Consider the following 228,925-nt stretch of genomic DNA (forward strand, 5'->3'; position numbering starts at 1 on the left):
TACGGCGGTTATGGCGGGAAGGAAACACCCGGTTACATTCCGAACCCGGAAGTTAAGCTTCCCCGCGCCGATGGTACTGCACTCGGGAGGGTGTGGGAGAGTAGGTCACCGCCGGACAATCTTTGATGAGAAAGGCCCTCGACCAGCACGGTCGGGGCCCTTTCTCTTTTTTGGGATAAGAAATCGCACATGCTGGCCGGCGAATCATCTGAGGCCGCCGAAACAGATGATGCCAGATGTGCAGGCGAGGACATCCTGCAGTGACGGAAACGACTTGCGTGGTCGCGCTGCGTGGCGATGGTGTGAGCGGCGGTCGAACACCTGAGTGATAGCAAGCTGGGTGGGTCGCCGCTGCTCGCCGTCGGACTGGCGGAGCAGGCGCTTGCCCAGCCCGGAAGCGTACCGATCATGCGCAAAGTCGCATGGCTGCGGCGGCTGGAATCCTGCGGATTCAACCGTGGCGAGCGCTTCCATTCGTGAGTGCGTAACGTGATGGCCAGGCGGTCTTGGCTCGTGAGTGTTTTATGGGCCAGCCCATTCATGGACTTGAGTCGGGCTCGTGGACGTTCTCCGGCTTGCTAGGCTGGAAGAACCGGGCCACCCCACGGGTGGCCTTCGTCGCGTAAGGCCCGAGGACGGGCGGCGACCAGCCACGGTGGACCGTCGTTGTGAGTCCGCTGGTTGAGCCCAACGAAATGGACCAGAAGTGAACAGAGATAACGGACCGGACGGCGGACAGCGCGGGCGCGGCGATCAAGAGGACAGGCGCTCTGGCGGGGGCGACAGGAGCGGCGGGTACGGCTCTCGCGGGCGAGACTCCGGCGGCGACCGACCGTTCCGTTCCGATGACAGAGGACGCTCCTCCGGCCGCGGCGACGACAGAGGCTCGCGGCGGGACGAGGGCCGGGACGACCGGGGTGCGCGTCGTGAGGGCGGATACGGCGACCGCCGCGAGGGCGGCCGATTCGGCGACCGTGGCGAAAGCGGCGGCCGTGGCGAGAGCGGCGGCCGGTACGGGGATCGGGGCGCCAGGCGCGAGGGCGGGTTCCGCGACGACCGCGGGCCGCGTCGTGAGGGTTCGGAGCGCGGATCCCGCGGTGATGACCGCCCCACCTACCGTGACAGGGACGACCGTGGCGGGCAGCGTGAGGGTGGCGAGCGGCGTCCGTTCCGGGACCGGGATGATCGTGGGGCGCGTCGCGAGGGCGGTTACGGTGAGCGTCGCGAGGGCGGCGGTTCCGGCGACCGGCCCGGCGGCGGGTTCCGTGACGACCGTGGTCCGCGGCGAGAAGGCGGTTATGGCGACCGCGGTCCGCGGCGCGAGGGCGGATACGCAGACCGCGGCCCCAGGAGCGAAGGCGGCCCCAGGAGCGAAGGCGGCGGAGGCCGCGACGCGCGTGGCGGGCGGCGTGAGGGCGATGAGCGGCGTCCGTTCCGGGATCGGGATGATCGTGGGGCGCGTCGTGAGGGCGGTTCCGGCGACCGGCGCGAAGGCGGCTACGGCGATCGTGGTCCGCGCAGGAGCGGCGGTTTCCGTGACGACCGAGGGCCACGTAGTGAGGGCGGTTACGGTCCCCGTCGCGAGGGCGGCTACGGCGATCGTGCTGCCCCGCGCGAGGGCGGCTTCCGTGATGACCGCGGGGGCCGTCGTGAAGGTGGGTTCCGCGATGATCGTGGCCCTCGTCGCGAAGGCGGGTTCGGCGGTGATCGTGGCCCTCGTCGCGAGGGTGGGTTCGGCGGTGATCGGGGTCCCCGTCGCGAGGGCGGCTTCCGCGAGGACCGTGGCCCCCGTCGCGAGGGCGGCTTCCGTGACGATCGTGGCCCCCGTCGCGAGGGCGGGTTCCGTGACGATCGGGGTCCCCGTCGCGAGGGCGGGTTCGGCGGTGATCGGGGTCCCCGTGGCGAGGGTGGATTCCGCGATGATCGTGGTCCGCGTGGCGAGGGACGTGACGATCGAGGTCCTCGTGGCGAGGGTGGCTTCCGCGACCAGCGGGGTCCGCGCCGTGAGGGTGGATACGCGGACCGAGGCCCTCGGCGCGAAGGCGGCTTCCGCGAGGACCGCGGTCCGCGGCGAGAAGGCGGCTATGGCGACCGCGGTCCCCGGCGCGAGGGCGGTTATGGCGACCGCGGCCCCCGGCCCGAGGGCGGCCAGCGGCCGTCCCGGCCATTCTCGCGGGACGACCGCGACCGGCGGGAGGAGCGTTCCGGGGAGGGCACTCGCGCCAGGTACGGCAGGTCCGACCGGGAGAGCGAAGCGCCCCAGCGTGAGCGGCTGCCGGAGGTGGCACCCGACATCACCGCGGACGAGCTGGACAAGGAAGTGCTGGAGGAGCTCCGCTCCCTGCCCGGCGACCTCGCCGACCTCGTCGGCCGGCACCTGGTCGCCGCTGAGCGGGCACTGGAGGAGGACGACGCCGACCGGGCGCATGAGCACACGAAGGTGGCGCGCAGGTTCGCCGCCCGCATCGGTGTCGTGCGGGAGGCCGCAGGCATCGTCGCGTACCGCGCCGGGCATTTCTCCGAGGCGCTGAGCGATCTGCGGGCGGCGCGGAGGCTGACGGGGTCGGAGGCGTACCTGCCGGTCATGGCTGACTGCGAGCGCGGGCTCGGCCGTCCGGAGCGGGCCATCGACCTCGTACGGTCGCCGGAGGCCGAGCGCCTCGACCGGGCCGGGCGCATCGAGCTGACCATCGTCGAGTCCGGCGCCCGCCGCGACCTGGGCCAGCACGACGCCGCTGTGATCACCCTGCAGCGCCTGCCGGAGCTGCGTGACCCGCAGCCGAAGCCCTGGTCGGCGCGGTTGGCGTTCGCATACGCGGACGCGCTGGCCGAGGCCGGGCACACGGAGGCGGCGACCGACTGGTTCGGCCGGGCGATGGCGTTCGATGACGACGGCGAGACGGACGCCGCCGAGCGGTACGCCGAGCTGACCGGCGCCGTCATCGAGGACGTCGAGGAGGACTTCGACGACGAGGACGACTTCGACGACGCAGGCGTGGCCGAGAGCGGGACCGCGGCCGAGGCGGAGGAGGACGTGGACGACGCCGAGGCCCTCGCCGAAGCAGGCGACCTCCTGAAGGAGGAGCCTGAGCCCGCCGACGCCCAGGGTGGGGAAGCGGAGGACCGCGAGCCTGCCGAGGCCTTGGACGGCACCGAGCCTGCCGAGGAGGGCGTGGACGGCTCGGAGTCCGCCGAGGTTCTCGACGGCTCAGAGCCTGAGGAAGTTCTCAACGGCTCAGGGCCTGAGGAGGTTCTGGACGGCTCGGACGCGGACGAGCAGAGCTCCGACGATTCCGGAGCCGAGCAGAGAGCGCCTGGCGCGGCGGCGCAGGCGGAGACTCCGGGCATCACGCCGGCGTTCATCGAGCCCGACTTCGGCGCCAGGCCGGACGAGGATGACGAGCCCACGCAGAGTCGCTCCAAGTCCGACGACTAGGCCGGCGGCCTTGCTCCGCCGTACCGCGACCATGCGGTACGGCGGAGCACGGTCACGTGATCGCTGGACGGGGATCCCTCTGAGCAGAAGTCTTTGATCAGCGACTGGTCAGGTCGCGTGAGACCGCCATGCGTCGCGAGGCAGGCTCATGGTGGTCGACGCCCACCACGCGCCGGCGACGCACGTCGCCTTCGGGTCGACGCTCTCGGTGCGAAATCCCAACCGTTCGTACAGCCGCATGGCGCCGGCGTTGTGCGAGTAGACGCCCAGGTTGACCCGCTGAATGGCCGGGGAGGCGAAGGCCTCGCCGAGCGCGGCCTCCACCATGGCCTCGCCATATCCCCGCCCCCTGACCGCAGGTGAGACCAGGACCATGCCCAGCCGCACCGATCGGCCGGACGGCTCGGTTCGCAGCAGGACATGGCCCACCGGTGTCCCGTCGGGGCCGACGGCGACGTGGCAGCGACGGCTGGGGTCCGACGCGTGGAAGGCGGAAAGCTGGCGCGCGTCGAACGGCCAGGTGAATCCGGTGTTGCCGGACCAGGTGATGAGCGCCTCCAAGCTGTCGATCCACGAGGCCACACTCACGGCGTCGGCAGGCGCGAACGCGCGAAGCTCAATCACCTGATCATACGTACCGGAACCGTCTCATTCCGGTCAATCGATCTCGCACGCGTAGGGTGCCGCCGTCAGGTGGCCGAGGGGCGTGGTGCGGATCTCGCCAGTTTCGCGGCCTTGAGCTGGAGATATCGCTGCTCGGGCCCGCTGGTGGTGCGGCGGGCGGCGCTTTCGTAGCACTCCTGGGCCCGGCTCGGCTCGCCCGCCAGCTCCAGCAGGTGCCCGCGGACGGCCTCCAGCCGGTGCTGCCCGGCCAGACGCGGGTCATCGTCCAGATAGGACAGGAACGTGAGGCCGACGCGCGGACCGTGCACCATCGCCACCGCGACCGCCCGGTTGAGCGTCACGACGGGGTTGTCGGTCATCCGTTCCAGCAGGTCGTACAGGCCCAGGATCTGCCGCCAGTCGGTGTCGCCCGCGGTGGCCGCCTCGGCGTGCACCGCCGCGATCGCCGCTTGCACCTGATACGGGCCGAGGTCGGCGTGGGACATGGCGTGGGTCACCAGCGCGATGCCTTCGTCGATCTCGTCCCGGTCCCAGGCGCCGCGGTCCTGCTCGGCGAGCGGTACGAGGGCACCGCTCGCGTCGGTCCTGGCGGCGCGGCGGGCGTGGACGAGCAACATCAGGGCGAGCAGGCCTGCCACCTCACCGTCATCCGGGAGAACACGATGCAGCATTCGGGTCAGCCGGATCGCTTCCGCCGCCAGATCGGTACGCTGCAGGTCCGGGCCGGCCGTGGCGACGTACCCCTCGTTGAAGATGAGGTAGAGCACCTGGAGCACGGCGTCGAGCCGGGGTGCGTACTCACTCGGTGGCGGCGGTTGGAAGCCGATTCCCGAGGTCTTGATCTGTTTCTTGGCCCGGCTGATCCGCTGCGCCAAGGTCGGCTCCGGGACGAGGAAGGCGCGCGCGATCTCGGCGGTGGTGAGCCCGCCCACGGCCCGCAAGGTGAGCGCGACCTGGGACGGCCGGCTGAGCGCCGGATGGCAGCACACGAACAGCAGCACCAGCGAGTCGTCCGTGGACAGGCCGACATCCGCCGGTGGCGCCAGGTACTGCTCGGGAAGGATCCGGACCGCCTCGGCGGCCTCCCGGTCGCGGCGGGACTGCTCGCTGCGCAGCATGTCGATCAGACGTCGCGAGGCGACCCGGATCAGCCAGGTGCGCGGCTCCTGCGGGATCCCGTCGGCCGGCCACTGGGCCGAGGCCGCGACCAGGGCCTCCTGCACCGCGTCCTCGGCGGTGTCGAAGTGCCCGTAGCGGCGGACGAGCGCGCCGAGGACCTGCGGCGCGTGCTCGCGCAGCAGGTCCTCGATCCTGGGCGGCACCGTCACGACAGGGGCGTGTCCTCCGCCAGCGGCCCCTGGCCGATCGGCCGCACCTCTACTGTGTCGCCGACCGCCGCGACAATGCGGGCGGCGATCGCCATGGCCCGGTCGTGGCTGGCGCAGTCCACGATCCCGAAGCTCGCCAGCACCTCCTTGGCCTCCGCGTAAGGGCCGTCCACGGCGACCGGGCCGTCCTCGCGCATCCGTACGGTCCGGGTCAGGGACGGATGCGCCAGCCCTTCCGTGGAGACGAACTCGCCCGACTCGGTGAGCTCCTTGCCGAGGTTCTCGTAGAACGCGCACATGGCCTGGAACTCCGGGCTGTTCACGTCGACCGAGTCCCAGTCCGCCTTTTTCGTGTACGCCAGCAGCAGGTACTTCAAAGCGTGCCTCCTGGTCACCCGACGGTCCGGGTTCCGATGGTGTCATAGCCGCCACCGGGCCAGACCCACGATGCGGTGAACGAGTTGCCGTCCTCACTGACGGTGGTCCGGCAGTACGCGGGGGAGCCCTTCTCGCCGCCCCAGATGGTGAGACTGCCGTCGTCGTGGACCTCGTACACGTAGTCCAGGGTGTAGCCGGTGGAATCGTAGAAGCGGGACTTGATCTCCTCGCTGGGCTCGGCGCCGAACAGCCGCTCGTGGCCGATCACCTCCAGGCCCTTGATCTGGCGGCCCTCGTGGACCAGGTCGACGTGCTGGAGGAGGAAGAAACCACCTTCCATCCACTCGAACCGCACCGTTCCCTTGACGCCGCCCGACAACTGCCAGGTGCCGACCATCCCGGCCAGCTTGCGCATCTGCTCGCTCATCGCCGTCTCCTCGTTCTGGCTTCACTCGCCCCTCTGGGCGGGTTCTGCTGATACCTCGGAGCCGGCACACCGGCTTTCGACATCCTCCCCGCTGTTTCTCCAAGATTTTTTCGGAAGCGCTATTCGTGCGGGCGCGCGGCCTGGCCGGTGAATGTGCGGTGCCGGCCCCTCGCCGGCGGAGATCATGAGAACACTGAGGCTCAGGGAGAGACGCGGTCGAGCCAGTGGAGGATTCCCGCGACGTTCGACGGGGCGCCACTCAGCAGCTCGAACTGCTCCGCCGTCGGGTCATCCGACTTCAGCGCGGTATAGCGTTGCTTAGTCCGGTCCCTGACCATGGCGACGGCGTGGTCCAGATCCATGCCCTCGGAATGGGCCTGCCGAGTGAGATCGACCCAGACGCGAAGCTCTTCGGCGGAGCGTTCGAGCGTCTCCTGGACCGCCTCCACCGGGCCGTAATGGCTGAACAGCAGCCGTTGCGGGCCGAGCGCCCCGAACAGCGCGATCGAGTCCAGTGCCGTCTGCAGGTCGAAGTCCGGTGGGGGCGTGGCCGGACGCAGGTCGCCCGTCTGGGGGAGGTAGACGCCGGCCGCGTCGCCGACGTACAGGTCGCCCGTGGCGGAGTCGACGAGGCCCACGTGGTGCTTCGCGTGGCCGGGGGAGTAGTGGCTGTTCAGCGTGCGTCCGTTGCCCAGATCGATGGCGCCGGTGTCGCCCAGAGCGACGATGCGCCCGGCCTCGGTGGGTGACAGCTCGCCGAAGAGGGTGTCGAGCCGGTCACCCCACACCATGCGGGCGCTCGCCATCAACCGTGACGGTTCGGCCAGGTGGCGGGCGCCCTTCTCGTGGACCACGACCTGCGCCGACGGGAAGAATCCGGCGATGTCGCCCACCCCGCCGGCATGATCCAGATGGATGTGGGTCACGACGACGGTGGCCAGATCCGTCGGGCCGACGCCCAGCGAGGCGAGCGCGTCGCGCACCACGGGAGCGGAGGTCGAGGTGCCGGTCTCCACCAGGCATGGGCGGTCGCTCAGGATCAGATAGCCGGCCGTGATGCCGGAGTAGCCGGCCATCCTCGTGTCGATCTCATAGACGTCGCCGCCTAGAGCGGTGATGTTGTCCACAGGCACTCCCGAGCGCGCAACCATTGTCCCCAGAACGGCGTTCGAGCCGATCCGGCCTCCCTCTCATCGTAAAGAGTGATCTCCACCAGAGCATCGACAGGAGGATGGCAGTGGACCGAAACGAGGTCGTGCTGATGGGGAGGCTCTCGGCGGCCGTCGAAGAGTTTTCGTTGCCGAGCGGCGACACCGCGACGAAGTGGCGCATCATCGTGCGCCGCCGGCGGCGGGACAGGCGAGGGGGCATCGTGACGGACAGCATCCCGTGCGTCACCTACAACGGCGAAGCGGCCGCCGTGGTCCGCAGTCTCAAGCCTCGCGACTACATCGAAGTGACGGGCGCGTTCCGCTGCCGCGTCTTCGGCCCTGCGGCGGCCAAGATCTGGAAGTACGAGGTGGAGGTGGGCACAGCCAAGGCGGTCACCGCGGCCGCGCCTCTCCCCGCGCCGGAAGGCGACCGCCCTGCGGAGACGCCTGCCGCCCTGGTGCCCAGACAGGTGTCCCGCTTGGCGCAGGCAAGCTGACCTGCCCGCTCCGACCGGTTCGGGCCGACTCCCGACCGGTCGGGGCTGGGGCCGGGGGCCGGTCCTCTGCGCGAAGCGAGGGTTCGGGCGACGCTGCGGGACAGGGGCGACGCTCGCGGCGTCCCTTTGTGCGCTGGAGTGAGGCTGGAGGCAGAAGTTGCGTTGGTGCCGACGGCGTGGGGTGTTGACCTGTACCTCGCCCTGAAGGGGCGAGGATTCCCGTGCCGCCTTCGGCGGCAACCCACGGCGTTGGACGCCATGGGTTATGGAACGGGGTGCTTGACGCTTCGCAGACCGGGCAACCCCGAAGTCTCCACGTCCTGAGACGACCAGCCCGGCCGCCTTATTCCATAAAAGCGATCTCCCGTGTGGCTTGATTATCGCTCACTCGTTCGATAATCAGCGATGATGGACCCGGCCGCGTCACTACTGCAAGTGATTTCGTCAAGGTTCTGGGTCCGCGCTGTGCGCTCCGGTCTGCCCCGCCTTCGGCGGGCCATCCCCTGGCGAGGACGCATTCATCCACGGCCTGAAGGCCGATGGCTTTCTGCGGCTCTTGGTAAGGCCGGGGCCTGAGCCGTGGGTTGGTGAGGACGGGTTCCGCTGTGGCGGAGGACCGCGGGGTTGCGCTGCTCAGTCGATCGCGAACGTGCGCAGGACCAGGCCTGTTCTGGGCTTGGGGCCGAAGGAGGTGGACTTGCGGGGGACGCGTTCACCGCCTGCGGCGACGGCCAGCACGTCGTCGATCGCCAGTGGCTTGAGGATCACGGCGGTGCCCCCGGTTCGCGCGGCCAGCCGCACTGCGGCCTCCGCGTCGTGGTGGACGATCCGTACGGTCTCCTCGTCGTCACGCATGCCCCAGACCTTGGGCAGGACGAACTCGGTGAGGATGGAGGTGTTGAGGGCGTTCCAGCGGTCGGAGTGGTCGGGCGGCATGGCATGAGCCAGCTGGACGGGGTCGGGATCCGTGAGGAGGTGCACGCCGTTCGCGCCGGCGAGCAGGAATGCCGGTTCCTGGGCGTTCTCGAGCTCGGCCAGGCCCTCGGCCAGGTCGTCAAAGTCGCGGACCCGCCACGAGCCCCTGGCCTTGGCGGTCGCCTCGGCCAGCGGGAGGCCGGGGATCACGCGATGGATGGCCTTGAGATCGGGCGGATACGCGGTGGAATCGACGAGCAAGGCGAGGCCGAAGTCCCACGGGGCGAGCAGGCCTCCCACGGGGGACGGCCGGCCCTCCTCGGCGTGCTCGGCGGCTCGGTTGTCGCGTTTCGGGTGGTCGGGGCGCGGAGGTCGGCGGGTGGCTCGTTCTTGGCGCTGGAGTACGCGGTACGTCGCGTACCTGTGATGGCCGTCGGCGATCAACGCCTGCCGATCACGGAGGTCGGCGTTGATCGCGGCGATCTCCGTCTCGTCCGTGATCGCCCATAGGCGGTGCGTGAGGCCGTCCTCCGTGTGCGCGGTCACGAGGGGGTGGCGCTTCGTGGCCACCTCGTCCACCAAGCGGGAGGCGGCGCGGTCAGCGCCCTCGTAGAGGAGGAAGATCGGTTCGAGGTTGGCCTTCGTGGTGCTCATGAGCGCGAGCCGGTCGGCGACCGGGCCCGGCATCACGTCCTCGTGGGGCAGGATGATGTGCTGGCCGGGGTCGGCCAGGCCCACGTCGCCGATCAGGCCGCGCTGGACGACGCCCGGTCCGCTCTGCTCGTACACGTAGAGCGCCGGAGCCTCGTCCGGAACCAGGATGCCCGCCTCCAGCCAGGCGCGCAGCGTGTCCCGGGCGTCGGCGTACCGTGCTTCGAGCGGGACCGCGGCGGGTCGGGCGACGCCAGCGCCGGAGTCGGTCGTTGTGGTTGCGGGAGAGGAGTTGCCCGGATTGGGGCAGGGGAGGATGAGGCGGACGACGTTGTTCGGGTGAAGCTTCAGGAGGGCGTCCACGTCCGCGTCAGAGATCAGGTCGTAGGGTGGGGAGGTCACCTTGGCGGGATCTTCGACGGCGAACCGTACCCCTCGGAAGGGCCGCAGCACGAGTCCATTCGGCACCGGCAGTTCAGGAATCCCCATACCGGGCATGCTCCCATAAATGCTTGCGCCTTCCGGGAGCCGCCCCTTGGTTGCAGCCGTGCCCGCTCCACAGCGGGGCAGAGCGGGTCTGTCGTCCAGCGGCCAACTGCACACCCACCTGGAAGGAGGGGGCTTGCTCTCAAGACTTCCGGCCGGCTCCCGGACGACCGCGGCGTCCGAGCGGTTGACAACGCCCAGGCGGCACGTTGTAACCATGGTATCACTCATCGTCACTTCAGGCTTACTCCGTCCTGAAGGCGGAGTCTCCGGCAAAGGATCAAGAAAGGGAGTCTTCACCCATGGCTCCAGATGGAAACCCCAATGATGAGAACTCGGGCACTCCCCGGGGCACTGTTTACGATTGGTACCAGCGCGGGGTCAAGCTGCTCCAAGAAGGCAGTCCCGCCGCCGCGGCCGCCCTGCTCGAGCGTGCCGCCGCGGCCGAGCCGGAATCGCGCAGCATTCTTGAGGCGCTGGCCCGGGCCCAGTTCAATTCCCGGCAGTACGCCGAGGCCGCGGCCAGTTTCCGGCAGATCGTGGACGCCAATCCGGCGGAGGATTACGCCTACTTCGGGCTGGGGTTGTCGTTGTGGCGGACCGGTGATGTGGAAGGGGCGCAGGAACCGCTGGCCATCGCGGTCGCCATGCGACCCGATGAGCGGCATTACGTGTCGGCGTTGAAGAGCGTCCGCGCTACCTTGCGCGCTCGCCGGGAAATGTAGGCTCATTGCGTTTCGTTGTCGGGCGCTTTCCCCGGGCGTTGCGGTGGCGGGGGCATTGCCGTCAGGGGCCCGGATGGCCCGGTGGTGGGTGACAGGGCCCGTCGGGGCTGGTGGCGCGTGAGGAGGCCGGATTGTTCGGCGCTAGAGTCTCACGCGGCCTGAGAGGCAAACGGGAAGAGGCGCTGTGCTGATCGACGGGTACGACACCCTGCTGCTCGACCTCGACGGCGTGGTCTACTTGGGCAGCCACGCGGTGCCCGGGGCGCCGCAGGCCCTGGAGGAAGCGCGCGGGCAGGGCGTGCGGCTGGCCTACGTCACGAACAACGCCTCCCGTACACCGGCCGCCATCGCCGCCCATCTGCGCGAGCTCGGTGCGCCTGCGACGGCCGAGGATGTGGTGACCTCGGCACAGGCCGCCGCCCGGCTCATCGCGGAAAGAGTGCCGCCCGGGTCGAACGTGCTCGTGGTCGGCGGCTCCGGGCTGCGGATGGCCGTACGGGATCGAGGGCTTCGACCGGTTTCGACGGCCAACGAGTCGCCTGTCGCCGTGGTGCAGGGGATCGCGCCGGGGTTGTCGTACGGACTGCTGTCCGAAGGCGCGCTGGCGGTGCGGCAGGGTGCGTGGTTCGTGGCGTCCAACCGCGACAGCACGATGCCCACCGGCCGGGGCGAGTTGCCGGGCAACGGGGCGATGGTGCGGGTCATCGCCGCGGCCACCGGGGTGGAGCCGGTGTACGCGGGCAAACCGGATCCGCCGCTGCACCGGGAGTCGATGATCCGTACGGGGGCTCGGCGGCCGCTGGTCGTGGGAGATCGGCTGGACACCGACATCGAGGGTGCGGCCAATGCCGGGGTGGACAGCCTGCTGGTGCTGACGGGAGTGGCCGCGGCCGTCGACGTGCTGACGGCGGAGCCGCGGCACCGGCCCACATACGTCGCGGCGGATCTGCGAGCGCTGCGCCTGCCCTATCCCGAGGTGCGGGACGGGGCCTGCGGGGGCTGGCGGGCCCTGTGGAAGGACGGGGCGCTGCGGCTGGAAGGGGACGGGAGCAGGATCGACGGGCTGCGGGCGGCTTGCGATGCGGCGTGGGCGGCGGCTGGAGAGGGACGGGTCGAGGAGGACGCGGTCAAGCCCGTGCTGGATCGCATCGCCGGGTGAGCCGATGCGCGCGTCGGGCTGGCGCGTGATAGAGCCGCCTGCACCACGTTGCTGTTCGCCCGTCGCCAAATGATTAACGCTGTCATTAAATAACTTGGGCGGTCGATCGGCTCGTCTAGATCAGCTTTCGTAGCCGCAGCAGGTCTCCGAAGCTCGCGTCGATTTTCACCCGGCCGCCGAGCAGCGCACGCGCCAGGTCCAGCTCCCCGTCGACCAGCGCGATCAGGTCGTCGCTCGCGATCGTGATCTTCACGTCGGCGGGCTTGCCGTCCGCCGGCGGCTGCTCCGTGAACGGGTCGAGCCCCCCGTGGTGCAGCCGGCCATAGAAGATCACGTCAAGGTCGGGCACACGGCAGCTGACCGTGCGTTCCACCACGTGCTTGGCCCGGTCCTCCTCGTCGATCTCGTCGAACTGGGCGACGAGCTTCACCAGTGCCGCCCGGCACTCCTCGACGCTTGCCATGATGCGCATCCTTTCTCTTCCTTTACGGACCGTAGCGTTCCACATCACTAGCACCCCCGTATGACCTTCAACGTGTGACACGCCTGCCAAGGTCCCGCGCGCTCGCGGGAGGCGTTACGGTCGAATCATGAGTGAGCTGCCGGAGGAGACCGGCGACGAGCGGGTCGACGCCATCGTGGCCGGCCTCGGCCGTCTGGGCGAGCTGCCGGTCGGCGCCCACGTGGCCGTCTTCGACGAGGCGTTTTCCGAGCTCGAGGCCACGCTGGCGGCCGTCGAAGCCGCGGAGGCCACGCAGGTCCCAGCAGCCCCAATAGCCGCGGGCGAGCCGGCGCCGGGTGAGCGGTGACCCGGAGGATCCGCCTCGACAGCGAGCTGGTGCGCCGGGGCCTGGCGAGGTCACGCGAGCAGGCGGCCCAGCTCATCGACGACGGCCGGGTCACCGTCGGCGGCCAGCTGGCACGCAAGCCCGCCACCCAGGTCGACACCGCCTCCCCCATCGTCGTGGCCGCCTCGGATGACGGCCCCGACTACGTTTCGCGCGGAGCGCACAAGCTGCTCGGCGCGCTGGACACGTTCCGGAGCCTGACCGTCGAGGGCCGCAGGTGTCTCGACGCGGGGGCCTCCACGGGCGGGTTCACCGACGTGCTGCTGCGCCGCGGCGCGGCGCACGTGCTGGCCGTCGACGTCGGCTACGGCCAGTTGGCCTGGTCGTTGCGGACCGACGAGCGAGTGACGGTGATGGAACGGGTCAACGTCCGCGATCTGACCCCCGGCATGGTCGGCGAGCCGCCCACGCTGATCGTGGGCGATCTGTCGTTCATCTCGCTGCGGCTGGTGCTGCCCGCTCTGGCCGCGGTCGCCGCCCCCCAGGCGGATTTCGTGCTGCTGGTCAAGCCGCAGTTCGAGGTGGGCAAGGACCTCGTCGGGGCGGGCGGCGTCGTGCGTGATCCCGAGCTGCGGCGGCAGTCCGTGCGCGACGCCGCCGCCAAGGCACGGGAGCTGGGGCTGACCGTGCGCGGCGTGACCGCCAGCCCGTTGCCCGGACCGTCGGGAAATGTGGAATATCTGCTCTGGCTGGGCAAGGGAGAGGGCGAGCCGCCGGTCGCCGACCTCGAAGCCGAAATCCAGCGTGCCGTCGCGGAAGGGCCGCAATGAACCGGACCGTGCTGGTCGCCGTGCACACCGGGCGGGACGCCGCCGTCGAGAGCGCCCGCCTGGTCATCAACCGGCTGGTCGACGCCGGGATCACCGTCAGAGTGCTCGAGTCAGAGGCGGGCGAGATCGGTTGCTCCGGGGTCAAGGCGGTGCCCGGCGACCCGAGCGCCGTCAAGGACGCCGAGGTCATGATGGTGCTCGGCGGCGACGGCTCGCTGCTGCGCGCCGCCGAGCTGGCCAGGCCCGCCGGCACACCGCTGCTGGGGGTCAATCTCGGGCATGTCGGGTTCCTGGCCGAGGCGGAGGTCGACGACCTGGCCGCGGCGGTCGACAGCGTCGTGGCCGGCCGCTACGACGTCGAGGAGCGCATGACGATCGACGTGATCGCCCGGCTGAACGGCCGCGTGCTCGCCGACACGTGGGCGCTCAACGAGGCCACCGTCGAAAAGCAGGAACGCATGCTCGAGGTGGTCACCGAGATCGACGGCCGGCCCCTGTCGCGCTGGGGCTGCGACGGCGTGATCTGCGCCACGCCGACGGGCTCGACCGCCTATGCCTTCTCGGCGGGCGGGCCTGTGGTGTGGCCGGAGGTCGACGCGCTGCTCATGCTGCCCATCAGCGCCCACGCGTTGTTCGCCAAGCCGCTGGTGGTCTCACCACGCTCCACGCTGGCCGTGGAGATCCTGCCGGACACACCGGGCGGCGTCCTGTGGTGCGACGGGCGGCGCCGCTTCGAGCTGCCGTCCGGCTCGCGGGTGGAGGTGCGCAGAGGCGCCGAGCCCGTGCGCCTGGCGCGGCTGCACGGGGTGGAGAGCACCGGCGCGCCGTTCACCGACAGGCTGGTCGCCAAGTTCGAGCTTCCTGTTCAGGGCTGGCGCGGAAGGGTGCGACCCTGAGTGAATGGGAGGCGGAGCGCGTAGGATCACGTGGGCACACGTGTTCGGAGACGATCCGTGGACCATCAGTGAGACGATCCGTGTGACCGAAAGACACGGCAGTGACGGGAGTGGGCAGTGCGACCAAGGGTCGAGGAGGTCCGCATCCAGGGGCTCGGCGTCATCGACGAGGCCGTGCTCGAGCTTTCGCCGGGGTTCAACGTGGTCACCGGCGAGACGGGCGCGGGCAAGACGATGGTCGTCACCGGGCTCGGGCTGTTGTTCGGTGGCCGGGCCGACCCCTCGCGCATCCGCCCGGGCGCCGACCGTGCGAGCGTGGAGGGCACGCTGGTCATCGAGTCCGGCGGGCGGGTCGCCCAGCAGGTCGAGGACATCGGCGGCGAGGTCGAGGACGGCGTGCTGATCATCTCGCGTGCCGTGTCGGCGGAGGGCCGGTCCAGGGCCTGGCTCGGCGGCCGCACGGTGCCTGTCGGCACCCTGACCTACCTGGCCGACGACCTGGTGGCGGTGCACGGGCAGATGGACCAGCAGCGGCTGCTCCAGCCCGCCAGGCAGCGGGCCGCGCTGGACCGATACGCCGGCAACGAGCTCGTCAAGCCGCTGCGGGCCTACGCGCAGACGTACAAACGGCACAAGCAGGTCGCCGCGCTGCTGGAGGAGCTGACCACCAGGGCGAGGGAGCGGGCGCAGGAGGCCGACATGCTGCGCTTCGGCCTGGAGGAGATCGAGAAGGTCGACCCCAAGCCGGGCGAGGACGCCGACCTGCGCTCGGAGGAGGAGCGGCTCTCGCACGCGGACGCGTTGCGCAGCGCCGCGACCACCGCGCACACCGCGCTGCTCGGCGACCCCATGGAGGCGGCCGGCAGCCCTCATGATGTGATCTCGCTGCTCGGCGAGGCGCGTGCGGCCGTGGAGACGGTGCGCGACTTCGACACCCAGCTCGCCGGCGTGGCCGACCGGCTGGCCGAGGCCGGATACCTGATCTCCGACGTGGCCACGGACCTGGCGGCGTACGCCGAGTCGATCGAGTCCGATCCGGCGCGGCTGGCGGCCGTGCAGGAACGCCGCTCCGTGTTGTCCGGACTTATCAGGAAATATGCCGAGGACAGTGCCGGGGTCCTGGCGTGGGCGCAGCAGGCCGCGGCCCGGCTGGCCGAGCTGGAAGGTGACGACGAGCGCATCGACGAGCTGACCCGCGAGCACGATGAGCTGACCGACAAGCTCACCGACCTGGCCGGCGAGCTGACCAGGGTGCGCGAGGCCGCCGCCGAGCGGTTCGGTCAGGCCGTCACCGAGGAGCTGACGGCGCTGGCCATGCCGCATGCCAGGGTCGTCGTGCAGCTCAGCCGGAGCGCGGAGTTCGGCCCCGAAGGGGTCGACGAGGTGGAGCTGCGGATGGCCGCCCACCCCGCCGCGCCGCCGCTGCCGCTCAACAAGGGCGCCTCCGGCGGTGAGCTGAGCCGGGTGATGCTCGCGATCGAGGTGGTGTTCGCCGGTGCGGATCCGGTGCCGACGTTCGTGTTCGACGAGGTCGACGCGGGTGTCGGCGGCAAGGCCGCGGTGGAGATCGGGCGCCGGCTCGCCCGGCTGGCCCGCACCGCCCAAGTGATCGTCGTCACCCACCTGCCGCAGGTGGCCGCGTTCGCCGACCAGCACCTCGTGGTCGAGAAGGCGAGCGACGGCAGCGTCGTGCGCAGCGGCGTCACCGCGCTCGACCACGAGGGCCGGGTGCGTGAGCTGTCCCGCATGCTGGCCGGTCTGGAAGACTCCGAGCTCGGCCGGGCGCACGCCGAGGAACTCCTGGGGCTCGCCGCGACGGATCGGTGATCCTGGGTGACATAGCGGACACGCCGCGTCATGCGTGGCCTCTGCGCTGTTTCGCTCTGGCAGGATGGTCTTGATGAAGGTTCCGGGGAGCAGGATGCCGGGCCTCCGCGGCAGGAAGGTCGGTGACCTTCCCGGCATAACGGCAGTGGCGAGAATCGACCGGCGCACCAAGAGGCTCACCAAGCGCCTCCAGCCGGGGGAAATTGCGATTATCGACCATGTCGACGTGGACCGGGTCAGCGCGGAGGCGCTTGTCGCATGCGGAGCGGCGGCCGTCGTCAACGTCGCGTCCGGCATCAGCGGCCGCTATCCCAACCTGGGGCCGCAGATCCTGCTGGACGCGGGCGTGCCGTTCGTCGACAACGCCAACACGGAGCTGTTCGAGCGGGTCAAAGACGGCGACGTCGTCAGGCTCTGCGACGGGGTCGTCTACCTCGACGAGGACGCGGTCGGCAAGGGCGAGCAGCAGACCGCCGAGGCCGTCGAGGCCGCCATGGCCGAGGCGCGCGCCGGGCTGGCCGTGCAGATCGAGGCGTTCGCCGTCAACACGATGGAATACGTCCGCGGCGAGGGCAAGCTGCTCATCGACGGGGTCGGCGTCCCCGAGATCCGGACGAACCTGGAGGGCAGGCACGTCCTCATCGTGGTGCGCGGCTACCACTACAAAGAGGACATCGCCACCCTTCGCCCATACATTCGCGAATACCGGCCCATCCTCATCGGCGTCGACGGCGGGGCCGACGCGCTGATGGAGGCCGGCTACCTGCCCGATGTGATCGTGGGCGACTTCGACTCGGTCTCCACCAAAGCCCTGACGTGCGGCGCGGAGCTCGTTGTGCACGCCTACCGCGACGGCCGGGCCCCGGGGCTGGAGCGCGTGCACCAGCTCGGCCGTGAAGCCGTGATCTTCCCCGCCACCGGCACCAGCGAGGACATCGCGATGATCCTGGCCGACGACAAGGGCGCCGAGCTCATCGTCGCCGTCGGCACCCACGGCACGCTGGAGGAGTTCCTCGACAAGGGTCGCTCCGGCATGGCCAGCACCTTCCTCACCCGGCTGATCATCGGTAGCAAGCTCATCGACGCCAAGGGCGTGAGCAGGCTCTACCGCAGCCGCATCTCCACCCCGTCGCTGCTGCTCCTCGTGATCACCGCGTTGATCACGATCGTCGTCGCACTCGTCTCCGCGCCGATCGGCCGCACCTGGCTGAACGGCCTGCAAGACGCCTGGAACGCGTTCATCTTCTGGCTGGTCGGACTCTTCTCGTGATCGATTTCCGCTATCACCTCGTCTCCATCGTCGCGATCTTCCTGGCGCTGGCGGTGGGCATCGTGCTGGGCACCACCTTGCTCCAGGACCCCGCGATCGACCTGGCCAAGAGGACCAGCGACGAGCTGACCAACACCAACAACGGGCTGCGGGCCGACCTCGACATCCTGCGCGGCAGAGAGGCCGGCAACGACGCGTTCGTCACCGCCCAGACGCCGGAGCTGGTGTCCGGCGCCCTGGTCGGCCAGCGCGTGCTGCTCATCGAGTCGCCCGGCTCGAGCACCGCCGTGCGCGAGGCCACCCAGCAGGTGATCGTCCAGGCGGGAGCGGAGGTCTCCGGGCGCCTCACCCTGGCCGAGAAGTTCCTCGACCCCGCCGGCAAGGGCGTGCTCGACGGCCTGGTCAACCAGCTCAAGCCGGCCAACATGATCTTCCCGGCCACCGCCACCAGCTGGGACCGGGCCGCCTCGCTGCTCGCCGCGTCCATCATGACCAACGACCCCGCCCAGGCCAACACGCCCAACGCCGCCACCGGTGACGTCCTCAGTGCGTTCGAGACGGGCGGGCTGCTCAGCACCGATGGCGATCCCGCCAAGCGGGCCACGCTCGCCGTGATGTTCGCGCCGGAGAAGCCGTACGAGGGGGAGAGCGCCGAGGTGCAGGCCGAGGCACTGGCCTCGGTGGCCGACGGATTCGACGTGACGGGCAAGGGCACGGTGCTGGCCGGGGCCGCGGCCCCCACCACCGTGACAGGCGACGCGATCAGCTCCGTCCGCGACGAGAGCGAGATCTCCAGGCGCGTCTCGACCGTCGACACCGCCGATATGCCCGCCGGCCGCGTCGTGATCGTCTACGCTCTGCGGGAGCAGCTGACCGGGCGCGCCGGCCAATACGGCATCGGCAGGGGGGCCTCGGCCATGCTGCCCCCGGTGACGTCCGCCAGCCCCACCCCCACCAACCAGTCAGGGAGCTGACATGCCTGCCATCCGGGCCCGTGGCCTGCTCTCCGCCCTCGCCGGCGCCGCGATCGGCGCCGTGGCCGCCCGCGCCGCCTACGCGGCGTTCACCCGCAACCGGCCGGCCGACCTGGCCGGCCGCTGGACGCGGAAGAACCACCGCGGCGAACCCATCACCCTGCTCGAGGGCCCCGCGTTCGTCGCCGGCGCCGGCGCGGCGGCCGCACTCACGCCCGGCCTGCCCGGCAAGCTGCGGCTGGCCGCCCTGGTCGCGGGCGTCGGCAGCGGCACGCTCGGCGCCTACGACGACCTTTACGGCACGACGGCGTCCAAGGGCTTCAAGGGGCACCTGACCGCGCTCGCCCGTGGCGAGGTCACCAGCGGCGCCGTCAAGATCCTCGGCATCGGCGCCACGGGTCTCGGCGCGGCCGCCCTCGTGTCCAAGGGGCCCGCCGACACGCTGGTCAACGGCGCCGCCATCGCCGGCGCCGCCAACCTGGCCAACCTCTTCGACCTGCGCCCGGGCCGCGCCATCAAGGTCGGGCTGCTGACCGGCGGCCCGCTGCTGGCCGCCTCGCTCTTCCGCGCCACGCCCGCGGCGGCGGCACTGGCCGCCGTGCCGCTCGGGGCCGCGGCGGCGCTGCTGCCCGAGGACCTCGGCGAACGCGCCATGCTCGGCGACGCGGGCGCCAACGCCCTCGGCGCGCTCCTTGGGCTTGCCGCGGTCACCAAGCTGAGCAGGCCAGGCCGCTACGCGCTCCTGGGGACCGTCGTGGCGCTCACCGCGGCCGCCGAAAAGGTCAGCTTCACCAAGGTCATCGCCGGCAACCCCGTGCTCAACCGCCTCGACATGCTCGGCCGCCGGCCCGTCGACCCCGTGTGACGCGATTGTCGGTGCGACCTGCCAGGATGATGTCCGCGTGATCGGGTGTTCTACGCGGACCGGGGAGGCCGGGTGGGTGTGGTGACGGCGCGAGGCGTCGCCGGTGGGGCCATGCTCATCGGGGCGATCACTGTGCTCGCGCGCATCACCGGCTTCGCCAAGCAATATGCCTTCGCGCAGACGGTCGGGACCAACTGCCTGGCCACGGCCTATATGACGGCCAACCAGATCCCCAACATCGTGTTCGAAGTGGTCGTCGGCGGAGCGCTGGCGGGGATGGTGGTCCCGGTGCTGGCCGGAGCGGCGGCCAGGCGGGCGCCGGACGGGCCGTCAGGGGTCGGGCCGGCGCAGGCCGGGGGGCCGGACGGCTCGGCCGGGCTCGCCGGTGCGTCCGCGCAGGCGGACGGTCAGGACGCTGCGCGGGTGAGCTGGATCAGCTCGGCGCTGCTCACCTGGGTGATCGTGGTGCTCGTGCCGGTCGGCGTGCTCACGGCCCTGTTCGCCGGGCCCATCGTCGGACTGTTCTTCGGCTCCGCGATCGACGGGTGCGCCGACGTCGGTGCGGTGACCGCGGTCGCCGCCCGCATGCTGGTCGTCTTCGCGCCCCAGATCCCCCTCTACGGCGTCGCGGTGGTGCTCTACGGGGTGTTGCAGGCGCACAAGCGGTTCGCCGGACCCGCTGTCGCGCCCCTGGTGTCCAGCATCGTGGTGATCGTGGCCTATCTGCTGTTCGTGCCGCTCAGTGGTGGCGTGACCGATCCCGCCGCGGTGCCGGGGCCGGCCGAGCTGGCGCTGTCCGTGGGCACCAGCCTGGGGGTGCTGTCCCTGGTGCTGGCTGTGCTCGGGCCCCTGGCCCGGCTGGGGCTGCGGTGGCGGCCGGTCCTGCGGTTCCCCGACGGCGTGGCCGCACACGTGCGCAGGCTCGCCCTGGCGGGCATCGCCGCGTTGCTCGCCCAGCAGGCGGCCATGATCGTGGTGTTGGTGCTGTCCAACAACGCCATCGGCAACGGGGCCATCGCCGTTTACAACTACGCGTGGGCGATCTACCTGGTGCCGTACGCGGTGCTGGCCGTACCCATCGCCACCAGCGCGTTTCCCCGCCTCTCCGCGCAGGCCGGGGACCCGGCGGGGTTCGCCGCGCTGACGGCGCGCACTACGCGAGCCGTGGTGCTGGTGTCCGGGCTGGCCGCAGGGGTGCTGGCCGCCGCCTCGGGACCGGGGGCGGTGGTGTTCCTGGGGATGAAGAGCGACGTGCCCGCGCCCGAGCTGGCGCGGGCCATCGCGCTGTTCGCGCCCGGCCTCATCGGCTATGGGCTCATCGCGCATCTGAGCAGGGTGCTGTACGCGGCCGGGCGCGGCCGGGCGGCCGCCACCGGGACCGTGGCGGGCTGGGTGGTCGTGATGGTCGCGCAGGCCGCCTTCGTGGCGGTGCTGCCCGAGGGGTGGCAGATCGGCGGGATGGCGCTGGGGATGAGCGTGGGGATGAGCGTGGGCGGGGCGTTGCTGCTCGGCTCCGTGACGCGGGCCAGGGGACGGGCGGCAGCGGCCGGGCTGCTCAGGGCCTTGTGCGCGGCTGTTGCCGGTGGGCTGCTGGGATACGTGGCGGGAGGCGCCGTGGTGGGATGGCTCGCGGCGCAGGGTCTGTGGCCGAACGTGGGCGCCGCCGCCCTGGCCGCGGCCGTGGCACTGGCGGCGGGAAGCGTGGTGGTGGCCATGGTGGACCGGGCCGACGCGGGTGCGGTGGCCGGGCTGCTCAGGCGGAGCGGGAGGAGCTGAGCCGTGCGGGTGGCGTTCGTGCTGGGCACCACGTCCGGCGGCACGGGGCGGCACGTCCTGATGCTGACCGAAGGGCTGGTGCGGCGCGGGCACCGGGTGCTCGTCGTGGGACCGCGCAGCGTCGAGGAGCAGTTCTCCTTCGCCGCGGCGGGGGCCCGGTTCGTGGATGTGGCCGTGTCGGATCGGCCACATCCGGGCAACGACCTGCGTGCGGTGCTCGCGATCAGGCGGCTGACCCGGGAAGCCGAGGTCGTGCACGCCCATGGGCTGAGGGCGGGGGCGCTGGCCGCGCTCGGAGCGGGCGGACGGCGGGGGAGGCTGGCCGCGCTCGGGGCGGGCGGCCGCCGGGGGAGGCTGGTCGTCACCCTGCACAATGCGCTGACCGCGGGCGGTCTCGTCGGATTCGTTTACGGGATGCTCGAGCGGATCGTCGCGCGGAGAGTCGATCGGGTGCTGGTCGTGTCGCCGGATCTCGGAGAGCGCATGACCCGGCTCGGGGCTCGGGACGTGCGTGCCGCCGTGGTGCCGGCGCCTGCGCTGCGGCCGGCCAGGCGCACACCCGAGGAGGTCAGGGGCGAGCTGGGGGCCGGGCAGCGGCCCATCATGCTGACCATTGCCCGGCTCGCCCAGCAGAAGGGACTCGAAACGCTCCTCGATGTCGCCGCCGGGCCCTGGGGGGAGGGGACCGGCCTGCCGGCGGACCTGGCCGGGGGGCCGCTGTTTCTGGTCGCCGGAGAGGGGCCGTTGCGGGCGGAGCTGGAAGGCAGGATCCGGCGGGAGGCGCTGCCGGTGAGGCTGCTCGGAAATCGGGATGACATTCCCGACCTGCTGGGCGCGGCCACGGCCGTGCTCACCGCCGCCCGGTGGGAGGGCCAGCCGCTCAGCATCAGGGAGGCGCTCATGGCCGGGAAGCCAGTGATCGCTACTGCCGTGGGAGGAATTCCGGAGATTGTGGGGGACGCCGGGATCCTCGTTCCCTACGGGGATGTCCAAGGATTGCGTGGTGCCGTACGGACGCTGCTGGAGGAGCCGGGAGCTGCGGAAACGCTCGCGACGGCGGCCGCGCGGCGCGGGCGCGAGATGCCCGGCGGCGACGCCGCCGTGGCGAGCGTGCTGGAGGCGTACGGGCCTCAAGATTCAACGGGATGATTAGGTGGGGATAAGGCGTTCTCGTATACTGCCTGGGTTAGGGAGGGGAGTATCCCTTCGCGACAGCCTCGTCATCACGGTGCAGCCCCGCTCCACGGGGCCCCCGGGGCTGCCGGTCCGCGCTTTTCGCGGGCGGGAGAGACCTCCGGCACTGAGTCCTGCAATGCCGGAGGGTCTTGAGACGTGAGCGTACCCGTGTGGGCCTGGATCGCCGTGATCGGCGGTCTCATCGTTGTCCTTGCCATTGACTTGTGGATCGTCGACCGCGGAGAAGCACGTGAGTTCTCCATGCGGCAGGCCGGCTACTGGGTGACGTTCTACGTCGTCCTCGCCATAGCGTTCGGGGTGGTCATGTGGACCACGGTGGGGGCGGACAAAGCCGGGGAGTTCTTCGCCGGCTATATCACTGAATACAGCCTGAGCGTCGACAATCTCTTCGTCTTCTTCATCATCATGAGCAGGTTCGCCGTGCCCCGGGCCTACCAGCACAAGGTCCTGCTCGTCGGCATCCTGCTCGCGCTGGTCATGCGCGGCATCTTCATCGCGCTGGGCGCCGCGGCGCTCGAGCGGTTCAGCTGGCTGTTCTACGTGTTCGGCGCCTTCCTTGTCTACACCGCGATCAACATCGTCCGCCAGCACCTCAAGGGCGAGGAAGAAGAAGTCAACGAGAACATCCTGCTCAGGTGGGTGCGTAGGACGCTCCCGTCCACCGAGGGCTACGTCGGGTCCAAGGTCACCGTGAAGATCGACGGCAAGCGCCTGGTCACGCCGATGCTCATCGTGATGATCGCCATCGGCAGCACCGACCTGCTGTTCGCGCTCGACTCGATTCCCGCGATCTTCGGGCTCACCAAGGACCCCTTCATCGTCTTCACGGCCAACGCATTCGCCCTGATGGGGCTGCGTCAGCTCTACTTCCTCCTGGGTGGCCTGCTGCAGCGGCTCGTCTACATCAGCTACGGTTTGGCGTTCATTCTCGGGTTCATCGGGGTTAAGCTTGTCATGGAGGCGTTGCACGCCAGCCATGTCTCCTGGGCGCCCGAAATTCCCATCTGGGTCTCGCTCTCGATCATCGGCGCCACCATGGTCATTACCACTGTGGCCAGTCTGGTGAAATCCCGCATCGACGCGCGCAAGGGCGAGAAGACGACCCCGGAGCAGGTCTAGCGAAAAGGGCTTCGAGGCGCTTTGCTTGTGTAGTTGTGCCGTGCATAGTTGCTGGTTCTGTAACATCACGGCAAAGCGCCCAGTCCAGTCACCACCAAAGGTTGTACGTGTCCGACGATTCTGCTAAGCCCACCCGCCCGAGCTCTGTCAGGCTCGCCCGCGGCGTGTCTCCTTGGCTCCTTCCGACGGCGGCCGCGGCGGCCGCGACCGCGCTGCTGACGCGCAAGGACCGGCGATGGGCGCTCGCGGCGCTCCCGCTGAGCGCGCTCACCGGGGGCATGCTCTGGTTCTTCCGCGACCCCGACCGGACCCCGGGAGAGGGCCGCGTCCTGTCGCCCGCCGACGGCGTGGTGCAGAGCATCGACCCGTGGCCGGACGGCCGCACCAGGGTCGCGATCTTCATGAGCCCGCTGAACGTGCACGTCAACCGTGCCCCTCTTGCGGGAAATGTCACCTCCGTGCAGCATGTGGCAGGTGGGTTCCTGCCGGCGTTCAACAAGGACAGCGACCAGAACGAACGCGTGGTGTGGCATTTCGAGACCACGCTGGGCGACATCGAGATGGTGCAGATCGCGGGCGCGGTGGCGCGCAGGATCGTGCCCTATCTGAGCGCGGGCGCGAAAGTCCTGCAGGGCGAGCGGATCGGGCTCATCCGGTTCGGCTCGCGAGTCGACATCTACCTTCCCGAAGGGATCTCTCCCGCGGTGTCCGTGGGTGAGAAGACGGTTGCGGGGGTGACCAGAATTGACCGAGGCTGACGCCGGTAGTTGGCAGGCGGAAGAGGAAGAGCCTCGAGGTCCCGTCGGCAAGGCGTTCCGCCTCTCCGCTGCCGACTCCCTCTCGCTGGGCAACGCGGTCTGCGGGTTCCTCGCGGTGTGCGTCCTGGCGTACTCCGCGATCCAGCAGCTCCAAGTCGAGGGCGGCCGTTTCACGCCCAACCCCAGCTACTTCGCCACCGCCATCGTGCTGCTGCTCATCGGGGCGACGTGCGACCTGTTCGACGGTCTCGTCGCACGGCGCTTCCGCGCCTCGGCGATGGGGGCCGAGCTCGACAACCTCGCCGACGTGATCAGCTTCGGGTTCGCGCCCGCGTTCATGGTCGTGATCTGGGGCGGGTTCACCGATCAGGTGCCGTTCACCGCGGTGCTGGTGGCGGCGGCGTCCGTGCTGGTCGCCGGGGTCGTCCGGCTGGCCAGGTTCGCCTGCGTCAAGACCAAGAGCGGCGACTTCATGGGGCTGCCCATCCCGATGGGCGCCATGACCGTGATCTCCATCGTGCTGCTGTTCCAGCCGAGCATCTGGGCGCTGCTCGCCGTGCTCGGCGTGGCGTGGCTGATGGTCAGCCGGATCGAATACCCGAAGCCGAAGGGGCAGCTCCTGGCGGTGGTCCTCGGGTGGATCATGGTGAACGTGGCGTTCCTCACCGTCTGGGTGGCCTGGCCGGAAGGCGGCGACCTGCCGATCAAGATCGGCGCGTCCATGCAGATCGCGCTCGTGGCGGCCATCCCGTTGCGGATGTTGTTCTACAAGCGCGAGCAACGTAAAGAAGCTGAGCGCATCAGCAACTGACGGATTTTTCGTCTTACTTCGGCTTTGATGGAGCCATGTCGGCCACGCCGCGCGAGCACACGCGCACGTACTACCTCGGCAAGCTGGCCACGGAGCTGGAGCAGCGCGGGCTGACGGCGGCACTGCGGCCGTATCCGCCCGCGTTGCGGATCAGCGACCCCGACGCCGTCATGCTCGTGGAGACGGTCGACTGCGTGCCGATGTCGGAGGGCTGGTTCTATCGGTGGTCGTGGGGCGAGCTCGTCGGGCTCGCCGACGATCCCGCCCTCGCGGCCGAGCGCATCGTCCGGGTCCTGGCCGCCCGCCGGTGAGCATTGTGCCCCCGGCGGCCGGCCAGCGCCGGGTTACCAGCCCCGCCGGCCGGCAGGGCGCTGGCTACCAGCCGCGGGCCTTCCACTCCGGCAGGGACGGGCGTTCGGCGCCGAGCGTTGTGTCCTTGCCGTGGCCCGGGTAGATCCAGGTCTCGTCGGGCAGGCGGTTGAAGACGCGCTCCACGACGTCGGTGTAGAGCTGGTCGAAGCGCTCCGGGTCCTTCCAGGTGTTGCCGACGCCGCCGGGGAACAGAGAGTCGCCCGTGAACAGGTGCGTGCCCGCCTCCTCGCCCCCGTCGTACAGCAGCGCGATCGATCCTGGCGTGTGGCCACGCAGGTGGATGACCTCCAGGGTGACGTCGCCGACGGCGATCGTGTCGCCGTGCTCCACCGTGCGGTCCACCGGCAGCGGGAGTGCGGCCGCGTCCAGCGGATGGGCGATCACCTGGGCTCCCGTGACCTTGACGACCTGCCCCAGCGCCTGCCAGTGGTCGCCGTGCTGGTGCGTCGTGACGATCGCGCCGATCGGCTGGTCGGCGATCAGGGCGAGCAGGCGATCGGAGTCGGCCGCCGCGTCGATGAGCAGGCCGTCACCGGTCTGCGTGGAGCGCAGCAGATAGGCGTTGTTGTCGTACGGGCCGACGGCGAGCTTGCAGATCGTCAGCGCGGGCAGCTCACGCACGTCGGCGGGACCGCCGACCTGGACGTCACCTGTGTAGGTCATCAATAGTCCTTCGGGGGCGTCGCGGGCAGATCTGCGGGGGCCGGTCAGCCACGGCGGCGGCTCTGGAAAGCCTGTCCCCCCGGGGCCTGGCATGAACGACTGCCCCGCAGGCACCAGGGTAACGCCCCGGCCGTCCGACCTGCCGGTCAGTCAGGCCAGCATGTCGCGTGGCGTGCCCCGGACGACGGGTCTGCCGCCGAGATCGCGTCCGTGGGCGACTCCGCATGGAGCGCGGATAGGACCGGTCATGTCTGGATATTTCATTATCTGGGCTTCTCGTCTGAGGGCGGGCATAAAGCCGCAGGTCAGATCGTTAGATGTCGAAGGCCTCCTGCCGAGGTGGCTGATGGCCGTAACCTGTGAGGGACGGATTTTTCGGGGGCCGGGATGCGGGCCGCCGAATTTGTCGGAGCTCCCGTCTACCATCCCCCGTGGACCTATCCGCCTTTCGACTTCCGGGATCGCCGTGGCAGACCGCCTGATCGTGCGTGGTGCACGAGAACACAACCTCAAGGACGTCTCGCTCGACCTGCCGCGAGACTCGCTGATCGTCTTCACCGGCCTGTCCGGCTCGGGCAAGTCGAGCCTGGCCTTCGACACGATCTTCGCTGAGGGGCAGCGGCGCTACGTCGAATCGCTGTCGGCGTACGCTCGCCAGTTCCTCGGGCAGATGGACAAGCCCGACGTCGACTTCATCGAGGGCCTGTCCCCGGCGGTGTCGATCGACCAGAAGGCCACCAGCAAAAACCCCCGCTCGACCGTCGGCACGATCACCGAGGTCTACGACTACCTGAGGCTGCTGTGGGCCAGGATCGGCAAGCCGCACTGCCCGGTGTGCGCGCGCCCGATCGCCAGGCAGATGCCGCAGCAGATCGTCGACCGGGTGATGGACCTGGAGGAGGGCACCAGGTTCCAGGTGCTCGCCCCGGTCGTGCGCGGCCGCAAGGGTGAATACGCCGAGCTCTTCCGCGAGCTGCAGACCAAGGGCTTCGCCAGGGCCAGGGTGGACGGCACCGTCGTGCGGCTGGAGGACCCGCCGACGCTGAAGAAGTACGAAAAGCACGACATCGAGGTCATCGTCGACCGCCTGTCGGTCAAGGAGTCGGCGCGGCGCCGGCTGAACGACTCGGTCGAGACGGCGCTGCTGCTGTCCGGCGGCACGATCACGCTCGAGTTCGTCGACCTGCCCGAGGACGACCCCGGCCGCGAGCGGTTCTACTCCGAGCACCTCTACTGCCCCTACGACGACCTGTCGTTCGAGGAGCTGGAGCCGCGCTCGTTCTCGTTCAACTCGCCGTTCGGCGCCTGCCCCGAGTGCACGGGCCTGGGCACGAAGATGGAGGTGGACCCCGACCTGGTGGTGCCCGACCCGGAGCGCACGCTCCGGGAAGGCGCGCTGCATCCCTGGTCGGGCGGCCACACCAGTGAATACTTCGTCAGGCTGATCGAGGCGCTGGGCAACACCGTCGGGTTCACGCTCGACACCGCGTGGGAGCGGCTGCCGAAGAAGGCGCAGAAGTCGCTGCTGTTCGGCCACGACGAGCAGGTGCACGTCCGCTACAGCAACCGTTACGGCAGACAGCGCTCCTACTACACCACCTACGACGGCGTCATCCCGTGGGTGCAGCGCAGGCACGCCGAGGCGGAGAGCGACTCGAGCCGCGAGCGGTTCGAGGGCTACATGCGCGAGATCCCGTGCCCGGCCTGCAAGGGAGCCAGGCTCAAGCCGGTGACCCTGGCGGTGACGGTCGCCGACAAGTCGATCGCCGAGGTCGCGGCCATGTCGATCGGCGAGTGCGCGAAGTTCCTGGCCGCGCTCAAACTGTCCGACCGCGACATGCAGATCGCCGAGCGGGTCGTCAAGGAGATCAACGCCCGCCTGGGCTTCCTGCTCGACGTCGGCCTCGACTACCTGACCATGAACCGGGCCGCCGCCACCCTCGCGGGTGGCGAGGCGCAGCGCATCAGGCTCGCCACCCAGATCGGCTCCGGCCTGGTCGGCGTCCTCTACGTGCTGGACGAGCCGTCCATCGGCCTGCACCAGCGCGACAACATGCGCCTGCTCGACACGCTGGTCAGGCTGCGTGACATGGGCAACACGCTGATCGTGGTCGAGCACGACGAGGACACGATCGCGGCCGCCGACTGGGTGGTCGACATCGGTCCCGGCGCGGGCGAGCACGGCGGCCAGGTCGTGGTGTCCGGCACCGTGCAGCAGCTGCTGTCCAGCGAGGAGTCGCTGACGGGGCAATACCTGTCCGGGCGCAGGAGCATCCCCATCCCCGCCATCCGCCGCCCGCGCAACAAGAAACGGCAGATCACGGTCAAGGGGGCCCGCGAGCACAACCTTCAGGGCGTGGACATCGAGTTCCCGCTGGGGCTGTTCACGGCCGTGACGGGTGTGTCGGGGTCGGGCAAGTCGACGCTGGTCAACGACATCCTCTACAACGCGCTGGCCAAGGAGCTCAACGGAGCGCGCACGGTGCCGGGGCGGCACTCGCGGATCAACGGCATGGACCTCGTGGACAAGGTCGTCCACGTCGACCAGTCGCCGATCGGGCGCACCCCGCGCTCCAACCCGGCCACCTACACCGGCGTCTTCGACCACGTTCGCAAGCTCTTCGCGGCCACGACCGAGGCGAAGGTGCGGGGCTACCAGCCCGGGCGCTTCAGCTTCAACGTCAAGGGCGGGCGCTGCGAGGCGTGCGCCGGCGACGGCACCATCAAGATCGAGATGAACTTCCTGCCGGACGTCTACGTCCCCTGCGAGGTCTGCCACGGCGCCCGCTACAACCGGGAGACGCTGGAGGTCCACTACAAGGGCAAGACGATCTCCGAGGTGCTGGACATGCCGATCGAGGAGGCCCTGGGCTTCTTCGACGCGATCCCCGCGATCAAGCGCCACCTGCAGACGCTCCACGACGTGGGTCTCGGCTACGTCCGGCTCGGGCAGCCGGCCACCACGCTGTCCGGCGGCGAGGCCCAGCGCGTCAAGCTGGCCTCCGAGCTGCAGCGGCGGCAGACCGGGCGGACGATCTACGTGCTGGACGAGCCGACCACCGGGTTGCACTTCGAGGACATCCGCAGGCTGCTCGGCGTGCTGGGGCGCCTGGTCGACGGCGGTAACACGGTGATCGTCATCGAGCACAACCTCGACGTGATCAAGACGGCCGACTGGATCATCGACATGGGTCCCGAAGGCGGCTCACGTGGCGGGACCCTGGTCGCCAGCGGCACGCCCGAGGAGGTCGCGCTGGTGGAGGAGAGCCACACGGGGCGCTTCCTACGGAAGATCCTTTCCGTCTGAGGTCACCCGGCCTGGTGGCCGCGAGGGTCATGCGCCCTGGCGGGCATGGGTCATGCGGTTTGGCGGGCGCGGCGGCGGCGTTTGGCGGCGTCGCCGCGCTCCAGCCACCACTCGGCGAAGACCAGCGGCAACACCCAGCCGAGCCAGGCGCTCAGCGCCGACACCGCGCTCGCCAGAAGTGTCTCGTCGCCGTGGAAGGTGGTCTCCAACTGCGGCGACAACACGATGAAGAACACGGTCCCCCACAGGCGATTCGTGATGATCGTCATGGTGAGGGCGAAGCTGCGCACCATCCACCGGCGATGGTCGACGAATCTGCGCTGCCTGGCCATCCGCCAGCCCGCCAGCGTGCATCCCAGCCAGACAAGTGCCAGCACGACGCCGCTGGCGGCGGTCACCGGGCCGAAATACGGGGTGGTCACGGAGACGATCAGCCCGAGCAGGCCGGCGGGGAGGCAGCCGGCGAAGACGTACACGCGGCCGATCAGGCGATGGGCGCGCGGGTAGCGGCCGCGGAACCACGGCCAGACCTGCAGGCAGCACGTGATCATCGCGATCGAGCCGAAAACGACGTGCAGCGACAGGACGACGAAATGCGGCGGGAAGAAGTCCGGGGCGGGGACGCGCGACTGGCTCGGATCCATGGACAGGTACGGGGGCAGCGAGAAGGCGACGAACGTGACCGCCACCACCGCCAGCGGCGCCACCCATGGACGGCGCCACCATCGGGGACGGCGGGGTGGGGCGGGGGAGACCGGCGGCTGCTGCTCTGTCGAAAGCGTCATGGCCGCAAGGGTCGGGGCGGTCGCTGACCGCCGGCCTACCACCCGCTGACGTGCCGCCCTGGAGGGCGGTCAGAGGTGCCCGCCGGGCGCTGCGACCTGCCACCCGCGGAAGGGACCGGCGGGCGGCGACCCATAGAATTGACTCTGGATGACGACTTGACCACAGCGGGTCAACGGCGACCGTTAAGGGTCAGCGGCCGCGCCACCAAATGTCACGCACTGACCACGAAGAGATATGGATAGCTCTCGAACATGAACACCTGGGGTTCGACGGAAGAGGCCGCTGAAAGCGGCCTCGGACGGCGCGAGATGCTGGGGGCGGCCGGAGTCGCGGCGTGCGGGCTGGCGCTCGCCGCCTGCGGCACGGGCGACATCAAGGCTCAGCAGAGCATCAAAGGCAAGGTCATCGCCAAGACGGCCGACGTGCCGGTGGGCGGCGGCAAGCTGATCGAGGACCTGAAGATCGTGGTGATGCAGCCCGCGCAGGGCGTCTACAAGGCCTACAGCGCGATCTGCACGCACATGGGCTGCGCCGTGAGCATTCCCGAGGGCAAGATGATCAAGTGCGCCTGCCACGGCAGCGAGTTCGCCGCTGACAGCGGCAACGCCACCAAGGGGCCCGCCACCGCTCCGCTGACCGCGTTCCCCGTCAAGGTCGAAGGCGACGGCATCGTGATCGTCTGAACCGGTAATTGTGCGTAGTCGCCGGGATTGGTCTCGGGCACGCTGAACCGGCGCCAGGGCGCTGGCCGTACCTGAAGTGAAGACAATCCTGGGAGGAACGCACAATGACGGAAACGACGCGCCGGACAATGATGCTCGGCGCCGGTGGCGCGGGGCTGGCGGCGGTTCTGACAGCGTGTGCGAGCTACGGTTCGCCGACGACGGAAGCGAGCGCCGACCCTCCGGCCGAAGAGCCGGCCGAGGAGGCGTCGTCCGCGGCACCCAAGAAGAAGCAGGCATCGAAGGGCAAGGCGCTGGCCGCCACCAGCGACATCCCCGAAGGGGGCGGGAAGGTCTTCGAGGGTCAGAAGATCGTGGTCACGCAGCCGACCGCAGGCGATTTCAAGGCGTTTACGGCTGTCTGCACCCACGCGGGCTGCACGGTGGCCACCGTCTCCAACAACACGATCAATTGTCCTTGTCACGGCAGCAAGTTCAGCATCGAGGACGGCTCCGTCACCGATGGGCCCGCGGGCGAGCCGCTCGCGGAAAAGAAGATCACAGTGGACGGAGACAAGATCAGGCTGGCGTGAACACGCGTCTCATGAATTTCTCACCTGGGTGCGTTTGGGTGAGCGCATGGGAGAAGACCTTCGTAGCCGCCGGGCGGTGATCGCGGGCGTGGGCGGAAGCGGCCTGGCGCTGGCGATCACCGCATGTGGCGGCGGTACCGATACCGCGACGAGCGCCGGTGGCGCCACCGAGTCGAGCGCGCCTCAGTCCAGCGCCGCTCAGTCCAGCGCCGCGCCGCAGGGCGGGAGTGCGCTGGCCACGACCGCCGACATCCCCGTCGGCGGTGGCACGATCTTCAAGGACCAGAAGATCGTGGTCACGCAGCCCACGTCGGGTGAGTTCAAGGCGTTCAGCGCGGTCTGCACGCACAGCGGCTGCGCGGTCGGCAGCGTCGCGGACGGACAGATCGTCTGTCCTTGTCACGGCAGCAAGTTCAACATCGCGGACGGGGCCGTGACGAACGGGCCCGCCGACAAGCCGCTGCCCGAGCAGCAGATCAAGGTCGACGGCGACCAGATCACGCTCGCATAGCGCCGCCGCCGGGAACGGCCCGGCGCGAGCTGGGCCGTTCAGCGGCCGTTCGCGCCGACCGGGCCAGGCGAGTGCCCGTGTGCCGATCAATGTCGGTCGGCCAGTGCCAGTCGGCCAGTGCCAGTCGGCCAGTTGTGCCGGTGTCTCGGCCGGTGCCCGCCCGGTTCCGTGTCTCGGTCGGTGCCCGTGTGCCGACCGGTGTCGTGTCTCGGCCGGTGTCCATGTCTCCGCCGGTGCCCCTGTGGCGGCCGGTGTCCGTGTCTCGATCGGTGCCCTGTGCCGGCCGGTGCCAGTCGGGCAGTGCCAGTCGGGCAGTGCCAGTCGGCACCGGGGTGGTGTTGGTCTTGGGCGCGTTTGGGGGCGCGGCCGGGATGCCTGGTCTAGCCGGTCGTGCCGGCGATGGGGCGACCTTGTCGGTGTGGGCTACTAGGCTTTTGGTCGTGGCGAGATCAGCGGGCAGCCCTTTGAGTTTCCGGCCCAAGCCGGGTTCGATCCCCGATTCCCCGGGGGTCTACCGGTTCAGGGACGCGCACGGCCGGGTGATCTACGTAGGCAAGGCCAAGAGCCTGCGGCAGCGACTCAACTCGTACTTCGCGGACTTCTCCGCGCTGCACCCGCGCACGCAGACGATGCTGACCACCGCCGCCGACGTCGACTGGACGGTCGTCGGCACCGAGGTGGAGGCGCTGCAGCTCGAATACTCCTGGATCAAGGAGTTCGACCCGCGCTTCAACGTGAAATACCGCGACGACAAGTCCTACCCCTACCTCGCGGTCACCCTGGGAGAGGACTTCCCGCGCGTGCAGGTCATGCGTGGGGCCAAGCGCAAGGGCACGCGCTATTTCGGGCCCTACTCGCACGCCTGGGCCATCAGGGAGACGGTCGATCTGCTGCTGCGGGTCTTCCCGGTGCGCACCTGCAGTGCGGGGGTGTTCAAGCGGGCCGGGCAGATCGGCCGCCCCTGCTTGCTCGGCTACATCGACAAGTGCTCGGCGCCCTGCGTCGGCCGGGTCAGCCCAGAGGAGCACCGCGCGCTGGCCGAGGACTTCTGCGACTTCATGGCAGGCAACACCAGCCGCTTCATCAAGCGTCTGGAGAAGGAGATGCGCGAGGCCGCCTCCGAGCAGGAATACGAGCGCGCCGCCCGGCTCAGGGACGACATCCAGGCCCTGCAGCGGGCGCTGGAGAAGCAGGCGGTCGTGCTCGGCGAGGGCACGGACGCCGACGTGATCGCGCTGGCCGAGGACCCGCTCGAGGCCGCCGTGCAAGTCTTCTACGTGCGCGGCGGCCGCATCCGCGGCCAGCGCGGGTGGGTGGTCGACAAGGTCGAGGAGGCCACGCCCGGCGAGCTGGTCGAGCAGTTCCTGCTGCAGATGTACGCCGAGGCCGTCCCCGAGTCGATGCCTCGCGAGGTGCTCGTGCCCGCTCTGCCGCCCGACAACGAGGCGGTCGCGGAGCTGCTGGGCGAGCAGCGCCGGGCCCGCGTCGACGTACGCGTGCCGCAGCGCGGCGACAAACGGGCGCTGATGGAGACCGTCGAGCGCAACGCCAAGGAGTCGCTCGCGCAACACAAGGTCCGCCGTGCCAGCGACCTGACCACGCGCAGCAAGGCGCTGCAGGAGATCGCCGACGCGCTCGACCTCGACCAGGCGCCGCTGCGCATCGAGTGCTACGACGTCTCCCACCTGCAGGGCGAGAACGTCGTGGCGTCGATGGTCGTGTTCGAGGACGGGCTGGCGCGCAAGAGCGAATACCGGCGCTTCGCGGTCAAGACCAAGGAAGGCGACGTCGCCTCGATCTACGAGGTGATCATGCGGCGGTTCCGCCGCTACCTGGAGGAGCGTTCCGCCACCGGCGAGCTGGCCCCCGACGACCAGGACGCGCACGGCCCCATCGACCCCGAGACGGGCAAGCCGCGCAAGTTCGCCTACCCGCCCAACTTGGTCGTGGTCGACGGCGCGGGCCCCCAGGCGGCCGCCGCCCAGCGGGCGCTCGACGAGCTCGGCATTGACGATGTGTCCGTGTGCGGGCTCGCCAAGCGGCTGGAGGAGGTGTGGCTGCCCGGCGACGACCAGCCGGTGATCATGCCTCGCTCGAGCGAAGGCCTCTACCTGCTGCAACGCGTCCGAGACGAAGCGCACAGGTTCGCCATCACCTACCATCGTTCCAAGAGGGCGAAGACGGTGAAGGAGAGCGCGCTCGACAGCGTGCCCGGCCTCGGCCCCGCCCGGCGGCAGGCGCTGCTCAAGCACTTCGGCTCCGTGAAGAAGCTGCGTGAGGCCACCGCCGACGAGATCTGCGAGGTTCCGGGCATCGGCCCTTCGACCGCTGAGGTCATCGTCTCGACGCTGAAGGGAGACTCGCCTTGATGCCGCCACGGTCATTCAGAGCGGCGAGCTTGGGGCGGAGTGCGGTAGCTTGCGTGACCAGCGGAGCCCCGTGCGAGCGCGACCATGGACACAGAGCGGCGAGCCTGGGGCGGAGAGCGGTAGCTTGCGTGGCCGGCGGAGCCCCGTGCGAGCACGAACACGGACACGAAGTGGCATGGCCAAGGCGCGTTCCCGCATTCGCTAGTGTGAAAGGGCGTGCCGCGATGACTCAACCGGGCGTGCCGGGCGGCCGCCGTGCGGTGAGCGCCCGGGCCGCTGAGCCAGCGAATGACGCCGGCCGGGGAGGGCGTAGACATGGACACCGGTGAGGCAAAGCCGGACGGGCGAAGCACTGGTGAGACGGTGCCGGACGGGCGGAGTGAGGCGATGAGCACCGGGCCGGCGTTCGTCATCGTGACCGGCATGTCCGGAGCGGGGCGCAGCACCGCGGCCAAAGCGCTCGAGGATCTGGGCTGGTTCGTCATCGACAACCTGCCGCCGGGCCTGCTGTTCGCGATGGCCGAGGAGGCGGGCAAGGTCAAGCTGGCCGCCGACAAGGTGGCGGCCGTCGTGGACGTGCGCAGCCTGGCCTTCACCACCGACCTCAACGCCGCCATCGAGGAGCTCGAAGGGCGCGGGGTGCGGGTGCGCGTCGTGTTCCTGGAGGCCAGCGACGAGGAGCTGGTGCGGCGCTTCGAAAACGTCCGCAGGCCCCACCCGCTGCAGGGCGAGGGACGGCTGGTCGACGGCATCGCACGGGAGCGGGGGATCCTGCGGGAGGTGCGGGCCAACGCCGATCTGGTGATCGACACCTCCTCGCACAACGTGCATGATCTGAGAAACAAGATCGTGGCATACTTCGGCGGCGAGGACCGGCCGGGGCTGCGGGTCAACGTCGTGTCCTTCGGGTTCAAATACGGCCTGCCGGTCGACGCCGACCTCGTCGTGGACTGCCGGTTCCTGCCCAACCCGCACTGGGTGCCCGAGCTGCGGCCGATGAACGGGTTGGAGGCGCCGGTCCGCGACTACGTGCTGGGGCAGCCGGGGGCCAAGGAGTTCCTGGACGCCTACGAGGAGGTCCTGCGGGTGGTCGCCGCCGGCTACGCGCGTGAGGGTAAGAGTTACGCGACGCTGGCGGTGGGTTGCACGGGTGGCAAACACCGCAGCGTGGCCATGGCCGAGCAGGTCGCCGCCCGCCTGCGCGACCGCGGGATGGAGGTCCAGGTGAGCCACCGGGATGTGGGGCGGGAGTGACCGATGAAGGTTTCGAAGAAGCGGATGTGCCGGATCCGGCAGGCGGCGGCCCCATCCCGGTAGAGCGTTCGCGGCCGGCTGATGCTCCCCTGCGAGACGTGGGCGCCGCCTCGGCAGGGCGTGGTGTGGCCGGGGGCGTCCCGCCTGGTGAGGAGGGGCGGTTCGGCCCTCCCGGGCGGCACGCGGAGTTCGGGCCGGGCGTGGTCGCGCTCGGTGGCGGGCACGGGCTGTTCGCGTCCCTGTCCGCATTACGAATGGTCACCGACACGCTGACCGCAGTGGTGACCGTGGCCGACGACGGCGGCTCCAGCGGGCGGCTGCGCCGTGAGCTCGGCGTGCTGCCGCCCGGCGACCTGCGTATGGCGCTGGCCGCGCTCTGCGGCGACGACGAGTGGGGCAGCACCTGGAGCGAGGTCGTGCAGCACCGCTTCCGGAGCGAGGGCGAGCTGCACGGGCACGCCGTCGGCAACCTGCTGATCGTGGCGCTGTGGGAACTGCTGGGCGACCCCGTGGCCGGGCTCGACTGGGTCGGGCGGCTGCTGGGCGCGCACGGGCGGGTGCTGCCGATGGCGTCGGTGCCGCTGGACATCGTGGCCGAGGTGGAGCTCGACGGCGTCATCTCGACCGTACGCGGTCAGGTGGCGTGCGCCCTGACACCGGGCCGCGTCCAGGCCATCTCGCTGGTCCCCGAGGACCCGCCCGCACGGCCCGAGGCCGTCACGGCGGTGCTGGAGGCGGACTGGGTGGTGTTCGGGCCGGGGTCGTGGTTCACCAGCGTGCTGCCGCACCTCAAGGTGCCCGAGCTGGCCAGGGCCCTGCATGAGACCCGGGCCAAGCGGCTGGTCACGCTCAACCTGGCTCCCCAGGCGGGCGAGACCGACGACTTCTCCCCCCAGCAGCATCTGGAGGTGCTCACGCAGCACGCGCCCGACCTGTCGATCGACGTCGTGCTGGCCGACACCGGAGTGGTCGACGACCCCGACGCGCTGGAGAAGGCCGCCGCCGCGCTCGGCGCGCGGCTCGTCATGGCCGACGTGGCCGCCGCCGACGGCTCTGCGCGGCACGACCCACGACGTCTTGCCTCCGTCCTGGACGAGATTTTCCTCCAGAAGCGTTGATCCTGGTCGGCGTGGCGCGAAGGTGCGAGAGACTGACGAGAGCCGGTCTGAATGGGGGAGAGGACTAACGCTTATGGCGATGACAGGTGTGGTGAAAGACGAACTGAGCCGCCTGCCGGTGCTGAAGCCGTGCTGCCGCAAGGCGGAGGTTTCCACGTTGCTGCGGTTCGCCAGTGGCCTGCACCTCGTGGGCGGGCGGATCGTGATCGAGGCGGAGCTCGACACCAACGCCACCGCGCGGCGCCTGATCAAGGACATCGGCGAGGTGTTCGGCCACAAGGCGGAGGTGCTCGTTCTCGCGCCCGCCGGGCTGCGCAAGGGCTCTCGCTACGTTGTGCGCGTCTACCGCGACGGTGAGGCGCTGGCCCGCCAGACGGGCCTGATCGACAACCACGGCCGCCCGGTGCGCGGCCTGCCCCGCCAGGTGGTGGCGGGGGCGGCATGCGACGCCGAGGCCGCCTGGCGCGGCGCCTTCCTGGCGCACGGCTCGCTCACCGAGCCGGGGCGGTCGATGTCGCTCGAGGTCACCTGCCCGGGGCCGGAGGCGGCGCTCGCGCTGGTGGGTTCGGCACGGCGGTTGAAGATCCACGCCAAGGCGCGGGAGGTGCGCGGGGTGGACCGGGTCGTCGTACGCGACGGCGACGCGATCAGCGCCCTGCTCACCCGCCTGGGGGCGCACGACAGCGTGCTGGCCTGGGAGGAGCGGCGGATGCGCCGCGAGGTGCGGGCCACCGCCAACCGCCTGGCCAACTTCGACGACGCCAACCTGCGGCGCTCGGCCCGGGCCGCGGTGGCGGCCGGGGCGCGGGTGCAGCGGGCGCTGGAGATCCTCGGAGAGGAGGCTCCGGAGCACCTGGTGGTGGCGGGGCGGCTGCGGGTGGAGCACAAGCAGGCGTCGTTGGAGGAGCTGGGGCAGATCGCTGATCCGCCGCTGACCAAGGACGCGATCGCGGGGCGGATCCGTCGGCTGCTCGCCATGGCCGACAAGCGCGCCTCCGATCTCGGCATCCCCAACACCGAGGCCAACCTCACCGTCGACATGCTCGCCCCTTGACGGCGGCACCAGCTGAGGGCGTCGTCTGCTGCGGCCGGTGATGGGGCCGTGCGGCTGGGGGTCGTGGTGGTGGCGGTGCCGCCTGCAGGCCCGTGATGGTGGCCCTGCGACTATGCGGGGCCGTGATGGCGGGGCCTATGTCTGCTTCTGCAGGGCCGGGATGGCGCTCTGTGTGGTTCTGCAGGGCCGTGATGGCGCTCTGTGTGGTTCTGTGGGGCCGTGATGGCGCTTTGTGTGGTTCTGCGGGGCCGTGATCGTGCTTTGTCCGGATCTGCGGGGCCGTTGTGGGCGGGGCTTTAAGATCCATTCTTTACGGCGAGCCGAGTGGGCCGCACGCGCCGACGTGGGTTTCCGTCCGTCATGGCCGGTCGTGAAGGCTCACGGGTTGCTCGCCGTGACGGAGCGCATGCTTGACCAGCTTCCGTGGTCGGATGACCCGGGGCGGGGCCGTTCGTGCGTGTCCCGTTCCTGGGTGAGCCGGGCGGCGTCAGCCCGGACCGCGTCAGTCGCCGGCCGGTTTGCGGGGTGTGAACAGGTCACCCGCCGGTTGCTTGACCGGGGACTGGGCGGGCTCGAACGGGGCTCGGTACTCGGGCTCCTCCGGCTCCTCGGTCGCCGCCTCGGTGCGCTGGGCGCGGCGGACGCGTGACACCACGCGCAGGGTGAGCAGCAGGAGTGCGGCCAGGGCGGCCACGCCGATGGAGAGCCACATTGGCCACGTCTGCGCCAGCGGGGAGCTGTAGATGCTCAGGGCGGGGAAGAAGCCGCCGAAGAAGTTGTCGAGGGTGATGTCGGCCAGGTCGATGGGCGTGCCCCGTCCCCGCGTGAGGGCGCCCCAAATGATCGCCTTGCCGATGATCTGGCCACCGGCCACGGCGCCGCCCGCGTACAGCGCCGCCACGGCCGGCAGGACGACGCTGCGCGGACGTGTCATGCCCATGGCCAGGGCGACGATCAGCGCGACCACGAGGGACAGCGCGATCGAGAGGGGATACCCGTTGCCGAACGTCCGGACTTCGATGGGAAGGCTTCTTTGGAACGCGATGGCCATCCCCATACCGGCCGCGCAGACCAGCGCCGCAACGAGTCCTACGGCTAGTCCGGGAAGCAGCCCGGACCGCTTATGTGACATCTCAGCCCCCAGAGAATGCACGAATTTACTCCGATGAGTCGGGCACTTTACTCGAACGCCTCAAAACTAGTGTGCAGAACGGTCATTCAGAGTGCGGGGGTGGCAGTGGTCTAAACCAATTTGGGTCCGATAAGGTTCGTGGTTGAGGTTCAGCCCGCCATCTGTTCGAGGAGTTCGGTTCCCGTGAGCATCCGCGTAGGCGTCAACGGCTTCGGCCGTATCGGTCGCAACTTCTGGCGCGCTGTCGCCGCCAGTGGCAAGGACATCGAGATCGTCGCGGTCAATGACCTGACCGACAACGCGACGCTCGCTCACTTGCTGAAGTACGACAGCATCCTGGGCCGCCTGCCCTACGAGGTGAAGGCCACCAGCGATGAGATCATCGTGAACGGCAAGGCGATCAAGGTCTTCGAGGAGCGCGACCCGGGCAACCTGCCCTGGGGCGACCTCGGTGTGGACGTGGTCCTGGAGTCGACGGGTCTGTTCACCGACGCCACCAAGGCCAAGGTGCACGCCGACAACGGCGCGAAGAAGGTCATCATCTCCGCCCCGGCGAAGAACGAGGACTTCACCGTCGTCATGGGCGTCAACGACGGCGACTACGACCCGGCCAAGCACACGATCATCTCCAACGCCTCCTGCACCACCAACTGCCTGGCGCCGATGGCCAAGGTCCTGCACGACACCTTCACCATCGAGAAGGGTCTGATGACCACCATCCACGCCTACACGCAGGACCAGAACCTGCAGGACGGCCCGCACAAGGACCTGCGCCGCGCCCGCGCCGCCGCGCTCAACGTGGTGCCCACCTCCACCGGCGCCGCCAAGGCCATCGGCCTGGTCCTGCCCGAGCTCAAGGGCAAGCTCGACGGCTTCGCCATGCGGGTGCCGATCCCCACGGGCTCGGCGACCGACCTCACCGTCGACGTCAGCCGCGACGTCACGGTCGAGGAGGTCAACGCCGCGGTCAAGGCCGCCGCCGAGGGCCCGCTCAAGGGCATCATCAGCTACACCGAGGACGAGATCGTCTCCTCCGACATCGTCACCGACCCGGCTTCCTGCATCTTCGACGCCGGCCTCACCAAGGTCATCGGCAACCAGGTCAAGGTCGTCGGCTGGTACGACAACGAGTGGGGCTACTCCAACCGGCTCGCCGACCTGATCGAGCTGGTGGGCCGCGGTCTCTGACGCCGGATCCCGCGAGGGAGCGCCGCCGCCTGGACCCCCGCTTCGCATGATCGGTCTCGCCGCCTACTCGTCGCATCGTGCGATGCCCGGGCCGGTGAGAACGACCTCCTTGTGAGCGTCGCACCGATCACCCGCGCGAGGTGCCGGATCGCTGGAGAGCCGATCCGAGGACGACCGCCGGGAGCGGAGCGACCGGGGCGCCGGAAGGCGGCGGCATAGGCGACTGAGCCGGCTCACGGAGTGAGGCCATGTACACAGTGACGGGAGAATGAGCATGCGCACGCTCGATGATCTCGACGTGAAGGGGCGGCGCGTGCTCGTACGCGCAGACCTCAACGTCCCCCTCGACGGGGAGACGATCACCGACGACGGCCGCATCCGCGCGTCGGTGCCGACGATCAAGGCCCTGCTGGACGGGGGCGCCAAGGTCGTCGTCTGCGCCCATCTGGGCCGGCCCAAGGGCCAGGTCAATCCGAAATACTCGCTCAAGCCCGTGGCCAGGCGCCTGGGCGAGCTGCTCGGCCAGGACGTGGCCTTCGCCGCCGACGTGGTGGGCGACAGTGCACGCAGCACCGTTGAATCGCTCCAGGACGGCCAGGTGGCCCTGCTGGAAAACCTGCGGTACGAGCCGGGCGAGGAGTCCAAGGACGACGCCGCGCGCGGCGCCTTCGCCGAGCAGCTGGCCGGGCTGGCCGAGCTCTATGTCGGCGACGGGTTCGGCGCGGTGCACCGCAAGCACGCCAGCGTCTACGACGTGCCCAAGCTGCTGCCGCACGCGGCGGGCGGGCTGATCGTGGCCGAGGTGGAGGTGCTGAAGAAGCTCACGGAGGACCTCGAACGGCCCTACGTGGTGGTGCTGGGCGGCGCCAAGGTCTCCGACAAACTCGGCGTCATCGCCAATCTGCTGACCAAGGTCGACCGGCTGCTGATCGGCGGCGGCATGGCCTACACCTTCCTCAAGGCCCAGGGCCACGAGGTCGGCGGGTCGCTGCTCCAGGAGGACCAGCTCGACCAGGTGCGCGGCTTCCTCGAGGAGGCGGCCAAGCGGGGCGTCGAGCTCGTCCTGCCCGTGGACGTGCTGGCCGCGACCACGTTCGCGGCCGACGCCGAGCACGAGGCGGTCGAGGCCACCGCGATCCCGGCCGACCGGGAGGGGCTCGACATCGGGCCCAGGACGCGGGAGCTGTTCGCCGCCAAGCTGGCCGACGCCAGGACGGTCTTCTGGAACGGGCCCATGGGCGTGTTCGAGTTCGACGCGTTCTCCGGCGGCACGAGGGCGGTGGCCGAGGCGCTGATCGCCGCCGACGCCTTCACCGTGGTGGGCGGTGGCGACTCCGCCGCCGCCGTACGCAAGCTGGAGCTTCCCGAGGATGGCTTCTCGCACATCTCCACCGGCGGTGGGGCCAGCCTCGAATACCTTGAGGGCAAGACCCTCCCCGGACTCGCCGCCTTGGAGGAGTGACCATTGAGCACGCGCAAGCCGCTCATCGCCGGCAACTGGAAGATGAACCTCAACCATCTCGAGGCCATCGCGCTGGTCCAGAAGCTCGCCTTCGCACTCAACGACAAGGACTTCGACAAGGTCGAGGTCGCCGTCCTGCCCCCGTTCACCGACCTGCGCAGCGTCCAGACCCTCGTGGACGGCGACAAGCTCAGGATCGTCTACGGCGCCCAGGACCTCTCTCAGCACGACGGCGGCGCCTACACCGGTGAGATCTCCGGGGCCATGCTGGCCAAGCTGGGCTGCACGTACGTCGTGGTCGGCCACTCCGAGCGGCGGCAATACCACGGCGAGGACGACGACCTGGTCAACGCCAAGGTCCAGGCCGCCTACCGGCACTCGCTGACGCCCATCCTGTGTGTCGGGGAGGGGCTGGCGGTGCGCCAAGAAGGCGGCCACATCGCGCACAGTCTCGGCCAACTCGACGGAGCGCTGCGCAAGATCTCGGCCGAGCAGGCAAAATCGATAGTGGTGGCCTACGAGCCGGTGTGGGCGATCGGCACCGGCGAGGTGGCCACCCCCGAGGACGCCCAGGAGGTCTGCGGAGCATTGCGAATCAGACTCGCTGAGCTCTACGACGCCGAAGTGGCCTCGGCGGTCCGTATCCTTTACGGAGGTTCGGTCAAGTCAGGCAATATCGCAGGGATCATGGCACAGGCGGATGTCGACGGCGCGCTGGTGGGCGGCGCCAGCATCGACGCAGGTGACTACGCCAAGATCTGCCGATTCTCCGAAATGCCTGGCTAACTGAGTCGTTCTGGGGGTGCGACTTGACAACAGGTCGTACCCTCAAGAGGCAAGTTTGAATCGTCACGCGTAACAGAGCATTGAAGGAACAGGCATACCGTGGAAATCGGAATCTCCATCGCCCTCATCCTGGCGAGCCTTCTCATGATCCTGCTCGTCCTGCTCCACAAGGGCAAGGGTGGTGGCCTGTCTGACATGTTCGGCGGCGGCTTCTCGTCGAACTTCGGTGGTTCCTCGGTGGTGGAGCGCAACCTCGACCGGCTGACCGTCATCACGGGCACGGTCTGGTTCGTCTGCATCATCGCTCTCGGCCTGCTCCTGCGGCCCTGAGCAACAAGTTAAACGCGTGACAGTGATTCTCCCCCCGTGTCCGCACACGGGGCGATCGAGCGAGGAGTTCATCCGTGGGTAGTGGCAACGCGATCCGTGGCAGCCGAGTCGGCGCCGGCCCTATGGGGGAGGCCGAGCGTGGCGAGGCGGCTCCGCGAGTGCGGGTCTCGTTCTGGTGCGCCAACATGCACGAGACGCGCCCCAGTTTCGCCAGTGACGCGGCGGTCCCCGAGCTGTGGGACTGCCCGCGTTGCGGCCTCCCAGCCGGACAGGACGAGGAGGCCCCGCCTGCCCCGCCGAAGAACGAGCCGTACAAGACGCACCTGGCGTACGTGAAGGAGCGCAGGAGCGACAAGGACGGCAAGGCGATCCTCGAGGAGGCACTGGAGCGCCTGCGCGCCAACAAGTCCCCCTGGTAGTCGAGTCACCGCGAAGGGCCCCGGGCGATCGCCCGGGGCCCTTCGCGTTTCATCAGGAGCCTTCGTGGACCGCCTCGCCGTCCACGAACGTCATACGCACCCGCGTTGTCCAGATCTCCTGCGGCGGCAGCGCGAACGGGTCGCGGTCCAGGACCACCAGGTCGGCCGGGCGGCCGGGCTCCAGCACACCGGCGGGGGAGCGGTTGATCCAGGCGGAGCCGGAGGTGTACGCGGCCATGGCGGTGGCCAGATCGAGGCGCTGCCCGGGCAGGAACGGCGTCCCCGCGGTCGGGTAGCCGGCGTGGACCGAGCCGCCCGGCTCGGTGCGGTTCACCGCCACGTGCATGCCCTGCAGCGGGTCGGCGTCCGAGACCGGCCAGTCGCTGCCGGCGCAGAAGCGCGTGCCGTGGTCGAGCAGGTCCTTGAACGGGTACTGCCACGACGAGCGCGGCTCACCCAGGTACGGCAGCGTCAGCTCGTCCATCTGGGCGTGGTGAGTAGCCCACAGGGGCTGCAGGTTGGCCGTGACGCCCAGGGCGGCGAAGCGCGGCACGTCCGAAGGCTCGATGATCTGCAGGTGGGCGATGTGGTGCCGGTTGGCCGGGTTCGTGCCCTCGAAGCTGTCCAGGGCCTCGCGGACGGCCCGCTCGCCGATGGCGTGGAAGTGCACCTGGAAGCCGAGCCGGTCCAGCTCGGCGACGTACTCCTTGAGCTTGTGCGGGTCCACGTACGACAGGCCCGTGCCGCCGCACAGGCAGTACGGCTCCAGCGTCGCGGCCGTGAAGTTCTCCGTGATGCCGTCCTGCATGATCTTGACCGAGGTGGCCTTGAAACGATCGAGGCCGTCGGCGGCGGCCCGGCGCTCGACCAGGTCGCCGAGCTGGTCCAGGCCGCGCGTCCTGTCCCACCACAGGGCGCCGGTCACGCGGGCCCTCAGCCGCCCTGAGCGGGCCGCGGACACGTAGGTGGGCAACTGGTCGACGGAGCCCGCGTACGAGCCCACGATGGCGTCCTGCCAGCCTGTGATGCCCAGGGAGAACAGCTGCCGCTGCGCGTCCTCCAGCGCGTCGTCCAGGTCCTGGGCGGTCGGGCGGGGGGTGAGCAGGCCGACCAGGTCCATGGCGCCCTCGTGCAGCACGCCGGTGGGCGCCCCGTCGGGGCCGCGCTCGATGCGGCCGTCCACCGGGTCGGGAGTGTCCTTCGTGATCCCGGCCAGGTCGAGGGCGCGGCTGTTGACCCAGGCGGCGTGATGGTCACGCTGGATCAGATAGGCGGGCCGGTCAAGGAAGTCGAGGTGGTCGCGGTGGGGGAGGCCGTTCGGGAACGCCGACATGTCCCAGCCGCCGCCATCAATCCACTCCTTATCATGATTTTTCGCGGCATAGTCCGCGATCTTCGCTATGTAGGCGTCAAGACCGAAAAGCTCGGACAAATCGCACTTCGCCCGTTCCAGGCCCGCCTGGACCGGGTGGATGTGCGCGTCCGTGAAGCCCGGCACCAGCAGGCCGCCGGCCAGATCCACCGTGTCATGGGACGGCGCCTGGCGGGCCAGCTCGCCCTCGGGGCCCACGGCGGCGATCACGCCGTCGCTCACCAGCACGGCCGCCTGCCGGACGCCTCCCGGAGCGAAGACGCGGCCTCCCCGGAAGAGGATGTCCATCAAGATCTCCTTTTGCGATCAGTGACCGGTGATGAGGTCCGCGAAACGGGCCAGGGCCGAGGTGCGGGGCATGGCGCGCTCGCGGTGGTCCGCGACCCGGTACAGGCGGTACATCGTGTGCACGCCGAGCCAGCGCAGCGGCTCCGGCTCCCACGGGCGGACCCTCCTGCCCACCCACGGCAAGGACGTCAGCTCCGTCTCCTCGTCCAGGATCAGGTCGCGGAGGGTGCGGCCGGCCAGGTTCGTCGTGGTGACGCCGTGGCCGGTGTAGCCGCCCGCCCAGCCCAGGCCCGTGGCGCGGTCCACGTGGACCGTCGAGCACCAGTCGCGCGGCACGCCGAGCACGCCGGACCAGGCGTGCGCGATCGACGAGGAGCGGGCGGCCGGGAAGAACTCGGTGAGCAGCCGCCACAGCGCCTCCACGGTCCACTCGTGGGTGTGGCCCCGGGCGTCGACACGCGAGCCGTACAGGTAGGGGCGGCCGCGGCCGCCGAAGGCGATGCGGTCGTCGGCGGTGCGCTGGGCGTACATGTAGTAGTGCGCCATGTCGCCGAGCAGCTCGGCGCCGCGCCAGCCGACCTCGTCCCAGAACGACACGGGCAGGGGCTCGGTGACGATCATGGAGCTGTTCATGGGGAGCCACTGGCGGCGCAGGCCGCGCAGGCGGGCGGTGAAGCCCTCGGTGGCGCGGATCACGTGCCCGGCCGTCACGACGCCGTACGGGGTGACCGCCCGGTGCGGGACGATCTCCGTGACCGGTGTGCGCTCGTAAATGGGCACGCCCAGGTCGCGTACGACCCTGGCCAGGCCCTGGGCCAGCTTGGCGGGCTGGATGCGAGCGCAGTGCGGACTCCAGGAGGCGGCCTGCGCCCCGGCCACCCGTACGTGCTCCGCCGGGTCCACCAGCCGCAGGTCGGGCTCCTCGATGCCCCACGAGCGGGCCGCCGACACCGACGCACGGAGCCTGGCGACCTGGGCGGGAGTCCGGGCCACGTTCACGACGCCGCCCTTGACCAGGTCGCAGTCGATGCCCTCCTTCTCGCAGACCGCGATGACCTCGTCGATCGAGGCGTACATCTCGCGCTGCAGGCGCCGCGCGCCCGCGCCGTAGCGTTCGTGCGAGCCGGCCAGGTCGCCGGTCAGCCAGCCGCCGTTGCGGCCGGAGGCGCCGAATCCGGCGAACTCCTGCTCGAGCAGCACGACCCGCAGGGACGGGCGGGCTCGCTTGAGGTAGTACGCGGTCCACAGGCCCGTGTAGCCGGCGCCGACGATCGCCACGTCCGCCTCCAGGTCGCCGTCGAGCCTGGGGCCGGGGGTGGGCACGCCGGCCGATCGGTACCAGAAGGACACGTCGCCGTTCACGAACTCTGACGACAAGGGAACACGCACGCTCATGCCCCCGTATCCTGCTATATCCGGACACTGTGTCGCATCTCACGACGAAATTCGTGATCGGATATATAGGTTCATTCCCTGATGAAACACGTCGTTAGCGGAGGCGTAACAGCTGCCCGGCATGCTGATGGGCATGGGATTCTTGCGCATCCGCACCACGGTGGACGAGCGGCCCGGGCGGCTGGCCTCCCTCGCCTCGGCCCTGGCCGACAGGGGCGGCAACATTCTCGGCCTGAGCGTGCAGTCCGACACCGACGGAACCGTTGACGAGTTCGTCGCCGACATCCCCGCCAACCCGGAGACCGTGCGCGAGGCCCTGGAGGCGGCCGGCGGTCGCCGCGTCCAGGTGGTGCCGGCCACCGCCCACGAACTGACCGACGAGCCCACCAGGGCCCTGCTGCTGGCCTCCAGGCTGCGCTCGATGCCGTGGCGGCTGCCCGAGCTGCTGGCCGAGCTGCTGCGCGCGGACGACGCCCGGTGGATCTATGGTGAAGCGGTGAGCGATCTTCCCGACCCAACCCAGCTCGTCGTGCCCGTGGCCGCCCGTCGCGCGGTCCGCCTGCGCCGCGCCGAGCTGCCCTTCACCCTGACCGAGGCGGCCAGGGCCGCCGCCTTCGCCAGGCTCGCCCAGCCGGCGGTCGAGCAGAGCGGCGCCGACCGCACGGTCAAGCTGGGCGACGGCGCCGAGGTCACGGTCCGCCCGCTCACCTCGATCTACCGCGAGGCCGTACGCGACCTGCACGACAGGTGCTCGCCGGAGTCGCGCAGGTTCCGCTACTTCACCTCGATGCCCACGCTGCCGGTGCGCATGTTCGACCGGCTGTGCGACAGGAGCCGGGGATATTCGCTGGTCGCCGGGCACGACGGGCAGGTCGTGGCGATGGCCAACCTGTTGTTCACGCCCGACCCGGGCATCGCGGAGATGGCGTTCCTGGTCGAGGACCGCCGGCAGGGCCAGGGCCTGGGCACGGCCATGGCCAGGATGCTGGTGGCGGCGGCGCGCGACCTCGGGTACGCCGAGGTCAGGGCCACCATGTTGTCCGACAACGCCAGAATGCGCAGGCTGCTGGTCTCCCTGGGCGCCACGCTCGCCTACACCGAGGACCCGGGCGTGGTGGAGGCCCGGCTGCCGGTCGGCGCGCTGGCCCCTGCCTGACGGACGGGCCTAACCGACGCCTTCCTCGTCGTCGTCCCGCCGGTCCCCGGGCTTCTGCTCGGGCCGCTGGATGCCCAGATGGCGCTCGATGCGCTCCAGGCTCTCCTCGACCCGCGTGAGCCGCTCGCTCAGCATGGACCCGCCGGCGAAGAACATCTCGCTCGGGCGCTCCTTGGAGCCGCGGCCGACGCGGTCGAGCAGGCGCTGCCGTACGTCGGTCAGGTCCGCGCCGGCGTCCGTGAGCGCGTGCGCGGCCAGCCCCTCGCCCTCCCTGATCAGCCCGAGCAGGATGTGCTCGGTGCCGATGTAGTTGTGGCGCAGCTGGAGCGCCTCGCGCAGGGACAGCTCCAGGACCTTCTTGGCCCGGGGCGTGAAGGGGATGTGCCCGCTCGGCGGGTTGCCGTCGTGGCCGGTCTCGCGCTCGACGAAGGCGCGTACGTGCTCCAGCTCCACGCCGCAGCCGTCGAGCACCAAGGCCGCCAGCCCCTCACCCTCGTGGATGAGGCCGAGCAGGATGTGTTCCGTGCCGATGTATCCGTGGTTCATCATCCGCGCCTCCTCCTGAGCGAGGACGACGACCCTGCGCGCGCGGTCGGTGAAGCGTTCGAACACCGGGAGGCCTCCGTTCGACTGGGCCTGCCTCCACTATGCGCTACAAACCCCGGCATGTGGGGTATTTGTCCTGTGTGGATCTTGACGAGGTGGCCGACCGCCTTTACGTGCTCCCGCCGCCGGAGTTCACCGCCGCCCGTGAGGCCGAGGCCCGCGCGGCCAAGGACGCGGGCGACGTGCGGCTCTCGCGCGACATCGCGAAATTCCGCAAGCCCACGGTGTCCGCCTGGGCCGTGAACAAGGCCGCTCGCGAGCACCCGGAGGAGCTGGCCGAGCTGCTCGAGGTGGGGGAGCGGCTGCGCGCGGCCTGGCAGGAGCAGGACGCCGACGCTCTCGCCGAGCTGACCCAGCGCCGCAACGCGGCTACCGGCAGGCTCAGCAGGCTCATCAGGCAGTCCGGCGGCCTTTCGCCGGCCGCCGCCACGGAGGTCGACCAGACCCTGGACGCCGCGGTCGTCGACGCCGACGCGGCCGATCAGGTGCGTCGCGGCCACCTGGCCAAGCCGCTCAGCTACAGCGGCTTCGCGCCCGCCCCCATCACCCGGGGGCGGCCCGCCAGGAAGAAGAAGCCCACCCCGGAGGAGGAGGCGGACCAGGCCAAAGAGCGCGCCGAGGCCGAGGCCAGGGAGCGGCAGGAGGCCGAGGCCGCGCACCGGGAGTGGCAGAGCGCGCTGGAGGCCGTGACCAGGGAGTACGACGAGCGTGCCGAGAAGGTGGCCACGCTGGAGCGCATGCTGGCCGAGGCCCGCAAAGAGCTGGACGACAGCAGGAAACGGGTCGAGGTGACGCGGCGCGAGGAGCGGAACGCCCGGCAGCGGATCGATCGTTAGGCTATGGTGTACGAAACGGTTTCGTACACCTCTGGATCGGAGTGGCGATGACTACGTGGACCCCCGCCTCCATGCCGGACCTGACCGGCAAGAGCGCCATCGTGACCGGCGCCAACAGCGGCATCGGCCTGCCGACCGCGCTCGAGCTGGCCCGGCACGGCGCGCGGGTCGTCGTGGCCGCGCGCTCGCCCGAGAAGGGCGGCGCCGCGGTCGAGCGGATTCTGCGGGAGGTGCCCGGCGCCCAGGTCGAGTACGCCCGCATCGACCTGGCCGACCTGGCCTCGGTCAGAGAGTTCGCCGAGGGCGTCGGCGAGGTGGACCTGCTCATCAACAACGCGGCCATCGCGATGATCCCCAGGCGGGAGACCAAGGACGGCTTCGAGATGCAGTTCGGCACGAACCACCTGGGGCACTTCGCCCTCACGGGGCTGCTGCTGCCCAAGCTGCTCGCCCGCCCGGGCGCGCGGGTGGTGACCGTCTCCAGCGACGCGCACGCCGTGGGCAAGCTGGACTTCGGCAACCTCGATCTGGAGCGTGGCTACGGCCGCATGAGCGCGTACGCGCGGTCCAAGCTCGCCAACCTGCTCTTCACACTGGAGCTGCGGCGACGCGCCGAGAAGGCGGGAACGGGGCTGATCTCCGTCGCCTGCCACCCGGGCACCACCGCCACGAACATCGTCAAGCTGGGGCCCCTGCAGCCCCTCTTCCGCCTGGTCTTCAAGTCGCCCGAGAAGGGCGCCCAGCCCTCCCTGTACGCCGCCACCTCGCCCGCCATTCGCGGCGGCGAGTTCGTCGGCCCCAAGCTCACGATCCTCACGCCGTCGGAGACCGCCAGGTCAGAAGAGCTCGCCAGGCGCCTGTGGGACGTGTCCACCGAGCTGACGGGCGTACGATTCGAGGAGATCTCGTATAGCTAGAAGGACGTGTACGTGGCTCCACTCGACCCCGAGCGTGACAGGGCCATCCTCGACGCCACGATGGAGCTGCTGTCGGAGGTCGGCTACGACCGCATGACGGTCGACCAGATCGCCAAGCGGGCCAGGGCCAGCAAAGCCACCATCTACCGGCGCTGGGCGGGCAAACCGGAGCTCGTCGTGGACGTCATCTGCCGGCGCTTCGACATGGACGCGCCGCTCGGGCAGGACACCGGCTCCCTCCGCGGCGATCTGGCCGCCATCTTCAGCAGCCTGTGCCAGGCGGTGGAGCGCAAGCACACGCTGGTCATCGGGCTGTCCTCCACCCTGGTGTCCAACCAGGAGCTGGCGCGCACGCTGCGCACCCACATGCAGGCCAAGGACCTGGGTGACGTCAAGACGTTGCTCGACCAGGCGGTGGAGCGGGGAGAGCTGGCCGGGGCCGTCGATCCCGCGCGGCTGTTCGCGATCGCGGAGGCGCTCGTGTGGCACCGCATGATCTTCAACGGGTCGCCGTTCGACGAGGCTTTCGTCGCGGAGTCCGTTGACGGGGTGCTGCTGCCGGTGGTGACCGCCTGGGCGGCGGGCTAAGGGGGCGGTGGCGGGTCCCCGAGAGCCGGGTCTAGCCGGGGCTGCGCCTGGCGTGGGCCAGGTAGGCGCAGACCGGGAAGCCGTCGCGCGCGTACGGGGCCGCCAGGCGCGTGTAATGTGCCTGGATGCGCGAGACGACCTCCGGCGGCTGGCCGGCGATCACCGCGAACCGCGGCCCGCCCGCCTCCACGATGTCCGTCCACCAGGCCCCGAGATCCACCTGGTGCCGCCACCGGACGGTCTCCACGGCCGCCTCCTCGAACCCCGCGGTCGTGAGCAGGGCGGCGAAGCGGTCAGGGGTGTCGTTGGCGGTGAACGGGCGGGGCGGCGGCTCGTAGGACACCCCGGCCGCCTCGATGGCCTCGGCGAAGACGTTCGTGGCCGTCATCTCGTCGGCCTTCCACCACGTCAGGGCGATCCTCCCGCCCGGACGCAGCACCCGGTGCAGCTCCTTGAGCGCCTCGGCGGTGTCCGGCACGTGGTTGATGATGAAATTTCCGGCCACGGCGTCGAACTCCCCGTCCGCGAACGGGAGCTCGGGCAGTGCGGCCTGCCGGATCGTGGCGTAGGGATGGCGGCGGGCGGCCAGCTCCAGCATGTGCGGGTCGGCGTCCACCGCGGTGACCTCCGCCCCTAAGGCGAGCGCCGCGGCGGTCACCACGCCGGTGCCGCAGCCGACGTCGAGCAGGCGGGCGGCGTGTGCCCGCTCGAGCAGGGGGCCGACGGTGTGGGAGCTCAGCTGAGCGAAGCCGCGGTCGTACGCTTCGGCGTTGATCACAGAGCTAGCGTAACCTAGGCAAATAATTTTACATTTTAGTGTGAGATTTCGGCGTTCAGGCTATGAAAAGCGGAGACGTGCGACCTAAGGTCGTCGCCATGACCACCATCGACGCCTCCACCGACGCCTTCATTCACGCGCTGCCCAAGGTCGAGCTCCACGTCCACCTGGTCGGCTCGGCCTCCGTCGCCACCGTCCTGGAGCTGTCACGCCGCCACCCCGGGAGCGGCGTCCCCTCGACCGAGGAAGAACTGCGCCGCTTCTACACCTTCCGCGACTTCCCGCACTTCGCCCGGGTGTACCGGGCCGTCAATCAGTTGGTGCGCGAGCCGGAGGACGTGGCGACCCTGGTGCTGGGCCTGGCCCGCGACCTCGCGCCCCAGGGCGCCCGTTACGTGGAGCTGCAGGTCACGCCGTACGCCCATCACATCGTCGGCATGCCCATGCGCGAGGTCACCGAGGCCCTCGACCTCGCCGCGGCCCGCTCCCTGGCCGAGCACGGCGTGGAAATGGCGTACATCTTCGATATTCCCGGCGAGTTCGGCGAGGAGGCCGCAAAGATCACCCTGGACCACGCGCTCCAGGAACCTCCCACCACGCTGGTAGGTTTCGGCATCGGCGGTATTGAGCAAGAACGCCGGAAATATCGCGACGCCTTCCGTTCCGCGTTCTCCGCAGCCCGCGCCGCCGGCCTGCACAGCGTCCCGCACGGCGGCGAGATGACCGGCCCCGAGACGATCTGGGAAGTCATCGAGGGCTACGGCGCGGAGCGCATCGGCCACGGCATCAACTGCCTCGCCGACCCCCGCCTGGTCGCCTACCTCCGCGACACGCAGCTCCCCCTGGACGTCTGCCCCACCTCCAACGTCTGCACGGGCCAGATCGCCGCTATCGAAGATCACCCGCTGCCCCGGATGCTGGAGGAGGGCCTGTACGTCACGCTCAACAGCGATGACCCGCCCATGTTCGCCACCACGCTGGCCGAGGAGTATCGCGTGGCCGCGAAGGTCTTCGGGCTCGGCACGGCGGAGCTGGCCCAGCTGGCCAAGAACGGCGTCCAGGCCTCGTACCTGGCCGGAGCACGCAAGCATGCCTTGCTGAAGGAGATCGACGACCTCGCGACCGCGTCCAGCTGAGGAAACAGGCGGGCGGCGGTTCGCCGAGATGCTCACGTGCACGCTCGGCGGCCCGCCGCCCGGCTGAGGTCAGATGATCAGGGCGACGACAGGCGCCCCAGCTCCGGCGGGATCTTCCCCGCCGCCGCCCGGTCCAGCAGGAACAACGTCCGCCCGCGCCCGCGGGCGCCGGCGGCCGGCACCTGGACGGGGCCCGAGTGGGAAAGGGCCAGGCGGACGGCCCCGGACTTCTCCTCGCCGGCCGCCACCACCCACACTTCCCGCGCCGCCTGGATGGCGGGCAACGTCAGTGAGATACGGGTGGGCGGCGGCTTGGGGGAGCCATGGACGGCCACCACCGGGCGGGTGTCGTACAGCGCCGGCATGCCGGGGAACAGCGAGGCCACGTGCGCGTCCGGGCCCATCCCGAGCAGCATCACATCGAAGTTCGGCACCGGGCCGTGGTCCTCGGGACGGGCGGCGGCCCCCAGCTCGGCGGCGTAGGCGTTGGCGGATTCCTCGGCCGTCATGCCCGAGTCGGGGCCGCGCATGACGTGGACCCGCTCCGGATCCACGTCCACGTGGTCGAGCAGGGCCTCGCGGGCCCCGGTCTCGTTGCGTTCCTTGTCGCCGGAGGGCACGAAACGTTCGTCGCCCCACCAGATGTCCAGACGCCGCCAGTCGACGGCGTCACGGGCGGGCGTGGCGGCGATGGCCGCCAGCGTGGCGATGCCGACCGTGCCGCCGGTCAGCACGATCGAGGCCGAGCCCTTGGCCGACTGCGCGTCGACCAGACGGGTGATGATCCGTGCGGCCACCGCCTTGGCCAGGACGTCGGCGTTGCGGTGGACGACGATGGTGGGGACGCTCACAGACATTACTTTCTCAGCCACGGTCTCTCAGGTCACCCCTTGTAGGTCTGGGCGAACCGTTTGACCGCCGCCTCGTAGATCTCGTCGCTGTCGAGCCTGCGCATTTCCTCGGCCATCAGCTCCGAGGTGTGCCGCCTGGCCAGGGCCACGTTCCGGTCCGGCTGACCGGGCCGCGACAGCGTGGCCAGCCGGGCGTCGGTCCTGACCACGGCCAGCTCGCCCGCGTCCAGCTGCAGGCGTACGGCGGTGAGGCCGGGGCCGGGCGAGTCGGCGACCTCGATGGGCGCGCCGAGCCGCTCCGACAGCCAGGCGGCCAGCAGCGGCGCGCTCGGATTGCCCGCGGAGGCCTCCACCACGCCGTCGCGTACGTGGCCCACCGGCTGGTCGAACGCGGCGGCCAGCAGGCTGCGCCACGGCGTCAGACGCGCCCAGGCCAGGTCGGTGTCGCCGCGGGCATAGCCCTTGGCCCTGGTCACCAGCGACCTGACGCCGCCGTCGGACATGCCCCTGGCGTCGGTGATGCGCCGCTGGGCCAGGGCGCCGATCGCGTCCTTGGAAGGCACGTCCGGTGCCATGCCCGGCCACCACACCACGACCGGCGTGTCGGGCAGCAGCAGCGGGCTGACCACCGAGTCGGCGTGCTGGGTGAGCTCGCCGTACAGGCGCAGCACCACCACCTCGCCCGGCGTGGACTCCCCGATGCGCAGCTCGGCGTCGAGCCTGATGGGCTCCTCGACCTCACGGTTGATCACCACGATGATGCGCGACGGGTGCTCCCGGGCCGCCTCGGCGGCGGCGCGGAGCGCGTCGTACTGGTGGCGCTCCTCGCAGACCACCACGAGCGTCAGCACCATGCCGATCGCGGGCGCGCCCATCTGATGGCGCAGGTGCATGAACTGCGCCGAGATCTTCCCCGCCGTCGTGTCCGACAGCATGAAAGTTGTCACTAAAGTCTCCTCCACACGCGGCCGTCACGCGCCATCATCGCGTCCGCCGACGGCGGCCCCCACGAGCCCGATTCGTAGGGCTCGGGCTGGCCCTGAGTGGCCCAGAACTCCTCGATCGGGTCGAGGATCTTCCACGACAGCTCCACCTCCCGCTGGTGCGGGAACAGCGGCGGGTCGCCGATCATCACGTCGAGCAGCAGCCGCTCGTACGCCTCCGGCGACGACTCCAGGAACGACTCGCCGTAGGCGAAGTCCATGGAGACGTCGCGCACTTCCATGGCCGTCCCCGGCACCTTCGAGCCGAAACGCACCGTGATGCCCTCGTCCGGCTGGACGCGCACCACGAGCGCGTTCTGCCCGAGGATCTCGGTGTCGTCCTTGCTGAAGGGCAGGTGCGGCGCGCGCTGGAACACCACCGCGACCTCCGTCACCCGGCGGCCCAGGCGCTTGCCGGTGCGCAGGTAGAACGGCACGCCCGCCCACCGCCGGTTGGCGATCTCCAGCTTGATGGCGGCGTACGTCTCGGTGGTCGACGCGCGCGAGATGCCCTCCTCCTGCAGGTAGCCGACGACCTTCTCGCCGCCCTGCCAGCCTGCCGAGTATTGTCCGCGCGCCGTGTTGAGCCCCAGGTTGGAAGGCAGGCGCACGGCCTTGAGCACCTTCTCCTTCTCCCGCCGCAGCGCCTGCGCCTCGAACGAGGTCGGGTCCTCCATCGCCACCAGCGCGAGAAGCTGGAGCAGGTGGTTCTGGATCACATCGCGGGCCGCGCCGATGCCGTCGTAGTAGCCGGCCCGCCCGCCGATGCCGATGTCCTCGGCCATCGTGATCTGCACGTGGTCGACGAAACTCCGGTTCCAGATCGGCTCGTAGAGGTTGTTGGCGAACCTCAGCGCCATGATGTTCTGGACGGTCTCCTTGCCCAGGTAGTGGTCGATCCGGAAGATCGAGCTCTCCGGGAAGGCCGACGTGGTGATCTCGTTGAGCTCGTGCGCCGACTGCAGGTTGTGCCCGAACGGCTTCTCGATGACCACGCGCCGCCACGATCCCTCGGGCGCGTCGGCCAGCCCGGTCCGCTTGAGCTGCTCCACCACCAACGGGAAGAACTTCGGCGGCACCGACAGGTAAAAAGCGTAGTTTCCGCCCGTGCCGCGGGTCTGGTCGATCTCCGCCAACGCCATGGACAGCGCGTCGAACGCGCCGTCGTCGGAGAACTCGCCCGGCACGAAATGGATGCCCTCGAGCAGCTGCTTCCAGACCTCCTCACGGAACGGCGTCCTGGCGTGCGCCTTGACCGCGTCGTGCGTCAGCTGGGCGAAGTCCTGATCCTTCCAATCCCGCCGGGCGAACCCGACCAGCGAGAACCCCGGCGGCAGCAGCCCCCGGTTGCCGAGGTCATAGATCGCCGGCAGCAGCTTGCGCTTGGCCAGGTCACCGGTCACGCCGAACAACACCATCACGCAGGGGCCGGCCACTCTGGGCAGGCGCTTGTCACGCGGATCCCGTAGCGGGTTCGCGGCGACCACCTCCTCCGTGGTGGCGGTCCCCGCCACGGCCGCCGCTACGGTGGCGGCCTCCTCCGCGGGTGCTCCAGGGTCTGTCATCTCAAACCTCCTGTGCGGCTGCGAGCAGGTGCGCGACTCCTGCCGCGCGGTCGGTCAAATGCAGGCGTACGGCGGGCCGTCCGCGCGTTTCGAGGGCCTCCAGGTCGCCCAGCGCCTGGGCGAGCTGGAGACGGCCCAGCGTGTAAGGCTTGCCCGGGACCGCGACGTCCTCCGCCACCGCCCCGGTGATCTGCAGGAACACCCCGTTCTGGGGCCCGCCCTGGTGATATTGCCCGGTCGCGTGCAACGAGCGCGGCCCCCACCCGAACGTCACCGGCCTGTCGGTACGCAGCGCCAGCAACGCCCGCAGCGTGGCCGGGTCGGCCATCATCCAGGCGTCGGTCATCTGCTCGAAGTCGGCGCCGTCGGGCACCGGCGCGTCGAAGGCCGCCAGCCGGTCCAGGTAGGCCGTCACCGCCAGGTAACCGTCGGCCGGAATAGTGTGCAACAGCTCGATGAACACCCCGGGCAGGTCCTTGGCCGTCACCGGGCCGTAGACCTCGACCGGGCCGTCCACCAGCGCGGGCGCGCCCGCGGGCAGCTCGGGCAGCGCCAGCAGGGCTTCGGCGGTGCCGGCGGGCTCGGCCTGGTCGGGCCGGTCGGCCGGGTCGACCTCCAGCAGGAGCGCGGCGACGGCGGCGGCGTACTGCCAGACCAGGAACTGCGCGCCCAGCGGACCGTCCACGCGCACGTCGCCGATGTCGGACTCGATGGCGACGACCAGCTCGTCGTGGGCACGGTGGGGGTCGGCGCCCACGACGGGCAGGATCCCTTTGCCGCGCTTGCCGGTGGACGCGGCGACGAGCCATTCGATCCAGTCGGGCAGCCCGGCGATGGCGGACAGCTGGTCCTCCAGCAGGAGCTTGTCCCGGCCGCCCAAGGCCGCGCCGCCGAGCACCGCCCCCAGGGCGAGCCCGGGGTTGCCGCTGTCTCGCGACAGCAGCGGCAGCACCTCCTCGGCGTCGTCGAGCAACCGCGCCACGTCAGCCCCCGCCAGCGCCGCGGCCACCAGCGCGGCCGTCGGCACGGCCGCGCCCCAGCCGCCCGCCGGCGACGCCGGACCCGGCCCGCCGGCCGGTGACGGTGTGTCGGGGGTGCTCGACGGCACCAGGCGGTAGCCGCGCTCCACGGCCCGCCGCTGCAGCGGCGAGCCGGGTACGGCGACGGCCACGATGCGCTGCGCGGCGTCGATGCCCGCCGCCGCGAACAGCTCCTCGTAGATCCGCAGGCAGCAATCGGTCTCCACAGCCCGGCCCGCCACCACCATGACCGTGGACTCCAAGGGCTCGGCCAGCGCCCGCCGCACCTGTCCGGGGTCGGACGTGTCGAGCACGGTGAGCGGCACGTCGGCGGTGTCGCAGATGACCTCCGCCGCCAGCGCCGCGCCGTCCGTGGCGGCCAGCACCACGGTGGTCAGGCCGGCGGCCCGGGCCTGCTCGGCGAGCTCGCCCAGTTCGGGCAGCAGCTCGCGCGAGGCGCGGAACGGCAGCCCGTCCGCCCACGCCTCGGCGTCTCTGGGAGCTTCGCTCCCTTCGCGACCCCACAGCGTGGGGTCGCCGGCGGCGAGCCGCGCGGGCACGCCGTCGGCGACGAGACGCCCCGCGACGGAGGAGGCGGCCGAGGCCGCCCTCTCGTCGCGGTAGAGCACATCCATCACGGAACCAGGTTCTTGGTGACGCTCTCGAGCAGCTCGTTCCAGGACGCCTCGAACTTCTGCACGCCCTCCTCCTCGAGCACCTTCACCACGTCGTCGTAGTCGACGCCGGCCTCCTTGAGCGCGGCCATGGTGTTCCAGGCGTCCTCGTAGAACGGCCGGATGGTGTCACCGGTGACGTTGGCGTGGTCGGCGGTCGAGTCGAGCGTCTTCTCCGGCATCGTGTTGACGGTGCCGGGGGCGACGAGCTGGTCGACGTAGAGCGTGTCGGCGTATTCAGGGTTCTTCACGCCGGTCGAGGCCCACAGCGGGCGCTGCGGCCGGGCGCCGGCCGAGCGCAGCCGCTGCCACCGCTCGGTGTTCATGACGTCCTCGTACGCCGCGTACGCCAGCCGCGCGTTGGCTACGCCCGCCTTGCCCTTGAGCTCCGGCTTGCCGACCTTGTCCAGCCGCTTGTCGATCTCGGTGTCGACCCGGCTGACGAAGAACGAGGCCACCGACTCGATCGTGGCCAGGTTGAGCCCCTTGGCCTGCGCGGCCTCCAGGCCGGCGAGCCAGGCGTCCATGACCGCGCGGTAACGCTCCAGCGAGAAGATCAGCGTCACGTTGACGCTGATGCCCTCGGAGATCGCCTGCGTGATCGCCGGCAGGCCCTCCACGGTCGCCGGGATCTTGATGAACAGGTTGGGCCGGTCCACCATCCACCACAGCGCCCGCGCCTCGGCCACGGTCTTCTCGCTCTCGCGGGCCAGGCGCGGGTCCACCTCCAGCGACACACGGCCGTCCACGCCGCCGGTGGCGTCGTAGACAGGGCGCAGCACGTCGCAGGCCCAGCGGATGTCATAGGCCGTGATCGCCCGCACGGCCTCGTCCACGTTGACGCCACGGATGGCCAGGTCGTGCAGCTGCACGTCGTAGGCGTCGCCCTTGCTGAGCGCGCCGGCGAAGATCGTCGGGTTGGAGGTCACCCCGACGACGTTCTTCTCCCTGATCAACTGCTCCAGGTTGCCGCTGCGCAGCCGCTCACGGCTGATGTCGTCGAGCCAGATGGCCACGCCCTGGCCGGACAGCTTGTTGAGGATCTCGCTCATGTCTTCTTCAGTTTCCCGTCGTCTCGCCTTTTTCCTGACCAAGCTTGGCCAGGCTCGCATGTGCCGCCGCCGCCACGCGCTCGGCCGTCAGCCCGAACTGCTCGAACACAGTCTTGTACGGAGCCGACGCACCGAAGTGTTCGAGGCCGACCACTTCGCCGCATTCGCCGACGAACTGGTGCCAGCCGAGCGCGATGCCCGCCTCGACCGCCACCCGAGCCCTGATCGACGACGGCAGAACCGTCTGCCTGTATGCGGAATCCTGCCCGTTGAACCACTCCACACACGGCATGGAGACCACTCGCGTGGGGATGCCCTGCTGCTCGAGCAGCTCGCGGCCCTCCACGGCCAGCTGCACCTCGCTGCCGGTGGCGATGATGATGACCCTGGGCTGGCCGTCGGACGCCTCGCGCAGCACGTAGCCGCCGCGGGCCACGCCGTCGGTGCTGGTGCCCTCGTACACCGGCAGGTTCTGCCGGGTCAGCGCGAGCGCGGCGGGCCGGTCCTTGTGCTCGAGCACGGCCTTCCACGCGTACGCGGTCTCGTTGGCGTCGCCCGGGCGGACCACGTCGAGGCCGGGGATCGCGCGCAGCGCCCACAGGTGCTCGATCGGCTGGTGGGTGGGGCCGTCCTCGCCCAGGCCGATGGAGTCGTGCGTCCACACGTAGGTGACCGGCAGCTTCATCAGCGCGGCCAGGCGCACCGCCGGGCGCATGTAGTCGGAGAAGACCAGGAACGTGCCGCCGTAGGGGCGGGTGCCGCCGTGCAGGGCGATGCCGTTGAGAATGGCGCCCATGGCGTGCTCGCGGATGCCGAAGTGCAGCGTGCGGCCGTAGCGGTTACCGGGGAACTCCTTGGTCTGGTATTCCTCCGGGATGAAGGACGGCTCGCCCTTCATCGTGGTGTTGTTGGACTCGGCCAGGTCGGCCGAGCCGCCCCACAGCTCGGGCAGCACCGGCGCCAGCGCGCTCAGCACCTCGCCCGACGCCTTGCGGGTGGCCATCGACGCGTCCACCTCGAACGACGGCAGCGCCTTGTACCAGCCGTTCGGCAGCTGGCGGTGGGAGATGCGGTCGAGCTCCTCGGCGCGCTCGGCGTTGGCCAGCCGCCATTCGGCGTAGCCCTTCTCCCACTCGGCGTGCGTGGCGCGGCCGCGCTGGGCCACCTCGCGGGCGTGCGCGAGCACGTCGGCCGGCACGTCGAAGGTCTTGGCCGGGTCCATGCCGAGGACTTCCTTGGTGGCGGCGACCTCCGCCTCGCCCAGCGCCGAGCCGTGGATCTTGCCGGTGTTGCGCTTGTTGGGCGCCGGCCAGCCGATGATCGTGCGCAGCCGGATGAACGACGGCCGGTCGGTCTCGGCCTTGGCCGCCTCCAGCGCGTCGTACAGGGCCTGCACGTCCTCGTGGTAGTTGTCGCCGGCGGTCCAGTCGACGCTCTCCGTGTGCCAGCCGTAGGCCTCGTAGCGCTTGACCACGTCCTCGGACTTGGCGATCAGCGTGTCGTCCTCGATGGAGATGTGGTTGTCGTCCCACACGACGATGAGGTTGCCGAGCTTCTGGTGGCCGGCGAGGGAGCTGGCCTCGTGGCTGATGCCCTCCTCGATGTCGCCGTCGCTGACGAAGCACCAGATGTGGTGGTCGAACGGTGAGGCGCCGAGCTCGGCGTCGGGGTCGAACAGGCCGCGCTCGCGGCGGGCGGCCATCGCCATGCCGACCGCGTTGCCCAGGCCCTGGCCGAGCGGGCCGGTCGTGGTCTCGACGCCCGCGGTGTGGCCGTGCTCGGGGTGGCCGGGGGTGAGGCTGTCCCACTGGCGCAGCCGCCTGAGGTCGTCGAGCGTCAGGCCGTAGCCGGAAAGATAGAGCTGGATGTAGAGGGTCAGGCTGGTGTGGCCGCACGACAAGACGAAACGGTCGCGCCCGATCCAGTTGGGATCGGTGGGGTCGTGGCGCATCACACGCTGAAACAGCAAGTATGCGGCGGGGGCCAGGCTCATGGCGGTGCCGGGATGACCCGAGCCCGCCTTCTCCACTGCGTCCATCGCCAGGGCTCGAATGACGTCGACCGCCTGCTTGTCCAGGTCGGTCCAGTCAAGGGCTGGCACGAGTTCGGTGCTCAAGTGCTCGATCTCCGGAATCTAGTTGTCATTGGTCATGCCGGTTGGCTATCCCGCCCACACGGACCCTAACCGAGTGGACGTGGCGATCAATTCCATATCCACCCGCGCGTGTCCATGTATGGCGCAAGCCCCCCATTGGCCGGACCGGCCCACCCTGCGACTACAGTTTGTTGGGTTCGCAGAGGCGTCACCGGCGCCCACCCATGGATCCGCTCTTATCAGAGGTTACGCGTTGACTCCGCACAGGCTGGAAGCGCCTTGACGGTGCTGACCAACAGGCAGGCGACGGCGCCATCTCCGCAGGTGGAGGCGCCGCGCTCGATCGGCATGATCGTGAAGGCCTACATCGCGCTCACCAAGCCGCGGATCATCGAGCTGCTGCTGATCACCACGCTGCCGGTGATGTTCCTCGCGGCGGGCGGTCTGCCGCCGCTGTGGACGTCCATCTCGGTCATGGTGTTCGGCACCCTGTCGGCGGGCAGCGCCAACGCGCTCAACTGCTATGTGGACCGCGACATCGACCAGAAGATGCGCCGCACCCGCCGCCGGCCGCTGGCCAGGCACCAGGTGTCGCCGCGCGGCGCGCTGATCTTCGGGATCGTGCTCGGCGTGCTGTCCCTGGTCGGGCTGTGGGTCACCACCAACTGGCTGGCGGCGCTGCTGTCCACCGCGGCGATCCTGTTCTACGTGCTGGTCTACTCGATGATCCTCAAGCGGCGCACGGCCCAGAACATCGTGTGGGGCGGCATCGCGGGCTGCATGCCGGTGATGATCGGCTGGGCGGGCATCACCGAGCGGCTGGACTGGGCGCCGCTGGTGCTGTTCGGGGTGGTGTTCTTCTGGACGCCGCCGCACACCTGGACGCTGGCCATGCGCTACAAGGAGGACTACGCGGCGGCCAAGGTGCCGATGTTGCCGGTCGTGGCCACCGAGCGGCGGGTCATCCTGGAGTCCATCGGCTACACGTGGGCGACCGTGCTGTGCTCGCTGCTGCTCTGGCCGGTGGCGGGGACCACGTTGTTCTACCCGGTCGTGGCGGCAGCGCTGGGCGTGATGTGCCTGTGGGAGGTGCACCGCCTGCTGGCCCGGCTCAACGCCGGCAAGACCGGCGTCGAGCTGCGGCCCATGCGCTTCTTCCACTGGTCCAATGCCTACCTGGCGCTGCTCTTCCTCGCCGTCGCGATCGACCCGCTGCTGGCGTGATCGCCATCGCCGCCGCGGGTCCTTTCTGGACGGTGAGGAGTGGCTATGCTGGCACGGCCACCGGCACTCTGATCCGTTAAAGTCACCCTATGGCGTCCCGTGATCCACGCTGGGTGTTGAAGGACCGCCCCTCATTGGCGTTGATCATCGGGCTGGTCCTCACCGGCATCTGCGCTCTGGTCTCCTTCTCGTTCGACGTGCTCAACGGCGAGCCGGTGCAGTTTTTCATCGCGCTCACGCTGGCGCTGGCGCCGGTGCCGATGCTGCTGGCCGCGGTGCTGGCACTGGACAGGATGGAGCCGGAGCCGCGCAGCAACCTGACCTTCGCCTTCGCGTGGGGCGCGGGCATCGCGGTGCTGGTCGCGGGCGTGGTCAACTCGCTCAACCTGCACTACATCATGGACACCGTCAAGCTGTCGGAGGCCAGCGCCCGCAACATCGCGGCCACGTTCGGCGCTCCCGTCGTCGAGGAGACGATGAAGGGCCTGGTGCTGCTGGGGATGCTCAGGTTCCGCAGGGCCGAGCTCGACGGGCCCACCGACGGCGTCATCTACGCCAGCATGGTCGGCCTCGGCTTCGCCATGAGCGAGAACGTCAGCTACTACCTCGCCGCGCTCAACTCCGAGTCCGGTGTCAAGGGACTGGCGGTCACCGTGGTGCTGCGCGGCATCCTGTCGCCGCTGGCGCATCCGCTGTTCAGCTCGATGATCGGCGTCGGCGTAGCCTACGCCGCCCAGCGCAGCGGCTCCGAGCGGGTGTTCTATATCCTGGCCGGCTGGTCGGGCGCGATGGTCCTGCACGGCCTGTGGAACGGCCTGGCCTCCTACGGCGGCTTCCCCGGGCTCGTGGTGGCCTATCTGACGCTGCTGGTGGTGCTCGTCGTGCTCATCGGCGTGGTGTTCAGGGACCGGCGCCGGATCGTGGCGCTCATCCAGCGCTATCTGCCGCCGTACGAGCCGACCAAGCTCGTCAACGGGGCCGACGTCTACATGTTGTCGGCGTTCTCCCGGCGCCGTCAGGCCAGGCAGTGGGCCAAGGCCCACGGCGGCAAGCGCGGGCTGCGCGCGATGCGCGACTACCAGCTCGCCGCCACCGAGCTGGGGCTGCTGCACGAGCGGGCGGCCCGTCACATGGTCGACGAGCAGACCTTCCATGAGGAGCAGCGGGCGCTGCTGGAGTGCATGAGCACGGCCAGGGCGGACTTCCCTGTGCCGTCGGTGCACGCCGGGTCGGTCGCGAGGGGCACGCCGCCGCCCGGCTACGCCCCCGGCGCGCCGGGCTGATCCGCTCAGACGGTGGCGGGCGCTTCGACGGCGGAGTGGGGCGCGGGCACCGGGTCGCGGGTGCGCAGCGAGGTCACCACCCTGAGAGCGGCGATCCAGACCAGGGTCGAGCCGAGCACGTGCAGCAGGACCAGGGCGGCGGGCACGGCCAGGAAGTATTGGGTGTAGCCGATCACGCCCTGCAGCAGCTCCACCACGAACAACGCCAGCGCGGCCCGCCGGGCCGGCCGCGTGGAGTCGCCCACGTGCAGGGCGAACAGCAACGCGAACGTCAGCCCGACGACGACGTAGGCGAGGTCGGCGTGCAGCCGGGCCACGGCCTCGATGTCGAGGTCGAAGCGCGAGGCCATCACGTCGCCCGAGTGCGGTCCCGTGCCGCTCACCACCACGCCGGCCACCAGCAGCACGAAGACGGCGGCCACCAGCACGTGGCCCAGCCTGCGGACATCCCGGTGAGTCACCCGCCGTGCCGCGCCGTCGCCCTCGCCCGCGCGGGCGTACAACATCCAGCAGGCCGCGATCAGGCCGCTGGAGATGAGGAAGTGCATGCCGACCGTGAACGGGTTGAGCATCGTGTTGACCACCAGCCCGCCCCACAGTGCCTGGGCCAGGACGCCCACCGGCTGGAGCAGCGCCAGCCGGACCAGGGACCGCCGGCGGGGCACCATCCGCCAGGCCGCGATGACACACGCGGCCGCCACGGCCAGCACCAGGAAGGTCAGCAGCCGGTTGCCGAACTCGACCAGCATGTTGAGCATCGACACCTCAGGGTGCGCGACCGGGATGAAGCTGTCCGGGGTGCACCTCGGCCAGGTCGGGCAGCCGAGCCCCGAGCCGGTGACGCGCACGCCCGCGCCGGTCACCGTGATGCCCGCGTTGACGACCACGGATGCCGTCGCCCAGCCCCGCATCGACTGCGTGGTCGGCGCCCAGAAGGAGAACAGGTGGCGCACGAGGGGGTTGGAGTGATCCGTGGGTAGCTTCACGTCATCGATGGTACGGGCCGGTACGGTCGGTCCCGCCACGGGGAACGGGCTTCTCAACCCACTTAGGTATGTGACATATTACTGGGGGAGGTGGTCATGTCCGACGTCATCGTCGTCGGCGCCGGCGTCGTGGGGGCGGCGTGCGCCTACTACGCCGCGCGGGCGGGCCTCGACGTGACCGTGATCGACCGTGGGCCCGTCGCCGGCGGCACGACCGGCTCGGGCGAGGGCAACGTGCTGGTGTCGGACAAGGAGCCCGGGCCGGAGCTGGAGCTGGCGGTGCTGTCCAACCGGCTCTGGCGCACGCTGGCAGAGCATGGTGGGTTCGAGTTCGAGGCCAAAGGCGGACTGGTCGTCGCCGAGACCCCCGAGATCCGGCGGCAGCTCGAGGACCTCGCCGCCAAGCAGGACGTCGACCACGCCGTCGTGGCGAGTGACGCGCTGCGCGACTACGAGCCGCACCTCGCGCAGGGGCTGGCCGGCGGCGTCTACTACCCGCAGGACGCCCAGGTCCAGCCCATGCTGGCCGCCGCCACCCTGCTCAAGCAGGGCGCCGACACGTTTGGGCGCGCCAGACTCCGCCTGCGGCTCGGGGTCGGGGTGACCGGGTTCATCCGCTCGGGGGAGCGGGTGACCGGCGTGCGGACGACGCACGGCGACGTGCTCGGCGGCGCGGTGATCAACGCGGCCGGCACATGGGGCGGCGAGGTGGCCGCGTGGGCGGGGGTGCGGCTGCCGGTCCTGCCCAGGCGCGGGTTCATCCTGGTCACGGAGCCGTTGCCGGAGCCGCTGATCAGGCACAAGGTCTACACCGCCGCCTACGTCACCAACGTGGCCAGCGACTCGGCAGGGCTGGAGACATCGGCCGTGGTCGAGGGGACGGTGGCGGGGACGGTGCTGATCGGGGCGAGCAGGGAGCGGGTCGGGTTCGACCGGACCACGTCCGTGCCGGTGCTCGCCCGGCTGGCGGCGCAGGCGGTCGCGCTCTTCCCGGTGCTGCGGGGCGTGCGGGTCATCAGGTCCTACTGCGGTTTCCGGCCGTACTGCCCCGACCACCTGCCTGTCATCGGCGCCGATCCGCGCGTGCCCGGGCTCTACCACGCGTGCGGGCACGAGGGCGCCGGCATCGGGCTCGCCCCGGCCACCGGTCACCTGCTCGCCCAGGTTCTCACCGGCGCCCGGCCCGACCTGGACCTGAGCCCCTTCCGCCCGGACCGTTTCCCCGAGGAGGCTTCTTGACCGTCCGCCCGTTCTCCATCACGGTCGACGGCCGGTCCGTACCGGTCGTGCCCGGCCAGACGATCGGCGCGGCGCTGCACGCGGCCGGGATCCGCTCGTGGCGCGCCACCCGGTTCGGCGGGCGGCCCCGCGGGCTGTTCTGCGGGATCGGGGTGTGCTTCGACTGCCTGATCTCGGTCAACGGGCGGGCGCCTGAACGCGCCTGCCTGGCCGAGGCCGAGCCAGGGGACGAGGTGACGACCTCATGACGTACGGCTCAGCCGGCGAGCGGGCGACGTACGACCTGGTGGTCGTCGGCGGCGGGCCCGCCGGGGTGGCAGGCGCGCTCACGGCGGCGCTGGCCGGGCTGCGGGTGGCGCTCCTGGATTCCTCGGCGCGGCTCGGCGGCCAGTACTTCCGGCACACCGCCGTGCCCGGACGCACGCCGGGGCTGGACCGGTTCCTGCGACAGGTGCGCGCCCTGAGCGACCGGGCCGAGGTGCTGGCGCGGCACCAAGTGTGGAGCGTGGCCCGCGAGCCGGACGGCGACCTGCTCGTGCACGCCGGCTCCCCGGACGGGCGTTCGGTCGCCGTGCGGGGGCGGCGGCTGCTGATCGCCACCGGCGCGTACGACCGGCCGCTGCCGTTCCCCGGCTGGGACCTGCCCGGCGTGCTCACGGCCGGGGGTGCGCAGGCGCTGCTCAAGGGCGACGGCGTGGTGGCGGGCAGGCGGATCGTCGTCTCGGGCACCGGGCCGTTCCTGCTGCCCGTGGCGACCGGGCTGGCAGCGGCCGGGGCGAAGGTGCTCGGCGTGTTCGAGGCGGGCGGGGCGCTCGGGCTGGCCAGGCATCCGCTGCTCGCCCTCGGCAAGGCCGCGGAGGCCGCCGGGTACGCGCTGAGCCTCGCCCGGCACCGGGTTCCGTACCTGACGCGCCACGCGGTCGTCGCCGCCCACGGGGAGCGCGAGGTGGAGGCCGTCACCGTGGCCCGCCTCGACCAGCGGTGGAACGTTCTCGACACCCGGATCGTCGAGTGCGACACCGTGGCGACGGGATACGGCTTCGTGCCCCAGATCGACCTGGGCGTGCAACTCGGCTGCGGGACCCGGCACGACCTGGACGGCAGCCCCGTCCTGGAAGCCGACTCCGCCCAGCGCACCACCGTGCCCGGGGTGTGGGCGGCAGGCGAGCCCACCGGCGTGGGGGGATGGCGGCTGGCCGAGATCGAGGGCCGCATCGCGGGCCGGTCCATCGTCGCGCACACCCGCCGCCGCCCGTCCGGAGCGGCGGGGGTCGAGTTGATGGCCGGCGAGGTCGCCGGGGCGCTGTCGCGGCGGCGGGATCGATGGCGGGCCTTCGGCGCGGCGTTGCAGCAGGCGTACCCGGTCCGGCCCGGCTGGCAGGGGTGGCTGCGGGACGACACGCTGGTGTGCCGGTGCGAGGAGGTGCCGCTGGCGCGCGTCCGCGAGGCGCAGGAGCTCGGCGCCACCGACGCGCGCTCGATCAAGCTGCTGGCCCGGCCCGGGATGGGCTGGTGTCAGGGCCGCATCTGCGGGTACGCCGTCGCCTGCCTGGCCGGCGAGCCGCAGCAACCGCCCCGCCGCCCCATCGCCCAGCCCATCACCCTCGGCGCCCTCAGCGAGGCCGCCGGACCCGGCGACGACCTCGCCACGAGCCGCGCCGACAATCCCGACGATCCCCTCGCACCCTGAAACACCTGACATGGAGGACTCCTGATGGAACATCGCAGCAAGCCATGGCACGGCGTCATGGTCGCCACCGCGCTGCCCCTGCGTGACGACCTGTCCGTCGACTTCGACGGCTACGCCGCGCACTGCCGCTGGCTGGTCGAGAACGGCTGCGACGGCGTCGTGCCCAACGGGTCGCTCGGCGAATACCAGACGCTCACCCCGCAGGAGCGCGCCCGCGTGATCGAGACGGCGGTCGAGGCCGTCGGGGGCCCGAACGTGATGGCCGGGGCCGGCGCGTACGGCGCCGCCGAGTCGCGCCGCTGGGCCGAGCAGGCGGCCGAGGCGGGCTGCGGCTCGGTCCTGCTGCTGCCGCCCAACGCCTACCGGGCCGACGAGCGGGCGGTCCTCGCGCACTACCGCGAGGTGGCCAAGGCCGGGGTGCCGATCGTGGCCTACAACAACCCGTACGACACCAAGGTCGACCTGACCCCCGCGCTGCTGGCCAAGCTGCACGAGGAGGGCCTGATCGTGGCCATCAAGGAGTTCAGCGGGGACCCGCGGCGCGCGTACGAGATCGCCGAAGTGGCGCCCGAGCTGGACGTGCTGATCGGCTCCGACGACGTGCTGCTGGAGCTGGCCGTGGCCGGGGCGGTCGGCTGGATCGCCGGTTACCCCAACGCGCTGCCCGCCTCCAACGTGGCGCTCTACCGCGCCGCGGTCGCCGGTGACCTCGCCACCGCGCTGCCGCTTTACAGGAAGCTGCACCCTCTGCTGCGCTGGGACTCCAAGACGGAGTTCGTCCAGGCCATCAAGCTGTCCATGGACCTCGCCGGCCGGTACGGTGGCCCGTGCCGGCAGCCCAGGCAGCCGCTCACCGACGAGCAGGCCGCCGTCGTGCGTGCCGCGACCGAGAAGGCCTTGGCGGAAGGGCTGAGATGAGGACCAAGCGGGTTTTCCACGCCGTCGACTCCCACACCGAGGGCATGCCCACCCGCGTGATCACCGGTGGTGTGGGCGTGATCCCCGGCGCCACCATGGCCGAGCGGCGGGTCTACTTCCGCGACAACCTCGACCACATCCGCACCCTGCTGATGACCGAGCCGCGCGGCCACGCGGCCATGAGCGGCGCCATCCTGCAGCCGCCCACCCGGCCGGACGCCGACTTCGGTGTGCTGTTCATCGAGGTGTCCGGGCTGCTGCCGATGTGCGGGCACGGCACGATCGGCGTGGCCACCGTGCTCGTCGAGACCGGCATGGTCGAGGTCGTCGAGCCGGTCACCACCGTGCGCCTGGAGGTCCCGGCGGGGCTGGTCGTGGTGGACGTGGCCGTCGAGGACGGCATGGCCATGTCGGTGACGCTGCGTAACGTGCCCTCCTACAGCGACCGGCTGGACGCCGTCGTCACCGTGCCCGGGTTCGGGGAGATCCGCTACGACCTCGCCTACGGCGGCAACTTCTACGCCATCGTCGACCTCGACTCCTATGGCCTGCCTTTCGACCGCAAGGCCAAGAACGAGATCATCACGGCCGGCCTGGCCACCATGGAGGCGATCAACGCCACCGGCCAGCCCGTGCACCGCGAGGACGACCGCATCCGCGGCTGCCATCACGTCTACTTCGCCGCCCCCGGCTCCGACGCCCACCACTCGCGGCACGCCATGGCCATCCACCCCGGCTGGTTCGACCGCTCGCCGTGCGGCACCGGCACCAGCGCCCGCATGGCCCAGCTGCACGCCCGCGGCGACCTGCCGCTCGGCCGGGACTTCGTCAACGAGTCGTTCATCGGCACCCGCTTCATCGGCCGGCTCCTGGAGGAGACCACCGTGGGCGGCGCGCCGGCCGTCGTGCCGTCGATCACCGGTCGCGCCTGGATCACCGGCACCGCCCAATACTTCCTGGACCCGCGCGACCCGTTCCCGGCCGGGTTCGAACTATGACGATCACCACCGTCGACTACCACACCGGTGGCGAGCCGTTCAGGATCGTCACCGGGGGCGTGGCCGAGATCCCCGGCGCGGACGTGCTCGCCCGCCGCGCCGCCGCCATGGAGCACGCCGACGATGTGCGGCGGCTGCTGTGCCACGAGCCGCGCGGCCACGCCGACATGTACGGCTGCTTCCTCGTCCCGCCGAACGATCCCGGCGCCCGCTTCGGCGCGCTCTTCTGGCACAAGGACGGCTTCTCCACCGCGTGCGGGCACGGCACGATCGCGCTGGGCGCGTACGCGGTGCAGGAGGGCCTCGTCGAGGCCGACCCCGACGGCGACACGGACGTGGTGATCGACGTGCCGTCCGGACGGGTCACGGCCCGGGTGCGCAGCTCCGGCGGGCGGGTGAAGGGGGTCACGTTCGTCAGCGTGCCGTCGTACGTGGTGGCGCGTGACGTGGCCGCCGGCGGCGTCAAGGTGGACGTGGCGTGGGGCGGCGCCATCTACGCGTCCGTCCCGGCCGGGGCGCTGGGGTTGTCGGTGGAGCCCCGGCACCTGACGGCGCTGATCGAGCACGCCCGGCGCATCAAGGCCGACCTGGCCGGCCACCCGGCGTCCCGGCATCCTTCCGACGAGCGGCTGTCCGGCGTCTACGGGGTGATCTTCTACGACGAGCTGCAGGACGTGGACGGCGTGACGCATCAGCGGAACGTGACGGTGTTCGCCGACGGGGAGGTCGACCGGTCGCCCTGCGGGTCCGGCACGGCGGCCCGGCTGGCGCTGCTGCACGACTCCGGGCTGCGCGGGACGCTGGTCCACAGCAGTATCGTCGGCAGCGTCTTCCGGGCTCGCGTGGCCGGTGTGGCCGGGGAGGGCGTCGTGCCGGAGATCGAGGGGATGGCGTACCGGACCGGGCGGCATTCGTTCGAGCTGGATCCGGAGGATCCGATGGGAACGGGGTTCACGCTGCGATGACCGACGCTCTGCCGTACCTCGACGCCGCCACCCTGGAGCGGCTGCTGCCCGTGGGGCGGGCCGTGCGGATCCTCGAGGACGCGCTGCGGGCCGGGCTCGACCCGGAGGCCACGCCGCAGCGGCCCGTCGTGGACGTGCCCGCCGGGCAACTCCTCCTCATGCCCGCCGCCGCCGGGCGGTACGTGGGGGTGAAGGCCGTCACCATCGCGCCCGGCAACCCCGGGCGGGGGCTGCCCCGGATCCAGGGGACGTATCTGCTGCTGGACGGCGGCACGCTCGCGCCGCTGGCCGCCATGGACGGGATCGCCATCACCTCCCTGCGCACCCCGGCCGTCTCCGCCCTGGCCGTCGACCACCTGGCCGAGGCGCGTGGCGGGAAGCTGGTGGTGTTCGGGAGCGGGCCTCAGGCCTGGGGCCACGTGCTGGCCTTCCGCGAGGTCCGGCCCATCACCGAGGTGACGGTCATCGGTCGCGACCTTGCCCGCGCCGAGGCCCTGGCCACCCGCTGCCGCACCCTCGGCCTCCCATCCCGCGCCCTCGCCTCCGGCCCCGCCGGTCCGGCGTCTGCGCCTGTCGGCTCCGCCCCCGCCCCCACAGCCCGCAACCAGGCACCCGCCGACTCGGCCGATGCACCCTCCAGCGCCGGTGCGCCCAACGCACCCGTCGCCTCACCGAGCCTGCCGACCGCGCCGACCGGACAGGCGCCGGACAGGGCGACGGAGGAGGCGTCGGACGCACCGGTTGGGCGACGCCCCGCAGTCGCGGCCGGTGCGTCCGCTCATGGGCCGGTCGCCTCACGGGGGGCGCCGGATCCGGTGACCGGAGGGCGGGAGCGCGGCGCTGACCACGTGTCAGGTGCCGCCGGAGCGCACGACGACGTCGTGGCGGAGGCGGTGGCCGAAGCCGATCTCATCGCGTGCTGCACGACCGCCAGAGAGCCCCTGTTCCCCGGTAAGCTCGCCCGCGACGGCGTCACCGTCGTCGCCGTGGGCTCCCACGAGCCCGGCGCCCGCGAGCTCGACGGCGACCTCATCGCCCGCGCCACCGTGGTCGTCGAGGCCAGGGCGGCCGCCCTGGAGGAGGCCGGGGATGTGATCATCCCGATCCGCCACGGTACGATCACCTCTGGTCATCTCGCCGGGAACCTCGCCGAGCTGATCACCGGACAGGTGATCGCCGGTCCGGGGCCACGCGTGTTCAAGAGCACGGGCATGGCGTGGGAAGACCTGGTGATCGCGGCCGCCGCGTATGAGGCGTGGATTTAGGAGGATGGGCGGATGCCTGCCGAGGATCGGCTCGACCTGCCGATGGTGGGGGAGCGCCAGAGCCTGCGCGAGCAGGTCGCGCACGCGCTGCGCGCCGCGCTGATCACCGGTGAGATGCGGCCCGGGGTGGTCTACTCCGCGCCGGTGCTGGCCGCCCAGTTCGGCGTCTCGGCCACGCCGGTCCGCGAGGCCATGCTCGACCTGGCCAAGGAGGGCCTGGTCGAGGCCGTGCGCAACAAGGGCTTCCGGGTGACCGAGCTGTCCGACCGCGACCTCGACGAGCTCACCGAGATCCGCCAGCTCATCGAGGTGCCCACGGTGGCGCGGCTGGCCGACAGCTCGCGGGCGGAGGAGTTCGAGCGGCTCAGGCCCATCGCCGAGGAGATCGTCTCGGCCGGCGAGCGCGGCGACCTGCTCGCCTACGTCGATGCCGACCTGCGCTTCCACGTCGAGCTGCTGACCCTGTGCGGCAACGCCCACCTCGTCGAGGTCGTCCGCGACCTGCGGACCAGGGCCAGGCTCTACGGCCTGTCGCAGCTGTACGAGCGCGGCGCGCTGGGCGACTCGGCCAGGGAGCACCTGGCGCTGCTCGACGCGCTCAAGAGCGGCGACAGCGAGGCCGTCGCGCACGTCATGGGCGAGCACATCGGGCACGTGCGCGGCATCTGGGCCGAGCACTGACTTCCGACATTCGGGGATCGGGCCCGCCTGGATCGAGGTAACCTCGATGCAGGCCGGTTGAGCGCGCTGACGCCCAACCGCCGGCAGACCGCCCCCTCCACCCGCGCCGGACGGGCTATTCGCGCGTGCCGGGGACCCGGCGAGGGACGGCATCAACCCCGGTCCAGCGGAACCCCGCACTCCGCTGACCCTCCGCGGGCTCGGCACACCCCGCCCACCGAGAGCCGAGCCCTCCGCCGCGCGCCCGAGAGGCCCCATCCCTGGGCGCGCGGCGGTCCTCCTACTTCTTCGCCTTCTTGGTCGAGCCCAGGCTGGCGGCGACGATGCACAAGATCGCCGCCCACTGCTGCACGTGCAGGATCTCGCCGAGCAGCAGCAGCCCTATCATCGCCGCCACCGCCGGCTCCAGGCTCATCAGGATGCCGAACACGTGCTTGGGCATGCGGCGCAGCGCCTGCAGCTCCAGCGAGTAGGGGATCACCGACGACAACAACCCCACGCCGAGCCCGATCAGCAGCAGCTCCGGCTGCAGCAGGTCGGCCCCACCCGTCGTGACCCCGACCGGGGCGATCACCAGGGCGGACACGATCATCGCGAACGACAACCCGGTCGTCCCGGGAAACCGCTGCCCCGCCGCCGCCGACAGCAGGATGTAGCCCGCCCAGCAGGCCCCGGCCACCATCGCGAACGCGATGCCGACCCAGCTCACCGACGCCGACTCGCCCCACGGGGCCAGCAGCACCACGCCGGCTCCCGCCAGCCCGACCCACAGCAGGTCGATCCTGCGCCGCGAGGCCGCCACGGCCACGCCCAGCGGACCGAGGAACTCGATCGCCACCGCGATGCCCATGGGCAGCCGCGACAGCGCCTCGTAGAACGACAGGTTCATCACGGCCAGCGTCACGCCGAAGCCGATCCCCACCGCCCAGTCGCGCCAGGCCAGCCCCTTCAGCCGGGGCCTGATGAACGCTCCCATCACCAGGGCGCCGGCCGCGATGCGCAGGAACACCACCGCGCTCGGCGGCAACACCGCGAACAGCTCCTTGGCGAATCCGGCGCCGATCTGCACCGAGACGATCCCCAGTAGCACCAGCGAGGACGGCGGGATCGAATCGGAGGCCGCCCGCAGCAGGCGCCCCGGCCGGGGCAGGCCTGAGCCACGATCGAGGGGATCGTCCAGGGCGAAGGCGGTCATGGGGCTCCTCGGGTGAAACATCAGATGGTGGGTTGAGCCTACTGAGGGCCGGTGACATTCCTGGCTCTAGGGTGGTGCCACATGGAAGCCCCCGCCGCCCCCGTGAGCCTCGCCCGGCCTGCGCTGGGCCTGTCCGTCGCCTCGTTCGTCAGCAGCTTCGACCGCTTCGCCGTGAGCCCCATGCTCGTGGTGATCGCCGCCGACCTGCGTGTCCCGCTGTCGGCGTCGGTGGCCGCCGCCAGCGGCTACTACCTGGCGTACGGGCTGACGCAGCCGCTGTGGGGCATGCTGTCGGACCGGTTCGGCCGGGTGCGGGTGATGCGCCTGGCGTTGCTGGGCGCGGCCCTGGCGGGGCTGGTGTCGGCGCTGATGCCCGTGCTGGGAGCGCTGGTGGCGGCCAGGGTCGTGACGGGCGCCTGCTTCGGCGCGGTGATCCCGACGGGCCTGACGTATGTGGGCGACACAGTCCGGCCCTCGGTACGCCAGCGCGCCCTGACGGACCTGATGGGCGCCGCCGCGCTCGGCACGGCCCTGGCCACGGGGCTCGGCGGCGTGCTGGCGGGTCTGCTGGACTGGCGGGCGGGGTTCATCGTGCCGGCCGCCTGCGCCCTCATCTGCGCGCTGGCCCTGCGCTCGCTGCCCGAGCCGCCGCGCGGCAGCGGGCGCGGAGGGCTCGGGATGGGGCGGTACCTGGGCATGGTGCTCGGGCAGCGCTGGGCCCTGCTCGTCTTCGCGCTGGCGTTCACCGAGGGCGCGATCATGCTCGGCACCATGCCGTTCCTGGCCACCGCGCTGGAGTACTCGGGGGTCGCGGCGGCCGTGGCCGGCCTGGGCATCACCGCGTACGGCCTGGGGTTGTGGGCGCTGGCGAAGGTGGTCAAGCGGCTGTCGGGGCGCTGGCCCGTGCCCGTGCTGATGGCCGTGGGCGGTGCGCAGATGTGCGCGGGGCTCGCGCTCGTGGCCGCCCACGTGAGCATGGCGACGGTGGCCGTCACCGCGCTGCTGCTCGGCGGCGGCTGGTCGTTCCTGCACTCCTCGCTGCAGACCTGGGCCACGTCGGTGGTGCCGGAGGCCAGGGGGACGACGATCGCGTTCTTCGCCTCCGCGTTGTTCGTCGGCAGCGCGGTCGCGTCGTGGGCAGCCGGGCCGCTGGCCGAGGACGGCCGGTACGCGCTGCTGTTCGGGGTGGCTGCGGCCGCCGTCGTCCCGCTCACCGCGGTGGCCGCCCTCACCCGCCGCCGCTACGGCGCCCTCCAGACCGAGCGCCCCCGGCCGCAGCCCGAGTGAGGCCGCGTCACTCCCAGCGTCACTCCCAGCGGAACGTGCGGGAGACCAGCGCCAGCGACAACACCGCCCAGGCGGCGAGCACGGCCAGCGGGCCGAGCGGCAGTGCCACGCCCTGGGCGAGCACCGAGCGCAGGCCGCCGGTGAGCGCCGAGATGGGCAACAGCTCCAGGACCGGCCGCACCCCCGCGGGGAACTTCGACAGCGGGAAGATCACCCCGCCCGCGCCCAGCAGCACCAGGTAGACCAGGTTGGCCGCGGCCAGCGTCGCCTCCGCGCGCAGGATGCCGGCCATGAGCAGCCCGAGCCCGCTGAAGGCCGCCGTGCCCAGCACGATCAGCAGCGCCGCGCTCACGAAGGACCCCTGCGGCCGCCACCCCAGCGCCAGCCCCACCGCCACGATCATCACGACCTGGATGCCCTCCACGGCCACCACGGCCGCGGTCTTGGCCAGCATGAGCCCGGCCCTGGACAGCGGCGTCGCGCCCAGCCGCTTCAGCACGCCGTAGCGGCGCTCGAAACCCGTCGCGATCGCCTGCCCGGTGAAAGCCGTGGACATGATCGCCAGCGCCAGCACGCCGGGGGCCAGGAAGTCGATCCGCCGCCCGCCCCCGACGTCGATCAGCGGCGCCAGCGAGAAGCCCACCAGGAGGAGCACCGGGATGATCAGCGTGAGCAGCAGCTGCTCGCCGTTGCGCAACATCGCGCGGACCTCCGCGCCCGCCTGCGCCAGCACCATCCGATGGAACGGCGCCGCGCCGGGCGCGGGGGTGAAGTCCAGCGGGGCCGCCCCACCGGGGCCGTGCGCGCTCATCGCAGCTCCCTGCCGGTCAGCTCGAGGAAGACGTCCTCGAGGGTGCGCCGCTCGATGCGCAGGTCGTCGGCCGTGACACCTTCGGCCGCGCACCAGGCCGTCACCGTGGCCAGCAGCTCGGGACCCACTAGGCCCTCGATGATGTAGTGGCCGGCGGGCGACTCCTTGGCCGCGCTGCCCGCCGGGAGCGCGTTGAGCAGCTCCTCCAGCCCCAGCCCCGGCCGGGCGCGGAACCTGAGCTGACGCTCGGCGCCGGTGAGCGAGGCAGGCGTGCCCTCGGCCACCAGCCGCCCCTTGTCGATGATCACCACGTGGTCGGCCAGCCGCTCGGCCTCGTCCATGTGATGCGTGGTCAGCACCACCGACACGCCCGCACTGCGCAACTCGCCCACCAGCTCCCAGCAGGCGTGCCTGGCCTGCGGGTCCAGCCCGGCGGTCGGCTCGTCGAGGAAGACCAGCTCGGGCCGTCCGATCACGGCCGCGGCCAGCGACAGCCGCTGCTGCTGCCCGCCCGACAACCGCCGGTAGGGGGTGCGCGCGTGATCGGTCAGCCCCAGGCGGGCCAGGAGGGCCTGGGCATCGAGGGGCTGGGCGTAGAAGCGCGCCACCAGCCGCAGCCACTGGCCGCAGCGCATCGCCGGCGGCACCCCGCCCGCCTGCAGCATGACCCCCACCCGGGGCCGCAGCTCGGGCCGCTGAGGTGCCAGCCCCAGCACCTTGACCGTGCCGGAGTCGGCCCTGCGGAATCCCTCGCAGATCTCCACCGTGGACGTCTTGCCTGCACCATTGGGGCCGAGGACGGCCGTGACCGCGCCGCGCTCGGCACGGAGTGCGAGGCCGTCGAGCGCCGTGGTGCCGCCATAGCGCTTGACCAGGTCGACGATCTCGACGGCTGGGGATTCCATGGCCATGAGTTTAGGGACTACGCCACGCGGTCCGGCCCGCAGGTGAGGATGGCCGGATATGGACAGGTCTTGACCCGCACCTTCCCCGGAAATCGTCGTACCGGAGTGAGAGTCTGACGGTGAGCTCCACGTCACAGGAGGTTGCAATGTCGCAACGCAGTGGATATGAACCCGGCGTCCCGTGCTGGGTGGATCTGTCCAGCACCGACGTCGGCGCATCCGCCCGGTTCTACAGCGAGATCTTCGGGTGGCAGGCCGAGATGGTCGACGATCCGGCGGCCGGCGGCTACGGCCAGTTCACCTACGACGGCAAGAAGGTCGCCGGAGTGGGACCCGTCATGGATGAGGGGATGCCCTCGACCTGGAACATCTACATGGCCACCGACGACATCGCCGCGCTCGCCGACCGGATCAAGAACGCCGGCGGCACCGTCGTCATGGAGCCGATGCAGGTCTTCGAGGAAGGCAGCATGACCGTCTTCCGCGCCCCCGACGGCTCGCACGCGGCCGCCTGGCAGGCGGCCAATCATCACGGCGCCGAGCTGGTCAACGAGTCCGTCTCGTTCTGCTGGAACGAGCTGATCACCCGCGACCCGGCGGCGGCCGAGCGCTTCTACTCCGAGGTCTTCGGCTGGCGGCCCGAGCTGCTGGAGATGGGCGGCGTCAAATACACCGAGTGGCACGCGGGCGAGCCGGCCATCGCGGGCATGATGGAGATGCCCTCCGAATATCCGCAGGGCACGCCCTCGTTCTGGATGACCTACTTCGCGGTCGACGACCTCGGCGCCACCACCGCGGCGGCCGAGCGGCTGGGCGCGCAGGTGCTCGTCCGGGCGATGGACGCGCCGCCCGGGGCGTTCTCGATGCTCGTCGACCCGCAGGGCGCGACCTTCTCGGTCATCCAGCTCCACGAACCTCAATGAAATATCTGATAACCGGGAATTAGGAGGACCGAATCCTGGTTTGATTCTCTCGGCCCTCGTGGGCCGCCGGCCTACGAGGGAAGAGGGGATCACGCATGTCCGTGGCAGCCGAAGCCACGTCCACCGTCGTTGTGCCGAAGCAGAAGAGCGGCCGCGGATTACTGCTGGTCATCCTCGGCGCGCTGTCGGCGATCGGGCCGCTCTCCATCGACATGTACCTCCCGGCGCTGCCCGCCATCACCTCCGAGATGCTCAGCGCGCCCGCCCAGGTGCAGCTCACGCTCACCGCGTGCCTCATCGGCGTGTCGGTCGGCCAGATCATCGCCGGCCCGGTCAGCGACGTGCGGGGGCGCCGCCTGCCGCTCATCGTGGGCGTGGCCGGGTTCATGCTCGCCTCGCTGCTGTGCGCGTTCGCGCCGTCGGTTCCCATGCTCATCGCCTTCCGGCTGCTGCAGGGCATACTGGGCGGCGCGGCCCTGGTCATCGTGCGCGCGGTCGTGCGCGACCTGTACGACGGCGCCGCCATCGCCCGCATCTTCGCCACGCTCATGCTGGTCAGCGGCCTTGCCCCGATCCTGGCGCCGATCGCCGGGGCGCAGCTGCTGTCGTTCACGTCCTGGCGGGGCGTGTTCGTGGCGCTCAGCCTCGCCGGCCTGGTGCTGCTGCTGGCCGTGCTGGCGGGCGTGCGTGAGACGCTGCCCGCGCAGCAGCGCGAGAGCGGCGGGCTCAAGCACACCGCCCGCACGTTCTGGCGGCTGCTGCGCGAGCGCGCGTTCATGGGCTACGCGCTCACCGGCGGCCTGGCGTTCGCGGCGATGTTCGGCTACATCTCCGGCTCGCCGTTCGTGCTGCAGGAGGTATACGGCGCCACGCCGCAGCAATACTCGCTCATCTTCGCGCTCAACGCGTTCGGCCTGACCATCGCGGCACAGGTGGGCGGGCGGCTCTCGGGCCGGGTGCCGCCGGTCGCCCTGGTCGTGACCGGGCTGGTCACCGCCCTGACCGGGGCGGGGGTGCTCATGGCCGCCGCGCTCGCGGGGCTCGGTCTGCAGGGCATCGTGGGCGGCTTGTTCGTCATCATGCTCGGCCAGGGCCTGGTGCTGCCGGGCACGGGTGCGCTGGCGCTGGCCTCGCAGCCCGCCCAGGTGGCCGGCAGCGCCTCGGCCCTGCTCGGCGTGCTGCAGTTCGCGCTGGGCGCCCTGGCGGCCCCGCTGGTCGGCCTGGCTGGGGAAGGCACCGCCGTGCCCATGGCGGCCGTCATGCTGGGACTCATCGCCTGCTCGGTGGCGACCTTCGCCGTGCTCGGCCGCCGGCCGCGATCAAGCGAGGTTAGGTAAGCCTACCCTGCGTGACAAATTCCATCCCCGGGCTGGTCAGAACCGTTTGGAACCGGGAAGGAATTACGGCACACTGATGTTGTGAAAAACATGCCCATGATGGAGCCAGGTCACGAGCGCGGCACGCGTGCCCGCGTCGCCCGGCTGATTCTTGAGCATGGTCCCGTCGCGGCCGCCGCCCTGGGCGAGCGGCTCGGGCTCACGCCCGCCGCCGTGCGGCGTCACCTCGACGCGCTGGTGGCCGACGGGATGATCGAGCCTCGCATGGTGCGCCCGCGCGGTCAGCGCGGACGCGGGCGGCCGGCCAAGCTGTTCGCCATCACCGACGCGGGGCGCAGTGCTTTCGAGCACGCCTATGACGACCTGGCCGGGAGCGCGCTGCGCTTCCTGGCCGAGCGCATGGGACAGGACGCGGTGGCCGACTTCGCCCGCGCGCAGGTGTTGGGCCTGCTCAAGCGGCTGGAGCCGGTCATGCGGACGGTGCCGGCGGATCAGCGCGTTCAGGTGCTGGCGCAGGCGCTGTCGGCGGAGGGGTATGCCGCTTCGGCCAGCAAGGCCAAGTCGGGCGGCGACCAGCTCTGCCAGCATCACTGCCCGGTGGCACACGTGGCCGCGGAGTTCCCGCAACTCTGCGAGGCCGAGACGGAGGCGTTCGCGCAACTGCTCGGCACACCGGTGCAGCGCCTGGCCACGATCGCCCACGGCGACGGGGTCTGCACGACGCACGTGAGCCCACAGAAGCTGGGTGAATCCGCACATAGAGACAAGAGCAAGGAGACCGGAAGGTGACTGTCACCGACCGCCCGGAGCTGGAAGGCCTCGGGAATTACAAGTTCGGCTGGGCCGACCCGGATGCCGCGGGCGCGGCGGCCAAGCGAGGCCTGTCCGAGGAGGTCGTTCGCAACATCTCCGCTCTCAAGAACGAGCCGGAGTGGATGCTTGACCTTCGCCTGAAGGGCCTCCGCCTGTTCCACAGGAAGCCGCTGCCCACCTGGGGCTCCGACCTCACCGGCATCGACTTCGACAACATCAAATACTTCGTGCGTTCGACGGAGAAGCAGGCGGCGTCCTGGGACGAGCTGCCCGCCGACATCAAGAACACCTACGACAAGCTCGGCATCCCCGAGGCGGAGAAGCAGCGCCTCATCGCCGGTGTCGCGGCTCAATACGAGTCCGAGGTCGTCTACCACAAGATCCGTGAGGACCTTGAGGAGAAGGGCGTCATCTTCGTCGACACCGACACGGGCCTGAAGGAGCACGAGGAGCTCTTCAAGGAATACTTCGGCTCGGTGATCCCGGTGGGCGACAACAAGTTCGCCGCGCTCAACACCTCCGTGTGGTCCGGTGGCTCGTTCATCTACGTGCCGCCCAACGTCGAGGTCGAGATCCCGCTGCAGGCCTACTTCCGGATCAACACCGAGAACATGGGCCAGTTCGAGCGGACGCTGATCATCGTGGACGAGGGCTCCTACGTCCACTACGTCGAGGGCTGCACCGCGCCGATCTACTCCTCCGACTCGCTGCACAGCGCCGTCGTCGAGATCATCGTGAAGAAGAACGCCCGCTGCCGTTACACGACCATCCAAAACTGGTCGAACAACGTCTACAACCTGGTCACCAAGCGCGCCGTCGCCTACGAGGGCGCGACCATGGAGTGGATCGACGGCAACATCGGCTCCAAGGTCACGATGAAATACCCGGCCGTCTACCTCATGGGCGAGCACGCCAAGGGCGAGACGCTGAGCGTCGCGTTCGCGGGCGAGGGCCAGCACCAGGACGCCGGCTCGAAGATGGTGCACCTGGCGCCCCACACGAGCTCCAGCGTGATCTCCAAGTCGGTGGCGCGCGGCGGCGGCCGCACCTCCTACCGCGGTCTCGTGCAGATCGAGGAGGGCGCGCACGGCAGCGCCAGCACCGTCAAGTGCGACGCGCTGCTGGTCGACCAGATCAGCCGCTCCGACACCTACCCCTACGTCGACGTCCGCGAGGACGACGTCTCGATGGGCCACGAGGCCACGGTCTCCAAGGTCAGCGAGGACCAGCTGTTCTACCTCATGAGCCGCGGGCTCGACGAGGACGAGGCGATGGCGATGATCGTGCGCGGCTTCGTGGAGCCGATCGCGCGTGAGCTGCCCATGGAATACGCGCTCGAGCTCAACCGGCTGATCGAGCTGCAGATGGAAGGAGCCGTCGGCTGATGGGCCTGAACGAGAAGCCCTTGTCGACCCTGCACGAGAAGGCGTCGTTCGACCTCGGCGACTTCGAGGTCCCGACCGGGCGCGAGGAGTCGTGGCGCTTCACGCCGCTCTCGCGCCTGAAGGGCCTGCACAACGGTAAGGCCGAGCCCGTGGGCCACGTGCGCCTGGACGTCGACGCGGCGCCCGAGGTCACCGTGGAGACCGTGGGCCGCGACGACGCCCGGCTCGGCAAGGCGTTCGCGCCGACCGACCGAGTGAGCGCGCAGGCGTGGCACAGCTTCGAGAAAGCCACCGTGATCACGGTGCCGCGCGAGGCCGTCGCGTCCAAGCCGACCGTCCTGACGCTGACCGGCTCCGGCGACGGCGCGGCCTTCGGCCACATCGTGGTCAAGGTGGAGCCGATGGCCGAGGCCGTGGTCGTGCTCGATCACAAGGGCAGCGCGGTCTACGCCGACAACATCGAGTTCGCCGTCGGCGACGGCGCCTCGCTCAGGGTCGTCAGCCTGCAGGACTGGGACGACGACGCGGTCCACGTCTCGCACCACCACGCCCAGCTGGCCAAGGACGCGACGTTCCGCAGCTTCGCGGTGACGATGGGCGGCGACCTCGTACGCCTGTCGCCCAGCGTGTCCTACACCGCCCCCGGCGGCGACGCCGACATGGCGGGCGTCTACTTCGCGGACGCAGGTCAGCACCTGGAGCACCGCCTGCTGGTCGACCACTCGCAGCCCAGCTGCAAGAGCAACGTCGACTACCGCGGCGCCCTGCAGGGCGAGGACGCGCACGCCGTCTGGATCGGCGATGTGATCATCAGGGTCGAGGCCGAGGGCACCGACACCTACGAGCTCAACCGCAACCTCATCCTCACCGACGGCGCCCGCGCCGACTCGGTGCCCAACCTGGAGATCCTCACCGGTGAGGTCGCCGGCGCGGGGCACGCCTCCGCCTCCGGCCGCCTCGACGACGAGCACATCTTCTACCTCCAGGCCCGCGGCATCCCCTACGACGAGGCCCGCCGCCTGGTCGTCAGGGGCTTCCTCGGCCAGCTCATCGAGAAGATCGAGGTCGAGGAGATCCGCGAGCGCGTGCTCACCGCGGTGGAGGCGGAGCTCGCACGATGAGCTACGAGAAGGTCTGCAAGGTCGAGGACATCCCTGACCAGGGGGTCCTCGGCGTCGAGGTCGGGGAGACCCCGGTCGCGCTCGTCCGTAAGGGTGAGGAGATCTTCGCCCTGCACGACGTCTGCTCCCACGCCGAGGTGAAGCTCAGCGAGGGCGAGGTCTACGACGGCACGCTGGAGTGCTGGCTGCACGGCTCGTGCTTCGACATCCGCACCGGCAAGCCCACAGGTCCGCCCGCCACCAAACCCGTGAACGTCTACACAGTCAAGATCGACGGCGATGACGTCCTCGTCTCGCTCTCGAAGGAGTCATAACCACCATGTCCACCCTTGAGATTCGCGACCTCCATGTCGCCGTCGAGGACAAGGAAATCCTGCGCGGCGTCAACCTGACCGTGAAGGCCGGGCAGACCCACGCCATCATGGGCCCCAACGGCTCGGGCAAGTCGACGCTCGCCTACGCCATCGCCGGCCACCCCAAGTACACGATCACCGGCGGCCAGGTGCTGCTCGACGGCGTGGACCTGCTGGAGCTGTCGGTCGACGAGCGGGCCCGCGCGGGTCTGTTCCTCGCCATGCAGTATCCGGTCGAGGTCCCCGGCGTGTCGGTGTCCAACTTCCTGCGCTCGGCCGTCACCGCGGTCCGCGGCGAGGCGCCCAAGCTGCGCGAGTTCGCCAAGGACCTCAAGGGCGGCATGGACGCGCTGTCCATCGACCCCGCTTTCGCCCAGCGCAACCTCAACGAGGGTTTCTCCGGCGGTGAGAAGAAGCGCCACGAGATCCTCCAGATGGAGCTGCTCAAGCCGAAGATCGCCGTCCTCGACGAGACCGACTCCGGCCTCGACGTGGACGCGCTGCGCGTGGTGTCGGAGGGCATCAACCGCTTCCGCGCGAGCGGCGAGACCGGTGTGCTGCTGATCACGCACTACACCCGCATCCTGCGCTACGTGAAGCCGGACTTCGTGCACGTCTTCGCCGGCGGCCGCATCGTCGAGGAGGGCGGCCCCGAACTGGCCGAGAAGCTCGAAGCCGAGGGCTACGAGCAGTACACGAAGGCATCTGCATGACAACCGTCAGCTTCGATGTGGAGAAGATCAGGAAGGACTTCCCGATCTTCTCCCGCGAGCTGCCCGACGGGCGCCCGCTCGTCTACCTCGACTCGGGTAACTCCTCGCAGAAGCCCGAGCAGGTCATCGAGACCATGCGGGAGCACCTGGCGCTGCACTACAGCAACGTCGGGCGGGCCATGCACGTCCTCGGGGCCGAGTCGACCGAGGCGTACGAAGGCGCCCGCGACAAGATCGCGGGCTTCGTCGGGGCGCCGTCGCGCGACGAGGTGATCTTCACCAAGAACGCCTCCGAGGCACTCAACCTGGTCGCCTACGCCTTCGGCAACCCGATCAACACCGACCCGCGCTTCACCCTCGGGCCCGGCGACGAGATCGTCATCTCCGAGATGGAGCACCACTCCAACATCGTGCCGTGGCAACTGCTCTCGCAGCGCACCGGTGCGACGCTGAAGTGGTTCGGCGTCACCGACGACGGCAGGCTGGACCTGTCGGCCGACGTGATCACCGAGCGGACGAAGATCGTCTCGGTCGCCCACCAGTCCAACGTGCTCGGCACCGTCAACCCGGTCGCCGAGGTGGCCAGGCGGGCGCACGCGGTCGGGGCGCTCATCATGCTGGACGCCTCCCAGTCCGTGCCGCACCACCCGGTGAACGTGGCCGAGCTGGGCGCCGACTTCGTGGCCTTCACCGGGCACAAGATGGTCGGCCCGTCCGGCATCGGCGTGCTCTGGGGGCGGGCCGAGCTGCTGGAGGCCATGCCCCCGTTCCTGGGCGGCGGCGAGATGATCGAGGCGGTCTGGATGGACCACTCGACGTACGCGCCGGTGCCGCACAAGTTCGAGGCGGGCACGCCGCCGATCGTCGAGGCCATCGGGCTCGGCGCGGCCGTGGACTACCTCACCGGGATCGGCATGGACGCCATCGAGGCGCACGAGCGCGAGCTGACGGCCTACGCGCTGGACGCTCTGCGGGACGTGTCCACTCTGCGGATCATCGGCCCCGAGACGCTGGAGCAGCGCGGCGGCACGGTGTCGTTCACGCTGGAGGGCATACACCCGCACGATGTCGGGCAGATCTTGGACGACCAGTTCGGCGTCGCCGTACGCGTCGGGCACCACTGCGCGCGTCCGCTGCACCTGCGCTTCGGAATACCGGCGACCACGCGGGCGTCGTTCTACCTGTACAACACCAGGGGCGAGATCGACGCCCTGGTGCGCGGCCTGCATCACGTTCAGAAGGTGTTCGCATAGCCATGATCGGCGAGTCGATGTACCAGGAGCTGATCCTGGAGCACTACAAGCACCCGCAGGGGCGGGGGCTGCGCGAGCCGTACGACGCCGAGGTTCACCACGTGAACCCCACGTGCGGCGACGAGATCACGCTCAGGGTCAAGGTGGGCGACGCCGGCAAGATCCTCGACGTCTCCTATGACGGACAGGGCTGTTCGATCAGCCAGGCCGCCGCCTCCGTGCTGCACGAGCTGGCCACCGGCTCGACGGTTGAGGAATCGCTCTCGGTGGTCGACGAGTTCACCCGGCTCATGCAGGGCAGGGGACAGGTGGAGGCCGATGAGGACGTGCTCGGTGACGCGGTCGCGTTCTCGGGCGTGGCCAAGTTCCCGGCGCGTGTCAAATGCGCGTTGCTTTCTTGGATGGCCTACAAGGACGCTGTTGTGAGGAGTGCAGCCCAGTGAGCAAGCCAGTCGAGACTCCGACCGACTTCGATGGTGAGACCAGCCTCGAGGAGGTCATGGAGGCGCTCAAGGACGTCGTCGACCCCGAGCTCGGCATCAACGTCGTCGACCTGGGCCTGATCTATGGGCTCAACCTCGACCCCGCCGACGGCCAGCGGCCGGTGGCCACCATCGACATGACGCTGACCAGCGCGGCCTGCCCGCTGACCGACGTCATCGAGGACCAGGCCCACTCCGCGCTCGACGGCATGGTGTCCGACGTGAAGATCAACTGGGTCTGGCTGCCGCCGTGGGGCCCGGACAAGATCACCGATGAGGGCCGCGAGCAGCTCCGTATGCTAGGATTCAACGTCTGATCTTTTTCTGCTGTTACGGCTGGCGTCAAGTGTCAGCCGTTTCAGCGTGCCATAGAGGGTTTCGGAAGGTCCGGGCCCATCCGGGAAATATCCGATAACATCCCGGCGTTGGTACAGATGCACCCCCGACGTCTCATTGCGCGTCTCGCGCCGCCTGCGGCCGGTGCCCGGTGTATCCCCCTTGTGGATTTGATCCGCCCCGATGGCGGCTCGCCCTGAACCCCTGTGCGGCTTGAGCCGCACATCCTGGCTCGTCCTTTCGCAGAAGTGACGTGCCACTTCGACTGAAAGGCACGACTTTCGTGACCATGCTTGACGCTGTCATGCCCTCGTTCGACGAGACCGGCTCCGACCTCACGGTCGAGGCCGCCTCGCAGCCGGGCCCCTCCGAGTTCGAGCTGCTGGGCCTGCCCAAGCCGCTCATCACCGGACTGGCCAGGCAGGGCATCGACAGCCCGTTCCCCATCCAGAGCGCGACGATCCCCGACGTTCTCGCCGGCCATGACGTGCTCGGCCGCGGCCAGACCGGCTCCGGCAAGACCCTCGCCTTCGGGCTGCCCACCATGGCCCGCCTCGCTGGCGTGAAGCCCGCGCCCGGCCGGCCCCGCGCCATGATCCTCGTGCCGACCCGTGAGCTCGCGCTCCAGGTCCACGACGCCCTCGAGCCCCTCGGCCGCGGCCTCGGGCTGCGCATGAAGGTCGTCGTCGGCGGCATGTCCATGGGCAAGCAGATCGAGGCGCTGCGGCGCGGCGTCGACATCGTCATCGCCACCCCCGGCCGCCTCGGCGACCTGATCCGGCAGGGCGAGTGCTCGCTGTCCGACGTCCAGGTGAGCGTGCTCGACGAGGCCGACCACATGTGCGACCTCGGCTTCTTCCCCGTCGTGACCGACCTGCTCGCGCAGACGCCGACCGACGGCCAGCGGCTGCTGTTCTCCGCCACGCTCGACGGTGACGTCGACAAGCTGGTGAAGCGCTTCCTCACCAACCCGATCACCCACTCCGTGGCGCCCGCGACCTCGCCGGTCGACACCATGGAGCACCACGTGATGCAGGTCACGCGCGACGACAAGTTCGACGTCATCGCCGAGATCGCCAATCGCGAGGGCCGCACCATCATCTTCGTCAAGACCCAGCACGGCGTGGACCGGCTGTGCAAGCAGCTGGCCCGGGTCGGCGTCAAGTCGGGCGGCCTGCACGGCGGCAAGCGCCAGAACCAGCGCACCCGCATCCTCGCCGAGTTCCGCGAGGGCTCCGTCAACGTGCTGGTCTGCACCGACGTTGCGGCGCGCGGCATCCACGTGGACAACATCAGCCTGGTGCTGCACGTCGACCCGCCGCAGGACCACAAGAGCTACCTGCACCGGGGCGGCCGCACGGCGCGCGCCGGCGAGAAGGGCACCGTCGTCACGCTGGTGCTGCCCAACGAGCGCCGCTCCACCGACGCGCTCACCCGGCGCGCCGGGATCCACCCGTTCCGCCTGAAGGCCACCCCCGGTCACCCGCGGGTCGCCGAGGTGACGGGCGCCCGCACGCCCAGCGGCGAGTCCATCCCGGTCTGGGAGCCGGACGTCCGCAAGCCGCTGCGGCCCCGCCGCGAGGGCGGCCACGGGGGTTCGGAGCGTCGTGGCCGCCGCGGCGGCCGCCGTGACTTCGACGGCGATCGCCGCCCGCGCAGCCACGGGGATGGCGACCGCTCGTTCGGGCCCGGTGAGGACCGGCGTCCGCGCAGGCATGAAGACGGTGACCGGCCGTTCGGCGGCGGGCGGCGGCACACCGAGGGTGAGCGGCCGGCCGGGCGCGCGCAGGAGCCGCGGACGTTCGGCGACGACCGCCGCCGAGACGGCAGGCCGAGCGGCGGCTACCGCTCCGACGACCGCCCGTTCCGGCAGGACGACCGTGGCCAGCAGGGTGGCGGATTCCGCTCCGACGACCGCGGCGGCCGCTACAGCTCCGACCGTGGCCGCCCGTTCTCGGCGGACCACCGTCCGGACGACCGCACTCCGCGCGACGGCTACCGCTCCGGCGACGGCTACCGCTCCGCGCCGTCGGGCGATGGTTACCGCTCCGCGCCGTCGGGGGATGGTTACCGCTCCGGCGGTGGCCGTGGCGACGACCGGGGCAACGGCGGATTCCGCCGCAACCAGGGTGGCCGCCGCTTCGAGCGCTGACCCGGTCCGGCCCGCTCCGCTGCGGCGCCGTCACTGAGCATCACCTGCCCGCCGTACCTCGTTCATCGCGAGGTGCGGCGGGCAGTCGCGTTTATGGGTTGAGGCGATATGAATCGGTTCAGCAAAGCGGGTGCCGAGCGCTGTAAATAGGGGAATAGGTGCTGATATCTTGCCTATTGCCTCAATCGACGTCCGGAGAGTTTTTCATGGGCTTTCAGCGCGCCTTGCATGAGTCATGGACCGTCCAGGCGGTAGACGGCGAGGTGGACGCGCCCGCGCCTGTGCCTGCCACTGTGCCCGGATGTGTGCATACCGACCTGCTCGCCGCCGGTCTCATCCCGGACCCCTACCTGGACGACAACGAGGACGGACTCACCTGGATCGGCCGCACCGCCTGGCGGTACGAGACCGTCTTCGCCTGGTCGCCGACCGGGCACGAGCGGACTGACCTGGTCTGCGAGGGGCTCGACACGGTGGCGCTGATCGAGTTGAACGGCACCCGGGTAGGCGAGACAGCCAACATGCACCGGTCGTACCGTTTCGACGTCCGGGATCTGCTGCGTGAAGGACAGAACCGGTTAAGAATCACGTTCGGCTCGCCGTACGAATACACCGGCAGGCTGCGCGAGGAGCTGGGGGAGCGGCCCGGCTCGTACGCCGAGCCGTACCAGTTCATCAGGAAGATGGCCTGCAACTTCGGCTGGGACTGGGGGCCGACACTGGTCACGTCGGGCATCTGGCGGCCCATCGGGCTGCACGCCTGGAGCGGGGCCAGGATCGCCGAAGTGCGCCCGCTGGTCACCCTCGGGGACGGGGCGGCCAGAGTGGACGTCCACGTCCAGGTGGAGAAGTCCGGATCCGTCGAGGTGACGGCGACGATCAAGGGCGTGTCCGGACGTACCGTGATCCCCGAGGGCCGGAGCGAGGCCGTGATCACGCTGGAGGTTCCGGAGCCGGAGCTGTGGTGGCCGAGAGGGTACGGCGAGCAGGCGCTCTACGACCTCGAAGTGACGGCCGGCGAGGACGTCTGGCACCGGGAGATCGGGCTCCGCGAGGTGCGGCTGCGCACCGAGGGCGGCGCGTTCACGCTGGCCGTCAACGGCGTCGACGTGTTCGTCAGAGGAGTCAACTGGATCCCCGACGACTGCTTCCCCACCAGGGTGACCCACGACCGCTACGCCGCCAGGCTCGCCCAGGCGTGCGAGGCGGGCGTCAACCTGATCCGGGTGTGGGGCGGCGGCCTGTACGAGAGCGAGGACTTCTACGACCTGTGCGACCGGCTCGGGCTGCTGGTCTGGCAGGATTTCCCGTTCGCCTGCGCCGCCTACCCCGAGGAGGACCCGATCGGGGCCGAGGTGGAGGCGGAGGCCCGCGAGCAGGTCGCCAGGCTGAGCCGGCACCCGAGCCTGGCCCTGTGGTGCGGCAACAACGAGAACATCGAGGGCTACGCCGACTGGGGCTGGCAGGAGTCGCTCCAGGGACGCAGCTGGGGAGGCGGCTTCTACTTGGAGATGCTGCCGCGCGTCGTGGCCGAGCTGGACCCCACCCGCCCCTACTGGCCCGGCAGCCCGTACTCGGGCTCCATGGACCTGCCGCCCAACGACCCGGACCACGGCACCATGCACATCTGGGACGTGTGGAACCAGCGCGACTACACCGTCTACCGCGACTACCGGCCCCGCATGGCCGCCGAGTTCGGCTTCCAGGGCCCCGCCGCGTACGCCACCATCCGCAGGGCGATCAGCGACGAGCCGCTGCTGCCCGATTCGCGTGGCCTGCTGCACCACCAGAAAGCGATCGACGGCAACCTCAAACTGGCCGCCGGGCTCGAGCGGCACTTCCCCGTGCCCGGGACCTTCGACGACTGGCACTACCTCACCCAGGTGAACCAGGCGCGCGCCATCCAGCTTGGGGTGGAGCACTTCAGGGCCCTGTGGCCGCACTGCGCCGGCAGCGTCGTGTGGCAGCTCAACGACTGCTGGCCGGTCACGTCATGGTCGGCCGTGGACGGGGACGGCAGGAAGAAGCCGCTGTTCCACGCGCTGCGCAGGGCCTACGCCGACCGGCTGCTGACCGTGCAGCCGCGGGACGGCGGCCTGGCGCTGGTCGCCGTCAACGACACCGGCCGGCCGTGGCGGGCGTCGGCGCGGGCCGTACGGCACGGCTTCGACGGGGCCGAGCTCGCAGCCCAGGACCTCGCGTTGGACGTGCCGCCGCGTACGGCCGTCACCCTGCCCCTGACCCCGTCCGTCGCCGAGCCAGGCGACCCGGCGGCTGAACTGCTCGCCATCGCGATCATCGGGTCCGGAGCCGCCACTGCGATGGCCGAGCATGCCGCCGTGGAGAACGGCCTGGGCCGCCCGGCCGCGTCCGCCGAGTTGGCAGCGACGGCAGGTGGGCCAGGTGAGGCGGCGGTGTGGGCCGACGGGCCGCGAGACGCGGCGGCGACGGCCGACGGGCCGCGCGAGGCGGCGGCGACCGGCAGGCCCGGCGATGCGGCGGCGACGGTCAGTGGCCTGTCGGCCGAGCCCGGCGGTGCGGTGCCAGCGGCCGCGCCTGGTGATCCGGCGGTGTCGCTGGGCGGACACGACGACGCGGCGATGGCGGGCGGGCCGACGGCGGGGCGGGCGCTGTGGTTCTTTGTGCCCGACCGGGACCTGCGGCTGCCCGAGCCGCGCTACGACACGGCCGCCGAGCTCGCGCTGGACGGGCTCCGGCTGACGGTCACCGCCCGCACGCTCCTGCGCGACCTGGCCGTCTTCCCCGACCGGCTGGACCCGGACGCTCAGATCGATGACCAGCTCGTCACGCTGCTGCCGGGCGAGCGCGCCGAGTTCCTGATCCGTACGGCCGGCCTCGACGAGCGGGCCCTGGTCCGTACGCCGGTGCTGCGCTGCGTCAACGAGGTGGTGGCGAGATGAGACGTTACGGGTTCAACCTGCAGTGGATGTTCTGGAAGGAACCGGGCGCGCAGCCGGCGCCGGTGGACGAGCGGGTGCTGGACGCGATCCCCTCCTGGGGCTTCGACTTCGTCCGCATGCCGTGCGACTACCGGTTCTGGACCAACGGCCTGGACTACGCGCATCCGGACGAGCGGATGCTGGAGATGCTGGACGCCTATCTCGCCGCGTGCCGCGAACGCGGCCTGCACTTCTCGCTCAACCTGCACCGCGCCCCCGGCTACGTGATCACCGGGTGGGAGAGCGAGCACCACAACCTCTGGGCCGACCAGGAGGCGCAGGACGGCTTCAGCGCCATCTGGACCGGCTTCGCCCGCCGCTACCGGGGCGTCCCGGCCGAGGAGCTCTCCTTCGACCTCGTCAACGAGCCGCCCTCCGTGGGGGAGCGGGGGTTCACCCGGGCCGCCCACGAGACGGTGATCCGCCGCGTCGTGGCCGAGATCAGGCAGGTCGACCCGGACCGGCCGATCGTGATCGACGGGCTGGGCGGCGGCCACCTGGCCATGCCCGAGCTGGCCGACCTCGGCGTGATCCACAGCACCCGCGGCTACCAGCCGATGAGCGTCAGCCACCACCGGGCCGAGTGGTGGCCGGGCTCACAGGGACTTGCCGAGCCCGGCTACCCGTGCGACTACGAGGGACGACACTGGGACCGGGCCGGGCTGCGCGACTTCTACGCCCCGTGGCGGGCGGTGGCGGACCAGGGCGTGCCCGTCCACGTGGGCGAGTTCGGCTGCTACGAGTACACGCCGAACGACGTCGCGCTGCGCTGGCTGTCGGACGTGCTCGGCGTGTTCGCCTCGTTCGGCTGGGGTTATGCGTTGTGGCAGTTCGAGGGGCCGTTCGGGGTGGTCGGGCACCGGCGGCCCGGTGCGCGCTTCGAGAAGCTCGACGGGTACCTGGTGGACAGGGCCCTCCTGGAGCTCCTCCAGGCGCACCGGATCAGCCCTTGATTCCGCTGAGCGCGATGCCTTTGGTGAAGTACTTCTGGAAGATCAGGAAGAAGACGATCGTCGGAACCGACGCGAGCAGCCCGCCCGCCATGATCGCGCCTTGGTGGTCGGGCCCCCCGAAGTAGGAGTTGAGCCTGGCCAGCGCGACGGGGATGTTCGCCATCTCGTCGCTCTGCACGATGATGAGCGGCCAGAGGAAGTTGTTCCACTCCGCCAGCACGATGAAGATCGACATCGCGGCGAGGGCCGGCCGTAGCAGTGGCAGCACGATCCTCCACCAGATCCGCCACTCCCCGGCGCCGTCCACCCTGGCCGCCTGGATCAGCTCGTTCGGTATCGACTGCAGAAACTGCACCAGGAAGAACAGCACGAAGGCCTTGGCCAGCGCCGGGACGATGTAGGCCGCGTAGCTGTCCAGCCAGCCCAGGTTCCGCATGATCACGTAGTTCGGGATCAGCGTGGTCTGCCAGGGCACCATCATCGAGGCGATGATCAACAGGAAGATGGTCCGGCGGCCCTTGATGTCGTGCTTGGCGATCACGTACGCGGCCAGGGAGCAGATCAGCAGCGACCCGACGGTGATGGCGGTGGTGATGAAGATGCTGTTGAGCATGAACCGCCAGAACCCGAGGTCCACCTGGTAACGCTGGAAGATGCCCTGCAGGTGGCCGGGGTTGATGAACGCGGGGGACCATTCCGGGTCGTAGAAGTTGGCGAAGGTGGGGGACTCCGGCACGAACGACGGCGGTGTCCTGGCCAGCTCCCTCGGTGGCTTGAACACCGTGATGAGCAGCCAGTAGAACGGCGCGATCATCGTCAGCGCCAGCAGGTAGAACGGCAGGCGCAGCAGGTGTGCGTTGATCTTGGAGCGCCGGCTGCCGGTCGCCGTCCCGTGCGGGGACTGCTGGACCGGGGCGATCGTGTCCATCGGGGCGACGGCCATCACAGCTCCTTCATGGCGCGGCCCACGCGCAGGTTGACGAGGCTGAGCACGAAGATGATCAGGAAGAGCACCCACGCGATCGCGGAGGCGTAGCCCAGCCTGAAGTGGGTGAATCCCTGGTCGTAGAGGTAGGGGACGATCATCAGGCCCGAGTCGAGCACGCCGCCGATGGTGTTGGCGCCCTGGCTGAAGACGATGTAGACGGCCTCGAACACCTGGAAGGCGCCGATCAGGCCGGTCACCACCACATACGTGGTGACGGGGCGCAACAGCGGCAGCGTGATGTGGCGGAACTGCCGCCAGGCGGACGCGCCGTCGATCTTGGCGGCCTCGTAGTACTCCTCGGGAATCGAGCCGAGCCCGGCCACGTACAGCACCATGCCGTAGCCCATGCCGCCCCACACCGACATCAGCACCAGGATCGGGATCGTCAGGCCCGGTGTGGCCAGCCAGGCGACGGCCTGGCCGCCCAACCAGTCCACGATCGTGTTGGCAAGGCCCACGTCGCTGGGGTAGAGGACCCACTTCCACATCAGCATGAGCGCGATGGAGGAGGTCACCGAGGGCAGGAAGAACAGGGTGCGCATGATCCGGTGCGGCCAGCTACTGCCGTTGAAGGCCAGCGCCAGGCCCAGCGACAGCAGCGTGCCGAGCACGACCGACCCCACCACGTACAGGGCCGTGTTGCCCAGCGCGTGGCGGAACCTGGTGTCCGACGCCAGCTGCACGAAGTTGTCCACACCGGTGAACACCGCGGGATTGACCCCGTCGAACTTGGTGAAGCTCAGGTAGAGCGAGTTGGCCAGCGGCCAGAGCAGGAACCCCGCGAACAGGGCGAGGAACGGCAGCAGCATCGCGTACGAGGTGCCGTAGCGGCGCAGCCTGCCGCGCAGGGGGATGGGGGAGGCCATGTCAGACTCCTGGATCAAGGGCCGGGACCGGGCGAGGCCGGTCCCGGCGGGTTCGGCTATCCGGCGTTGCGTTCCATGACCTTGGCGGCTTCCGTCAATGCGGTCTTGATGTCCGCCTTGCCGAGGATCGCCGACTGGAGCTGCTTGGTCACGTCCGGCGCGCTCTCGTCCCAGCCGGGGCAGCCCGGCGCGGCCTTGCCTGCCTTGATCGCGGTCTCGAACACCTGGGCCTGCTCAGGAGCGAACACCGAGCCGTTCACGATCTTGTCGGGACGCGGCGGGATGTAGGAGATGTTCCGCTTCCTCGCCTCGTCCGCGATCGCAGTGATGGCCTCGTCGCTGTACATGAACTTGACGAAGTCCGTGCTCGTCTGGACGTACTTGCTGAAGGAGGTCACGCCGATGGCCCGGCCGCCGATGAACGTGGTCGGCCCGGCGGGGCCCGCCGGGATCGTGGTCATCGCCCACTTGCCCTTCAGCTTGGGCTTGTTGACGTCGAGGCCCTTGGCGATCCAGTTGCCCGCCACCACCATCGCGGTCCCGGTGTCCAGCGCGTCGGCGCCTTCCACGGTGGCGGTGGGCGCGCCGTGCTCGCGGTAGAGGTCCACCCAGTACTTCAGCGCCTGCTCCGCCTGCGGGGTGTTGAGCGAGGGCTTGCAGTCGGCGGTGTAGAACGAGCCGCCCGCCTGGTAGAGGTAGTTGAAGTAGCCGATCCAGTCGAGGTTGCCCCAGTCCTGGCTGTAGGGCTTCTTGATCCCGGCCGCCTTGAGCTTGCCGATGGCCGCGGTCAGCTCCTCCCAGGTCTTGGGCGGCTCGACCTTGGCCTGCTCCAGCAGGTCGCTGCGGTAGTAGAGGGCGAGGGTCGACATGTCCAGCGGCACGCCGAACACCGAGCCGTCAGGGGAGATGGCCGACTCCCATTGGGCGGGCAGCGCCTGGGCCTTGAGCGAGTCGAGGCCGTGCTTGCGCAGGTCCACCATGGCGCCCTTGACGCCGAACTGGATGGTCCAGGTCATGCCGCCGGAGATGATGTCGGGTCCGCTGCGGCTGGTGGCCGCCGCCAGCAGCTTGGCGTACGCGTCGGACCACGACAGGGTCTGCACCTTGACCGTCACGTTCGGGTGCTTCTGCTTGTAGAGGTCGGCGGCCTTCTGGAAGGTCGCGGTCTCGTCGTCTCCACCGGTGGACCAGAAGGACAGGGTCACGGGGGCGTTGGTGTTCTGGTCCGCCTGCTGGGTCTGCGTCTGGCCGCTCGTGGCGCAGGCCGCGCTCAGAGCCGCCAACAGGACCGTGCTGCAAGCTGCCATTGTTCGTCGCATGGGCCATCCGATCTATCGGTCGGATGGGCGCCTTCGGGAGGCGTGCGGATGTGCGAGGGCATCCCACGACCGGCGCCCAAATTCATATGTGTAGGGATCTCACCACTTAAACGGATAAGTTACAATAGGTCGACGACAACGTTGTCAGGAGGTTTCCGCTCCACACGGCCATGACCTGTAGGGAAGCGGCCCATGAAACGGTTCGGTCACATCCGCGCGGGGGCGGTGCTGCCCCGGGGCAGCAGGCTCGCCGGCGGCCCCTCCAGGCTCCCCGTCTCCCCGCTTTCGATCAGCCTGAGCAGGGTCTGCGCGGCGTGCGCGCCGCCGGCGGGGATGTCCCGGGTCACAGCGGTCAGCGACGGCCGCACCACCTGGGAGAGCGGCGAGTCGTCCCAGGCCACGATCGACAACTCGGCGGGGACGTCCAGGCGCATCTCTTGGGCGACCGACAGCCCCGCCACCGCCATGATGTCGTTGTCGTAGACGATCGCAGTGGGCCTGGAGCGGGAGCTGAGCAGCCGTCTGGTCGCCCTGGCGCCCTGCTCGCCGGTGTAGTCGGTGTGGGCGACCGGATGCTCGGACACGCCCGACTCCTCGCAGATCTCCGCGAACGCCTCGTCCCTGATCCTGGTGTGGAGCAGCGCCGGCAGCCCGGCCACCCTGGCGATGCGCCGGTGGCCGAGCGCCGCGAGATACTCGATCACCTCACGCAGCACGACCACCTCGTCCGACCACACCGCGGGCAGCGAGCCGGTGCCCGACGGGTGCCCGGTCACGACCGCGGGCATGCCGAGCTGCTCGACCACCGGAATCCGGGGATCGTCCACGTGCAGGTCCACCAGGATCGCCCCGTCCACCCTGCCCTCGCCCCACCAGCGCCGGTAGACCGCGATCTCGGTCTCGTGGTCGGGCACCACCTGGAGCATCAGCGCGCACGAGCTCGCCGCAAGCTCACCCTCGATGCCGCTGATCAGCTCCATGAAGAACGGCTCCACGCCGAGGAACCGGGCGGGACGGCAGAGCACCAGGCCGATGGCGTCGGCCCGGGCACCGCTGAGCGAGCGCGCGGCGACGTTCGGCCGCCAGCCGATTTCCTGCGCGATCGCCTGGATGCGGGCCCTGGTCTCCTCCGAGACACCGGGCAGGCCGTTCAGCGCGTACGAGACCGCGCCCTTGGACACGCCGGCCCGCTTGGCGATGTCGGCGATCGTCGGCCTTTTCACCCGGCGCTCCTTTCCATGAAACTTTCGCTGAACCGTATCAGCGACATGATGACAGAATTCGTGTCCGATTCCCCTCTCGAGGAGTGATCTTGTTCGTCGACATGCCGCTCGCACAACTACGCGGGTACCTCCCCGAACGCACCGAGCTCGCCGACTCGACGCCTTCTGGGAGCGCAGGCTCGCCGAAGCCCGCACTCACGACCTCGCCGCCACCTTCACACCCGTGCCCTCGGAGCTGACGTCGCCGAGGTGTACGACGTCACGTTCGCCGGCTCCGGCGGCCACCCGATCAAGGGCTGGCTCTGCGTGCGTCTGGTGACGCTGGCGCATGGCTTCCGCCCGGACCCCGGTTGATCAGCGCTATGACGCCCTTATGACGGATGCGAAGGAGGATGGCGGCTCAGGGGCACGCGGAACTTGCTATGTGTAGCGGATCGTTCACTGAATATCGTGATGCCGATGGAGGTGTACGTGGCAGAAACGCTGATCCTGGTGATGTCCGCCGTCCTGGCGTGGCACATGTGGACCACGGTTCGATCCTTCAACGCGGAACGTCGCCGGTTAGCCGTGCCGCCCCATGCGCCGGGCGACGATGAGATCGACGAGTTGGGGCCCTATGAGCTGGCCTATCTCGCTGGCGGGACACAGCGGATGCTCCACACCGCCCTGGCGGTGCTGCTGCAGTCAGGTGCCATACGAGTCAGCACGACAGGCAGGATCACCGCGGTGGCCGGCGCCGACCCACCCGGGGAACCAATCGAGCGGGCCATCATGGACGTTCTCTCTCGTGCGGGGAGCTGTTCCGCCGACCACCTTCTTAAGATCATCACGATGCGTCCCGAACCGGCACGCGTACGGGCCGGACTGGAGGCCCGGGGACTGTTGACCGCTGAAGGCCCACGTCGGCATCTTGAGCGCCCACTGAACCAGCATCTTGAGCGCCTGCGGAAACGCATCAGGATCTCCTTGATCTGGGCGCTCGTCGGCTGCGTCGCGTCCCTGGCGCTGGTCATCGCCGGGGTCGCGGCTTGGGAACCGCGCACGGTCCTGGCGCTGCTGATCGGCGCCGCTTCCGGTGTCATCGGACTATTGCATTTGCCCGCAGATCGATACGAGATGCGCTCCTTCCCATCCTCGCAGCCCACGGAACGGGGCCGGCGGTTACTCGTCACAGCCCAGCAGCAGCACAGCACACCGCAGAAGAAGCGCTCGAAGGGAGTCGCGGCCGTCACGGCTTTCGGAGTAGCGGTGAACGGCCTCCCGGCGGGCGGAGATCCCCGGCTGCTGGCACTCTTGGCGGAGGCTGACGGCGACAGGTCATGTAGCTCAGGACCGAGGTCCGGTTCAGCGGGCGACGGCGACTCCGATTGTTCGAGCGGCGGCTGGTCCAGTTGTTCGAGCGGCGGCGGATCGAGTTGTTCGAGCGGCGGCGGATCGAGTTGTTCGAGCGGCGGCGGATCGAGCTGCTCGAGCGGCGGCGGATCCTACTGATCTCGTGGCGTGTGCCGCGGCAGCGCATGTGTCATCGAATGGGCCTGCCGGGTGCCTGATCGTGGCCGCCCTCGGCCTAGACCTCATGCGTCGGTATGGGGTCCCGCAAGGTCGACCAGTCGCACCGTGGGCAGCGGTCGGCCCCGTTTGGCCAGGGTACGCGCGGTCCGGGTCTTGTTATCCGGTTTGATCGTCCGGGTGGTGACGTTCTGGCCCATCAGCAGCCATGTGGACAGCAGGGTGCGTAGCAATGGTTCCGTCCAACGGGCCACTTCAGCCGCGGCTGGGTGATCGTCATCGACCGAGGGGGGCCACTGCCGGGACTCGTCGCTGAACGACAGCACAGCCCCTGTCTCCAACCACAGTGGCGGGCACGCGGCGGCCCCGTAACGCTGCCACGCTGCCGGATCGCCGGGGAACGACTCTCGCACGAACTTTTCAAACCGGGATGTGTCTGTGTAGAACGACACCCACCACGCGGCCTGCGGGTCAGCCTCGATCGGACTCCACGAGCAGGCCACGATCGGGTTCATGGCCTCGGGTGTGCCTTCATGCCGGATGTCATCCGGCCTGATGGCTGTGCCCCACACCATGAACCCGTACGCCGACGGTGCGTCCTCAGCGCGCAGAACGAACCTCGGTAGCGACCTTCCTGCCTGCAGGGCCAGATGCGTCATGTCCTCGGAGACGTAGTACAGCGTGGCCGCCGCGATCCGGGACGCCTCGGCGGCGACGGCCCGGCGCGCGGACTCGTCGGTGTGGCGTATCCACTTGGCCATCGCATGCACCACCGCTTCGTCAGCCGGTGAGGGGGCGCCACTATCGCCGCGGCTCCTGTCGATCGCCGTGTACCACTTCGCCGTATGAGCTAACCAGCTGTGCAGGTGGAACCGCAGCTCGGGAACCTGTTGCGGCTGGATGCGACTCGGCACCGGCTCACCGTAGAATGACATCACCGAGGACTCCGATTCCTATAACCCTGTGGCCGTCGGCATTCTCTGCCATCAGAAGTCGTATCCGGCTTCGCGTGGCTCCGGGTCCAACACATCACAACCCGCTCGGTAGGCGTCGGCGCCAAGCAACTGCGGAGTGAGCTCGGCGACTTCTCGCGGTTGGTACTGCGGAGTGGTCACCATTTCGTTCACCTGCCCGTATGCCTACGAGAAATCATCTCCGGGCCCGGCTTGCTCCTTCGCGCGGTCCCGGTTCCGCGCTCTGCGCTTCGAGCATCGCCCACCGCCGTCATAGCGGTGTCATACCCCGCGGCTATGACACCGCTATGACGCCGTTCGAAGAAGCGAGAGGACCGCACGCGCGCTAGACGCTCGGGTGACCTGCGCTGTCTCGCGTGGCGGACGCGGGGCGGCGGCACCCACTGTCGCAGACTAGGCTTGGTGAGCACGTCAGCCGAGCATCGAGAGAGACCATGAAGACCTTCGAAGAGCTGTTCGCCGAGCTGTCAGAGAAGGCCCGGACCCGGCCCGCAGGCTCGGGCACCGTGGCCGCGCTCGACGCCGGCGTCCATGCCATCGGCAAGAAGGTCGTCGAGGAGGCCGCCGAGAGCTGGATGGCCGCCGAGCACGAGTCAGACGACAGGACCGCCGAGGAGATCTCGCAGCTCCTCTACCACGTGCAGGTGCTCATGATCGCCAAGGGCATCGGTCTCGACCAGGTCTACAAGCATCTCTAGGGCGCCGAGCGCCCGCCGCCGCCGACCCTGGAGAAGCGAGAGAAAACCGAGGACCTGACATGCTGCGTCTGGCAGTACCCAACAAGGGCGCGCTCAGCGAGGCCGCCCAGCACATGCTCAAAGAGGCCGGCTACCGGTCGCGCAGGGACAGCAAGGAGCTGGTCGTCGTCGACCAGGACAACGGCTGCGAGCTGTTCTTCCTGCGCCCCCGCGACATCGCGGTCTACGTCGGAGAAGGCACACTCGACCTCGGCATCACCGGCCGCGACATGCTGGTCGACTCCGGCGCCCCGGTCGAGGAGATCATGCCGCTCGGCTTCGGCGGCTCCACCTTCCGCCTGGCCGCGGCGGCCGGCACGATGACGTCGGTCCAGGACCTCGACGGCCGGCGCATCGCCACCTCCTACGCGGGCCTGCTCGAGAAATATCTCTCCGACCAGGGCGTGGACGCCCGCGTGATCAAGCTGGACGGCGCTGTCGAGACCGCCATCAGGCTCGGCGTGGCCGACGCGGTGGCCGACGTCGTGGAGACCGGCACCACGCTGCGCAACGTCGGCCTGGAGGTGTTCGGCGATCCGATCATGCGCTCGGAGGCCGTGTTGATCAAGCGGGAGGGCGGGCAGGAGACGTCCGGCTCCGGCCAGCTCGTCCGCCGCCTTCAGGGCGTGGTGCACGCCCGTGACTTCGTGATGATGGACTACGACATCCGCGCCGAGCGGATCGAGGAGGCCATCGCGCTCACGCCCGGCATGGAGGGGCCGACGGTCTCGCCGCTGCACCGCGAGGGGTGGGTCGCCGTCCGCGCCATGGTGCGGCGCAAGGGCCACCAGCAGGTCATGGACCAGCTGTGGGACATCGGCGCCCGGGCCATCCTGGTCACCGATATCTACGCCTGCCGCCTCTGACCTCCGCAGGTGCTGGGCGGCAGGCACGTCCCGCCGCCCGCGCCAGGCCTCGTCGGCCGCGCACCTGCTCGAGAAGGGCTCCAGGGCTCGGCATGGGCCGGTGATATCGGGGTCCGTCTCAGGAAAATGATTGGACGGCGGACCTGCGTCCCGCGAATGATCTCAATGTGGATGTGAGGACTGAAGCCGGCACGCTCGTGGCGCGTCTTCGCACGTTGTTCACGTGGCGAGATGACGGCGCGGATATCGCGGCTTGGTGGGCGCACGCCGATGTGCTGTCGGGTCTTGGCGCGGCTCTGGCGCACCTTCACGCGCATACTCGTCCCAGCGTAGTGATCGCACCGGAAGCCAGCGGCTTCATCATCGGGCCGCTCGTCGCTCTTGAGGCGAATGCCGGTTTCGTGGAAATGCGGAAGGGCCGCGCTGACGGTGACTTCGGGGATCGGATTCTCGTCCAGGATCGGGTCCTGACCCGCAGCACTCCACCCGACTTCGCCAACCGAACGCTGGATTGGGTGGTGCAGCGGCGCGTCCTGCGCCCTGGACATCGGGTGCTGTTCGTGGACGACTGGGTGGAGACCGCGGCAACCGCTCAGACCGCGCGCCGGATCGTCGAAGACAGCGGCGCGACGTGGATCGGCGCAGCAGTGATCGTTGACGCCACATCCGGCCAGGCTCACCCCGACTTGCGGCTGCGTGCCCTTCTGCGCAGAAGAGAACTCTCGTGAGCACCTGGGCGCCCCTGGTGGGCGTTACGAAGCCATGGAGAAGCCGCAGCGGTCGCGCTGCCTGATGTGGATGGAGAGGTGGACCATGGCCAAGGTCCCGGATGACGTCGCCAAGACCGAGCGGGCTCGGTTGCTGTTGGAACGAGGCAAGCGTCTTGGGGAGCTGGATCGCCCGGCCGAAGCCTTGATCGCGGAGGAGGAAGCCGTCGTCCTCTTCCGGCAGCTGGCCGCGACCGACCCCGGCCGATACCGCCCTGACCTCGCCAAATCCCTGACCAGGCTCGGTGTGACCCATTCTGAGCTGGATCGCTCCGCCGAGGCGTTGATCGCGGAGGAGGAAGCCGTCGCCATCCGCCGGCAGCTGGTCGCGACCGACCCCGGCCGATACCGCCCCGATCTCGCTGACTCCTTGTCCAACCTCGGCGTGACCCTCTTGGACCTCGACCGCCCGGCCGAGGCCCTGAGCGCCGAGCAAGAAGCCGTCACCATCCGCCGGCAACTGGCCGCGAGGGATCCCGATGACCACCGTTCCGACCTCGCCGAGTCCCTGATCAACCTCGGTGTGGCCCTTTCGCGGCTGGACCGCGCCGCCGAAGCGTTGATCGCGGAGCAGGAGGCTGTCGTCCTCTATCGGCAGCTGGCCGCGACCTCTCCTGACCGTTATCGCTTCGACCTTGCCGAATCGCTGACGAGTCTTGGTGTGACGTTCTCGGAGTTGGGTCGTTCGGCTGAGGCGTTGGGTGCGGAGGAGGAGGCTGTCGTCCTCTATCGGGAGCTTGTCGCGGCCGATCCTGAGGGTTGTCGTGCCGACCTTGCCGAATCGCTGACGAGTCTTGGTGTGACGTTCTCGGAGTTGGGTCGTTCGGCTGAGGCGTTGGGTGCGGAGGAGGAGGCTGTCGAGCTCTACCGGCAGCTGGTCGCGACCGACTCGGGTGACTACCGTCCTGACCTCGCCGAATCCTTGTTCAACCTCGCTGTGCGGCTCTCGGAGGTGGATCGCCTGGCCGAAGCCTTGACCGCGGAGAAGGAAGCCATCACCATCCGGCGCCAACTGGTAGCGACCGACCCCGATCGCTACCGTCGCGACCTCGCTGAATCCTTGACCAACCTCGGTGTGAGGTTCTTAGAGGTGGACCGGCCGGCCGAAGCCTTGATCGCGGAGGGAGAAGCCGTCGCCCTCTACCGGCAGCTGGCTGTGACCGACTCGGGTGACTACCGCTCCGACCTCGCCAAATGCCTGATCAACCTCGGCGCGATCCTCTCGCAACTCGACCGCTCGGCCGACGCCCTGAGCGCCGAGCAAGAAGCTGTCATGATCTACCAGCAGCTGGCCGCGGCCGACCCCGGCCGTTACCGCCCCGACTTCGCCGACTCCTTGACCAACCTCGCTGTGACCCTCTCGGAACTGGACCGTGAGGAGGAAGCAAGGCGAGCCTGGGAAAGAGCGGAAATCATCCGAGCGAAACGATGAGGCCCGATCTCCGGCGCGTACGGCTCCTCCCCGTTCATCGCAGTCCCTGCACCGCCTTGATCGCCTGATCCACCTGCTCGGGTGTGGTCACGATGCTCGCGCCGAAGCGCAGCAGCGGCTCGTTGTACGGTGTGACGCTCGCGATCACCTTCTGCGCGTGCAGCCGATTCACCGCCTCCAGCGGTTGCATGCCATTGATCGAGCAGCACACCAGCCCGGCCGACAGCTCCGGCGACTCGGGCGTGGCCAGCCTGACGTACGGCAACTCCCGCAGGCCGGCCTTGAGCCTGGTGGCGAGCTCCTGGGTGCGGCGCTGGACGCGCTCCTTGCCGATGGACGTCATGAACGCGAACGCCTGCGGCATCGCCCACCGGTGCTCGAACGCCTTGTAACCGCCCGGCGTGACCAGCTCGGCCGTGCTCGCGCCCGGCGACCCGCCGCCCTGCCAGGCGTCGAACGCGGCCTGGCTGAAACTTGGGATGATCGGCGCGACCGCGTCCCAGGCCCGGCCCCACACGATGCCGGTGCCGCGCGGGCCGAACAACCACTTGTGCGTGCCGCTGGCCAGGAAGTCGCAGCCCAGGTCCGCCACCCCGTCGGCCATCGCGCCGAACCCGTGCACCCCGTCCACACACAGCAGCGCTCGGTCGTGCTCGTCGCGGCCCTTGTTGACCTCGGCCAGGAGGTCGGCGATGGCCCGGACCGGGACGCGGACGCCGGTGCTCGAATGCACCCAGGTGATCGCCACCAACCTGGTCCGTGGGCCGAGCCCGTTCTTGATCGCCTCCACCATGCGGTCGGCCGAGGCGAGCATCGGATCGTCGTACAGCCGCACTCTGCGGACCTTCGCGCCCGTGCGCTCGGCCAGCAGCCGCAGGCCCTCGTGCGTGGCGAGGAAGTCGTGCTCGGTGGTCAGCGCGTCCTGTCCCGGGCGCAGCCGGATGCCGGAGTAGAGCAGGCCGAGGCCCATCGTGGTGCTGTCGGTCAGCGCGATGTCGCGTGGCTCGGCGCGTATGCCCAGGTAGCGGGCCGCGGCATCGCGTACCGCCTGGTCGGGGGCTTGGCCGCCGGGCGGGGTGTACTCGGGGTCGGCGTCCAGGGCGTCCCGGTGCCTCCTGATCGTCTCCCGGACCGGCGCCGGAGCCGGGGCCAGCACGAACGCCGCGAACTGCCCGTACGCCGGGTCCAGCGCGAATTGCGCCCGGACGGACGCCCAGTCCTGCGGATCGAAGGCACGCCCCTGCGGCGTGTTTCGGGCGGGCGCGGGAGCGGGCGTGGACGTGCACGCGGACACCCCGGCCAGCACCCCGGTGCCGAGCAGGGCCCGTCTGTTCAGGCGCATGTCTTCTGTCTACCCGGGGCGCGGCGCCGCCGCCCGTCCCGTTATCAGTTCCTGATGGAGGCCACCTGCCGGATCAGGTCCGAGACGCGCACGATGCCCAGGCAGCGGTTCATCTCGTCGGTCACCACCAGGTCGTCGTAGACGCGGCCCGCGTCCCGGCCGGCCGCCTGCATGGCCGCGATGGCCGGCGTCGTCCGCGGGACCGTGCGCGGCGGGTCGGCCAGCCGCTGCGCCGGCTTCGACCCGTGCAGGGCGTGACCGAAGCGGGCCGCGAACGACAGCAGGAACCGGCTGCGGTCGAGGCTGCCCTTGGGCCGCTGGTACTCGTCCACCAGGATCACGCTGGTGATCGTCGGCTCATGCCCGAACGCCTCCACGGCCTCTTCGGCCTTGGCCTCGGCCGGCAGCGTCACCGCGGGAATCAGCAGCTCCTGCACGCGCGGGCCCAGCAGGACGGCGTCCGGCGTGGCGTCCCCGACGGGGAGCGGCACCCGTACCTTGCCGTCGGGACCGGGCGCGAGCAGCGGGCCGTGCGCGAGGCGCACGCCCAGGCCGCGGACCACCGACACCTGCGCCTCGCGCTCCACGCCCGGCGCCATCACGTGCGCGCCGATGCCCCGCGCCAGCGTCACCACCGACCGCGCCACCGCGGTCGCCCGGTGGTCGGCGGGGATGCGCGCCACCAGGTCGGGGTCCAGGGCCAGCAGGTACGGCGAGGAGTCCGTGACCTGCTCCAGCGACGCGCCATAGGAGCCCACGTCGGCGAAGCCGAGCAGGTAGCCGATGTTGCGCAGCCCGTCGAGCCCGACCTTCAGCAGCGGCCGGTCCTGCTCGTGGCACGGTCCAGTGAGCAGGAGGATCGCCTCGCGCGGATGCCTGCCCGCTCGGCGCAGCGCCTCGTGCAGCGGCGCCAGCGCGCCCGCGCCCGACAAGACGACCCGGACGGGGAGTTCCAGCATCATGGGCAGCGGGGTCGCCCGGAGCGTGCCCGCCTGGTCGACGACAGCGGGGTGCGCGATGACCGCCCCGGTATCGAGATCCACCATGGGGCTGGTGAGCAGGGAGGACGACACAAGCAGATGATTCCGCCTGAAGCTGGAGTCACAGAAGCCCCACGAAACAGAATTAACCGACATTTACCCTGCAGTTCCCTACTGGCCCGTAGGGGAATGCCGTTCGGTTTCAGTCCGCTAGCCTTCGGTGCATGAGTGCGCGTCCGGCGAAGGGCGGTGGCCGGTGGGTCATGGTGCCGCCCGAGCGCGTGCACCCGTGGATCGACGGCTTCGCCGACCGCCACGGCCCCTTCTCCGCGACGGGCGATGACCGAGTGGTGCGGCTGAGCGCCGCCGACGGGGCCCTGGCCGAGCTGCACGTGCCGTTCCCGCCCATGATCCCGGGCCCGCCGCACGTCACCAGGCTCGTCACGCACGCCCAGGCCGAGCGGCGGGTGGGGGTCTTCCTGGTACGGCTCGGCGGCTACGCGGCGGGCGTCTTCCACGGCTCCGCCCTGGTGGCGTCGAAGGTGGGGTCGCGGCTGGTGCAGGGGCGGACGGCGGCGGGCGGGTGGTCGCAGCAGCGCTTCGCCAGGCGGCGCCGCAACCAGGCGGACAAGGCGTTCGACGACGCGGTGGAGACGGCGGTGCGGGTGTTGTTGCCGTACCTGGCGGAGCTGGACGGGGTCGTACTCGGCGGGGACCGGCGGGCGGTGGACGCGTTGCGCGAGGACCGGCGGCTGGCGCCGCTGCTCGCCCTGGAGACCGAGCCGTTCCTGGTCGTGCCCGACCCGAAACTGGCCGTGCTGCGCGACACGCCTGCGACCTTCCGCGCGGTACGGGTCCGCGTGGTGGATCCTCCAGGCCTCAGCTCTCCGGGATGACCTCGGGGGCAGTTGCCGTTCCTTTGGCTGTGTAGCTTTCCGGCGGTCGGATACTCTCCGTGATTGTGTGAACACGTAGGGAGCCCAACATGGTCATGGCATCACGCAGGAGCCCCTGCCGGCTCACCCCCGAGACCGACACCGCACGGCTACCCGCCACAGCCCGCGAGCTGTTCGACGCCCTGCCGCCTCTTCCCGGCCTCCGCACCGAAGTCATCGATGGGAGATTGATCGTGAGCCCCGTCGGCACCCCCGAGCACGCGAGAATCGCGATGCTGATCCACAGCGCGTTGCTTCCTCTGCTCGTTCAACGCGGCTGGGACGGCTTCGCGGGCAATGTGGATGTCTGTATCGATGGACCGCAGACCCCCGTCGAGCCCGATTATGTGGTCGCCCTGCCTGACTGCCGCCGCTGGGACGACAGGGAGTTGCTGTCTTCGGGTCTGCTCATGGTGGCCGAGGTGATCTCGCCGGGCAGCGTTGAAGATGACCGGGTGAAAAAGCCCCCCATGTACGCCGCAGGCGGCGTTCCCGTCATGCTTCTGGTGGACCCGATCGCCGTACCGCCGACCGTCACCGTGCTCAGCGACGCCAAAGAAGGCGAATACCAGACCGTCACCCGCGTCGCCATGGGATCCACGGTGCACATCCCCGACCCGATCGGCTTCGACCTCGACACCGCTGTCTTGACCAAGCCCTGAGGGCGTGCGGAACGCTGAGTTCGCGCCTCATGAGGGCAGCGTCAAAAGGCGTCCTTGTGGTCGGCCAGGTAGGCGGACAATGGGCGCGGCGGGCGGCCGGTCAGGTCCTCGACCGTCGTCGTGGTCGTCGCCCAGCGGCCGTCGCCGGTCTCGGCCATCAGCGCCGCCAGGTCGCCGGCGTGCGGCTGCGGGATGCCCTGCCATTCCAGGTGGGCGGCCATCTCCGGCAGGGGCAGGTCCACATACCGGACCGGGCGGCCGATCGCCGCGCCGATGGCCTCGGCGATCTGCTCGTGGGACAGCGACTCCGGACCGGTGAGCACGTGGTCGCGGTCGGGGCCGACCGGGCGGGTCAGTAGCGCGGCCGCCACCTCGGCGATGTCCCTGGTGTCGATGTAGTTGACCTGCTTGGGTCCGTACGAGCCGTAGAGACAGCCGTCCCGGACGTCGCGCGGAAGGTTCTGCATGAACCCGGTCGGCTGCAGGATCGTCCACGGCAGGCCCGACTTCCTCAGGTGGGCGTCCACCTCGCCGTGCATGCCGCCGCCCAGCTTCTCGCCGGGGCTCGCCCCCCGTACGGACACCGTGACCACCTGTGCCACGCCCGCCTGTGCGGCCAGGTCGATCACGGCGCGGTGCGCGTCGACGAAGCCCGGCCAGAGCGAGCTGTTGAGGAACAGGCGGTCGCCAGGTGACAGCAGCCTGCCGATCGTCTCGGGCTCGGTGAAGTCGCCCAGCGCGTAGTCGCACCCCAGGTCCTCGGCGGGGCGGCGGACGACGGCGAGCACGTCGTGCCTGCCGGAGCTGGTCAGCCGTTCGATGAGCGCGCGTCCGATGGAGCCGGTGGCGCCGGTTACCACGATCATCTCGTCCTCCTCCTAAGTGGAATCTCAAATTCCGCTTACGCGGACGGTACACTAACCGGAATCGAGTCGTCCACTTCGGATTCCTGGAGTTGATACGTGCGCGCGGACGCGAGGCGGAACCTGGACAAGATCGTCGAGGCGGCCGCCGAGATCGTGGCGGAACGCGGGGTCAACGCGCCCATGGAGGCCATCGCCAAGCGCGCCGGGGTCGGCATCGGCACGCTCTATCGCCGCTTCCCCGACCGGCACGCCCTCATCGCGGCAGTCGGCGACCATTACGTCCACACCATGGCGCAGGCCCTGGACGAGGCCGCGAAGAGCAGCTCGGATGCCTGGGGCGCGATCTGGGACTTCGTCTCCTGGGTCGCCGAGCCCGGCCGCGCCGCCCTGGCCACCGCGCTCGCCGAGCTGCCGGAGGAGGCGGTCGTGGACCGGGTGGAGTTCGCGCGGTCGCGCGGACGGTGGATGGAGCAGCTCGACGCTCTCGTACGGCAGTCCCAGGCGGACGGCTCGATGCGGCCCGACGTCGGCGTTGAAGACCTCGTTCATCTCTTGAACGTCTTCACCTGTCACCCCGACAAGCTGCCCGCTCCGGTGGCGGCCGACCCGGCGAAATACCTGCATCTGATGCTCGACGGCATGAAGTCCACCGCCGCAACATCGGCCTCGTGACCGTTTTGAGGTTTTGAGACGATTCAAAAGAATCTTGAATCCCGCTATGATGAGCGAATTCACAGCAGCACGGCCTCGTGAGGATCGATGGCGACCAGGAACATCAAGGAGGTCGCGCAGCTGGCGCGCGTCTCAGTGGGCACCGTGAGCAATGTGCTCAACCGCCCGGAGATCGTGTCCCCCGCCACACGCGAACGCGTCTTCGAAGCGATCAAGAAGCTCGGCTTCGTCCGCAATGAGGTGGCTCGCCACCTGCGGGTGGGCCGCAGCCGCACGGTTGGACTTGTCGTGCTCGACGTGTCCAACCCGTTCTTCGTGGACGTGGCCCAGGGCGCCGAGTCACTGGCCGACGACCACGACACGATGGTGGTGCTCTGCAACAGCGCCGGCGACCCCGGCCGCGAGCGCCGCCACCTCGACCAGCTCGAACAGCAGCGGGTGATGGGCATACTGATCACCCCGGTCGAGACGGAGACCCCCTGGCTGGAGGAGCTGATCGCCCGGGGCACGCCCGTGGTGCTGGTCGACCGCCCGGCCGCCGGGCTGCAGTGCTCGGTGGCGGTCGACGACCGGCTCGGCGGGCAGATCGCCGGCGCTCATCTCGTCGAACGCGGGCACCGGCGGATCATGTTCGTCGGCGGGCCGCCGTCCATCAAACAGGTGGCCGACCGGCACGCGGGCCTGAGCAGCGCCGTCGCCGCGGCCGACGGCGCGGTCGAGCTGCTCACCGCCACCGCCCCCGCGCTGACCGTCGCCGAGGGGCGGGCCATCGGGGAGCGCGTGGCGGCCCTGCCACCAGGTAAACGGCCCACCGCCGTCTTCTGCGCCAACGACATGATGGCGCTCGGCTTCTTACAGGCGATGGCGACCCGCGGGCTGCGCGTGCCCGAGGACCTGGCCATCATCGGATACGACGACATCGACTTCGCCGCGGCGGCCGCGGTGCCGCTGTCCTCGGTGCGGCAACCGCGCGAGCTGCTCGGGCGCACGGCCATCGACCTGCTCCTCGAGGAGGTCGCCGAGCCTGAGCAACATCGCCATAGACAGGTCATCTTCCAGCCCGACTTGGTGGTACGGGAGTCCAGCGCCATGCGCCGCGACGACTGACGCTCCACCGCTTCCTTGCCACCGATTCCGGGCTATGCCAGTGACAGGGCGAGGCCCCTGTCGGCGTGCCCACCGGAAGGAACCCCGTTGCCCGAGATCATTTATCACAACCCCCTCGCCACCCCCGACGACCTGGAAGGTTTCCGCATGGAGGGGGACGGCGCCGTCTCCTTCCCGCAGGGCCGCCTGCGCCTGGAGAGCCGAAGACCCGCCTCCGACGGCCAGGCGGCCAACCTGGTGCTGTGGTGCCCCGAGGACTTCCCCGGCGACATCAGCGTCGAGTGGGACTTCTGGCCGGTCAGGGAGCCGGGCCTGGCCATCATGTTCTTCCATGCCCGGGGCAGGAACGGCGAGGACCTGTTCGACCCCGGCCTGGCCGAGCGCGCCGGCCCGTACGACCAGTACCACCACGGCGACATCGACGCCTACCACGTCTCCTATTTCCGCCGCATGTGGGCCTCAGAACGTGCCCTGCACACCTGCAACCTGCGCAAAAGCCACGGCTTCCACCTGGTCGCGCAGGGCCCGGACCCGCTCCCGGCGGTACTCGACGCCGAGGGCCCCTACGCCGTCCGCCTCGACGTCAAGGGGTCGGAGATCACCTTCTCAATCAACGATTTGGTCTCGTTCCGCTGGGCGGACGACGGCTCGATCGGCGGGTCCGCCCTGGCAGGAGGCAAGGTCGGGTTTCGTCAGATGGCTCCGCTGATCGGAGAGTACGGAAATCTCCGCGTCTGGGCTCATTGACTTTGAGTCGATTCAACACTAATTTCGCACCAACCCGCCGTTCACTCGCCTGTAACGGGGCAGGAACTGCGGGGCAACAACCCACCCCCGATCCGTGCAGATGCCACGAAAGGTGGTATGCCGGATGAACCATCCCGCACTGTCGATCAGAATCCAAGCTGCCTGTTCAGAGCTGATCTGGGCGGTCCAGCTGAACCTGATGTGGATCGTCTTCACCCTCGCGGGAGGCGTGATCCTCGGGCTCGGGCCCGCCACCGTAGCCGCCTACACCCTGGCTCGGAGGCATGCTCGTAATGAATCGTTTCAGGCTTGGCGTGAATTCTGGACCGTCTACCGACGGGAGTTCGTCCGGGCCTCGTTGCTGGTCCTGCCGGTGGCGCTGCTCGCCACCGTCCTGATCGGCAACTACCTGTACTTTGCCGCGCAAGGTACGGAATCGGGCGGGTTGCGGATTGCGACGTTCGTCGCGCTGCTCGCCCTGGCCGCGGTCGGCGCGTACATCGGACCGTTGTACGTGCACTACGAGCTGCCGCTCTGGGGTTACATCCCCAAGGCGTCGCTCCTGGCCATGACGCGGCCGGCCTCCACCGTGCTGTTGCTGTTCGCGCTCTGGGCGATCGCCTACGTGACCGCGACGCTGCCCGTCCTCGCGCTGATCATCAGCGTCGGCGCGTGGATCTATCTCAACACCTGGCTCTGCCTGCGCTTCTTCCAGGAGAACGAGGCGCGCCTGCATTCGAAAGGGAACCTATGAGCGCATCTCGTAGTCGGCTCATGGCTGGTGCGTTAACGCTAGCGACCGCCCTGCTGGCAACCGCCTGCTCCGGCACCGGCGGTGGCGGCGAGTCGAGCCAGGCCGACGCCAACACCATCACCTTCATGACCAAGCTGTTCGGCACGGCCCCGAACCCGCAGGGCGAGCTGCACCAGGCGATCGAGAAGTTCCTCGGCAAGAAGATCCAGGTCACCTGGGTGCCGAACGCGGACTACCAGGAGAAGGTCAACGTCACGCTGGCCTCCGCCAACATCCCCGACGTCATGGTGGTCAACCCAAAGTCGCCGGCCTTCGGCAAGGCGGCGGCGGCCGGGGCGTTCTGGGACCTCACCGACAAGATCAAGAAGTACCCCAACCTGGTCGGTGACGAGAAGGTCCTGCTCAACTCCTCGATCAACGGCAAGATCTACGGCCCCTACCGGACCAGGCCGCTGCTTCGCTCCGCGGTCATGATCCGCGCCGACTGGCTGAAGAAGGTCGGCCTGGAGGCGCCCAAGACCACGGATGACCTCTACAAGATCGCCGAAGCGTTTACCAAGAAGGACCCGGACGGCAACGGCAAGGACGACACCTACGGCCTGATCATTCCCAAGTGGCCGGGCGTCGAGTTCGCGGCCTCCAACCCGTTCAACGTGATCGACGTCTGGTTCGGCGCCCCGAACAACTGGGGCGAGCGCGACGGCAAGCTCGTGCCCGAGTTCGACACGCCCGAGTTCTTCGAGGCCAACCGCTTCACGAAGAAGATGATCGACGAGGGCCTCGTCAACCCGGACTGGAACACGCTCGACACCGCCAAGTGGAACGACCCGTTCGTCCAGAACAAGGGCGGCATCATCATCGACGTCGACGTCCGCACCACCCAGCTACTCGACCTGCTCAAGGAGCAGGACCCGCAGACCTACGGCGACAAGGTCCTCACCGTCGGCAACCTCTCCCGTCCTGACGGCAAGAAGTTCTCCCTGCCGTTCAGCGGCTACAACGACATCCTGGCCGTCTCCAAGCAGCGGGTGAAGACCGAGGCTCAGCTCGACGAGCTGCTGAAGACCCTCGACAAGCTGGCAAGCAAGGAAGGCCAGGTCCTGCTCAGCAACGGCATCGAGGGACGCAACTTCAAGGTCGAGAACGGCGAAGCCGTCCTGATCAACCAGGAAGACCCCAAGGTCAAGCAGGTCCAGGACGACGTCGACAAGGCCTTCATCCAGCTCGGCACCCAGGCCAGCACCGGCACCACCGGTATCGCCTACCCGCGGGTTCCCCCGGAGGCGCCGTACCGGAAGGACCTGGCCGAGCGCAAGGAGCGCGTGGCCGAGGACCTGAAGACGGCCGTGTTCGACCCGAGCCTGCCGGTGGTCCCGCCGACCCTGGTGGCCAAGGGCGCGACGCTCAACCCCATCGTCACCGACGCGCGGATCAAGTACCTCGCCGGCCAGCTCACCGAGGAGCAGCTGAAGGCCGAGATCAAGCGCTGGTACGACAGCGGCGGCACGCAGATCGCCCAGGAGATCAACGACCTGGTCTCCAAGCTCGGCCAGTGATGTGACCCGGGAGGGGCCCTCAACGGGCCCCTCCCTTAGAAAGGAGGCCGAGTGGCCACCGACCTGGCGCCGCCACCGGTCAAGGCGGCCAAGGTAGCCGGGCACAAGCCCGACAGAGCCCGCACGCTGTGGCGCTACCGATGGCTGTACCTGCTGCTCATCCCCGGGCTGGCGTACTTCTTCGTCTTCAAGTACGTCCCGATGCGCGGCCTGCAGATCGCCTTCCAGGACTTCGTGCCGTTCCTGGGCTACAACGGCAGCGAATGGGTGGGCTTCAAGCACTTCGTGGACCTGTTCACCGGGCCCGACTTCAACCGCTTGATGTACAACACGCTGTACCTGGCGTTCCTGAACGTCATCTTCGTCTTCCCGGCGCCGATCATCGTGGCGCTGATGCTGAACGAGCTGCGGATCAACATACTCAAGCGCTCGGTGCAGTCGCTGATCTACATCCCGCACTTCCTGTCCTGGACGATCGTTGCGTCGCTGACGTACATCCTGTTCTCCGTCGACTACGGCGTCCTCGCCGGCTGGGTCCACGAGTTCCTGGGCGGGCAGAAGATCGACTACGTCGCGCAGCCCGATTGGTTCCGGCCGATCATCATCCTGCAGACGCTCTGGAAGACCACCGGGTGGACCACGATCATCTATCTGGCGGCCCTGGCCGGGGTGAACGCGGAGCTGTACGAGGCGGCCAGGATGGACGGCGCGGGACGCTGGCGGCAGCTGTGGCACGTCACGCTCCCGGCGATCCGCCCGACGATCGTCGTCATGGCCATTCTCATGTCCGGCAACCTGCTCGACATGAGCTTCGAGCAGATCTGGCTCATGACCAACAACCTGAACCGCGGTACCGCCGACGTCTTCGACACCTTCGTCTACTACGTCGGCATCAACCAGGGCGCGTTCAGCTACGCGACCGCCGTCGGCCTGTTCAAGGGCGTTGTGGGAGTCCTGTTGATCTTCGGTTCCAACTGGCTGGCCAAGCGCCTCGGCCAGCGTGGCTTGTTCTAGGAGCGCTCATGTCTGTGAACCAATACCGCTCTGTGGGCAGCCGCGTCTTCGACGCGATCAACATCGCCGTCCTCGTCGGGCTGGGGATGATCACCCTCCTGCCGCTGCTGTACGTCCTGGCCGGATCGTTCGCCTCCGAGTCGGAGATCTCCTCGCGGACGTTCTTCCTGTGGCCGGAGAAGTTCGTCACCAGCACCTACGAGTACATCTTCGCCACCGACGTGTTCATCAGGGCGCTGCTCACGACCATCGGGGTGACGATCGTCGGCACGGTCATCCAGGTCGCGCTCACGCTCACCATGGCCTATCCGCTGGCCAAGCGGTACCTGCCGGGCCGTACCCTGGTGCTCAATCTGGTGATCTTCACGGTGGTGTTCAGCGGCGGCATCATCCCCACCTACCTCGTCGTCCGCGACCTGGGGATGCTCAACAGCTACTGGGCGCTGATCCTGCCGCTCGCGATCAACCCCTTCTACCTGATCATCGTCAAGAGCTTCTTCCAGGAGCTGCCCGAGGCGCTGGAGGAGGCGGCACGCATCGACGGCGCCACGGAAATGGGCGTCTTCTTCAAGATCGTGCTGCCGCTGTCCAAGCCGATCATCGCGACGTTCTCGCTGTTCTACGCCGTGGGCATCTGGAACGACTACATGTCGCCGCTGCTCTACATCGACGACTCCAGTAGATGGACGCTGCAGGTGCTGGTCCGCCAGCTCACCGGCGCGGACGCGCAGAACGCGCTGTCGGCCATGGAGACCGTGTTCTTCCCCACCCAGGGGCTGAAGTTCGCCGTCGTGGTCATCGCCACGCTGCCGATCCTCTGCTTCTACCCGTTCCTGCAGAAGCACTTCGTCAAGGGTGTGCTGATCGGGTCGGTCAAGGAATGACGCACACGGTCCTGCTGGCCGGGGACTCGACGGTGGCCTCGTGCCCGGCCTTCGAGGCGCCCATGTCGGGGTGGGGCGCGCAGCTCGGCGCCTACGTAGGCCGCCCGGTGCGCAACTTCGCCAAGGGCGGCGCCACCACGGCCAGTCACCGCGCCGAAGGGCTGTGGGCGGCGCTGCTGCGCGAGGTTGTGCCCGGTGACGTCGTGGTGATCCAGTTCGGGCACAACGACCAGAAGGATCCCGGCCTGCCGTACCAGGACAACCTGCGCGCCTTCGTGAAGGAGGCGCGCAGGGCCGGGGCGCGGCCCGTCCTGTGCACCCCGGTGCAGCGGCGCCGATGGGAGGGCGAACGGCTGATTCCCACGCACGGTGACTACCCCGAGCGGGTCCGTGCGCTGGCCGCCGCTGAGGACGTGCCGCTGATCGACCTGACCGCCGCCACCACCGAGCTGTACGAGCGGCTCAGCCCGGAGGGGTCCAAGGCCTTGTTCACGCACTTCCCGCCCGGCGTGCACCCGCTCTACCCGGACGGGATCGCCGACGACACGCACTTCTGCTTCCGTGGCGCCGACGAGGTGGCCGCGATCGTCGCCGCGCGACTGAAGGAGATCGCATGACAGAGTTGCGCTGGCTGGACCGACCGGGTGAGCAGGGGGTGACCTGGGGGGTTCCGTGGCCGCGTGGCGCGGTCGAGCGTGGTGACCCCTTCGCGGTGGCCGACGCCGACGGCCGCGAGGTGCCGGTGCAGAGCTGGGTCACCGCCACCTGGCCGGACGGTTCGGTCAAGTGGTCGGCCCACGCCATCGGCGCCCAGCCGGGCGCCGGCACGGGCTCCGGGACCGCGGCCGCGTACCGGCTGGAGCCCGGCCGTGAACCCGCCGCGCCCGCGACCCCGGTCACCGTCGCCCAGGAGGGCGGCCTGCTGACCGTCGGCACCGGCGTGGTCACCTGGACGATCGAGGAGGCGGGCAGCACGCTGGCCCGCTCGATTTCCCGCGGCGGCCGCGAGATCGCCAGGGACGTCCGCCTGGTCAGCCTCCGTCAGCACGAGCCCACGCCCGACGAAGGCGGCCCGGTGGCCCGTGAGCAGGCCACGGGCGTGGTCGAGCGGGTCACGGTGGAGCAGGACGGTCCCGTGCGGGCCGTGGTGCGCTTGGAGGGCCGGCACGGCGACTGGCTGCCGTTCACCGTGCGCCTGTACTTCTACGCCGGCGCCGAGGACGTGCGGATCATGCACACGTTCGTCTGGGACGGCGACCCCGAGCGGGACTTCCTGGCGGGGCTCGGCCTGCGCGCCGACGTCGTCATGCGCGACGAGCTCCATGACCGGCACGTCCGGCTCGCCGGGGCCGGGGGTTTCCTCACCGAGGCCGTGCGTGGCCTGACCGGGCTGCGCCGCGACCCCGGCGAATCTGTACGCCAGGCGCAGGTCGCCGGCCGGCCGTGCGGCGAGATCGACCCGGAGGTCGGCAACCGCTTGCACCTCATCCCCGCCTGGAACGACTACACGCTCGACCAGGGCTCCGCCGACGGCTTCACGCTGCGCAAGCGCACCGCCGACGGCCACGCGTGGGTGACGATCCCGTCGGGCACCCGCTCGGCCGGCTACGGCTACGTGGGCGGCGTCAGCGGCGGGCTCGGCTTCGGGCTGCGCGACTTCTGGCGCCTGCACCCCACCCGCCTCGACATCAGGAGTGCGGCCACCGAGGTCGCCACCGCGACCGTCTGGTTGTGGTCGCCGTCGGCGCCCGCGATGGACCTGCGCTTCTACCACGACGGCATGGGCCAGGACACCTTCGCCGAGCAGCTTGAGGGCCTGGAGATCACGTACGAGGACTACGAGCCGGGCTTCGGCGACGCCCATGGCGTGGCGCGTACCCATGAGCTGACCCTGCGCGCCCTCGACGCCACGCCCTCCTCGGCCGACCTCGCCGCCTACGCGGCCGCCATGAACGAGCCGGGGCTGCTCGCCGCGAGCCCCGAGCGGGTGCGGGAGGTCGGCGTGTTCGGCGTCTGGGAGCTGCCCGGCCGCTCCACGCCCGCGCACGCACGCATCGAGGACCGCCTGGACTTCCTGTTCGACCTGTATGTCCGGGAGCGCGAGCAGCGCCGCTGGTACGGGTTCTGGGACTACGGCGACGTCATGCACACCTACGACGAGGACCGCCACACCTGGCGCTACGACGTGGGCGGCTACGCCTGGGACAACTCCGAGCTCTCACCCGACCTGTGGTTGTGGCTGCAGTACCTGCGCACCGGCCGGGCCGACGTCTTCCGCTTCGCCGAGTCCATGACCCGGCACACCGGCGAGGTCGATGTCTACCACCTGGGCCGCTGGAAGGGCCTGGGCAGCCGGCACAACGTGCAGCACTGGGGCTGCAGCTGCAAGCAGCTGCGCATCTCCAACGCCGCCTACCGGCGCTTCTACTACTACCTGACCGCCGACGAGCGCACCGGCGACCTGATGGACGAGCTGAGCAGGCCGGAGGAGACGTTCGTGGTGATCGATCCCACGCGCAAGGTGCGTGAGGACGTCTACACCCCGGACCCGTCGGCGCTGTCGGTCGGGCTCGGCACCGACTGGGGCTCACTGGCCGTGGCCTGGCTCACCCGCTGGGAACGGCACGGCGACGAGCGGGCCAGAGACCGGTTGCTGGGCACCATGGCCGACATCGGCGCGCTGCCGCAGGGCTTCCTCACCGGCGAGGCCCGGCTGAGCCTGGAGACCGGGCGCTTCGACACCTCGACCGACAAGATCTCCGTCTCGCACCTGTCGTCGTTGTTCGGGCTGCCGGAGATCTGCGCCGAGCTCATCGCGCTCGACCTGGGCATCCCCGGGTTCGAGCGGGCCTGGCTGGACTACTGCCGCCTCTACCTCGCCCCGCCCGAGCAGCAGGAGGCCGAGGTGGGGCGGCGGCTGCGCGGCATCTCGCTGATCCAGGCGCACAGCAGGCTCACCGCGTACGCGGCCGCCCGCACCGGCGACGCCGGCCTGGCCGCGTGGGCGTGGCGGAAGTTCACCTTCGACGAGGGCGACCAGCTCAACAAGAACCCGTTGCAGCGGCAGGAGAACTGGGAGCTGACGCTGGTGGACGGCCCCGAGGTGCTGTCCCCGTTGCAGGAGGCGCCGTTCGTCAGCACCAACGGGGCCGCGCAGTACGGCCTGGCCGCGATTTACAACCTCGCCCTGATCGGCAAGCACCTGGCGGAACATTAATCGGAGGTATGGCTCCGCGCGGGGCCATACACTGATCCCTATGCACACTCCCGATTGATCGGCGTCGCACGCCCAAACCCTCGTTTCCTAGCCGGGAGTGTTCCGCCACCATGATCATCGCCAATGATATCGAGCTGCGCGCGGGCGCGCGCCTGCTCATTGAGAAAGCCACCTTCCGCGTCAACGCCGGTGACAAGATCGGGCTCGTCGGCCGCAACGGCGCGGGCAAGACGACGCTGACCAAGGTCCTGGCCGGCGAGGCGCTGCCCGCCGCGGGCGCCGTCACCACCAGCGGCAGCGTGGGCTACCTGCCGCAGGACCCGCGCACCGGCGACCTGCAGGTCCTGGCGCGCGACCGCATCCTGTCCGCGCGCGGGCTCGACGAGGTGCTGCGCCAGCTGCGCCAGGCGGAGCTCGGCATGTCCTCGGCCGATGATCGTACGCGCGAGAAGGCGGTCAGGCGGTACGGCCGGCTCGAGGACCAGATGCACGTCCTGGGCGGCTACGCGGCCGAGGCCGAGGCGGCCTCCATCGCCTCCAGTCTCGGGTTGCCGGACAGGGTGCTGACGCAGCCGTTGCAAACGCTTTCCGGCGGTCAGCGCAGACGTGTGGAATTGGCGCGCATTCTTTTCAGCGGGGCGGAAACTCTCCTTCTTGACGAGCCGACAAACCACCTAGATGCGGACTCAATCGGGTGGCTTCGTGATTTTTTGCGATCCCATCAAGGTGGGTTGGTGATCATCAGCCACGACGTCGGCCTTCTTGAAGCAACGGTCAACAAGGTCCTGCACCTGGACGCCAACCGGTCGGCGATCGATCACTACAACGTCGGCTGGACGGCCTATCTGGCCCAGCGCGAGACCGACGAGAAGCGCCGCAAGCGCGAGCGCGCCAATGCCGAGAAACAGGCCGGTGCGCTGCTGGCGCAGGCCGACAAGATGCGCGCCAAGGCCACCAAGGCGAAGGCCGCCCAGGACATGATGCGCCGCGCGCACCGGTTGCTGTCCGGCACCGAGGAGGTGCGCCAGAGCGACAAGGTCGCGCGGCTGCGTTTCCCCGAGCCGCAGCCGTGCGGGCGCACCCCGCTCATGGCCGAGGGCCTGTCCAAGTCCTACGGCTCGCTGGAGGTCTTCACCGACGTCGACGTGGCCATCGACCGCGGCCACAGGGTCGTCATCCTCGGGCTCAACGGCGCGGGCAAGACCACGCTGCTGCGCCTGCTCGGCGGTATCGAGGTGCCCGACACCGGCGAGATCCGGCCCGGGCACGGCCTCAAGATCGGTTATTACGCGCAGGAGCACGAGACCCTCGACTCCGGGCGGACCTTGCTGGAGAACATGCGCTCGGCCGGCGGTGAGTTCACCGACACCGAGTTGCGCAAGGTGCTCGGCTCGTTCCTGTTCACCGGCGACGACGTCGACAAGCCCGCCGGCGTCCTGTCGGGCGGCGAGAAGACCCGGCTGGCGCTGGCCATGCTGGTGCTCTCGAGCGCCAACGTCCTCCTTCTCGACGAGCCCACGAACAACCTCGATCCGGTCAGCCGGGAGCAAGTTCTCACCGCTCTGAGGTCGTATTCAGGAGCAATCGTCCTAGTGACACATGACGAGGGTGCCGTTGACGCCCTGTCACCGGATAGAGTGATCTTGCTGCCTGACGGAACTGAAGACGCGTGGAGCGACGAATTTTCCGATCTTGTGGCACTTGCCTGATCTTAATTTGAGTGGGTACGGATCTTTTCCCGTGGAGTAGGTAGCCGATCCCGCTGAAATGACTGATCATGGCGGAGTAACGCTGCGGAAGTCCGGCACTACAGGAGGTACTCGTGGCCGAGACACTGAAGAAGGGCACCCGGGTCACCGGGGCCGACCGGGAAAAACTGGCTGGTGATCTCAAGAAGCGCTACGCCGCGGGCGAGAGCATCCGCGCGCTGGCCGCTTCGACCGGTCGGTCCTACGGGTTCATCCACCGCATCCTAAGCGAGTCCGGTGTGACTCTGCGTGGGCGCGGCGGGGCGACTCGAGGCAAGTCCAAGCGCTGAGGCCGCCTCGGAACGTGCGACCGCAGCCGCCCGTCCCTAGTCAGCCGCCGTCGCGCCCGAGCCCAGAATCATATTCTGTAAGCTCGGGCGCGACGGGCAGCACCGTGGCTGGAGGGAGCGGGCGATGACGGAAGCAGAGGCGCAGCAGCGCGGGGGGTACGCGGAGGACGTCTCAGCCGAGCGATTGGCGGAGATCGGCCTTCGATTCGAGGTGGACGGTGAGATAGCGACGATCACGCTGGACCGGCCGGACAGGCGCAACGCGCAGACGTTCGCGACATGGTCGGCACTGGCTCGCATCGGCGAGAGCCTGCCCGAGCAGGTGCGCGTCGTCGTCGTGAAAGGTGAGGGACCGTCCTTCTCGGCAGGGATCGACCTGCGAATGTTCACACCTGAGGGGGTGCCTGGACAGGGCTCGTTCAGCTCGGCGGTCAATGTCGGGGACGCCGAGTTCGAGCAGCGCATCAGACAGGCCCAGGCGGGGTTTCTGTGGCTGCGCCGCCCGGAGATCGTCTCCGTCGCCGCAGTGCACGGGCATGCGATCGGGGCGGGGTTTCAACTCGCGCTCGCCTGCGACCTGCGGATTGTGGCCGATGATGTCGCGTTCTGTATGAAGGAGCCCGCACTGGGTCTGGTGCCCGATCTGACGGGGACCAAGCCCCTGGTGGAGCTGGTGGGCCTGGCCAAGGCGATCGACATCTGCCTGACGGCCAGGACCGTGCACGCGGACGAGGCCATGCGGATCGGCCTCGCGGAGAAAGTGGTCGCCGGGGGCGACCTGGCGCAAGCCGTACGAGACAAGGTCGCGGAGCTGCTGTCGACCAACCGGGACGCGGCCGCCGCGACCAAGCGACTCCTCCAGGGGGCGCGATCACGCACCCTGGAGGAGCAGAGTGTGGCCGAGGGCCTGGAGCAGGCGGCCCGCCTCAAGGCCCTCTTCCCCTGACCGGCGCGCCGGCCACCGCCCACTCTGGACGTGCTTGCCGGCCGGCTCGCCGCCACCCACGGCGGGCAGGGTGCCGGGCGCGGCGAAGGCCGGGAGCCGCGGGTAGGGTGCCGGGCTGGGGCGTTTTCGCGGTGAGCTTAGGCGGGAATCGGCGCGTCGCGCGGAGCGCTCTTTGAGGGGGAGGAGGTGGGATCCCCCGGATGGCGATGATGGGTGGAGGCTTCGGGCCTCATGTGATGGCGTCGCTGCGCCGCGACGACTCGGTGACCAAGCAGCGGCTGCGCCCCGGCACGGTCCGGCGCATCGCGCGCTACGCCCGGCCGTACACGAAGCAGATCGCCGCGTTCCTGGTGCTCGTCGTGGCCGGCGCGGTCATCGTGGTCGCCAACCCGCTGCTGATGAAGGCGATCATCGACGACGGCATTCTGCCCAGGCAGCCGGGCGTCGTGGTCGCGCTGGCGGTGGCGATCGCCGGGCTGGCGCTCGTGGACGCGGGTCTGACGCTGGTGCAGCGGTGGTTCTCGGCCCGCATCGGCGAAGGCCTGATCTACGACCTGCGTACCGAGGTGTTCGACCACGTGCAGCGCATGCCGGTGGCGTTCTTCATGCGGGCGCAGACCGGCGCGCTGGTGAGCAGGCTCAACACCGACGTGATCGGCGCTCAGCGCGCGCTGACGAGCACGCTGTCGTCGGTCGTCTCCAACGTGGTCAGCCTGGTCCTCGTCCTGGGCGCCATGCTGGTGCTGTCGTGGCAGGTGACGCTGGTCGCGCTGGTGCTGCTGCCGATCTTCATCGTGCCCGCCAAGTTCGTCGGCCGCCGCATGTCGGCGCTGACCCGCGAGCAGATGCAGCTGGACGCCGAGATGAGCTCCGTCACGACCGAGCGGTTCAACGTGGCCGGCGCCATGGTCGCCAAGCTGTACGGCCGCCCCGAGGACGACGCCCAGATCTTCGGCAGCCGGGCGGCCAGGGTGCGCGACGTCGGCGTGACGGTCGGCATGTACGGCACCGTCTTCAGGGTCGCGCTCGGCCTGGTCGCGGCGCTGGCCACGGCCCTGGTGTACGGCATCGGCGGCGTCCTGTCCGTTTCCGGCGTGTTCGAGCTGGGCACGCTGGTGGCCCTGGCCGCGCTCTTGATGCGCCTGTACGGCCCCCTCACGTCGCTGTCCAATGTGCACGTCGACGTGATGACCGCGCTCGTCAGCTTCGACCGCGTCTTCGAGATCCTCGACCTGCGGCCCATGGTGGCGGAGAAGCCGGATGCCGCCCCGGTGCCGGACGGCCCCGTGACGATCGAGTTCGACGACGTCCGGTTCCGCTACCCGGCCGCCGAGGAGGTCTCGCTGGCCTCGCTGGAGTCGGTGGCCAGGCAGGACACGGGCCGGTCGCATCCGGTGCTGAAGGGCGTGTCGTTCACCGCCCGCCCCGGTCAGCTGATCGCCCTGGTCGGCCACTCCGGCGCGGGCAAGACCACGATCACCTCGCTGGTCTCCCGCCTGTACGACGTCAACGAGGGCGCCGTCCGGATCAACGGCCTCGACGTGCGCGACGCCACGCTCGCCTCGCTCCGCGACACCGTGGGAGTGGTCATGCAGGACGCCCACCTCTACCACGACACGATCGCGGCCAACCTCCGCTATGCCAGGCCTGAGGCGAGTGATGAGGAGATCTGGGAGGCTCTCAGGGCCGCGCAGATCGGCGACCTCATCGAGAGCCTGCCCGACGGGCTGGAGACGGTGGTGGGCGACCGCGGCTACCGCCTGTCGGGCGGCGAGAAGCAGCGGCTCGCGCTGGCCAGGCTGCTGCTCAAGGCGCCGCGCGTGGTCGTGCTCGACGAGGCCACCGCGCACCTGGACTCGGAGTCGGAGGCGGCGGTGCAGAAGGCGCTGAAGGCCGCGCTGGAGGGCCGCACGTCACTCGTCATCGCGCACCGGCTGTCGACGATCAGGGAGGCCGACGAGATCCTCGTCGTGCACGCGGGCCGCATCGCCGAGCGCGGCGGCCATGAGGAGCTGCTGGCGCGCGGCGGGCTGTACGCCGAGCTCTACCGCACCCAGTTCAGTGCTACTGATAGCCCAGCCGCTTGAGCTCCTCGCGCGCCACCTTCTCCACCAGCGCCAGGTCGTCCGGCCGCAGGCGGGTGCGCCAGGAGCCGGCCTTGGCCGCGTGCCCGTACAGCGGGACCTTGGACACCCGCGTCTCCAGGAAGTCCGTCAGCGTGGCCACCGCCTGCGCCGGCTTGAGCACCAGGTCCTCGTAACGCAGCGTGAGCAGCTGCTCGGCGGGCAGTGTCCTGCGCAGCTCGGCGCTCAGGCGCACGGCGCCGCGCCAGCGCAGGGCGCACTTGCCCGCCGCCGGCATGGCCTTCCACCGGTCGAGGTGCTCGTCCTTGTTGACGCCCAGGAACGCGTTGGGGAACTCGGTCTGCTCCGTCAGCATCGCCGGCCGGAACCAGGCCAGGCACGCCGGATCGGCCAGCATGTCGGCCGCGACGTCCCGGCCGTCCCGGATGAGCTGCACGAACCGGGCGTCGGGAAACGCTTGCAGCAGCACGGGGGCGCTGTAGATCAGGTCGGGGCTGCCGTCGCCGAAGCGGGTGATGTCGCCGGTGTCCACGCACGGGCCGGCGCCGGTGACGCCGCCCGCCTGCCTGCACGGCTCGGCGCACTGCCCGCACGAGCCGGGCAGCACCTGCCACGACTCGGCGAGCGCGTCGCGCAGGACGCGTACGGCGCCGGACGTGCGGCCGATGGACGGCCTGCGGGCGAAGGCGTAGACCACGTGCGCCACGCTCGCGCGGCCCATCGTCACGTGGCAGCCGGGTGAGCGTTTCAGGGCGCGGGCGAGCAGGTCCGTGCCGGAATGCGGGGCTCCGAGCAGGAAGACGGGCCGGCGGACCTTGATGCCGTTGACCACGAGGATGTGGGGCGGAAGTCGCATACGGAGGTCAAGTGTGACACCGTTTACTTGGTGTATGAGCCATGCTCGTACACCAGGCTGCACGGGTGCCCGAGCCGTCAACGCCCAGCCCACGCCCAGCCCACGCCCAGCCCACGCCCAGCCCACGCCCAGCCCACGCCCAGCCCACGCCCAGCCCACGCCCTACGACCCATCGGCCGGGCACTGCCCGTACTCGTCCAGGAGTTGATCGATGCAGCAAGGTGACACCGTCGCGATCGTCTCGCCGTCGGGCCCGCCCGACGCCGTCCTGCTCGGACGCGGCATCGAGCGGCTGGAGGGCCTGGGGCTGAAGGTGGTGGCCGGCGCGCACGTCCTCGACCGGCAGGAGCTCGACTATCTGGCGGGCGACGACGCCGCCCGGGCCGCCGACCTGCAGGCCGCCTGGTGCGACCCGGCCGTCTCCGCGGTGTTCTGCTCCCGCGGCGGCTACGGCGCCGGCAGGCTGCTCGACCTGCTCGACTGGGACGCCATGCGGGCCGCGGGGCGCAAGATCCTCCTCGGGTCGAGCGACATCACGGCCCTGCACAACGCCTTCGCCATCGAGCTGGGCGTGCCCACGCTGCACGGCCCGATGGCGGCCTGCGACCTTCTCGCGGGCGAGCGGGGTCCTGAGCCGCGCACGTTGACGAGCCTGCGAGCGGCCCTCTTCGGCGCCCCCGAGCCCGTGCGGGGCGACCGGGTGCTGGCGCCGGGCCGGGCCGAGGGTGTGCTGTCCGGTGGCAACCTGTCGTTGCTGGCGTCCATGTGCGGCACGCGGTGGCAGCCGTCGTTCGCCGGCAGGATCGCGTTCCTGGAGGACGTGGGGGAGGAGCCCTACCGGATCGACCGCATGCTCACCCAGCTGCTGCAGGCCGGGGTGTTCGACGGGGTGCGGGGGATCGCGCTCGGGTCGTGGGTGGACTGCGCCGACCCGTATCCGGTCCTCCGGGATCGCCTCGGACGGCTCGGAGTGCCTGTCCTGGCGGGGCTTGCGGTGGGACACGGGTCACCTCAGATGAGTGTGTGGCTGGGGAGACTTGGGGTTATCGATACCGAATCGTGCTCGCTAGCTGGCACCCTCGGGGATGGGGAGCAGGCAAGGTAGGAGGGACGAATCCGACAGAAAGGGACACGGTGCGTGAGTTTGTTCAAGCGTGACGGAGCCCGCCGGAGATCGCCGGAGTTCGGTGAGTCCCGAGCTCCGAAGCGCAGGCCCGTCGAGCATGTCGACCTCGACTCCCTGCTCGCGCTCGTCGCCGAATCCCGTGGATTCGCCTGCGAGTTCGCCCGAGACGGCGCCGCTGTGACGCTCCGAGGCCCGTTGGACGGCGACACCCCCCTGGTCGTCCGGCTCACCGGGCTGCGCCGCGAGGCCGGGCGCCGGGCCAGGGAGGACTGGCCCGTGCTGGTTTCCGAGCACCTCGCGCACGCCGTGGCCACCGCCGGCGAGCAGGTCGACGTGTGCGATCTGGAGCAGGCCGGGCCGCTGCTGCGCGTCCGCGTGGAGTCCGTGGACGAGGTGGGCGATCTGACCAAGGTGGTGGGCCGCCACCTCAACGCCGACCTGGTCGAGCTGCTCATCGTGGGGTCGCGCCCGGTGCGTCCCGAGGAGGCCGGGTGCTGGCCCGTGCCGACGGCGCACGCGCTCGACCTGGCCGTCAGGAACGTCCGCGAGGACGAGCGGCTGCTTGCGGAGAGCATCGAGCTGTCGGGCACGCCGGTGACGCGGCTGACCGCCCGCACGCCCTCCGCCGCCACGCATCTGCGCTGGCTGGGCGACTACCTGCAGGTGCCGGGCGACGGCGTGCTGGCCGTCCTCCCCGATCCGTACACGCTGCTCGTGCATCCGGTGGACGGCATCGGGGTGGTGCGGGCCATCGAGCGGCTGCGGGTCCACGCGCTGACCACGGACGGGCTCAGCCCTCAGGTCTACTGGTGGCACGAGGGCCGGTTGACGCTCATCAGGGCCGACATCATCGTGCAGCAGGGGCAGACCAGGCTCGTGGTCGCTCCGCCTCCGGAGTTCGCCCAGGTCCTGGCCCGCCTCGCCGTCTGACCCCGGACGCCTACGCGCGTCCCACGTACTCGCGCAGGTGGATCGCGGTCAGCGTGGTGCCGGTGCCGACCAGCTCGGCCGGCGGGCCGGCGAAGACCACCTGGCCGCCGTCGTGACCGGCTCCCGGACCCAGGTCGATGATCCAGTCGGCGTGGGCCATCACGGCCTGGTGGTGCTCGATCACGATGACCGTGTTGCCGTCCTCCACCAGCCGGTCCAGCAGGGCCAGCAGCTTGTCCACGTCGGCCAGGTGCAGGCCGGTGGTCGGCTCGTCCAGCACGTACGTCGTGCCGTTCCTGGCCATGTTGATCGCCAGCTTGAGCCGCTGCCGCTCGCCACCGGACAACGTGTTCAGCGGCTGCCCGAGCCCCAGGTAGCCGAGGCCGACGGCGGCCAGCCGCTCGAGGATCGTGCTGGACTGCCCGGTGGGGAAGAACTCGCGGGCCTCGGCCACCGACATGCCCAGCACCTCGCTGATGTTCTTGCCGCGCAGCGTGTACGTCAGCACCTTGGGCGTGAACCGCTTGCCCTCGCACTCCTCGCACACCGACGCCACCCCGGCCATCATCGCCAGGTCGGTGTAGATCAGGCCGATGCCCTTGCAGGCCGGGCAGGCGCCCTCGGAGTTGGCGCTGAACAGGCCCGCCTTGACCCCGTTGGCCTTGGCGAACGCCGCCCGGATCGGGTCGAGCAGCCCGGTGTAGGTGGCCGGGTTGCTCCGGCGCGAGCCGCGGATCGGCGACTGGTCGGCCACGACCACGCCCTCCAGTCCCGCGACGTACCCGTGGATCAGCGAGCTCTTGCCCGACCCGGCCACGCCGGTGACCACGGTGAGCACGCCGAGCGGGATATCCACGCTCACGTCACGCAGGTTGTGCAGGCTCGCGCCGCGGACGGGCAGGTGGCCGGTGGGCTTGCGGACGTCCTCGCGCAGGCGTACCCGGTGGTCGAGGTAGCGGCCGGTCAGCGTGCCCGAGGCGCGCAGCCCGTCCAGGTCGCCCGCGTAGCACAGTTGCCCGCCGCCCGTGCCCGCGCCGGGGCCGAGGTCGGCCACGTGGTCGGCGATCGCGATCGTCTCCGGCTTGTGCTCGACCACGAGCACCGTGTTGCCCTTGTCGCGCAGCTGCAGCAGCAGGTTGTTCATCCGCTGGATGTCATGCGGGTGCAGGCCGGCCGTGGGCTCGTCGAAGACGTAGGTGACGTCGGTGAGGCTCGAGTTGAGGTGGCGCACCATCTTCACCCGCTGCGCCTCGCCGCCCGACAAGGTGCCGGACTCCCGGTCCAGGCTCAGGTAGCCGAGACCGATCTCCACCAGCGAGTCCAGGGTCGACAGCAGCCCGTCCAGCACCGGGCCGACCGTCGCGTCTCCGATGTCGCGGACGAAGCCGGCCAGGTCGTTGATCTGCATCGCCGCGCACTCGGCGATGTTCTTGCCGTTGATCTCGGCCGAGCGGGCGGCCTCGTTGAGCCGCGTGCCGGCGCAGGACGGGCAGACGGTGAGCTTGAGCGCCCGGTCGGCGAACGCCCGCGCGGACGGCTGCATGGACTCCCGGTCCTTGCCCAGGTAGGTCCGCTTGACCTTGAGGACGAGCCCCTCGTAGGTGAAGTTGTTCGTGCCGTATTTGAGCTTCGTCGCGGGCTTGTGAAGGAGGTCCTCCCACTGCTCGGGGGTGAAGTCCTTGAGCCTGACGGCGGGGTCGTACAGGCCGGAGCCGGCCATGACCTGCCACTGCCAGCTGTCCACCGGGAACCCGGGGACCTTGATGGCCCCTTCGTTCAGCGACAGCTCCCGGTCGACGAGCGCGTCCACGTCGATCTCCGACGCCTTGCCCAGGCCCTCGCACTGCGGGCACATGCCCTCGGCCTTGTTGAAGCTGAAGTGGTAGGCGGGGCCGACGTACGGCTCGCCGATGCGGCTGAACATGATCCGCAGCATGGTGTGGGCATCGGTGGCGGTGCCCACGGTGGAGCGGGGGTTGGCGCCCATGCGCTCCTGGTCGACGATGATGGCCGCGCTGAGGTTGTGCAGCGCGTCCACGTCGGGGCGCGACAGGCTCGGCATGAACGACTGGACGAACGCGGTGTACGTCTCGTCGATCAGCCGCCGCGACTCGGCGGCGATCGTGTCGAAGACGAGCGAGGACTTGCCGGAGCCGGACACTCCGGTGAAGACGGTGAGGCGCCGCTTGGGGATGTCGAGGGAGACGCCCTTGAGGTTGTTCTCCCTGGCGCCGCGGACCTGGATGAGGTCGTGACTGTCGGCGGCCGTGTGATCGCGGTGCAGGACGCTGCTCGCCCGGGGGTTGGAGGCCACGGAACCCTTCCATCGTCGGCTGACTGTTTATGCCGTAAGGGAATAGCTGGGACAGCCTACCTTGAACCGCGCGGTTCGCACGCACCTTCGATTCGTTCAGCTGATCCGCAGTCCTCGTTCGGCTTCCGTACGCCCCGGCGTCCCCCGCATGCCCCATGTTGTGGCGACATGAACAGATGGCATGCGGTTGCGGCCGCGACGACGGTGGGCGCGGCGATCCTGGCCGCGCCCGGTGTGGCCGCGGCCGACCGGGACAAGCGGTTCGACCTGCAGGCGCACCGGGGCGGGCTCGGGCTCGTGGTGGAGAGCTCGCTGCCGGCCTTCGCCAACGCGCTGGAGCTCGGCGTCGGCACGCTGGAGCTGGACGTGCAGATCACCGAGGACGGCGAGGCGGTCGTCACCCACGACCGGAGGATCAGCAACAGGAAGTGCCGCGACACGGCGCCCGCGGTGCCGGGGGACCCCGAGTTCCCCTACGTCGGCAAGTACATCAACACGCTCACCCTGCAGCAGGTCAGGACCATGGACTGCGGGTCGCTGACGCTGGCGGAGTTCCCCGGGCAGCGGGCCGTGCCCGGAGCGCCCATGGCGACCCTGCGTGAGGTGTTCGACCTGGTCAACCGGTATCGGGCCCGCGGCGTCACGCTGAACGTCGAGACCAAGGTGGAGGCCGGTGCGCCGCACGAGACCGCGCCGCGCGAGCAGTTCGTGCAGGTGACGGCCGGCGAGATCCGGCGCGCCGGGCTGCTGCGGCAGGTCACGATCCAGAGCTTCGACTGGGGCGCGCTCATGCGGATGCGGCAGGTGGAGCCGCGGCTGCCGCTGGTCGCGCTCACCAACCGCGACTTCCTGCAGACCGGGAAGCCGGGCGCCTCGCCGTGGCTGGGCGGCATCGACATCGACGACTTCGGCGGCGATCCGCTCACGGCGGTCAAGTCGTTCGGGGCGGACGCGTTCTCGCCGGTGCACGGGTTCCCGCAGAACGGCAAGGTGACCGACCCGAACTACCTCCCGTACGTCACTAAGGACATGGTCGATCAGGCCCACGCCCTCGGCCTGAAGGTGATCCCGTGGACCATCGACGACGAGCCGACCATGAACAAGCTCATCGACGACGGCGTGGACGGCATCATCACCGACTACCCGGACCGGCTGCGCACGGTCATGGCCGAGCGCGGGTTCAGGCTGCCCCGGCCGTACAAGCTCCACCAGGGCTAGGTTTCCGCGGGCCGAACAGCTCGTGAACGATCGGTGCCCAGCCGCTCGATGATCTCCTGAAAGCGACAATTGAAGCAGTACAGGGGGATCTAAGGAGCGTCGGTGGTGGCCGTGCTGGAGCTGCTGCGGCGGCTGGTGGAGTTCCTCGGTGGCGTGGGCCCGGTCCTGTTCGGCATCGTGCTTCTGCTGGTGGCGCCGTACGTGGACCGGTTGCTGGTGCGCCGCAAGCGCATCGGCTTCCGCGTCCTGTACAACTCCAAGATCGGGCTGGGCCCCGAGCAGCACAACGGCGGGGCCGACCCGGCCGAGCACGGGCCGCCGCAGCTGCGCCAGGTGGCCCGGCTGCTGGACCGGATGAGCATGGTCGTCATCCGCATCCGCAACAGCGGCAGCTACGACATCGACCCGGACGACTTCGAGCGGCCGCTGTCGTTCACGTTCGGCGGGCGGCTGGTGTGGAACGCCAGGGTGTCCGACGCCAGCACGGGCGAGCTGCGCGAGCGGCTGCGCGAGGGCCTGGCCTTCTTTCCGGACGAGGGCACGCCCGCCAAGGACGGCCTGGTCACGGTGCGGCAGCGGCTCTCGGATCGGATGGCCCGCTGGCTCGGCGCCTCGTCCCAGGGACAGCCCCAGGGACAGGACGCCGAGCCGGCGTGGCACGGCGTGCGGCTGGACGGACTGCGGCTCAAGCGCGGCGAGAAGGCCAAGCTCGTCGTCGTCCTGCGGGAGGCGAACTCCGGTGACGGTGACCTCACGAAGGTCGTCGGCCACACCGGCAAGCTCAAGGACGCGGGCCTCATCATGGACGAGCGCGAGAACCGGCGGGTCACGCTGCCGCGTGTGACCGTCGCGCTGGTGATCGCGCTGAGCGCCCTGCTCGTGCTCAGCCAGCTCTCCACCCCGCGCAACCCCACTGTCGCCTGCATGCCCGGCAAGCTGCGCATCGTGGGGTCGACCGTGTTCATACCGGCGATGCAGGCCGTCGCCGACGAGTACGAAAAGGCGTGCGGCGGCGACAGCGACATCGCCACCGAGCCCACCGGCTCCATCGAAGGCGTGCGCAGAGTGATGGAGGCCGGCGCGAACGCCGGCCTCGTCGCGGTGGCGGACGGCAAGAGCAAGGACCACGACCGGCTGTACGCCGAGAAGCTGGCGATCGTGACCTACCACGTCGCCGTCAACAGCGGCGTGGGACTCAACACGCTCAGCGTCGACGACCTCCGCAAGATCAACGATGGCACGTACACGAACTGGAACCAGCTCCGCGACGACAAGACGTCCCTGCCCATCCGCATCATCAGCCGCGACCAGGACTCCGGCACCCGGCAGCTGTACGAGCAGCAGGTGCTGCGCACCGGCGAGAACGTGCTCTCCTCCAACGAGTGCCTGGAAAAGGATCGCAACCCCGCCGCGCCCGTCATCCGGTGCGAGCGTCAGGGGAACCCCGACGTCATCCGCAAGATCAGCACGGTTCCCGGGGCGATCGGGTACGCCGACGAGCCGGCCCTCGAGGCGGCGCGCAAGGCCGGCACGATCACGGCGCTGACCCTCGACGGCAAGGCCTTCGACGCCTCGACCGCCGTGCAGGCCGGCTACCCGTTCTGGACGGTCGAGTACGTCTACACCAAGGAGCGGCCCGCTCCCGGCTCCCTGGCGGCCGCGTTCCTGGAGTTCGCGCGCTCGCACGCACTGGCCCAGGTGCGGCTGTCGTCGGCGGGCTTCGACCCGTGCGTGACGAAGGAGGGCCTGGAAGAGGCCTGCGAGCTGCGCTGAGCGGCCTCACGCGGACAGCGGGTTGGCGTGCCGGTGATGCAGGCCGATCACGGGGATCTCGTGCAGGCTGCCCGAGTACAGGAACTGCGTCATCCCGATCAGCAGCCGCCGCACGTCCTCCTGCGGCCGCACCACCAGCCGCAGGAACTGGCTGGTGGTGCCCAGCTTGTTGCCGCACTCGCGGACGTAGACGCCGTGCTCGGTCAGCAGGTGGTCGCGCAGCGGCACCCCGTCGTGCCCCGGCGGCAGCTTCACCAGCAGGAAATTGCCCTGCGAGGCGAACACCGACAGTCCCGGCATGGTGCTGAGCTGCTGGAACATCGCCCGCCTGTCGCTGGCCAGCCGTTTGAGGCTCTCCTGGTACTCCACGTCGAACTGCTTCATCATGAACACGATGACCTCGGCGAAGGAGTTCAGGTTCCACTTGGGCAGCGCGTCGCGGACCCGGCCGGCCAGCGCCGGGTTGGCGACCATGTAGCCGAAGCGGATGCCGTGCAGGCCGAAGTTCTTGCCCAGGCTGCGCAGCACGATCACGTTCGGCCGCACCGCGGCCTCGGCCGCCACGCCCGGGTACGGCTCGGCGTCCACGAAGTCGCCGAAGGACTCGTCGATGATCACCAGGTCCAGGTCGATGAGCTTGTCCATGAGCCGCACGACCTCGTGTTTCGGCAGGTAGCCCCCGTCCGGGTTGTTGGGGTTGCAGATGACCGCGACGCGGGAGCCGCGCGTGCGGATGAACGAGACGTAGTCGTTCACGTCCAGGGTGAAGTTGCGGCTCTCCAGCAGCGGATACATGTCCACCCGTTTGCCCGTCTCCAGCGGCTGGTCGGTCCAGCGGCCGAAGGTGGGGATCGGCACCGCCAGGCTCTCCCGTACCAGGAGGTGGTCGATCCAGGTGATCAGCTCGGTCGACCCGTTGCCCATGGCGACCGTCTTGGGGTGGAGTCCGAGCGTGGAACAGAGCTCCGCGGTGATCGTGCCCGCATCGCTCGGATAGAACTTCAGTATCGTCTCCAGATTCCTCCCGAGGTGCTCGAAGATCTCGGGCGTCGGGAAGTACGGGTTGCACGGTATGCAGAAGTCCACTGGGGCGCGCTCTCCGGACGAGCTGCGCATCAGTGTGAAGTACGACGGGCTGTGCGCCTGTGTACGCAAGAGGCTGAGCTCCACGACACCTCCATGGAACACGTGTCCGATGTGTGTAGGTACGCGCCGATGGAGCGACCGGTTCACGGCTGTCTGCACGTGTTCGGTGGGACATTCGGCGAAAAGGCGATAGGAAATCGACAATGGCCGGGACGGGAGACAATCGGCCGGATCGCCGTCGCGGGTCCGAGCACGCGCCGGGCCGGCCCCGCCGGTTATTCGCCGGTGAAAATCTTCCGCCATTGTTCGGCGGGGAATTCCCGGCCTCCGCCTGGAGGCGCTCTGCGTCGCCTCTCACGCGTTGTACAGGCAGGACAGGCGAATGACTACGGAAAGTAAACAATCGGTGTCCCGTATGGAGGCATTTGCCGTTGTTGGCGGGCAATCCTCCGCGAGTTGCATTGACGTTAGGTCACCACTCTCCTTTTTTTCTCATGCGAGAATGCATTGACACGGAAAAGTGATCTTGTAAGCATCTGGCTTGGGCGTGCTTTCTGAATTCGCCGCGGGAGAAAGAGGGGCGCGTACATGGCTGCCGAGTGGACCCTGTTGCCTGCCGTGGTCGTCCGCAGCGCCGGGTTCCCCTGGGAGCTCGTCGCCTCGCTGGCCTACCCACGGGCGGCGGAGACGGCGGCGGCGGTCGTACGGCTGGAGCGGCAGGCGCTCGACCTGCTCGCCTGCCCGCAGGCGAGCGGCCGGCTGCCTCGTGGGCTGCGCGGCCGCCTGCGCCGGCTGCGACCCCTGCCACCCGGCACGCCCGGCCCCGCGGACTGGCTGGCGAGCTGGAACCGGGTGACCGGCCTGCTGGAGGACGCGCGTCTCGCGCTGGCCGACATGGTCGCCGCCGACGGCGCGCGGGCCAGGACGGCCACCGCCGCGATCGCCGCCGACGAGCGCTTCCTCGACGCCCTGGTCTGCTCGGCCCCCGCCGCCTACCGCGACCTGCGGCGAGGCCAGGCCGAGACGGCGCGGCAGCTCGCACCGCACCTGCAAAGGCTGGCCACCCGGTGCGCCAGGACCGGCTTCTACGCGCCCATCGACTTCGCCCGCATCGAGCCCGGCCGCGACAGCGGCTACACCTGGGCGGGGCACCGCGAATGCGCCCGGCGGATCGCCTACCCCGCCGGCCGCATCGGAGAGGCGCTCCAGCAACGCATCCTCGCCGACCCCGCGCTCGTCGCCGGGCTCGTGCCACGGCGGCGGACAGCGACGGGCCCGGGGACGGGCCCGGGGACGGGCCCGGGGATGAGCACGGGGCACGACGGCACCGCCCTCGCCGGGCACTGCGACGGCCGCCGCACGCTCGCCGAGATCGCCGCCGACACCGGCACGGGCCTCGAGCGCGCCTCGGCGGCGCTCGCTGTCGCGGTGCGCCGCGGGCTGCTCACCCACGACCTGTGCCCGCCCGCCACCGTCCCCGACCCGCTTGGCTGGCTCCGCGACCGGCTCCCCGGCGAGCAGACCCCCGCCGCGCCGGAGCCGGGGCTCGTCGCCGCACAGGGAGTGCCCGCGCAGCGGCGACGCGCCTTCGCCCGCCCGCGGCCGGCCGCCGGGACCGACCTGCCCGTGAGCCGTCGCGTCAGGGAGATCTCCGACCTGCTCGAGCGTTACCCCAGCGCCTCGCCCGACGTGAAGCTGGCCCTGCAGAGCAGGATCGAGGCCCTCGCCGGCGGCGGCCAGCGGACCGGGCGCGACGAGCACGTCGTCGTGTACGAGGCCGCGGCCGGCACGCTGCACGTCACCATAGGCGACGCCCTCGCCGCCGACCTGCGCGACGGTGTGCCCGCGGCGCTCGGCCCGCTCGCCGAGGAGGCCGAGCAGACCAGGCTCCGCACCAACCGGCTGCTCGCCGGGCGGCTCGGCGCGGGCACGTTCGAGCTGGCCGAGGCGCTGCGGGCCGCGGGAAACCTGGAGATCCAGCGCGGCGACCGGATCGCCGGACTCGTCGGCGACGTGGCCCCGGACGCCGTCGCCCTGGACCTCGCCGGGGTGTTGGCGGAGCCGGTCCCGCCGACTGCGCCGGTGTTGTGCGCGGCCGACGTCATGGTGGCGGCGCCGGCGCTGGAGGCGTACGAGCCGGGCGTGACCCCGCTGGTGCTCGGCGGCTTCCACCACGCGCCGCTGCTCACGCCGTGGGAACAGCGCTTCCACCGGGACGCCGGAGCTCCGGGGAGCTCCGGCGAGCGCCGGAGCTCGGCCGCCATCGCGCGGGCGCTGCGCGGATTCACCGCGCTCAACGTCATCTCGCCCCGCGCCGACGGCCTGCCTTCGCCGGAACTCCCCGGGCCCGTCCTGGAGTCCGGGGGCGCGGCGGCGGACCCGCGGCGGCGCCGCGTCGGCCTCGACGACCTGTACGTGCGCAGCGACGGCCACCACGCCGTCCTGCACGCCAAGGGCACCGACGAGCCGCTGATGATCCACAACGGCGAACCCGGGCACGCCCTGCACACCGCGTTCGGCCTGCCGAGACTCCAGCCGCCCACCCTGCCGGACCTGCCCCGGACACCCCGCCTGACATGGGGGAACGTCGTCATCTCGCGGCAGCGGTGGCGGCTGGGCAGGATCGCGTTCGACGCGCTCGGCCGGGCCGGGGGCGACCGCGACCTGCTGCTGGCCATGGCCCGCCTGCGCGATCTGCACCACCTGCCCCGCACGTTCTTCGCAGCCGCCTTCGCCCCCACCTTCGCCGCCGCCGAGCGAAGGCCCGTCTACGTCGACACCCGCGCGCCCGCCCTCATCGAGCAGCTGGCCCGCCTGGGCGGCACGGCCGAACGGCTCACCTTGACCGAGACACTGCCAGGACCGGAGGAGTGCTGGCTGCGCGACGGCGGACAGCACTTCGCCGCCCGGCTGCGCTGCGTCTACCTGCGGCCGGCGTCGCGTGCGGGGGAGCGCGGCTGATGGACCTGCTCGTCGGCGGGCCGGCACGTGCGTTTCCCGCCGGCGGCGCCCGGCCGGCTCGCCGCCGACCCCCACGCCCTCGACGGTCTCACCTCACTCGCCCGCGAACGCCTCACGGCCCAACTGTCCAGAGCCGACGTCCTGAGGAGTTGCGAATGAACGCCTTTACCCCACACCGCGGGCGCTCCTGGCGCCGACACCGCGGCGCGGCCGAGCGGTAAATCGGTTGCCCCGCCGTCCGACGGGATGCTGTACTCACTCGCAGCGACAGTCCAGCGATCAAGGAGGCCCCGAGATGCGGGAAGCGTTCATGTCCCCCCAGCACCGTGACTCCTTCGACACAAAGGGCATGACGCTTCTTGAGACGACCGTCCGACCAGGGGATTTCCCCGCATAGCACGTCCGTCCTGCGCCTCCTCCGGCCAGGACCCCGCCCCGCCGCCGCGCTGGCCGCGGCCATCGCCGCCGCCACCGCGCTCCCGCTGGCGGCGCCCCAGATCACCCGCCGCTTCGTCGACGACGCGATCGGCGGCGCGAGCATCCGTCACCTGACCCTGATCGCCCTCGGCTACCTCGTCCTGGCCGTCGCCGGGCAGGCCGCCAGGATGGTGACCGCCTGGCTGGCCAGCCGGCTCGCCTGGGACGGCACCAACCGCGTGCGCGAGCGGCTCGCCGGGCACGCGCTCGGCCTGGACATGGCCTTCCACGGCAGGCACACGCCTGGCGAGCTGATCGAGCGCGTGGACGGCGACGTCGTGGCGGTCGCGGACTTCGTCGTCGCGTTCCTGCTGGACGTCGTGGCCAGCGTGCTGCTCCTGGCCGGGGTGGTCGTCGTCGTCTTCGGCGTCGACTGGCGCATCGGGTGCGCACTGCTGGCGTACTGCGTTCTGATCGGCTACGGCATGGCCCGCGCCCAGCGGGCAGCCGTTCCGTCTGCGGCCCGCTCGCGGGCGGCGAGCGCGACCCTGTTCGGCCACCTCGAAGAGCGGCTCGCCGGCGCCGAGGACATCAGGGCCAACGGCGCGGGGGAGCATGCGGTAGGCCGCTTCCACCAGGTCAGCGCCGCTCTGTTCCGTGCCGAGAACAGCGACGCCCGCGTCGGCACCGTCCTGCTGGCCGGCACGTCGGTGGCCTTCGCCGCCGGTACGGCGATCATGCTCGGTCTCGCCGCCTGGGCCATGGCCGCCGGCACGCTCACGGTCGGCACCGCCGTGCTGCTCTTCCAGTACACGCTGATGGTACGGGCGCCGTTCGAGCGGCTGATCGACCAGATCAGGGAGTATCAGGCGGCGCTGGCCGGGCTCGCCCGCATCGGCGGCCTGCTGGCCGAACGCCGCACTCTCCCCGAACCCGGCCGCCCGTGGCCCCTGCCCCCGGCCGGGCCGCTCGCGCTGCGTCTCGACGATGTCAGCTTCGCCTACCCTGGCGACGACGAGCAGGTGCTGTCGGGCATCACCCTCGAGCTCGCCCCCGGCGAGACGCTGGGCCTGGTCGGCCGCACCGGCAGCGGCAAGACCACCCTGGCCCGGCTCATCCTGCGCCTCTACGATCCGGTCGAGGGTGCGGTGCGCGTCGGCGGGCTCGACCTGCGCGAGGCCGCCCCGGCGTCCCTGCGCCACCGGATCGGCGTCGTCACGCAGGACGTGCAGATGTTCGCGGCCAGTGTGCGCGACAACCTGACACTGTTCCGGCCGTCGCCGGACGACGACCGGCTCCGCGAGATCCTCGACGGCGTCGGCTTGGGCGACTGGCTGGCCGCCCTGCCCGACGGGCTCGACACCGAGGTACGCGACGTCTCCGCGGGCGAGGCCCAGCTCATCGCGTTCGCGCGGGCGTTCTTGGCCGATCCGGGCCTCGTCGTGCTGGACGAGGCGTCGAGCCGGCTCGACCCGGGCACCGAACGCCGCATCGAGCAGAGCATCGGCCGCCTGCTCGACGGCAGAACCGGCGTGATCATCGCGCACCGGCTCTCCTCGCTGTCCCGCGTGGACAAGATCGCCGTACTCGACCAAGGCAAGATCATCGAGTACGGCCGCCGCGCCGACCTCGCCGCCGACCCCCGGAGCCGGTTCGGTCGCCTGCTCGACCTGGCGGGGGTGAGCAGGTGATGAAGCCGGTGATGCTGGTGGCCACCAGGCTGGCCACGTTCGACCTGCGCCGCTACCTCGTCGGCGCGCTGCTGTGGATGCCCGTCCACGTCGTCCCGCTCGCCGGCGGGCTGGTGCTGCGGCAGCTGTTCGACCAGCTCAGCGGGCACCGTCCGGCGAGTCTGGAGCTGTCGTTGTGGTGGTGCGCGGCGTTCGTGGGCGTCGAGGTCGTCCGCGGTGTGATGATCGTCATCGCGTGGACGTACGGGGTCTACTGGTGGTGCGCGGCGGCGACCCTGCTGCGATCCAACGTGCTGCGCTCGCTCCTCACCGCCCGGGGCCCCGCCGCCGCCCGCCTGCCGCACTCCTCCGGCGAGTCGGTCGCGCGCCTCCGCGATGACGTGGCCGACGCGGTCGACTTCACCGATGAAAGCGTCAGCCTGGCCGGCACGACCGTCTTCGCCGCGGCCGCTTTGGCGATCATGGCATCCATCGACCCCGTGATCACGCTGGTGCTGGTCGTGCCGATGCTCGCCGTCGGCGTGCTGAGCAGGACGCTGCGGAGGCCGATCGCCCGGCTGCACCGGCGGTCCAGGGTGCTCGGCGCGGCCGTCACCGCGTACATCGGCGAGCTCTTCGGCGGCGTCCTCGCCATCAAGACCGCCGGCGCCGAGGAAGCGGCGCTGGAGCGGCTCAGGGAGCACAATCGGCGCCGCCGCGACGCCGCCGTCAAGGACCGGCTGGCGACCGACCTCCTCGACGCCACCACCGGCACGACCATCGAGCTCAGCATCGGCCTCGTGCTGCTGCTCGCCGCGCCCGCGATGCGCGGCGGCGAGTTCACCGTCGGCGACCTGGCGCTGTTCACCAGCTACATCGGCTGGCTGACGGCCTTGCCACGGTCGATCGGCACAACCCTGTACGGGCTGCCCCAGGCAGCCGTCGCCGTGGACCGGCTCACCCGCCTCATGGCACCGCACGAGAACGCCGACGACCTGTCCAGGGACAACGGCGTGTGGCTTCGTCGCGACCCGCCTCCACCTTCACCGGCGGCGGTCCCACCGGGAGAAGCCGGGGGGCTCTCGCGAGGCGGGGACCGGTTGGCGGTCCTCGAGGCGCGCGGACTGACGGTCCGCCACGACGACCACGGCAGACGCGGCCTCTTCGACGTGGACCTGCGCCTGCAACGCGGCACCTTCACCGTCGTCACCGGCGCCGTCGGCTCCGGCAAGACGACCTTGATCCGCGCCCTGCTGGGCCTGCTACCCCTGCACTCCGGCACGATCTCCTGGAACGGCGTCCCGATCGGCGACCCGGGCACGTTCCTCGTCCCCGGCCGCGCTGCCTACGCGGGCCAGGTCCCGCGCCTGTTCTCCGAGACCCTGCGCGAGAACCTGCTCCTCGGCCGGCCCGCCACCGACGACGAGATCGGCCGCGCGCTGGAGCTGGCGGCGTTCGAGGCGGACCTGGCCGAGATGCCGGACGGCCTGGACACGGTCGTCGGCCCGCGCGGTGTGCGGCTGTCCGGCGGCCAGGTCCAGCGGGCCACCGCCGCCCGGGCGCTGGTGCGTACGCCGGAGCTGCTGGTCGTGGACGATCTGTCGTCCGCCCTGGACGTCGAGACCGAGCGCCTGCTGTGGGACCGGATCGCCGGCCGCGGCCCGGAGACCGTCCTGGTGGTGTCACACCGGCAGGCCGCACTCGAACGCGCCGACCAGATCATCGTCCTCGACCGCGGCCACGTGGCCGGGCGCGGCCCCCTCGGCGAGCTGCTGGAGCATTGTCCGGAGATGCGCCGCCTGTGGAGCGCCGAGCGCATCACGGAAGCCGAGGAAGGAGGGGGCGGCTGACTCCCTTACCCGTCCGTCTTGCCGAGGGCCGCCAGGACCTGGTCGAGCTTGGTGTCGAGCGACTGGAGCTTCGCGTCAACCGACTCGAACCTGGCGTCAACCGACTCGAACCTGGCGTCAACGGACTCGAGCCTGGCGTCAATGGACTCGAGCCTGGCGTTGACCGACCGGAACTCAGCGTCAACCGACTCGAACCGCTTCTCCATCAACTCAGTCAGCCGTCGCTCGAGGTCGTTCAAGTCCTCTTTCGTCGCGAGGGTGCCGCGACCGGCCATGATCTCCCCGAGCACGGGCTCAGTGTATGCCAGGACCTCCTCGCGGATCACTGCAGGAAGCTGCTCCTCAGCCGCCTTGATGCCCGCCAGGTTGGTGTTGACGGTGAAGGCCCATGCCTCCAGGCGCTGGACGCGGTCAGCGATGTGGGCTCGCTGCTGTGGTGGTGCGGTCACGCCGTCATGTTAGACCGCTCACGGCCTAGTGAGGGGCCGAAGCCGCACGATCTGTGGATAGGCCTGAGGCCGCTCGGGCCGCAATCGAGACCCCCACGGACATTACGGTCCAGTCCTCGGGTGATTGGGCCGAGGACGCTTCGGTCAGCCCTGGCGCGGAGCGACCGGTGACTGAGTCGGGCACCATGGACATGTGACTCCAAGCACGACGAAGTCCCCACTCGCGGACCAGGTGGAGGCGGCCGAGCCCAGCGATCCGCGTCAGGCGTCCGACATCGCCTTGCTGGCCGAGCTGGTCGGCCAGGGAAGCGTGGCGGTGTTGAGCGGGGCGGGCATCTCGACCGAGTCGGGCATCCCCGACTACCGAGGCCCGACAGGCCAGGCCCGTCGGGCCGAGCCGATGACGTACCAGCGTTTCGTCGGCAGCGCGGAGGCCCGCCGCCGCTACTGGGCACGCAGCCACGTCGGCTGGCAGCAGATCGGCCAGGCCCGGCCCAACGCCGGCCACCGCGCCGTGGCCGCGCTGGAGCGCCACGGCCTGCTGTCCGGCATCATCACCCAGAACGTGGACAGCCTCCACCAAGCCGCGGGAGCCCGCCGCGTGATCGAGCTGCACGGCGGCCTCGACCGCGTCGTCTGCCTGTCATGTCGGGAGCGCACCTCGCGCTCGGACCTGGACCGCCGCCTACGCGAGGCCAACCCGCACTGGCACGCCATCGGCCACCAGATCAACCCCGACGGCGACGCCGTGCTCACCGACGGACAGGTCGAGGGCTTCGAGGTGGTGGACTGCACCGGCTGCGGCGGCCTCCTCAAACCAGACGTGATCTTCTTCGGCGAGAACGTACCCCGGGCCCGCGTGGACGAATGTTTCGGGATGGTGGCACGGGCCCGAGTGTTGCTCGTGCTCGGATCCTCACTGGCGATCAAATCAGGCCTGCGCTTCGTCACCAAGGCCGCGGCGCTCGGCCTCCCGATCGCCATCGTCAACCAGGGCCCGACCGGCGGCGACGCCGACGCCACGCTCACCTTGGACGCCCCGCTCGGCACCACCCTGACCGACCTGGCCACCCAGCTCGGGGCACAATAGCTCGCATGCCTCCTCGATCATGCCTGTGCGGCCTGCCCGCCTCCTACCAGGACTGCTGCGGCAAACTCCACCGCGGCGAGGCAGTCGCCACCACCGCCGAGCAACTCATGCGCTCCCGATTCACCGCGTTCGGCGTCGGCGACGCGGCCTACCTCCTGCGCACCTGGCACCCGTCCTTCCGCCCCGCCCGCCTGGACCTGGACAAGCGGGTCCGCTGGGTACGCCTGGCGATCCTGGAGACCACCGGCGGCAGCGTCGTCCACACCGAGGGCACGGTCCGCTTCCGCGCCCACTACGTCGATCGCGGGCGACCGGGGGAGATGGAGGAACACAGCCGCTTCGTCCGCCTCGACGACCGCTGGGTCTACGCGGGCGCAATATAGCAATATAGGGGTGCAGTCGACGCTGGCAGATTGCCTAGCTTGGCCCTTCATCATGTCCAACGCCGTCTCCGGCACTACCCCGGCCGAGTACAGAGGATGAAACGTTGAGTACCGGCATGGTTGCCCGCCCTTGACCGGGCTGGAGACTATGCCAGTGGGATGCGATATCCGGATGGTGGTGGTCTGAGCCCGGTGGCGCGGTCTAGCGGGAGCAGGTGCGTTTGGAGGCGGCCGGGCTATTCGCGGCAACGGAAGCCGTTCGTTCGTTGCGGGCTATCGACTCGATGAGACGAGTGGTGTCTCCGAATTTGGACAGAGCCCCGGCGGCGTAGCCGATCGATGATGGCGGTGCCGTCGGAGCGGGTGGGGGAAAACGTGAGCAGGTCCAGCAGGTCTTCCTTAGCGTTCCGGGCGTGGACGTGGCCGACTATCAGCCGGGCTTGGACAAGGTGGACTAATCGGCCGCTTTGAAGATCACACAGGTGGATGGCAACCAAGCGGACCCTTGCCGGATCTCGGCCAGCGTTCCGCAAGTCCGGCCGGCAACGACCTTGATCAACGCTATCGCTCTGCTGGTGAAACGTAGCAGGTTTGTTGCTGATCTAGTGCTGGCCCTTTGCGCCCCGACCGAACGCTCATATGCTAGCTGAAGACCTGGATCGTCCATTTTGCTCCGGAGGGCGCGTTCACCTCCACGTGGTGCGGCCCCACCTCTCCGTCCGGCGTACGGCTGAATGTAGTTTCCGTTGGCCCCTTGGAGCACTCGTGCCCGAAACGGGAAGAGTCCACTTTAATGGACACGTTCCCGAATGCGCCGGTGCAATCGAAAGCGATCGTGTACGAATCCTTCGCCTGGAACTCTCCTTCCCATTGAGTTGTCCCTTGGTCGATGCGCTGAAACATAAGGCCGCCCTTGATTCCAGCCGTCAACTCTTTCAGGGATAGAGAGGGTGAGACTGTCGGGCTACCTTGCGCGTGCTTCACCTGCGAGCTGCTGGGTGCTGAGCAGCCGCTGGCCACCAGGATCAACGTGGCCACCAGAATCCATCGATGCATGTCATCCGTCCGAAAATCCTGCGCCTGGCCCATTTAGAAATTCCACAGGAGCGATGAGCGCCGCCTGGATGGCGATTTCTGATCATTAGCGCGGCTTGCGTGCCACCGTTCCCACGAACGTGTGGTACGTGATCCCGGGCTCCGCCCGGTCCTCGGCCTCCGGCCGGGGTGAGAGCGTTGCCCTTACCGCCTCTGCGTGGCTGGGGTAGTGATACCCCTCCTTCAACTCCGCGAACCGAGTTGAAAAACACTTAGTCTGTGCCGAGCTTCTTTAGCTGTGTGTAGAGCGCAGCTGGAACATCTGCTTGAACGTAACGATTGTCAACCTTGCAGGCGGCGCCGAAGGCAGTGACCGCGGCGGGTGGACCTTGCCTGTAGTGGAAGATCAGTGAGATGTATGGCCCACTGCATTGATGGTCCACTGGCTGGGTGGGTAGCTTGTTGAGAGTTTTTGCAGTCTTGATGGCGACCCTGCGGCCATGCGTCTTGTGCTCAGCGTTCTTCCTGATGCTGCAGACTGTCACCTCTATGGGGTCGTCCGGAATGAGGTGCTTGTCCTGGCCGCGCCGACCAGTGCCAATATCGCACGGGTCTCGAGGAGTGAGTCTCGCCCACTGCCCAGTGTCGTACGCGTGTTTGACAGCATCCCCGATGTAAGCGGTTGTGTGGATGCGTCCGTTCGTTGTATTTGTGCACCCACTGATGCCATACGCCGTGCCGACCCAGGAAATGCGTCCGTCTTGATATGACAACTTGATGAGGTAGCTCTGCGTAAGAGTGGCAAGCAGGGGGCATGCCTCGCGACGTGGCGCCGTTGGTAGACGGTTGAGATCGGCCGTCATAGTAGCCAAACCGGTCTGGAGGGTACGCGCCTTGCCTTGAAGAGCGCCATGGACGTCGTATAGGCAGATTTCAGCGCGTGGTGGCTGTCCCGGTACCAGTGTTGATGCGGTGCTTTCGGGCGTTGGGACCCAACCGCCGACGTCATGAGCGCCCCACCGAAGTGGGCAGGTGGTCTGATGGACCGGCGCCGCAGCGAGGCTGGGGGCGGTGCCGTGACCGTTGGCGCATCCTGCGAGAAGCAGCAATATGAGTACGGTCGACCGGCTTCGTCGGATGGTCAGCATATCTGGTCGGACGTCTCCGGAACGTTTTCGGTTGCAAGGGCCCAGCCGGCTTTGCCGGCGGCTGGGCCCAGAACGGTACCAGTTACCCTGTGCTAGGTGACGGCACGAGATTGAGGCTCGGGAAGCCGGATGCGGCACTCATGCGACGCCACCCCATGAAGGCCAAGGTCTCCCTGACGCCATCGCCGTCACGATCTATGATGGCATTCTGGATGCCGATGGCGAAAACTTGATTGATGTCGCTGCCGTTCAGCATGAAGGCTGGACAGCCGCCGTCTCCCTTCTGGACAGTATTCCCGCCCGAATCCTTCCCTCAGCGGCAAGCTGGGAGAGACAGCACCCAAGGCCAACCCGACGGTCCGCGATCTCCTGAAATTACAGCCGGGCAATCCGCCGCGCTCCTTCAAGATGGCCAGATCCCACCACCCGTTCGGATGATGACCTGATAAATTCCGTCTTCCACCCTTCGGATACGCACTTCATATCCTTACACCGCTCGCACCCCGGAGTCCTCCTGCAGGGCAACCATCGGCGCTACCAACTCGTCGCGCGGGCGGAGGATCCCAACTCCAGAATCACCTGGGATACTGATCTTCATCAACAACTTTAGGAAATGATGCGCCTCTTCAACAGCCGGAACAGGAAGAAATGGCCCACAACCGATATCTGGCAGCCCGCCGGCCGGGGTGACATCAAAACGCTGACGGTCGAATCCCTGGGTGCTCTCGTCGCGACGGCGCAGCGCCACCAGTGGAGCGCCGAAGGGCGGCAGGAGTGGATCCGGGCGCACCGAGACAGGCTCAGGCAGCTGCTCCTCGTCATATTCGGGAAAGAGGACGCTTCCGTATACCGCTGCATCGTGGCGGTCATCCTGGACGACGACAGCGAACACAGCTTCACCCTCGACGTCGCCGCCGACGACTTCGATGCCCTGCCCGACCTCGGCTACGACGCGCTCGTTACGCTCGGGCACACCTACATCGCACGATTCGAGCACGTACCACTGGATCCACCCCAGGAAGCGGCCTGGCGAAGCCTGGAGGACAGCGATGGCGCATAGATCTCCTACGGCTACCAGGTCACCTGCTCAGGGCTGGCTTGTTCATATCCCGTTCCGGGCCTCGCATCAACCGGTTCGCCCCCCAGCCGGAGATGAGCCCGATCGCCACTCCAACAGCCACATCCCCTGGATAGTGTGCAGCCGACATAGATGCGAGAGAAAGCCACCGCTTCTGATCATTAGCGCGGCTTGCGCGCCACCGCTCCCACGAACGTGTGGTACGTGATCCCGGGCTCGGCCCGGTCGTCGGCCTCCGGGCGCCACTCGGGCAGCGGTACCAATCCCGGCTCCATCAACTCCAGCCCGTCGAAGTACGCGAGAATCTCCTCGCGCGCACGCCATCGCCCTGTCCCCAGCGACTCGTTGAAGATCTTCTCGGCCGAGTACGCCTGCTGGGACACCTCGGGAAGCGCCTGTCCCGGATTGTGGAAGTGGGACACGGCCAGGTAGCTGCCCGGGGCCAGGCGGTCCATGATGCGCCGGGTGATTCCGCTCGGATCCTCATCGTCGGCCAGGTGGTGCAGGATGGCGAACATCAGCAGGGCCACCGGCTCGGTGAAATCGATCAGCCGTGTCACCTCGGGATGGCCGAGGATCGCCTCCGGATCCCTGAGGTCTGCCTCGACCACTGTGGTGGTGTCGTCCACGGCCAGCAGCGCGCGGCCGTGGACCAGCACGATCGGGTCGTGGTCCACATAGACGACGTGCGCGCGGGTGGTGACGAACTGGGCGATCTCGTGGACGTTGCCCTGGGTCGGCAAGCCGGAGCCGAGGTCCAGGAACTGGCGGATACCGGCCTCGCCCGCCAGGTAGCGGACCACGCGGGCGAGGAACTCCCGGTTGGCCCGGGCAGCCTCTGGCGCGTCCGGGGCCACCTCCAGCGCCCGGCGCGCCACCTGGCGGTCGATCTCGTAGTTGTCCTTGCCGCCGAGCATGAAGTCGTACACACGAGCCACGCTGGGCCTGGTCGTGTCGATGCCCTGCGGTGCGCGCTCGTGCTCGCGGTCGCCCACGGCCGGCTCCTCATAGGTCAATGGGGATTTGTGTGATCTTACTTCGCCATTCCTGGAAAATCGTCGTTTTTCGGGAATGCGTCACACGGGCCCCATTAAGGTCAGGCCGATTCTCTGACCACCAATTCCGTCGGCAGTATCACCGGGTCGACGTGTTTCGCCCCGTCCAGCAGCGCGAAGAGCAGCCGGATGGTCTCCTGTGCCATTTCGGCCAGCGGCTGCCTGATCGTGGTCAGCGGCGGATGTGTCGAGAGCGCCACCGACGAGTCGTCGAAACCGCCCACCGCCACGTCGTCCGGCACTCGCCGCCCCGCCGCCCGCAGCGTGGCCAGCGCTCCGGACGCCATCAGGTCCGAGGCCACGAAGACGGCGTCGATGTCGGGCGCCCTGTTCAGGAGTTCGGCCATCGCCCGCTCGCCGCTGGCCTGCGTCCAGTCGCCGTGCGCGATCAGCTTCGTGGTCGCCTTGCGGCCGAGCACCTCGGCGAAGCCCTCGAGGCGCTGGATGCCGCCGGGGGTGTCCATCGGGCCGGTGATCATGGCGATGCGTTTGCGGCCCTGGCTGACGAAATACTCCGTCATCTGGCGGGCGCCGAGCCGCTCGTCGGCGGCCGCGTACGGGATGACGTTCTCGTGGCCGATGACGGCCCCGCAGGAGACGGCGGGTGGCCCGGAGGTGAGCGCCTCGACCAGGGGGTCGCCGGCGTGCGTGGAGACGAGCAGCACGCCGTCGGCGTGGCCGCCGCGCACGTAGCGGACCACCCGCTCGCGGTCGCCCTCGTCGCCGGCCAGCATCATCACCAGCGACATGTCCCGCTCGGCCAGCATCCTGATGGCGACCCGGATGAGCGTGCTGTAGTTGGGGTCCTCGAAGAGCTTCTGGTGCGGCTCCGACAACACCATCGCCACCGACCCGGTCCGCTGCGTGACCAGGCTGCGGGCAGCCCGGTTGACCACGTAGCCGGTCTCCGAGATGGCCCGCTCGATGGCCACGCGCGCCGCCGGGCTCACGTACTTGTCCCCGTTGAGCAGGCGGGACACCGTGCCGCGGGACACGCCCGCGGCGGCGGCGACATCATGGATCGTGGGGCGTTTCATTTGACGGCTCCGGAGGACAGGTCGGTCCTCCAGTATCGCTGCATCGTGAGGAAGAGCGCGATCAAGGGAACGAGGGACAGGAACGCTCCCGTGAGGATCAGGTTGTACAGCGACGGCTGGTTCGCGCCGGCGGCCAGCAGCGTGTACAGGCCGACCGTGAGCGGGAACTTGCCGTCGTCGCCCAGCATGATGAACGGCAGCAGGAAGTTGTTCCAGATGGACACGAACTGGAACAGGAAGATCGTCACCATGCCGGGCACCATCAGCGGCATCGCCACCCGCCACATCAGGCGCCCCTCACTGGCTCCGTCGATGCGCCCGGCCTCCAGCAGCGAGTCCGGGATGGCCGCGGCGGCGTAGATGCGGGCCAGGTAGATGCTGTACGGGTGCAGGATCTGTGGCAGCAGGACCGCCCAGTAGCTGTCGGCCAGGCCGATCTTGGAGAACAGCAGGTACTGCGGGATCGCCAGCACCACGGCCGGCACCAGGATGCCGCCGATGAGCAGGTTGAAGATGAGGTTCCTGCCGGGGAAGCGGTACTTGGCCAGGGCGTAGCCCGACACCGCGGAGACCGCGGTGGACAGCAGCGCGCCGCCGCCCGCGTAGATGAGTGTGTTGGCCGCCCACAACCAGAACACCCCGTCGCGGTAGGCGAACAGCTGTGTCACGTTGTCGAAGAAACCGGTGCCGAAGGCCAGCGTCCCTGTGCTGAAGAGCTCGGCCGGCGACTTGGTGGCCGCGATCAGCACCCAGAGCACCGGGAACAGGCAGTAGATCGCGCCGATCAGCAGCAGCGCCGTCGGCGCCAGGCCGCCGAACGCCGCCGTGCCGCGCGGCCTGCGATGCGAGACAGCGGTCATCAGCCCTCCCCGAAGGCGCGGTTGCGGACCACGCGCAGGAACCCGAACGACAGGACGAGTGAGATCGCCGCGATGACGATCGACGTGGCGGCGGCCGAGTACAGGTCGCCGGTGACGAACGCGTCGCGGTAGACCTTCATGAGCGGGCTCCACGTGGAGCTGATCGTGTTGGTCAGCGGCCGCAGGGTCGTCGGTTCGGTGAACACCTGGATCGTGGCGATGATCGAGAACACGGTGGTCAGGATGATCGCGGGGACCAGGATCGGGATCTTGACTCGGATCGCGATCTGGAACTCGGAGGCGCCGTCGAGCCGCGCGGCCTCGTACAGGTCGCGCGGGATCGCCCGGAGGGTGGTGTAGAGCACGAGCATGTTGAAGCCGACCCCGCCCCACACCGCCACGTTCGCCATGGAGTACGTGACGGTGGTGGCGCCGAGGAAGTCGACGTCCAGGATCTCCCTGATCGGGCTGAGCGAGGGCAGGTAGAGGAACCCCCACAGCAGGGTGGCCGCCACCCCCGGCACGGCGTACGGCAGGAAGATCGCGATCCGGGAGAACCGCGCCAGCCGCACCCGCGCCGAGTCCAGCAGCAACGCGAACAGCAGCGCCAGGCCGAGCATCACGACCAGCACCAGCGCGCCGTAGCCGAGCACCCGCAGCCACCCGTTCCACAGCTCCGCGTCGGAAAGGGCGGCGGCGAAGTTGTCGAACCCGACGAACACCTCCCGCCGCGAGCCCTTCCCCAGGCCGAGCCCCGACACCTTGGTCCTGAGCATCGCCAGGTAGACGGTGTAGCCGATGGGCACGGCCAGGAAGAGGGTGAACAGGACGATCGCCGGGGTCAGGAAGACGTAAGGGGCCGAACGCTTCATGACGCGATCTGGAAGCCGGACTTGCGCATGTCGGCGACCGTGGCGTCCTGCATGGTCTGAATGGCGGCGGAGAACGGCGACTTGCTCTGCAGCGCCTTGTCGAAGGCGTCCTTGAAGGAGTTGTACGTCACGCCGACGTTCGGCCCGAAGGTGAACCCGCGTGCCCCGGCGGACACGGTGGCGGCCTGCTGCCAGAAGTCGGGCTGGTTGGAGAAGTATTCGGGAGCCTCGCCGAGCGCCGACTGGGCCTTGGTCGAGGCCGGGTAGATCGCGGCCTCCTTGACCAGCAACTCCAGGGCGGCCGGGTCGGTGTTGAGCCAGGTGGCGAACTGCGCGGCGGCCGCCTTGTTCGGCGTCTTGGCCGACACGGCCACGGAGGAGCCGCCCCAGAAGCCGCTGAAGCTCTCACCGGCGTTCCACTGCGGCAGCGGCGCGATGGCCCACTTACCCTTGGCCTTGGGCGCGTTGGTCGACAGGACGCCCGGCGCCCACACCGCCGACGGCCAGCTCAGCAGTTTGCCGTCGTTGAGCGCCTTGTTCCACTCGGGGGTGAAGAACGGCATGTCATCGATGGCGCCCTCCTTGACCAGGCCGTCCCAGTAGTCGGCGACCTTCTTGGTGGGCTCGTCGGCGATGTTGACCTTCCACGACTCGCCGCTGATCGACCACCACTGCGCGCCGGCCTGCTGGGCGAGGCCTGTGAACGCTCCCGGGTCCTTGCTGGAGAACGTGCCGAGGTAGGCCTTGGGGTCCTTCTTGCGCACCGTGCGGGCCGCGTCGGCGTACTCCTGCCAGGTCTTCGGCACCGCGATGCCGTACTTGTCGAACAGGTCCTGGCGGTAGAAGAGCATCATGGGGCCGCTGTCCTGCGGGATGCCGTACACGCCCTCCGTGCCGAGCGTGACCAGGTTCCACAGGCCCTCGGAGAACTCGCCCTTGACCGCGGCGGTCTCGGCCTTGAGGTCGGCCACCGCGTCGGCGGCGATGAACGACGGCAGGTGCTGGTACTCGGCCTGCACCAGGTCCGGCGGGTTGCCGGCCTTGCTCGCGGTCAGGTACTTGGCGGCCGCGTCGTCGCCGCCGGCCTGCTTGCTGACCGTCACCTGGATGTCCGGGTGCGCCTTGTTCCAGACGTCGACGATCTTGTCCATGTTGGGGGCCCAGGTCCAGTAGACGAGCTTGACCGGTCCCTGGGCGGCGGCCGTGGGGCTCTGCGCCGCCTCGGTGCTTTGAGCGGGCTCGCCCGACCCGCAGCTCGCGAGGGTGGCCGTGAGGGCGACGGCCAGGGCTGCTCCAAGGCGGTTGGCGCGCATTGCGTACCTCCGTAGGGGGTTCTGTGAACGTGCACAGAGTGGAACAGTCCGGAAATACCCGTCAAGGGGTCGTTACGGTCTCGTTAACCTCCAGGGCGAGCAGGAAAATTCGGGGTCACTGTTCCCTCAAGGACAGGTCGAGCGTTACTGTGCACGTTCACAGAAGCTTCTCGAGGGGGATGGATGTATCCGGAGCGTCCTGCTGGCATCGCCTACGGCGGGGACTACAACCCAGAGCAGTGGCCGCGCGAGGTCCTCGAAGAGGACGTGGCCCTCATGCGCGAGGCCGGGGTCAACCTGGTCAGCCTGGGCATTCACTCGTGGGCGCTGATGGAGCCGGCCGAGGGACGCTACGAGTTCGGCTGGCTGGACGAGGTCATCGACCGGCTGCACGCCGCCGGGGTCGCGGTCGACCTGGCGACGCCGACGGCCGCCCCGCCCGCCTGGTTCATCGCCCAGCACCCCGACGTGCTGCCGGTGACCAGGGAAGGCGTGCGGATCGGGTTCGGCGGGCGGCAGAGCGCCTGCTCCAGCGCCCCGGCCTTCCGTGAGGTGACCGCGCGGCTGGTGCGCGCGCTGGGCGAGCACTACCGCGGCCATCCCGCCGTGGTCATGTGGCACGTGCACAACGAGTACGGCGCGCCGCTCGGCGAGTGTTACTGCGAGCACAGCGTGGCGGCCTGGCGCGAGTGGCTTCGCATGACATATCAGGATATTTCGGCTTTGAATGACGCCTGGGGCGCCACCTTCTGGGGCCAGACCTACACCGACTGGTCGCAGATCGACGCCCCCCGCTTCAACCACACGGTCGTCAACCCGGCCCAGCGCCTCGACTACGCCCGCTTCAGCGACGGCCAGCACCGCGAGCACTACGCACTCCAGCGCGACATCCTGCGCGAGCTCACCCCGGGCATCCCGGTCACCACGAACTTCGCCGGCACCGTCAACTGCAAGTCCACCGATCTGTGGCAGTGGGCCCGCGAGCTCGACGTGATCGCCAACGACCACTACCTCGCCGCCGAGCGGCCCGACAACCACATCGACCTGGCCATGTCCGCCGACCTGGCCCGCTCGGTGGCGGGCGGCGCGCCGTGGATGCTGATGGAGCACTCGGCCGGCGCGGTCAACTGGCAGCCGCGCAACATCGCCAAGCGGCAGGGGGAGATGCGCCGCAACAGCCTGGCGCACGTGGCGCGCGGCTCCGACAGCGTGCTGTTCTTCCAGTTCAGGGCTTCGCGGTTCGGGGCCGAGAAGTTCCACTCCGGCCTCGTCCCGCACGCCGGCACCGACTCCGAGCAGTGGCGCGAGGTGGTGCGGCTGGGCGCCGACCTGCGCAAGCTCGCCGATCTGCAGGGGAGCCGGGTGCGGGCCGACGTGGCGATCGTCTGGGACTGGGAGTCGTACTGGGCGCTGGAGCTGGACTGGCGGCCGTCGGTGGACCTGACCTTCAGGGAGCGGGTGGACGCCTTCTACGAGGCGTTGTGGCGCGAGCACGTCACGGTGGACTTCGTCCACCCTTCCGCTGATATTTCGGGATATCGGGTCGTGGTGGCGCCGAGCTCGTACCTGCTCACCGAGGCCTCCGCCAAGAACCTCCACCGGTACGTCGAGGCCGGCGGCAACCTGCTCGTGTCGTACTTCTCCGGCATCGTCGACGAACACGACACCATCCACCCCGGCGCCCACCCCGGCGCGCTGCGCGAGCTGCTCGGCCTGTCCATTGAGGAGTTCCACCCCCTGCGCCAGGACGAGACCGTGACACTGACCGGCGGTGATACCGCCCGCATCTGGTCGGAGCGCGTCCGTCCCGCCGGCGCGGCCTCCGTACGGGACTTCGCCGCCGGCCCCGACGCGGGCCACCCCGCCGTCACCCGCCACGACCTCGGCGCCGGCACCGCCTGGTACCTCGCCACCGCGCCCGTCACCGGCCTGCGCGACCTGCTCGCCCAGGTGCTCGACCACGCGGGCGTCTCCCGCCCGCGCGGCCTGCCCGACACCCTGGAGCTGGTCCGCCGGGGCCGGCACGTCTTCCTGATCAACCACGGCGACGAGCCGGTGACGGTCGAGGGGGTGACCGGCACGAGCGTGTTCGACGGCGTACGCCACGACGGGCCGGTCACCGTCGCGCCCGGCGCGGTCACCGTCGTCGTGGAATCCCCCCAACCCTAGGGAGACCCCGATGAAACGCATCCTGACCGCACTCCTGTTAGCCGCCGCCCTCGTCGTCGTGGCGCAACCGGCGCAGGCTGGGGCCCGCCTGCAGATCAGGGGCGCCGACATCTCCAGCCTCGCCAAATCCGAGGCCTACGGCGGCGTCTACCGCGACGCCCGCGGCCGCCGCGGCGACGCAATCCGCATCCTGTCCCAGGCTGGGCTCAACTACATCAGGCTCAAGGTCTGGGTGAACCCGGCCGACGGCTACAACACCAAGACCCAGGTCCTGTCCATCGCCAAGCGCGCCAAGGCGAACGGCATGAAGCTGCTGGTCGACTTCCACTACTCCGACACCTGGGCCGACCCGGGCAAGCAGTTCAAGCCCGCCGCCTGGGAGGCGCTTCCGTTCGACCAGCTCAAGCAGGCGCTGTACGACCACACCTACGACGTCCTCGACGCGCTGCGCCGCCAGGGCACCGCGGCCGACATGGTCCAGGTCGGCAACGAGATCAACGGCGGCCTGCTCTGGCCGGATGGCTCCAACTCCACCTGGGCGAACACGGCCGCCCTGCTGAACGCCGGCTACGACGCGGTCAAGGCCGTGTCCGCCTCGACGAAGGTCGTGCTGCACCTGGCCAACGGCGGCGACAACGGCCTCTACCGGTGGTGGTTCGACAACGCGAACGCCAACGGCATCCGGTACGACGTGATCGGGTTGTCGTACTACGCGTACTGGCACGGCACGCTGGAGGCGTTCCAGGCCAACATCAACGACGTGGCCACCCGGTACGGCAAGCCCGTCGTCGTGGTCGAGACCGCCTACCCGTTCACCACGGCCGACGACGACGGCTGGGAGAACATCATCCTGTCGCCGGAGCCGTACCCCGGCTACCAGGCCACCCCGCAGGGCCAGGCCGCGATGCTGGCGAAGGTCGCCGACATCGTCCGCCAGGTGCCGGGCGGGCTGGGTCTCGGCCTGTTCACCTGGGAGGCCACCTGGACCGGCGTCAAGGGCAACGGCTGGGACCCGGCCGACCCGTCGTCCGGCAACGGCTGGGAGAACCAGGCCCTGTTCGACTACTCCGACCGCGCCCTGCCCGCCATGCGGGTTCTCGGCCACAGCTGATCCCCGGTCCTCGTCCCGTCCCGTCGTCGAGCTCACGGCGGGACGGGCCGCATGAACGCAATGATTGCGTCATGCTGTTCCCGACTCCCGCGCTCACCGACGCCGACCGGAGAGTTCTCGAAGAGATCGAGGCGGCTCGGCAGAAACTCCGCCACCAACTGCGGTCCACGCCGAGTAAGCGGACTGGAGGGCTACGCAAGTTCCTCACGGCCGACGCCGTCGCCGCCTCCAACTCGATCGAGGGCTTCAAGGTGTCCACGATCGATGTGGAAGATCTCCTCGAGGGTGAGAGAGACGTGGACGTCTCCGATGAGAACCGCGAGGAAACCCTCGCCTACCAGCGGATGATGACCTACATCCAGACCCTCCATGATGTGGAGGACTTCTGCTACAGCACGGGGTTCCTGAACGCTCTGCATTGGATGCTCCAGGGGCACAGGCACACGCAGCGCAAGCCTGCGGGACAGTGGCGCCGAGGGCCTGTCTACGTCACCGGCGCGCGTGACCCCAGCATTGCGGCCTACACGGCCCCGGACGCGGAGGACGTCCCCGCGCTGATGCGGGAATTGTCCGGCTGGCTCAATACCGACGACGGCTCCCACTTGCTCATCAGGGCCGCTATGGCCCACCTCTATCTGGTCTCCATCCACCCATGGGCAGACGGCAACGGGCGTATGTCCCGCTCCCTCCAAACACTGGTGATCGCCAGGAACGGAGTGCTCGCACCCGAGGTCTCCTCCATTGAGGCGTGGCTCGGGCGGCCGGGCAACACCTGGGAGTACTACGCCGCGCTCGCCCGGCGCGGCTCCACGTACCGGCCCGACCAAGACGTCTCGGATTGGATCCGCTTCAACCTCACCGCCTACCATCAGCAGGCGCAGACCGTGAAGAACCGCCTTGACCGCTCCACCCGTGTGTGGACGCTGCTCGGCGACATCGCGGAGCGGCGGGGCATGGACGAGCGCATCGTCACCGCTCTGCATGATGTGGCCATGTCTGGCCGCGTCCGCCGCAGCCGATATGAACGAGCCGAGGGCCTCAGCCTCCAGCAAGCTCAGCGGGACCTGCGCGACCTCGTCACAGCCGAGATCCTGACCCCGATCGGTCGCACCCGTGCCCGGTTTTACACGGCTGGACCTAATTTCCCCCAAGCCGCCTTGGATGCTGCCCGTACCCCCTTGCCCCTGACAGACCCCTACAATCCCTGATCGAGTTGAGCAGGAACACGCGAACCAGCCGGCTCGAACGGGCCCTTCGGATCATCCGCTGACGTTGACATGATGGGCGCATGACGCCCGATGAGCTGCTCACCACCACCCGCAGCGTCCGCAAGCGCCTCGACCTGACCCGGCCCGTCCCCCTGGACCTCGTCCGCGAGTGCCTGGAGATCGCCCTCCAGGCCCCGACCGGCGGAAACCGGCAGAGCTGGCACTGGATCGTGGTCACCGACCCGGAGGTGCGGAAACAGATCGGCGACTACTACGGCCGCTCCTTCCGCGCCTACTACGAGTCGGGAGCCTCCGCCGGGTCGCTGTTCCAGGACGACCCGGAACGGGCCGCCACGCAGCGACGCGTGGCCGGCAGCTCCGTCCATCTCGGCGAGCATATGGGCGACGTGCCCGTGCTGGTGATCGGCTGCATCACGCTCCCCGGCGGCGGGCTGCCCGAGGGCAACCAGGCGGGCCTGTGGGGGTCGCTGCTGCCGGCCGCGTGGAGCTACATGCTGGCCGCCCGCGCCCGCGGGCTCGGCACGGCCTGGACGACCCTGCACCTGGCGTACGAGAGTGAGATCGCCGGGTTGCTCGGCATACCCGCCGACGTGCGCCAGGGCGTGCTCCTCCCCACCGCCTACTACACCGGGGACACGTTCAGGCCCGCACCGCGCCGGCCGCTCGACGAAGTGCTGCACCTCGATCGCTGGTGAATGGAGGGCCCGTGACATCTCTGCCGCTGCTGCCGACGTCGCTGGTAGGAAGCTACGCCCAGCCCGAATGGCTGATCGACCGCGCCAAACTGGCGGGCCGGTTCCCGCCCCGGGTGCGGGCCAGGGAGCTGTGGCGCATCCCGCCCGAGCAGCTCGGTCAGGCCCAGGACGACGCCACCGAGCTGGCCATCAGGGCCCAGGAGCGCGCCGGTCTCGACATCATCACCGACGGGGAGATCCGCCGAGAGAGCTACTCCAATCACTTCGCCACCGCACTGGAGGGCGTCGACCTGGACAATCCGGGTACGGCGCTGGACCGCAGCGGCCACCCGAACCCCGTCCCGCGCATCGTCGGCCCCATCCGCCGCCCGCGCCCGGTCGAGGTGGACGACCTGCGGTTCCTGCGCGCCCACACCGATCGCCCGGTCAAGATGACGGTGCCGGGACCGTTCACGATGAGCCAGCAGGCGCAGAACGACCACTACCCGGACGCCGAGGCGGCCGCGATGGACTACGCGGCGGCGGTCAACGCGGAGATGCGCGACCTGTTCGCGGCCGGGGCCGACGTCGTGCAGATCGACGAGCCGTACATGCAGGCCAGGCCGGAGGCGGCGCGGGCGTACGGGCTGGCCGCGCTCAACGCGGCACTGGATGGCGTGGTCGGCACGACGGCGGTGCACATCTGCTTCGGGTACGCGGCGATCATCCACGAGCGGCCGGAGGCGTACTCGTTCCTGCCGGAGCTGGCCGGCTGCCCGGTCCAGCAGGTGTCGATCGAGACCGCGCAGTCCGAACTGGACCTGGGGGTGTTGTCCGACCTGAAGGACAAGACGATCATTCTCGGGGTGATCGACCTGTCGAGGCCGGACGTGGAGCCGGTGGAGGTGGTGGCGGGGCGGGTGCGCAGGGCGTTCGAGTGGGTGCCGCCCGAGCGGATCGTCATCGCGACCGACTGCGGCATGAAATACCTGCCGCGGGCGTCGGCAGCGGGCAAGATGCGGGCCATGTCCGGCGCCGCGCGGCTGCTGCGCGGCGAGCTCGGCGGCTAAGATCATCCGTGTAGCCCCGACCCCGTCGCAAGGAGCCGGCAGTGCCCGAGAGCGAGCAGGAAACCGCGCCCCCAGGGATCGACACCACCAAGCCGAGTGTCTCGCGCGTCTATGACTACATGCTCGGCGGCAAGGACAACTACGCGATCGACCGCCACGTGGCCGCGATGGCGTTGAAGGTCGCGCCGGACGCGCCGGAGGCGGCCAGGGCCAACCGGGAGTTCCTCCGCCGCACCGTCCGCTACCTGGCGGGCGAGGCCGGGATCCGGCAGTTCCTCGACATCGGCTCCGGCCTGCCGACGCAGGGCAACGTGCACGAGATCGCCCAGTCCGTCGCCCCCGGCACGCGTGTCGTCTACGTCGACCACGACCCGATCGTGCTCGTCCACGGCCAGGCACTGCTGGCCGCGGACGCCACCACCACGGTCATCGAGGCCGACGCCCGCGAGCCCGAGAAGATCCTCGGCGACCCGCAGGCGCGCGCCCTGCTCGACTTCAGCCGGCCTGTCGGGCTGCTGTTGTTCGGACTCCTGCACCACGTGTCCGACGACGAGGACCCCGGCGCCATCCTGGGCCGGCTGGTGGCCCCGCTCGCCCCGGGCAGCCACGTGGTGATCTCCCACTTCCACAACCCGGGCGAGGCCCACCCCGAGGTGTCCAAGCAGGCCTACGCCGCGGAGAAGATCTTCAACGAGCACCTCGGCACCGGCCGGTGGCGCACTCGCGACGAGCTGCTCGCCTACTTCGACGGCCTCGAGTTGGTGGACCCCGGCCTGGTGCCGCTCCCGGAGTGGCGCCCCGACGACGGAGACACAGCCACTCCGGGCATCACCTACCACACCTTCGTCGGGGCCGTGGCCCGCAAGCCCTAGCCGGGCAGCTTGCCGGCGGCGACCACGTCGCGGTACCAGTGGGCGCTGTCCTTCCAGGTGCGCTCCATCGTGTCGCGGTCCACGCGGACGATGCCGAACCGCTTGGCGTAGCCGTGCGCCCACTCGAAGTTGTCCATCAGGGACCACACGAAGTAGCCGCGCACGTCCGCCCCGCCCTTGATCGCCTCCGCCACGGCGGTCAGGTGCCGGTGGAGGTAGTCGACGCGGTCCGCGTCGTGCACGCGGCCGTCGGCGCCCACCGGGTCGGGGAACGCGGCGCCGTTCTCGGTGATCATCGTGGGCATGGACGGGTAGTCGCGGTGCAGGCGCAGCAGCAGCTCGGTCAGGCCGGTCTCGTCGATGTTCCAGCCCATCTCGGTGTACGGGCCGGGCTGGCGCACGAACTCGACGTCCTCGCAGGCGATCCACGGGGACGCGGCGCCGTCCTGGTGCCCGTCGGCGGTCTCCCGCGCGCTCGCCCCGTCCCACTGGCGTACCAGCGTGGGGTTGTAGTAGTTGACGCCGAGCACGTCCAGCGGCTGGCAGGCGGCGGCCTCGTCGCCGTCGCGCACGAACGACCAGTCGGTCACGGCGGCGGTGTCGTCGATGAGGTCGCGCGGGTAGGCGCCCTCCAGCATCGGGCCGAGGAAGGCCCGGTTGGACAACCCGTCCGCCTTGCGCACCGCCTCCGCGTCGGCCTCCGACACGCCGCGCACGTGATGCAGGTTGAGCGTGACCGACATCTGCGCGGACGGGGCGGCCACCGCGCGCAGCGCCTGCACGGCCAGGCCGTGGCCGAGGTTGAGGTGGTGCACGGCGGCCAGCGCCGCGGCGGGCTCGGTCCTGGCCGGGGCGTGCACGCCGGAGGCGTAGCCCAGGTAGGCCGAGCACCACGGCTCGTTCAGCGTGATCCACGTGTGCACGCGGTCGCCGTACGCCTGGCCCATGAGGGCGGCGTACTCGGCGAAGCGCAGCGCGGTGTCGCGGTGCGGCCAGCCGCCCGCGTCCTCCAGCTCCTGCGGCAGATCCCAGTGGTAGAGGGTGGCCACCGGGGCGATGCCCCGCGTGAGCAGGCCGTCGATCAGCCGGTTGTAGAAGTCGACGCCCGACTGGTTGAGGGGCCCCTGCCCGCCCGGCTGCACGCGCGGCCAGGACAGGGAGAACCGGTAGGCGCCCACGCCGAGCTCGGCGAGGATGTCCAGGTCCTCCTCCAGCCGGTGGTAGTGGTCGCAGGCCACGTCACCGGTGTCGCCATTGGTGACCAGGCCGGGCGTGTGGGAGAAGGTGTCCCAGATCGACGGGCCGCGCCCGTCCTCGTTCCAGGCGCCTTCCACCTGGTAGGAGGCGGTGGCGGTGCCCCACAGGAAGTTGTCGGGGAAAGTGGTCATACTGCTCCTTCAACAATGATCTCGATCTCGTCGGTGCCGGGCTCGGCGGCCACCCGCACGCCGCCGGGCGTCGTCTCCAGCCGGGGGTTCCGGGCCTCGCGCACCCCGGCGAGCAGCAGGCTCCAGCGGGCGGGCGCGCCCTGCAGGCGGCGGGCGCGGATCCGGTCGCCGGTGCGGGCCACCTCGAACACCGCGCCGGCGCCGCCGTCGGCGTCCGGCACGGTGACGGTGCGGACGTCGCCGTCGGCGAGCTGGTGCGCCTGCAGCGTGACGTCGTCGGCGTAGTCGTAGTCGGGCCGGTCCTCGCGGGACCCGACGGGCAGCACCGCGCCGGGCCGCACCAGCAGCGGCAGGCTGTCGAACCCGTGCCGCTCACTGCGCCAGCCGGGGCCGGTGACGGTCTCGCCGTCCAGCAGCCGCGTCCACACCCCCTCAGGGACGTAGTACGAAATGTCGCCCTCAGTCGACAACACCGGCGCCACCAGCAGGTCCGGCCCCAGCATGTACTGGGCGTCCAGGTAGTCGCAGCCCCGGTCGTCGGGGAACTCCAGGTGCATGGCCCGCATCACCGGCAGGCCGTCCGTCGTGGCCTGCACCGCGGCGCCGTACAGGTAGGGCATCAGCCGGCTCTTGAGGCGCGTGAACGACCGCAGCACGTCCACCGACTCCTCGTCGAACAGCCACGGCACCCGGTACGAGCCGCTCCCATGCAGCCGGCTGTGCGACGACAGCAGCCCGAACGCCACCCACCGCTTGAACACGGCAGGGTCGGGCCGCCCCTCGAACCCGCCGATGTCGTGGCTCCAGAACCCGAACCCCGCCATGCCCAGCGACAGCCCGCCGCGCAGCGACTCGGCCATGGCCTCGTAGGTCGACTCGCAGTCGCCGCCCCAGTGCACCGGCAACCGCTGCCCGCCGACCGTGGCCGAGCGCGCGAACAACACGGCCGCGCCCCGCTCGGCCAGCACATCGTGCACGGTCTGGTTGTAGAGCAGGGAGTAGTAGTTGTGCATGCGCTCGGGATCTGAGCCGTCGGCGTAGGCGACGTCGGTCGGGATGCGCTCGCCGAAGTCGGTCTTGAACGCGTCCACCCCCATGTCGAGCAAGCCGCGCAGCTTGCCCGCGAACCACTCCCTGGCCGCCGGTGAGGTGAAGTCCACCAGCGCCCGCCCCGCCTGCCAGTGGTCATCCTGCCACACCGTGCCGTCCGGCCGGCGCAGCAGGTGCCCGGCCGCCATGCCCTCGTCGAACAGGCCGGACGCCTGCCCGATGTACGGGTTGATCCACACGCAGACCTTCAGCCCGCGCTCCTTCAACCGGCGCAGCATGCCCTCCGGGTCGGGGAACACCTCCGGGTCCCATTCGAAGTCGCACCACCGGTACTGCCGCATCCAGAAGCAGTCGAAGTGGAAGACGCTCAGCGGCAGGTCCCGCTCGGCCATCCCGTCTGCGAACGACGTCACCGTGGCCTCGTCGTAGTCGGTCGTGAACGACGTGGACAACCACAGCCCGAACGACCAGGCGGGCGGCAGCGCGGGCCGGCCGGTCAGCGCCGTGTAGCGGCGCAGGATGTCGGCCGGCGTCGGCCCGTGGATGATGAGGTACTCCAGGTCGTGGCTCTCGACGCTGAACTGCACGCGCGAGACCGTCTCCGACCCCACCTCGAACGACACCCGACCGGGGTGGTTGACGAACACCCCGTAGCCGCGGTTGGTGAGGTAGAAGGGGACGTTCTTGTACGCCAGCTCGCTGGTGGTGCCGCCGTCGTCGTTCCAGATGTCGACGGCCTGCCCGTTGCGCACCAGCGGGCCGAACCGCTCGCCCAGCCCGTATACCAGCTCCCCGGCGCTGAGCCGCAGCTGCTCCACCATGAAGTGCCGGTCGCCGGGGTCGTGCACGATGCCGAGGCTCTTGCCGTCGCTGCGGGTCAGCTCGCGTCCACCGGCGCTGAACGTCATCTCCCACGGCGTGTCCCTGCGCAGCCGCACCGTGAGCGCGCCGCTGGTCAGGGCGGCCGCCTCCGCGTCCACGGAGATCTTGACCTCGGGCGCGTCGTCGCGTACCTCGAAGGCGGGGGAGTCCGGCACGGAACCGGCGAAGTGCACCGTGCGGACGCGGATGACGTCCGGCAGCGGCGACGACACGTCCACCCGCAGGACCGGGCCGTCGATGGTGTTGCCGCGGCGGGTGATCGGCCGGGTCGGCGCGAGCACCCGCAGCGAGGCGGCGTCCGCGGTCACGTCGTGCGCTGCGACGGCGTACGCGGCCCGCACGCCCGCCCGCATGCGCCAGTGACCGTCCTTGAACTTCATCCTGATCCGTTCTCGAGGGGGACTTGATCAACCGTGCGGGCGCAGCGCGGCGACCGCGCGAGGAGCCAGCGCGACCTGGCCCTCGAAGGCGGCTCCGGTCAGCAGGTCTTCGGCCGCCTCCGGGATGGGCACACGCGCCGGCTCAGGGCCGTGGTTGAGCAGGAACAACACGTCGCCGCGGCGGACCGCCTCGACGCCCGGCGGCAGCCGGACTCCGTCGGGCAGGACGCCGCGCACGCCGGCATCGGCCAGCGCCCGCGCGGTGATCTCGCCGAGCGCGGCGGGCTCGGGCATGGTGGCGACGTACCAGGCGACGCCGTCGCCGGCGCGGTGCCGCAGCACCGCAGGGTGCCCCGTTTCGCTGAACGTGGCCACCGCTTCGGCGCCTTCCACGGCGATCAGCTCGGTCCAGGTGTGCGCGGTGAACTCGGGGCCGTCGTCCCATCGGCAGCGCACCTCGCCCGCGATGGGTTGCCACTCCTCGCCGGACGCGCCGAGCACCGCGCGCAGCGGCGCGGGGAACCGGCCGGTGCGGAGGTGCGCCCGCTCGTCGGCGATCCCGGAGAACGGCCCGACGACCAGCACTCCGCCGCCGCGTACGTAGTCCGTCAGCGCTGCCGCGTCCGCGTTGGTCACCAGGAACAGGTTCGGCACCACGACCAGCGCGTACGCGCTCAGGTCGGCGGAGGGCGGGACGAGGTCCACGCTCACGCCGCGCTCCCAGAGCGGCACGTAGTAGGCGAGCAGCTGGTCGGTGGCGCCCAGCCGGTCGCTGGGGCGGCCGCGCTCCTCCAGTGCCCACCAGTTCGTCCAGTCGAAGACCATCGCCACCCGCGCCGGCACCGGCTGCCCCGCCACGGAGGCGAGTTTGCGCAGCTCCTGGCCGTGCGCGCGGACCTCGGCGTGCAGCCGCGTGTCCGGCCCCGCGTGCGGCACCATCGCGGCGTGGAAACGCTCGGCGCCGAAGCGGGAGGCCCGCCACTGGAAGTAGCACAATCCGTCCGCGCCGCGGGCGAGCGCCTGCAGCGACTCCAGCCGGAGCTGGCCGGGCGGTTTGGGCAGGTTGTGCGGCCGCCAGTTGACGGCGCCTGCGGACTGCTCCATCAGCAGCCATGGCCGCCCCCGGCCGAGGCCGCGCATCAGGTCGTGGGTGAGGGCGGTGCGGGCGGGGGAGAGCGGGTCCTCGGGGTCGGGGTAGCAGTCGTTGGAGACGATGTCCTCCTCGCCGGCCCACGCCCAGGAGTCCACGGGCTTGAACAGGCCCATGAAGTTCGTGGTGATCGGCACGTCGGGGGTGCGCTCGCGCAGGACGTCGCGTTCGGCGCGGTAGCAGGCGAGCAGCGCGTCGGAGCAGAAGCGCCACCAGTCGAGCTGCTGCGCCGGGTTGATGATGTACGGGGCGCGGCGCGGGGTGACGATCTCGGCCCACTCGCTGTAACGCTGGCTCCAGAACGTGGTGCCCCACGCCTCGTTCAGCGCGTCCAGGTCGCCGTAGCGCTGCTGGAGCCAGGCCCGGAACGCGGCCGCGGTCTCGTCGCAGTGGCAGAACTGGCCGTACTCGTTGCCCACGTGCCAGAGCGCCAGGGCGGGGTGGCCCGCGTACCGGTCGGCCAGGTCGGTCACGATCGCCAGTGCCCGCTCCCGGTAGACCGGGGACGACGGGCAGAACTGGTTGCGCGAGCCGTACCAGAGCCGGTGCCCGGACTCGTCGACCGGGAGCGTCTGCGGCCAGCGGTGGCCCAGCCACGGCGGCGGCGAGGCGGTCGGCGTGGCCAGGTCCACCGCGATCCCGGCCCCGGCCATCAGGTCCATCACCCGGTCCAGCCAGCCGAAGTCGCGCGCGCCCGGCTCCGGCTCGAGCCGCGCCCAGCTGAACACGCCGACCGTGACCAGGTTGACCCCGGCGGCCTTCATGAGCTCGGCGTCCTCGGCCCACACCTCCTCCGGCCACTGCTCGGGGTTGTAGTCCCCGCCGAACAGCAGCCCCCGCTCGCGGGTGAGCGTGTGCATCCCCGGCCGCGCCGTCATGACAGGCTCCGGGGCGGTGCGGAGCTGTCGCCGATCACCAGGCGGCAGGGCACCAGGTGCTGCCGCGGCGGGCCGGCGCCCTGCAGGCGGTCGATGAGCATGTGCGCGCCCAGCCTGCCCAGCTCGGTGCTCGGTGGCTCCAGCGTCGTCAGCTTCGGGTTGAACATCTCGGCGACCCTGGCCGACGACAACACCAGGATCAGCGTCAGGTCCTCGGGGATGCGCCGGCCGTGTGCCGCCGCCGCCGCGATCACTCCGACGGCCGCGTGGTCGTCCATCACCGCCAGCGCCGTCACCTCCGGGTGCGCCTCCAGCAGCCGCTCGAACGCCTCCCGACCCTCCTCGGCCGACCCGGGCCGGTAGCCGTCCACGTAATCGATCCCCGCGGCGCGGGCCGCCGCCGCGAACTCCTCGCCGGCCCGCATCGCGGGGCCGTAGCCGTCGGCGTACAGGTCGGTCGAGAGGTTGAAGAAAGCCAGCGTGCGATGCCCCAGCCCGGCCACGTGCGCCACCGCGTCGCGGGCCGTGGCCGCGAAGTCGATGTCGGCGTAGTCGATCGAGCCCGGCTCCCGGGTGCGCCCTATCATGCTGAACGGCACCCCGGCCGCCGACAGGAACGCGGTGCGCTCGTCGTCCAGCCGCACCTCCATCAGTAGCACGCCGTCCACCAGCCCGAGGCCGGTGAGGTGGCGCAGCTCGTCGATCGGGTCGGCGCTCTCCGGCGACAGCAGCAGGTGATAGCCCAGCTCGCTGGCCGCCTCGGCGGCACCGGTCGCGAACTGCATCTCGGTGAGGCCGAAACCGCTGCGCGGGGCGGGGAACAGCAGCGCCAGGATCCGGGTCCGCTTGCTCTGCAACCCGCGCGCCAGCAGGTTGGGGCGATAGCCGAGCTCCGCGGCGGCCTGCTCGATGCGCAGCTTGGTCGCCGCGGCCACCGGGCGGGTGCCGTTGAGCGCCGCCGAGACGGTGCTCACCGCCACCTGGGCCCGCTCGGCCACGTCACGTAGCGAAGACATGCCCCTCCCGCGATACCGTTGTCGAAACGTTTCGCATACCGTAGGGTCGGTTTTGCGGAGATGTCAATGGCGTTAAATCGGATGGCCGGAAACCCCGCTACGATCAGGCCCGTGCTGAGAGTCTCCGTCCCAGGACCACCAGAGCCGCCGATCACCGGCCATCTCGCCATGGGGGAGGAGCCCGGCCGGCCGGATGCGATCACCGTCGACTCACGCACCCTGCGGCGCGGCGGGCGCCCCTGGTTCCCGGTCATGGGCGAGTTCCACTTCGCCCGCTACCCGGCCGCAGAGTGGCGGGAAGAGCTGCTCAAGGTGCGGGCCGGCGGGGTGACGGCCGTGGCCGCCTACGTCTTCTGGAACCTGCACGAGGAGCGTCGCGGCCACTACGACTGGCGGGGCGACCGTGACCTGCGCCGCTGGGTGACGACCTGCGCGGAGGCCGGGCTCGACGTGGTGGTGCGGGTCGGGCCGTGGGGGCACGGCGAGTCCCGCAACGGCGGCTTCCCCGACTGGCTGCTGGCCGAAGACTGCGTGCCGCGCACCGACGACCCGCGCTACCTGGCCCTGGTCCGGCCGTTCTTCGCACAGATCGGCCGGCAACTGCGCGGGCTGACCAGGCGCGACGGCGGGCCCATCGTCGGCGTCCAGCTGGAGAACGAGCTGTACGACCAGCCCGGCCACCTGCTCACGCTCAAGCACCTGGCCCAGGAGGCGGGCATCGACGCGCCGCTGTGGACGGCGACCGGCTGGGGGCACGCCCAGCTGCCGCCCGGGGAGGTGATCCCGCTGTTCGGCGGGTACGCCGAGGCCGCCTGGGACACCCCGCACGACGGGTGGCCGCGGCAGAGCCGGGCGCACTACTTCTTCGGGCCCGGCAGGGACGACGACTCGATCGGCGCCGACCTGCGCGGCGACGGCCCGTCCGGCACGGACGAGAGCCACCTCGCGCGCTACCCGTTCGCCACCTGCGAGCTGGGCGGCGGCATGTACACCTCCTACCACCGGCGGCCGATCGTCGCCGCCGCGGACGTGGCCGCGTTGTCGCTGGTGAAACTGGGCAGCGGGTCCGTCTGGCAGGGCTACTACATGTACCACGGCGGCTCGCAGAAGATCGGCGAGCTCAGCACCCTCCAGGAGTCGCACGCCACCGGCTACCCCAACGACTGCCCGGTGATCAACTATGACTTCCAGGCGCCTCTGGGGGAGTACGGCCAGTTCCGCGAGTCCTACGTCCGGCTGCGGCTCCAGCACCTGTGGCTGGCCTCGGACGGCGCCGACCTCGCGCCCATGACGCTCACCATGCCGCCGGACGCGCCCGCCGACACCGCTGACCGCGATGCCCTGCGCTGGTGCGTGCGCTCCGACGGCCGCTCCGGCTTCCTGTTCGTCAACAACCATCAGCCGGTTGAGACGCTGCCCGCGCACGAGAACGTGCAGTTCGCGGTCCGTCTCGGCGGCAGAGACCTGGTGGTGCCGCGCCGTCCCGTGACGGTGCCGTCGGGCGCGTACTTCGTCTGGCCGCTCGCCCGCCCGGTCGGCGCGGCCACCCTCCTGACCGCCTCCGCCCAGCCCGTCTGCACGCTCGACGGCCCCGTCCTGGTGCTCGCGCAGGTCGCGGGTATCCCGGTCGAGCTGGTATTCGACGGCTCCACCGTCGCCGCGATCGACGGCCCCGGGCTCGACCACCGCGGCGGCGAGCCGGTGACGGTGACGCATGACGGCGGCGATGTGGTGGTGAGCGGCCTGCGCCCTGGTCCCGGCTGCCTGCTGCGCGTCACCGCCGCAGATGGTTCCGTGGCCCACGTGCTGGTGCTGGACGAGGAGAGCGCGCTCACCGCCACCCGCGCCCAGGTCGGGGGCGCCGAGCGGCTGCTCCTCAGCGCCCGGCCCACCGTCGTGGACGGCGACCGGCTGGTGCTGTATGGAGACTGCACGCGCCCCGCGCCCCACACCGGCGGCCACGCACCGGAAGGCGGTGGCGTCCAGGAAGGCGGTGGCGAGAGCAGCCGTCACGCCGGTGACCGGCTGCGTGTCTTCCCCGCCTTGACGGCGGCCGACGACTCGCCCCATGTAGCGACCGACGGCGTCTTCAGCGTCATCGAACCGCTCGTCACGGACGCGGAGCCGATTGCGGCCGTCGCCGAGCAGGTGGCGGCGGCCGGGCCGCCCAGGCGGACGGTCATCGACGCCAAGTCCGGCCGGGCGTCCGCGCCGGTCGACGCCGACTTCGACGCCGCCGCCGTCTACCGCGTCACCGTGCCCGCCGCCCTCCTCGACGGGGACGACGAGGTGCTGCTGCGCCTCGACTGGTCCGGCGACGTGGGCCGCGCCTCCATCGGCGGCCGCCTGGTGGCCGACCAGTTCTGGCACGGCGCGCCCTGGGAGATCGGCCTGCGGCGCTTCCGCCGCGAGCTCCTCGAACACGGGGCCGTCGAGCTGCGCCTGCTGCCCTTCCCGGAGGACGCGCCGGTCTACGTCTCCCCCCAGGTCCGCTCCGGGAAGGGAGCCCTGGAGCTGCGCTCGGCGACGTTCGTCCCGGTGCCGCGCACCACGCTCATGATCTAGAAGCCGCCGAGTACTGACTTCTCAGCAGGTGGAGTTGGTCTGCGTGAGCAGCGCCAGCCTCCACGGCAACGAGTTGTAGTCGCCGCTCGCGTTCGGGTCCATGCCCTGGTAGAGGTAGCGCATCTGGCACGGGCTGATGGTCAGCGTCTGGTCGTTGCTGTCGCGGATCATCTCGCCGTGGCTGATGTCCCTGGTCCAGGCGGTGCCGTCGAAGGTGACGTTGTTCGCGCGGGCGAACGGGTTGCTCTCGGTGTCGGCCAGTGGCGTCCACGTGCCGCCGATGCTCGTGGAGGTCCAGGAGCGGAAGTACCGCCTGCCGTCGGAGCCGATGGCCTCCACCAGCAGCAGATACTGGTTCGTGCCCTTGACCTTGTAGATGTTGCTGGCCTCCCACAGCCGGTACTTGTTGGAGTCCTGCAGCACGATCTGCGTGTTGGTGAAGCCGTTGGGGAAGTTCGCCACCGTCGTCTCCGAGCGGTAGAGGTGGCCGTTGTCATCGGAGGAGAACAGGTAGCACTTGGCGGTGTCGCAGATGACCCACATGTCGACCCAGTAGCCGGAGCCGATGTTCTGCCGGATGATGTCCGGCATGCTCGAGTAGAAGTGCTGCGGCGCGCTCCAGGACCGCGGGTTGGAGATGTCGGTCGTGGTCGAGTACGAGGCGTTGCCGGTCTGGTAGACCAGGTACCACCTGTTCTGCGGCGCGAAGTAGAACACCTGCGGCGCGGCCCGGTAACCGGTGCCGATCGCGCTCTGGTCCAGGTAGTGGTGCTGCGCGGCGCCGGCCTGGGCCCAGTCGGTGAAGTTCGTGTAGACCAGGTTGTAGCCGGCGCTGCTGGCGGTGCTGGCGAAGACGTGCCAGCGGCCGTTGTGGTAGACGACCGATGGGTCCTTGACCGCCGCGATGTTGCTGTGGGCGGCGTCGGGCTTGGGAGCGATCAGCGCGCCGGTGGAGCGCCAGCGGAAGCTGCTCGGCAGCGTGCCGGTGCCGCCCGTGGGCGTGACCGTGGGCGTGACCGTCGGCGTCGCGGTCGGCGTGCTGCCGCCGGTGCAGGGGGTGCCGTTGAGCGCGAAGTCCGACGGCACCGGGTTGGCGGAGCCGTTCCACGAGCCGTTGAAGCCGAACGACGTGCTCGCCCCGGTGGCGAGCGAGCCGTTGTAGGCGGCGTTGGAGACGGCGACCTGGGTGCCGGACTGCGCGACGGCGCCGTTCCACAGCTGCGTGATCGTCTGCCCGGCGGTGAACGACCAGGTCACACGCCAGCCGGTGAGCGGATCACCCAGGTTGATAACGCTAACATTCACGCCGAAACCATTCGACCATTGGTTGGTCACCGTGTACTCCACACGGCAGCCGGGCGCGGCCTGCGCGGTCGGTGCGGCGATCAGGGCCAGGATGACCATCGTGGCGGCGGCCGCCGCGGCGATCCAGGACCGGGGGCGGTTGAGATGCACTGCGTCCTCCGTGTCATAGCCGGTGGTGGACGAGCGTCTCAGGGATATTTCCGGCTAATCAATCAGAAACTTTCGGCCCCTATCGCTCCCGCCGCCTGCCTGGGACATCGTGGCAGGCGCGCGGCCGGCGAGGTGAAACTTTCAATGCCGGGTATGATCCCTTGCCGTCCGCGTGGAAATGATCGACACTCGGCGGAAATGTTTCGAGGAGCGAGGCGGGCCATGGGCAGAGGGTTGAAGCTGGTGATCGTCGCGGCTCTCGGCGCCGGGGTGCTGACGACCTCGCCCGCGATCGGCGACGGCAACGCGCCGAACGGGCACTGGGTGGACACCTGGACCGCGATGCCGCAGCTCACCGAGCCCCACAACCTGCCGCCCGCGCCGTACACGGCAGGCAACCTGGTCATGGCCGACAGCACGCTGCGGCAGACCGTGCGGGTGTCGGCCGGCGGACAGCGAATACGGCTGCGCTTCTCCAACGCCTTCGGCGGCGCGCCCCTGCCCATCACCCGGGTCACCGTGGCATTCCCAGCCGGCGGCACGGCGGGCGTCAGCGCGATCCAGCCGGGCACCGCCCGGCCGGTGACGTTCCACGGCCGTCCGTCCACGACCGTCCCCGCCGGCGCCCTGGTGGTGTCCGACCCGCTGGACCTGCAGCTGCCCGCAGGCTCCGTGCTGGCCGTGACCGTCTACCTCGCCGAGGGACAGGCCTCCAGCGCCATCACCTCGCACCCGGGCTCGCGCACCACCTCCTACCTGGCGAAGGGCAACCAGGCCGACGCCGAGGATCTCGCCGGGGCGACCCCCGTCGACCACTGGTACTTCCTCAGCTCCATCGAAGTGTGGTCCAAGCGCTCCACCGCGGCGCTCGTCCTGCTCGGGGACTCCCTGACCGACGGCAGGGGCTCCACCACCAACCTCAACAACCGCTGGCCCGACCAGCTCTTCGACCGGCTGGGCCGCTCCGGTCCTGCCATCGCCAACCAGGCGGCCGGCGGCAACCGGGTGCTGAACGACGGCCTCGGCCCGGCCGCCCTGGCCCGGCTGGACCGCGACGTGCTCGCCCGCAGCGGCGCAACATGGCTGATCGTCTTCGAGGGCGTCAACGACATCGGCACCGCCCCGGCCACGCAGGATGCCCAGAAGAAGGTCGCCGACGAGCTGATCGCCGCCTACGACCAGATCATCGTCCGGGCCCAGGCACGGGGCCTGGCCGTCTACGGGGCGACGCTCACCCCCTTCGGCGGCAACTCCTACGACGACGCCCAAGGGCTCAGGGACGCGACCCGGCAGGCGGTCAACGACTGGATCCGCACGAGCGGCAGGTTCGACGCCGTGATCGACTTCGACCGGGCGGTCCGCGATCCTGCCGACCCCCGGCGGCTGCTGACGTCGTACGACGTGGGCGACGGCCTGCATCTGAGCCCGGCCGGCTACCAGGCACTCGCGCACGCCGTGCCCGCCCGGTTGTTCCACCGGTGACGGACGCGCTCACATCGTGAGCTGGTGCCGGCGCTCGCTGCGCCACTCGACCGTCAGCACGGTCGCGTCGTCCTGCAGGCGGCCGCTCTGGTGCCGCAGGATGGCCTGGATCAGCCGGCGCAGCGTCTCCGGCGCCGACACGCCGTCGGCCTCCTGGCGGATGACGAAGTCGACGAAGCGCTCCAGCCCGAAGGTCTCCCCGTCCGGGCTCTGCGCCTCGATGATGCCGTCGGTGTAAAACAGCAGCCGGTCGCCGCGCTGCAGCTGGTAACGGAGCAGACCCGTGGAGATCCCCAGACCGAACCCCATCGGCGGGTCCGGGATGGGGGCGCTTTCCAGCGTGGTCACGCACTGGCCGCCGCGGATCACCAGCGGCGGATGGTGGCCGCGGTTGACCCAGCTCAGCTGCCCCGTACGCAGGTCCAGGCAGGCCAGAATGCCGGTGGCGAACCGGCCGGTGAAATGCTCCTTGATCGCCGCGTCCACGGCCTCGCTGATCGCGGGCAGCTCCATCCCCAGGCGGCGGTTGTGGCGGCACGACCCCATGGCGACGCTGGCGGTCAGCCCGGCCGACGTGTCGTGCCCCATCGCGTCGAACAGCGCCAGATGCAGCAGGGAGCCGTCGACCGCGTAGTCGTAGGCGTCGCCGCCCATCTCGTAGGCGGGCTCGAGCGCGGCGCTGACCACCACGTCGTCGCTGGCGAACGTGCCCGGCGGCAGCAGGGTCCACATCACCTCGGCCGACAGGGTCATCGGCCGGGCGCGGACCAGCCGGGCGAACGAGTCGCTGTGCGGCCGCTTGCTGATCATCAGCACCGCCACCAGGGACGCCAGCTGCTTGACCCGCCATTCGACCAGCTCGTCGTAGGCGGACACGGTCGCCCCCAGCACCCCGACCCGCTCGGTCCCGTCCAGCAACGGCACCCACAACCGCCGCCCATCACCCGCCGGCACGGTCTTGGCCTGGACGATCTCCACGACGCGGAACGCGCGGCCCGCCATCGTGCTGTCGATCCTCATGGGCTCGAGCGGCTCCCCGGACGGGCCCAGCTGCCCCGGCAGCGGCACCAGGAGGAGTTGCTGCAGATCGGTGGCGTAGATCACGGTGTCGGAGCAGCCGAGCAGCCGGGCATGGGCGGCCACCAGGGCCGGCAGGTCCTCCATCGCGGCCAGGTGCGTGGCCTCGAGCAAACCGCCCAGCGTACGCTCACCGTCACTTTGCAACGGCTCCTCCTCCCCCGTGCAGTGACCCATACCCCGCCCACCGCCCGTCACCCAGCGCGACCAGGGCGGCAGCGGCGGGGGTCAGCGCCAGCCGAGCTCGTCGTAGAAGGCGTCGCGCGCCCGCGCGAACGCCTCCCGGTCCAGCACGGCGCCCTTGTAAGGCCCTTCGGCGACCGGCTCGTCGTGCATCCGCGCGGGCAGCTGGTCGCGCCCGCCCATGCCCTCGCGGGCGGCGTACGCCCGCAGCTCGTCGAGCCGCCGCTGCCCGGCCGCCAGCAGGTCCTCCAGCGTGAAGTCCCGGCCGTGCACGGCGGTGACGAGCGCGGTCAGGCGATCGATGGTCAGCGGCCTGGTGGGGGAGGAGGCGAACACGCACAGGTTGAGCGCGTCCAGCCCGCTCCACAACCGCAGCAGGCGGGCGCTGCGCCGCCCCCGCTCGGCGTCGAGCACGCCCGCGGGCGCTGGCCGGGCTCCGATCCTGGCGGCCTCGGGGAAGCTGTAGGCGAGCCCCGCGACGGGATCGAAGTCGAGATCGTGCTCCAAAGCGTCGTAGCGGGGCCCGTTGGGGGCGAGGGCGTACCCGAGCCCGATCCCCGGCTGGATGCGCGGGTCGAAGCAGGGCAACTCGGCGCCCTTGACGGTCATCGCGTACGGCGCGGTCTGCGGCCCGAGCCGCGCGGCGGCCCGGGCCGCCCCCTCGGCCAGCAGGTCGCCGAGGTCGCCCGCGCGCCGCGCGACGTCCCTGATCAGCCCGGGCAGTGCCGCGGCGTCGCCGAACGCGGGCCCGCCCGGCAGCAGCCCGCGCTCGGCGCACTCCATCGCGAAGGCCAGCGTCCCGCCGAGGGAGACCTGGTCGAGCCCGAGATCGTTACAGAGGGCGTTGGCGTCCAGCACGGTGTCGAGGTCGTCGATCCCGAGATTCCACCCCAGCGACAGGAACGCCTCCTGCCCGAGCCCGCCGGACCTGCGCTCGTCCGCGGACGGAGAGGCGTACACCTTGAGGCAGTCGTTCGGGCACCCGGGACAGGCGCCCCTGAGCGCCACCGCCCGGCCGTTGTAGTCCCGCACGCCGGGAACCCGCAATCCCCCTGGCAGCGTGAAGTTCCGGACGGAGGCGTACCCGGGGACCGGCGGCTCCCCGGCCCAGCCGGCGAACCCCGGCTCGCCGGCCTGGAGGGCGGCCAGCGGGTTGCCGGCGATCGCGTCACGGTAGTAGTGGTCGATCGCGGCGACCGCCGCCGGATCGGCGACCTCGGCCGGCGCGTCGCCCACGCACACGATCGCCTTGAGGTTCTTGGCGCCGAACACCGCGCCGATCCCATACCGCCCGGCGGCGTAGGCGTAGTCGGTGACGACGCTCGCGTACCGGACGAGGTTCTCCCCGGCCGGCCCGATCGCCGCGACGTGCGCGCCCTGTCCGTGCCGCGCCCGGAGCGCGTCGGTGGTGGCGGCGGTGCCCAGACCGCGCAACTCCCCGGCCTCGTGACACGAGACCTCGCCATCGCGGACCACCAGGTAGGAAAGCCGCTCGGCGCGCCCCGTCACCGCCAGCGCCTCGACACCGGCGCCCCGCATTCCCGCCGCGAACGGCCCCAGCGCATGCGCCTCCCCGGCCACCCCGGTCAACGGCGACTTGGCCAGGAAGACGCCCTTGGCCAGGCCGGGCGCGCGCGTCCCGCCGAGCATCCCCGCCGCCACGAACACCAACGCCCGCGGGTCGAAGGGGTCGAGCCCGGCGGGGATGCGCTCGGCAAGCAACCGCAGACCGAGTATGGACCCGCCGTAATGCCCCGGCTCGCCGAAGCGGTGCTCACGCTCGACGGTCCCGCTGGTCAGATCGACGATCAACGGCACGGCACGACCTCCCTTAAACGCTGCGGCGGCACACCATCACACAACACTTGCGCGTCGCAAGCCCAGCTGCGGGCAGGGGAGCCGGATGAAACGCTTCTTCAAGGCCATGCTGCCGCACCGGCCGGCACGTTCGTCCCGCGACGGTGACCGCGGGGCGAACCAGGGAGGGACGTCCAGATGACAGGAACCGTCGCCGTCGTGACCGGAGCCGCGCGTGGCGTGGGCCGCGGCATCGCGCTCGTCCTCGGCGAGACCGGGGCGACCGTCTACGTCACCGACCGCGAGAGCCGTGATCAGCGCCACTCCGATCTGCCGGGCGCGGTCGAGGACACCGCCGAGCAGGTGGACGAGCGCGGCGGGCGCGGCGTTCCCGTCCACGTCGACCACGCCGACGACCAGGCCGTAGAAGTGCTCTTCCAGCGGGTACGCGCCGAGCACGGCGGCCTCGACCTGCTGGTCGCGAACGCGTTCGACGGCAACGCCCTGCCGTTCCACGGCGGGCCGTTCTGGACGCTCCCGCTCGACCACTGGCACAACATGATGCACCTTGGGGTACGCAGCCACCTCGTGTCCGCGTGGCACGCCGCCCCGCTGCTGATTGAGCGGCGGGGCCTGGTCGTGCTCACCGGGTACGCCGACGCGTCCGCGGAGGTGATCGCCGGTCACGTCTTCTACGACCTGGCCATGACGAGCGTCGCCCGCCTGGCCCGTACTCTCGCCCACGACCTGCGCCCGCACGGCGTCACCGCGCTCGCCCTGTCACCCGGCCTCACCCGCACGGAGGCGATCGTCGCGGTGCTCGGCGACGACCTGCCGGGCAGCGACTCGGTGGAGTTCCCCGGCCGGGCCGTTCGCGCCCTGCTGGAGGACCCCGGCGTGGCCCGGCACTCGGGCCGCACGCTCACCGTCGCCGACCTCGCCAAGGAGTACGCCTTCACCGACGTCTGACCGCGGATTTCCCGGACCTCTCCGGGCGATCCACACGATAAGGCATGGGTTCGCTGCCTTACCAAGAGCCGCAGAAAGCCATCGGCCTTCAGGCCGTGGATGAATGCGTGCCCGCCAGGGGATGGCCCGCCGAAGGCGGGGCAGACCGGAGCGCACAGCGCGGACCCAGAACCTTGACGAAATCACTTGCAGTAGTGACGTGGCCGGGTCCATCATCGCTGATTATCGAACGAGTGAGCGATAATCAAGCCACACGGGAGATCGCTTTTATGGAACAAGGCGGCCGGGCTGGTCGTCTCAGGACGTGGAGACTTCGGGGTTGCCCGGTCTGTGAAGCGTCAAGCACCCCGTTCCATCACCCATGGCGTCCAACGCCGCGGGTTGCCGCCGAAGGCGGCACGGGAATCCTCGTCCCTTCAGGGCGAGGTGCAGGTCAAGAAAGCTTCTCGAAGAAGAACTCGTGCTTCAGGAACGACGTGTCGTATTCGCTGCCGGGATACGGTGGGATGAGCTGCGAGGCCTGGAACAGCCGCCAGCCGTCGCGCAGGGCGTCCACCCCGGTCTCGTACGGCGGCTCGTCCCCGTCCCCCGCGGTCGGATGGGTACGCCCGGTGCCGTCGTAGGAGGACCAGCCCACCACGGGGGCGTCGAGCGCGGAGGTGGCCAGGTAGAGAACGAGGACCTGCTGCTTCATGCGACGACCCTCCCGGGGCGGTTGTTCACGCGTGTCGTCCAGTAGTCGATGTCGAAAGCCGGGGCGGCGGTCATCGCCCGCCACAGGCGCACCCGGTTGTGGATCTCCAGCCGCCCTGTCGCGTGCTCGTACCAGGGGAAACGCCGGTTCAGCTCGTCGGTCACGGCCGGGTCGGCCAGGTCGGAGGTGTCCCAGAGGCGCACCTGCGGCACGGTCGGGTTGAAACGGATCTTGAACATGTACCGGCGCTGGTCGCTGTCGTTGCGGCGGCCGCCGTGCCAGATGCCGTGGTGCAGCAGCATCACGGTCCCGGGCGGGCAGGTGAGCCGGGTCTGCCCGCGCAGGTTCTGGTAGCGGCCGGTGTCGCTCTCGTTGATGCGGCGCAGGTGGCTGCCCGGCACCACCAGGGTGCCGCCCATGTCCGCGGTCACCTCGCGCGGGTAGTACATGAGCTGCACGTCGAAGGCGTCCATGCGGGTGTCGATGATGGCGTCGGCGTGCAGCGGCTGGGCCTCGCCGCCGTGCGGCTCGCGCACGTGCACGGCGTGGTGGTCGACGGTCGGGTCCGGGCCGACGAGGGAGCGCAGGGCTCCGGCGACCGCGGGCACCTCGACCAGCCTGCGGGCGAAGGACCCTTCGGGGAAGGCGACGTCGAGCGGGGTCCCGTACGGCACGTGGGGGATGCCCGCCTCCAGCACGTCGATCGCCTGCTCGTTCAGCTCGTCCGGGACGACCCCGTCGAGCCGCAGGTAGCCGGCCGCCACGAACCCGGCCACCTGCGCCGAAGTCAGCAAAGTGGTTCGCATGCCACGAACCTACGATCACGCATATGCCATGTAATGGGTTGTAATCATCGACTAGTGGTCGGTTTTCACCTATATATATGTGTCTATGCGGAGAGTCGCCCTCGCCCTGTCCGACCCTCCGGTCGTGGCCGGGGCGGGCGTGGGCGTGCACGGCGTCGTCAGCTCGCACGACGTGTTCAAACTGCCCGACCTGTGGCAACTCCACCTGTACGGCTACACCGCCGAGCTGGTGCTCGAAGGCACCACCCACCCGATCAGGCCCGGCCACGTCAGCCTTGTCCCGCCCGGCGCCGAGGTGCACTACCACTACCGGGGCAGATCGGAGCACCTGTACGCGCACTTCCGCCTGCCCGGTGCCGGCGAGCGGCGCGACGTGGCCGTCATGCGCGACGCCGGGGACCAGGCGCCCCTCATCGCGGCCTCGCTGCGGCAGGCCATCGCCGCCGTGCCCGACACCCGGGCGCGGGCGTCGGCCGAGGTGTGGACGGTGCTCTGGCGGGTGGCCGGGCTGCCCGTGGCCGGCAGCGCGGACGCGGTCGTGGCGGCCGCCATCGAGCACATCGAGGCGGACCTGGCGGCGCCGCTGAGCGTGCCCGGCATCGCCCGCGCCGCCGGGGTCTCCCACAACCACCTCACCCGGCTGTTCCGCGCGCATACCGGGCACACCGTCGTCGGCTACATCCGCCGCCGGCGCCTGGCCCGGGCGCTGCACCTGCTGCGCGAGTCGACGCTGGCGATCCCCGCGATCGCCGCCGCCGTGGGCATCCCGGACCTGCAGGCGTTCAACAAGGCCTGCCGCCGCGAGCTGGGCGCCTCGCCCCGGGCCTTACGGGCCCAGGGCGGCCCCGCCGGCGGCCGGTGAACTGCGCATCACTCGTACGGCGTCAGGAAGTCCTTCGGCCGCAGCGCCCGCGCCACGATCCGCACGTCACCGATCCAGCCGTAGTACCCCTGTCCGTACTTCAGCGCGAACTGGGTGCCCCCGATCGCGAACGGCCTGCCCAGTGTGGAGATGCCCTTCGACGGCTGGGCAGGATTCCGGGCGATCTTCGACCCGTCCACGTACATCACGGTCCGCCGCGCGTCGTTGACGACCGCGACGTGCGTCCAGCGCCCGACCGGCAGGGAGTGGCTCCACGACGTGGGGTCGGCGTCCCGGTCGGTCGGATACACGACGTACTGCAGGAACCGCTCGGGCGACAGGTTGAGGCTGCACGTCGGCTCCTCGGGCGACCAGCCACTGGTCTTGCCCGCGTCGCCGCTGCGGCCCTCCCAGCTCAGGATGCCCATCCACGCGTGGTCGCCGGCGAACGGGTCCGGCAGCTTGATGAACGCCTCGATCGTGTACCCGGTCTCGAACCTCATGCTGTTGATCGGGGCGGCGGCCGACGACCTGAGCACGGCGCCCCGGTCCGGGCTCTTGCCGCCGTCGAAGCGCAGGCTGGCGTGGGCCGGCTGGCCCTCGTGGTGCTCGGCCGACCACTTCAGCACCTCGGGGGCGCTGGCGTGCAGCAACTCCATGGTCAGGTCGTTGCCGCCGCCGGTGAGGTCACGTACGACCGCGCCCGCGGGGACGACCGCGCCGTCCGCGCCCGCGCCGCCGAACCCCTCGGCGTCGAACCGCCAGTACGCCACCGTCCCCCTCGGCATCACGCCCTTCGCCGGCCGGGCCGGAGGCAGGGTGCGCGGGGCGAACCCGGCGAACCGCTCGTCGAAGTCGATGTCGATGCTGAAGCGGTCCACGGGCCCGGTCAGCTCGAGGTTCTCCGCCTCCAGGAGCGTGCGGTCCTCCGGGTCGCGATCGAGCAGCCACGGCGACAGGGTCTCCACGTCGATCACGTTCCGCACCAGGTCGAAGGCGTAGAGCCGGACCATGCCCGCGCCGCCGTAGTAGCGGTCCTGGTAGTTGGCGATGTGCACGTGCACGTCGTGTCCCGCGTCGTTCTTGAGCACCGTCCGGCCGGGCGGCCAGTAGTGACCGTTGAGCGTCAGGAAGATCTGGTCGTTGCGCCGGATCAGCGTGTCCCACAGCCGCTGGCCGTACTGCGACAGCGCCGCCTTGCCCGACGCGTCGGCCCAGGCCAGGTCGTGCGTGGTGAGGATGACGGGCAGCGTGCGGTTGGCGTCAATGACGCCCTGCGCCCACTGCAGGCCTTTGTCCGAGATGCGCCAGTCCAGCGCCAGCACCAGCCATCGCCTCCCGCTCCCGCCGGCCTCCAGCACGTGGTAGGTGTTGTAGCCGTCGGGCGAGGCGCCACGGAACGTCGGCATCCCGGCATACCTCGCCGGGCCGAACGCCCGCAGGTACGCGCTGTCGCCGCGCTGGTCGTCGGTCGAGGACCGGACGTCGTGGTTGCCGGCGAGCACGCTGTAGGACAGCTTGCCGTCGATGGCCTTGAACGCGTCGCCGGCCAGGCCGATCTCGTGCTCGGTGCCGTGCTCGGTCACGTCACCCAGGTGCGTCATGAACGCGATGTTCCTGCTCTCGCGCTCGTCTCCGGTGAGGAAGCGGAACGTCTGGCGTACGGGGGCGGGGTCGGAGCGGTCCTCGTCGAAGAGGTACTGCGTGTCGGGCAGCACGCCGATGGTGAAGCGGGGGTTGTCCCGGTCGTGCCTGCCGCCGGTCGCGGCTTGGGCAGGGGTGGTGCTCATGCTCAACAGGGCTCCGGCGGGCGCGGCGACGGCCGCCTGGAGTAACGTGCGGCGGCCGAGCGAGGGGTGGGTCATGGGGTTCTCCGTTTCAGGGTGCCGCGCAGCACCATGAGCCGCGCACGTGGCCCGGTGGTTCCCCCGGCGCGAACGCCTGCCCTCCGACGGTGGAAATCTTCACCCAGCCGCACGTGGCGCCGCCACGACAGCGCCGGATGCCGGTCGGCGTTCGTGACACGGTGGCGGGACCGGGTAGGTTGGCCGACCATGGAGGAACGCCAACGCCTCAACCGTCCACGACGCCCCGCCCGCGCCGTAGCCGCGGCCGCGGCCCTCGCCTGCCTCGCCTCCTGCGGCCAGGCCCCTGCGGGGAACGCCGGCGCGTCCGGGAGCAGCCGATACGCGGCGTCGTCGCCGGCGACGCCCTCTCCCAGCACGACGGCGAGCCCGTCCGCGGCCGGCGACCTCCCCGCCCCCGGCGCGGCCGTCCCCAAGGATGCCGCCCGGCTGGCCGCCGCCCTGCGCAAGACCACCACCGCGCTGCACGCCGCCATCGACCGCTGGTCCAAGAAGGGCGAGCCGCCCCAGGACGTCCAGCTCCTGGCCCTCTACCAGCAGCGCATCTACCGCCACGCCGCCCGCAACCCCGCGGTCGCCTCCCAGGCCTTCGCCCGCCTGCCCGCCGCGCTCGCCGCCCAGGCCAAGGACAACACGACCGCGATCCGCGGGCTGCTCGCCCTGGCCCACCCCGTCAAGCCGTCCGCCACGTTCAAGGTCGCCGCCCCCCGCCCGGCGGCCGAGCTGCTCGGCTACTTCAAGAAGGCCGAGCGCCGATTCGGGGTGGAGTGGGAGGTGCTGGCGGCGGTGATGTTCGCCGAGACCAAGTTCGGCCGGGTGAGGTCCGCCAGCCACACCGGCGCCCAGGGGCCCATGCAGTTCATGCCCGGGACGTGGCGGGCGTACGGGATGGGCGGCGACGTCCACGATCACCAGGACGCCGTCATGGCGGCGGCCAACTACCTGCGCGCCAGCGGCGCCCCGGGTAACTACCGGCGGGCCCTGTACGCCTACAACCATTCGCAGGCGTACGTGGACGCCATCCTCCGGCACGCCCGCCAGATCAAGCGGGACGCGAGGAACTACTACGTCTACTACAACTGGCAGGTGTTCGTCCTCACCACGGCCGGCGAGCGCCGCCTGACCGGTCCGCGCTGACCCAGGCCGGCGGGTCGGCATCGACCACCGTATGCGGTGGGCCTGAAACCGGCTTGATCGGCTTTGCGGGTTGATGTCACCATCCTCAGGTGCACGAACAGGAACTGCAGCAGATCGAGGCGAACGTCAGCCTCGCGATCGACCAGCTCGGACCTCTCAGTGACGTGAGCTTCGGTCTCAACCCGGAGTCCGTCGAGTGGGTCGAGGGCTTCATCGAGCGGCAGCGTTCCCGGCCGGACTTCGACCTGGAGCGGATCGGCGGCCTGGTCGGTGTGCTCGGCTCGTTCCTGGGCGCATGCGTCATCGCTGCCACGGGCGGTAGCTGGCACAAATCTGACGATGACGCATGGGGTGTGCTCCTTCCTGAAGGCACCATGGCGTTCCCGTTCGCGAAAATACGCAAGCAGTTTCGTGACGGGGTGGAAGCCGGCGAATCGATCGTCAGCTTCTACCGGATCGCGGTGGACTTCATCGCCACGGGGAAGATGCGGGAGGCATGTGAGGGCGGTGCCGGCCCGCACGCAACCTGATCCCTTCCCCGTGGCTGCGGCTCCGGCTCGAGGCCTCGCTGCGGACCCGGACCATCCACGCCGCGAACTACGCGTGGTCGGCGCAGCAGGGTGTGGGGTTGGGCACCTCGGCCGGCGCGACGCGGCCGCCGGCGGCGGGCATCGCCAGCAGCGTCATCAGTCCGTCCCGCCACACCGGTCTGACATGGTCGGCGGTCACGACCAGCACGTCGTCGCCGGGCGGATCGGGGGAGGCGAGCACCACCACCCGTTCGATGGCGGACCTGCCTAGCAACTCGCCCACGCGCACGGTGCCCGTGAGCAGGTCACGGCCGGGATAGGCGGCCACTCGCCCGCCCCGCCGCGCCTCGTGCTCCGCCGCCGCCAGCGCCGCCCCGTCCGCCAGCGGCCCTGCACGGTGCTCGCCGAGCACCCACGACACGTCCGCGGGAACGCCCGCGACCGACGCCGCTACCGACTCCGCTACCGACTCCGCTACCGACTCCGCGGCTGATTGCGGCACGGCCAGCGAGCACGCCACGTGCGGGTCGCCGCCTGCCGCGTCCGCCGGGACGAAATGGGTGCATCCGACGGCGTCGCCCGGCAGGCCGAGCGCCTGCGCCACGGTGTGGAGCAGGTGCTCGGCCTGCTGAAGGGTTCGCGACCCCGCGTCGAAACCGAGGATCATCGGCGCGGCAGCACCCAGATCGGGTTGCTGTAGAACCACAGGTCGTTCCACGGGTTGGCGTCGCCGTACACGTCGATCGCCGGCCCGTGCGGGTCCACGGCCGCGCCCAGCAGGCCCGGCGCGCTGCGCTTGCCGTCGGTGCCGCGCAGCCGCACGTACACCGGCCGGTCGATCGCGCCCAGCTGGTACGTGAACGTCACGGTCCCGCTGTTCTTGTTCACCTCGTACGACTGCACGACCTTCGTGTTCGGCGTGGTGAAGGCGTCCTTGTCGGCGGCCGGGCCGGTGACGTCACCCTGGATGACGTCCACCCGGGCCAGCGCCGGCACGACCTGCGCCCAGTTCGGCCGCCCGGCGAGGGTGATCTCGATGGCCAGCTCGACCCGCGCCCCCTGCCGCACGTGCAGGGTGTCGCCGAGGGTGACCCCGCGCTGCCCGGTCCCGGCCGCCCGCGCCCGCACCACCAGCCCGCTGATCAGCCCGCCGTGGTCGACCCAGATCCGGCCGGCGCGCAGACCCTCCATGACGGCCCGGTAGTCGAAGCCCTGGCTGCCGACGTGCGTCCGGCTGTAGTAGCCGGGCCAGAAGTCGCCGGAGCCGAAGTTCGCCACACCCTTGTAGACAGGGTCCTCGTACTTGCCGTTGGCGTTGAAGTCGCTGCCCGGGCCGCGGTCGCTGGTGTCGCCGTGCACCCAGTGCGCGTCGGAGTTCGCGGTGATCCACCACGGCTTGCCCTCCGCCAGCAGGCTGTCCCACAGCCCGCCCACGGTGGAGGTCATCCAGTCGAACCCGCCGAACGTCTTGTAGCTCTCGGCCGGGTACGCGCGGAAGGAGTCCGCGCCCGGGTTGCTGTCGTAGTAGCCGCGGCCGCCGCCCGGTCCGTTCGGCTTGGCGATGCCCGCCGCCTGGTGGCCGGGCGCGCCCTCCATGCCGACCGCGATCGACGGCTGGGCGTCCCGCCACCCGCGGATCTCGTGCGGCGAGTCCAGGCCCTTCCTGGACGGGTGGTTGGCGAGGAACAACGCGTCAGGAACCCGGCGCCGTCTGACGGCCTCGGCCAGGAAGTTCAGCCCGGCGATCGCCAGGGCCTCGTTCTGCGGCGTGCTCGCCCCGGCGCCCTTGACCGAGCCGTCGAAGGAGCTCTCGAACTCCTTCAGCGTCGCCACCTCGTTGCTGCCCGGGGCGACGAACACCGTGCCGTGCTCGGCGGCCGGGATGTTCCACTCCAGCCCCTGGAAGACCAGCGTGTCCTTGACGGCCTCGCGGGCGGCCACGATGTCCGGGTTGACCTTGTCCACGCCGATCTTCGCGTGCGTCGCGCCGCCGTGGTCGGTGATGACCATCCAGCCCAGCCCGTACGCGTTGCCGTGCCGTACCTGGTCGATCACCCGGTAGATGCCGTCCGAGCTGTACTGGGTGTGGATGTGGTGGTCGCCGGCCAGCCACAGGTAGCCGTCCTTCGGCTCCCGCCCGCGCCCCGCGCTCTGCTGCTCGCCGTCCGCCGCCGCGACGCCCGGCGTCCCCAGCACGCCGGCGGCCGTGAGCCCCGCCCCGAGCAGGCCCGCCCGCCGGAACATCCGGCGCCGGGACAGCTGCCCCGGGGACAGCTCGCCGTCCGGAATCGAAAGATCCCGCGCCGCCGCGCCGTCCCCTTCGTGCGGCTGCTCGTGCTCGTGGTGATGGTGCCCGTGGCCCATGACTTCGCGTTCTCCGTCCCGCCGGAAATGAGGGTGCACCGGCTACGGCGGGAGCGTGGCGGAACCGGATGAAGCGGACATGAACGCCAAGAGATCAACGTCTGCCTGTGAGCTGTGAAAACAGGGCGGACGCCGGCACGTGGGAAGGCCTCCAGGTGGTCAGCCTCGCCGGGTGGAGAGGATCTCGCGCCCCCGCTCCGGCGTGATCAGGGCCGCGACCTCGGGGTCGGCCAGCAGCGCGATCGGTGCGATGTGGTCCTCGCTCATCGGCCGCCACACCGTCAAGGCCTCGCGCAGCAGCGGCCACGGGTCGGCCCCGGGAGCGGCGACGGCGGCGCGTACCGCCGCGTCGAACTCCGCGTTGCCGAACCGGACGCGGAACCCGGGCTCGGCCGCCCGCTCCGGGAAGCCGGAGACCAGCCGCCTCACCGGGTCGGACCCGAGCTGGGCCAGGGTGTCGAGGATGGAGAGACTGCCAAAGCGTCCGGCGAGCTCGTGCTCGGGCAGCAGCGCGGGCAGCACCTCGGCCGTCAGGAGATCCTCATCCGGCGGCCAGGCGAGCTCGTCGCCGTGCCGCAACGCCGACAGGATCGTCTGGCCCGCCGCGTGATCGCGCAGCATGGTCTGCATCTGGAAGAGCAGGAACATCGCCCGGTTCCGCCCGAACCGCGCGGCCTCGGTCAGCACCGCCAGCGGGCCGTCGACCTCGCCCGCCAGGCTCGCTAGACGCGCCTGCTCGATCTTGTCGTCCCACTCGCGCTGGGTCTGGCACTGCGGGCGGTCCAGGGCGTGGAATCCCGCGTACAGGTCGTACATCAGCTCGTAGAAGGAGCCGTGCCGTGTCGGGCCCATGCCGGACCACGAGAACAGCTCGTAGGCGGCCCAGTCGTCCTCCCACTCGTCGGACTGGTCGTAGGCCTCGGCCCACATGGGCTCCAGGTCCCGTAACCAGCCGAGGTCTTCGGCGGGGACCAGGTGACCGCCGGAGACGCCCGCCCGGCGCCAGCCGTCCGTCGTCAGCAGGAACTCCCGGAACGACGGCGGCAGCGTGCGCCCCAGCCGCTCCTCCGCCTCCGCCACCTGCGCGGCCGAGGCGGGGGCGTACCCGAGCCAGTTGCCGCTGATCGGCTCCTCGAACGGTCGCCGCGTCGTCTTCTCCTCGCGGGAGGTGGCGAGCCATTCCTCGCTCCAGCGCTCCAGGAACGGCCTCCAGGCGGTGCGGTCCATGTGACACTCCTTCACTACGGTGATCATGTCGTGCTCATCTCAGCAGACGCCCCCGACAGCGCGGGCGCGGTCTCCTCTGTGAACCGATGACGCCTGCTGAGGTCGTCGATTCGCTTGTCATCATGGGTGGGTGGTCGTATGGGATGAATCCGATTCGGTGTTGACGAGTCTGGAGTCGTTGCGGGGTCCGTTGACCGGATACTGCTATCGCCTCCTCGGTGCCTCGAGCGAGGTCGACGACGCCGTGCAGGAGACGATGCTGCGGGCGTTCCGGGCGATCGAGGGTTATGACCCGGATCGAGCGGGGCTCTCGACGTGGGTGCACAGGATTGCCACGAATGTCTGTCTGGACATGCTGCGAAGCGCAGAGCGACGGGCGTTGCCGTGGGACATGGGGCCGGCGTCGAGTGGCACCGACATCGGTGTCCCTCTCGCGGCCGCGCGGTGGGTGGAGCCGTTGGCGGACTCTCGCTTGACGGGAACGGCCGACCCGGCGCACCTCGCCATGCGACATGAGACGCTGCGCCTGGCCTTCATCACCGCTCTGCAGTGGTTGCCGCCGCGTCAGCGTGTCGTGCTGGTGCTGCGGGATGTCCTCGGGTTCACCGCCGCCGAGGCTGCCGAGATCATGGAGACGTCGGTGGCGGCGGCGAACAGCGCGTTGCAGAGAGCGCGGGCCACGCTGGAGAAGCACCGGCCGCGTCCAGCTGACGCGCCCGAGCCGGACGACGTGGCTCAGCGCGATCTTCTGCAGCGCTACGTGGACGCCTTCCAGACGCACGACGTCCACACGCTGGTCGGTGTGCTGGCCGACGATGTCCGGTCAGGGATGCCGCCCTTCCTGTGGTGGCTGGACGGGCCGGCGCATGTCGTCGCGGCGATGTCGAGTACGGATGCCTGTGCCGATGACCGTCTTGTCCGCGGCGGGCCGGCCAACGGGTGCTGGACGCTCGGTCAGTACCGGCCGGACGAGAACGGGGTCCTGGTGCCGTTCGCCCTCTTGGTGCTCGAGCTCCGGAGTGGGCGCATCAGCGAGATCGTCACGTTCCTGGGCTATGGTGACCGCTTCGGCGCGTTCGGTCTGCCGGAATTCCTCGAAAACTGATCCTAGGGAACCGATGAGTCCAGCCGCCTTCCTTCGTAGAAGGGATGACACATCCACTACGACCCGAAGGCCACCTTCATGTCATCGACCGACACCGACCTGACGCAGCACATCCACGCCGAGAGAGAGCGACTGGCGAGTCTGCTCGCCGGACTCCACGACAAGGACTGGGACCGTCCGTCCCTGTGCTCGGGATGGCGGGTGCGTGAAGTCGTCGCTCACATCACCGCGCCCTTCCGCACGACCCTGCCCCGGCTCGTGGTGGGACTGGCCGCGGCACGGTTCTCCTTCGACCGGTACGCCGATCGGGCCGCCCGCAAGGACACCACCCGCATGTCCGACGCCGAACTCCTCGCTTCCCTGCGCGCCAACATCACCAACGCATGGCAGCCGCCAGGCGGAGGGCCTGCCGGAGCACTGGCTCACGACACCATCCACGGCCTCGACATCACCGAGCCGTTGGGTCTGCCGTCGTCCCCGGCCGAGCGCATCGCCCTCGTGCTGGCGAGCACGAACGCCCGGAGCTTGTCGTACTTCGGGGTCGACCTCGCCGGCATCCAGTTGCGCGGCATGGACGCCGACGTACGCCTGGGCGAGGGCGAGCCCGTCGACATGCCGGTCAAGGACATCCTGCTGACCATCACCGGACGCCGGCCCCTCCCGCAGGGCCGGACCGCCTCGCACAGGGGAGAGTGATCGATGAGCACCGTAGACGAGCTGCGCAGCCTGGCGCTCGGCCTGCCGGACACGACCGAGGGCACTCACTTCAAGCGGCCCACGATCCGGGTCAAAGGCAAGAACGTGATCGGCATCGAGGGAGGAACCCACATCACGTTCGCTCTGCCACCTGAGGCTGCCGAAGCGGCCGCCTTGCGGTCTCCGGGTTCCATTGAGGTGATGGAGCGGAACGGGAAGCCGATCGGTGTCCGAGCCGACATCGCCCGATGTGACGCCGGCCTTCTCGCAGAACTCGTCCACATCTGCTGGTCGCACGTGAAGGGTTAAGAGGTTCGGCGGAAAAGGCAGAAAGGGTGCCCGTCGGGATCCAGCAGCACGCGGACCTCCTCCTGCGGCTGGAACTCGGCCGGCACCGCACCGCACCCCACGGCCCACTCCACTGCCGCGTCCAGATCGTCGACCTCGATGTCGAGATGCTGGGAAGCGGTCTGCTGGCCGGAGACACTCGGCCACACCGGCCTTGCGTAACACCGCTCGTACTCGAAATTGAGGGTGGGGGCGACCGTGTGCTCCGGCGGGCGGATCTGCGCCCAGCCGCCCTCCTCAGGTTCGTCTGGTGCCGGGCCTTCTTCGGTGGTGACGGGCAGGCCCAGCAAGTGGGAATAGAACCGCGCGAGCTCGCGCGGTTGTGATGTTCCGATCGTCACGGAGGTTACTTGCAGACGCGGCCGCATGGTCCAAGACTCCCTTCGAAGGTCGCATGGAGAAGAGCGATGACGCCGCTACGACAGAGCCCGGGCGGCGTGGATCAGCGGGACGTGGCTGAAGGCCTGGGGGAAGTTGCCCACGAGACGGCCGTAGCGCGGGTCGTACTCCTCCGCCAGCAACCCCACATCGTTCCGCAACCCCAGCAGCCGCTCGAACAGGTCCTTCGCCTCCTCCTTCCGCCCCTGCATCGCCATGACCTCCACCAGCCAGAAGCTGCACGCCAGGAACGCGCCCTCCCCGCCCGGCAGCCCGTCCACGTCGTTGTCCGCGGCGATCGGATAACGCAGCACGAACCCGTCCGACATGAGCTCCTTCTCGATCGCCGCCACCGTGCCCACGATCCGGGGATCGTCGACGGGCAGGAATCCCACGACGGGCATCATCAGCAAAGCGGCGTCCAGCTCCGACGATCCGTACGACTGCGTGAAGGTGTTCCGGCTCGGGTCGTACCCCTTGTCGCAGATCTCCGCGTGGACGACGTCCCGCAACGTCCGCCACTTCTCCACGGGGCCGGTGCGGCCGAACCGCTCCACGTATTTGACCGCCCGGTCGAGCGCGGCCCAGCACATCACCTTGGAATGCACGAAGTGCCGTCGCGGGCCCCGCACCTCCCACAGTCCCTCGTCCGGCTCGTCCCAGTGGTCCTCCACGTAGTCGAGCAGCTGCCGCTGGATCGTCCAGGCCCGGTCGTCGGCCGACAACCCTCGGCTGCGCGACACGTAGAGGCAGTTCATGACCTCCCCGTACACGTCCAGTTGCAGCTGCTTGACGGCCTCGTTCCCGATCCGCACCGGGCGCGAGTCCTCGTACCCGTCGAGCCAGTCCAGCCGCAGCTCGGGCAGGCGGCGTTCGCCGGCGACGCCGTACATGATCTGCAGGTCCTGGGGGCGGCCGGCGATCGCCCGCAGCAGCCACGAGCGCCAGTCCGCCGCCTCCTCCAGGTAACCGGAGGAGATGAGCGCGTCGAGCGTCATCGTCGCATCGCGCAGCCAGCAGAAGCGGTAGTCCCAGTTGCGCACCCCGCCCAGGTCCTCGGGGAGTGAGGTGGTGGGGGCGGCCACGATGCCGCCGGTGGGCGCGTACGTGAGCGCCTTCAGCGTGATCAGCGACCGCATCACGGCGTCCCGGTACGGCCCGTCATAGGTGCATCGGGAGACCCAGTCCGCCCAGAAGGCCTCGGTCTCGTCGAGCTGGTCGTCGCAGTCGATCTGCGGCGGCATCGGCTCGTGCGAGGGATGCCAGGTGAAGATGAACGCCAGCCGGTCGCCCTCCTTGACGGTGAACGTGGCCCGGTGCGCGTAGTCGCCGCCCTTCAGCGGCACGGGGGAGTGCAGCCACGCCGAGTCGGGCCCGCCGATCGCCTGCAGGTGCCCGTTGGTGCGCCGCACCCACGGCACGATCCTGCCGTAGTCGAAGCGCACCCTGAGCACCGTGGACATCTCCACAGTCCCGGAGACGCCCTCGACGATCCGCACCACGTCGGGGTTGCGGTCGCGGGGCGGCATGAAGTCGACCACGCGGACCGTGCCCGTCGCGGTGTCCCACTCGCTCTCCAGAATGAGAGTGTCGGGCCGGTATCGCCGCCGGTCGGCGTGCCTGCGGCCGGTCGGGCCGAGCCACCAGTGACCGTTGCGTTCGCCGCCGAGCAGCGCCGCGAAACACGAGGGGGAGTCGAACCTGGGCAGGCAGAGCCAGTCGATGGAACCGTCCCTGGCCACGAGCGCGGCCGACTGCATGTCTCCGATCAGGGCGTAATCCTCGATCCGCATGCCTACAGACGCTACTCGCAAATGGGGTGATCCCGCGGCCGGGTCCGATCATGTCGCGTCATGTCCGGACTCGGCCGCGGAGCTCACGTCAGCGGGAATCGAGCGGGAACCAGCGGGTGAACAGCTGCGTCAGCGGCCCGATGGCCAGCGCGAACGCCAGTGTCCCTATCCCGACGGTGCCGCCGAGCAGCCAGCCCGCCGCCAGTACGGTGATCTCGATGAGGAACCGGCCCAGGCGCACCGACAGCCCGAGCCGGACCAGGCCCGTCATGATGCCGTCCCGCGGTCCCGGTCCCAGGCCGGCGCCGATGTACAGCACGGTCGCCAGGGCGATCGCGACGACGCCCAGCGCCACGTACAGACTCTGCAACGCCAGATGCGCCGGCGTGGGCAGCAGGAAGATCGCGGCGTCGGCGAACAACCCCAGGAACACCACGTTGCTGATCGTCCCGAAGCCGGGCTTCTGCTTGAGCGGGATCCACAGCAGCATCACCAGCGCGCCCACGCCGATGATCACCGTGCCGATCGACACTCCGGCCCTGATCGCCACTCCCTGGTGGAACACGTCCCACGGGTCGTTGCCCAGTCCGGACTCCACCTGCAGGCCGATGCCCAGGCCGTAGAGGGCCAGCCCGCCGTACAGCCGGGCCAGGCGGGCGGGAAAGGAACTCACTCGGGGGACGGTCGTCTCGCTCATAATGGCCCCAGAGTGGCAGGCCACCGGCTTGCCAAAACAGGGCCAATCATGAAAAGTGGCCTTATGAGGCATCTCTCGGCGGCTCAGGTGGCCCGGCTGGTCAACATCGACCCGAGCGCCCGCCCGTACTACCGGGCGCTCGCCGACGGCGTCCGCAGCCTGATCATGGACGGCCAGATCCCCGTACGCGTCCGCATGCCCGCAGAACGCCACCTCGCCGAGATCCTCAAGGTCAGCCGCACCACGGTGACGTCGGCGTACGACCTGCTGCGCGAACGCGGCTACCTGGACAGCCGCCAGGGCTCGGGCAGCTGGACGGCCCTGCCCGACCCGGCCACCACGTCGGACAACCCCTGGCTCAGCACCGGTGGCGACGGTCTGATCCAGCTCCACTGCGCCGCCCCGCCCGCGCCCTCCGCCCTGCGGAGCGCGATGCTGGAGGCGGTCGAGGACCTGCCGAGATACGGCATGGGCAACGGCTACGACCCCATCGGCCTGCCGGCGCTCAGGGAACGCATCGCCGCCCGCTACACCGCCAGAGGGCTGGCCACCAGGCCGGAGCAGATCGTCGTCACCACCGGCTCCCAGCACGCCATCCAGCTCGTGCTCGGCCTGCTCGTCGGCTCCGGGGACCCGGTGCTGGTGGAGTCGCCGACGTATCCGCACGCCATCGACGTGGCCCGGCAGCGCTCCGCCCGGATCGTCCCGGTCGGCATCTCGCACGAGGGCTGGCAGGCCGACCTGCTGATCGGGGCCATGCGCCAGTCCGGCGCCCGCCTGGCCTATCTCATGCCCGACTTCCAGAACCCGACCGGCGCGCTCATGGACGACGCCACCCGCGCCGCCGTCGTCGGCGCGGCCCGGCGTACCGACACGCTGGTGCTGGTGGACGAGACCTGGCTGGAGCTGGCACTGGACGAGGTGCCGCACACCTCTCCCATGGGCTCGTTCGACACCGACAGCCGCGTGATCAGCATCGGGTCGGCGTCGAAGTTGTGGTGGGGCGGGCTGCGCATCGGCTGGATCCGCACCACGGCGGCGCTGGCCCGCCGCCTGGCCATGCACCGCTCGGCCGTGGACATCGCCAGCCCGGTGCTGGAGCAACTGGTGGTGGCGGGGCTGTTCGACCGGCTGGAGGAGACCCGCGCCGAGCGCCGCCGCACCCTGCGGGCCTCACGGGAGGCGCTGGTGCCGGCGCTGCGCGAGCAGGTGCCCGAGTGGACGTTCACGGTGCCGCGCGGCGGCGGCACGCTCTGGGTCCGGCTCAACGGCGACGCCGCCACTCCGCTGGCCGAGGCGGCCGCCGCCCATGGCGTGCGCCTGGCGCCCGGCCCGTGGTTCGGGTTGGAGGGCACGCTCGAGGGCTACCTGCGGCTGCCGTACACGCTGCCGCCCCAGGTCCTGTCGGAAGCGGTCACCCGCCTGCGCGCCGCCCGCGACCACGGCCCCCTCGGCGCCTCCCGCCCGCCGGACCCGCTCATCGCCATGGTGTGAGCGCTCAGAACCATCGACGACCTCCGCGGCCGTCGGACGTCACTCGCCGACCCCCCTGGCCAGCGGCGCGCGCCACTTCCGGCGCATCGCCGCGATCCGCAGCCCGAACGCCAGCACCGCCGCCCCCAGCGTCGCCGCCCACCCGTGCAACCCGTACGACCACTCCGCCGCCATCACCCCCGACCCCAGCATCGCCGGAACGGCGTACAGCTGGCGGTCGTACAGCAGCGTCGGGATCTCCCCGGCCAGCACGTCACGCAACATCCCGCCGCCCACCCCCGTCACCACCCCCAGCAGGGCCGCGTGCAGCGGGCTCAGCCCGTACTCCAGCGCCTTCTCCGTCCCCACCGCGCAGAAGAGCCCCAGCCCGGCCGCGTCCAGCACCAGGATGGCCGGCATCAGCCGGGCCACGTGCGGGTGCCAGAAGAACACGATCACCGTCGCCGCCACCGGCACCAGCACGTAGCCGACGCTCTGGAAAGCGGCCGGCCGCACGTTGAGGATGAGGTCGCGCACCACGCCGCCGCCCAGGGCGGTCATTCCGGCCAGCACCAGCATCCCGACCACGTCCAGCCGTTTGCGCACCCCCATGAGCGCACCGGACAACGCGAAGACGAAGATGCCGACGAAATCGAGAAGCTGAGACACGGCACCCTGTCTACAGGATGGCCTCGGCGTGGTAGTGCTCCGCCATCAGCACCCGCAGCCGCCGCGTGAACATGAACAGCGCCACCCCGGCCACGATCGCCAGCGCGGCCAGCACCAGGTAGTACGCGGGATCCGACAACACCCGGCCCAGCCGCCCGGTCTGCCCGCCGACCGCGTCGCCCACCGACACCGCGATGAACCACACCCCGAGCATCTGCGCCTTGAACGCCTCCGGCGCCAGCTTCGTCGTCACCGACAACCCGACCGGGCTGAGCGACAACTCGCCGAACACCTGGATCACGTAGACCAGCACCAGCCACCACACCGACACCCGCCCGGCCCCCGCCAGCCCGGCCGCGATCGCCATGGCCACGAAGCTCAGCCCCACCATGACCAGCGCGAACCCGAACTTCTGCGGCGTGCTCACCCGCGTGCCCAGCCGCACCCACAACGCCGCGAACACCGGCACGAAGATCATGATGAACAGCGGGTTGAACGACTGCGTCGTGGCCTGGTGGATCCGCACTCCGAACAACGACAGGTCGGTATGGTGCTGGGCGAAGAACAGCAGCTTGGTCGGCGCCAGGTCGTAGATCATCCAGAAGACCGCCGCGGCGATGAACAACCAGATGTACGCCTTCATCCGGTCCCGCTCGTCCTCGGTGAGATGGTGACCGCCCATCAGGATGTAGGCGAAGTACGCGACCGGCACCGCCAGGATGATCACCGTGATCACGATCGTGAGCCGGTCGATGGTCAGCGTGCCGGTCAACGCCCACAAACCCAGCGCGACCACCGCCACGCCCGTCCCGAGCCCCGCCAGCCGGCCGAAGCGGCGCCGCTCGCCGGGGGACAGGCGCAGCCCCGGCCGCTCGCCGACGCCGCGCAGGGACCGGCCGCCCCACACGTACTGGATCAGGCCGAGCGCCATGCCGACCGCGGCGGCCCCGAACCCCAGGTGCCAGCGGTCGCCCGCGGCCAGCCAGCCGACCACGAGAGGCGCGAAGAACGCGCCCAGGTTGATGCCCAGATAGAACAGGGAGAACCCGGCGTCCCTGCGCCCGTCCTCGTCCTCGTCGTAGAGCCGGCCCACCATGACCGAGACGTTGGGCTTGAGCAGGCCCGTGCCGGAGATGACGAGCAGCAGGCCCAGCCACACGAACAACGGCGTCGTCACCGGGATCGCCATGCTGATGTGGCCCAGCATGATGACGAACCCGCCCCAGAACACCGACCTGCGCGGCCCGAGTATGCGGTCGGCGATCCACCCGCCGGGCAGCGCCACCAGGTAGACCAGCGCCTGGTAGACGCCGACGACCGCCTGCGCCGTCGCCTCCGTCATGCCCAGCCCGCCCTGCGCCGGGTACGCCGCCAGGAACGTGGCCAGGATGGCGCGCATCCCGTACCAGCTGAACCGCTCCCACATCTCGGTGCCGAACAGCGTCGCCAGTCCCCACGGGTGCCCGAAGAACCTCCTGCCGCCGGCCATGGATGAACCCCCCCGAATCGCATCCGTTCGATCACTCTACGTGAACGCCGCCTGCGAGGGCTTGCCGCTACCCGGCACGTGTGGTGCGATGCATGCCACTCGTGCAAGTGAATACTGACGGGAGGCGCGCCATGGCCGAAGTCCTCGAGGTCCGAGCCGAGATCGAGCAGCAGATAGCCGGCCGTACCGTATGCCTGCAGCTCCAGCAGGTGGCCGAGCGGCATCCCGACGCACCCGCCTATTCCGACCCTGAGGGCGACGGCTGGCGCACGCTGACATACGCGCAGGCGCGGCAGCGGGTCCTGGAGATCGCGGCCGCCTTCGCCACGCTCGGGCTCGAGCCCGGCGACTCCGTGGCGCTGATGATGGTGAACCGGAGCGAGCACGTGCTCGCCGACCTCGGCGCGGTGCACGCGGGCGGCGTCGGCTGCACCGTCTACTCCACGTTCGCCCCCGAGCAGATCGCGTTCGTGGCCGAGAACGTGGGCGCCAAGTACGCCGTCCTCGGCGGCCCCGCCGAGCTGGCCCGCTGGCAGCCCGTGCTCGACCGCCTCACCGGCCTGCGCAGGATCGTCATGCTGGAAGGCGCGCCGCCCGGCGACGACCGGTTCATGACGTGGGCCGACTTCCTGGAGCTCGGCCGCGCACGCCTCGCCGACGACCCCGCCCAGGTCGAGGACCGCTGGCGCGCCGTGACCCCCGGCGACGTCGTCACCGTCCTCTACACCTCCGGCACCACCGGCATGCCCAAGGGCGTCCCGCTCACCCACGGCAACGTCTTCTACGAGGTCGCCGCCACGGACCGGCTCACCTCGCTGCCGAGGCTGGGCACGCAGATCTCCTACCTGACCTACGCGCACATCGCCGAGCGCATCCTCAGCCTCTACCTGCCGCTGCTCAAGGTCTCCCACGTGCACTTCTGCACCGACCTGGCGAACCTGGGCGCCACGTTAGGACAGGTCAGGCCGATGATGTTCTTCGGCGTGCCACGCGTGTGGGAGAAGATGATGGCCCGCCTGCTCGCCGTGCTCGCCACCCAGCCGGAGGAGCAGCAGGCCGCCGTGCGCGCGGCCATGGCGGCCGGCCAGGCCTACGTCGAGGCCGGCCAGTACGGCCACATCATCACGCAAGAGATCCGGGAGGCCTACGAGAAGGCCGACGCCTCCCTCCTGTCGATCATCCGCGGCATGATCGGGTTCGACCGCGCCGAGTGGACGGCTACGGGTGCCGCCCCTCTCGCCCCCGAGGTGCAGAACTTCTACGCCGGCCTCGGGCTCAAGGTCATCGACGTGTACGGCATGACCGAGACCACCGGGGCGTTCACCGGCAACAGCCCCGCCTGCTACCGCCTGGGCACCGTCGGCAGGGCCGAGCCCGGCGTCGAGATCCGCATCGCCGAGGACGGCGAGATCCTCACCCGCAGCCCGCTCAACACCCGCGGCTACCTCAACCGCACCGAGGCCACCGCCGAGCTGATCGACGCCGGCGGCTGGCTGCACACCGGCGACATCGGCACGGTCGACGAGGACGGCTTCTACCGGGTGGTGGACCGCAAGAAGGAGCTCATCATCACCGCCGGCGGCGAGAACATCTCCCCGGCCGAGATCGAGAACCATCTCAAGCAGCACCCGCTGATCGGCCAGGCCCTCGCGTACGGCGACCGGCGGCCGCACCCGGTGGCCGTGCTGACGCTCGACGGCGAGGTCGCGCCCGGCTGGGCGCAGGCCCGCGGCATCACCTTCGCCTCGCTCGCCGAGCTGGCCGAGCACCCCGAGGTGCTCAAGGAGGTGGGGGCCGCCGTCGAGGCCGCGAACGCCAAGCTGGCCCAGGTGCAGCAGGTCAAGAAGTGGGCGCTGCTGGGCACCGAGTGGACCGCCGAGACCGAGGAGCTCACCCCGAGCCTCAAGCTCAAGAGGCGGATCATCCACGCGAAGTACGCCGACATCATCGAAGGGCTCTACGGCGAGCCGCGATAGCGACACCGGTTTTGCCATTCGGGGCGTGTGTTGTGGTCCTCGCCATGACCGGGCGGTTCCTACCGTCTCGATCATGACCAGAGGACTGCTTCTCGTCTCGCTCACGGCGGGGGCGCTCACGGCGCTCCCCGCGCCCGCGCCCGCCGCCGTGACCCCAGCCGTGACCGAACTCGCCATCCGAGCCATCACCGTACGTCCCGCCGAGCCCGTGGTCGGGGCTCAAGGCTCCGTCCGCCTGGTGGTCGACGTGGTCGCCAAGGGTGCGCGGCCCAAGAACGGCGTCACCGTCAAGGTCGATCCGGGCGCCCCGCCCGGGCCGTTGCTGGTGTCCAAACCGCCCATCACGGACCCGACGGTCCCGGAACCGTCGCCATCGGACCCGGCCGGCCAGGTCCCGTCACCGCCGGCCGCCCAACCGGGCTCGCTCCACCCGATCGACCCGCTCCCCGCATACGACCCGTCCCAGTCCGGTCAGCCGCCGCAGAGCGCGGGACCGATCCAGCGCAGGGAGCCCTTCCAAGGAACAGAGCCGGTCCAGGGCGCAGAGCCGGTTCAGGGCACAAAGCCGGTCCAGGGCGCAGAGCCGGTCCAGGGCACAAAGCCGGTCCAGGGTGCAGAGCCGGTCCAGGGCACAAAGCCGGTCCAGGGCACAAAGCCGGTCCAGGGTGCGCCGGCCCCAGGACCGCTCCAGCGCGGGGCGCCCGCGGTCCAGGACGGGAGCCTTGAGCGCGGCGCGCGACCCGTCGCCGCCCCCGCCCTCCCGCCGCGGCTCGTGTGGCGCCTTGCGGCGAGCCCGCCCGCCCGGATGGCCGACGGCTGGCAGACGTGGCGTTTCCTGCCCGACAAGCGCCTGAGCCGCTTTTACCCGACCGGCACCTGGACCGTCACCGCCATCGCGCGGGGCCAGGACGGGGCGACGGTGACCGAGTACGCGTCGTTCCAGCTCAGGCGGGAGACCAAGCTCTCGGAGGTGCAGGCGGAGCGTGCCAGGGGCGCGGTACGCCTGCGCGGCTCCCTCACGAGGGTGGACCCGCGCGGCCTCACCGACTTCGGCCCGTTCGCCAAGCAGCCGCTGGAGATCCTGTGGCGCCAGGACGACGCCGCCGGCTGGGAACGGGTCGGCGAGGCGATGACGGACGCCTCAGGCGCGTTCGACGGCACGATCCTGGGCCGTGCGGGCGGCCAGTTCCGCGTCCGCTACGCAGGAACGGCCCACTACGCCCCAGATGTCTCTAAATCCCAGCAAATAGCCCACTAGGCGGCCCGGCATCGCGCGGGCGTTGCGGAATCGTGATCAACTTTACCCCAACTTTTCCTTACCCTTACGCGTCATTGGCAGATGACGTGCCCTGCTTGGGGCGCGTTTGACACGGGGAAGGAAAGTCACGTGAAGATGCGACGTCTCGCCGCCGGCCTGGCGGCCGCCCGGCGGGGGGCGAGACGTCGCCGTCCTGGCGGCCGCCGCACTGGGCGCCACCGTGGTGGCCACCGCGGCTTCGCCCGCACTCGCGGACGAGGTGGACCCTGACTTCGCAGGCGGCAACACGAGCCTGACGTTCGACGCGAACCCGGAGCCCGCCTGGCGCGGCAAGCCCATCGACCTCGAGGGCAAGCTCTCCGTGGAGTGCGAGGAGGACTACATCAGCGGGTTCGTGTCGGTGCACCACGCCGACACCTGCAAGAAGCAGGAGCGCTGGCACCGTCTCGGCTGGAAGCGGATCGTGATCCTCTTCCAGCCCGACGGCAGCGGCAAGTGGGAGTACGTCGACTCGGTCAGGACCGGCCGCAACGGCTACTTCCACACCACGGTGCCGGCCCGCACGTCGGGCACCTGGCGCGCGGTCTTCGAGGGCGCCAAGTGGCTGGAGCCCTCGGAGGGCACGGACTGGGTCAAGGTCATCGGCCGCCACCACCACTAGCGTCACCTGGGACGCCCGGCCGGCTCCGGCCGGGCGTCCGCCATGTCCGGGCCCCAGTGGTCAGCAGGCGTCAGTAGGACACGGCGACCTGCACGCGGTGATGCCGGCCGTCGCCGGCCTCGTCCACCACCGCCACCGCCAGGTCGGCGAACGAGAACACCGGCCCGCCCGCCGTCGCGTCCGGCACCCGCCCGTCGCTGATCCGGTACCGGCCGGTCCGGTCCGCCTCCTCGTCCAGGAATACCGGTGGCGGCGCGAGCACCACCCAGTCCAGGCCGGACTCCTCGTACACGGGCAGCTCCGCCGCGTGCCCCAGCGAGAACGCCCGGGCGTCGCCGGGGAAGCCGGGTGTGTCCGCCAGCCGGACCCCCGGCGCCACCTCCAGCAGGCTGCCGACGCCGACCGCCACCAAGCGGCGCACCCCCGCCTGTGCCAGTCCTTCGACCAGAGCGCGGGCCGCCGCCGCGTAGAACGCCTCCGCCGGCATGTCCATCCGGGCGGCCGCCTGGACCGCCGCATCCTGCCCGGCCGCGACGGCCGCCACGCTCGAGGCGTCGGTGACGTCCCCGGCGACCACCCGGACCCCCTCGCGCGCCAGGCCCTCGTGCCTGCCGGGATCGCGTACCACCGCCGTCACCTCATGCCCGCGCCCGGCCGCCTCCGCGACCACCCGGCGCCCGGCCCGTCCGCCCGCGCCGAAAACCACGATCCTGCCCATGCCGGCACTCCTCTCCCCGGCCGGGCTTCCCGGCCGCTGCGCCGACGGTAGAGGGCGACCTGTCGCTTTCCGCAACGATAGTTACCTACGATGGCGGTTATGGGAGTGCCGCTCGATCCCGACATGTTCACCGGCTGCCCGCCGGTCGCCGCGCCCATCCGCATCGGCGACAAGTGGACCGCGAAGATCATCCGCTGCCTGGAGTCGGGACCGCGGCGCTTCACCGAGCTCCAGACGCCGCTGCGCGGCATCACCCCGAAGGTCCTCACCGAGTCCCTGCGCGCCATGGAACGCGACGGCCTGCTCACCCGCACCCCGTACGACGAGATCCCGCCACGGGTCGAGTACGCGCTCACCGACCTCGGCCGCAGCCTCCTCGAACCCATGAACGCCGGCTGCGAATGGTCCAGGAGGCACCTGGCCGAGCTGATGCGCGCCCGCGAGAGCTGGGAGTCGGCCAGGCTGGGGGCATGAGAGCCCCGACGCCACCGAGGGAGCGGAATCGATCTAGGCGCGGATGCGTTGTCGTGCGCAGAAGGGGCGATTTTGAGCGGCCGCCGACAGGCGTCGTAGGCTGGCCCTCTGGCGAACGAATAGGAGGTGACGCCCCGTGTTGCGAGACTCGTTCGGACGGGTGGCGACAGATCTTCGGGTGTCCCTCACGGACAAGTGCAACCTGCGCTGTACGTACTGCATGCCGCCCGAGGGCCTCGACTGGCTGCCCAACGCCAAGCTCCTCACCGCCGACGAGATCGTCCGCCTGGTGCGGATCGGGGTCGAACGTCTCGGCGTCACCGAGGTCCGCTACACCGGCGGGGAGCCGCTGCTGCGGCGCGAGCTGGTCGACATCGTGGCCCGCACCACCGAGCTCCAGCCGCGGCCGCAGGTCTCGCTGACCAGCAACGGCATCGGGCTGGCCCGCCTGGCCGGGCCGCTGGCCGCCGCCGGGCTCGACCGGGTCAACGTCTCGCTCGACACGCTCGACCCCGAGACGTTCAAGCGGCTCGCGCACCGCGACCGGCACGCCGACGTGATCGCCGGGCTCGCCGCGGCGGACCGGGCCGGGCTGCGTCCGGTCAAGGTCAACGCCGTGCTCATGCGCGGCCTCAACGACCACGAGGCGGTCCCGCTGCTGCGCTGGTGCCTCGAGCAGGGCTACGAGCTGCGTTTCATCGAGCAGATGCCGCTGGACGCCCAGCACGGCTGGAGCCGCGCGGACATGGTCACCGCCGACGAGATCCTGGGCCTGCTGGCCGCCGGGTTCGACCTCGTGGCCGACGACCTGGAGGAGCGGGGCAGCGCGCCCGCCGAGCGGTTCCTCGTCGACGGCGGGCCGGACAGGGTCGGCGTGATCGGGTCGGTGACGCGGCCGTTCTGCGGCGCGTGCGACCGGGTCAGGCTCACCGCCGACGGTCAGGTCCGCAACTGCCTGTTCGCCACCGAGGAGTCGGACCTGAAGACCGCCATGCGGGCGGGCGCGTCCGACGAGGAGCTGGCCGAGCGGTGGATCGCGGCGGTGGCCCGCAAACGCGCCGGGCACGGCATCGACGACCCTTCCTTCCTCCAGCCGTCCCGCCCGATGTCCGCCATCGGCGGCTAGGCCCCGCGGCGATGGGGCGGAGCACACGATGACCCCCACCCACGCCTTCGGAACCGGCGGCGCGCTGTCGCCTGCCGCGCGGCCGGCAGCGGCCACCGGCGACGGCGGCCGTGGAGGCTCCGTCGAGCGGGTCTACGACGCGGTGATCCTGGCAGGGGGACAGGCGCGGCGGCTGGGCGGGCGGGACAAGCCCGCTCTCACCGTGGGCGCCAGATCCCTGGTCGAGAACGTCGTCGCCGCGGCCTCAGGCGCCCGCCGCACGATTGTCGTCGGCCCGGAGCGCCCCCTTCCCGGTGTCCTGTTCGCCCGTGAGGATCCGCCCGGCAGCGGCCCCATCCCCGCCCTGACCGCCGGTCTGGCACACGTCACGGCCCCGTGGGTGGCGCTGCTCGCCGGCGACCTGCCGTTCCTGACCGCGGCGCACGTACGGGCCCTGCTCGACGCCGCCGGCCCCGGCGCCGGCGCGGTGATGGTGGACGACGGCGGCCGCGAGCAGTGGCTCGCCGGCGCCTGGCCGGCCGCGGAGCTGAAGCAGGCCCTCGCCTCCTACGGCGGACGCTCGCTCAAGGGCCTGCTGGCCCCCCTTGCCGGCACGCGCCTGGCGCTGCCCGGGCGGCCGTGGTTCGACTGCGACACAATGGACGACCTGGAGGAGGCTCGTATGAACGTGCTCAACGAATGGACCGCGCTGGCCTGCAAGGAGCTGGGCATCGACCCGGCGACCGTGGACCGCGACCAGATTCTCGACCTGACCAAGGAGGTCGCCCACGGCGTGGCCCGCCCGGCCGCGCCGCTGACGGCCTACCTGCTCGGGCTGGCTCAAGGGGCGGGCACCGCTCCTGAGGACGCTGTGGCCAGACTGACCACATTGGCGAAGAACTGGAGCCGCGCCACCACCGAGACGCTGACGGACGACTGACACTCGAACGAACTCTTGAAGTCAAGCCCGCGCCCGCCTGAAAGTTTCCTGTGAATTTTGGGGCGGGAGCGGGTGTAAACGATTTCGGGAAAGCGGCCCTACCAACTGTCTGGTGGGAGCCGCACTAGATCGTCCGGCCGGCAAAGGTTCGCCAGAAAAGGGCGACGCCGGGTGGTTACGGGGGCAAACCACCCGGCGTCGCTTCATCGGCGTTCCGACGGGGGCCCGGAACGCCGGCACCAGCACTCCGACGGGGGACCGGAGCGCTTGGCTAAAGCGTACACCTACAACCCATGGGATGCGTCAAGACTTAGTCACGACCCGATCTCGCGTCGATGCAGCGGTATCTCGGTTTGGTTAGCTTCAGGGCTCTGAAAGGTAGGAGGCGGGGCAGCCTTGCCCCTCTCATTGGCCCCGATTACCGCTATGTATGGCAAAAAGACCGCGGCCGCGATGAACAGCAGCCGGTACGGCCACGGCACCGGCACCACGACAGCAAGGATCAGGCAGATCGTGCGGAGCCCCATCTTGATGAGGTAGCTGATCTCGCGCTTGCGGATGTCCGCCGACAGCGACGGCCTGGCGTCGGTGACCTGGTGGACATCTGGTTTCCTGCGCCACCCCTTCATAGCTTCCACGGTAGACCTCGCAGGAGCCGGGTGCGACGGCGCACCCGGGTGGTGACCGGGGTCATGCGATCATGGCCTTCGGGTAAGGAGGAGAGGGCGATGACGGATCGAACGTACCGGGTCACCGAGATCGTCGGAACGTCGACGGAGAGCGTCGACCAGGCCATCCGCAACGGCATCCGGCGGGCCGCGCAGACCCTGCGCCACCTCGACTGGTTCGAGGTGACCGAGATTCGCGGCTACATCGACGCGGGTGAGGTCGCGCACTTCCAGGTGGGGTTGAAGGTGGGCTTCCGGCTGGAGGACGCCTGAGCGTCGTTCTGAGGGCCTTCCCGGGGTGGCAGGGCGCGCCGCCGGCCCTAGGGGCCGGGCCGGCGCCATCCGCCCTCTCGCGATCTGATCCGAGCGGTTAGATTGGCCGATGTGAGTGCCGAATTCCGACTTCTCCTGGTCTGTACGGCCAACATCTGCCGTTCCGCCATGGCAGAAGTGATCGCCGGGGCGATGCTCCAGTCAGCGCCCCTGCCCATGGCGACGGCCAGCGCGGGGGTGCGCGCCATGGTCGGCCACCCCATGGCGCCGCACGCGGTCGCCGCGCTGGCCAAGCTCGGCCTCGACGGGCGGGCGCACCGGGCCCGGATGCTGGACCGGGACCTGGTCCGCTCGGCGGACCTGCTGCTGACGATGGAGGCCGCGCACGTGCCCGTCGCCGTGGGCCTCGACCCGGAGGCCGCGCCCAAGACGTTCACACTGCCGGAGTTCGCCGCGCTCGCCGCCGGGGCCGGGGGCCGGCGCTACCGCTCCGACACGGTGGAACGGGCGCGCGCCATCGTCCAGTCGGCCGCCGCCCGCCGCGACCACAGGCGCGTCTTGGACGTGTACGACCCGTACGGCGGCCCGCCCGAAGGCTACGACGCCTGCGCCAAGACCGTCGGCGAATCCCTCAGCCACGCCCTCGGCGCCCTCCTCGGCCCCCGCTGACCTGCTCACCTACGGGCGCGACCGGGTGCCGGGTCGTCAGCTCGCCTGGCTGACCGTGGACATGTTGAAGTCCGGCACCCGCACCGGCGGCATGATCGTCCGCTGGAAGTAGTCGTTCCACTCCCGCGGCAACGTCCGCTCGCTCGCCCCCACCTCCGTCAGCCGCCCCAGCAGGTCCACCGGGCTCTCGTTGAAGCGGAAGTTGGTCACCTCGCCCACGACCTCGCCGTGTTCCACCAGGTAGACCCCGTCCCGGGTCAGCCCGGTCACGAGCAGCGTCTGCGGGTCGACCTCCCGGATGTACCACAGGCAGGTGACGAGCAGCCCGTGCTGGGTGGAGGCGATCATCTCCTCCAGTGACCGCCCGCCCCCGGCTCCCGTCATGATCAGGTTGTCGATGCCCGGCGTCACCGCCAGCCCGCTCAGCTCCGCCGAGTAACGCGTCTGCAGCAGCGCCTCCAGCCGCCCGTCCTTGATCCACTCGGTCGGCCCCAGCGGCAGCCCGTTGTCGAAGACCGAGCTCTGCCTGCTGGAAGCGTGCGCCGTCACGAACGGCGCGCACGCGATGCCCGGAGCGGCCGGATCGCTCGACAACGTCACCGGCAGCGTGCCCAGCTGCTCGCCCACCCGGGTGCCCCCGCCCGGCTTCGAGAAGACCGAACGCCCGTCCAGCGCGTCCCTGGCCCCCGACGACCAGAACAGGTAGATCATCAGGTCGGCGACCGCGCTGGGCGGCAGCAGCGTCTCGTAGCGCCCGGCCGGCAGGTCCACCCGGGTCTTGGCCCACTCCAGCCGCTGCGCGAGCGAGGAGTCGAGCGCGGCCACGTCCACGTCGGTGAAGTCCTGCGTGGACACGCCCGTCCACGCCGAGCGCTTCAGGTCGGCGGACTTGGCGTTGAGCTCCATCCGCCCCGTCGGCTGGTCGTGGCGCAGCCGCACGCCCGTGGACGTGCCGAGGAAGGTCGTGGTGAACGAATGCTCGGCGAAGCCGTAGAGCTTCCTACCACCCGCCTCGGCGGCGGCGAAGGCCTCGCCGAGCGCCGGCGCGAACCCCTCGAACACCCCGATGTCGGTCGGACGCACGTCAGCGTCCCATTGCGACGACGCAGGCACGCCCTCGACGAGCGAGCGGGCGTCCTCGGCCGGCTGCGCGTCCCGCGCCGCCGCGTCCGCCGCCGCCACGACGTCGGCGAACTGCTCGTCGCGTACGGAGGCTCGCGACACCACCCCCACGCCCTCGCCCGCGATCGAGATCACGGTCAGCCGCGAGGAGCGGGCGACGCCGTTCGTGGTGAGCGTGTTGCCCGCGAAGCGCAGATTGGCCGTGGACCCCTCGTCCACGAGCACCACGCAGCCGTCGTTCCGGGAGAGCTCCAGCGCCCTCTCCACCATCTCCTGGGGTGTCACTTCCCGCCCTCCTGCACGGTGTTGAGGATCCGCACGCCCTTGAACAGCGCCGACGGACATCCATGACTCACGGGGGCGACCTGCCCCGGCTGTCCCTTGCCGCAGTTGAACGCCCCGCCCAGCACGTACGTGTCAGGCCCGCCGACCGCCTCCATCGACCACCAGAAGTCCGTCGTCGTCGCCTGGTAGGCGAAGTCCCTGATCTGCCCGGCCAGCTTGCCGTGCGAGATCCGGTACGCCCGTTGCCCGGTGAACTGGAAGTTGTAGCGCTGCATGTCGATCGACCAGCTCTTGTCGCCGACGATGTAGACGCCCCGCTCGACCCCGGCGATCAGCTCGTCGGTCGAGGGCCCGTCGGGCGCCGGCACCAGCGACACGTTCGCCATGCGCTGGATGGGCATGTGCCCGGGCGAGTCGGCGAACGCGCATCCGTTGGACCGCCCGAGCCCCTTCATCAGCGCCATCCGCCGGTCCAGCTGGTAGCCCACCAGGATGCCGTCCCTGACGATGTCGAAGCTCTGCCCCTGCACGCCCTCGTCGTCGTAGCCGATCGTGGCCAGGCCGTGCGTGACGGTCCTGTCGCCGGTCACGTTCATCAGCGGCGAGCCGTAGACCAGCTCACCCAGCTGGTCGAACGTGGCGAAGCTGGTGCCCGCGTACGCCGCCTCGTAGCCGAGCGCCCGGTCCAGCTCGGTGGCGTGGCCGATCGACTCGTGGATCGTCAGCCACAGGTTGGACGGGTCGATCACCAGGTCGTAGTCGCCCGCCTCGACCGACGGCGCCGCCAGCTTCTCCGCCAGCAGCTCCGGCAGCTGGTCCAGCTCGGCCGGCCAGTCCCAGCCGGTGCCCGTCAGGTATTCATAACCGCGCCCGACCGGCGGCGCGATCGTCGACATGTCGTCGAAGCCGCTCTCGTGCGCCTTCATCACGTTGAGCTTGGGATGCACCCGCACCCGCTGCTGCGTGGTCACCGTGCCGGCCGTGTCGGCGTAGAACTTCTGCTCCTTGACCTGCAGCAGCCGCGCCGACACGTGGTCGGCGCCCTTCATCAGCCCGGCCGACCACGCCGCCAGCAGGCCCACCTTGTCGGCCTGCGGAACCTCGAACGGGTCCACGTCGTACGGCGACACCCATACGGCCTCGGCGTGCACCGGCTCCGGCGCCAGCTCGATCGGCTCTCTGTTGATGGGCGCGCTCACCTCCGCCACCCGCACCGCCTGCTCGGCCACCACCGCGGCGGCCTCGGACGTCAGGTGGATGCCGGCGGCGAACCCCCACGTGCCGCCCTTGACGACCCGGACGGCGTAGCCCAGGTCGTCGGCGTCCATGGCGCCCTCGAGCCGGGTGTCGTAGAGGCTGAGCGTCTCGGCTCTGACGCGTTCGAGCCGGAAGTCGGCGTGTTCGGCACCGAGGTCGCGTGCGCGTTGCAAGGCGGCGTCCGCCAGCTGCCGCAGCGGCAGCTCCAGGAAATCGGGATCGATCTGGCGCATGTCCACGATCCTAACCCCGTGATCTTGTGCCACCCGGACAAGCCGATACCGGCGGGTAGGAGATAACGTCAGGTTCCATGGCACGCTCAGTACTCGTCACCGGGGGCAATCGCGGCATAGGCCTCGCGATCGCCCGTGAACTCGCCGCGGCCGGCGACGCCGTCGCGGTCACCTACCGATCGGGAGAGCCGCCCGAGGGCCTGTTCGGCGTGCGCTGCGACGTCACCAGCACGGCCGACGTCGAGGCGGCCTTCGACAAGGTCGAAGCCGAGCAGGGCCCGGTCGAGGTCCTGGTCTCCAACGCCGGCATCACCAAGGACACGTTGCTGGCGATGATGAAGGAAGACGCCTTCACCGACGTCATCGACGCCAACCTGACCGGCGCCTACCGTGTCGCCAAGCGGGCCATCCGCCCGATGATGAAGCTCAAGCGCGGCCGGATCATCCTCATCTCCTCCGTCGTGGGCCTGTCCGGCCAGGCGGGACAGGCCAACTACGCCGCCTCCAAGGCGGGCCTGGTCGGCTTCGCCCGCTCGCTGGCCCGCGAATACGGCTCGCGCAACATCACGGTCAACGTGGTCTCGCCCGGCTTCGTCGCCACCGACATGACGGCCGACCTCGACCACGAGAAGATCGTCGCGAACATCCCTCTCGGGCGGCAGGCGGCCCCCGAGGAGGTCGCGCGTGTCGTGCGCTTCGTGGCGAGCGACGACGCCTCCTACATCACCGGGGCCGTGATCCCGGTCGACGGCGGACTCGGAATGGGGCACTGACGTGGGCATTCTCCAAGGCAAGCGGATCCTGGTGACCGGCGTGCTCACCGACGCCTCGATCGCGTTCTCGGTGGCCAAGCTGGCGCAGGAGGAGGGCGCCACCGTCGTCCTCACCGGGTTCGGCCGGCTGAGCCTGGTCGAGCGCATCGCCAAGCGGCTGCCGTCCCCGGCGCCGGTGCTGGAGCTCGACGTACAGAACACCGAGCACCTCGACACGCTGGCCGCCCGGGTCGGCGAGCACGTCGACGGCCTCGACGGGGTCGTCCACTCGATCGGCTTCGCCCCGCAGAGCGCGCTCGGCGGCAACTTCCTCAACACCTCGTGGGAGGACGTCGCCACCGCGCTGCAGGTGTCGACGTACTCGTACAAGTCGCTGGCCGTGGCCTGCCTGCCGCTGATGAAGGAGGGCGGCGCGGTCGTCGGCCTCGACTTCGACGCCTCCAAGGCGTGGCCCGTCTACGACTGGATGGGCGTGGCCAAGGCCGGCCTGGAGTCCTGCAACCGCTACCTGGCCCGTGACCTCGGCAAGCAGAACATCCGCGTCAATCTGGTGGCGGCCGGGCCGCTGCGGACGATGGCGGCCAAGTCGATCCCCGGCTTCAAGGAGTTCGAGGACAGCTGGCCCGAGAAGGCGCCGCTGGGCTGGGACCTGGGTGACACGGTCCCGGCCGCCAAGGCGTGCGTGGCCCTGATGTCCGACTGGTTCCCGGCCACGACCGGCGAGATCGTCCACGTGGACGGCGGCGTCCACGCCATCGGCGCCTGACCTGATCCCTCGGGCAACGTCTGGGCCCGCGCCGAGGCGAGCTCCCGGCCGCACCTGACCGTGTGACCGGGGGCGTTCCCCGGCCTATGCCAGGCGGTGGCGGCCACTGCCGACGCGGGCCGGCTCGAATGGGATCGACTCGACCTGCTCCGTACGCTGCCGCCGCTGCTGCACGATCCGCGCGGCCAGCACCGCCGACCCCAGCAAGGCGATCGTCAGCGCCGTCCCCAGCACGTCGGAGGCCGGCGGCGTGGGCCGGACCACCTGCCGGTCCTGCATCGGCACCGTCAGCTCGTGCGCGAACGGGTTGGGCCACAGCAGGTCCACCCGGGGCTCGTCCGTGTCGGCGGTCGGCCGCTCGGTCACCGGCCGCTCGTTGTCCATCTGCTGCGGCCGGCTCTCCGGCGGCGTGGGCGCGCCGGTCGGCACGGTGGTGGATTCCTTCTCGCGCGAGCCGGTGCGGTCGGGGGAGGGCGTGGGGGACGCCTTGTCCTGCACGGTCTTGTCCCCACAGGCCAGCACGGGCAGGCACACGTCGCCGAGCCCTTCGGGCACCAGCCCGGTCTTGGTCGGCGTGGCCGACGGCTCCGATGGCGTGGACGGGGTGGCCGTGCCGGTCGGGACCGCCTCGCCGACCCGGCCGAGCACGTCGTCAGTGGTCTTGTCCACGCCGCTCGTCACCGGGTCGGTCGTGCCGCCGGTCAGCGAGTCGACGGTGTCGGTGACGGTGGTGACGACGTCGCACAGGGTGTTGGTCACCCCCGACAGCAGGCCTCCGCCCTTTGCACAGTCCTGGCCCGTGGCGGACGTGGTGGCCGCCGCCGCGGCCGGGGCGGCAACCGGGACGGCCGACAGCGCCACCGCGAGAACTCCGGCCGAGATCGCGGTCCTGCTCCCCATCCGTCCCCTCCTGCCTCGCCTCCGAAGGAAATCTTTATGGATATCGCTCGTCAGACGCAGGCTTTTCGCGGGTAAAGTTGCGATTCGGTATCGACTAGTGATACGTGAGTGATGCTCTCGTTCGTGATCAGTCGAGTGACGACACGTCATCGAGGGCCTCTCGGATCTCTATGGGCAGCACCACGTCTTCGGCCGGCAGGGCCCCGGTGAGCTGCGCGTGCGTACGGGCGCCGACGATGGCCGAGGCCACGCCCGGCTGGTCGCGCACCCATGACAGGGCCACGGCCAGCGGCGACACCCCCAGCCCGTCGGCCGCCGTCATGACGGACTCGACCACCCGGCGGCTCCTCTCGTCGAGGTAGGGGCGTACGAAATCGGCGAAGTGCGGGGTCGCGGCCCGGGAGTCGGCCGGGATGCCGGTGCGGTATTTCCCGGTCAGCACCCCCCGGCCCAGTGGAGACCAGGCCAGCACCCCGACGCCGAGATGGGCCGCGGCGGGCAGCAGCTCGCGTTCGGGCTCGCGGGCCAGCAACGAGTATTCCACCTGAGCCGAGGTGATCGGGATGCGTCCGGGGATCATTTTCTGGGTGGCCGCCGCGGCGGCCAGCTGCCAGCCGCTGTAGTCGCACACGCCCGCGTAGACGGCCCGGCCGGAGGCGACGATCGCGTCGAGCGCGGCGAGCGTCTCCTCCAAAGGCACCTCCTCGTCGTAGGTGTGCAGCTGCCACAGGTCGACGTAGTCGAGCCCGAGGCGGTTGAGCGAGTCGTCGACCGCGGCGATCAGGTGGCGCCTGGAGGCGTCACGCGGCCGCCGGCCCGCCGGCGTCACCACGGCCTTGGTGGAGATCACCAGCTCCGCGCGCGGCACCGAGTCGCGCAGCAGCCGGCCGAGGAGCCGCTCGGCGTCGCCGCCGGTGTAGACGTCGGCCGTGTCGACGAGCGTGCCGCCCGCGTCCACGAACGTGCGGAGCTGGGCGGCTGCCTCGTCCGCGTCGGTGTCACGGCCCCAGGTCATCGTGCCGAGCCCCAGCCGGGACACCGACAGGCCGCTGTGGCCGACATAGCGCTGCTCCATGATCCCGCCAGGTTACCGCTCGGGCGGCCTCGACGTCGTGCCTCGGCGGCCCGCGCCACCCACCCCCGTCCGCCCGGCTTCGACACGGTGATCGACGCCTGCGACACTTGCGGGGTGACCACGCTGCTACTGGCCCGGCACGGGCTGACCCACCTCACCGGGCCGGTGCTGGCCGGCCGCACTCCGGGGGTGCGGCTGAGCGAGGCGGGCCGAGCGCAGGCCGCCGCGCTCGCCGAGCGCATCACGGGCGTCAGGCTGGACGCCATCGTCTCGAGCCCGCTCGAACGCTGCAGGGAAACGGCCGAAGCGGTGGCCGAGGGCCGGGAGCTCGGCGTGGAGATCGACGAGCGGTTCATCGAGTGCGGCTACGGCGGCTGGACCGGGCGGCCGCTGAAGGAGCTCGCCCGCGAGCCGCTGTGGCAGGTGGTGCAGGCGCACCCGAGCGCGGCGACATTTCCGGATGGGGAGTCGCTGGCCGGAATGCAACATAGGGCCGTCTCGGCGGTCCGGGAGTGGAATCAACGCCTGGGGGAGAAGGCTGTCTACCTGGTTTGCAGCCACGGCGACGTGATCAAGTCGATCGTCGCCGACGCTCTGGGGCTTCACCTGGATCAGTTTCAGCGGATAACGGCTGATCCGGCGGCTCTCACCGTCATTCGCTATGCCCCCTTGCGTCCCTTTGTTCTCAGACTCAACGATATGGGGGAATTGCGGCTTCCCGAGGATTCGGAGGAGAAAGACGGGGGAGAAAACATCACCGGGAGCGATGCCGCCGTCGGCGGCGGGTCCGGAACCACGTAAGGTCAGGCTATGCCGGTCTTCGACTACGACCCACCAGAGAGGTTCGTCGCCGGTGCCCTCGGGCAGCCGGGCGCGCGGGTTTTCTTTCTGCAGGCCAGGGCCGAGGGCAGACTGACCACGGTGGCGCTGGAGAAGCTACAGGTGGCCGCGCTCGCGGGCAGGCTGGACGAGTTGCTCGACGAGGTGCTGCGGCTCAGCGGGGGCACCGCGCACGTGCCCGCACTGGCGCCGGCCGACCTGGCCGACGACGCGCCGCTCGACGTGCCGGTCGCGGAGGACTTCCGGGTGGGCACCATGGCACTGGCGTGGGACGCGGAGAGATCCCAGGTGGTGATCGAGGCGCAGGAGGTCGTCGAGGAGGAAGATCTCGAGAGCCCGGACCCCGCGGTGCTGCGCGTGCGGATCAGCGCGGGCGCCGCGCGCGCCTTCACCCAGCGGGCCCTGCAGATCGTCGCGGCGGGACGGCCGCCGTGTCCGCTGTGCGGGCAGCCTCTCGACGCCACCGGGCACGTCTGCGTGCGCCTCAACGGATACCGCGGGGGTGAGGCGGCTACGTGAGCGAGCGAAGCGAGGGAACAATCAGACGCAGCACCTTGGTCACGAGGCCGACGAAGGAGGCCTCGTGAGCGAGCGAAGCGAGGGAACAATCAGACGCAGCACCTTGGTCACGAGGCCGACGAAGGAGGCCACGTGAGCGAGCGAAGCGAGGGAACAATCAGACGCAGCACCTTGGTCACGAGGCCGACGAAGGAGGTCTCGTGACCGCTCCGGAGAGCGAACCGGCCGTCAAACCGTCCAACCCGCCGGGCATGCATGACGAGGACGCCCTCACGCTGCTCCGCGACGGCCGCCTGGAGGTGGCCGGACGCCTCGTCGAGGCCACCAACATGACGCTCTACTGCTCGGTCAAGCTGGGCGAGAGCTCGGCCGCCTGCGTCTACAAGCCGGTGCGCGGCGAGCGCCCGCTGTGGGACTTCCCCGACGGCACCCTGGCCGCCCGCGAGGTGGCCGCCTATGAGGTGTCGCAGGCGACCGGCTGGCGCATTGTGCCCCCGACGGTCTACCGCGAGGGCCCCTTCGGCCCCGGCATGGTGCAGCTGTGGATCGACACCGAGCGCGAGATCGACCTCATGCGGCTGGTCAAGAGCCGCAACCCGGTGGTGCGCCGGATGGCGGTGTTCGACGCGGTGGTCAACAACGCCGACCGCAAGGGCGGTCACCTGCTTCCGCTGCCGACGGGGCACGTCTACGGGGTGGACCACGGGGTGTGCTTCTCCGTCGAGGACAAGCTGCGCACGGTGCTGTGGCAGTGGCGCGGCAAGCCGCTGGCCAGGGAGGCGGTGGCCGTGCTGGCCAAGCTGGAGCGCGACCTGGAGTCCGGGGCGCTCGGGCGCAGGCTGCGCGAGCTGCTGACGCTGGCGGAGGTCGAGGCCACCTGGCAGCGGGTCAGGCGGCTGCTGGACACCGGCGTGCACCCCTACCCGTCGGAGGGCTGGCCCGCGATTCCCTGGCCCCCCATCTGATCGCCTGAGCCGGTTTAATACCCTTTGCCCATGTGCACGCTGATCGTGAGAACCGGGCAGCCGCTGACCCTCATGGGCGTGAGAGACGAGTTCGCCGACCGTCCGTGGGAAGGGCCGGGGGAGCACTGGCCGGACTACCCGGGCGTGATCGGCGGGCGTGACCTGAAGGCCGGAGGCACCTGGCTGGCTCTCCACCCGGCGGCCCGCCGCGCCGCCGCTCTCCTCAACGCCTCCGGCATCCCCGCGCCCGAGACGACGAAGATCTCGCGGGGCGACCTGGCGTTGCGGGCGGCCTACACGGGCGAGCTGCCCGACGCGGACCTGACCCGCTACGACCCCTTTCACCTGGTGCTCGCCGACCTGCCGGCCGATGGGGCGCGGGTGCGGCTGTTCAGCTGGGACGGCGAGCGCAGCACCGTCTCCGGCCTGCCCGACGGCACCAGCATGATCGTCAACTCGGGCCTGGACCCGGCCAGCGAGCGGGTCGTCGCCTACCTGCCCAGGTTCGAGACCGAGGTCTGGCGGGAGCTGATCACGGCGGCGCCGTCCGCCGACCCAGGCGCGCTCATCGTCCGCCACGAGCTGCCCGACGGCCGGATCTTCGCCTCCCTGTCGGTGATGGAGGTGGCGCTCGCGCCGGACGGTGTGACGTACGACTTCACCGACCTGACCGCAGAACGGGACGGATAGGCTCAGGAACATGAGATCGTGGTCTGCCCAGAACGTTCCAAAGCTCCCTGGTGAGAGCATTCCGCTGCGTCTCTACGACACCTCCGCCAAGCAGGTGCGGCAGACCGATCCCGGGCCGACCGCCAGGATGTACGTCTGCGGCATCACCCCCTACGACGCCACGCACCTCGGCCACGCCAACACCTACCACGCCTTCGACCTGGTCGGCCGGTTGTGGCGGGACGCGGGCCACGAGGTCCACTACACGCAGAACGCCACCGACGTGGACGACCCGCTGCTGGAGCGCGCCGCCCAGACCGGCGTCGGCTGGCAGGACCTGGCCGAGCGGGAGATCGAGCTGTTCCGCGGCGACATGGAGGCGCTGCGGATCCTGCCGCCCCGCGAATACGTCGGCGTCACCGAGGTCGTCGGCGGGGTGGCGGAGCTGATCGCCAAGCTGTCGGCCAAGGGCGTCACGTACTCCCTCGACGGCGACGTCTACTTCAGCGTGGCCGACGCCCCCAAGTTCGGCCAGGTGTCCGGCTACGACGAGACCGAGATGCTGGCCCTGTTCGCCGAGCGCGGCGGCGACCCGGACCGGGCCGACAAGCGCCACCCGCTGGACTGGCTGCTGTGGCGGGCCGAGCGGCCGGGCGAGCCGGCCTGGGAGTCGCGGCTGGGCAAGGGCCGCCCCGGCTGGCACATCGAGTGCACCGCCATCGCCCTGGACAACCTCGGCGCCGGCTACGACGTGGCGGGCGGCGGCTCCGACCTGATCTTCCCGCATCACGAGTGCGGCGCCTCCGAGGGGCACGCGGCCACGGGGGAGTGGCCGTTCGCCAAGTTCTACACGCACGCCGGCATGGTGGGCCTCGACGGCGAGAAGATGTCGAAGTCCAAGGGCAACCTGGTCTTCGTCTCCAAACTGCGCCGGGAGCACGACCCGATGGCGGTCAGGCTCGTGCTGCTGGCCCACCACTACCGCGCCGACTGGGCCTACGTCCCCGCCCTGATCGCCGACGCCGAGCGCAGGCTGGCCCGCTGGCGCTCGGCCGTCCGCCTGGCCTCCGGCCCGGACGCCGGCGAGTTGCTGGCGCGGGTGCGTGAGCGCCTGGCCGACGACCTCGACTCGCCGGCCGCGCTGGCCGCGATCGACGCCTGGGCCGAGGCCGCCCTGACCGGCGGCGGCTCGGATCCGGACGCCCCCGCCCTGGTCAAGGACCTGGCCGACGCCCTGCTCGGCGTCGCGCTCTAACCCTCGCGAAAACCCGCGCCACGCCGGGCTTTCTCATGGGCATAGCCGCCGGCCCCGCGCCCGCCTCAGGGCGCGGGGCTCGCGGCGCCCGTCCCCCGCTCAGGCCCGCACCCGCTCGAGCCGCTCGATCGCGGCCAGTTCGGCCGAGAACCACGCGATCGTGCGGCGCAGCCCCTCCCGCGCGGGCACCCGGGCCCGCCAGCCCAGCCGCTCGGCCGCCAGCGTCGTGTCCGGCCTCCTGACCTTGGGATCGTCGGCGGGCCGGTCGACGAACACGATCGGCGACGACGACCCGGCCAGCTCCCTGATCGTCGTGGCCAGCTCCAGCATGGTCAGCTCGTCCGGGTTGCCGATGTTGACCGGCCCGGCGAAGTCGCTGCGGGCCATGGCCAGGATGCCCGACACGGTGTCGTCCACGTAGCAGATCGAGCGGGTCTGCGCGCCGTCGCCGGTGATGGTGATCGGCTCGCCGGTCAGCGCCTGCCTGATGAACGTCGGGATCGCCCGCCCGTCGAACGGGCGCATGCGCGGGCCGTACGTGTTGAAGATCCGCACGATGCCGGTGTCGGTGCCGCGCGAGTGGCGGTAGGCCGTGGTCAGCGACTCGGCGAAGCGCTTGGCCTCGTCGTACACGCTGCGCGGGCCGACCGGGTTCACATTCCCCCAGTACGTCTCTTTCTGCGGGTGTTCGAGGGGGTCGCCGTACACCTCGCTGGTCGAGGCGAGCACGAACCTGGCGCCCTTCTCCCTGGCCAGCCCCAGCGCGTGCAGCGTGCCCACGCTGCCCACCCGCAGCGTCTCGATCGGATAGCGCAGGTAGTCGGCCGGCGAGGCGGCCGAGGCGAAGTGCAGGACGAGGTCCAGCCGGTCCGGCACGTGCACGAAGCCGGTCAGGTCGCACTCGATGAGCCGGAACTCCGGCCGGTCCATCAGATGCTCGACATTGCGTGGCCCGCCGGTCAGGAAGCTGTCCATGCAGACGACCTCCGCCCCCTCTTCCAGCAGCCGCTCGCACAGGTAAGAGCCGAGGAATCCGGCGCCCCCGGTGACCAGAGCCCTCATGACGTGACCTCCAACGCAGCGTCGACGACTTCGGAAACCTCGATCTTCAGCAGGCCGGGATCGACCCGCTGGCCGTGCGGATCCCCGTTGCGCCCGGCCCACAGCGCCACGTGGCGCCAGCCGGGCGGCGGGCCCCACAACGCCGGCGAGACCGGCCCGAACAACACCACCGACGGCACACAGAACGCCGTCGCCAAGTGCGCGACACCGGTGTCGCCGCAGACCACGAGTTTGGCCCTGCTGACCAGGTCGATCAGGTCGGCCAGGCACGTCTGGCCGGCCAGCATGCGCTCGGGCGGCAGCCCGGCCAGCTCGGCGACCTTCCTGGCGATGGGCACCTCCTCGGCGGTGCCGGTGACGACGACGTCGTCCAGCGTGGCCGCGACCTGCGCGAACCGATCGGGCGGCCAGCGCCGCGCCGGAAAGGCGGCCCCCGGGTGCACGATCGCCGGCCCCGTACGGTCGGAGATGCCGAGCGTCAGGTCGCCCGGATCGGCCGGGATGCCGTGCCACTCCAGCAGCCCGCACCAGCGGCGCACCTCGTGCACGCCGTCCTGCCACGGCGGTCCCGTGCCGAAGCTGATCAGCCGCGCCGGCTCGGTGCGCCGCAGCGCGTCGATGCTCTGCGGCCCCTTTCCGTGCAGGTTGACCGCGATGTCCGGCCGCTCGAACGGCACCCTGTCCATCGGCACGGGGCCCGGCCCCGACACATCCACGTGGCCGTCCACCGCGCCGGTCAGTGGCAGCAGGGCCTCCAGCGTCCGTGGCGCGGCCAGGGTGATCCGGTGCCGCGGGAACGCCTGGCGCAGGGCCCGCAGCGCGGGCACGGCCGTGAGCAGATCGCCGAGACCGAGCCCGCGCAGCACCAAGAGCTCTAGGGCCATGACGTCTCCGTCGAGGGGCACACGACGAGCTCTCTCACCTCGCATCCGGCCGGCTGCCGCAGCGCGAACACCACGGTCTGCGCGACGTCGGCCGGATCGTTCAGCCCGGCCTCGGGACCCGGTTTGTACTGTTCCGGCCGCCCGTCGAAGAAGCTCGTCCGCATGCCGCCCGGAATGAGCAGGGTCACCCCCACCTCGCCGCGCAGCTCCACCGCCAGCGCCCGGGTGAGGCCGACGACGCCGAACTTCGACGCCGAGTACGCCGACGCGTCGCTCAGCGGCCGCAGCCCCAGCGTGGACGCGCAGGTGACGACCCTGCCGCGGGTGTGCTTCAGGTACGGGAGCGCGGCACGCACGACGGACGCGGTGCCGAGCAGGTTCACCTTGATGACCCGCTCCCAGTCGTCGGCCGGCACGTCCTCCAGACGCCCGCACGCGTCGATGCCCGCGGCCGTCACCACGCCGTCCAGGCCGCCGGCCCGCTCGGCCAGCTCGCGTACCGCCCGCTCGGCCTCGCCGCGGTCGGCCAGGTCGGCGGTGACATGATCGAAGCGCTGGTCCGGCTCTCGGACGTCGACGACCAGCGCCCGCCAGCCCTCCTTCTCCACGGCCTCGGCGGTGGCCAGACCGAGCCCGGAGGCTCCCCCGGTAATCAAGATGTTCACTGGATCTCCCTGATCAGATTCGTTGTCGAACGTCCCGGCAGGGTGCTCAGCACGACGATCTGCGCGCCGAGCCTGGCCAGGACCTCGGATTCGGGCAGGACCTCCCCCTCGTAGTCGCCGCCCTTCACCCACACGTCGGGGCGCAGCAGCTCGATGGCGCGGGCCGGGGTGTCCTCCTCGAACACCAGCACGGCGTCCACGCAGCCGAGCGCCCTGAGCACCTCCACCCGGTCACGCGCGTCCACGATGGGCCGCGCGGGGCCCTTCAGCCGACGTACCGAGGCGTCGGAGTTGACGCAGACGACGAGCGCGTCGCCCAGCGCCCTGGCCCGCCGCAACAGGCTCACGTGGCCCGCGTGCAGCAGGTCGAAGCAGCCGCCCGTGGCGATCAGCCGGCCGCCGTTGGCGCGGGTGAGCCCGGCGACCTCCAGCGCCGTGCGGGGCCGGTCGCCGAGCCGCTGCTCCTGGATCTTGATGGAGGCGGCGCCGCCGCGCTCCACGAAACGTGATGCCTCGCCGACGCCGATCGCCACCGCGTCCGCGGCGCCGTGGCCGTCGCGCAGCGCCAGGGCCGCGGCGGCGGCCAGCCGGTCGCCCGCGCCGCACGCGTCGTGGGCGCCGGCCCGCACGGGCGGCGGCACCCGGATGAGCGGCCCGCCCTCGACGGCCAGCGCGGCCCCGCACGCGCCCGTCGTGACGGCCACCGCCCTGGCCCGCAGCTCCCGCACCAGCCGGCGGGCGGCCTGGTCGGGGCTGCGGTAGGCGGACGGGCACAACACCCGCGCCTCGGCCTCGCTCGGCGTCAGCAGCGCGCAGCCCGGCATGGGGCGCTCGCCTCTCGGGTGCGGGTCCCACACCACCGGCACGGCGCTGTCGCGCACCAGCTCGCCGGCCATCTTGGCCACGCCTCTGCCGTAGTCGGACACCAGCACCGCGCCGGCCCCGGCGATCGCCTCGGCGGCCGCCTGGCTGGGGGCATACCTGGCCGTGCCGTCCCCGGTGTCCAGCCTGACCAGCGTCTGGCCTCGGGCCCTGACCCTGGTCTTGCGTACGGTGCCGCCGCGCAGCGGCAGCCGTACCAGGTCGAGCTCTCCCGACAGCAGCCCGCACAGGCGGTGCCCGTCCGGGTCGTCGCCGATCGCGGTGATCAGCACGACGTCGGCGCCGTCGCGGGCGGCCAGCAGCGCGGCCAGGCCGGCCCCGCCGGGGCGCGCCTGCTCGGCGGTGACGTCCACCACCGGGACGGGCGCGTCCGGGCACAGCCGCTCCGCCTCGCCCTCGACGTCCACATCGAGCAACGTGTCCCCGAGCACCACGAGCGGGCCCGCCAGTGCCTCCACCGCGCCGTGATCCTTCACAGCGCCTCCTCCACCGCATCGCACAGCAAGTGGATCAGCGCGAGGTGCACCTCCTGCACGGTCGCCGTCTCCTCGGCCGGTACGGCCACCGCGTCGTCGCACAGTCCGGCCAGCGGATTGGGCGCCGGCCCGGTCATGGCCCAGGCCAGAATCCCGCCCTCCTGCGCCGCCTTGGCCGCGGCCAGCACGTTCGGGCTGGTGCCGCTGGTGGACAGGCACAGCAGCACGTCGCCGGGCCGGCCGTGCGCGCGCACCTGGCGGGCGTAGACCTCCTCGGCGCCGAAGTCGTTGGCGATCGCCGTCAGCGACGAGCCGTCGGCGTGCAGCGGGATCGCCGCGTACGGCGGCCGGTCGTCCCTGAACCGGCCCACCAGCTCGGCCGTCAGGTGCTGCGCCTCGGCCGCCGAGCCGCCGTTGCCGCAGACCAGCAGCCGGCCCCCGGAGCTCAGCACGCCGGCCAGCTTCGCGCCCCACGCGCGCACCCCGGCCGCCTGGCCGTCGACCTTCTCCAGCGTGGTCCAGAGCTTTTCCAGATGAACGTCCACGATCAACCCCCCAGAGCCGCCAGACCGCACAGCTTGCCGTCGATGACCTGCGTGTACACGGCCTCGGTCCGCTCGGCCACGTGCGGCCAGCCGTACCTCTCACGGGCCCGCCTGGCCCCCGCCGCCGCGAGCCCGGCCCGTTTGTCCGGGTCGCCGAGCACGTCCTTCAGCGCTCTGGCCAGCGCGCGCGGGCGGCGGGGCGGCACCAGCACGCCGCAGCCGGCGACCGTGTCCAGGTGCCCGCCGACCGCGGAGGCCACGACGGGGACGCCGCACGCCATCGCCTCGACCGGGACCATGCCGAACGGCTCGTACCACGGCACCGTCACCACGACGTCGGCCGCGCGCATGAGCGCCGGCACCTGCGCGCGTGGCACGCTGCCGATCACATGCACCCGCTCGTCGAGGCCGTACGCGGCGGCCAGCTCGCGCAGCCTGACGGCCTCCTCGTCGTCGGGGCTGCCGCCGGCGATCACCAGGTCGGCGCCCGGCAGCCGGTGCAGCGCCGCGATGACGGTGTCCACGCCCTTGCGCGGCACCATCCGGCCGATGCACAGGATCATCTGTCCCCCCGGGCGCGGCGCCACCGGACCGTCCGGGCAGAACGCCGTCAGGTCCACCCCGCACGGCACGACCATGATCCGCCGCTCCGGCACGCCCATCGCGCACAGCTCGCCTACCTCGTCGCTGCAGGTGGCGAGCACCGCGTCGGCCCGCTTGCCGATCTCGCGCTCGGTGTCGAGGCGGTGCGCCGGGCTGGTGTCCGCCTCGCCCTGCCAGCGCCGCTTGACCGTGCCCAGGGCGTGGAACGTCTGCACCACGGGGATGCCGTCGGCCGCCGCCTGCAGCGCCGCCTGCCCGCTCATCCAGAAGTGGGCGTGCGCGATGTCCGGCGGATCGATCGCCCAGTGGTCGGCGAGGCGGTCGGTGAACTCCGGCATGTACGGCGGCAGCTCGTCCTTCGGTATCGGCACCGGGGGACCGGCTGGCACGTACTCGACCGTGACGCCGGGCGCCAGGGGCACCGACGCCGGCTGCGACGTCGACGTGCGCCGGGTGTGGACCGTGATCGTGTGCCCGCGCTCGGCCAGCGCGACGGCCAGCGCGGCGACGTGCACGTTCTGGCCGCCCGCGTCGACGCCGCCGACCGCGGCCAGCGGGTCCGCGTGCTCGGAGATGAGATCGACCTTCACTGAGTCAGCTCCCTCACTGCCTTGACCACCTGCTCACTTGTCACTTGGGACAGGCATGGGTGTCCGGGGATCGGGCACGTGCGCGCCCTGCTGTCCTTGCAGGGCGCCTGCTGATCGCCGAGCAGCACCGCGGGGACCCCGTACGGGGCCCACCGCGCCGCCGGGACGACGGGGGCGAACAGGCTCACGACCGGCGTGCCGACCGCCGCGGCCAGGTGCGCGGGGCCGGTGTTGCCGGCCACGAGCACGCTGGCGTGTTCCAGCACGGCGGCCAGCTCGCCGAGAGTGGTCGCGCCGCCGAGGTCGGCTGCGTCGTCGCCGGCCACGTAGGCCGTGAGATCACGCTCCGTGCCGGTCACGACGACGCGGTGCCCGTCTTGCGCCAGCTCGTGTACGGCCTGCCGATGCTTTTCGGCCGGCCATGTCCTCGCGGGCGCCGACGTCCCCGGATGCACCACGACATACGTGCTTTTGCCGGCATCGGCGCCGACGCTGGGCAAATGCCCTGTAAATTTGTCTATATCCGGCAATGGCCGCTGAACAGCGAGTTTGCCGTCATCGCCCGGTGGCAGCTCGAACCCCGCCGCCCGCGCCACGGCCAGCATCCGCTCGGCCTCGGGCACGTCGAGGCTCTCGTCCACGACGTGGCGCACGTCGAGCAGCGAGCCGGGGTAGTCGTTGCTGATCGCCGTGATCCTGCGTACGCCGGCCAGCCTGAGCAGCAGCGCCAGCGGGAGCGCCGACTGGTGGAACGAGGTGAGGACCACCGCCTCGTCGATGCCGTGCAGCCGCCCGACCAGGCCGGCGACGTGCGCCTTGCTGACGGGCGGGGGAGTGTGGTCGATCCACGGGGCCTGCCACTCCACGACGTGGTCCACGCCAGGCAGCAGCTCGGCGGCCGCCCTGCCGTTCGGGCCGGCCAGGAAGACGACCTCCTCGGCCAGCGTGCGCACGGCCCGGACGGCGGGGCCGGTCAGCAGCACGTCCCCGGCGTCGTCGAGCCGCGCCACCAGCACCCGCCCCCGGCCGCCGGCGCTCTTGGCGGCGGCCCGTTCGGTCTGCTCGGCGCTCGCCCTCGCGGGCGTGGCCTTCGCGGCGGAGCCGCATCTCGCGGCGCCCGCCGTCGTGCACGGGCCCACACCGTACAGCACCGCTCCCGGCACGCGAGCGCTCATCGCCGCACCCTCCATTCCCCCCGCAGCCGGTGCGCGCATGCGACCGGCGGGATCACCACGCTGGTGACGACCATCCGCCACACCTCATCGGGGGTACGCGGCCCCGGCGCGATCCGCCGCCACGCGAACTCCGCCGTCAAGGCGGCCCACACGGCCCCGGCGAGTCCGGCCACGACCGCCGGGCCCCGCCCCAGGACCTCGCGGCGAGCCCCGGCGATGCCCGGGGCGGCCAGGGTCAGCGCCGCCAGCCCGGCCACCGTGGTCACCGCGTGCGTTCGCAGCCGGCCGCGGCCACCGCCGATGGCCGCCCGCCACCCGGGCCCGTGCACGTGCCGCATCAGCGCGTCGTCGGCGTTGCCCCGCTGGAAGCGCACGCTGGCCCAGAACCCGTCCTGACGCACCGGATGCGCCGTCACCCGGTCGCCGCGCACGAGCCGGTGGCCCGCCCGCGCGACCCGCAGCGCGAGGTCGGCGTCCTCCCGGTAGGCCAGGGGGAAGCGTTCGTCGAATCCGCCGACCGCCTCCAGCACCGATCGCCGGTAGGCCATATCGGCCGTCACCCACAGCGCCCGCGCCAGCCCGGCGGTGTTGCGCTCGGCGTCGGTCGGCCGCCCGCCAGCCGGCAGCGGCACCACGATGCGCCCCTGGCTGCCCGCCACGTCCTCGGGCAGGTCCACCAGGTCCTTCCAGACCGCCTCGGCCCACCCGGGCTCGGGGATCACGTCGTCGTCGAGGAACACCACCCAGGGCGTGTCCGCGGCCCGCCACCCGGCGTTGCGCGCCGCGGCGGGTCCCCGGCCGCCCGATCGGACGACTCGTAGGCGCTCATGAGAAAAGGACGGCAGCGTCACACCACGCTCCTTCGTGCGACTGCCACCGCCACAACGAAGAGTACCCGCTCGATCGCGATCCGTAACCCGATCGTCCACCACGATCACCGGCACCCCGGAGCCCACGGCGGCCACCGTGTCGCCGAGCGTCGGCCGTCCGATGGTGGGGATCACGACGGTGATCACGAGGCGAACACCTCCCCGCGCCGCACCACGTACGGCCCGAGCACGAGCACGTCCACCGGCGCCGACCCGAAGCATTCGAGCGCGTCACGCGGGTCGTCCACCATGGGCCGCCCCGCGGTGTTCAGGCTCGTGTTGACGATCACCGGCAGCCCCGTGCGGGCCTCGAACTCCGCCAGCACCCGCGCCATCAGCGGCTCGGCGGCGGGGGAGACCGTCTGGATGCGGGCGGTCCCGTCCACGTGCACGACCGCCGGGATGCGCGCCGCCCAGTCCGGATGCACGTCGTGCACGAACAGCATGTACGGCGACGGCACGGGCCCCCGTCCGAAGATCTGGGCCGCCCGCGATTCCAGCACCATCGGCGCGATCGGCCGGAACTGCTCACGGCCCTTGACGTCGTTGAGCCGCTCGGTGTTGCGCGCGTGCCCGGGATGGGCCAGCAGCGACCGGTGCCCGAGCGCCCGCGGCCCGTACTCGGCCCGCCCCTGGAACCAGGCCACGATCTTGTCGGCGGCCAGCTCGGCGGCCACCGCCGCGGCCAGGTCGGCGGGCCGGGTGTGCGGCACGCGGGCCACCTCCAGCCACGCCCCCAGCTCCTCGTCGGTGAAGCCGCGCCCCAGCGCCGCGGTCGGCATGGGAGCAGCCGGCTCGCCGTACGCCTGCGCCAGGTGCAGCGCACCGCCCAGCGCGGTCCCCGAGTCGCCGGCCGCGGGCTGCGCCCACACCTCGTCGAACGGCCCCTCGTCCAGCAGCCGGGTGTTGGCCACGCAGTTCAGCGCCACGCCGCCGGCCAGCGCGAGGCGCCGCTCGCCGGTGCGCCCGTGCAGCCAGCGCACGAGCTCCATGAGCACCTCCTCCAGCCTGGCCTGCACGCTGGCGGCCAGGTCGGCGTGGTCGGAGGTCCAGGCGCCGCCCTTGGGCAGGGCCTTGGCGTAGAGGTTCCAGTCGACGGGCTCGACGCGGAAACCGCCGTCGCCGGTCGTGTAGATCGCCTCGCGCAGCGCCTCCAGGTGGCGGGGCGTGCCGTAGGAGGCCATCGCCATGACCTTGTACTCGTCGCTGGAGCGCAGGAAGCCGAGGTGCTCGGTGACGTCCTCGTACATGAGGCCGAGGGAGTGCGGCAGCTCCTGGGTGGCCAGGACGTCCAGCTCGCCGTCGCGGTAGCGGCCCGCCAGGTGGGAGACGTTCTCGCCACGGCCGTCGCACACCAGCACCGCGCAGTCGCGCCCCTCCGTCGACCACTGGCAGGCCAGCCCCGCCGAGGCTGCGTGCGCCACGTGATGCGGCACGTAGCGGACCTGTCCGGGGTCCAATCCCGGCAATGCCGTGGCAAGGAACAGCGGGGCGCGCACCGCGTACGTCGTGCGCAGGTCCTCCCAATCGCCGTCCGGGCGCTGCGTCACCAGCGCCGGGTCGTACGAATAGGCGACCGCGTCGATGTCCTCGGGGGCGAGACCCGCCTCGCGCAGGCACCAGGCGGCGGCCTGCTCGGGCAGTTCCCACGCAGAGAACGCCACCGGCCGCTTGCCGTGCTTGCGGCGGCTGAAGCGTTCCTCCTCCGCCGCGGCCACGATCCTCCCGTCGACCACCAACGCCGCCGCCGGGTCATGAAAGATCGCGTTAATGCCGAGAAATCGCATATGTCCCCCCTCGGGATGTCGTGAACGGCTACCGAGAGAAGCGGCCCTCAAACCTCCCGCAGGCCCCGGAGATGCGGAAACAGGCGCGGCGCTCTGCGCTTTGTCACTGTAAGTAGTTGTTTGCCGGTTCGGTCCCCGGGTAGCTGCCCGGCATGCGACGGAGGTGAAAGGTGTTCGAAAAGCGACGTCCCGGCGCCGTGCTCTTCGATCGGGACGGGACCTTGATCAGGGACGTGCCTTACAACGGCGACCCGAGGCGGGTCGAGCCGATGCCGGGCGCGCTGGAGGCGCTGGGCCGGCTGCGCCGCGCCGAGGTGCCGGTGGCCGTGGTGACCAACCAGTCGGGCGTGGCCAAGGGCCTGGTCTCTCCGGACGAGATGGACCAGGTGAACGCGAGGGTGGAGGAGCTGCTCGGCCCGTTCGACGCGTGGGCGATCTGCGTCCACGACGACGCCGACGGCTGCACCTGCCGCAAACCCGCGCCCGGGCTCGTGATCAGGGCCGCTGCCGTGCTCGACATCAGCCCCCGCGACTGCGTGGTGGTCGGCGACATCGGCAGGGACATGGAGGCCGCCAGGGCCGCCGGCGCCAGGGGCATCCTCGTCCCGACCGAGCAGACGCGGCCGGAGGAGATCGAGCAGGCCCCCGAGGTCGCCGACGACCTGACCGACGTCGTGGACCGTGTGCTCAGCGACGCCGAAGGCCCCGTGCCCGCCGGCGCCCGCGTCTCCGCGCCGTGGGCCCGCGCCATGGGCTGGAGCCGCTGGTGAGGATCCTCCTCTGGCACGTGCACGGCTCCTGGACGAGCGCCTTCATCCGCGGCAGGCACACGTACGTGCTGCCGCTCGTCCCCGATCGGGGTCCCGACGGGCGGGGGCGGGCGGCGACCTACGACTGGCCGGACAGCGCCCGCGAGGTGCCGTGGGACCGGCTCCGCGACGAGCCCGTCGACGTGGCCGTCTACCAGCGGCCGCACGAGATCGACCTGGCCCGCGCATGGCTCGGCCGCGACGTGCCGGGAATCTACGTCGAGCACAACACGCCCAAGGGCGACGTGCCTGCCACCCGGCACCCGCTGGCCGGCCAGGCCGGCATCACGCTCGTCCACGTCACCCACTTCAACGACCTCTACTGGGACAGCGGCAAGGCGCGCACGCGCGTCATCGAACACGGCGTCCCCGACCCCGGCCACCTCTACACGGGCGAGCTGCCCCGGGCCGGCGTCGTGGTGAACGAGCCGGTCCGCCGCGCCCGGGTCGCCGGCACCGACTTGCTGCCGCGCTTCGCCGAGCGGGTCCCGCTCGACGTGTTCGGCATGAAGGTGAACGGGCTGCCATACCGGGCCTACGAGGATCTGCCGCAGCACGTCATGCATGCCGAGCTGGCCAGGCGGCGGGTCTACCTGCACCCCTATCGGTGGACCTCCCTGGGGCTGGCCCTCATCGAGGCCATGACCCTGGGCATGCCGGTCGTCGGGCTGGCCGCCACCGAGGCCGTCGAAGCGGTGCCGCCGGAGGCCGGGGTGCTGTCCACGAAGGTCCACGTGCTGGCCGACGCCCTGCACGCCTTCGCCGCCGACCCCGAGAGCGCCGCGCAGGCCGGCAAGGCGGCGCGGGCCGCGGCGCTGGCCCGCTACGGGCTCGGCCGGTTCCTGTCCGACTGGGACCGGCTGCTCGGCGAGGTATGACCGCCGGCGGCCTGGGTAGGCGCGAACGTCATGATGATGATGATGCTCGACTGGACACGCAGAGCCGCCTGCCTCGACCTGGACCCGGAATTGTTCTTCCCGATCTCCCTGGAGGGGCCGAGCCAGTCGCAGGTTGAGCGGGCCAAGTCGGTGTGCCACGGGTGCCCCGTGCGCGAGCCGTGCCTGGAGTACGCGCTGGCCACCCGGCAGGCGTACGGCGTCTGGGGTGGCACCGATCCGGAGCAGCGACGGGAGCTCAGCGTGGCAGGGCCGCCGCGAGAAAGCGTTCCCGCTCAGCCGCTTCGAGGTGGTCGCTGAACAACACGCCGTCCAGGTGGTCGGTCTCGTGCTGCAGCACGCGCGCCAGCACGCCGAGCGCCCGCACCGTCACGGGCTTGCCGAACATGTCGCGGCCCCGGGCGGTGACCAGGTAGGAACGTTCCAGCGGCCACCACACACCGGGCGCGGACAGGCACGCCTCGTCGGCGACGATGCGCCGCTCCGACAGCTCCAGCCGCGGATTGACCAGATGGCCTGATCTGCCGTCGTAGCCGTAGACCAGCACCCGCACCGGCACCCCGATCTGCGGTGCCGCGAGCCCCGCGCGGCCGGCTTGCGCCCGCATCGTGGCGGTCAGCGACTTCACCAGCCGCCGCAGCTCCCGGTCGAAGTCGTGGATCGGCTCCGCGACCGAGCGGAGCACAGGATCGTCGAACATGCGAATAGGCCGGACCGTCACCCGCCACTCCCCGATAAGCCGCGCCTTCAGGGTGAAGGTTTCCCGTGATCGCCTCCGCCAATCGCGAATGCGCGGCCTTGTAGCACAGCGGTAACAAGAGAGACCCGTGGGCGAAACCACCCGAAAGCAGTATCGGAGGGTGATCTCACTTGCGTCACACGCGCGTGTGATGCCTGGCCGAGTGCTCGGGGCCCGGCCAGGCATCCTCGCATATCTGGAGGTAAAGGCATGAGTGCGCTCCCCCTGGAAGGCAGCGCCGCGCCGGAGACGGCGCCCGACGCGCTGTCGGGCTTCACGGTCGGCGTGACCGCGACCCGGCGGCGCGAGGAGTTCGGCGCCCTGCTGGAGCGGCGCGGCGCGCGGGTGGTCAGCGCCCCCGCGATCCGGCTGGTCCCCCTGGCAGAGGACACCGACCTGCTCGCCGCCACCAGACTCGCCCTCGAATCGCCGCTCGACGACGTCGTGGTCACCACGGGCGTGGGCTTTCGCGGCTGGATGGCCGCCGCCGAAGGCTGGGGGTTGTCGTCCGACCTGGGCGAGCACCTGTCCGGCGCCCGCCTGCTCACCCGCGGGCCCAAGGCCAGGGGAGCGGTGCGGGCCGCCGGGCTCAACGACCACTGGACCCCGGCCACCGAGTCCTGCGAGGAGGTCAAGCAGTATCTGCTCGACCAGGATCTGCGCGACCGGCGCATCGCGGTGCAGCAGCACGGCGAGCCGCTCGACGACTTCGTGGCCGCGCTGCGCCAGGCAGGCGCCGAGGTGATCGAGATCCCGGTCTACCGGTGGCTGCCGTACCGCGACGTCTCGCCGCTGCGCCGCCTGATCAGCCAGACGATCTCCGGGTCGGTGGACGCGGTGGCCTTCACCAGCGCGCCCGCCGTACACGCCATGCTCGGCATGGCCCGGGCAGAGGGGCTGGAAGACGCGCTGCTCGCGGCGTTCGGCGGGCCCGTCGTGGCCGCCTGCGTGGGGCCCGTCACCGCGGGGCCGCTGACCGCGCGCGGCGTGCCGACCCTGCAGCCGGACCGCTCGCGCCTGGGCGCGCTGGCCCGCGCCCTGGCCAGGCATCTGCCCGAGCACGGCGTCACCAGGCTGGTCGCCGGCGACCACCATCTGGAGATCCGCGGCCACGCCGTGGTGGTGGACGGCGAGCTGCGGCCGCTGCCGCCCGCCCCGATGGCGGTGCTCAAGCGGCTGGCCGACAAGCCCGGGCATGTGGTCTCCCGCGCCGACCTGCGTACCGTGCTGCCGGGCAGCATCGCGCGCGACTCGGCCGAGCACGCCGTGGAGATGGCCATCACGCGGCTGCGCCGCGCGCTCGGCCCCAGCGGGATCGTCGAGACGGTGGTCAAGCGCGGCTACCGGCTCGCGTGCCAGTACGAGGCGGGGATGTGATGCCCACACTCGTCCTGGCCGCGCACGGGACCCGCAGCGCCGCGGGGGAAGAGACCCTGTCGGCCCTGACGCGGACCGTCGCCAGGGCCCGTCCAGGGCAGCGGGTCGAGCTCAGCTACCTCGAGATCAGCTCGCCCCTCCTCGCCGACGTCCTCGACGCCGCCCGCGGCCCGGTGGTGGTGGTCCCGCTGCTGCTGGCGGGCGGATACCACGTGCACATCGACCTGCCCGACGTCATCGCCGAGCACCGTCCCGACGCCGTAGTGGCCGGCTGGCTCGGCCCGCACCGGCTGCTGACGTCGGTGCTGGCCCGCAAGCTCGCCCGGGCCGGGCTGCGCTCCACGGACGCGGTCGTGCTCGGCGCGGCCGGATCCTCCGACCCGGCCGCGCTCGCCGACGTGCGGGCCGCGGCGCACCAGCTCGCGCTACGCCTGGCCCGCCCGGTCACGGCGGCCTTCGCCTCGGCCGGCTCGCCGTCGCTGGAGGAGGCCATGGAGCGGCTCGGCGCGACCCCGGCCGCCCGCGTGGCGATCGCCTCGTACGTGCTGGCGCCCGGCTTCTTCCACGACCGCCTGGCGGCGGCCGGCGCGGGGCTGGTGAGCGAGCCGCTGGGCGCCGACCCGGACGTGGCGGCCCTGATCTGGCACCGCTACGACGAAGCCCTGCGCGGCCGGCGCACCATGCCGCAGACCGCCCGGGCGTCACGGCACTGAGAGCCCCGGCGACCGCGGACGCTCCGCTGCCGCCGGGTCGTCAGGCGACCGTGGAACTGACGGGCTCCAGGCGCAGCTCCCGCACGATCTCGACCGCGCTCGCCTCGCGCGTCGGCCCCGCGTCGGCGCCGACGAACATCTCGATGTAGGCCCGGTGGAAGCAGCCCGCGATCAGCAGCCGGGCACTGGCCTCCGGGTCGACGTCGGAGCGCACCCGGCCCAGCCGCTGCTCGGCCGCCAGGTAGGCGGCCAGCGGCGCGGTCTCCGTGCGGGGGCCGAGCCCGTTGTCGCGGATGGCCTGGCGGAAGCGGACGGTCACGTTCGGCGAGGTGAAGACGGGTAGCGCCGCGCTCTGTACGTCGATGTAGTAGTCAATGCCCGCCTGGGCAACAGGAAGGAGATTGGCTGAGACGCACCCTTTTCCGATGCGGTCGGAGAGAGCATGGAGAATGCTGAGCCAGAGCGGAAGCCGGTCCTGCAGCAGGGCGAGGAAGTGATCCACGGAGCCGCCGGGCCGGTCGTCTCTGAGGGAGACGGCCATCTCCAGGACGCGCCGCCGGGTGTCCTGACTTCTTTGATGCGGATCTACATGGGAAGTCGCCATGGCGTGCCTAACTGCGCGGTGAGTGGGTAGGCATCACGGCGCGAAACCGAGGTTTCGCGATTCATCGGGTAGGAGGCCTTAAATCTGGGATCCCAACTTCATGCAATCTTGTGGTCCCCGATTATTACCCGAAAGCGGGAAAAATTGTCGGTTTTAATCCCTGAGGGTTAGCTGTCAGTGTCGCTACTGGTGAGGCTCTCGTGGTCGCGGTGGCGTCAGCCGTCGGTGCCGCTGTCCCGACGGCGCAGGTAACGCTCGAACTCGGCCGCGATCGCGTCCCCACTGGCCTCGGGCAGCTCGGCGGCGTCCTTGCGCTCCTCGAGCTCCTTGACGTATTCGGCCACTTCGGTGTCCTGCGAGGCCAGCTCGTCGACGCCGTGCTCCCACGCACGGGCCTCCTCGTCGAGGTCGCCGAGCGGCATCGGGATCTCCAGCACGTCCTCCAGCCGGCGCAGCAACGCCAGCGTCGCCTTCGGATTGGGCGGCTGGGCCACGTAGTGCGGCACCGACGCCCACAGCGAGATCGCGTCCAGGCCCGCCTGGCCGAACTCGTGCTGCAGCACCCCCACGATGCCCGTCGGGCCCTCGTAGCGGCTCAGCTCCAGGTTGGTGGAGCGGGCCAGCGTCTCGTCCGTCGCGCCGCCCAGGATGGGCACGGGACGGGTGTGCGGAGAATCGTTGAGCAGCGCGCCCAGCATGACGGCCAGCTCCACGCCCAGCTCGCGGCAGACCTCGATGATGTCGGCGCAGAACGAGCGCCAGCGCATGTTGGGCTCGATGCCGCGCAGCAGCACGATATCGCGCTCCACGCCCTCCGGCCTGGCGCGCAGCAGCCGTGTCGTCGGCCACACGATCGACTGGGTCAGCCCGTCGTTCATCTCGACGACGGGCCGCGTCACCTGGAAGTCGTAGTAGTCGTCCGGGTCGAGCGCGATGAGCGGCTCGGCCTTCCAGGCGGACTCGAGATGGGCGATCACACCGCTGGAGGCCTCGCCCGCGTCGTTCCACCCCTCGAACGCGGCAATGAGCACCGGGTCGACGAGCTCGGGGAGCCCTTCAAGCTCTATCACGTGTCGCCTCCTCCCGCTGTTGTCGATGGTCGCGACCGCTTCGGCGCTCGTTGGCTCGTTCCTCGCTCTCTCGCGCCGAGCTCCTTCGCTCCATTGTCCCGCTAAGCCTATGCGGTAAGGAGGCATCGGCGTCACCGATCTCCTTGCGAACGCCCGGCCACTCCGCACCGCCCTTCCGGGCCGTCTCCGCCCGCCGGGCCCGCGACGCGGCCCTCCGGCGCCCCACACGAGCGCGAACGTGTTCGCGCTCGGCGGAGCCCTGTGCTCGGGACGTTCTTGCGCCTGTACGGCTTTGTGCTCGGCGCGGACTCGCCTCGCGTTCGGGGCGGACCCGTGCCCGGACTGTCAGCGCTTGCCGTCGGTGGTGTGCACGATCAGCACATCGCAGGAGGCGCGGTGGGACACGCCCGAGGGCACGGATCCGAGCAGCCGGCCGGCCAGGCTGTTGAGCCCGCGATTGCCGACCACGATCAGGTCGGCGCGGTGCCTGGCGGCCAGCGAGACCAGCACGTCCACGGCGTCGCCCTGCTCGGCGGCGAGGACCACGCCGGCGGCGCCCGCCGCGACGGCGTGCTCGCGCGCCGCCCGCAGCGCGTCGTCGGCCGGTGTGGATCCGCTCACCTTGTACGCCAGCTCGCCGAGCCGGTCGGCGGCCGCCGCGCGCTCGCTCTCCCGCATGGGCAGATACGCGCAGGCCAGGACGAGAGTGGCGCCGGTCGCGGCGGCCAGGGACGCCGCCGCGGACACGGCGCGGAAGGACGAGGCCGAGCCGTCGGTGCCGACGAGTATGGTGCGGTAGGCCATGATGACCCCTATTGGACGCTGCGTTCAATGACCAGTCGGCAGCCTAACGCCTCGCCCGAAAGCGATCTCTCGAGCCCGGCTCGAACAGCCCTCGAAGCGCAGCCGATAAGCTCTACCCCATGAGCATTTCGCCGTCCTTCCGAGAAGTGTTGTCCCAGCGCGTGATCGTCGCCGACGGCGCGATGGGCACGATGCTCCAGGCCCAGGACCCGACCCTCGACGACTTCCACGGTCACGAGGGCTGCAACGAGGTGCTCAACGTCACCCGCCCCGACATCGTGCGCGGCGTCCACGACGCTTACTTCGCCGTCGGCGTCGACTGCGTGGAGACCAACACCTTCGGCGCCAACCTCGCCGCACTCGGCGAATACGACATCTCCGAGCGGGTCTTCGAATTCTCCGAGGCGGGCGCCAGGATCGCCCGCGAGTCCGCCGACCACTGGTCCACGCCGGACCAGCCGCGTTTCGTGCTCGGCTCGATGGGCCCGGGCACCAAGCTGCCCACGCTGGGTCATCTGCCCTACGCCAGCCTGCGCGACGCGTACCGGGACAACGCGGCTGGCCTGATCGCGGGCGGCGCCGACGCGCTGATCATCGAGACCTGCCAGGACCTGCTCCAGGTCAAGGCCGCCGTCATCGGGGCCAAGCGGGCCGCCGAGGCCTCCGGCCGGGACATCCCGATCATCGCCCAGGTCACGATCGAGACCAACGGCGCGATGCTGCTCGGCTCCGAGATCGGCGCCGCGCTGACCGCGATCGAGCCGCTCGGCGTCGACATCATCGGGCTCAACTGCGCGACCGGCCCCGCCGAGATGAGCGAGCACCTGCGTTATCTCGCCCGCCACTCCCGGCTCAAGCTCAGCTGCATGCCCAACGCGGGCCTGCCGGTGCTGACCTCCGACGGCGCCTACTACCCGCTGACGGCGCAGGAGCTGGCCGACGCGCACGGCACGTTCACCCGTGACTACGGCCTGTCCCTGGTCGGCGGCTGCTGCGGCACCACCCCCGAGCATCTGCGCCAGGTCGTCGAGCGGGTCCGCGGCCAGGAAGTGGCGCCGCGCCGGCCGCACCCCGAGCCGGGCGCGTCCTCGCTCTACCAGACCGTGCCGTTCCGCCAGGACACCTCCTACCTGGCCATCGGCGAGCGCTGCAACACCAACGGCTCCAAGGCCTTCCGCGAGGCCATGCTGGCGGGCCGCTGGGACGACTGCGTGGAGACGGCCCGCGACCAGGCGCGCGACGGCGCCCACATGCTCGACTTGTGCGTCGACTACGTCGGCCGCGACGGCGTGAGCGACATGAAGGAGCTGGCCTTCCGCTTCGCCACCGCCTCCACCCTGCCGATCATGCTCGACTCGACCGAGCCGGCGGTGCTGCAGGCCGGGCTGGAGATGCTCGGCGGCCGCGCCGCCGTCAACTCCGTCAACTACGAGGACGGCGACGGCCCCGACTCCCGCTTCCAGAAGATCATGCGTCTGGTGCGCGAGCACGGCTCGGCCGTGGTCGCGCTGACCATCGACGAGGAGGGCCAGGCCCGCACCGCGGACTGGAAGGTGCGCGTCGCCACCCGCCTCATCGAGGACCTGACCGGCAACTGGGGCATGCGGGTCGAGGACATCATCGTCGACTGCCTCACCTTCCCCATCGCCACCGGCCAGGAGGAGACCAGGCGCGACGGCCTGGAGACCATCGAGGCCATCCGCGAGCTCAAGCGCCGCTACCCGGGCGTGCAGACCACGCTGGGCCTGTCCAACATCAGCTTCGGGCTCAACCCGGCCGCCCGCATGGTGCTCAACTCGGTGTTCCTCAACGAGTGCGTCAACGCCGGGCTCGACTCGGCCATCGTGCACGCCTCCAAGATCCTGCCGATGGCGCGCATCCCCGACGAGCAGCGCCAGGTCGCGCTCGACATGGTCTACGACCGCCGCCGCGACGGCTACGACCCGCTGCAGCGGTTCATGGACCTGTTCGAGGGCGTCGACGCCGCCGCCATGCGCGCCGGCAAGGCCGAGGAGCTGGCCGCGCTGCCGCTGTGGGAGCGGCTCAAGCGGCGCATCATCGACGGCGAGCGCAAGGGCCTGGAGGCCGACCTCGACACCGCGCTCGACCAGCGGCCCGCCCTGGAGATCATCAACGAGGTGCTGCTCGACGGCATGAAGACGGTCGGCGAGCTGTTCGGCTCCGGCCAGATGCAGCTGCCGTTCGTCCTGCAGTCGGCCGAGGTCATGAAGGCCGCCGTCGCCTACCTCGAGCCCCACATGGAGCGCGTCGAGGGCGAGACGAAGGGCCGCATCGTGCTGGCCACCGTCAAAGGCGACGTGCACGACATCGGCAAGAACCTCGTCGACATCATCCTGTCCAACAACGGCTACCAGGTCGTCAACCTCGGCATCAAGCAGCCGGTGTCGGCCATCCTGGAGGCCGCCGACGAGCAGAAGGCCGACGTCATCGGCATGTCGGGCCTGCTGGTCAAGTCGACGGTCATCATGAAGGAAAACCTGGAGGAGATGAACTCCAGGGGCCTGTCGCAGAAATACCCCGTGCTGCTCGGCGGCGCCGCCCTGACCCGCGCCTACGTCGAGCAGGACCTCGCCGGGCTGTTCGAGGGCGAGGTGCGCTACGCCCGCGACGCGTTCGAAGGGCTGCGGCTCATGGACGCGTTCATGGCCGTCAAGCGCGGCGTGGCCGGGGCGACCCTGCCGCCGCTGCGCGAGCGGCGCGTCAAGACCGGCGCCGTGCTCACCCGCACCCCGGTCGAGGAGCTGCCCGCCCGCTCCGACGTGGCCGCCGACAACCCCGTGCCGGCGCCGCCCTTCTACGGGGACCGCATCGTCAAGGGCATCTCGCTGACCGACTACTCCGCCTTCCTAGACGAGCGGGCGCTGTTCCTCGGCCAGTGGGGGCTCAAGCCCACCAGGGGCGGCGACGGGCCCGGCTACGAGGAGCTGGTCGAGACCGAGGGCCGGCCGCGGCTGCGCATGTGGCTGGAGCGCATTCAGACCGAGGGCCTGCTGGAGGCGGCCGTCGTCTACGGGCACTTCCCGTGCGTCAGCGACGGCGACTCGCTGATCGTCCTCGACGAGGACGGCGGCGAGCGCACCCGCTTCACCTTCCCCCGCCAGCGCCGTGACCGCCACCTGTGCCTGTCGGACTTCTTCCGGCCCAAGGACTCCGGCGAGGTCGACGTGGTCGGCCTCCAGGTCGTCACCATGGGCTCGAAGATCGCCGAGGCCACGTCCGAGCTGTTCGCCAAGGACGCCTACCGCGACTACCTGGAGCTGCACGGCCTGTCGGTGCAGCTCACCGAGGCCCTGGCCGAATACTGGCACGCCCGGGTCCGCTCGGAGTGGGGCATCGGGGGCGAGGAGTCGCTGGACGACATGCTCAAGGTCAACATCCAGGGGTGCCGTTACTCCTTCGGTTACCCGGCGTGCCCCAACCTCGAGGATCAGGTGCAGCTGTTCCAGCTGCTCGACCCCGAGCGCATCGGCGTCACGCTGTCGGAGGAGTTCCAGCTCCACCCGGAGCAGGCCACCTCCGCGCTGGTCGCGCACCATCCCGAGGCCAAATACTTCAACGTCTGACCCGCCCCGGCCGCTCTGCCGCCCCGCCCTCGCCGTCGGGCGGCGGTCGTGCCGTCGGCAGGGCCGCTGTTGATCGGGCGTCCGGGCGGTCGGCGTCCCCGCTACTCGACCATGCCGCAGGAGGCCGTTCACTGGGGCGGCGGTCGTTCTTCCGCCACCCGGCCGGACGCGTTCACCCGGCGAGCGCGACAATGGCGTGCACGTACCTACGGATCGGGGGCACATGGAAGCCGTCTTCTTCGACATGGACGGGCTGCTGGTCGACAGCGAGCGGGTGTGGCTGGAGATCGAGACCGAGGTGATGGGCCGGCTCGGCGGGCAGTGGACGCCCGAGCATCAGGCGCACCTGGTCGGCGGGTCCATGGAGCGGACGGTCGGTTACATGTTGGCCGTGTCCGGCTCCGAGGTGGCGGGTGACATC

Annotated in this window: 207 protein-coding genes, 1 rRNA gene and 1 pseudogene (1 of these 209 cut by a window edge); 128 read left to right on the top strand and 81 right to left on the bottom strand. The window is 70.5% G+C overall.

Annotation, left to right across the window (positions count from 1 at the left end; all coding sequences use genetic code 11):
* A 5S ribosomal RNA gene (gene rrf, locus Q9G87_RS37055) occupies positions 1-117 on the top strand.
* A gap of 87 nt (positions 118-204) precedes the next feature.
* Here the strand turns inward: rrf and Q9G87_RS37060 are convergent.
* Complete coding sequence (locus tag Q9G87_RS37060; protein WP_305921240.1) at positions 205-474, bottom strand: hypothetical protein; 270 nt, start codon at positions 472-474, stop codon at positions 205-207.
* Positions 475-538: 64 nt separating this feature from the next.
* Positions 539-2,377, bottom strand: a complete 1,839-nt coding sequence (locus Q9G87_RS37065) for a ribonuclease E domain-containing protein (RefSeq protein WP_305921241.1) — start codon at positions 2,375-2,377, stop codon at positions 539-541.
* On the opposite strand from Q9G87_RS37065, the gene Q9G87_RS37070 reads away from it, so the two are divergent.
* Complete coding sequence (locus tag Q9G87_RS37070; protein WP_305921242.1) at positions 2,282-3,436, top strand: midas domain-containing protein; 1,155 nt, start codon at positions 2,282-2,284, stop codon at positions 3,434-3,436. The two genes, Q9G87_RS37065 and Q9G87_RS37070, sit on opposite strands and share 96 nt — an antisense overlap.
* A gap of 108 nt (positions 3,437-3,544) precedes the next feature.
* Here the strand turns inward: Q9G87_RS37070 and Q9G87_RS37075 are convergent, their stop codons facing one another.
* The 5 genes from Q9G87_RS37075 to Q9G87_RS37095 all read right to left on the bottom strand — a co-directional run bounded on the left by Q9G87_RS37075 (position 3,545) and on the right by Q9G87_RS37095 (position 7,344).
* Positions 3,545-4,060 (bottom strand): GNAT family N-acetyltransferase, encoded by a 516-nt coding sequence (locus tag Q9G87_RS37075; RefSeq protein WP_305921243.1) that lies wholly within the window; start codon positions 4,058-4,060, stop codon positions 3,545-3,547.
* A 65-nt stretch (positions 4,061-4,125) separates the two neighbouring features.
* Positions 4,126-5,388: an RNA polymerase sigma factor gene (locus tag Q9G87_RS37080; RefSeq protein ID WP_305921244.1), complete on the bottom strand. Its 1,263-nt coding sequence runs from the start codon at positions 5,386-5,388 to the stop codon at positions 4,126-4,128.
* Positions 5,385-5,765, bottom strand: a complete 381-nt coding sequence (locus Q9G87_RS37085; RefSeq protein WP_305921245.1) for a YciI family protein — start codon at positions 5,763-5,765, stop codon at positions 5,385-5,387. Before Q9G87_RS37085 ends, Q9G87_RS37080 begins: the two co-directional genes overlap by 4 nt.
* 14 nt (positions 5,766-5,779) lie before the next feature.
* Entirely contained in the window at positions 5,780-6,193 is a 414-nt protein-coding gene (locus tag Q9G87_RS37090; protein ID WP_305921246.1) for a hypothetical protein, read from the bottom strand.
* A 200-nt stretch (positions 6,194-6,393) separates the two neighbouring features.
* Positions 6,394-7,344, bottom strand: a complete 951-nt coding sequence (locus Q9G87_RS37095; RefSeq protein ID WP_371825882.1) for an MBL fold metallo-hydrolase — start codon at positions 7,342-7,344, stop codon at positions 6,394-6,396.
* Between the two features lie 86 nt (positions 7,345-7,430).
* Between Q9G87_RS37095 and Q9G87_RS37100 the strand changes: the two genes are divergently transcribed.
* On the top strand, positions 7,431-7,841 hold the full coding sequence (locus tag Q9G87_RS37100; RefSeq protein ID WP_305921248.1) for a single-stranded DNA-binding protein: 411 nt from the start codon (positions 7,431-7,433) through the stop codon (positions 7,839-7,841).
* 633 nt (positions 7,842-8,474) lie between these two features.
* Here the strand turns inward: Q9G87_RS37100 and Q9G87_RS37105 are convergent.
* Positions 8,475-9,896, bottom strand: a complete 1,422-nt coding sequence (locus Q9G87_RS37105; RefSeq protein WP_305921249.1) for a DUF1015 domain-containing protein — start codon at positions 9,894-9,896, stop codon at positions 8,475-8,477.
* Positions 9,897-10,195: 299 nt separating this feature from the next.
* Between Q9G87_RS37105 and Q9G87_RS37110 the strand changes: the two genes are divergently transcribed.
* Positions 10,196-10,618: a tetratricopeptide repeat protein gene (locus tag Q9G87_RS37110; protein WP_305921250.1), complete on the top strand. Its 423-nt coding sequence runs from the start codon at positions 10,196-10,198 to the stop codon at positions 10,616-10,618.
* 184 nt (positions 10,619-10,802) lie between these two features.
* Entirely contained in the window at positions 10,803-11,777 is a 975-nt protein-coding gene (locus Q9G87_RS37115) for an HAD-IIA family hydrolase (protein WP_305921251.1), read from the top strand.
* Between the two features lie 115 nt (positions 11,778-11,892).
* Here Q9G87_RS37115 and Q9G87_RS37120 read toward each other — a convergent pair whose 3' ends face one another.
* A complete protein-coding gene (locus tag Q9G87_RS37120) occupies positions 11,893-12,240 on the bottom strand; it encodes an SCP2 sterol-binding domain-containing protein (protein ID WP_305921252.1) in 348 nt (115 codons plus the stop codon).
* A gap of 127 nt (positions 12,241-12,367) precedes the next feature.
* Here Q9G87_RS37120 and Q9G87_RS37125 point away from each other — a divergent pair, with 127 nt between their 5' ends.
* From Q9G87_RS37125 to Q9G87_RS37185, 13 genes are all read left to right on the top strand, one after another.
* Entirely contained in the window at positions 12,368-12,586 is a 219-nt protein-coding gene (locus Q9G87_RS37125; protein ID WP_305921253.1) for a hypothetical protein, read from the top strand.
* Entirely contained in the window at positions 12,583-13,395 is an 813-nt protein-coding gene (locus tag Q9G87_RS37130) for a TlyA family RNA methyltransferase (RefSeq protein ID WP_305921254.1), read from the top strand. Before Q9G87_RS37125 ends, Q9G87_RS37130 begins: the two co-directional genes overlap by 4 nt.
* Entirely contained in the window at positions 13,392-14,291 is a 900-nt protein-coding gene (locus Q9G87_RS37135; RefSeq protein WP_305921255.1) for an NAD kinase, read from the top strand. Before Q9G87_RS37130 ends, Q9G87_RS37135 begins: the two co-directional genes overlap by 4 nt.
* 117 nt (positions 14,292-14,408) lie before the next feature.
* The gene (recN, locus tag Q9G87_RS37140) at positions 14,409-16,118 is read left to right on the top strand and encodes a DNA repair protein RecN (RefSeq protein ID WP_305921256.1); all 1,710 of its coding nucleotides are present in this window, start codon (positions 14,409-14,411) and stop codon (positions 16,116-16,118) included.
* Positions 16,119-16,191: 73 nt separating this feature from the next.
* On the top strand, positions 16,192-17,388 hold the full coding sequence (steA, locus tag Q9G87_RS37145; RefSeq protein WP_305921257.1) for a putative cytokinetic ring protein SteA: 1,197 nt from the start codon (positions 16,192-16,194) through the stop codon (positions 17,386-17,388).
* The gene (locus Q9G87_RS37150; protein ID WP_305921258.1) at positions 17,385-18,362 is read left to right on the top strand and encodes a copper transporter; all 978 of its coding nucleotides are present in this window, start codon (positions 17,385-17,387) and stop codon (positions 18,360-18,362) included. The genes steA and Q9G87_RS37150 overlap by 4 nt, the downstream gene beginning before the upstream one ends.
* Before the next feature lies 1 nt (position 18,363).
* Positions 18,364-19,227: a hypothetical protein gene (locus Q9G87_RS37155; protein WP_305921259.1), complete on the top strand. Its 864-nt coding sequence runs from the start codon at positions 18,364-18,366 to the stop codon at positions 19,225-19,227.
* A 72-nt stretch (positions 19,228-19,299) separates the two neighbouring features.
* Positions 19,300-21,003, top strand: a complete 1,704-nt coding sequence (murJ, locus tag Q9G87_RS37160; protein WP_305921260.1) for a murein biosynthesis integral membrane protein MurJ — start codon at positions 19,300-19,302, stop codon at positions 21,001-21,003.
* A 3-nt stretch (positions 21,004-21,006) separates the two neighbouring features.
* Entirely contained in the window at positions 21,007-22,152 is a 1,146-nt protein-coding gene (locus Q9G87_RS37165) for a glycosyltransferase family 4 protein (protein ID WP_305921261.1), read from the top strand.
* A 183-nt stretch (positions 22,153-22,335) separates the two neighbouring features.
* Positions 22,336-23,319, top strand: a complete 984-nt coding sequence (locus Q9G87_RS37170; protein WP_305921262.1) for a TerC family protein — start codon at positions 22,336-22,338, stop codon at positions 23,317-23,319.
* A 107-nt stretch (positions 23,320-23,426) separates the two neighbouring features.
* Positions 23,427-24,077 carry a phosphatidylserine decarboxylase gene (locus Q9G87_RS37175; protein ID WP_371825883.1) on the top strand — a complete coding sequence of 217 codons (651 nt, stop codon included), beginning with the start codon at positions 23,427-23,429 and terminating at the stop codon, positions 24,075-24,077.
* Positions 24,064-24,888, top strand: coding sequence for a CDP-diacylglycerol--serine O-phosphatidyltransferase (gene pssA, locus Q9G87_RS37180; RefSeq protein ID WP_305921264.1), 825 nt, complete (start codon positions 24,064-24,066; stop codon positions 24,886-24,888). The genes Q9G87_RS37175 and pssA overlap by 14 nt, the downstream gene beginning before the upstream one ends.
* A 35-nt stretch (positions 24,889-24,923) precedes the next feature.
* Complete coding sequence (locus tag Q9G87_RS37185; RefSeq protein ID WP_305921265.1) at positions 24,924-25,199, top strand: hypothetical protein; 276 nt, start codon at positions 24,924-24,926, stop codon at positions 25,197-25,199.
* Between the two features lie 64 nt (positions 25,200-25,263).
* Here Q9G87_RS37185 and Q9G87_RS37190 read toward each other — a convergent pair whose 3' ends face one another.
* Positions 25,264-25,923, bottom strand: coding sequence for an MBL fold metallo-hydrolase (locus Q9G87_RS37190; RefSeq protein ID WP_305921266.1), 660 nt, complete (start codon positions 25,921-25,923; stop codon positions 25,264-25,266).
* A 466-nt stretch (positions 25,924-26,389) separates the two neighbouring features.
* Between Q9G87_RS37190 and uvrA the strand changes: the two genes are divergently transcribed.
* Positions 26,390-29,230 (top strand): excinuclease ABC subunit UvrA, encoded by a 2,841-nt coding sequence (gene uvrA, locus Q9G87_RS37195; RefSeq protein ID WP_305921267.1) that lies wholly within the window; start codon positions 26,390-26,392, stop codon positions 29,228-29,230.
* Between the two features lie 50 nt (positions 29,231-29,280).
* On the opposite strand, the gene Q9G87_RS37200 is transcribed toward uvrA, so the two are convergent.
* Complete coding sequence (locus tag Q9G87_RS37200; RefSeq protein ID WP_305921268.1) at positions 29,281-30,015, bottom strand: DUF2306 domain-containing protein; 735 nt, start codon at positions 30,013-30,015, stop codon at positions 29,281-29,283.
* A gap of 252 nt (positions 30,016-30,267) precedes the next feature.
* Here Q9G87_RS37200 and Q9G87_RS37205 point away from each other — a divergent pair, with 252 nt between their 5' ends.
* From Q9G87_RS37205 to whiA, 7 genes are all read left to right on the top strand, one after another.
* Entirely contained in the window at positions 30,268-30,699 is a 432-nt protein-coding gene (locus tag Q9G87_RS37205; RefSeq protein WP_305921269.1) for a Rieske (2Fe-2S) protein, read from the top strand.
* Positions 30,700-30,803: 104 nt separating this feature from the next.
* On the top strand, positions 30,804-31,271 hold the full coding sequence (locus Q9G87_RS37210) for a Rieske (2Fe-2S) protein (RefSeq protein WP_305921270.1): 468 nt from the start codon (positions 30,804-30,806) through the stop codon (positions 31,269-31,271).
* Between the two features lie 46 nt (positions 31,272-31,317).
* A complete protein-coding gene (locus Q9G87_RS37215; protein WP_305921271.1) occupies positions 31,318-31,782 on the top strand; it encodes a Rieske (2Fe-2S) protein in 465 nt (154 codons plus the stop codon).
* A gap of 371 nt (positions 31,783-32,153) precedes the next feature.
* A complete protein-coding gene (gene uvrC / locus Q9G87_RS37220) occupies positions 32,154-34,151 on the top strand; it encodes an excinuclease ABC subunit UvrC (RefSeq protein WP_305921272.1) in 1,998 nt (665 codons plus the stop codon).
* Between the two features lie 387 nt (positions 34,152-34,538).
* Positions 34,539-35,405: an RNase adapter RapZ gene (gene rapZ / locus Q9G87_RS37225; protein ID WP_305921273.1), complete on the top strand. Its 867-nt coding sequence runs from the start codon at positions 34,539-34,541 to the stop codon at positions 35,403-35,405.
* Positions 35,406-35,605: 200 nt separating this feature from the next.
* A complete protein-coding gene (locus tag Q9G87_RS37230; RefSeq protein WP_305921502.1) occupies positions 35,606-36,523 on the top strand; it encodes a gluconeogenesis factor YvcK family protein in 918 nt (305 codons plus the stop codon).
* Positions 36,524-36,596: 73 nt separating this feature from the next.
* Positions 36,597-37,577: a DNA-binding protein WhiA gene (gene whiA / locus Q9G87_RS37235; RefSeq protein ID WP_185103354.1), complete on the top strand. Its 981-nt coding sequence runs from the start codon at positions 36,597-36,599 to the stop codon at positions 37,575-37,577.
* A 502-nt stretch (positions 37,578-38,079) separates the two neighbouring features.
* On the opposite strand, the gene Q9G87_RS37240 is transcribed toward whiA, so the two are convergent.
* Positions 38,080-38,709, bottom strand: a complete 630-nt coding sequence (locus tag Q9G87_RS37240) for a hypothetical protein (protein ID WP_305921274.1) — start codon at positions 38,707-38,709, stop codon at positions 38,080-38,082.
* Positions 38,710-38,892: 183 nt separating this feature from the next.
* Here Q9G87_RS37240 and gap point away from each other — a divergent pair, with 183 nt between their 5' ends.
* From gap to Q9G87_RS37265, 5 genes are all read left to right on the top strand, one after another.
* Positions 38,893-39,897, top strand: coding sequence for a type I glyceraldehyde-3-phosphate dehydrogenase (gap, locus tag Q9G87_RS37245; protein WP_305921275.1), 1,005 nt, complete (start codon positions 38,893-38,895; stop codon positions 39,895-39,897).
* 274 nt (positions 39,898-40,171) lie between these two features.
* On the top strand, positions 40,172-41,359 hold the full coding sequence (locus Q9G87_RS37250) for a phosphoglycerate kinase (protein ID WP_305921276.1): 1,188 nt from the start codon (positions 40,172-40,174) through the stop codon (positions 41,357-41,359).
* 3 nt (positions 41,360-41,362) lie between these two features.
* Complete coding sequence (gene tpiA / locus Q9G87_RS37255) at positions 41,363-42,145, top strand: triose-phosphate isomerase (RefSeq protein ID WP_305921277.1); 783 nt, start codon at positions 41,363-41,365, stop codon at positions 42,143-42,145.
* A gap of 99 nt (positions 42,146-42,244) precedes the next feature.
* Positions 42,245-42,475, top strand: a complete 231-nt coding sequence (gene secG, locus Q9G87_RS37260) for a preprotein translocase subunit SecG (protein WP_305921278.1) — start codon at positions 42,245-42,247, stop codon at positions 42,473-42,475.
* 74 nt (positions 42,476-42,549) lie between these two features.
* Positions 42,550-42,894 carry an RNA polymerase-binding protein RbpA gene (locus Q9G87_RS37265; protein ID WP_127934367.1) on the top strand — a complete coding sequence of 115 codons (345 nt, stop codon included), beginning with the start codon at positions 42,550-42,552 and terminating at the stop codon, positions 42,892-42,894.
* A 52-nt stretch (positions 42,895-42,946) separates the two neighbouring features.
* On the opposite strand, the gene Q9G87_RS37270 is transcribed toward Q9G87_RS37265, so the two are convergent.
* Together Q9G87_RS37270 and Q9G87_RS37275 are read right to left on the bottom strand one after the other, a co-directional pair.
* Positions 42,947-44,554 (bottom strand): amidohydrolase, encoded by a 1,608-nt coding sequence (locus Q9G87_RS37270; RefSeq protein ID WP_305921279.1) that lies wholly within the window; start codon positions 44,552-44,554, stop codon positions 42,947-42,949.
* Positions 44,555-44,572: 18 nt separating this feature from the next.
* Complete coding sequence (locus tag Q9G87_RS37275; protein ID WP_305921280.1) at positions 44,573-45,949, bottom strand: NAD(P)/FAD-dependent oxidoreductase; 1,377 nt, start codon at positions 45,947-45,949, stop codon at positions 44,573-44,575.
* 133 nt (positions 45,950-46,082) lie between these two features.
* On the opposite strand from Q9G87_RS37275, the gene Q9G87_RS37280 reads away from it, so the two are divergent.
* Positions 46,083-47,105, top strand: a complete 1,023-nt coding sequence (locus Q9G87_RS37280) for a GNAT family N-acetyltransferase (RefSeq protein WP_305921281.1) — start codon at positions 46,083-46,085, stop codon at positions 47,103-47,105.
* A gap of 195 nt (positions 47,106-47,300) precedes the next feature.
* Here Q9G87_RS37280 and Q9G87_RS37285 read toward each other — a convergent pair.
* A pseudogene (locus Q9G87_RS37285) lies at positions 47,301-47,717 on the bottom strand (Clp protease N-terminal domain-containing protein); the annotation flags it as partial.
* 74 nt (positions 47,718-47,791) lie between these two features.
* On the opposite strand from Q9G87_RS37285, the gene Q9G87_RS37290 reads away from it, so the two are divergent.
* From Q9G87_RS37290 to Q9G87_RS37300, 3 genes are read left to right on the top strand one after another with little or no spacing between them, the layout of a single operon-like run.
* Complete coding sequence (locus Q9G87_RS37290; protein ID WP_305921282.1) at positions 47,792-48,547, top strand: hypothetical protein; 756 nt, start codon at positions 47,792-47,794, stop codon at positions 48,545-48,547.
* A gap of 47 nt (positions 48,548-48,594) precedes the next feature.
* Complete coding sequence (locus tag Q9G87_RS37295; RefSeq protein ID WP_305921283.1) at positions 48,595-49,464, top strand: oxidoreductase; 870 nt, start codon at positions 48,595-48,597, stop codon at positions 49,462-49,464.
* A gap of 12 nt (positions 49,465-49,476) precedes the next feature.
* A complete protein-coding gene (locus Q9G87_RS37300; RefSeq protein WP_305921284.1) occupies positions 49,477-50,052 on the top strand; it encodes a TetR/AcrR family transcriptional regulator in 576 nt (191 codons plus the stop codon).
* Between the two features lie 31 nt (positions 50,053-50,083).
* Here the strand turns inward: Q9G87_RS37300 and Q9G87_RS37305 are convergent, their stop codons facing one another.
* Positions 50,084-50,830, bottom strand: a complete 747-nt coding sequence (locus tag Q9G87_RS37305) for a class I SAM-dependent methyltransferase (protein ID WP_305921285.1) — start codon at positions 50,828-50,830, stop codon at positions 50,084-50,086.
* 98 nt (positions 50,831-50,928) lie between these two features.
* Between Q9G87_RS37305 and add the strand changes: the two genes are divergently transcribed.
* Positions 50,929-51,966 carry an adenosine deaminase gene (gene add, locus Q9G87_RS37310; protein WP_305921286.1) on the top strand — a complete coding sequence of 346 codons (1,038 nt, stop codon included), beginning with the start codon at positions 50,929-50,931 and terminating at the stop codon, positions 51,964-51,966.
* A gap of 77 nt (positions 51,967-52,043) precedes the next feature.
* Here add and pgl read toward each other — a convergent pair whose 3' ends face one another.
* From pgl to tkt, 6 genes are read right to left on the bottom strand one after another with little or no spacing between them, the layout of a single operon-like run.
* Entirely contained in the window at positions 52,044-52,817 is a 774-nt protein-coding gene (gene pgl / locus Q9G87_RS37315; protein ID WP_305921287.1) for a 6-phosphogluconolactonase, read from the bottom strand.
* 32 nt (positions 52,818-52,849) lie between these two features.
* A complete protein-coding gene (locus Q9G87_RS37320; RefSeq protein WP_305921288.1) occupies positions 52,850-53,764 on the bottom strand; it encodes a glucose-6-phosphate dehydrogenase assembly protein OpcA in 915 nt (304 codons plus the stop codon).
* The gene (gene zwf, locus Q9G87_RS37325) at positions 53,764-55,365 is read right to left on the bottom strand and encodes a glucose-6-phosphate dehydrogenase (RefSeq protein ID WP_305921289.1); all 1,602 of its coding nucleotides are present in this window, start codon (positions 55,363-55,365) and stop codon (positions 53,764-53,766) included. Before zwf ends, Q9G87_RS37320 begins: the two co-directional genes overlap by 1 nt.
* A 1-nt stretch (position 55,366) precedes the next feature.
* Entirely contained in the window at positions 55,367-57,019 is a 1,653-nt protein-coding gene (locus tag Q9G87_RS37330; RefSeq protein ID WP_305921503.1) for a glucose-6-phosphate isomerase, read from the bottom strand.
* Positions 57,019-58,110 carry a transaldolase gene (gene tal / locus Q9G87_RS37335; RefSeq protein ID WP_305921290.1) on the bottom strand — a complete coding sequence of 364 codons (1,092 nt, stop codon included), beginning with the start codon at positions 58,108-58,110 and terminating at the stop codon, positions 57,019-57,021. Before tal ends, Q9G87_RS37330 begins: the two co-directional genes overlap by 1 nt.
* A 7-nt stretch (positions 58,111-58,117) precedes the next feature.
* Entirely contained in the window at positions 58,118-60,226 is a 2,109-nt protein-coding gene (tkt, locus tag Q9G87_RS37340; protein WP_305921291.1) for a transketolase, read from the bottom strand.
* 258 nt (positions 60,227-60,484) lie between these two features.
* Here tkt and Q9G87_RS37345 point away from each other — a divergent pair, with 258 nt between their 5' ends.
* Together Q9G87_RS37345 and Q9G87_RS37350 are read left to right on the top strand one after the other, a co-directional pair.
* Positions 60,485-61,429: a heme o synthase gene (locus tag Q9G87_RS37345; RefSeq protein WP_305921292.1), complete on the top strand. Its 945-nt coding sequence runs from the start codon at positions 60,485-60,487 to the stop codon at positions 61,427-61,429.
* 89 nt (positions 61,430-61,518) lie between these two features.
* Positions 61,519-62,712: a PrsW family intramembrane metalloprotease gene (locus tag Q9G87_RS37350; protein WP_305921293.1), complete on the top strand. Its 1,194-nt coding sequence runs from the start codon at positions 61,519-61,521 to the stop codon at positions 62,710-62,712.
* 5 nt (positions 62,713-62,717) lie between these two features.
* On the opposite strand, the gene Q9G87_RS37355 is transcribed toward Q9G87_RS37350, so the two are convergent.
* Positions 62,718-63,698 carry a COX15/CtaA family protein gene (locus tag Q9G87_RS37355; protein ID WP_305921294.1) on the bottom strand — a complete coding sequence of 327 codons (981 nt, stop codon included), beginning with the start codon at positions 63,696-63,698 and terminating at the stop codon, positions 62,718-62,720.
* A 96-nt stretch (positions 63,699-63,794) separates the two neighbouring features.
* Here Q9G87_RS37355 and Q9G87_RS37360 point away from each other — a divergent pair, with 96 nt between their 5' ends.
* The 8 genes from Q9G87_RS37360 to Q9G87_RS37395 are packed head-to-tail and all read left to right on the top strand — an operon-like array spanning position 63,795 to position 71,454.
* Positions 63,795-64,937, top strand: coding sequence for an NAD(P)/FAD-dependent oxidoreductase (locus Q9G87_RS37360; protein WP_305921295.1), 1,143 nt, complete (start codon positions 63,795-63,797; stop codon positions 64,935-64,937).
* Positions 64,934-65,185 (top strand): (2Fe-2S)-binding protein, encoded by a 252-nt coding sequence (locus tag Q9G87_RS37365; RefSeq protein ID WP_305921296.1) that lies wholly within the window; start codon positions 64,934-64,936, stop codon positions 65,183-65,185. Before Q9G87_RS37360 ends, Q9G87_RS37365 begins: the two co-directional genes overlap by 4 nt.
* Positions 65,182-66,627 (top strand): FAD/NAD(P)-dependent oxidoreductase, encoded by a 1,446-nt coding sequence (locus Q9G87_RS37370; RefSeq protein WP_305921297.1) that lies wholly within the window; start codon positions 65,182-65,184, stop codon positions 66,625-66,627. Before Q9G87_RS37365 ends, Q9G87_RS37370 begins: the two co-directional genes overlap by 4 nt.
* 24 nt (positions 66,628-66,651) lie before the next feature.
* Positions 66,652-67,545: a dihydrodipicolinate synthase family protein gene (locus Q9G87_RS37375; RefSeq protein WP_305921298.1), complete on the top strand. Its 894-nt coding sequence runs from the start codon at positions 66,652-66,654 to the stop codon at positions 67,543-67,545.
* Entirely contained in the window at positions 67,542-68,543 is a 1,002-nt protein-coding gene (locus Q9G87_RS37380; RefSeq protein ID WP_305921299.1) for a proline racemase family protein, read from the top strand. Before Q9G87_RS37375 ends, Q9G87_RS37380 begins: the two co-directional genes overlap by 4 nt.
* The gene (locus Q9G87_RS37385; protein WP_305921300.1) at positions 68,540-69,508 is read left to right on the top strand and encodes a proline racemase family protein; all 969 of its coding nucleotides are present in this window, start codon (positions 68,540-68,542) and stop codon (positions 69,506-69,508) included. The genes Q9G87_RS37380 and Q9G87_RS37385 overlap by 4 nt, the downstream gene beginning before the upstream one ends.
* Positions 69,505-70,773, top strand: a complete 1,269-nt coding sequence (locus Q9G87_RS37390) for an ornithine cyclodeaminase family protein (RefSeq protein WP_305921301.1) — start codon at positions 69,505-69,507, stop codon at positions 70,771-70,773. The genes Q9G87_RS37385 and Q9G87_RS37390 overlap by 4 nt, the downstream gene beginning before the upstream one ends.
* 12 nt (positions 70,774-70,785) lie before the next feature.
* Positions 70,786-71,454, top strand: a complete 669-nt coding sequence (locus Q9G87_RS37395; protein ID WP_305921302.1) for a GntR family transcriptional regulator — start codon at positions 70,786-70,788, stop codon at positions 71,452-71,454.
* A 280-nt stretch (positions 71,455-71,734) separates the two neighbouring features.
* Here Q9G87_RS37395 and Q9G87_RS37400 read toward each other — a convergent pair whose 3' ends face one another.
* Positions 71,735-72,649 carry an EamA family transporter gene (locus Q9G87_RS37400; protein WP_305921303.1) on the bottom strand — a complete coding sequence of 305 codons (915 nt, stop codon included), beginning with the start codon at positions 72,647-72,649 and terminating at the stop codon, positions 71,735-71,737.
* A gap of 81 nt (positions 72,650-72,730) precedes the next feature.
* Here Q9G87_RS37400 and Q9G87_RS37405 point away from each other — a divergent pair, with 81 nt between their 5' ends.
* On the top strand, positions 72,731-73,936 hold the full coding sequence (locus tag Q9G87_RS37405) for an MFS transporter (protein WP_305921304.1): 1,206 nt from the start codon (positions 72,731-72,733) through the stop codon (positions 73,934-73,936).
* Between the two features lie 19 nt (positions 73,937-73,955).
* On the opposite strand, the gene Q9G87_RS37410 is transcribed toward Q9G87_RS37405, so the two are convergent.
* Both Q9G87_RS37410 and Q9G87_RS37415 read right to left on the bottom strand, forming a co-directional pair.
* The gene (locus Q9G87_RS37410) at positions 73,956-74,747 is read right to left on the bottom strand and encodes an ABC transporter permease (RefSeq protein ID WP_305921305.1); all 792 of its coding nucleotides are present in this window, start codon (positions 74,745-74,747) and stop codon (positions 73,956-73,958) included.
* Positions 74,744-75,652 carry an ABC transporter ATP-binding protein gene (locus tag Q9G87_RS37415; protein WP_305921306.1) on the bottom strand — a complete coding sequence of 303 codons (909 nt, stop codon included), beginning with the start codon at positions 75,650-75,652 and terminating at the stop codon, positions 74,744-74,746. Before Q9G87_RS37415 ends, Q9G87_RS37410 begins: the two co-directional genes overlap by 4 nt.
* 146 nt (positions 75,653-75,798) lie before the next feature.
* Between Q9G87_RS37415 and Q9G87_RS37420 the strand changes: the two genes are divergently transcribed.
* The 13 genes from Q9G87_RS37420 (at position 75,799) to Q9G87_RS37480 (ending at position 90,433) form a co-directional block, all read left to right on the top strand.
* Complete coding sequence (locus Q9G87_RS37420) at positions 75,799-76,575, top strand: VOC family protein (protein WP_305921307.1); 777 nt, start codon at positions 75,799-75,801, stop codon at positions 76,573-76,575.
* A 95-nt stretch (positions 76,576-76,670) separates the two neighbouring features.
* Positions 76,671-77,912 (top strand): multidrug effflux MFS transporter, encoded by a 1,242-nt coding sequence (locus tag Q9G87_RS37425; RefSeq protein ID WP_305921308.1) that lies wholly within the window; start codon positions 76,671-76,673, stop codon positions 77,910-77,912.
* 90 nt (positions 77,913-78,002) lie between these two features.
* On the top strand, positions 78,003-78,701 hold the full coding sequence (locus Q9G87_RS37430; protein WP_305921504.1) for a helix-turn-helix transcriptional regulator: 699 nt from the start codon (positions 78,003-78,005) through the stop codon (positions 78,699-78,701).
* Positions 78,698-80,110 (top strand): Fe-S cluster assembly protein SufB, encoded by a 1,413-nt coding sequence (sufB, locus tag Q9G87_RS37435; RefSeq protein WP_305921309.1) that lies wholly within the window; start codon positions 78,698-78,700, stop codon positions 80,108-80,110. The genes Q9G87_RS37430 and sufB overlap by 4 nt, the downstream gene beginning before the upstream one ends.
* A complete protein-coding gene (gene sufD / locus Q9G87_RS37440) occupies positions 80,110-81,231 on the top strand; it encodes a Fe-S cluster assembly protein SufD (protein ID WP_305921310.1) in 1,122 nt (373 codons plus the stop codon). Before sufB ends, sufD begins: the two co-directional genes overlap by 1 nt.
* Entirely contained in the window at positions 81,228-81,545 is a 318-nt protein-coding gene (locus tag Q9G87_RS37445) for a non-heme iron oxygenase ferredoxin subunit (RefSeq protein ID WP_305921311.1), read from the top strand. Before sufD ends, Q9G87_RS37445 begins: the two co-directional genes overlap by 4 nt.
* Before the next feature lie 5 nt (positions 81,546-81,550).
* Positions 81,551-82,297, top strand: coding sequence for a Fe-S cluster assembly ATPase SufC (gene sufC / locus Q9G87_RS37450; protein WP_305921312.1), 747 nt, complete (start codon positions 81,551-81,553; stop codon positions 82,295-82,297).
* Positions 82,294-83,550, top strand: a complete 1,257-nt coding sequence (locus Q9G87_RS37455) for a cysteine desulfurase (protein ID WP_305921313.1) — start codon at positions 82,294-82,296, stop codon at positions 83,548-83,550. Before sufC ends, Q9G87_RS37455 begins: the two co-directional genes overlap by 4 nt.
* A gap of 2 nt (positions 83,551-83,552) precedes the next feature.
* Positions 83,553-83,993 (top strand): Fe-S cluster assembly sulfur transfer protein SufU, encoded by a 441-nt coding sequence (gene sufU, locus Q9G87_RS37460; RefSeq protein ID WP_305921314.1) that lies wholly within the window; start codon positions 83,553-83,555, stop codon positions 83,991-83,993.
* Positions 83,994-84,049: 56 nt separating this feature from the next.
* Positions 84,050-84,349, top strand: coding sequence for a metal-sulfur cluster assembly factor (locus Q9G87_RS37465; RefSeq protein WP_305921505.1), 300 nt, complete (start codon positions 84,050-84,052; stop codon positions 84,347-84,349).
* A 308-nt stretch (positions 84,350-84,657) separates the two neighbouring features.
* Positions 84,658-86,520, top strand: a complete 1,863-nt coding sequence (locus Q9G87_RS37470) for a DEAD/DEAH box helicase (RefSeq protein ID WP_305921315.1) — start codon at positions 84,658-84,660, stop codon at positions 86,518-86,520.
* A 206-nt stretch (positions 86,521-86,726) separates the two neighbouring features.
* Positions 86,727-89,441, top strand: coding sequence for a glycosyl hydrolase 2 galactose-binding domain-containing protein (locus Q9G87_RS37475; RefSeq protein WP_305921316.1), 2,715 nt, complete (start codon positions 86,727-86,729; stop codon positions 89,439-89,441).
* Entirely contained in the window at positions 89,438-90,433 is a 996-nt protein-coding gene (locus tag Q9G87_RS37480; protein ID WP_305921317.1) for a glycoside hydrolase family 5 protein, read from the top strand. Before Q9G87_RS37475 ends, Q9G87_RS37480 begins: the two co-directional genes overlap by 4 nt.
* Here Q9G87_RS37480 and Q9G87_RS37485 read toward each other — a convergent pair.
* The 4 genes from Q9G87_RS37485 to Q9G87_RS37500 form a co-directional block, all read right to left on the bottom strand.
* Complete coding sequence (locus Q9G87_RS37485) at positions 90,423-91,376, bottom strand: carbohydrate ABC transporter permease (protein ID WP_305921318.1); 954 nt, start codon at positions 91,374-91,376, stop codon at positions 90,423-90,425. The two genes, Q9G87_RS37480 and Q9G87_RS37485, sit on opposite strands and share 11 nt — an antisense overlap.
* Complete coding sequence (locus tag Q9G87_RS37490) at positions 91,376-92,287, bottom strand: carbohydrate ABC transporter permease (protein WP_305921319.1); 912 nt, start codon at positions 92,285-92,287, stop codon at positions 91,376-91,378. The genes Q9G87_RS37485 and Q9G87_RS37490 overlap by 1 nt, the downstream gene beginning before the upstream one ends.
* 56 nt (positions 92,288-92,343) lie before the next feature.
* Positions 92,344-93,570, bottom strand: a complete 1,227-nt coding sequence (locus tag Q9G87_RS37495; RefSeq protein ID WP_305921320.1) for an extracellular solute-binding protein — start codon at positions 93,568-93,570, stop codon at positions 92,344-92,346.
* A gap of 242 nt (positions 93,571-93,812) precedes the next feature.
* A complete protein-coding gene (locus Q9G87_RS37500; protein ID WP_305921321.1) occupies positions 93,813-94,829 on the bottom strand; it encodes a LacI family DNA-binding transcriptional regulator in 1,017 nt (338 codons plus the stop codon).
* A 459-nt stretch (positions 94,830-95,288) separates the two neighbouring features.
* Here Q9G87_RS37500 and Q9G87_RS37505 point away from each other — a divergent pair, with 459 nt between their 5' ends.
* On the top strand, positions 95,289-96,320 hold the full coding sequence (locus tag Q9G87_RS37505) for a TIGR04222 domain-containing membrane protein (RefSeq protein WP_305921322.1): 1,032 nt from the start codon (positions 95,289-95,291) through the stop codon (positions 96,318-96,320).
* 83 nt (positions 96,321-96,403) lie between these two features.
* Here the strand turns inward: Q9G87_RS37505 and Q9G87_RS37510 are convergent, their stop codons facing one another.
* Positions 96,404-97,252 carry a hypothetical protein gene (locus tag Q9G87_RS37510; protein WP_305921323.1) on the bottom strand — a complete coding sequence of 283 codons (849 nt, stop codon included), beginning with the start codon at positions 97,250-97,252 and terminating at the stop codon, positions 96,404-96,406.
* A gap of 494 nt (positions 97,253-97,746) precedes the next feature.
* On the opposite strand from Q9G87_RS37510, the gene Q9G87_RS37515 reads away from it, so the two are divergent.
* The 4 genes from Q9G87_RS37515 (at position 97,747) to Q9G87_RS37530 (ending at position 101,114) form a co-directional block, all read left to right on the top strand.
* Complete coding sequence (locus Q9G87_RS37515) at positions 97,747-98,010, top strand: phosphoribosyl-ATP diphosphatase (RefSeq protein WP_305921324.1); 264 nt, start codon at positions 97,747-97,749, stop codon at positions 98,008-98,010.
* Between the two features lie 59 nt (positions 98,011-98,069).
* Positions 98,070-98,915, top strand: a complete 846-nt coding sequence (gene hisG, locus Q9G87_RS37520; protein ID WP_305921325.1) for an ATP phosphoribosyltransferase — start codon at positions 98,070-98,072, stop codon at positions 98,913-98,915.
* 167 nt (positions 98,916-99,082) lie between these two features.
* On the top strand, positions 99,083-99,643 hold the full coding sequence (locus Q9G87_RS37525) for a phosphoribosyltransferase family protein (RefSeq protein ID WP_305921326.1): 561 nt from the start codon (positions 99,083-99,085) through the stop codon (positions 99,641-99,643).
* Between the two features lie 85 nt (positions 99,644-99,728).
* Positions 99,729-101,114, top strand: coding sequence for a tetratricopeptide repeat protein (locus Q9G87_RS37530; RefSeq protein ID WP_305921327.1), 1,386 nt, complete (start codon positions 99,729-99,731; stop codon positions 101,112-101,114).
* 34 nt (positions 101,115-101,148) lie between these two features.
* On the opposite strand, the gene Q9G87_RS37535 is transcribed toward Q9G87_RS37530, so the two are convergent.
* The gene (locus tag Q9G87_RS37535) at positions 101,149-102,456 is read right to left on the bottom strand and encodes an aminotransferase class V-fold PLP-dependent enzyme (RefSeq protein ID WP_305921328.1); all 1,308 of its coding nucleotides are present in this window, start codon (positions 102,454-102,456) and stop codon (positions 101,149-101,151) included.
* Positions 102,457-102,500: 44 nt separating this feature from the next.
* A complete protein-coding gene (locus Q9G87_RS37540) occupies positions 102,501-103,529 on the bottom strand; it encodes an EAL domain-containing protein (RefSeq protein WP_305921329.1) in 1,029 nt (342 codons plus the stop codon).
* Between the two features lie 131 nt (positions 103,530-103,660).
* Between Q9G87_RS37540 and Q9G87_RS37545 the strand changes: the two genes are divergently transcribed.
* A complete protein-coding gene (locus tag Q9G87_RS37545) occupies positions 103,661-104,332 on the top strand; it encodes an acVLRF1 family peptidyl-tRNA hydrolase (protein ID WP_305921330.1) in 672 nt (223 codons plus the stop codon).
* A gap of 95 nt (positions 104,333-104,427) precedes the next feature.
* The gene (locus Q9G87_RS37550; protein WP_305921506.1) at positions 104,428-105,033 is read left to right on the top strand and encodes a Uma2 family endonuclease; all 606 of its coding nucleotides are present in this window, start codon (positions 104,428-104,430) and stop codon (positions 105,031-105,033) included.
* 41 nt (positions 105,034-105,074) lie between these two features.
* Here Q9G87_RS37550 and Q9G87_RS37555 read toward each other — a convergent pair whose 3' ends face one another.
* The gene (locus tag Q9G87_RS37555) at positions 105,075-105,899 is read right to left on the bottom strand and encodes an NAD(P)H-binding protein (protein ID WP_305921331.1); all 825 of its coding nucleotides are present in this window, start codon (positions 105,897-105,899) and stop codon (positions 105,075-105,077) included.
* Between the two features lie 96 nt (positions 105,900-105,995).
* On the opposite strand from Q9G87_RS37555, the gene Q9G87_RS37560 reads away from it, so the two are divergent.
* From Q9G87_RS37560 to Q9G87_RS37620, 13 genes are all read left to right on the top strand, one after another.
* Positions 105,996-106,571 (top strand): TetR/AcrR family transcriptional regulator, encoded by a 576-nt coding sequence (locus Q9G87_RS37560; protein WP_305921332.1) that lies wholly within the window; start codon positions 105,996-105,998, stop codon positions 106,569-106,571.
* Positions 106,572-106,658: 87 nt separating this feature from the next.
* A complete protein-coding gene (locus Q9G87_RS37565; RefSeq protein WP_305921333.1) occupies positions 106,659-107,678 on the top strand; it encodes a LacI family DNA-binding transcriptional regulator in 1,020 nt (339 codons plus the stop codon).
* 87 nt (positions 107,679-107,765) lie between these two features.
* Positions 107,766-108,425, top strand: a complete 660-nt coding sequence (locus Q9G87_RS37570) for a DUF1961 family protein (protein WP_305921334.1) — start codon at positions 107,766-107,768, stop codon at positions 108,423-108,425.
* A 124-nt stretch (positions 108,426-108,549) separates the two neighbouring features.
* Positions 108,550-109,179: a YesL family protein gene (locus Q9G87_RS37575; protein ID WP_305921335.1), complete on the top strand. Its 630-nt coding sequence runs from the start codon at positions 108,550-108,552 to the stop codon at positions 109,177-109,179.
* 20 nt (positions 109,180-109,199) lie between these two features.
* Entirely contained in the window at positions 109,200-110,735 is a 1,536-nt protein-coding gene (locus Q9G87_RS37580; protein WP_305921336.1) for an extracellular solute-binding protein, read from the top strand.
* 51 nt (positions 110,736-110,786) lie between these two features.
* The gene (locus Q9G87_RS37585; protein ID WP_305921337.1) at positions 110,787-111,749 is read left to right on the top strand and encodes an ABC transporter permease; all 963 of its coding nucleotides are present in this window, start codon (positions 110,787-110,789) and stop codon (positions 111,747-111,749) included.
* Positions 111,750-111,757: 8 nt separating this feature from the next.
* Positions 111,758-112,633, top strand: a complete 876-nt coding sequence (locus tag Q9G87_RS37590; RefSeq protein WP_305921338.1) for a carbohydrate ABC transporter permease — start codon at positions 111,758-111,760, stop codon at positions 112,631-112,633.
* Entirely contained in the window at positions 112,630-113,250 is a 621-nt protein-coding gene (locus Q9G87_RS37595; RefSeq protein WP_305921339.1) for a rhamnogalacturonan acetylesterase, read from the top strand. The genes Q9G87_RS37590 and Q9G87_RS37595 overlap by 4 nt, the downstream gene beginning before the upstream one ends.
* On the top strand, positions 113,247-115,850 hold the full coding sequence (locus tag Q9G87_RS37600) for an exo-rhamnogalacturonan lyase family protein (RefSeq protein WP_305921340.1): 2,604 nt from the start codon (positions 113,247-113,249) through the stop codon (positions 115,848-115,850). The genes Q9G87_RS37595 and Q9G87_RS37600 overlap by 4 nt, the downstream gene beginning before the upstream one ends.
* Before the next feature lie 110 nt (positions 115,851-115,960).
* Complete coding sequence (locus tag Q9G87_RS37605) at positions 115,961-117,559, top strand: ABC-F family ATP-binding cassette domain-containing protein (protein WP_305921341.1); 1,599 nt, start codon at positions 115,961-115,963, stop codon at positions 117,557-117,559.
* Between the two features lie 113 nt (positions 117,560-117,672).
* Positions 117,673-117,888 (top strand): helix-turn-helix domain-containing protein, encoded by a 216-nt coding sequence (locus Q9G87_RS37610; RefSeq protein ID WP_020547488.1) that lies wholly within the window; start codon positions 117,673-117,675, stop codon positions 117,886-117,888.
* A 124-nt stretch (positions 117,889-118,012) separates the two neighbouring features.
* Positions 118,013-118,834, top strand: a complete 822-nt coding sequence (locus tag Q9G87_RS37615) for an enoyl-CoA hydratase/isomerase family protein (RefSeq protein WP_305921342.1) — start codon at positions 118,013-118,015, stop codon at positions 118,832-118,834.
* A gap of 200 nt (positions 118,835-119,034) precedes the next feature.
* A complete protein-coding gene (locus tag Q9G87_RS37620) occupies positions 119,035-120,921 on the top strand; it encodes an ABC transporter ATP-binding protein (RefSeq protein ID WP_305921343.1) in 1,887 nt (628 codons plus the stop codon).
* On the opposite strand, the gene Q9G87_RS37625 is transcribed toward Q9G87_RS37620, so the two are convergent.
* Complete coding sequence (locus Q9G87_RS37625; RefSeq protein ID WP_305921344.1) at positions 120,899-121,774, bottom strand: sulfotransferase family protein; 876 nt, start codon at positions 121,772-121,774, stop codon at positions 120,899-120,901. The genes Q9G87_RS37620 and Q9G87_RS37625 overlap by 23 nt on opposite strands.
* Positions 121,775-121,985: 211 nt before the next feature.
* On the opposite strand from Q9G87_RS37625, the gene Q9G87_RS37630 reads away from it, so the two are divergent.
* Both Q9G87_RS37630 and Q9G87_RS37635 read left to right on the top strand, forming a co-directional pair.
* A complete protein-coding gene (locus Q9G87_RS37630; RefSeq protein ID WP_305921345.1) occupies positions 121,986-122,879 on the top strand; it encodes a S66 peptidase family protein in 894 nt (297 codons plus the stop codon).
* 33 nt (positions 122,880-122,912) lie between these two features.
* Positions 122,913-123,830: a hypothetical protein gene (locus Q9G87_RS37635; RefSeq protein WP_305921346.1), complete on the top strand. Its 918-nt coding sequence runs from the start codon at positions 122,913-122,915 to the stop codon at positions 123,828-123,830.
* A 10-nt stretch (positions 123,831-123,840) separates the two neighbouring features.
* Here the strand turns inward: Q9G87_RS37635 and Q9G87_RS37640 are convergent, their stop codons facing one another.
* Entirely contained in the window at positions 123,841-126,144 is a 2,304-nt protein-coding gene (locus tag Q9G87_RS37640; RefSeq protein WP_305921347.1) for an excinuclease ABC subunit UvrA, read from the bottom strand.
* Between the two features lie 168 nt (positions 126,145-126,312).
* Between Q9G87_RS37640 and Q9G87_RS37645 the strand changes: the two genes are divergently transcribed.
* Together Q9G87_RS37645 and Q9G87_RS37650 are read left to right on the top strand one after the other, a co-directional pair.
* The gene (locus Q9G87_RS37645; protein WP_305921348.1) at positions 126,313-127,362 is read left to right on the top strand and encodes a glycerophosphodiester phosphodiesterase family protein; all 1,050 of its coding nucleotides are present in this window, start codon (positions 126,313-126,315) and stop codon (positions 127,360-127,362) included.
* 102 nt (positions 127,363-127,464) lie between these two features.
* Positions 127,465-129,135, top strand: coding sequence for a PstS family phosphate ABC transporter substrate-binding protein (locus Q9G87_RS37650; protein ID WP_305921349.1), 1,671 nt, complete (start codon positions 127,465-127,467; stop codon positions 129,133-129,135).
* 6 nt (positions 129,136-129,141) lie between these two features.
* Here the strand turns inward: Q9G87_RS37650 and Q9G87_RS37655 are convergent, their stop codons facing one another.
* Positions 129,142-130,305, bottom strand: coding sequence for a pyridoxal phosphate-dependent aminotransferase (locus Q9G87_RS37655; protein WP_305921350.1), 1,164 nt, complete (start codon positions 130,303-130,305; stop codon positions 129,142-129,144).
* A gap of 504 nt (positions 130,306-130,809) precedes the next feature.
* Between Q9G87_RS37655 and Q9G87_RS37660 the strand changes: the two genes are divergently transcribed.
* From Q9G87_RS37660 to Q9G87_RS37670, 3 genes are all read left to right on the top strand, one after another.
* The gene (locus Q9G87_RS37660; RefSeq protein WP_305921351.1) at positions 130,810-133,182 is read left to right on the top strand and encodes a hypothetical protein; all 2,373 of its coding nucleotides are present in this window, start codon (positions 130,810-130,812) and stop codon (positions 133,180-133,182) included.
* Between the two features lie 359 nt (positions 133,183-133,541).
* The gene (locus tag Q9G87_RS37665; RefSeq protein ID WP_305921352.1) at positions 133,542-135,290 is read left to right on the top strand and encodes an ABC transporter ATP-binding protein; all 1,749 of its coding nucleotides are present in this window, start codon (positions 133,542-133,544) and stop codon (positions 135,288-135,290) included.
* Positions 135,290-137,119, top strand: coding sequence for an ABC transporter ATP-binding protein (locus Q9G87_RS37670; protein WP_305921507.1), 1,830 nt, complete (start codon positions 135,290-135,292; stop codon positions 137,117-137,119). Before Q9G87_RS37665 ends, Q9G87_RS37670 begins: the two co-directional genes overlap by 1 nt.
* Before the next feature lie 5 nt (positions 137,120-137,124).
* On the opposite strand, the gene Q9G87_RS37675 is transcribed toward Q9G87_RS37670, so the two are convergent.
* Positions 137,125-137,568, bottom strand: coding sequence for a hypothetical protein (locus Q9G87_RS37675; protein WP_305921353.1), 444 nt, complete (start codon positions 137,566-137,568; stop codon positions 137,125-137,127).
* Between the two features lie 193 nt (positions 137,569-137,761).
* Between Q9G87_RS37675 and Q9G87_RS37680 the strand changes: the two genes are divergently transcribed.
* Both Q9G87_RS37680 and Q9G87_RS37685 read left to right on the top strand, forming a co-directional pair.
* Positions 137,762-138,658 carry an NAD-dependent protein deacetylase gene (locus Q9G87_RS37680; protein WP_305921354.1) on the top strand — a complete coding sequence of 299 codons (897 nt, stop codon included), beginning with the start codon at positions 137,762-137,764 and terminating at the stop codon, positions 138,656-138,658.
* A gap of 5 nt (positions 138,659-138,663) precedes the next feature.
* Entirely contained in the window at positions 138,664-139,041 is a 378-nt protein-coding gene (locus tag Q9G87_RS37685) for a YchJ family protein (protein ID WP_305921355.1), read from the top strand.
* A gap of 642 nt (positions 139,042-139,683) precedes the next feature.
* Here the strand turns inward: Q9G87_RS37685 and Q9G87_RS37690 are convergent.
* Positions 139,684-140,130, bottom strand: a complete 447-nt coding sequence (locus Q9G87_RS37690) for a hypothetical protein (protein WP_305921356.1) — start codon at positions 140,128-140,130, stop codon at positions 139,684-139,686.
* Between the two features lie 1,707 nt (positions 140,131-141,837).
* Between Q9G87_RS37690 and Q9G87_RS37695 the strand changes: the two genes are divergently transcribed.
* On the top strand, positions 141,838-142,284 hold the full coding sequence (locus Q9G87_RS37695) for a hypothetical protein (RefSeq protein ID WP_305921357.1): 447 nt from the start codon (positions 141,838-141,840) through the stop codon (positions 142,282-142,284).
* A 179-nt stretch (positions 142,285-142,463) separates the two neighbouring features.
* Here Q9G87_RS37695 and Q9G87_RS37700 read toward each other — a convergent pair whose 3' ends face one another.
* The 5 genes from Q9G87_RS37700 to Q9G87_RS37720 all read right to left on the bottom strand — a co-directional run bounded on the left by Q9G87_RS37700 (position 142,464) and on the right by Q9G87_RS37720 (position 147,439).
* Positions 142,464-143,297, bottom strand: a complete 834-nt coding sequence (locus Q9G87_RS37700) for an SAM-dependent methyltransferase (RefSeq protein ID WP_305921358.1) — start codon at positions 143,295-143,297, stop codon at positions 142,464-142,466.
* A gap of 101 nt (positions 143,298-143,398) precedes the next feature.
* The gene (locus tag Q9G87_RS37705; protein WP_305921359.1) at positions 143,399-144,394 is read right to left on the bottom strand and encodes a LacI family DNA-binding transcriptional regulator; all 996 of its coding nucleotides are present in this window, start codon (positions 144,392-144,394) and stop codon (positions 143,399-143,401) included.
* Positions 144,391-145,254 (bottom strand): carbohydrate ABC transporter permease, encoded by an 864-nt coding sequence (locus Q9G87_RS37710; protein WP_305921360.1) that lies wholly within the window; start codon positions 145,252-145,254, stop codon positions 144,391-144,393. The genes Q9G87_RS37705 and Q9G87_RS37710 overlap by 4 nt, the downstream gene beginning before the upstream one ends.
* A complete protein-coding gene (locus tag Q9G87_RS37715; protein WP_305921361.1) occupies positions 145,254-146,126 on the bottom strand; it encodes a carbohydrate ABC transporter permease in 873 nt (290 codons plus the stop codon). The genes Q9G87_RS37710 and Q9G87_RS37715 overlap by 1 nt, the downstream gene beginning before the upstream one ends.
* A complete protein-coding gene (locus tag Q9G87_RS37720) occupies positions 146,123-147,439 on the bottom strand; it encodes an ABC transporter substrate-binding protein (protein ID WP_305921362.1) in 1,317 nt (438 codons plus the stop codon). Before Q9G87_RS37720 ends, Q9G87_RS37715 begins: the two co-directional genes overlap by 4 nt.
* A gap of 183 nt (positions 147,440-147,622) precedes the next feature.
* Between Q9G87_RS37720 and Q9G87_RS37725 the strand changes: the two genes are divergently transcribed.
* From Q9G87_RS37725 to Q9G87_RS37750, 6 genes are all read left to right on the top strand, one after another.
* The gene (locus tag Q9G87_RS37725; RefSeq protein WP_305921363.1) at positions 147,623-149,608 is read left to right on the top strand and encodes a beta-galactosidase; all 1,986 of its coding nucleotides are present in this window, start codon (positions 147,623-147,625) and stop codon (positions 149,606-149,608) included.
* A 10-nt stretch (positions 149,609-149,618) separates the two neighbouring features.
* Positions 149,619-150,719, top strand: coding sequence for a glycoside hydrolase family 53 protein (locus Q9G87_RS37730; protein WP_305921364.1), 1,101 nt, complete (start codon positions 149,619-149,621; stop codon positions 150,717-150,719).
* A 71-nt stretch (positions 150,720-150,790) separates the two neighbouring features.
* The gene (locus Q9G87_RS37735) at positions 150,791-151,927 is read left to right on the top strand and encodes a Fic family protein (RefSeq protein WP_305921365.1); all 1,137 of its coding nucleotides are present in this window, start codon (positions 150,791-150,793) and stop codon (positions 151,925-151,927) included.
* Positions 151,928-152,007: 80 nt separating this feature from the next.
* Complete coding sequence (locus Q9G87_RS37740) at positions 152,008-152,643, top strand: nitroreductase family protein (protein ID WP_305921366.1); 636 nt, start codon at positions 152,008-152,010, stop codon at positions 152,641-152,643.
* Positions 152,644-152,654: 11 nt separating this feature from the next.
* Positions 152,655-153,692 (top strand): hypothetical protein, encoded by a 1,038-nt coding sequence (locus Q9G87_RS37745; protein ID WP_305921367.1) that lies wholly within the window; start codon positions 152,655-152,657, stop codon positions 153,690-153,692.
* A 41-nt stretch (positions 153,693-153,733) separates the two neighbouring features.
* Positions 153,734-154,564 (top strand): SAM-dependent methyltransferase, encoded by an 831-nt coding sequence (locus Q9G87_RS37750; protein ID WP_305921368.1) that lies wholly within the window; start codon positions 153,734-153,736, stop codon positions 154,562-154,564.
* Here the strand turns inward: Q9G87_RS37750 and Q9G87_RS37755 are convergent.
* From Q9G87_RS37755 to Q9G87_RS37770, 4 genes are read right to left on the bottom strand one after another with little or no spacing between them, the layout of a single operon-like run.
* Positions 154,561-155,952: a GH1 family beta-glucosidase gene (locus tag Q9G87_RS37755; protein WP_305921369.1), complete on the bottom strand. Its 1,392-nt coding sequence runs from the start codon at positions 155,950-155,952 to the stop codon at positions 154,561-154,563. The two genes, Q9G87_RS37750 and Q9G87_RS37755, sit on opposite strands and share 4 nt — an antisense overlap.
* Positions 155,949-158,264 carry an alpha-xylosidase gene (yicI, locus tag Q9G87_RS37760; RefSeq protein WP_305921370.1) on the bottom strand — a complete coding sequence of 772 codons (2,316 nt, stop codon included), beginning with the start codon at positions 158,262-158,264 and terminating at the stop codon, positions 155,949-155,951. The genes Q9G87_RS37755 and yicI overlap by 4 nt, the downstream gene beginning before the upstream one ends.
* A 27-nt stretch (positions 158,265-158,291) precedes the next feature.
* Positions 158,292-160,292, bottom strand: a complete 2,001-nt coding sequence (locus tag Q9G87_RS37765; RefSeq protein ID WP_305921371.1) for a beta-galactosidase — start codon at positions 160,290-160,292, stop codon at positions 158,292-158,294.
* Positions 160,289-161,308, bottom strand: a complete 1,020-nt coding sequence (locus Q9G87_RS37770; protein ID WP_305921372.1) for a LacI family DNA-binding transcriptional regulator — start codon at positions 161,306-161,308, stop codon at positions 160,289-160,291. Before Q9G87_RS37770 ends, Q9G87_RS37765 begins: the two co-directional genes overlap by 4 nt.
* 111 nt (positions 161,309-161,419) lie before the next feature.
* Between Q9G87_RS37770 and Q9G87_RS37775 the strand changes: the two genes are divergently transcribed.
* Positions 161,420-163,873 (top strand): beta-galactosidase, encoded by a 2,454-nt coding sequence (locus Q9G87_RS37775; RefSeq protein ID WP_305921373.1) that lies wholly within the window; start codon positions 161,420-161,422, stop codon positions 163,871-163,873.
* A 21-nt stretch (positions 163,874-163,894) separates the two neighbouring features.
* On the opposite strand, the gene Q9G87_RS37780 is transcribed toward Q9G87_RS37775, so the two are convergent.
* Entirely contained in the window at positions 163,895-165,328 is a 1,434-nt protein-coding gene (locus Q9G87_RS37780) for a non-reducing end alpha-L-arabinofuranosidase family hydrolase (protein WP_305921374.1), read from the bottom strand.
* 222 nt (positions 165,329-165,550) lie between these two features.
* On the opposite strand from Q9G87_RS37780, the gene Q9G87_RS37785 reads away from it, so the two are divergent.
* Positions 165,551-166,810: an SGNH/GDSL hydrolase family protein gene (locus Q9G87_RS37785; protein WP_305921375.1), complete on the top strand. Its 1,260-nt coding sequence runs from the start codon at positions 165,551-165,553 to the stop codon at positions 166,808-166,810.
* Between the two features lie 9 nt (positions 166,811-166,819).
* Here Q9G87_RS37785 and Q9G87_RS37790 read toward each other — a convergent pair whose 3' ends face one another.
* Together Q9G87_RS37790 and Q9G87_RS37795 are read right to left on the bottom strand one after the other, a co-directional pair.
* The gene (locus tag Q9G87_RS37790; protein WP_305921376.1) at positions 166,820-168,001 is read right to left on the bottom strand and encodes a PP2C family protein-serine/threonine phosphatase; all 1,182 of its coding nucleotides are present in this window, start codon (positions 167,999-168,001) and stop codon (positions 166,820-166,822) included.
* Positions 168,002-168,115: 114 nt separating this feature from the next.
* A complete protein-coding gene (locus tag Q9G87_RS37795) occupies positions 168,116-169,888 on the bottom strand; it encodes an aldehyde ferredoxin oxidoreductase C-terminal domain-containing protein (RefSeq protein WP_305921377.1) in 1,773 nt (590 codons plus the stop codon).
* A 177-nt stretch (positions 169,889-170,065) separates the two neighbouring features.
* Here Q9G87_RS37795 and Q9G87_RS37800 point away from each other — a divergent pair, with 177 nt between their 5' ends.
* A complete protein-coding gene (locus Q9G87_RS37800) occupies positions 170,066-170,836 on the top strand; it encodes an SDR family oxidoreductase (RefSeq protein ID WP_305921378.1) in 771 nt (256 codons plus the stop codon).
* A gap of 433 nt (positions 170,837-171,269) precedes the next feature.
* On the opposite strand, the gene Q9G87_RS37805 is transcribed toward Q9G87_RS37800, so the two are convergent.
* Positions 171,270-171,530 (bottom strand): hypothetical protein, encoded by a 261-nt coding sequence (locus Q9G87_RS37805; RefSeq protein ID WP_127934273.1) that lies wholly within the window; start codon positions 171,528-171,530, stop codon positions 171,270-171,272.
* The gene (locus tag Q9G87_RS37810) at positions 171,527-172,336 is read right to left on the bottom strand and encodes a phytanoyl-CoA dioxygenase family protein (RefSeq protein ID WP_305921379.1); all 810 of its coding nucleotides are present in this window, start codon (positions 172,334-172,336) and stop codon (positions 171,527-171,529) included. Before Q9G87_RS37810 ends, Q9G87_RS37805 begins: the two co-directional genes overlap by 4 nt.
* A gap of 85 nt (positions 172,337-172,421) precedes the next feature.
* On the opposite strand from Q9G87_RS37810, the gene Q9G87_RS37815 reads away from it, so the two are divergent.
* Entirely contained in the window at positions 172,422-173,198 is a 777-nt protein-coding gene (locus Q9G87_RS37815) for an AraC family transcriptional regulator (RefSeq protein WP_305921380.1), read from the top strand.
* An 8-nt stretch (positions 173,199-173,206) separates the two neighbouring features.
* Here Q9G87_RS37815 and Q9G87_RS37820 read toward each other — a convergent pair whose 3' ends face one another.
* Positions 173,207-175,063 (bottom strand): LamG-like jellyroll fold domain-containing protein, encoded by a 1,857-nt coding sequence (locus tag Q9G87_RS37820; RefSeq protein WP_305921381.1) that lies wholly within the window; start codon positions 175,061-175,063, stop codon positions 173,207-173,209.
* 189 nt (positions 175,064-175,252) lie between these two features.
* Here Q9G87_RS37820 and Q9G87_RS37825 point away from each other — a divergent pair, with 189 nt between their 5' ends.
* Positions 175,253-176,200 carry a lytic transglycosylase domain-containing protein gene (locus tag Q9G87_RS37825; protein WP_305921382.1) on the top strand — a complete coding sequence of 316 codons (948 nt, stop codon included), beginning with the start codon at positions 175,253-175,255 and terminating at the stop codon, positions 176,198-176,200.
* Between the two features lie 89 nt (positions 176,201-176,289).
* Positions 176,290-176,730: a hypothetical protein gene (locus tag Q9G87_RS37830; protein ID WP_305921383.1), complete on the top strand. Its 441-nt coding sequence runs from the start codon at positions 176,290-176,292 to the stop codon at positions 176,728-176,730.
* Positions 176,731-176,797: 67 nt separating this feature from the next.
* Here the strand turns inward: Q9G87_RS37830 and Q9G87_RS37835 are convergent, their stop codons facing one another.
* The 3 genes from Q9G87_RS37835 to Q9G87_RS37845 all read right to left on the bottom strand — a co-directional run bounded on the left by Q9G87_RS37835 (position 176,798) and on the right by Q9G87_RS37845 (position 180,321).
* Complete coding sequence (locus Q9G87_RS37835) at positions 176,798-177,397, bottom strand: hypothetical protein (protein WP_305921384.1); 600 nt, start codon at positions 177,395-177,397, stop codon at positions 176,798-176,800.
* Complete coding sequence (locus tag Q9G87_RS37840) at positions 177,394-179,094, bottom strand: histidinol-phosphatase (RefSeq protein ID WP_305921385.1); 1,701 nt, start codon at positions 179,092-179,094, stop codon at positions 177,394-177,396. The genes Q9G87_RS37835 and Q9G87_RS37840 overlap by 4 nt, the downstream gene beginning before the upstream one ends.
* A gap of 159 nt (positions 179,095-179,253) precedes the next feature.
* Complete coding sequence (locus Q9G87_RS37845) at positions 179,254-180,321, bottom strand: SMI1/KNR4 family protein (protein ID WP_305921386.1); 1,068 nt, start codon at positions 180,319-180,321, stop codon at positions 179,254-179,256.
* 157 nt (positions 180,322-180,478) lie between these two features.
* Between Q9G87_RS37845 and Q9G87_RS37850 the strand changes: the two genes are divergently transcribed.
* The 3 genes from Q9G87_RS37850 (at position 180,479) to Q9G87_RS37860 (ending at position 182,431) form a co-directional block, all read left to right on the top strand.
* Positions 180,479-181,426, top strand: coding sequence for an RNA polymerase subunit sigma-70 (locus Q9G87_RS37850; RefSeq protein WP_305921508.1), 948 nt, complete (start codon positions 180,479-180,481; stop codon positions 181,424-181,426).
* 78 nt (positions 181,427-181,504) lie between these two features.
* On the top strand, positions 181,505-182,122 hold the full coding sequence (locus tag Q9G87_RS37855) for a maleylpyruvate isomerase family mycothiol-dependent enzyme (RefSeq protein WP_305921387.1): 618 nt from the start codon (positions 181,505-181,507) through the stop codon (positions 182,120-182,122).
* A gap of 3 nt (positions 182,123-182,125) precedes the next feature.
* Entirely contained in the window at positions 182,126-182,431 is a 306-nt protein-coding gene (locus Q9G87_RS37860) for a hypothetical protein (RefSeq protein ID WP_305921388.1), read from the top strand.
* Here Q9G87_RS37860 and Q9G87_RS37865 read toward each other — a convergent pair.
* From Q9G87_RS37865 to yczE, 3 genes are all read right to left on the bottom strand, one after another.
* On the bottom strand, positions 182,428-182,838 hold the full coding sequence (locus Q9G87_RS37865) for a VOC family protein (RefSeq protein ID WP_305921389.1): 411 nt from the start codon (positions 182,836-182,838) through the stop codon (positions 182,428-182,430). The two genes, Q9G87_RS37860 and Q9G87_RS37865, sit on opposite strands and share 4 nt — an antisense overlap.
* 48 nt (positions 182,839-182,886) lie before the next feature.
* Positions 182,887-184,641, bottom strand: a complete 1,755-nt coding sequence (locus Q9G87_RS37870; RefSeq protein ID WP_305921390.1) for a glycoside hydrolase family 15 protein — start codon at positions 184,639-184,641, stop codon at positions 182,887-182,889.
* An 88-nt stretch (positions 184,642-184,729) separates the two neighbouring features.
* A complete protein-coding gene (gene yczE / locus Q9G87_RS37875) occupies positions 184,730-185,338 on the bottom strand; it encodes a membrane protein YczE (protein ID WP_305921391.1) in 609 nt (202 codons plus the stop codon).
* Positions 185,339-185,401: 63 nt separating this feature from the next.
* On the opposite strand from yczE, the gene yczR reads away from it, so the two are divergent.
* On the top strand, positions 185,402-186,832 hold the full coding sequence (gene yczR, locus Q9G87_RS37880; protein WP_305921392.1) for a MocR-like transcription factor YczR: 1,431 nt from the start codon (positions 185,402-185,404) through the stop codon (positions 186,830-186,832).
* Between the two features lie 39 nt (positions 186,833-186,871).
* On the opposite strand, the gene Q9G87_RS37885 is transcribed toward yczR, so the two are convergent.
* Positions 186,872-187,480, bottom strand: a complete 609-nt coding sequence (locus Q9G87_RS37885; protein ID WP_305921393.1) for a trimeric intracellular cation channel family protein — start codon at positions 187,478-187,480, stop codon at positions 186,872-186,874.
* Positions 187,481-187,490: 10 nt separating this feature from the next.
* The gene (locus Q9G87_RS37890; RefSeq protein ID WP_305921394.1) at positions 187,491-188,969 is read right to left on the bottom strand and encodes a peptide MFS transporter; all 1,479 of its coding nucleotides are present in this window, start codon (positions 188,967-188,969) and stop codon (positions 187,491-187,493) included.
* A 131-nt stretch (positions 188,970-189,100) separates the two neighbouring features.
* On the opposite strand from Q9G87_RS37890, the gene Q9G87_RS37895 reads away from it, so the two are divergent.
* From Q9G87_RS37895 to Q9G87_RS37905, 3 genes are all read left to right on the top strand, one after another.
* Positions 189,101-190,945: an AMP-dependent synthetase/ligase gene (locus Q9G87_RS37895; protein ID WP_305921395.1), complete on the top strand. Its 1,845-nt coding sequence runs from the start codon at positions 189,101-189,103 to the stop codon at positions 190,943-190,945.
* Positions 190,946-191,018: 73 nt separating this feature from the next.
* Positions 191,019-192,203: a hypothetical protein gene (locus Q9G87_RS37900; RefSeq protein WP_305921396.1), complete on the top strand. Its 1,185-nt coding sequence runs from the start codon at positions 191,019-191,021 to the stop codon at positions 192,201-192,203.
* A 220-nt stretch (positions 192,204-192,423) separates the two neighbouring features.
* Positions 192,424-192,864 carry a hypothetical protein gene (locus tag Q9G87_RS37905; protein WP_305921397.1) on the top strand — a complete coding sequence of 147 codons (441 nt, stop codon included), beginning with the start codon at positions 192,424-192,426 and terminating at the stop codon, positions 192,862-192,864.
* Positions 192,865-192,934: 70 nt separating this feature from the next.
* Here Q9G87_RS37905 and Q9G87_RS37910 read toward each other — a convergent pair whose 3' ends face one another.
* Positions 192,935-193,582, bottom strand: a complete 648-nt coding sequence (locus Q9G87_RS37910; protein WP_305921398.1) for an NAD(P)-dependent oxidoreductase — start codon at positions 193,580-193,582, stop codon at positions 192,935-192,937.
* Between the two features lie 99 nt (positions 193,583-193,681).
* On the opposite strand from Q9G87_RS37910, the gene Q9G87_RS37915 reads away from it, so the two are divergent.
* The 3 genes from Q9G87_RS37915 to Q9G87_RS37925 all read left to right on the top strand — a co-directional run bounded on the left by Q9G87_RS37915 (position 193,682) and on the right by Q9G87_RS37925 (position 196,101).
* On the top strand, positions 193,682-194,056 hold the full coding sequence (locus tag Q9G87_RS37915) for a winged helix-turn-helix transcriptional regulator (RefSeq protein ID WP_305921399.1): 375 nt from the start codon (positions 193,682-193,684) through the stop codon (positions 194,054-194,056).
* 136 nt (positions 194,057-194,192) lie between these two features.
* A complete protein-coding gene (gene moaA, locus Q9G87_RS37920) occupies positions 194,193-195,182 on the top strand; it encodes a GTP 3',8-cyclase MoaA (protein WP_305921400.1) in 990 nt (329 codons plus the stop codon).
* A gap of 28 nt (positions 195,183-195,210) precedes the next feature.
* A complete protein-coding gene (locus Q9G87_RS37925) occupies positions 195,211-196,101 on the top strand; it encodes an NTP transferase domain-containing protein (RefSeq protein ID WP_371825884.1) in 891 nt (296 codons plus the stop codon).
* Positions 196,102-196,415: 314 nt separating this feature from the next.
* Here Q9G87_RS37925 and Q9G87_RS37930 read toward each other — a convergent pair whose 3' ends face one another.
* Positions 196,416-196,730 carry a DUF3099 domain-containing protein gene (locus tag Q9G87_RS37930; RefSeq protein WP_305921401.1) on the bottom strand — a complete coding sequence of 105 codons (315 nt, stop codon included), beginning with the start codon at positions 196,728-196,730 and terminating at the stop codon, positions 196,416-196,418.
* A gap of 99 nt (positions 196,731-196,829) precedes the next feature.
* Here Q9G87_RS37930 and Q9G87_RS37935 point away from each other — a divergent pair, with 99 nt between their 5' ends.
* Both Q9G87_RS37935 and Q9G87_RS37940 read left to right on the top strand, forming a co-directional pair.
* Entirely contained in the window at positions 196,830-197,042 is a 213-nt protein-coding gene (locus tag Q9G87_RS37935) for a dodecin (RefSeq protein WP_305921402.1), read from the top strand.
* 111 nt (positions 197,043-197,153) lie between these two features.
* Positions 197,154-197,711: an arsenate reductase/protein-tyrosine-phosphatase family protein gene (locus Q9G87_RS37940; RefSeq protein WP_305921403.1), complete on the top strand. Its 558-nt coding sequence runs from the start codon at positions 197,154-197,156 to the stop codon at positions 197,709-197,711.
* A 36-nt stretch (positions 197,712-197,747) separates the two neighbouring features.
* Here Q9G87_RS37940 and Q9G87_RS37945 read toward each other — a convergent pair whose 3' ends face one another.
* Together Q9G87_RS37945 and Q9G87_RS37950 are read right to left on the bottom strand one after the other, a co-directional pair.
* Entirely contained in the window at positions 197,748-199,118 is a 1,371-nt protein-coding gene (locus tag Q9G87_RS37945) for a metallopeptidase TldD-related protein (RefSeq protein ID WP_305921404.1), read from the bottom strand.
* On the bottom strand, positions 199,115-200,608 hold the full coding sequence (locus Q9G87_RS37950; protein ID WP_305921405.1) for a TldD/PmbA family protein: 1,494 nt from the start codon (positions 200,606-200,608) through the stop codon (positions 199,115-199,117). Before Q9G87_RS37950 ends, Q9G87_RS37945 begins: the two co-directional genes overlap by 4 nt.
* A gap of 77 nt (positions 200,609-200,685) precedes the next feature.
* Between Q9G87_RS37950 and Q9G87_RS37955 the strand changes: the two genes are divergently transcribed.
* On the top strand, positions 200,686-201,381 hold the full coding sequence (locus Q9G87_RS37955; RefSeq protein ID WP_305921406.1) for a beta-ketoacyl-ACP reductase: 696 nt from the start codon (positions 200,686-200,688) through the stop codon (positions 201,379-201,381).
* Between the two features lies 1 nt (position 201,382).
* Positions 201,383-202,147, top strand: coding sequence for an enoyl-ACP reductase FabI (gene fabI / locus Q9G87_RS37960; RefSeq protein ID WP_305921407.1), 765 nt, complete (start codon positions 201,383-201,385; stop codon positions 202,145-202,147).
* An 84-nt stretch (positions 202,148-202,231) separates the two neighbouring features.
* Here the strand turns inward: fabI and Q9G87_RS37965 are convergent, their stop codons facing one another.
* Both Q9G87_RS37965 and Q9G87_RS37970 read right to left on the bottom strand, forming a co-directional pair.
* Positions 202,232-203,047, bottom strand: coding sequence for a hypothetical protein (locus tag Q9G87_RS37965; RefSeq protein WP_305921408.1), 816 nt, complete (start codon positions 203,045-203,047; stop codon positions 202,232-202,234).
* 127 nt (positions 203,048-203,174) lie between these two features.
* Complete coding sequence (locus Q9G87_RS37970) at positions 203,175-204,122, bottom strand: aldo/keto reductase (protein WP_305921409.1); 948 nt, start codon at positions 204,120-204,122, stop codon at positions 203,175-203,177.
* A gap of 114 nt (positions 204,123-204,236) precedes the next feature.
* Here Q9G87_RS37970 and Q9G87_RS37975 point away from each other — a divergent pair, with 114 nt between their 5' ends.
* From Q9G87_RS37975 to mshC, 5 genes are all read left to right on the top strand, one after another.
* Positions 204,237-204,923, top strand: coding sequence for an MSMEG_4193 family putative phosphomutase (locus Q9G87_RS37975; RefSeq protein ID WP_305921410.1), 687 nt, complete (start codon positions 204,237-204,239; stop codon positions 204,921-204,923).
* 9 nt (positions 204,924-204,932) lie between these two features.
* Complete coding sequence (locus Q9G87_RS37980; protein WP_305921411.1) at positions 204,933-205,481, top strand: DUF3090 domain-containing protein; 549 nt, start codon at positions 204,933-204,935, stop codon at positions 205,479-205,481.
* 251 nt (positions 205,482-205,732) lie between these two features.
* Complete coding sequence (locus tag Q9G87_RS37985; protein ID WP_371825888.1) at positions 205,733-206,446, top strand: SCO1664 family protein; 714 nt, start codon at positions 205,733-205,735, stop codon at positions 206,444-206,446.
* A 30-nt stretch (positions 206,447-206,476) separates the two neighbouring features.
* A complete protein-coding gene (locus Q9G87_RS37990; protein ID WP_305921413.1) occupies positions 206,477-207,136 on the top strand; it encodes an NRDE family protein in 660 nt (219 codons plus the stop codon).
* A 10-nt stretch (positions 207,137-207,146) separates the two neighbouring features.
* Positions 207,147-208,370, top strand: a complete 1,224-nt coding sequence (gene mshC / locus Q9G87_RS37995) for a cysteine--1-D-myo-inosityl 2-amino-2-deoxy-alpha-D-glucopyranoside ligase (RefSeq protein WP_305921414.1) — start codon at positions 207,147-207,149, stop codon at positions 208,368-208,370.
* A 99-nt stretch (positions 208,371-208,469) separates the two neighbouring features.
* Here the strand turns inward: mshC and Q9G87_RS38000 are convergent, their stop codons facing one another.
* The 9 genes from Q9G87_RS38000 to Q9G87_RS38040 are packed head-to-tail and all read right to left on the bottom strand — an operon-like array spanning position 208,470 to position 217,908.
* The gene (locus Q9G87_RS38000) at positions 208,470-209,432 is read right to left on the bottom strand and encodes a UDP-glucuronic acid decarboxylase family protein (protein WP_305921415.1); all 963 of its coding nucleotides are present in this window, start codon (positions 209,430-209,432) and stop codon (positions 208,470-208,472) included.
* Positions 209,429-210,316, bottom strand: a complete 888-nt coding sequence (locus tag Q9G87_RS38005; protein WP_305921416.1) for a glycosyltransferase family 9 protein — start codon at positions 210,314-210,316, stop codon at positions 209,429-209,431. The genes Q9G87_RS38000 and Q9G87_RS38005 overlap by 4 nt, the downstream gene beginning before the upstream one ends.
* On the bottom strand, positions 210,307-210,981 hold the full coding sequence (locus tag Q9G87_RS38010; RefSeq protein WP_305921417.1) for an SDR family oxidoreductase: 675 nt from the start codon (positions 210,979-210,981) through the stop codon (positions 210,307-210,309). The genes Q9G87_RS38005 and Q9G87_RS38010 overlap by 10 nt, the downstream gene beginning before the upstream one ends.
* Positions 210,978-212,339: a PfkB family carbohydrate kinase gene (locus Q9G87_RS38015; protein ID WP_305921418.1), complete on the bottom strand. Its 1,362-nt coding sequence runs from the start codon at positions 212,337-212,339 to the stop codon at positions 210,978-210,980. Before Q9G87_RS38015 ends, Q9G87_RS38010 begins: the two co-directional genes overlap by 4 nt.
* Complete coding sequence (locus tag Q9G87_RS38020; RefSeq protein ID WP_305921419.1) at positions 212,336-212,884, bottom strand: D-sedoheptulose-7-phosphate isomerase; 549 nt, start codon at positions 212,882-212,884, stop codon at positions 212,336-212,338. The genes Q9G87_RS38015 and Q9G87_RS38020 overlap by 4 nt, the downstream gene beginning before the upstream one ends.
* Positions 212,885-212,886: 2 nt before the next feature.
* On the bottom strand, positions 212,887-214,077 hold the full coding sequence (locus Q9G87_RS38025) for a glycosyltransferase (protein ID WP_305921420.1): 1,191 nt from the start codon (positions 214,075-214,077) through the stop codon (positions 212,887-212,889).
* Complete coding sequence (locus Q9G87_RS38030; protein WP_305921421.1) at positions 214,074-215,252, bottom strand: glycosyltransferase family 9 protein; 1,179 nt, start codon at positions 215,250-215,252, stop codon at positions 214,074-214,076. Before Q9G87_RS38030 ends, Q9G87_RS38025 begins: the two co-directional genes overlap by 4 nt.
* A complete protein-coding gene (locus Q9G87_RS38035) occupies positions 215,249-216,268 on the bottom strand; it encodes a glycosyltransferase family 2 protein (RefSeq protein WP_305921422.1) in 1,020 nt (339 codons plus the stop codon). Before Q9G87_RS38035 ends, Q9G87_RS38030 begins: the two co-directional genes overlap by 4 nt.
* A complete protein-coding gene (locus Q9G87_RS38040; protein ID WP_305921423.1) occupies positions 216,265-217,908 on the bottom strand; it encodes a carbamoyltransferase family protein in 1,644 nt (547 codons plus the stop codon). The genes Q9G87_RS38035 and Q9G87_RS38040 overlap by 4 nt, the downstream gene beginning before the upstream one ends.
* Before the next feature lie 170 nt (positions 217,909-218,078).
* Here Q9G87_RS38040 and Q9G87_RS38045 point away from each other — a divergent pair, with 170 nt between their 5' ends.
* From Q9G87_RS38045 to Q9G87_RS38055, 3 genes are read left to right on the top strand one after another with little or no spacing between them, the layout of a single operon-like run.
* Positions 218,079-218,678: a D-glycero-alpha-D-manno-heptose-1,7-bisphosphate 7-phosphatase gene (locus Q9G87_RS38045; protein WP_305921424.1), complete on the top strand. Its 600-nt coding sequence runs from the start codon at positions 218,079-218,081 to the stop codon at positions 218,676-218,678.
* Positions 218,675-219,595, top strand: coding sequence for a glycosyltransferase (locus Q9G87_RS38050; protein ID WP_305921425.1), 921 nt, complete (start codon positions 218,675-218,677; stop codon positions 219,593-219,595). The genes Q9G87_RS38045 and Q9G87_RS38050 overlap by 4 nt, the downstream gene beginning before the upstream one ends.
* A gap of 36 nt (positions 219,596-219,631) precedes the next feature.
* On the top strand, positions 219,632-219,913 hold the full coding sequence (locus tag Q9G87_RS38055; protein ID WP_305921510.1) for a WhiB family transcriptional regulator: 282 nt from the start codon (positions 219,632-219,634) through the stop codon (positions 219,911-219,913).
* Here Q9G87_RS38055 and def read toward each other — a convergent pair.
* Entirely contained in the window at positions 219,852-220,313 is a 462-nt protein-coding gene (gene def, locus Q9G87_RS38060) for a peptide deformylase (RefSeq protein WP_305921426.1), read from the bottom strand. The two genes, Q9G87_RS38055 and def, sit on opposite strands and share 62 nt — an antisense overlap.
* A 249-nt stretch (positions 220,314-220,562) precedes the next feature.
* Here def and Q9G87_RS38065 point away from each other — a divergent pair, with 249 nt between their 5' ends.
* Positions 220,563-221,729, top strand: coding sequence for a uroporphyrinogen-III synthase (locus tag Q9G87_RS38065; RefSeq protein ID WP_305921427.1), 1,167 nt, complete (start codon positions 220,563-220,565; stop codon positions 221,727-221,729).
* Positions 221,729-222,442, top strand: a complete 714-nt coding sequence (locus Q9G87_RS38070) for a sirohydrochlorin chelatase (RefSeq protein WP_305921428.1) — start codon at positions 221,729-221,731, stop codon at positions 222,440-222,442. The genes Q9G87_RS38065 and Q9G87_RS38070 overlap by 1 nt, the downstream gene beginning before the upstream one ends.
* Positions 222,443-222,482: 40 nt before the next feature.
* Here Q9G87_RS38070 and Q9G87_RS38075 read toward each other — a convergent pair whose 3' ends face one another.
* The 3 genes from Q9G87_RS38075 to Q9G87_RS38085 all read right to left on the bottom strand — a co-directional run bounded on the left by Q9G87_RS38075 (position 222,483) and on the right by Q9G87_RS38085 (position 224,920).
* Positions 222,483-222,983 carry a TetR/AcrR family transcriptional regulator C-terminal domain-containing protein gene (locus tag Q9G87_RS38075; protein WP_305921429.1) on the bottom strand — a complete coding sequence of 167 codons (501 nt, stop codon included), beginning with the start codon at positions 222,981-222,983 and terminating at the stop codon, positions 222,483-222,485.
* Positions 222,984-223,261: 278 nt separating this feature from the next.
* On the bottom strand, positions 223,262-224,116 hold the full coding sequence (locus Q9G87_RS38080) for a PAC2 family protein (RefSeq protein ID WP_305921430.1): 855 nt from the start codon (positions 224,114-224,116) through the stop codon (positions 223,262-223,264).
* 345 nt (positions 224,117-224,461) lie between these two features.
* Complete coding sequence (locus tag Q9G87_RS38085) at positions 224,462-224,920, bottom strand: universal stress protein (protein WP_371825885.1); 459 nt, start codon at positions 224,918-224,920, stop codon at positions 224,462-224,464.
* A gap of 119 nt (positions 224,921-225,039) precedes the next feature.
* Between Q9G87_RS38085 and metH the strand changes: the two genes are divergently transcribed.
* Together metH and Q9G87_RS38095 are read left to right on the top strand one after the other, a co-directional pair.
* Positions 225,040-228,504 carry a methionine synthase gene (gene metH / locus Q9G87_RS38090; RefSeq protein WP_305921431.1) on the top strand — a complete coding sequence of 1,155 codons (3,465 nt, stop codon included), beginning with the start codon at positions 225,040-225,042 and terminating at the stop codon, positions 228,502-228,504.
* A 223-nt stretch (positions 228,505-228,727) separates the two neighbouring features.
* Positions 228,728-228,925 carry the start of an HAD family hydrolase gene (locus Q9G87_RS38095; RefSeq protein ID WP_305921432.1) on the top strand. It continues 447 nt past the right edge of the window, so 198 of the gene's 645 nt are visible here — the first part of the coding sequence; its start codon is at positions 228,728-228,730; the stop codon falls past the right edge of the window.

It is taken from the genome of Nonomuraea turcica (assembly GCF_030718205.1).
Lineage (GTDB): Bacteria > Actinomycetota > Actinomycetes > Streptosporangiales > Streptosporangiaceae > Nonomuraea.

Excerpts from the sequence above, each read along its gene's own strand:
- Q9G87_RS37060 (WP_305921240.1), bottom strand. The coding sequence starts at position 474 with ATGGAAGCGCTCGCCACGGTTGAATCCGCAGGATTCCAGCCGCCGCAG.
- Q9G87_RS37090 (WP_305921246.1), bottom strand. The coding sequence starts at position 6,193 with ATGAGCGAGCAGATGCGCAAGCTGGCCGGGATGGTCGGCACCTGGCAG.
- Q9G87_RS37095 (WP_371825882.1), bottom strand. The coding sequence starts at position 7,344 with ATGGTTGCGCGCTCGGGAGTGCCTGTGGACAACATCACCGCTCTAGGC.
- Q9G87_RS37105 (WP_305921249.1), bottom strand. The coding sequence starts at position 9,896 with ATGGGGATTCCTGAACTGCCGGTGCCGAATGGACTCGTGCTGCGGCCC.
- Q9G87_RS37110 (WP_305921250.1), top strand. The coding sequence starts at position 10,196 with ATGGCTCCAGATGGAAACCCCAATGATGAGAACTCGGGCACTCCCCGG.
- Q9G87_RS37120 (WP_305921252.1), bottom strand. The coding sequence starts at position 12,240 with ATGGCAAGCGTCGAGGAGTGCCGGGCGGCACTGGTGAAGCTCGTCGCC.
- Q9G87_RS37125 (WP_305921253.1), top strand. The coding sequence starts at position 12,368 with ATGAGTGAGCTGCCGGAGGAGACCGGCGACGAGCGGGTCGACGCCATC.
- Q9G87_RS37135 (WP_305921255.1), top strand. The coding sequence starts at position 13,392 with ATGAACCGGACCGTGCTGGTCGCCGTGCACACCGGGCGGGACGCCGCC.
- steA (WP_305921257.1), top strand. The coding sequence starts at position 16,192 with ATGAAGGTTCCGGGGAGCAGGATGCCGGGCCTCCGCGGCAGGAAGGTC.
- Q9G87_RS37155 (WP_305921259.1), top strand. The coding sequence starts at position 18,364 with ATGCCTGCCATCCGGGCCCGTGGCCTGCTCTCCGCCCTCGCCGGCGCC.
- Q9G87_RS37185 (WP_305921265.1), top strand. The coding sequence starts at position 24,924 with ATGTCGGCCACGCCGCGCGAGCACACGCGCACGTACTACCTCGGCAAG.
- Q9G87_RS37190 (WP_305921266.1), bottom strand. The coding sequence starts at position 25,923 with ATGACCTACACAGGTGACGTCCAGGTCGGCGGTCCCGCCGACGTGCGT.
- Q9G87_RS37200 (WP_305921268.1), bottom strand. The coding sequence starts at position 30,015 with ATGACGCTTTCGACAGAGCAGCAGCCGCCGGTCTCCCCCGCCCCACCC.
- Q9G87_RS37205 (WP_305921269.1), top strand. The coding sequence starts at position 30,268 with ATGAACACCTGGGGTTCGACGGAAGAGGCCGCTGAAAGCGGCCTCGGA.
- Q9G87_RS37210 (WP_305921270.1), top strand. The coding sequence starts at position 30,804 with ATGACGGAAACGACGCGCCGGACAATGATGCTCGGCGCCGGTGGCGCG.
- Q9G87_RS37215 (WP_305921271.1), top strand. The coding sequence starts at position 31,318 with ATGGGAGAAGACCTTCGTAGCCGCCGGGCGGTGATCGCGGGCGTGGGC.
- uvrC (WP_305921272.1), top strand. The coding sequence starts at position 32,154 with ATGCCTGGTCTAGCCGGTCGTGCCGGCGATGGGGCGACCTTGTCGGTG.
- rapZ (WP_305921273.1), top strand. The coding sequence starts at position 34,539 with ATGAGCACCGGGCCGGCGTTCGTCATCGTGACCGGCATGTCCGGAGCG.
- whiA (WP_185103354.1), top strand. The coding sequence starts at position 36,597 with ATGGCGATGACAGGTGTGGTGAAAGACGAACTGAGCCGCCTGCCGGTG.
- Q9G87_RS37240 (WP_305921274.1), bottom strand. The coding sequence starts at position 38,709 with ATGTCACATAAGCGGTCCGGGCTGCTTCCCGGACTAGCCGTAGGACTC.
- Q9G87_RS37250 (WP_305921276.1), top strand. The coding sequence starts at position 40,172 with ATGCGCACGCTCGATGATCTCGACGTGAAGGGGCGGCGCGTGCTCGTA.
- Q9G87_RS37270 (WP_305921279.1), bottom strand. The coding sequence starts at position 44,554 with ATGGACATCCTCTTCCGGGGAGGCCGCGTCTTCGCTCCGGGAGGCGTC.
- Q9G87_RS37275 (WP_305921280.1), bottom strand. The coding sequence starts at position 45,949 with ATGAGCGTGCGTGTTCCCTTGTCGTCAGAGTTCGTGAACGGCGACGTG.
- Q9G87_RS37280 (WP_305921281.1), top strand. The coding sequence starts at position 46,083 with ATGGGATTCTTGCGCATCCGCACCACGGTGGACGAGCGGCCCGGGCGG.
- Q9G87_RS37295 (WP_305921283.1), top strand. The coding sequence starts at position 48,595 with ATGACTACGTGGACCCCCGCCTCCATGCCGGACCTGACCGGCAAGAGC.
- add (WP_305921286.1), top strand. The coding sequence starts at position 50,929 with ATGACCACCATCGACGCCTCCACCGACGCCTTCATTCACGCGCTGCCC.
- zwf (WP_305921289.1), bottom strand. The coding sequence starts at position 55,365 with ATGACAGACCCTGGAGCACCCGCGGAGGAGGCCGCCACCGTAGCGGCG.
- Q9G87_RS37330 (WP_305921503.1), bottom strand. The coding sequence starts at position 57,019 with ATGGATGTGCTCTACCGCGACGAGAGGGCGGCCTCGGCCGCCTCCTCC.
- tal (WP_305921290.1), bottom strand. The coding sequence starts at position 58,110 with ATGAGCGAGATCCTCAACAAGCTGTCCGGCCAGGGCGTGGCCATCTGG.
- Q9G87_RS37350 (WP_305921293.1), top strand. The coding sequence starts at position 61,519 with ATGGCGTCCCGTGATCCACGCTGGGTGTTGAAGGACCGCCCCTCATTG.
- Q9G87_RS37360 (WP_305921295.1), top strand. The coding sequence starts at position 63,795 with ATGTCCGACGTCATCGTCGTCGGCGCCGGCGTCGTGGGGGCGGCGTGC.
- Q9G87_RS37370 (WP_305921297.1), top strand. The coding sequence starts at position 65,182 with ATGACGTACGGCTCAGCCGGCGAGCGGGCGACGTACGACCTGGTGGTC.
- Q9G87_RS37375 (WP_305921298.1), top strand. The coding sequence starts at position 66,652 with ATGGAACATCGCAGCAAGCCATGGCACGGCGTCATGGTCGCCACCGCG.
- Q9G87_RS37380 (WP_305921299.1), top strand. The coding sequence starts at position 67,542 with ATGAGGACCAAGCGGGTTTTCCACGCCGTCGACTCCCACACCGAGGGC.
- Q9G87_RS37385 (WP_305921300.1), top strand. The coding sequence starts at position 68,540 with ATGACGATCACCACCGTCGACTACCACACCGGTGGCGAGCCGTTCAGG.
- Q9G87_RS37390 (WP_305921301.1), top strand. The coding sequence starts at position 69,505 with ATGACCGACGCTCTGCCGTACCTCGACGCCGCCACCCTGGAGCGGCTG.
- Q9G87_RS37395 (WP_305921302.1), top strand. The coding sequence starts at position 70,786 with ATGCCTGCCGAGGATCGGCTCGACCTGCCGATGGTGGGGGAGCGCCAG.
- Q9G87_RS37400 (WP_305921303.1), bottom strand. The coding sequence starts at position 72,649 with ATGACCGCCTTCGCCCTGGACGATCCCCTCGATCGTGGCTCAGGCCTG.
- Q9G87_RS37405 (WP_305921304.1), top strand. The coding sequence starts at position 72,731 with ATGGAAGCCCCCGCCGCCCCCGTGAGCCTCGCCCGGCCTGCGCTGGGC.
- Q9G87_RS37410 (WP_305921305.1), bottom strand. The coding sequence starts at position 74,747 with ATGAGCGCGCACGGCCCCGGTGGGGCGGCCCCGCTGGACTTCACCCCC.
- Q9G87_RS37415 (WP_305921306.1), bottom strand. The coding sequence starts at position 75,652 with ATGGAATCCCCAGCCGTCGAGATCGTCGACCTGGTCAAGCGCTATGGC.
- Q9G87_RS37420 (WP_305921307.1), top strand. The coding sequence starts at position 75,799 with ATGTCGCAACGCAGTGGATATGAACCCGGCGTCCCGTGCTGGGTGGAT.
- Q9G87_RS37425 (WP_305921308.1), top strand. The coding sequence starts at position 76,671 with ATGTCCGTGGCAGCCGAAGCCACGTCCACCGTCGTTGTGCCGAAGCAG.
- Q9G87_RS37430 (WP_305921504.1), top strand. The coding sequence starts at position 78,003 with ATGCCCATGATGGAGCCAGGTCACGAGCGCGGCACGCGTGCCCGCGTC.
- sufD (WP_305921310.1), top strand. The coding sequence starts at position 80,110 with ATGGGCCTGAACGAGAAGCCCTTGTCGACCCTGCACGAGAAGGCGTCG.
- Q9G87_RS37445 (WP_305921311.1), top strand. The coding sequence starts at position 81,228 with ATGAGCTACGAGAAGGTCTGCAAGGTCGAGGACATCCCTGACCAGGGG.
- sufC (WP_305921312.1), top strand. The coding sequence starts at position 81,551 with ATGTCCACCCTTGAGATTCGCGACCTCCATGTCGCCGTCGAGGACAAG.
- Q9G87_RS37455 (WP_305921313.1), top strand. The coding sequence starts at position 82,294 with ATGACAACCGTCAGCTTCGATGTGGAGAAGATCAGGAAGGACTTCCCG.
- sufU (WP_305921314.1), top strand. The coding sequence starts at position 83,553 with ATGATCGGCGAGTCGATGTACCAGGAGCTGATCCTGGAGCACTACAAG.
- Q9G87_RS37465 (WP_305921505.1), top strand. The coding sequence starts at position 84,050 with ATGGAGGCGCTCAAGGACGTCGTCGACCCCGAGCTCGGCATCAACGTC.
- Q9G87_RS37470 (WP_305921315.1), top strand. The coding sequence starts at position 84,658 with ATGCTTGACGCTGTCATGCCCTCGTTCGACGAGACCGGCTCCGACCTC.
- Q9G87_RS37475 (WP_305921316.1), top strand. The coding sequence starts at position 86,727 with ATGGGCTTTCAGCGCGCCTTGCATGAGTCATGGACCGTCCAGGCGGTA.
- Q9G87_RS37480 (WP_305921317.1), top strand. The coding sequence starts at position 89,438 with ATGAGACGTTACGGGTTCAACCTGCAGTGGATGTTCTGGAAGGAACCG.
- Q9G87_RS37485 (WP_305921318.1), bottom strand. The coding sequence starts at position 91,376 with ATGGCCGTCGCCCCGATGGACACGATCGCCCCGGTCCAGCAGTCCCCG.
- Q9G87_RS37490 (WP_305921319.1), bottom strand. The coding sequence starts at position 92,287 with ATGGCCTCCCCCATCCCCCTGCGCGGCAGGCTGCGCCGCTACGGCACC.
- Q9G87_RS37505 (WP_305921322.1), top strand. The coding sequence starts at position 95,289 with ATGGAGGTGTACGTGGCAGAAACGCTGATCCTGGTGATGTCCGCCGTC.
- Q9G87_RS37515 (WP_305921324.1), top strand. The coding sequence starts at position 97,747 with ATGAAGACCTTCGAAGAGCTGTTCGCCGAGCTGTCAGAGAAGGCCCGG.
- hisG (WP_305921325.1), top strand. The coding sequence starts at position 98,070 with ATGCTGCGTCTGGCAGTACCCAACAAGGGCGCGCTCAGCGAGGCCGCC.
- Q9G87_RS37530 (WP_305921327.1), top strand. The coding sequence starts at position 99,729 with ATGGCCAAGGTCCCGGATGACGTCGCCAAGACCGAGCGGGCTCGGTTG.
- Q9G87_RS37535 (WP_305921328.1), bottom strand. The coding sequence starts at position 102,456 with ATGCGCCTGAACAGACGGGCCCTGCTCGGCACCGGGGTGCTGGCCGGG.
- Q9G87_RS37545 (WP_305921330.1), top strand. The coding sequence starts at position 103,661 with ATGAGTGCGCGTCCGGCGAAGGGCGGTGGCCGGTGGGTCATGGTGCCG.
- Q9G87_RS37550 (WP_305921506.1), top strand. The coding sequence starts at position 104,428 with ATGGCATCACGCAGGAGCCCCTGCCGGCTCACCCCCGAGACCGACACC.
- Q9G87_RS37555 (WP_305921331.1), bottom strand. The coding sequence starts at position 105,899 with ATGATCGTGGTAACCGGCGCCACCGGCTCCATCGGACGCGCGCTCATC.
- Q9G87_RS37565 (WP_305921333.1), top strand. The coding sequence starts at position 106,659 with ATGGCGACCAGGAACATCAAGGAGGTCGCGCAGCTGGCGCGCGTCTCA.
- Q9G87_RS37575 (WP_305921335.1), top strand. The coding sequence starts at position 108,550 with ATGAACCATCCCGCACTGTCGATCAGAATCCAAGCTGCCTGTTCAGAG.
- Q9G87_RS37580 (WP_305921336.1), top strand. The coding sequence starts at position 109,200 with ATGGCTGGTGCGTTAACGCTAGCGACCGCCCTGCTGGCAACCGCCTGC.
- Q9G87_RS37590 (WP_305921338.1), top strand. The coding sequence starts at position 111,758 with ATGTCTGTGAACCAATACCGCTCTGTGGGCAGCCGCGTCTTCGACGCG.
- Q9G87_RS37595 (WP_305921339.1), top strand. The coding sequence starts at position 112,630 with ATGACGCACACGGTCCTGCTGGCCGGGGACTCGACGGTGGCCTCGTGC.
- Q9G87_RS37600 (WP_305921340.1), top strand. The coding sequence starts at position 113,247 with ATGACAGAGTTGCGCTGGCTGGACCGACCGGGTGAGCAGGGGGTGACC.
- Q9G87_RS37605 (WP_305921341.1), top strand. The coding sequence starts at position 115,961 with ATGATCATCGCCAATGATATCGAGCTGCGCGCGGGCGCGCGCCTGCTC.
- Q9G87_RS37615 (WP_305921342.1), top strand. The coding sequence starts at position 118,013 with ATGACGGAAGCAGAGGCGCAGCAGCGCGGGGGGTACGCGGAGGACGTC.
- Q9G87_RS37620 (WP_305921343.1), top strand. The coding sequence starts at position 119,035 with ATGGCGATGATGGGTGGAGGCTTCGGGCCTCATGTGATGGCGTCGCTG.
- Q9G87_RS37625 (WP_305921344.1), bottom strand. The coding sequence starts at position 121,774 with ATGCGACTTCCGCCCCACATCCTCGTGGTCAACGGCATCAAGGTCCGC.
- Q9G87_RS37630 (WP_305921345.1), top strand. The coding sequence starts at position 121,986 with ATGCAGCAAGGTGACACCGTCGCGATCGTCTCGCCGTCGGGCCCGCCC.
- Q9G87_RS37645 (WP_305921348.1), top strand. The coding sequence starts at position 126,313 with ATGAACAGATGGCATGCGGTTGCGGCCGCGACGACGGTGGGCGCGGCG.
- Q9G87_RS37660 (WP_305921351.1), top strand. The coding sequence starts at position 130,810 with ATGGCTGCCGAGTGGACCCTGTTGCCTGCCGTGGTCGTCCGCAGCGCC.
- Q9G87_RS37670 (WP_305921507.1), top strand. The coding sequence starts at position 135,290 with ATGAAGCCGGTGATGCTGGTGGCCACCAGGCTGGCCACGTTCGACCTG.
- Q9G87_RS37685 (WP_305921355.1), top strand. The coding sequence starts at position 138,664 with ATGCCTCCTCGATCATGCCTGTGCGGCCTGCCCGCCTCCTACCAGGAC.
- Q9G87_RS37690 (WP_305921356.1), bottom strand. The coding sequence starts at position 140,130 with ATGGGCCAGGCGCAGGATTTTCGGACGGATGACATGCATCGATGGATT.
- Q9G87_RS37695 (WP_305921357.1), top strand. The coding sequence starts at position 141,838 with ATGATGCGCCTCTTCAACAGCCGGAACAGGAAGAAATGGCCCACAACC.
- Q9G87_RS37705 (WP_305921359.1), bottom strand. The coding sequence starts at position 144,394 with ATGAAACGCCCCACGATCCATGATGTCGCCGCCGCCGCGGGCGTGTCC.
- Q9G87_RS37710 (WP_305921360.1), bottom strand. The coding sequence starts at position 145,254 with ATGACCGCTGTCTCGCATCGCAGGCCGCGCGGCACGGCGGCGTTCGGC.
- Q9G87_RS37715 (WP_305921361.1), bottom strand. The coding sequence starts at position 146,126 with ATGAAGCGTTCGGCCCCTTACGTCTTCCTGACCCCGGCGATCGTCCTG.
- Q9G87_RS37720 (WP_305921362.1), bottom strand. The coding sequence starts at position 147,439 with ATGCGCGCCAACCGCCTTGGAGCAGCCCTGGCCGTCGCCCTCACGGCC.
- Q9G87_RS37725 (WP_305921363.1), top strand. The coding sequence starts at position 147,623 with ATGTATCCGGAGCGTCCTGCTGGCATCGCCTACGGCGGGGACTACAAC.
- Q9G87_RS37730 (WP_305921364.1), top strand. The coding sequence starts at position 149,619 with ATGAAACGCATCCTGACCGCACTCCTGTTAGCCGCCGCCCTCGTCGTC.
- Q9G87_RS37735 (WP_305921365.1), top strand. The coding sequence starts at position 150,791 with ATGCTGTTCCCGACTCCCGCGCTCACCGACGCCGACCGGAGAGTTCTC.
- Q9G87_RS37740 (WP_305921366.1), top strand. The coding sequence starts at position 152,008 with ATGACGCCCGATGAGCTGCTCACCACCACCCGCAGCGTCCGCAAGCGC.
- Q9G87_RS37755 (WP_305921369.1), bottom strand. The coding sequence starts at position 155,952 with ATGACCACTTTCCCCGACAACTTCCTGTGGGGCACCGCCACCGCCTCC.
- yicI (WP_305921370.1), bottom strand. The coding sequence starts at position 158,264 with ATGAAGTTCAAGGACGGTCACTGGCGCATGCGGGCGGGCGTGCGGGCC.
- Q9G87_RS37765 (WP_305921371.1), bottom strand. The coding sequence starts at position 160,292 with ATGACGGCGCGGCCGGGGATGCACACGCTCACCCGCGAGCGGGGGCTG.
- Q9G87_RS37770 (WP_305921372.1), bottom strand. The coding sequence starts at position 161,308 with ATGTCTTCGCTACGTGACGTGGCCGAGCGGGCCCAGGTGGCGGTGAGC.
- Q9G87_RS37785 (WP_305921375.1), top strand. The coding sequence starts at position 165,551 with ATGGGCAGAGGGTTGAAGCTGGTGATCGTCGCGGCTCTCGGCGCCGGG.
- Q9G87_RS37800 (WP_305921378.1), top strand. The coding sequence starts at position 170,066 with ATGACAGGAACCGTCGCCGTCGTGACCGGAGCCGCGCGTGGCGTGGGC.
- Q9G87_RS37805 (WP_127934273.1), bottom strand. The coding sequence starts at position 171,530 with ATGAAGCAGCAGGTCCTCGTTCTCTACCTGGCCACCTCCGCGCTCGAC.
- Q9G87_RS37810 (WP_305921379.1), bottom strand. The coding sequence starts at position 172,336 with ATGCGAACCACTTTGCTGACTTCGGCGCAGGTGGCCGGGTTCGTGGCG.
- Q9G87_RS37815 (WP_305921380.1), top strand. The coding sequence starts at position 172,422 with ATGCGGAGAGTCGCCCTCGCCCTGTCCGACCCTCCGGTCGTGGCCGGG.
- Q9G87_RS37820 (WP_305921381.1), bottom strand. The coding sequence starts at position 175,063 with ATGACCCACCCCTCGCTCGGCCGCCGCACGTTACTCCAGGCGGCCGTC.
- Q9G87_RS37825 (WP_305921382.1), top strand. The coding sequence starts at position 175,253 with ATGGAGGAACGCCAACGCCTCAACCGTCCACGACGCCCCGCCCGCGCC.
- Q9G87_RS37835 (WP_305921384.1), bottom strand. The coding sequence starts at position 177,397 with ATGATCCTCGGTTTCGACGCGGGGTCGCGAACCCTTCAGCAGGCCGAG.
- Q9G87_RS37840 (WP_305921385.1), bottom strand. The coding sequence starts at position 179,094 with ATGGGCCACGGGCACCATCACCACGAGCACGAGCAGCCGCACGAAGGG.
- Q9G87_RS37845 (WP_305921386.1), bottom strand. The coding sequence starts at position 180,321 with ATGGACCGCACCGCCTGGAGGCCGTTCCTGGAGCGCTGGAGCGAGGAA.
- Q9G87_RS37855 (WP_305921387.1), top strand. The coding sequence starts at position 181,505 with ATGTCATCGACCGACACCGACCTGACGCAGCACATCCACGCCGAGAGA.
- Q9G87_RS37860 (WP_305921388.1), top strand. The coding sequence starts at position 182,126 with ATGAGCACCGTAGACGAGCTGCGCAGCCTGGCGCTCGGCCTGCCGGAC.
- Q9G87_RS37865 (WP_305921389.1), bottom strand. The coding sequence starts at position 182,838 with ATGCGGCCGCGTCTGCAAGTAACCTCCGTGACGATCGGAACATCACAA.
- Q9G87_RS37870 (WP_305921390.1), bottom strand. The coding sequence starts at position 184,641 with ATGCGGATCGAGGATTACGCCCTGATCGGAGACATGCAGTCGGCCGCG.
- yczE (WP_305921391.1), bottom strand. The coding sequence starts at position 185,338 with ATGAGCGAGACGACCGTCCCCCGAGTGAGTTCCTTTCCCGCCCGCCTG.
- yczR (WP_305921392.1), top strand. The coding sequence starts at position 185,402 with ATGAGGCATCTCTCGGCGGCTCAGGTGGCCCGGCTGGTCAACATCGAC.
- Q9G87_RS37890 (WP_305921394.1), bottom strand. The coding sequence starts at position 188,969 with ATGGCCGGCGGCAGGAGGTTCTTCGGGCACCCGTGGGGACTGGCGACG.
- Q9G87_RS37895 (WP_305921395.1), top strand. The coding sequence starts at position 189,101 with ATGGCCGAAGTCCTCGAGGTCCGAGCCGAGATCGAGCAGCAGATAGCC.
- Q9G87_RS37900 (WP_305921396.1), top strand. The coding sequence starts at position 191,019 with ATGACCAGAGGACTGCTTCTCGTCTCGCTCACGGCGGGGGCGCTCACG.
- Q9G87_RS37910 (WP_305921398.1), bottom strand. The coding sequence starts at position 193,582 with ATGGGCAGGATCGTGGTTTTCGGCGCGGGCGGACGGGCCGGGCGCCGG.
- Q9G87_RS37915 (WP_305921399.1), top strand. The coding sequence starts at position 193,682 with ATGGGAGTGCCGCTCGATCCCGACATGTTCACCGGCTGCCCGCCGGTC.
- Q9G87_RS37925 (WP_371825884.1), top strand. The coding sequence starts at position 195,211 with ATGACCCCCACCCACGCCTTCGGAACCGGCGGCGCGCTGTCGCCTGCC.
- Q9G87_RS37930 (WP_305921401.1), bottom strand. The coding sequence starts at position 196,730 with ATGAAGGGGTGGCGCAGGAAACCAGATGTCCACCAGGTCACCGACGCC.
- Q9G87_RS37935 (WP_305921402.1), top strand. The coding sequence starts at position 196,830 with ATGACGGATCGAACGTACCGGGTCACCGAGATCGTCGGAACGTCGACG.
- Q9G87_RS37950 (WP_305921405.1), bottom strand. The coding sequence starts at position 200,608 with ATGCGCCAGATCGATCCCGATTTCCTGGAGCTGCCGCTGCGGCAGCTG.
- Q9G87_RS37955 (WP_305921406.1), top strand. The coding sequence starts at position 200,686 with ATGGCACGCTCAGTACTCGTCACCGGGGGCAATCGCGGCATAGGCCTC.
- Q9G87_RS37965 (WP_305921408.1), bottom strand. The coding sequence starts at position 203,047 with ATGGGGAGCAGGACCGCGATCTCGGCCGGAGTTCTCGCGGTGGCGCTG.
- Q9G87_RS37970 (WP_305921409.1), bottom strand. The coding sequence starts at position 204,122 with ATGGAGCAGCGCTATGTCGGCCACAGCGGCCTGTCGGTGTCCCGGCTG.
- Q9G87_RS37980 (WP_305921411.1), top strand. The coding sequence starts at position 204,933 with ATGCCGGTCTTCGACTACGACCCACCAGAGAGGTTCGTCGCCGGTGCC.
- Q9G87_RS37985 (WP_371825888.1), top strand. The coding sequence starts at position 205,733 with ATGCATGACGAGGACGCCCTCACGCTGCTCCGCGACGGCCGCCTGGAG.
- Q9G87_RS37990 (WP_305921413.1), top strand. The coding sequence starts at position 206,477 with ATGTGCACGCTGATCGTGAGAACCGGGCAGCCGCTGACCCTCATGGGC.
- mshC (WP_305921414.1), top strand. The coding sequence starts at position 207,147 with ATGAGATCGTGGTCTGCCCAGAACGTTCCAAAGCTCCCTGGTGAGAGC.
- Q9G87_RS38000 (WP_305921415.1), bottom strand. The coding sequence starts at position 209,432 with ATGAGGGCTCTGGTCACCGGGGGCGCCGGATTCCTCGGCTCTTACCTG.
- Q9G87_RS38005 (WP_305921416.1), bottom strand. The coding sequence starts at position 210,316 with ATGGCCCTAGAGCTCTTGGTGCTGCGCGGGCTCGGTCTCGGCGATCTG.
- Q9G87_RS38030 (WP_305921421.1), bottom strand. The coding sequence starts at position 215,252 with ATGAGCGCTCGCGTGCCGGGAGCGGTGCTGTACGGTGTGGGCCCGTGC.
- Q9G87_RS38040 (WP_305921423.1), bottom strand. The coding sequence starts at position 217,908 with ATGCGATTTCTCGGCATTAACGCGATCTTTCATGACCCGGCGGCGGCG.
- Q9G87_RS38055 (WP_305921510.1), top strand. The coding sequence starts at position 219,632 with ATGATGATGCTCGACTGGACACGCAGAGCCGCCTGCCTCGACCTGGAC.
- def (WP_305921426.1), bottom strand. The coding sequence starts at position 220,313 with ATGTTCGACGATCCTGTGCTCCGCTCGGTCGCGGAGCCGATCCACGAC.
- Q9G87_RS38065 (WP_305921427.1), top strand. The coding sequence starts at position 220,563 with ATGAGTGCGCTCCCCCTGGAAGGCAGCGCCGCGCCGGAGACGGCGCCC.
- Q9G87_RS38070 (WP_305921428.1), top strand. The coding sequence starts at position 221,729 with ATGCCCACACTCGTCCTGGCCGCGCACGGGACCCGCAGCGCCGCGGGG.
- Q9G87_RS38075 (WP_305921429.1), bottom strand. The coding sequence starts at position 222,983 with ATGGCCGTCTCCCTCAGAGACGACCGGCCCGGCGGCTCCGTGGATCAC.
- Q9G87_RS38085 (WP_371825885.1), bottom strand. The coding sequence starts at position 224,920 with ATGGCCTACCGCACCATACTCGTCGGCACCGACGGCTCGGCCTCGTCC.
- metH (WP_305921431.1), top strand. The coding sequence starts at position 225,040 with ATGAGCATTTCGCCGTCCTTCCGAGAAGTGTTGTCCCAGCGCGTGATC.